The organism is Flavobacterium sp. DG2-3, from assembly GCF_030730925.1.
GTDB lineage: Bacteria > Bacteroidota > Bacteroidia > Flavobacteriales > Flavobacteriaceae > Flavobacterium.
In genome coordinates this window covers 57,672-288,357 of record NZ_JAVAMB010000006.1, presented here as the reverse complement: position 1 = coordinate 288,357, position 230,686 = coordinate 57,672, and the positions used below count along the sequence as shown (strand labels likewise).

Sequence of the window (230,686 nt, the reverse complement as noted above, 5' to 3'; positions counted from 1 at the left end):
ATAACAACATGGAAAACGGAATATACGCTAAATTCAATACTAGCAAAGGTTCAATTTTAGTAAAATTGACACACGATTTGACGCCAGGAACTGTAGGAAACTTTGTTGCTCTTGCAGAAGGAAATATGGAAAATAAAGTAAAACCTCAAGGACAAAAATTCTATGACGGATTAACTTTCCACAGAGTTATCGCAGATTTCATGATTCAAGGTGGTTGCCCAAAAGGAACGGGAACTGGAGATCCGGGATATAAATTTGATGATGAATTTCACCCAACTTTAAAACACGATCGTCCGGGAGTGCTATCTATGGCAAACTCAGGACCTGGAAGTAACGGTTCTCAATTTTTCATCACTCACGTTCCAACTCCATGGTTAGATAATAAACATACTGTTTTTGGACACGTTATAGAAGGTCAGGATATTGTTGATGCTGTTGCTCAAGGCGATAACTTAGAGTCTGTTGAAATTATCAGAGTAGGAGAAGAAGCTCAAAAATGGAATGCAATTGAAGCTTTCATTGGTTTAAAAGGTGCTCGTCTAAAAAGAGAAGCAGCTTTAAAAGCAGAATCTGAAGCAAAAATGGAACAATTAGCTGCTGGTTTTGATAGAACAGAAACAGGTTTACGTTACAAAATGATTCAAAAAGGAGACGGTAAAAAAGCTGAGGCTGGAAAAACAGTTTCTGTTCACTACGAAGGATCTTTAGAAAACGGAAAAGTTTTTGATTCTTCTTACCCACGTAAAAAACCAATCGAATTCAAATTAGGAATTGGACAAGTTATCGAGGGATGGGACGAAGGTATTGCTTTATTGCAAGTTGGAGACAAAGCTCGTTTTGTAATTCCATCTGATTTAGCTTACGGACCAGCTGGTGCAGGAGGAGTAATTCCGCCAAACGCAACTTTGATTTTTGACGTTGAATTAATGGACGTAAAATAAGAATTTAGAACAATTTTAAATTGTCTTTATAAGCAATCCCATGTGCCACGGCATATGGGATTTTTTTATATTTACTAAAAAACCAAAGACAATGAAAAAATACGTAATCCTAACAGGATTGGTTCTGGCATTAGCTTCATGCGGAACAAAAAAAACGACTGCAGTTGCAGAAACCAAAGCGACAGCTCCAGTTGAAACAGCACAAGTTACAGCAGCATTAACACCAGAATTAGCAGAAGGAAAAAATCTCTATGAGAATAGTTGCGCAAGATGCCATAAATTGTACGAACCAAAACAGTTCACCAAAGAAGATTGGGCGCCAATTTTAGTAAGCATGCAGAAAAAAGCAAAGTTAGATGATGTGAAAATGGCATCAATTACCAATTACATTCATTCCCAATTATAATTGGCTCAAAACAAAAAAACTGTTCACTCGAACAGTTTTTTTGTTTTTCAGATAGATATAAAAAAACACCTTCAAAGAATGAGGTGTTTTAAATTTAAGAATGATGTACAGCTGAATTATCGACAGCTATTACTTTCAAAGTTTTGATACCAGCAGGCATTTCCCAGTCTACCTGATCATTTTCTTTAAAACCAATAATAGCAACACTTAATGGCGCTAGAATTGAAATTTTAGATTGCTTTATATCTGCTTCAGAAGGTAAAACGATCTGAATTTTCATTTGTTTGCCAGCTTTTACATCTTCAATCGTTACAAAAGAATGGACGCGAATCACTGAATTTAAATCGCTTTCTTTGCTTATTACAGCACGATCTAATTCTTGTGAAAGCTGATTGGCTTCTTTTGTATTAGTTTCATTTTTATTTTTTAAAATCAATTCTCTTAAAAATTGATAATCTGCTTTGCAGAAAGTCGGTGTTGGTTTCATATCTATCTGAATTTTATTGTTGTACTAATTATGTGAGTGATTTTTTAGAAAAGTTTGTTGTGTAAACTTTTTAAATGTTTGTTTTTGAAATTTATAAAATGAGAAAAAACAAAAAATATCTGACCAATTTGATTTTGTCAAATAATTTTAAGTATTTAAAATCTGGTAAAAATCCTCCGTCAAAAAGAAGAAAAAAGTGAAGTAGACGGAGGCCTAAAAAATAAAGGCCTTATTATGCGAAATAATTACAGCAGCAAGCGGTTCTGCTATGCAAAACGGCTTTATAGAGGCTGTAGATGGTATTGTATTTCTCATAAAGATGACTAAACTGATTTACAAAAGTACGAAATCTTTTTAAATTAATGCGTAATTACTTCCATTTTATGCCGCAGCCTAAGCTTGGTTTCTGCGGTTCTTTTAAACTTCTGTTGTAAATTAACGCATCAATTGCGCCCCTAAGATCGCTTCCGCTAAGCGGAATCCCGTTACCAGGTCTTGAATCGTCTAGCTGGCCACGGTAAAACAATTTGTCTTGACTGTCAAATAAATAGAAATCTGGCGTACAAGCTGCCTGATAAGCTTTAGCCGTTTCTTGGCTTTCATCATATAAATAAGGAAAATCAATTTTGTTTTCCATAGCAAAATCGGTCATCAATTCTGGACCATCTTGCGGATATTTTCCAGCGTCATTACTCGAAATCGCAATTACACCAAGTCCCTGCACGCGGTAATCATTGGCAATCATTACAATTTCTGTAATTACATGGTGCACAAACGGACAATGATTGCAGATAAACATCGCCAAAGTGCCTTTAGAACCTTTTAAATCTTCAAAAGAAAAAGTATGGTTTGAATTGGTATCTTTTAGATAAAATTCAGGAGCAATTGTTCCTAATGGAAGCATTGTAGATTCTGTTCGTGCCATTTTATTTGAAATTTGATTTTCAAAAATAGCTTTAAAAATCTGTAAATAAAAGAGCACAAGAATAAAAATATCCAAAGAAAGCAGTTAGCTGTATCAGCTTGCTTCTTTGGATACTTTTTATATTTTTTATGAATTTAAGAATTGCAGTAAATCCTCATTCAGTTTTTCTCTGTCAGTATAAAATAAGCCATGTGGCGCTCCTTCATATTCAATATAAGTATTGTTTGCGATAGATTTTGCCGCTTTTCTAGAAGTAAGATCAATAGGGACAATTTTATCGTCGTCTCCGTGAATGATCAGAACAGGAACTTTTATAAAATCCAATTCGTCTCTAAAATCAGTATAAGAAAATGATTCTGCACATTTTAAAGTAGCACGCGGAGAAGCCACTGAACATAAAGCCCTATAGTACTCCAACAAAGGTGTGCTTAAAGGTTTATTTATAATATTAACGCCGAAAAATGTTTTTCCAAAATTATCTATAAATCCGATTCGGTCTTCTTTAAGAGCTGCCGCTGTATTGTCGCTTTTCTCTTTTGGATGCCCATCAGGATTGTCGTGAGTTTTTAAAAGGAATGGAATAATAGAAGAAATCAAAGCAATTTTAGAAACGTTTTTTCCGCCATGACGGCTAAAATAGCGAACAACTTCTCCGCCACCCATTGAGAATCCGACAAGTGTTACGTCTGTTAATTCCAATTGTTCTATAATTTCCTGAAGATCATCTGTTAAAGTGTCATAATCGTAACCGTCCCAAGGCTGAGATGATTTTCCAAATCCGCGGCGGTCGTAGGCAATTACGCGGAAATTGTTTTGTACTAAATGATCAATCTGATATTCCCACATTTCATTAGAAAGAGGCCAGCCGTGAATCAAAATTACCGGTTTTCCTTGACCGTAATCTTTAACATAAAGCCTTACATTTTGTGCGACTTCTATGTATTTATCGGTATGAACCTGTTTTAAATTAGATTCAAAATCTTTGATTGACATGCATGCATTTGGTTCAGTATGTTCCATGTTATATGTTTTTTACGTTTAAGCTACTAGTTTCTATAGTAAAATTAGCCCGTTAGTAAAAGAAATGGGTTATAGAATTAGGCGCATTAATTACAAAATTTATAGGTTTGTAATAAAAGCATAAATATGGATTTGACTTGGAATGAATTTGAACGAACCGACATGCGTGTCGGAACCATTATAGAAGTAAATGATTTTCCCGAAGCCAGAAAGCCAGCCTTTCAGCTGACAATTGATTTTGGTTCTGAAATAGGCATCAGAAAATCTTCGGCACAAATAACCAAAAGATATCAAAAGGAAGATTTAGTAAATCGTCAGATTGTGGCTGTTGTCAATTTCCCGAAAAAACAAATCGGAAAATTTATGAGCGAATGCTTGGTTCTTGGTGCTGTAGGCGAGGAGGGAGATGTGATTTTATTGGCTCCCGATTTTAAAATAGAAAATGGACTGAGGATTGGGTAGTTTTCAGTGTTCAGATTTTTAGTGTTCAGTTCTTGGATCATTAATATTTTAATTGAATTGTCACCCTGAGCGAAGTCGAAGGGCGTCCCTATTGGAATGGGCTTCGACTCCGCTCAGCCTGACAACTGAGTACTAAAAAACTGACCACTGAATACTCTTAATTTATTTTAGAAAGAAACTCACGTAAAATCTCCTGTCCTTCTTCCCAATATTTTAAATCAGAATCGGAGTTAATGTGACCTTGTTTTCCAACGTTTACAAAATCACTTCCCCATTTTTCTGCGAAGTATTTTTTTCTTTCGAATAAAGAATAAGGATCGTTTTCGCTTGCTACCACAACCGATGGAAAAGGTAATTTGTACAGCGGCATTGGCGAAAAATTTCTTGTACATTCAGGTGTATGTTCTGGTGAATCCACATCTGCTGGAGCAACTAAAAATGCGCCAATAATGTTTGGATTATTATATTTTTCTGCCCAATGCAAAACCAATGAAACGGCTAAGCTGTGCGCTACTAAGATAGTTGGTTTGTTTAGTTTTAAAATATATTCATTTAATCTTTCAAACCACTCTTCGAGAATCGGTTCGTCCCAATTATCTTGTACAACTCGAATTGAATTTTCGAATTTTCGATGCCAAAAAGTTTGCCAGTGTTTTTCTCCAGAATCTCCAAGTCCTGGTATAATTAATAGTTGTGTCTCCATTGCCGTGGATTTTATTTAGTGATTATTTTTTACGTTCTTTTAAAACTCGGTTGACTTCGTTAACCAAAAGCGGAAAACCAGGTTCTGTCATTCCGTGGCCGTAGCCGTCTAATTCATATAATTTAGTTTGCGTATGTCCAACCAGTTTCATCATTCTGGCCATGTATGCATTTTCTTCGTAGCGTCCAAGCATTTCCAGTTCGCGGTCTCCTGTAATTAACAATATTGGCGGAACATCGGCACGAACGTGATATAAAGGGGCAAATTCGTCAATTGTTGGCTGTTTCTCAGGAATTCCATTTTCTCTTCTAATTTCAAAATGCGTAATACATTGACTGCTAAACGGGATAAGTCCTGCAATCGAATTAGCATCGATATTTTCTTTTTGAAGCCATTTTTTATCTAAACCAATCATTAAACTTAAATAAGCTCCAGCAGAATGTCCCGAAACAAAAATCTGAGATTTATCTCCGCCATAATTCGTGATGTTATTAAAAGCCCATGCAACTGCAGCCGCAGCATCTTCAATACATTTTGCTGCTTTTACTTTAGGAGAAAGTCTATAGTTTACACCAATAATAGCAAAACCTTTATTTTTTAAAGCTTCAGGAATTTCTTTGTTTCCGCCAGTCAATCCGCCGCCGTGAAACCACACAATTGTCGCAAATCCAGTTTTAGTTTTTGGATAATAAAGATCTAAAACACATCTTTCGTTAATGTATTTGTCTGCTTTATTTGCTGATGCATTATAATATTGAATGTTATTTTTCGTTTCATATTCTATATGCTGTGCAGAAAGAGAAATTGCGAAGAAGAAGAAACTTAAAAGAAGAATTAATTTTTTCATTTTGAAATATTTGAATTGAAATTACTGAAGAAATCTAAAATTTACAGTCTAAAATCTAAAATTAGAAATTTAAATATATAAAAAAAGTCCAAAATGCAGAACAAATTGGACTCTTATATATGTAGATGATTTTGATTAAATATCGTCAAAATCAATATCTGTAAAACTAGATCTTTGGCTTTCAGCCTTTTCAGAGCTATATTCTTTTTTAAAATCTTTTTGGTGTCTTTCAGAAATTACTTCTTCTCCTTTGTGGTTTAAAACATAAGAAGTCATTTCTTCTAAGATTTCAGCAAAAGCACTAAAATCTTCTTTGTATAAATAGATTTTGTGTTTTTTGAAGTGAAAAGAACCATCTTCCTCAGTAAATTTTTTGCTTTCGGTAATAGTAATGTAATAATCATCAGCTTTGGTAGCTCTCACATCAAAGAAATAAGTTCTTCTTCCTGCTCGTAATACTTTAGAAAAAATCTCTTCTTTTTCTAACATGTCATTTTCTCTCATAATACGTTCTATCATTTTTGGAATTAATAGTACTCAAAAATCATAAAAATTTATCTATTACGCAACAATTAAAGTAATTCTTTTTCCGAAAGTTGTTTTAAATATAACGCTGCATAATAACCTTCTTGATTTATTAATTGATTATGAGAGCCTTGTTGAATTATACGACCATCTTCGAGGATAATAATTTTGTCTGCATTCTTGGCAGATGATACTCGGTGACTTACAATTATGGTCGTTTTATCTTTAGAAATTTCAAATAAATTATTCAGAATCATTTCTTCGGTTTCGGTGTCAACTGCTGACAAACAATCGTCAAAAAGCAAAATGGCAGGATTTTTAATAATGGCTCTTGCAATCGAAACACGTTGTTTTTGACCTCCCGAAAGTGTAATTCCTCTTTCTCCTAAAATGGTATCGTACTGTTTGTTAAACGCAATAATGTTGTCATGAACTACGGCATTTTTGGCTGCTTCAAAAACCTCTTCATCCGTTGCATTTTGATTTCCGAATTTGATATTATTCTTAATCGTATCCGAGAATAAGAAAGCATCTTGAGGAACGATTCCTATATTGTTGCGAAGATCATTTAAGTTTAAAGAGCTGATTTCGTTTTCATCAATTTTAACTTCACCATCGGTTACATCATATAATCTCGAAATCAAAGAAAGAATGGTTGATTTCCCAGAACCTGTTTTTCCCAAAATAGCTAATGTTTCTCCTTTTTTTACTGTAAAAGAAACATTTTTCAACGCTTCAATATTGGTATCTTGATAAGTAAAAGAAACATTATAAAAAGTAATATTTCCTTCAATTTCTGATGAGTTTTCGTTGTTATTCTTGATTTCTGGTTCGATTTTCAAAAATTCGTTCAAACGTTTTTGAGAAGCTTCTGCCTCCTGAACCATTGAAGAAACCCAGCCCAAAGAAGCAACTGGCCAAGTCAGCATGTTTACATATAATATGAACTCGGCAATGGTTCCGATATTCGGAATACTTCCGTTAATATACATCACACCTCCAAAATAAATGACAACCAGATTACTGATTCCGATAAGCGCGATCATTAGTGGACCAAACAAAGACTGCACTCTTGCCAGACTTAAGCTTTTACGTTTGCTTTCTTCTGCCAAATCCACCATATTGTTTTGATGCTGATTTTCTAAAGAATATGCCTTAATAACGCGAATTCCCGAAAAGATTTCTTGGGTAAAACTCGAAACTTTAGAAAGGTATTGTTGAAAAGTGGTGCTTCGCTTGTTGATTTCTGAACTCAATTTGAAAATACAGTACGATAATATAGGTAAAGGAAGAATGGTATATAAAGTAAGAAGTGGCGATACATTATACATATATAATATAACGATCGCAAAACGAATAAATGTATTTATAGTATACATTACCGCTGGCCCCACATACATACGAACTTTTGAAACGTCTTCGCTAATACGATTCATTAAGTCTCCCGTTCTGTTTTGTTTGTAAAAATTTTGAGAAAGATTCTCGTATTGTCTGAAAACTTCATTTTTCAAGTCAAACTCAATATGGCGTGACATTACAATTAAAGTCTGGCGCATTAAAAACGTTAGAAACCCAGCAACAATCGTTGTTCCGATGATAAGCAACACATTATGAATAAGATCCTGACGAAACGCGGCAATCACAACTTCAGACTTTTGATCGGTTGGAGATAGCTTATCAAAATTTTCAATAGCGTTTAAAGACTTACTGATAAGCTTTGGAGTGAAAAGAGAAAATATTTGTGCGATTATAGTGATTAAAATACCTAGCGAAAAACTATATTTATATTTGACGAAATATTTATTTAAATAGCTTAATTCTTTCATTTTTTTAAGAAATCTGATATTGAATTGATTTGTATTTAAGAATTATTATTAAATAAATTTATAATAATTTGCGATTTAATCAAAACAATTATATTGTAAAATTGTTATTTTAAAGATAAAAAATTAGCACATGTGTATTTTTTAATTATGTTTGAGAAGTCTTTTTGACGAATTCATAATTTTAACTAATTTATACTAGCGCTATGGATGCAACTTTCGCAACTGGAAAGGAACTTCAAAAAATGGATCCTGTTTTTGGTCAGTTATCTTTTGACGATCACGAACAAATTGTATTTTGCAATGACAAAGATACAGGTTTAAAAGCAATTATTGGTATTCATAATTCGGTTATGGGGCCAGCTTTGGGAGGAACCAGAATGTGGAATTACAACACAGAATGGGAGGCTTTAAATGATGTTTTACGTCTTTCGAGAGGTATGACTTTTAAATCGGCTATTACTGGACTGAATATTGGTGGAGGTAAAGCAGTTATTATTGGTGATGCTAAAACGCAGAAAACACCTGAGTTAATGCGTAAGTTTGGTGAGTTTGTTCACTCATTAAGCGGAAGATATATTACTGCAGAAGATGTCGGAATGGAAACTAAAGACATGGATACAGTAAGAGATGTAACTCCTTATGTTACGGGTATTTCTGAAGAAAGAGGTGGTTCTGGAAATCCTTCTCCAATTACAGCTTATGGTGTTTATTTAGGTATGAAAGCTGCCGCTAAAAGTCAGTTTGGAACTGATGTTTTAGATGGAAAAAAAGTTTTGGTACAAGGAATCGGACACGTTGGAGAAACTTTGGTTGAATATTTAACTAAAGAAGGAGCACAGGTTACTATTTCTGATATTAACGAAGAAAAATTATACCAAGTTGCTTCAAAATACAACGCAACAATTTATACTGGAGAAGATTTGTATACTGCAGATGTTGACATCTACGCGCCGTGTGCGATGGGAGCAACAATCAACGATAATACAATCGAAAAAATTAAAGCTAAAGTGATCGCTGGTGCAGCAAACAATCAGTTGGCAGACGAGAATGTTCACGGAGCGAGATTGACAGAAAGAGGAATTTTATATGCTCCAGATTTCTTAATCAATGCGGGTGGAATTATCAATGTTTATGCTGAATTGGCTAACTACGGTAAAGCTGAAATCATGAGTAAAACAGAGAATATCTACAATACTACTTTAGAAATTATTGATTTCGCTGCTAAAAACAATATCACAACGCATAAAGCGGCACTTACAATTGCTCAAAACCGTATCGATCAGAGAAGAATCGAGAACGCGGCTAAGTAATTAAGTGTTCAGTTTTTGAGTGTTCAGTTTGATGCTCAATTTTAATTGAAATAATATAAAATCTCAGTCTTCAGTTTTTCTGAAAGCTGAGATTTTTTATTTCTACAACTAAGTAAGACTAAGTTCAATACTCAAAACTGACCGCTCAAAAACGGATTACTGACCACTTTTTACATAACTTTTCTCAAAATAAACGTTTTTTTAATGTGTAAATTTTAAAATACGCATCAAAAGTTATACTTTTGCAGACTAATTTTTAAATGTTCTTACACGGTGGTAAATAGAAGACACATACGCGTTAAAGTAATGCAATCCATTTATGCAATGCATCAAAGCGGTTCTGAAAACATGGAAAAAGAAGAGAAATTTCTTTTCTACAGCATTGATAATATTCAGGACTTATACCTTATAATGCTTTCTTCATTGATAGAAATTTGTAAAAAAGAATCTGTTTTTTTACATCTGTCAAGTAAAAAACACCTTGCTACTGCAGCAGAACGTAACCCAAATGAAAAATTTGTAAAGAACAAAATTTTTCAACTTCTTGCCGAAAGCAATTCTCTTAGTATCGCTTTAGAAAATCGTAAAATCAATAACTGGTCTTTAAACGACGATTATATTATTTTGCTTTTAAATGATGTTAAAGCAAGCGATATCTACAAAAAATACATGAGCAATAATGTAAATACATTTGAAGAAGACAGACAATTTATAATTGATTTGTTTGAAAATGTTATTGTTCCAAATGAAAAATTATACGAGTATTTGGAAGATGATAAATTGACTTGGGTTGATGATATTCCGGTTGTAAATACTCATATTGTTAAACAATTAAAAGCAATCAAAACAGAAGATCCAGACGATTTTAGAGTGCCAAAATTGTACAAAGATGTTGAAGATAAAGATTTTGCAAAAGATCTTTTTAGAAGAACAGTTTTAAACGAAACTGCTTTTGCTAAAGAATATGAAGACAAAACGCCAAACTGGGACAGTGACCGTATTGCTGAAATTGATACGATTATCTTGAAAATGGCAATTTGCGAGTTTATTAAATTCCCGTCGATTCCAGTAAAGGTAACTCTTAACGAATATTTAGAAATTGCAAAAGAGTATTCTACACCAAAAAGTAGTATTTTTATCAACGGAATTTTAGATAATTTGGTGAAGGAACTTACTGCCAATAAAAAGATGGTAAAAGTAGGTAGAGGGTTAATGTAGAATTTTAAAATTCCAAAAAATAAATTCCAAATTCCAATACTTTGTCACTCTGAGCGGAGTCGAAGAGCAAAAAGAAAATATTAAATATAAATCAAAAACAAATTTAAATTATGGGACAATTATCTCAATTTGCGCCATTCCTTTTAATGTTCGTGGTAATCTATTTCTTCATGATCAGACCACAGCAAAAAAGAGCGAAAAACGAAAAAGAATTTGAAAGCAACCTAAAAGTAGGTGACAAAATAGTTACAAAAAGTGGTTTCCACGGTAGAATCGCTGAATTAGCAGAAACTACTGTTGTTATTGAAACCATGTCAGGAAAATTAAAATTAGAGCGTTCTGCTATTTCTTTAGAATTAAGTGCTGCTTTGAATAAAAAAGCTTAAGCTTTTTAAAATTCCAATAAAATTTAAAAATCCCAAATTCCAATTTTGATGTGGAATTTGGGATTTTTTTGTTTTGTTCAAATAATCGCATTGTAGGTCTTTACGAGGAACGAAGCAATCTCATTTCGGATGTTTTTGACGAACTTGATCAGTGTGGTTGCTTCGTTCCTTGCAATGACAATACTTTGTGTAGAAAAAAACCTTTGTCAAAGTTTTAAACTTTGACAAAGGTTTACTGTTTAAATTCATTATGGAATTTCTAGTGTGATCCTTCCTTCGTCAGGATGACAAACTGCATCGAAATATTTTGCGTTAGACGCACAGCAGTGCGTCTCTACGTCAATCTTTGCGGACATTGCCTTCTTAAAAAAACTTAGCGTTCTCTGCGAAAAAACCTTTGCGCTCTTTGCGTTAAAACTCTTCAACAGCTCGCATGATGACAACAGTATTGGAATTTGGAATTTTAAAAATTTGGAATTTGATTTATCGATATTTATCATTCAATCCCACATTCGACAAAATCATCGGAATCACTTTCTCAATTCTCGTAAGCTTTGTTTTTTCCTGTTTTGCCGATTCTATATATTCTAAAAACTCATATTGCTTGTAAGGAGCAAATTTTTCAAAAGCTTCTTTTAGAGCTGGGTTTTGTTCCATTTCTTTATTCAGCAATTCAGAAATAATAGCTTCTTTTTTAGCAGGTTTTATTATTTTACCCTGTTTTTCGTTTTCAATAGCTTCGTGAATGTATTCTAAAATATCCTTTTCGTTTATTTCTTCTTTTGATTTAAAACGCCATTGACGCAGTGACTTGGTTACTTCCTCCTGAGCGTTGATCAGTTTTTTCTTTTCATCTTTCAAGAAAACACCATTATAAAACCAAATGGTAAAATAATCTTTAAAACCGCCGAGACCAATAACATTTTTTTTATTGAAAACATACACAGGTGCTCCCCATTTTACAGTTTCAATAAGTTCAGTTTTATCAATAATTGATTTAAGAAGAAGAATTTCTTCCTCCCACTGATTCATTTTGTCCCAAACGTTTTTTTTCTCAGGCATTGCTTAATTTTTTCTTTTAGATTTTTCTGTCTTATCAAAAATTCCAGGAATAGCAGTTAATTCAGCAATTTTTACAATAACTTCTGTGGCTTTCTGAATACTTTCTGCTGGAACATATTCATATTTTCCATGGAAATTATGTCCGCCCGCAAAAATGTTCGGACAAGGTAATCCCATAAACGATAATTGCGAACCGTCAGTTCCACCACGAATTGGTTTGATGATCGGTTTAATGTTTAACTCTCTCATTGCTTTTTCAGCAATATCAACAATATGTTTTACAGGAAGAACCTTTTCTTTCATATTATAATATTGATCTTTTACTTCAGCAATTACAATATCTTCGCCAAACTTCTTCGCGAATTTTTTATTGAATTTCTTCGCAATTTTATGAATAAGCGCTTTTCTATTTTCGAATTTTTTCTTGTTGTGATCGCGAATAATTAATTCTAAAACCGTTTCTTCGATATTTCCTTTGATGTGATGAACATGGAAAAAACCTTCGTAACCTTTCGTTTCCTGAGGCGTTTCTCCTTTTGGCAATTCATTAATAAAATCATTAGCCAAAAGCATCGAATTGATCATTTTTCCTTTGGCATAACCTGGGTGAACACTTTTTCCTTTAAAAGTAATTTTAGCTCCAGCTGCGTTGAAATTTTCATATTCTAATTCACCAATCTGGCTTCCATCCATAGTGTAAGCCCATTGCGCTCCGAATTTCTCCACATCAAAATGATGCGCTCCGCGACCGATTTCTTCATCTGGAGTAAAACCGATTCTGATTTTTCCGTGTTTAATCTCTGGATGCTGGATGAGGTATTCCATTGCTGAAACTATTTCTGTAATTCCAGCTTTGTCATCGGCACCTAATAAAGTTGTGCCGTCAGTAGTAATGATGGTCTGACCTTTATATTGCAATAAATCTTTAAAGTAGTTTGGAGATAAAATGATGTTTTTCTCAGCATTCAAAACAATGTCTTTTCCGTCATAATTTTCAACGATTTGCGGTTTTACATTCGCTCCGCTAAAATCTGGAGAAGTGTCAAAATGAGAAACAAAACCAATTACAGGAACTTCATGATCAACATTGCTCGGAAGCGTTGCCATGATGTACGCTTTGTCGTCAATAGTTACATCTTCTAAGCCAATTGCTTTTAGTTCTTCAACTAATTTATTGGCAAGATTCCACTGTTTTTCTGTACTTGGTGTTGTTTGTGAATTTGGATCCGATTCCGTATCAATCGTTACATAACTGATAAATCGATCTATGATATGTTGCATTTTTTTGATTTTTTAGCAAATATAGAAAAAAAAATCTGCTGGGAAATTTGGCTTTCAATATCTGAATGAATGAAAAAAGGGATTCTAAATTGAATCCCTTTCTGTTATGATAAGTTTGTTATTTACTTTTTACGCATCTAAAACCTAAATGATTGGCTGCAGATCGATATTCTCCTTTTCCTCTTGTTCCAACCATGTAGCGTGTGCAATATTGATCGGTGCATAAAAAAGAACCTCCGCGATGCACTCTTTTGATTTGTGAAGGATCATTCGGATCGTTGTAAGCACTTGGCCCTTGAGGGTTTTTGATCGTTTTTCCGTTTTCTGCCAATGATTTATAATAATCTACACTATACCAGTCGTGTACCCATTCCCATACATTTCCGGCCATATCATATAAGCCGTATGCATTTGGAGCATATTGTTTTGTTGGAGCAATTCCTTTAAAACCGTCTTCTCCAGTGTCGCCATCTTTTATAGGGAAATGTCCCTGATAAATATTTGCTTGAAATTTGCCGTCAGGTTTTAAATTATTTCCCCAAGCGTAAAGATTTCCTGTTTTACCGCCTCTGGCTGCAAATTCCCATTCAGCTTCTGTCGGAAGCCTTTTTCCTGCCCATTTCGCGTAAGCTTCGGCATCTTCATAAACCACATGAACAACAGGATAATTTTCTTTTCCTTTAATACTGCTTTGCGGTCCATCTGGATGTCTCCAGTCTGCGCCCGGTTCATAACGCCACCATTGAAGAAAATTATTCAAATTAACTGCAGATGGTGTAGGGGTAAATATAACAGAACCTGTAATCAAATCTTCTTCGTTTGCAGTTGGAAATTCTTCTTTTGTCGGTTTTTGTTCCGCAACAGTTACATAGCCTGTCGCTTTTACAAATTTTTCAAATTCTTCGTTCGTAACCTCGGTTTCGTCCATATAATAACCGTCAACGTAAACTCTATGAATAGGAGCCGCATCTTTTGTAACGCCTTTTATACTGCACAAACTTTCGTCTTCTACGTTTGATCCCATTGAGAATTCGCCTCCAGGAATCCAAACCATTCCTTTTGGAGCTTTTACAGCGGGTTTGAATTTATTTTCAACAGTTGGCTTAAATTCAGATGCTGTATTAGTTGGAGTTTCATGACATTCTGCGACAACTTTTTTTTCTTCTTTAGCAGCAAATTTGTTGTAACTGTAAGCAATCGAAATAATGGATAATGTAAGCAAAGCAAAAATCCAGAAGGTCTTGTTTTTCATGGTTAATTATTTTTGAACGAATAATGGTTTGTCAATAGTGGGATAAAATTATAAAAATAACTTTTATAATTATACTAATTTTATAGAATTAATAAAACTAACTTTCTTTTTCAACAGACACGACTTCATATTTGTCTTTACCATCCACTTGAACAGGCTGATAGTAAGTTTCTCCAAATTTGATATATTTCACATCTCCAATGGTTACTTCTTCGCCACCTTCTGGCAAACTTTCTACAATTGTTCCTGCTGTAGGAGCTACCACTTTGTAAGTTGATCCGTCTTTTTCGTAATAGGTTCCTCCGTAATAATAATTATTGACGGTTCCTGTATTGACGGTTTGCGCTCCGCTCGGAATATTATTTACGGTTCCGCCAACAGGAGCTGGCACTGCAGTATAACCACCGCTGCTAGAAGTATACCAAACTCCCTGATCATAATGATATTGCTGGCTTTCAACACTAACTACAATAGCTGTTACGGCTAAAGTGGCTACGAAAAATCCCCAAGGATGCCAAACAGGTCCCCAATAATAAGGTCTGTAAGGGTGATAGTAATACGGATGAAAAGTATTGTATCTATAACCTCCGTATACGTAAGGCGGACGAACGTAAGGGCGAGGCGCAGGCCTTACATAAGTGTTACGGTTGTTGCGAACATGTACGCTATTATTAACGTTAATGTTTACATTATTTCGGTTTCTGTTAACGGTATTGCCGCTGATATTGGTATTTCTGTTTCCAATATTGTTTCTATTTACCGTATTGTTTCTGTTTACTGTATTATTTCTATTTGTTGTAGATGGTCTGACCGCTTTATTATTTGAAGTGGCTGGTCTGGTGATCTTCTTGTTAGAATTTGCAGGTCTTGTGATTTTGTTTCCAGAATTATTGGCCGGACGTTTTATGCCTCCGCCATTAGAACCAGGTCGCGTATGCGTTGCTCCGCCGCCACGGTTTCCACCACCATGACGTTGTGCCAAACTGTCAATTGAAACAAGGAAAAATGTGCCGATCAAACACCAAAGTGCTGATTTTTTTACTGTTTTGGATATATTTTTCATATTCAGTGGTTTATATGAATTAAAGTTATGAAAAAAAATGAACGATTTATCGAAATTGATTGAAAGTTTAGCTGTATGATTTTGAATTACAAGGATATATCCCATTGGATTCTAAAACGCCAGCCTTGCTCTAAAGGCAGCGTTTTGTCTTGAAAACTAAAATAGCTTACTTCTGAAGTAAGCTTGTTTTTGTGCCCTTTGAAAAACCAATTAAAAGCCAATGTAGATTCGTCTTGTCTATTTTGTCTAATCGAATTATCTGGTCGGTATGCTGCATGTCTTCCTGCCATTTCTAGTTTTTTTGGCCACCATTCGAAAACATTATGAAAAAAATATCCAGCCTGAACGTAATATCCTTTCATGACGGTCATTTCATCATTATTGTATTTGTCGATAATCTCTTTGGTATGCCATTCACTCTGCCAAGAAAAACCACGAAACATAAACGCGGTTTCCAGATTCCATTGATTGACTCTATACTGACCAGGCAATCCATCTTCAAAACCATCAAGAGAACCTCCGCCGGCTTGAGAAAATCGAGTATAAGGGCTTCGGTTAGTTATAGCAGAAAAAGCAATTATCGGCGTTGGCTTTTCGTGAAATTCTAAATCACAGCCTTCAAATTCAAGAGATCTTCCTAAGAAATTCCATTGTGCTCTTCCAAAATACATTAAATGATTGTCGTCATTGGTAGTGCTTCCTCGTCCGGTTCCTGTCAAAGCCGCAGCCCAATAATTAAAATCGGCAATTCCAGTTCCTTTCAAATGACCGTAAACTTCAACTCCGAGCTGTCTGTCTACCGTAAAAGGGCGGTTAATTAAAGATCGGTCAACCATCTGCTGTTCACCGCTGCTTATGAAGCGTTCGCGAGTAAATTCTGTTTTCCATTGTCCAACTTTAAAACTCAGCCAATCCCACTTTTCAATCATAAGTCTGAAATCAAGCAAATTGGACTGACTTAATTCGTATTCCCAATAATATTTAAGCCAAGGTTCAAAAGCATGACCGCCAATTTTAAGTCGCGCACGATTAATTTTAAAAGTCGTTTTAGCATCTTGACTGTAATCGTCATACGTTAGAGGATCGGTATCATTTGGTGTTGAAAAACGAAACTGAAGTCGGCTTGCTAATTGAAAAAGAAATTTCTTGTCTCGAGTTTCTAGTTCGATTCCTTTATTGCCATAACGCACATTCATCAATTTAGTAGTGTCTTTTTCTTGTTGCGCAAATCCGTCTAATGCGAGTGCAGAAAATAAGGCTAAGAAAACCAGTTTAAAAAAGCGATTTGATTTATTCTTTTTGAATAACATATAGCGATCATTAAATAGTATTTAAAAGTAGCTAATATCTGTATCAGAGCAATCTGTCCACAAACCAAAACAGGTTTCATATTATAATTTGCAACAAAAAAGTATGCAATTGGCGGTGTTAATTCTTTTATTTAGGAATTGAACAAAATAGAAATTATTTGTTTTTGGAAATAAGCACCTTTTTAAACTATAATATCTAAATTTGCAGCTGAAAAATAACACAACACAACTCTTATGTATAAATTGATAATTCGTCCGATACTTTTTTGTTTTGATCCTGAAAAAGTGCATTACTTTACTTTTTCTTTTGTAAAATTCATTTCAAAAATACCTGGAGTTTCGGCAATTATAAGATCGATTTATGAAGTAAAAGACGCTCGATTAGAAAGAGAAGTCTTCGGAATTAAATTCAAAAATCCAGTTGGACTTGCGGCAGGTTTTGATAAAGATGCCAAATTATATAAAGAACTAGGCGATTTTGGCTTTGGTTTTATTGAAATCGGAACGGTAACGCCAGTTGGACAGGAAGGAAATCCGAAAAAACGTTTATTCAGATTAAAGGAAGACCAAGCGATTATCAACCGAATGGGATTTAATAATGGAGGTGTTCTAGAAGCTGTAGAACGTTTGAAAAAGAATTCGGGTGTTTTGATTGGAGGAAATATCGGAAAAAATAAAGTAACCGATAACGAAGATGCAGTTAAGGATTACATCATTTGTTTTGATGCACTTTTTAACCATGTTGATTATTTTGTAGTGAATGTGAGTTCGCCAAATACACCAAATTTAAGAGCTTTACAAGATAAAGAGCCTTTGACAGCTTTATTGCAGACTTTGCAAAATAGAAATGTTGAAAAACAAAAAACAAGTTCTCAAAAAGTAAAACCTATTCTTCTTAAAATTGCTCCAGACTTAACAGATGAGCAATTATTAGATATTATTGATATTGTAAAAACAACTCAGATTGCGGGTGTAATTGCAACAAACACTACAATTTCTAGAGAAGGTTTACAATCTGCAAACCAATCAGAAATGGGTGGTTTGTCTGGAAAACCATTAACAAAACGTTCTACAGAAGTAATCCGTTTCCTTTCAGAAAAAAGCAATAAAGCATTTCCAATTATTGGAGTAGGAGGAATTCATTCTGCAGACGATGCGATTGAGAAACTAAATGCAGGTGCAAGTTTAGTGCAGTTGTACACTGGTTTTATTTATGAAGGTCCAGCTTTAATAAAAGCAATCAACAAAAAAGTTTTAGGGCAATTGTAAAAGTAGCGCCTGAATTACAAGGCCGACAATTATTGCAATTCCAAAACTGATTAAAGTTCCAATCATTACATATTCTGTAAGTTTTCGGTCTTTGGCTTCTTTTAGATCTCCGAATCTAAAAATAGATTTAGCGGCCAAAAGAAATCCGATTGCTTCAAAATGAGCGGTAAGAATAAAGCAAACCACAAGAAGACGTTCTAGAATACCAATATAATTTCCTGCATTGGCAAGAGAAAAATCTTGATGGCTATTTTGGCTTTCTGGACTCCAGATCGAAATAATGGTTTTGATAAAAATCGAAGTTGGTTTGGTAATCAGTAATAATCCTGTTATTAGAATCCAGAATTCATTATCAGACCAGAAATTTATGATGCTTTTGTTTTGATATAGCAATACAATTCCAATCAGAATTAAAATATGAGCAATTTGGTCGACAACAAACCAAGTGCGTTTGGTTTTCTTTTTCTGAAAATTTAATTTGATTAAATCGACAATTCCGTGTGTAACGGCAATTAAAACAGCGTACGGTATAAAACGGATTTCTCCCGCTAGAATTGCGGCTAAAACTCCATGAAGCAAAATATGAACATATAAGTAAATGCTTTTATGTTTTTTAGTTTCTTTATCGGCGACCCAAGAATTGGGCTGCCAGATAAAATCTCCTAATAAATGGGCGAGAAGCAGTTTTATAAATAAGATCATGAGGCTGTAGATTGTTTTATTTGTTTTCTAAAATAGCGGTCTAAATTCATAACCAGATCAAACTGCGCGCGCTTTTGTCTTCGGCTCACAGCAGCTTGGTTTATCCCGAGTTTTTGTCCTAATTCTTCCTGAGATAATGTGGGGTTTTCAATAGCCAGAGCAACAAATTCTGCCGATTGAACCAGCCAGCTGTCCATAAATGTTAATGCCAGCTGCAGCATTAAATTTAGATTTTCATCCAAACTAAAATCTCCCGTTCGCATGGCCAGCGTAACTTTCTGTTTTTTTAAAGTTTCAAAAAGTTCTCCCGAATTGATAAATGCTGAACCATTGCTTTCAGATATTCTCTCAGCATTGTGCGTTTTATCTCCAAAACCAATGCTCATGCGTGCATCCGATTTTAGGGCTCTTAAACGAGCTTTTACCAAAATAGCAGTTAGCAGCGCATCTTCGGGATTGGCGACTTCAATTTGAAATTCATCTCCTCGATACACTTCCCACTGGCTCGGTGTTTTGCCCAATGGAGCTAAGATTTTTTTCAAATCTTCTACCCAATGTTCCGATTTTTGCTGTCTTGAACCAATTATATCGCCTGTAATTACACTAGTCATAACCAAATATAATTAAAAAATAATAAACTTTCTATTACAAATATAAGTAATAAATTTTATTATTACGTTTTTTGGTAATAATTTAAAATATTACATTTTTTGGTAATTAATTGTAGAATTACAGTTTAATGTAATATTCTATTAAATGGACTGTAGAGGCGCACTGCAGTGCATCTAATTCTAGTATCTTGGCATTGTGGATTCTCTTTGTGTAGACGCACTGCGGTGCGTCTCTACAAATACACGATGTATATATTGCATACGCATCCAATCTAATTAAATGAACTTATATTACTTATATGGTTTAAAAAAAAACATAATTTTTATTTCAATAAAAAAGAAACTAACTTAGCCTTTACAAAAGAATAAGCTTTGAGTAAAGAAATCAAAATCATCGAATGTCCTCGAGATGCCATGCAGGGCATTAAGACTTTTATTCCAACAAAAAATAAAGTTACTTATATACAAGCTTTATTGCGAGTTGGCTTTGATACCATCGATTTCGGAAGTTTTGTTTCTCCAAAAGCTATTCCGCAAATGCAGGATACGGCTGCCGTTTTAGAACAGCTTGATCTTTCTCAAACTACAAGTAAACTGCTTGCAATTATTGCGAATACACAAGGCGCAGTAGCAGCATCCAATTATGAGCAGATTCAATATTTAGGTTTTCCCTTTTCTATTTCTGAGAACTTTCAGATGCGTAATACGCACAAAACCATAGCCGAATCTTTGGTAACGCTCGAAGAAATTCTGGAAGTTGCCGACAAGAAAAATAAAGAAGTAGTAACCTATCTTTCTATGGGTTTTGGAAATCCGTATGGAGATCCGTGGAATGTTGAAATTGTCGCAGAATGGACAGAAAAACTGGCAGGAATGGGCGTGAAGATTTTATCGCTTTCTGATACTGTCGGAACTTCTACTCCCGAGGTTATTACCTATTTGTTTTCAGATTTAATTCCGAAATATCCAGAAATTGAGTTTGGCGCTCATCTTCATACCACACCCGAAAGCTGGTTCGAAAAAATCGATGCTGCAGCAAAAGCCGGCTGTACCCGTTTTGATGGTGCTATTCAAGGTTTTGGCGGTTGCCCCATGGCGACCGATAAATTAACTGGAAACATGCCAACAGAAAAATTGGTTTCGTATTTTACTGCCAATAAAAAAATAACAGGACTTAATTCACTCAGTTTTGAAAGCGCTTACAACGAAGCTTCGAAATTGTTTGGAAAGTTTCATTAAAAAACTGTTATATTTTCTTACCTTCGATAATCATTGTAAACATAATGCGTTACATTTAGTATCGATATAAATATTGTCATGAGATCACGCTCCATCAGTAAAATTTTCAGCATATTTTTTTCCGTTTTCCTATTGTTTTCTTGTTCCAGTGAGTTAGATTTCGATCAGGTAAATGATTTTAAGCTAGAGCCCGTTTTTGTAGCCAACCTAGCTTATTTTGATATTCCTGCAAATAAACTCGTAGACGATGGAGGAACCAATATCTATCCTGATGTAAGAGATTTTGATATTTTTAAGGATAAATTTTTTAACGAACGCCTTAAAAAAGCCGAATTTAATTTTGAAGTAGAAAATAATATAAATCGTGCTTTTATCATCAATATGATTTTGCTTAATGCAGAAAATCAGCCTTTACAAACTATATCTTTTGCCGTTCCATCTTATAAAGGAACACCAAATGTTATAAAATACCCAACAGAAGTTTTTGAAAACACGCGATTAGATCTTTTAAAACAAACCCAAAGAATTGGTTTTGTGGTAATTATTACTGCAGGGCCTCCATTAAACAGTGAGAGTTTAGGAAATTTAAAATTAAGATCAAGTGCCACTGCTTATTTAGTAATCGAATGAGAAAAACGCTAATTCTTTGCTTGTTTTTTCATCTTTCTTGTTTTGCGCAAAACAGAGAGCTGTTATATAATTTTACTTCAATTCCGCAGTCTTCTCTTGTAAATCCGGGAGCCGATGTTTCATATAAATATTATTTCGGATTTCCTGTTTTATCTGGAATTTCAGCCAATGTGGGCTCCAGCAGTTTTTCTGCCTACGATCTGTTTGCAGACAATGGCGTCGACTTCAATCAAAAAGTTCGAAATGTTATTAATAAATCATCTAGCCGAGATAAAGTCGTAACCAACCAGCAACTGGAGTTATTTTCTGGCGGTTTTAGAGTAGGAGGAAGAGATAGTAAATCTTACGTTTCGTTTGGCGTCTATCAGGAATTTGATTTTTTTATGTTTATTCCAAAAGATCTGGCTTTGTTAGCTTTAGACGGGAATAGAGATTATATCGGAAAATCGTTTAATCTGGGAGATTTGAATATGAAGGCTGAGGTGCTTTCTGTTTTTCATGTTGGTTTTCATAAAAAAGTCAATGATAAATTGGTGCTTGGAGGGCGCGCCAAAATCTACTCAAGCGGTGCAAATGCTACTTCGACAAAAAATTCAGGATACATTTATACGGGCCAGCAGGCAGGAACTCCAAATCTTTATAACCAAGTTATTTCTTCCAATTTAGAATTAAAAACTTCTGGACTATCTAGTTTTACAAAAGATGAATACGAAGGGAATATTGCTCGAGATCTCGTTAATAATACTTTTTTTAATGGAAGTTTAGGTTTTGGTGTAGATGCCGGAATTACCTATTATATAAAAGACAATCTGCAGTTTACGGCAAGTATTGTCGATTTAGGATTTGTGAGACAAACCAAAGATATCGAAACGCTTACTTATAAAGGAACTTATCAATACAACGGAGCAAATCCAGACTTTTTTAGTTTAGATGATCCTGAAAATGTTTTTGATGAATTCGACAAAGCCATTCCTAGAGATACACTTTATAATAAATATACCACTTGGCGCCCGACAAAAATTTATTCTTCCATTCAATATTCTTTTGGCGAGGCACGTCCAGACGATGAATGCAACTGCCGTGGCAGCGTCGAAAAATATTATAAAAATGCTGCTGGACTTCAGCTTTTCGGAATGTCTGCTCCGCGTGAGCCTTTAGTTGCCTTGACTGCTTTTTATCGAAGAAATATTTTTAGAAAATTAGATTTGAAAGCCACTTATACTTTCGATACTTTTTCAAATAAAAACATCGGTTTAGGACTCGCCGGAACAATCGGGCCAGTAAATATTTATGCACTCGTTAATAACATCTTAGAATATAAAGATATTTCTAAAGCCAGCAGCGCATCATTTCAGCTCGGAATTAATTTTGTGTTCCAAGACAAAGACGATTGAATTTATGAATATTATTAGAAGCTATTTCCAGCTGTCCATTACAAGCACTCGAGCCAAAAAACTTTTTTTCAAGATTTAAAAAGAGCTTCCGCTGGTCGCTTTTTTAAATCAGAAAAAAATGTTTTTTGGCTTTTCGTGGCTTTCCATTTCCATCTGGGCTAGGGGTGTATTCTTTGTAAGATGATTCGTGTAAAATCAATTTTATGAATAAGTTAGTACTCAAGTTAGCAATTTATTCACTATATTTGCACGCAATTCAACTAGAAATTGCAACATGATAGCACACAACTCCAAGATTATCGGCGAAGGTTTAACTTACGACGATGTATTATTAGTACCTAACTACTCGAATGTGCTTCCCCGCGAAGTGAGCATTAAATCAAAATTCTCAAGAAACATTACATTAAACGTTCCTATTGTATCTGCTGCTATGGATACAGTTACAGAAAGTGCAATGGCAATCGCTATGGCACAAGAAGGCGGAATTGGTGTTTTACATAAAAATATGACGATCGAACAGCAAGCAGGAAAAGTTCGAAAAGTAAAACGTGCAGAAGCTGGAATGATTATCGATCCAGTAACGCTTCCTTTAACTTCTACAATTGCAGATGCAAAAAATGCAATGAAAGAATTCGGTATCGGTGGTATTCCAATCGTTGACGAAAACAAAATCTTAAAAGGTATTGTAACCAATCGTGACTTACGTTTCGAAAAAAATGGTGCAAGACCAATCATTGAGGTTATGACAAGCCAAAACTTAGTTACTGTTGCCGAAGGAACTTCATTAGAGCAGGCAGAAGTAGTTTTACAAGGTCATAAAATCGAAAAATTACCTGTTGTAAATGCAAATAACGAACTAGTAGGTTTAATTACCTTTAGAGATATTACCAAATTGACTCAAAAACCAATTGCTAATAAAGATAGCTTTGGACGTTTGAGAGTTGCTGCTGCTATTGGAGTTACTGGAGATGCTGTTCAAAGAGCAGAAGCTTTGGTTGCTGCAGGTGTAGATGCAATCATTATCGATACAGCTCACGGACATACAGAAGGTGTGGTGAATGTATTGAAAGAAGTAAAATCAAAATTCCCTCAAATTGACGTAATTGTTGGAAATATTGCCACTCCAGAAGCTGCTAAATATTTAGTAGAAAGCGGAGCTGACGGAGTAAAAGTTGGAATCGGACCTGGTTCTATCTGTACGACTCGTATCGTTGCTGGTGTTGGTTTTCCTCAATTCTCTGCAGTTTTAGAAGTTGCTGCTGCAATTAAAGGAACTGGAGTTCCAGTTATTGCTGACGGTGGAATTCGTTATACAGGAGATATTCCTAAAGCAATCGCTGCAGGAGCTGACTGTGTAATGTTAGGTTCATTATTGGCTGGAACAAAAGAATCTCCAGGAGAGACAATTATTTTTGAAGGAAGAAAATTCAAATCTTACCGCGGAATGGGATCTGTTGAGGCAATGCAAACGGGTTCTAAAGACCGTTATTTTCAAGATGTTGAAGACGATGTTAAGAAATTAGTTCCAGAAGGAATCGTAGGACGTGTTCCTTACAAAGGAGAATTAAACGAAAGCATGCTTCAGTTCATCGGAGGTCTTCGTGCAGGTATGGGATACTGTGGTTCAAAAGATATTCCAACTTTACAGGAATCTGGACGTTTTGTTAGAATCACTTCTAGCGGAATCACTGAAAGTCACCCGCATAACGTAACTATTACAAAAGAAGCTCCAAATTATTCTAGATAATTTTAAGCTTTCGAGATAAAAACAAAAGGCGTAAGAATTTAAATCTTACGCCTTTTTTATTTCTTGTTTTCTTTAAAACTTAATCCATTCTTTCTTAATTCTTCCGAAAGTTTTGGCAAACTGCTTGGTCCAATTCCATGTAGGGATAAAATTTCTTCTTGCGTATATTGAGATAAATCTTCCACAGTTTTAATATTCTTGCTTTCTAAACCTCTTCTTGCCGGCGCTGATAAAAGAGATAAAAGGCCAGATTTTGGTTTTCTTTCTGCTTCGCAAATAGGGCAAGTAGGGCAGTCGCTCGTTTTAATGTAGTGATGCCCTTTTTTACAGGTTCTATTATTTTTAGAATCCAAATTCATGTTGAATTTTTTATCTAAGTTAGTGTTTTTTATTAAAAACGACTATTCAAAATATCTTCAGCCACAATATCAGAATGTAGTAAGTCTTCCATTCTTTTAGTCATACGTTGCGCTTCTAGAGCATAACCAAACATTCTTTTCTCATAATTTTCAATGGCTTCGTCAATTGTATTGAATTTTCCATTGGTTAAATTTTCCGTCAAGTGAAAAGCATCAAACAATCCCATATTTACACCTTCGCCTGCAAATGGAGGCATTAAATGTGCTGCATCGCCCACGAGAGTAATATTTGAATGTTCTTTCCAAGGTTCTTCTAAAGAAAATAAACGTAATGGCAAACCAGAAAAATCGGTTGATTTAGCAAAGAATTTTTTATAATCGTCGTTCCAATTTTCAAATTTTTCATTCAAAAAAGAAATTACTGCTTGACTGTCTTCAAAATTGATTCCGTTATTTAAAATCCAATCTTCATCGGCTTTAAAAGAAACTCCAAAGTGAACAGAACCGTCACGCATGGTATGAGTATAAAACATTTTGTGTTCTCCCATTGCCATAACATTTCCGTTTCCGAATTTCGGTTTAAACTCAGGATAATCTTGATCTGGATTTGCAATTTCGCCCTGAATAATATAAGTCCCAGAAAGCTGAGGCTCTTGATCGCTTACAAATTTTCGTGCATTCGATCTTCCGCCGTTTGCTACAATTACAAAATCGGCAATAGTTTTTGTACCATTTTTGAATTCTAAAACATATTGATTTTCAGATTTTTCGATATTAATTAGCTGGCTATCCCAAACCACTGTATTTTCTTCAAGATTGTCCAGCATAATTTTTCTCAAATCATTGCGGTCAATTTCTGGACGAGAAAAAGCGTTCGTTTCATCAGGCATTTCGTCAGAAGTAATATTTCCGTCCATGTCCGCCATTTTTTCGCCCGTTGGTCTTGCATACTTATAAAATTCATCCATTAATCCTGCTTTTTGAATTGCATATTGCCCCGAATCAGAATGAATATCTAAAGTTCCGCCCGATGTTCTTGCTTCGGCATTTACATCTCTTTCGTAAACAGTGACATCGGCGCCATTAATTTGAAGAATTCGGGCTGTGGTTAATCCGACTGGCCCGCCGCCAATTATGGCTATTTTTTTGTTTTCTATAATTGAAGTTTTCATTTTAATGAAATTATATTGTATTTGAATTATGAATTATGAATTATGAATTTTGCAGTTGATCTTAATATTTGCAATTGAGTTAGGGTGTCAAAGCTTTCAAAACCAGATTAAATGCCTCATCTTTAATTTTATCAGTAAGAATGAAAGGTTTTCCAGACATTGATTTTCCTTCTCTATGAAATTCTAAAAGGGAATAAAGCGAACCGTAAGCAATGCTCCAGAACACTTCATACGGAATAGAAATCAGTTCTTTTCTTTCAATTGCAGCAAGCATAAATTGGGTCATTATTTGCTTGTAATCGCCTGTTATTTCTTTTACGATATCATCTCCATAAGTAGAATGTTTTAAAAGTTCAAAGCAAGTAGCTTGCTGTGTAAAGTTTAAATTAAAATAAATTCTATTCTCCCATTGATTTCTTAATCCATCTTTGAAAGACATATCAGCAGAAAATCCATCAAACATATTGTCAAAAAATTTTTTACCGATTTCGATTCCGATTTTTTTGATTAAGTCTTCTTTGTCCGAATAATAAATATAAAGTGTAGCAACAGAAATCCCGCATTCTTTCGCCAGTCGATTCATTCCGAATCCTTCTACACCTTGGTTAACAATCATTTCAATTGCTTTCTGTTTTACAATTTCTTCTTTATTGATATCTCGTGTTCTCATATTTCTAACTTATTATGATGCAAAGATATAAATAATAAATGAATGATCGCTTATTTGTTTTTTTAAGGTTTTAAGATGCTAAGGTGCTGAGGTTCTAAGTTTTTTTTTTCTTAGGTGCAAAGTTGCAAAGTGACAAAGGGGCAAAGTTTTTTTTGAGCTTCTAAGCTTCTAAGGTGCTGAGAAGCTAAGTTTTTTTCTTAGTTGCAAAGTTGCAAAGTGACAGAGGAGCAAAGTTTTTTTGAGCTTCTAAGCTTCTAAGGTGCTGAGCTTCTGAGTTTTTTTCTTAGCCTGAGGCAAAGCGACAAAGGTTTAAAGATGAATTGCCTCCAGCTTTAGCTGGAGGTTTTAAAAAAGATCGAGAGAAAAGGCTTTAGCCGAACTATTTATAAAAAAAAATCAGCTGAAACAATTTTATCTGTTTCAGCTGATTTTATACTTATGCTATATTTTTTAAAGAGTTTTTGTGGGTTCGGCTTCTCTTAGATTTTGGTTTTCTAAAATTTCCTTTAAATAGGGTTGTACCTGAGTATCAATATCGCTTTCAGAAATTTTTAAAGCTTCTGCGTCTGAGGCTAATTGAAGCCAAGGTTTTGGTCCGTCAAAATTGTAACTTCCAAAAACGACTACTGGCGTACCTTTAACTTTTACATTTTCTTTGTCTTTCAAAATCCATTCGTCGGCAAATTTATAAAGGTATTTGGCATCTTTTTCTAATAATCTTAAGCAAGAATGAGAAGCTGGATATCCTGGCAAATCATATTCGTGAAAACCAACACCTAGTTTATTTTCGATATTAAAATTCCATTTTAAATCCCATTCGTCATTAAAAGTACTGGTTGTTTTTTCTGCTTTCCAGTTAGTAAAAAATAATCCAGTTGGCGTTGGGTCTTTTTTTCTTCCCATATTTGTAGGGCCTGTACGCACTAATTCACCATTTTCATAAGCGGCAAAAGTTTGGGTAGGATAGGAGAAAAGTATAATTTTTGAAACTTCTTCTAATGCTGAAACATGCAGCGGAAATGGAAGATAATAAACCAAATCTCCGCTAAAATCTGCTGGAATTACAACAGAATCTAACTTTTTAAAATTGGCTTTATCAGTACGGTTTAAAGCATAAACAATATCCATTTTCGAGCTGTCAGCTTCATTAAGTTTCAGCCAGTCTTTGGTTTTTTCAATTTGATAAGAAACCGTTTTAGGTTTTTTATATTCTATAACTTCCTTTTTCTCTTTTTTATTTTCAGTCAGCGTTATGGTATCGCTCTTTTTACAAGAACCTAATAAAACTAATGTTAATATAAGTAGGGCATTTGCGGTGTAATATAACTTTTTCATGGGTCGTAATTTTATGAAGATAAAGTTATAAATATGATAGCTGAAAAGGGTTACATAATTTTTGGAATAGGTTTCGGTATTTACATTTTAAAGTTTTTCAGTTTTGGCTATAAAATCTGTAACATCGCTTACCCATTGTGATTTATTTTTAATTAAATAATTTTCGTGTCCTGTTTCTTTATAAATCACGAGTTTCTTAAAACTATTTAAATTATGATAGATTTTATCTGTTTCTTGTTTGCTGACACTTTTATCTTTTTCTCCATAAAGAAGTAAAGTTGGGCATTTGATACTTTTAGCATAATCGGAAGGGGTGTGGTTGAAACCCCAAAAACCGTTTTGAATTCCTCCCCAAAATAATAAGATTCCAGCCATAGGAAATGTGGGTGCATTCATTTTTTTAAATCTGGCGCAAACAGTTTGATACATTGAACCAAACGGACATTCTATAATTATTCCTTTTGGATTTATTTTACTGTCATTAATGCATTTCATTATGGCAGCTGCGCCCATAGAACTTCCAAATAGGAAAATGTTCTTTTCTCCCGTTGAATTAATATAATCAAAGCAAGTTTTTACTTCTTCTGCTTCTTTAAAGCCAATTGTTGTTTGGTTTCCTTCTGAATTTCCACTTCCCATAAAATCTACTAACATTGTGCTGTATCCCAAGTTTTGAAATATATTTGATCGTTCAATTAAAGATGATTTTTCTGAACCGTAACCATGAAATAAAATAACTGTTCCTTTTGGATTTGGGTTTTGAACAAACCAGCATTCTATTTCTTTATTACTTTTCAGTTTTAGTGTTTTATATTTCTGAGAAGGAAATTTTGAATTTTTGGGTTTGGGATTATTTACTCCTAGCAATAATGTTTTCGCTTTTTGCCAAGATGATAATTTTTCTGGACTTTGAGTTTTTTCAGATTTGTTTTCTTTAAAATGAGTAAACTTATAAGCGTGAAAGAACGCGATTACGTTTATCAAAATAAATAGGAATAACAAGGTTTTTAAAAATCTATTTTTTTGTAATTTCATTTACTATTTTTCAATAAGTTTCAAAGTATATTCAAATTGAGTATCTCTATTTTGCATAAAATCTTCCAAAGTCTGCGAGATTTCATGATCTGGAATTACTCCTCTTCCAAAAATCTGATTCGTTTTTTTAGGAACGTCTTGTTCTAAATTTACAATAGAAAATTGTGTTTTAATTTTGGTATTGGGCAATTCATATTCAATAGGAGTGTGGCCGTTGTGTCCAAAATAGCCTCCCATAGTTTCTTCTCCAATAACAATTGCCTTTGTATTTCCTGCCACAAGTGAAGCAAACAAAGATCCAGCCGAAGCAATTCTCGGACTAATTAACATATAAATCTGTCCTTTAAAACTGTTTTTATCAGGTTCTAATAACATATTGAATTTATTATCCTGAGGATATTTTTGATCTATCAGCTTTGGAAATTCTTCTATGATCTCGTCTTCAAAATCTTTTAGTTCTTCCTTTTGCTTGTTAGGATCGGTTTCTTCGTAAACTAAATATTTAGGAAATGGTATTTTTTGAAAATTCACATAAGCCGATTCATTTTCGCGAAAAGGCTTTTGTGCTAAATAAGAGAAAGTTATAATATCATTTGGATCGGTACCGCCGCCATTATTTCTAACATCGACAATTAGGTTTTTTATTTCCGAATGTTTGGAAAGGTATTCAAAACAGCTGTCCAAATATTTTTTGTACGCAATATGCTGTTTGTCTTTTGCATTTCGACCAATAACAAAAGTATGAACAGAAAGCAGTGCGGTATTTTCAGAAATTATTTTAAATGAATATTTATCTTTTGCTTTTTGATATTGTAAGCTATCAATTGGGAGTGAAAATCTATTTTTAAAGTTTTCTTTTCGAATTTCATTAGAAACAGAAGAAATGCTTTTGGTCTGTTTTTGAGTTTGGTTTGGAAGAGAATATTCGACTAAAAAGCTTTTTTTCGCGCCATATTCCATTTCAAAATATTTGGCAAAAGAACTTCCAATTCCGATTGATTTTCCTGTAATGTTATGTCCGTCGGTGGTATAATATTTGTAAAGAGAAGGAATTATTTTTTGAGTTTCGATTCCGTTTATACTATGAATTTGAGAACCAAGAGGAATTTCTTCATTTTTAAAATTAAGAATCAGATTATTATGAATCAATTTTACAGGATAAGGGAAAAAAGTATTTGCCGATGAATATTTCCTTTCAAAATCATCAGGAAGTGTGGTGTCATTGTGCAGACTTCCTTCAAAATCGGTTATCTGCAAAATGATTTTATAGAATTCAATAAGTTCTTTCGGCTCTTTAATCTGCGAAAATGCCCAATTGTAAATACTGTCAATCTGTTGTTTTGTTCTGTATTTGTAAAGTCCAGAATTGGCTATTTCTCTAATTTCTTTAAAGATTTTTAAATCTTGCTGGAGTTTTTCTGCTGGCCATTTTTCGCTTTGCGAAAAAATAAATAAAGGAAAAAGGAAAAATAGAACTATTTTAGATTTGAGCATTTTAGATCGTTTTGTCAATCTAAAATACTCAAAAAACTTCTAAATCAGACCTTTTATTTTAGCTTGCAATAACAGCATAATTTTTTTAGCATTCGAAATTTTCCAGATTACATTTCTAATCTTAAAGTTTGTCCCTCTACAAACATTCCTTGCGAAGCTGTAATTTTTATTTTCTGGTCTTCCGTATAGCCTAAAGTTTCTCCATTTCGTAATGTAATATCACCATTAATTACGTACGAAACAATGTTGGCAAAGAAATTGAAAACTTCTAAAAGCTCTTTAGGAGATTTAATGATTTCCATTTCTTGTTTATCAAATTCAGGTAATCCATAGGTATACAAGTAATTTCCTTCTTCAGAGGTTTTGATCCCGATATAAACCCACAAATGAGCTGGAGATTTTCCTTGCTGTAAATCATCAATATTTTCCAAGTATTGATTTCTAGGTATCAATAAAGTCTGTTTTCCTTGATATACACCTATTGAATTTGAAGTTGAAAGAATAGAACATAATAGTTTGCTCAAAATGGTATATCTCTCTATTTGACTTCCTTGTGCAGACATAACAGAAACAACTGCATGTCCGGTATAGTTTTTTAAATCTTCTTCTGCTTTATGCCAGTTGTATGCATATTTAATAGTTGTTGAAACTTCATCACCCGGAATTTGTCCTGGTACAAAAAATATAGTCACTAATTCATTATTTACTGTAAAAACAGCTGAATTATTATCTCCAGAAAAATTTATAATAGATAATCCCCAGAGATTTTTCAGATTTTGAATTACACTGTCTATATTGTAACTCTCGTTATTAATAAATAGTGGCATTGCAAGCAATGCGCCTTTTTCATTTTTTGGTTCAGAAGTTTCCTTTTTCTTAAGAAAGTCAAATAATCCCATAATTAATTGATTTGAGGTTTAATTAAAATAGGATTCTAAAATACTCAAAAAACTTCTAAATAAGACCTTTTATTTTAGCGTGTTGCAATAGCATAATGGTTTTAGCATCCGAAATCTCTCCAGATTCGATCATGGCGTAAGCTTCATCAAAAGTCAGTTCTAAAACTTCGATATTTTCCTGTTCAGCATCCAGTCCGCCGCCTTCGCTAACTTTCATTTTTTCGTCGTATTCACCAACAAAAAGATATAGAATTTCCGTTACAGATCCTGGCGACATATAGGTTTCAATCACTTTTTGCACTTTGCTTAAGCGGTAACCTGTTTCTTCTTCTGTTTCGCGAATAATGGCTTGTTCCGCGTTATCTTTATCCAAAAGTCCGGCGCAAACTTCAATCATCATTCCGGTTTTATTTCCGTTCAAATAAGTTGGCAAACGAAACTGTCTCGTTAAAATGACTGTTTTTTTAGCAGAATTGTACAATAATATTCCAGCGCCATTTCCGCGGTCGTATACTTCTCGTATATGTGACTCAACTGGCTGATTTTCTTTTTTATAATTAAAAGTTACTTTGTTTAATACATACCAATTATCAGATAATAACTTGGTTTCTGTAATCTCGATTTCTGGATTTTTTCTCATAAAAATATTCTTCAAAAAAAAACGCTCTGATTATCAGAGCGTTTAAAATGTATTATTTTGTTATTGTTTGTTTTCTGTCTGGTCCAACCGATACAATTTTGATTGGCACTTCGATTTCTTTTTCAATAAACTCAATATATTCTTTTAGCTCAATTGGCAATTCGTCAAAAGTTGTCAATCCTGTTAAATCTTGTTTCCATCCTTTAAACTCTTTGTAAACCGGAGTAACATTTTCTGGCTCAATGTTGTAAGGGAAATGAGAAATGTTTTGACCTTTGTAGTTGTACTCTGTACAAACTTTTAAAGTTTCAAAACCAGAAAGTACATCACCTTTCATCATCATTAATTGCGTAACTCCATTAACTTGAACAGCATATTTTAAAGCTACTAAGTCTAACCATCCGCAACGTCTTTGTCTTCCTGTTACAGAACCAAATTCGTTACCTACTTTTGCCATTGTTGCACCAACTTCGTCAAAAAGTTCAGTTGGGAAAGGTCCGCTACCTACACGTGTTACGTAAGCTTTGAAAATTCCGTATACTTCTTTGATTTTGTTAGGAGCAATACCTAAACCAGTACAAGCACCAGCAGCAGTAGTATTTGATGAAGTTACGAAAGGATATGTTCCGAAATCAACATCTAATAAAGATCCTTGAGCACCCTCGCACAGAATAGATTTACCCGCTTTTTGAGCTTGGTGCATGTATTCTTCACTGTCAATAAAATCTAATTTCTTTAATTCTTCAATAGCTTCAAAGAATTCTTTTTCTAATTCAGCTAAGTTATATTGAATAGCAACATCATAGAAAGCAATCATTGCCTCATGTTTGTCAGCCAAAGCTCTGTAACGCTCTTTGAAATCTTCTAATTCAATATCTCCAACACGCAAACCATTTCTACCTGTTTTGTCCATGTAAGTTGGTCCAATTCCTTTTAGAGTAGAGCCAATTTTTGCTTTTCCTTTAGAAGCTTCAGAAGCTGCGTCAAGCAAACGGTGAGTTGGTAAAATTAAGTGTGCTTTTCTAGAAATAATTAATTTGCTTTTGATATCAAGGTTGAATTTCTCTAAACCTTCAATTTCTTTTTGAAAAACTACAGGATCGATTACAACACCATTTCCGATGATATTTACTGAGTTTTTATGGAAAATTCCAGAAGGAATAGTTCTTAGTACGTGTTTAATTCCGTCAAATTCTAGCGTATGTCCTGCATTTGGTCCTCCTTGAAAACGTGCAATAATATCGTAATTTGAGGTAAGTACATCAACAATTTTTCCTTTACCTTCATCTCCCCATTGTAATCCTAGTAATAAATCTACGGTCATTCTGTTTTAATTTGCGTTGAGGCAATCTAAGTTGCCCTACTGATTATGTAGTTAATTTTCTTTTTTTAATTTTTTTGAAAAGTCTAATCTTTAAAAGACTATGAATTTGAGTTTTGCTTTTTGTTTCCGTAGAAATAAAGCGAGTGATTTGTGATTTCGATATCAAAAATTTCTTCGATAGTCTTTTTGATGGTTTGAATTCTTGGATCACAAAATTCGATTACCTCACCAGAATCTGTCATAATGATATGATCGTGCTGTTTATCAAAATATGATTTTTCGTAGTAAGCCTGATTTTGTCCAAATTGATGTTTTCTAACCAAAGCGCAGTCCAACAATAACTCGATCGTGTTGTATAACGTTGCTCTACTCACACGATAGTTTTTGTTTTTCATTTTGATATAAAGGTTTTCTATATCAAAATGCTCCTCGCTATCGTAAATTTCCTGAAGTATAGCATAACGCTCAGGAGTTTTGCGATGCCCTTTTTGTTCAAGATATAGTGTAAAAACATTTTTTACAATTTCTTGATTCTTAGTGTTGTCAGTTGAAATAAGTGTCATATCCGGCAAAGATAATTTTTTATTTTTAATGAATAAAAGTTTCGGGTTTAAAGTTTAACGTTTAAACTAGATTTTGATGAGTAATAAGGCAATAAATACAGGCTTTTACGTCAAAAATATTTTGAAAGTCTATTTTAGCTTAATTAACATAATTATTTTAATTTATGATAAAACTAACAATGCTTAATTTGTTTTGGACATATACATATACCAGTTCCACTCCCAAGTTTTTCCTTTGTCATCAGACATGGCTTGACTCCAGATGGGATTTTTTTCGTCTCTTGCATCCCATCGAAATACTTGAATAACGGGTTTTTTCTCAAAAAGATCTTTAGAAAAAAAATGTCCAACTTTATTTTCGAAAGACCCTACTACAGGCTTGTCTAAAACGCCAGTATTTGAGTCCGACCAATAGATGCTCCATAATTTTGTTTTCGGATTAAATAATCTTACCGTCATTCCTTCAAATGGTTCTCCATCAAAAGTAGCAAGAAAATTATCGATATTGCCAATTCCGTGCAAAATCGTGTACATTTCCTGAGTAGAAGGAAATTCAATCCATTCATCGCAATTGCAAAGTCTTTTTTTTAGTTTTTTATTTCTAATAGTAGATTTGCCAATAAAAAAATCGAAATCATTTTTTGATGAAGAATCAGAAGCAGAGATAATAAGTTCTCCATTTTCGTCAAAAATTAATTGAGGAATTTCTATGTTATTATCCATAAAATAAAATTACTTTTCTAATAATTTAAGTTCGATATTCTCTAGTAACCTTATCAACCCCGTCAATTTTTTTGATGGCGCTAATCATTTTTTTCAAAATCGTGTTGTTTTTAACAATTACTGCAATTTGTCCGTGAAAAATTCCAGCGTCGGTGCTAAGCGAAATACTTTGAATATTTACGCTCATATTATTCGAAATTACTTTCGTCAATTGGTTGGTAAGCCCTAAAACGTCCATTCCAGTAATATTGATAATGGCTTTGAATTCTTCCTGAGAAGAATCAATCCATTTGGCGCTCATAATTCGATAGGCATAATTAGACTGCATTCCGATTGCATTCGGACAGTCTTTTTTATGCACTTTGATTCCTTCGTTAATGGTCACAAAACCAAAAACATCATCTCCAGGAATCGGGTTACAGCATTGCGAAAGTTTGTAATCTAATTTATCATGCTCCGTTCCAAAAACCAGCATATCATAATTGCTGCTAATAACTGGCTTGTGAATATCTTCATCTGCGGTATCTTTGGTTCGTTTAATTTTATTTTTAAAGAAATTGATAAACGAATTGCTTTTCTGTGCCGCATAATCTTTTAACTGCTGATTTTCGATTGCACCAATTCCAACTCTATAAAATAAATCTAAACTTGTTTTTAGTTTAAAGAAATTAACTAACTCGTTTGTAACCTGTTCGTTAAAGGTGACTTTTAAATGCTTTAATTTTCGAATCAGTAATTCTTTTCCTTCTTCGGCAATTTTTTTAGTGTTCTCGTTAAGAACATTTTTGATTTTATTTTTTGCTCTAGAAGTCGTTACATATTCCAACCAGTTTACAGTTGGTTTTTGGTTTGGAGAAGTGATAACTTCGACCTGATCACCACTTTTTAATTCATAATTAAGAGGAACTAAACGCCCATTTACACGGGTTCCACGCGTTTTGATTCCGATTTCGGAGTGAATGCTGAAAGCAAAATCTAGTGAAGTTGCACCTTTTGGGAGCGATTTAATTTCTCCTTTTGGCGTAAAGACGAAAATTTCTTTAGAATATAAATTCATTTTAAAATCTTCGACAAAATCAACCGCATTGGTTTCTGGATTTTCCAATGCTTCACGAAGCAGATTCAGCCAAGTATCCAGACCGCTTTCCTCTGTGGCTCCGTTTTTGTATTTGTAATGCGCTGCGTACCCTTTTTCGGCAATTTCGTCCATACGTTCACTTCGAACTTGAACTTCGACCCAGCGTCCTTTTGGACCCATTACGGTAATGTGAAGCGCTTCATAACCAGTTGATTTTGGCGACGAAATCCAGTCACGCAAACGGCTCGGACTCGGTCTATAATGGTCTGTTACGATCGAATAGATTTTCCACGCAATGAACTTTTCTTCATGCGGATCGGCTTTGTACACAATTCTAAGCGCGAATTTATCGTACACTTCGTCAAAAGTTACGTTTTGAGCACGCATTTTTCGACGGATAGAATAAATCGATTTTGGTCGGCCTTTAATGATGTAATCTACGCCTTCGTTATCTAAAGATTTTTTTAAAACATCAGAAATGTCTTTGATGTAAGCGTCTTGTTCTTCTTTGGTTTCACGAATTTTGCTTACAATGTCGTTATAAACTGCTGGTTCGGTATATTTTAAGCCTAAATCTTCTAGTTTGGTTTTAATATTATAAAGTCCCAAACGATGGGCTAAAGGCGCATAAATGTATAAAGTTTCTGAGGCGATTTTAGTCTGTTTGTATTCAGCCATCGAATCCATGGTCTGCATATTATGCAAACGGTCGGCCAATTTGATCAGAATTACGCGGACATCATCGTTCAATGTCAGAATCATTTTTCTGAAATTCTCCGCCTGCATAGAAGCATTCAAATCTTTTTGAACTAAAGATATTTTAGTCAGACCCTCAACCAATTGCGCCACTTTCGGATTGAACAAACGCTCAATGTCTTCAACCGTCATGGGAGTATCTTCAACAACATCGTGCAATAAGGCCGCAGCAATAGAAGTCGCACCCAGACCAATTTCTGAAGCAACAATTTTTGCAACTGCAATAGGATGAAAGATATACGCTTCGCCCGATTTACGTCTCTGTTCTTTGTGAGCATCGACGGCAACATCAAAAGCTTTTCGAATTAATTTTTTGTCGGTTGTGTCTAACGTTTGGTAACTTATTCGTAGTAATTCCTTGTATTCCTGCGCAATAGCTTTGTTTTCTTTTTCTATATCTATTTCTGTCATAACGGCATAGTTCAAGTACTAAATATAGAAATTTGTTGCCATATACGCAAGGGGTTGGGATTGTAGATTTTTGATTACAGATTTTAGATTTTTTCCTATAGGAATGTGACTTCGACTTCGCTCAGTCTGACAAATTTAAAGGTGCAACTTTTTACTTTAGAAACCTTAAAACCAATCAGTATGTTAGACGCACTGCGGTGCGTCTCTACGGAAAATCTTTGCCGCTTTGTGACTTTGAAACTTTGTCACTCTACATTAGAACCCTCTCTGCCTTTTCGCTTCAAAAATCAAAATTGCCGCGGCAACAGAAACGTTCATGCTGTCGATTTCGCCCTGCATTGGAATAATGATATTTTGAGTTGCGGCATCACGCCATTCTTGCGTTAAGCCTGTTGCTTCTGTACCCACAACTAAAGCTGTTGGAGTAGTAAAGTTCTGTGTGTGATAAGAAGTTGAGTTTTGTAAAGTCGCGCTGTAGAAATTGATTTTTTTTTCTTTTAAAAATGAAATAATTTCTGAGGATGTTCCCGTCGCAATTTGGTTGGTAAACAAACAACCAACGCTAGAACGCACTATATTCGGATTGTATAAGTCGCTTTTTGGATTGGCGATTAAAACAGCGTCCAATTTGGCGGCATCTGCGGTACGCAAGACAGCGCCGATATTGCCTGGTTTTTCAAGAGATTCAACAACCAAAATTAACGGATTATCAGATAATTTTAAATCTGATAATTTTAAAGATTTGCTTTTTGCAACAGCTAGAATTCCTTCTGTAGTATCGCGATAAGCTAGTTTTTGGTAAACTTCTTTATTGATTTCGATAAGTTGAAACGGATTTTGAATCAGTTTATTGATTTCAGATTCAGAAACCAAATCGGGTAAAAATAAAACCGTTTCGATTTCGTAACCGCCTTTTATGGCTAATGAAATTTCGCGTAAACCTTCAATCAAAAATGTTCCGGTTTGTTTTCTGGCTTTGGATTTTTCTTGAAGTAAAACCAAAGATTTGATAAACGGATTTTGAATTGAAGTGATTTGTTTCATTTTTTTAAGGCTCAAAGTTGCAAAGAGGCAAAGGTACAGAGTTTTTTTCTTCCTGCAAGGTTTTTAAAACCTTGTAGGTTTAGGAGTGGATTATTTGTTTAGCCACGAATTACACGAATTGCACTAATTTTTCCAATAGAATTGAAAATTTAAAATTCGTGAAAATTCGTGTAATTCGTGGCTAAAAAACTATTTTTCAAAAACTGCTTTTACTACTTCCTCAACAGGATGATCTGTTTTGAAAGTGTAGCCTAGAAATTTTGCTATCGTTTGCGCGAATTGTTTTTGGTAGATCTGAGAATTGGTTTTGATTTCGCCTTTTGGAGCAATTTCTGGTCCCATTGCGGCAAACCAAATTTCAGAAGCGCCAGCAACATCAGAGCCGTGATCTGTCCATTGCGATTTTACTTTGTCGCCACGGCCGTGATCTACCGTTATAAATAAGGTTGTTTTGTTTTTGTACTGCGGATCATTTTGAACAAAATTCCAGATTTCCTGAATCCATTTGTCTACTTGATTTGCTGCGTCCAAATACGAGCGATATTGCGCGTGATGCGCCCATTCGTCGGTTTCGCCGTATGCGATGTAAAGGACTTTTGGCTTTTTCGTTTTTAATTCGTCTAATGCCTGATAATGTGTAAAAACATCTAAACATTCGTCTTGATGAAAAGGCTTATACGAGTTGTCACGCATTTCGTTAAGTAGTTTTTGCGTTGAATTTGGTTTATTTCCGCCCACTTTATCAAAGGCAGAAATTACAGGAAAACCACTTCTTTCTTCATTTAAAATTCTGTCAAAAGCATCCCATGCGCCAAAAGCGGCAACTTTTCCTTTTAGTTTAGACTGCTGATTTAAAAACTCTAAAACATTGACATTCGGATTGGCTTTGTAACCATTTGAATTGACTTTTAAATCGACATTTCCAGTCATGATTTCGCTATATCCAGGATAACTAAACCAATACGGATTGGCAACGTCTACTTTATTTCCTAAATCTCTATTTCCATAGATTTGACCTTTTGTAGCAATTTCAGACCAGAAAAAAGGCATTATTTTTTTTCGCGATTCTTTGCTATCTGGACCGCTGTATTTTTTATAAATATAAGTGCTATCTCCCTGATTGAATTTTTTATCATTGGCAATTGCAGGATCCATTCCTTTAAAAACTTCTTGCCATCTAAAACCATCTGTTGTGATGATAATGATGTTTTCTGTTTTTTGACCAATTGCAAAAGAACTGATTAAAATTAATGTTGCTAAAAATAGTTTCTTCATTTTGTGTCTTTTTAAATGGAATTTAAAAACAATGATAATTCGAGTTTAATCGAAAAACTAATTATAAACGTTATTTCTTTTTTAAATATTTCATTGCTTCCTCGAGCACTACATCTTTATTCTTTAAGTAATCGTTAAGCGTTGGAACAATCTCTATGTCGGGTTTTATTCCGTAACCCACAAATTCTCTTCCGTCAGGATAAGTATCTTTTTTTGTACAGATTCTGGCAGATCCACCGCCTGGTAAATCAAATAAAAGCGGCTGTCCCGTACTTCCAAACGTTTTTTCGCCTATTTTCACCATATGTTTTTGCTTATCTGCATAAATTAAAAAATCTTCAGCGGCCGAAGCTGTAATATGTCCTAACAAAAGCACCGTTGGTACAACAATACGTTTTGCTTTTAGATGAATGGTATCGGGTGTATAATCAAAATCATAGAAATATTCATCATGATAAGATAAATAAGCTTTTTTTGCCCATGAGTTGTTTATGGTATCTTTTTCGTTAACAAATTTCCCCCAAGCTTTATAAGTAGGGATGTGAGAACGGCTTTTCGACTTTGCACCGTAAAGAATAGTATCGTTTGTTAAATACTGCAATATTGCAGTTCCAATATTGGTGTTTCCTCCTCCATTGTAACGTAAGTCAATTATTAAAGATTTTGCTTTATATAATTCTGGAAGTTTTTCTACAAACAAACTATCGATTTTTTCATCGCTAAATGAGTTTAAAGCAACATAAGCCGTTTCCTTATTCATCCATTTAAAATCTAAAATTTTTCGATCAGCTTCAAAAGGGGGAAATACTTCTTTTTCTACTGTAGTTCTGTGTGTTAATGTCAGTTCTATTATTTTTTTATTAGGCTTTTTTATTTTGACTTTATATGTGTCTCCTTCCAAACCCCCTAGCAAATTAGAAATACTCCAATCTTGCAAAACATAATCAGTTGAAGAAGATTTATAAGGAGCCACATTTTCGTCAATAAATTGCTGGGTTGGCTTTCCATTAACTTCTATGATTTCACTTCCAACAGGGATTTCTTCTTTTTTGCTCAAATTTGTTCGAATTATAATTGCCTTACCTTGAACATTTTTTACAAAAAACCTGTAATCTCCAAACATTGTAGTCATTTGTTCAACAATGCCTTTTGGGATAAAGATGTTTGTATGACCATCCTTTAAAAGCGCACAAAACTTTTGAAGTTCACGATAATATTCGTAATCGTTTTTCGTATTTTGCACAACTGAGATTAATTCCTTATATCGGTTATCCCACATTTGTCTGTCTACTTTGTCCAAATAAACAAAGTTATAATTTACTTCCTGCCAGAACTTTGAAAGTCCGTAAACCTTATCGCTTGGAGTTAAAGTATTTGAAATTTGTCCAAAATTAGAAATGGAGAAAAAAAGAAAAACAAAAGCAATTACTGATTTCATAAACTTATTACTATTTAGTATCGGTTTGCAATATAAGGAATAATTCTTACAAAATACCCCTAGACTTAATCTCCAAATATTTATTAATTGCGTCCAAAGTCAGATTCTCAGGTTGGGTTAAAACAGAATGTATTCCGTATTTTTTCAATTCGTTTACGATTAATCGTTTTTCAAACATGAATTTCTCGGCAATCACTTTGTCGTAAACTTCTTGAATAGTAGTTGTTTTTTTATTGATAATGCTGTTTAATTCTGTATTGCTAAAGAAAACGACAACTAATAAATGGCTTTTGGCAATTCCTTTTAAATAAGGCAATTGGCGATTTAAACCATCCATGGTTTCAAAGTTGGTGTATAGAATAATTAGACTTCTTTGATTGATGTTTTTTTTAATATCAACATACAATCTACTGTAATCGCTTTCAAAGAAATCTGTTTTTACATTATAAAGCGATTCTAAGATTTTCTGCATTTGCGAACCTCTTCTTTCGGCAAAAACGCGGTTTTCTACCTTTTTAGAAAAAGAAAAAAGACCAGCTTTGTCTTGTTTTTTCAGAATGACATTCGACAAAACCAAAGCCGAATTAATAGCATAATCCAATAAACTTAATCCGTCAAAAGGCATTTGCATGACGCGGCCTTTGTCGATTGCCATATAAACCGATTGTGATTTTTCGTCCTGAAACTGATTGACCATTAAAGAATTTCTCTTTGCTGTTGCTTTCCAGTTCAGCGTTCGCAAATCGTCGCCTTGAACATATTCTTTAATCTGCTCAAACTCCATGGTATGTCCAATTCGGCGTATTTTTTTGATTCCGTATTGAAAGAGATTATTTGAAAAAGCAATCAAATCGTATTTTCTTAATTGAATGTAAGACGGATAAGTAGGCACCATTTGATCATTATCAAAAGAAAATCTTCTCGAAATTAATCTTAAAGGCGAAGAAACATAAATATTTAAAGCTCCAAAATGATATTCTCCACGTTCTGTTGGGCGAAGATCGTAACCAATTTCTTTTTGTGAAGCTGCCTTTATCGTTTTTACAATTTTGAAATTACGAACTTGAAATTGAAACGGAATTTCGTCAATAATTTTAACCGAAATTGTAAAAGTATAATGGTTTTTTAGATTGATTTTTATAGGATTCAAATCTCCGTTTGATAACTTTTCGGGAGTAATTCTTTCTGCTTCGAGTCCTGTTCGCGCTAGATACAAAAGTAAAATATCAAGTCCCAAAAAAGTAACTAAACCTAAAACCAACAGCCAAACTGCATTGTACATATTCGGAAAAATAAAGGCGCAGACAAACAATCCTATAATGCCGATGAGCACATAGAAAAAGAAATTGTTCAGATATAGACTTTTTATGAATTTCACTTTATTTTTTTGTTTACTTCGTCCGTTCGGCTTTCAGCCTCGGGTCAGGTTTCAAGTTTGCCCTTCGACTTCGCTCAGGGAGACAAATGTTTTTTACAGAGTTTTATCTTTCATTTTCAAGCTGTACTCTTTTTTGTCAGGCTGAGCGGAGTCGAAGCCCTTTGTGCCCTTCGACTTCGTTCAGGGGGACAAAACTTGTTTGCAAATTTCAGGTTTCACGTTTCCTGCAAGGTTTTTAAAACCTTGTAGGTATTAGTTGTTCTGTTGTTAAGAAATACACCTACAAGGTTTTGGAAACCTTGCAGGAGTTTTAACTATCTCGGAATCTCTACTGTTTCAATAATTTGTTTAATGATTTCAGAACTTGTCAAACCTTCCATTTCGCGTTCTGGCGCAACAATTACACGGTGCTGTAAAACCGGAATTGCAGCTTCTTTTATATCTTCTGGAGTTACGAAATCACGTCCGCGAATGGCTGCAAAACCTTTAGAAGCATTTAGAATAGCGATTGAAGCACGAGGCGAAGCTCCTAGATATAAAAAGGCATTTTCGCGTGTATTTACAACGATTCTCGCAATGTATTCCAAAAGATTTTGTTCTATTCTAATTTGTTTTACCAAACCTTGATATTCTTTGATTTCTTCAGCAGAAAGAATGGTTTTTATAGCATCTAATTTTCCGTGATCTTGCAAAGAATGTTCTCTTTGAATGATTAAAATCTCTTCATCCAACTTTGGATAATCGATTGTAATTTTAAAAAGAAAACGGTCCAATTGCGCTTCAGGCAAGCGATAAGTTCCTTCTTGTTCTACAGGATTCTGAGTGGCAATAACCAAAAATGGCGCTTCTAATTGGTACGCAGAACCATCAATTGTAATTTGGCGTTCTTCCATTACTTCAAAAAGCGCGGCTTGTGTTTTTGCAGGAGCACGGTTGATTTCGTCAATTAAAATCAGATTCGAGAAAATCGGACCTTTTTTGAATTCAAATTCTGAGTTTTTCAAATTGAAAATAGAAGTTCCTAAAATATCAGAAGGCATTAAATCTGGCGTAAACTGAATTCTGCTGAAACCGATATTTAGAGTTTTGGCCAATAATTTAGCCGTAATGGTTTTGGCAACTCCAGGAACACCTTCCAAAAGAACATGACCGTTTGATAAAATGGCAACCAAAAGCTGATCTACCATTTTGTGCTGTCCTACAATTACTGTTTCGATCTCTTTTTTAATCGTATTTACATGCTCTAAAAGAGGAGTAAGGTTAATTCTCGTTTCAAAATTCACATTTTCATTTGTGATTTCGTTTGATGTTGTATTGATGTCGTCCATAATTTGGTCTGTTTTTATTTTCTTTTTGCCACTGATTTTAAGGATTAAAAAAGATTTTTTTAGTTAATCTGTGCGAATCTTTTTAATCTGTGGCAACTATTTTTAGTTAATTTAAAATCTTTTCTATTGCTGTATTTATTCTAAGAAGATCTTCTTCCAGACTTCCGTGATAACTATTTCGGTGGTCATTAATTAATTGTACCAAATCTTGAATGTCTTTTTTGTCTTTTCCTGTTTTATAGTGCAATTTGGTTATAAAATCGTCATCTAGTTTCGCAGTGTCAATCAAATAATCGGTTCTAATTTTTTCTAAAAAGTAAATAATCTTTTTGTCAATAATATTGGTATGATCGCCTTCCTGATAATATAAATTTCCAACTGTTTTAGTAAAATCAACGGTTAAATTTTGCAAAGGTTTTATGATTGGCACAATGCGCTGTTTTCTTTTGGCGTTGAAAATCATGAAAATAAGAATTCCGATTATGCCCAAATACCAAGCCGATTTCAAAGCGGGCTGACTCCAAATGTATCGCATCGGAGAACTTGAAATTCGCTTGTCGTTAAAACTTTTATTGTACCAAAATATATTTCCTTTTGGAATATAGGATACTAGATTTTCAGTATACTGATAGTTGTTCTTTTTCAGTAGATTATAATTGGTAAAAGCGACTGGCTGTGTGTGCAAATACAGATATCCATTTTTATACGGAACTTCAATAAAATTGACTTGCCTTTTGTTTTTACGAGTAGATTGGTATCCTAAAATTTTTGTGTTTAAAGTATCAATTTTAGAAAAATAATCACTTAGACCTGTATTAAAAGTATATTTTTTTTGACTTATGTTTTTATTTGCCATCCAAGCCGAAGTGCTGTCATTGGGAATAAAATCGGTTTTCAATTCAATTTTTAAAGAATCCAATAACACTTTCGGAAACACTTTCATGCTTAAAAAAGCATTATTTCCGTGAGAGACAAAATATAAAATTTCTTTCATCGACTGATCGTCAATGTTTTCAGCCTCAGAAATATTAATGAAAGTTCCTTTAATCTTATAAGTTTCTACATTTTCTCTTGCATCATATTGCGAGTCCAGATATTCATAAGGCGTCTGGGTAGAAATTCTTTCTACTTTTTGTTTAAAAAGGCCATCAGCTTCCTGATCAAAAACGTACAATCCAAATGGAATTTTATCCTCAACAGAGTACGTCGGAGTCCAATCAATAGGTTTTGGCTGTCCTTTGTCTACTAATAATGTTATTCCGAGAATTAAAACCAGAATAGCAATGTATATTTTAACTTTATTATCCATTACTAAAGGTTTTTAATGCTTTTTTAAATCTGTTTTCAGTCTTTCTGAATGTTGCTTCGTCAATTTCAAATTCTCCGTACCAAATATAATTGTACAGATAAGAAAGATAGGTAAATTCTTCTTTATGAGCAGGATTCTGCAATTCGTACAAATAATCAGAATTGGTTTTTTCGATATCCCATTCAATAAAATGATGTTGTGCCATAACTTTCAAAAGCCATAAATAGTAATATCTTATTGCAATTCTTCTCTCGCCGGCTTCAATGCTTTCTTTAATCAATTTTTCAAAATCTAAAAGATGGATGTTTTTCTCTGCATCTGAATAGAATAAAGTTCTCTTGGTATTCTTTCCAAAAATCCATCTTCCTTCTTGTTTGGTCAAAGCTCTGGCAATAAAATAAATCAAAACTATAACCACCAGAACTGCGATTATTCTAAACAGAATTGCAACAAAATTCAGAGATGTTTTTACACTGCTGAAATTAAACAAATTGAAAATTTGTCTCGCCAGCCAATGCTTAAAATGATCCCACCAGTTTTTTTCGGGAGTTTTATATTCGTAGATAAAATTTTTATCGGTATATTTTTTCTTGAAATTCTTTTCAAAATGTCTGGCTTCTACAGTTCTAGAATCAACTTGAATGTCTTTTTCGGTATATTTAATTCCAGTAATTTTTGGAGGATCCAGAGTTAAAGGAATAGAATCCTGAGCCTGAGAAATACCGCAGCACAAAAGAAAAGATAAAATAAATAATAATCTGGTCATTACTTGTTCTTAAAGTTTTTCGGCGGTTAAAGAATGAATTTTTTTATGTACGATAAAAGGATAAACCAAGTAATAAAACGAAATTATCGCAAGCGTAACTAAAATAATAAAACTGCTTAGCCAATTGGGCATATCGATAGAATATCTGGTAATAAAGCCTTCTAAAAATCCGGCACTTATCGTGAAAGGGAAAGTGCTCAAAAATATTTTGAAACTGTTTTTGAAACCAATTTTGAAAGAATTCAATCTGGAGAAAGTTTTAGGAAATAGGATAGAAGCTCCTAAAATAAATCCTGCAGTGGTTTCGATTACAATGGCAAAGATTTCCATAGAACCGTGAATCCAAATTCCGCGAACACTTTTCCAGAAAACGCCTTGTTCGTAGAAAAAATATTGAAAAGAACCCAGCATAATGCAGTTTTGAAGAAATATATTAAAAGTGCCAATTCCTACAAATATACCATAGAAATAGCATTTTGCGCCTACAAAAAGGTTGTTTACGGTAATGCCAATAAAACTTCCCCAATTGCTGCCCGAACCGTAAACGGCCATCGGATTGCCTTTTTTGATGTTTGCTAAAGTCATATTTACGTATTCGTCGCCTAAAATTAAACGCACGAAATCACGATCGTAACGGGCAGAAAGAACGCCAATTGAAACAGTGACAAAAAACAATGCGAAAGCATAAACCAAATATCTTCTGTATTCGTAAACCAATAAAGGCACTTCGATTTTAAAGAAATCAATAATGCGGTTCTGGTCTGTACGTTTGGTTTTGTAAATCTTCTGATAAATTTGAGACGCAAGATGATTAAGGTATACAACCGTTTTACTTTTAGGATAATACGTTTGAGCATACGACAAATCATTCATCATTTGAATGTACAAATTAGCTAATTCATCAGGATTTTTTTTAGCTTTACCAAAAATTGCCAGCTCAAACTCGAGCCATTTTTCTCTGTTTTGTTTTATAAAGGCGATTTCTCTCATTGTAGGCTAAAATATGAAATATGTCAGAATTATCTATTAACACGACACAAAATGTCAAAATAAATTTTATTGCTGCTTCTGTAGGCGAAAGATTGGGTGCTTTTTTTATTGATATGTTTATTATAATCTGTTATATAACAGCACTTTCAATAGTTCTTTTTGACTGGTTGCAACTAGATCGGCTAATGGTTAATTTGGACGGTTGGTCACGAGGAGCGATTTTTTTAATGCTCTATTCGCCAGTTATAGTCTACTCGCTAGTTTTAGAAAGTGTTTTTGAAGGGCAGTCACTTGGCAAAAAGTTATTAAAAATTAAAGTCGTAAAAATGGATGGTTATCAGGCAGGTTTTGGTGACTATTTAATCCGCTGGTTTTTTAGAGTAATAGACTTTTTTACCTTCTTCGGACTTCCTGGACTTATTGCGGTTATCACAAGTCAGAAATCGCAGCGATTGGGCGATATGGCGGCAGGAACAGCAGTAATTACTTTAAAGAATAGAATTAATATCAGCCATACTATTTTAGAAGAAATTGGCGAAGCTTATGTGCCAACTTATCCTTTGGTAATTAAGCTTTCAGACAATGATATGCGTATTATTAAAGAAACCTTTCAAAAAGCGGTTGCTAAAAACGATCATGAAGTGATTTACAAATTGGTAGCCAAAATTGAAAGCGTAACAGGCATAAAAAATCAATCTGGAAATAATAGCGATTTTATTCGTGTCATTTTAAAAGACTATAATTTCTATACTCAGAATATGTGATTTTTCATTAAAGATTTAAAAGTGTTTTTTGAGTTTTATTGATAATTTTTTAAATTTTATCAATATATTTACGATACATTTTTAATTCAAAAATTTCCAACAAATGAAAATTATAAAGCCATTTCTAGTGTTACTAGTACTATTATCTGCTTGTATTACTTTTGCACAAAGCGGAAAAAAATTAGATAGAATTATAAAAAGAGATTATCAGATAATCGATTGTACGATTTTAAAAATGTCTGATAAAACCGTAGACTATTCGCTTCCTGGCGAAACAATTCAGATTTCGCTAGATGTTTCGCAGATCGCGAGAATCGATTTTGCAAGCGGAAGAACTCAAACTTTTGATGCGTCTTCAAGTTCAAACAGCTCAGCTCAAAATACTTCTCAAAGTATTGAAACTGCAGAGATGAAACCTAATACGATTGCAGTACTGCCAGTTCCTTACGTAAACGCCGATAATCAGCAAGGTTCTGAAGATATGGCAAAATTTGCTCAAAATGATCTGTATAACAAACTGTTGGATAAAGCGTCGAATATTTTACCGTTAACGGTTCAGGATTTAAGAACAACCAATAGCCTTTTGCACAAAGCAGGAATCGATCATAACAATATTGATGAAACTCCAATTGCAGATCTTGAAAAAATACTAGGAGTGGATAATATAGTGGCTGCAAAAATTTCATATACCATTGGAACAGCCTCTACAGCTACTACCTACAGCAGTGGAGATACAAAAGTGAGCAACAATAACAAAAAAGTATCTTCAAGCGATATTTCTACCACAACAGCAAACAATCAGGTGTATTATTACTATACGGTTTATTTTGACATGTATAAAAATAAAGACAAGATCTACTCGCAAACCCGTAAGCCATTATTGGCAGTAAAAGACAGTTGGATAGATTCGATCACATATTTGCTAAAAAGAAGTCCGATTTACGTGAAAAGATGATAAGTACTTTTACGAGTCAGATTTGCTAAGATTATTCCTTGCAACTTTGTAACTTTGGCTTTTTGTTAAGAAAAGCTTAGCAGCTTAGAATCTTAGAAACTCAGCAACTCAGAAAGAATGTTTCACCTACTCGATATTATTGGGACCATGGCGTTTGCAATGTCTGGCGCCTTAACCGCAATGCACAAAAAACTAGATCCGTTTGGGGTTTTTATCATTGCATTTGTAACTGCAGTTGGAGGCGGAACACTTCGTGATGTTTTAATCGGAAGAACTCCCGTTGGGTGGATGCGCGACATGCAATATGTTTACGTAATCATTTTAGGATTTTTTCTAGCCATTCTTTTCAGAAAAAGCTTCGATAAACTTCGAACTTCGTTGTTTTTATTTGACACAATTGGTCTTGGCGTTTTTACTTTAATTGGTCTCGAAAGAGGAATTCTAACAGGACTTCATCCGGCAATTTGTATTGCGTTAGGAACCATGACAGCCTGTTTTGGCGGTGTAATTCGTGATATTTTATGTAACGAAATTCCAAACGTTTTTAGAGAAGAAATCTATGCAACCATTTGTATATTAGGAGGAATTGTATTTTTTGGATTACGAAAACTAAACCTAAATGACGATATATTATATCTGGTTACATCTCTTGTAATTATTGTAGTTCGATTAATGGCTGTAAAATACAAATGGCATTTAAAAGCATTCGATCATAAGTAGAAAAATATTCAGCCACGAATTTCACGAATTTGCACTAATTTAGTTCGTGAAAATTGGTGAAATTCGTGGAAAAAAAATAAAGCTTTGAAAACATTCGTCATAAGAAAATACAATAAAAACGATTATACTATTTGGAACGATTTTGTCGCTCAAGCCAAAAACGCTACTTTTTTATTTCATCGCGATTTTATGGAATATCATAAAGACCGCTTTGAAGATTTTTCGCTTTTAGTTTTCGAAGACGAAAAACTGCGCGCTATTCTTCCCGCCAATAAAAAAGGAAATTCGATATATTCTCACCAAGGTTTAACCTATGGAGGATTAGTGTTTTTGTCGAAATTGAAAGCAGAAAAAGTAGAATCAATTTTAGATGAAATTTTCTTCTTTTTGAAAGAAAATAAATTCGAAACTCTTTATTATAAGCCAATTCCAGATTTTTATTTTTCAGAAGGAAATGCAGCAATCGACTTTTTTTTAATGAAAAGAGGAGCGGTTTTAGAACGAAAAGAAATGAATCTCGCTGTTAATCTAACAATTCCTTTAAAGATTTCAAAAAGCAAAATGAAACACTTTAGAAGAATTGAAAATCTAGATTTAGATATTTTTGAAGAAGAGAATCTCGATCCGTTTTGGGAGAAAGTTCTAGAGCCAAGATTATTAGAAAAATTCGATATAAAGCCAGTCCATTCAAAAGAAGAAATAACACTTTTAAAATCTAAATTCCCTCAAAATATTAAACAATACTCTGCTTATAGAAATGACGAAATTATTGCAGGAATAACCATTTTTGAAACTAAAAATGTTGTAAAATCTCAATACGGCGCAACTTCAAAAACAGGAGAAGAATTCAGAGCGCTTGATTTTTTGTTCGTCAATTTGATCCATAAATATAAAAGAAAAGGAAAGCATTTCTTTGATATGGGTATTGTGGGTGAGGAAAATGAATTTGGTTATAATAAAGGTCTTATAAAGCAAAAAGAAGAATTAGGCTGCAGTGTTTATAGTCAGGACTTTTACAAACTTACATTATGATTTCTTTTCTGGATTTAAAAAAAATAAACGAACCGTATGAAACTGCTTTTCAGGAAAAACTGAAATCGGTTCTGGAAAACGGCTGGTATATTTTAGGAAAGGAAGTAGAAACTTTTGAAAGAGCTTTTGCCGAATATTGCCATTCTAAATATTGCATCGGAGTAGGAAATGGTTTTGATGCTTTGGTTCTCATTTTTAAAGGATACATCGAACTCGGAAAACTCCAAAAAGGAGATGAGGTAATTGTTACTGCAAATACTTATATCGCAAGTATTTTGGCTATTTTACAAGCCGATTTAATTCCAGTTTTAGTTGAACCAAGATTAGAAACTTACAACATAAATCCAGATTTAATTCAGGAAAAAATCACTCCAAAAACCAAGGCCATTTTAGCTGTTCATTTATACGGACAATTGGCTGAAATGGAAAGAATCAATGCAATAGCAGAAAAAAACAATTTAATTGTTGTTGAAGATTGTGCACAAAGTCACGGTGTTAATGCAAATTCCAATATTTTTAAATCCCAAATTTCAAATTCTGGAGATTTAGCTCGAAATCTAAAATCTAAAATCAACAATCTAAAATCAGCTTCTGCTTACAGCTTTTACCCAGGCAAAAATTTAGGCTGTTTGGGCGATGGCGGGGCGATTACAACAAACGATTCTGAATTGGCAAAAGTGCTTTTTTCGCTTCGAAATTATGGCTCAGAAAAAAAATACCACAACGAATTTATTGGTGTAAATTCGAGGTTAGACGAATTGCAGGCTGGATTTTTAAATCTGAAATTGCCTAATTTGGATACTGATAATGAGAAAAGAAGAACCATTGCAAAACGATATTTAGCAGAAATTAAAAATGATAAAATAACGCTGCCGTTTTGGGATTTTTCCAATAATCATGTTTTTCATCTGTTTGTCATTCGAACAGAAAATAGAGAAAACTTGCAAGAATATTTAACTCAGAATAATATTCAAACCGTTATACATTATCCAATTCCGCCACACCAGCAAAAAGCTTTTAAAGAATGGAATAATTTGTCATTTCCTATCACAGAAAAAATTCATAGAGAAGTTTTAAGCTTACCGATAAGTCCCGTTTTGAATGACTTGGAAGTAGATTTTATTATTGAAGTTTTAAACCAATACTAATTGAATTTCTATAGAAAAATAATTCAAACAAGCTTGTTTAAGATCACATCTTTAAACAGTTTAAGTGTTGCTTTAAAAATTGGAATCGGATTAATAACTTCAAAAATATTAGCGGTTTTTGTTGGTCCCAGCGGAATGGCTTTGGTTGGAAATCTTCGGAATTTCTTGACTTCATTAGAGAATATTTCTTCTTTAGGTTTTCAAAACGGAATTGTAAAATATACAGCTGAAAATGAAAAAAATAAAATTGAAATTCAAAAAATAGTTTCTACTGTTTTTATCAGTTTATTGTTTGTTGCATTTCTGCTAAGCGGAATTTTATTCTTTACAGCTTCTTACTGGAACCAGAAAATCTTTGGAAATAACATCGAATATTTAATTGTTTTTAAAGTTCTAGCATTGGTTTTGCCAACTTACGGACTTTCTATTTTTTTAATTGCTGTAATTAATGGTTTAGGCAAATTTCAAAAAGTAATTTGGATCAACATTATCGGAAATATTATTGGTTTACTAACTTCCATTTTTCTAATTCTACAATTCAAAACCTCTGGAGCTTTATTTGCAATTGTAATTGCGCCAGCTTTGCTATTTTTTGCTACTTTTTATTTAGTTCAGCGAGAGATTCAGTTTCTTCAAATTATAAAATTAGATTCTTTCGATATTAAAATTTTGAAGAATCTTTCTTCATACTCTTTAATGGCGCTTGTTTCGTCTGTTTTTGGACCTTTTGTATTTCTTGCAATTCGAAATCATATTATTCAGAATTTAGGAATGGAACAGGCGGGAAATTGGGAATCAATGACGAGAATTTCGTCCTATTATCTAATGTTTGTAAGTACTATTGTAAGCGTTTATTTTCTACCAAAACTATCTAAAACCCAAAGTGATTTAGAAACAAAAAACATCTTATTGCAGTATTATAAGTTCATTTTGCCGATCTTTGGTATAGCACTCACTCTCATTTATTTTATGAGATTTTTTATTGTCAGACTGCTTTTTACGAAAGATTTTTTACCTGTAACCGATTTGTTTTTTTGGCAGCTTTTGGGAGATATTTTTAAAGTTTGTGCTCTTATTTTAGGATATCAGTTTTTTGCGAAAAAAAAGACTTCTGCATTTATTTTAACCGAATTATTTTCGTTTGCAGTTCTGTATTTTTTCAGTTTGTATTTTATTAAAATTTATGGAATTGAAGGTGTTGTAATTGGATATGCGCTAGAAAATTTTATTTATTTGTTTGTGTTGTGTGTTTATTTTAAGAAGAGTTTGTTTTAATTGACCAGTTAGTTATGCTTTTTTCTTTTTAGATTCTCGTTTTTATAATGATGATTTTTACGATGCAGATCATTTACATAATTTGGGCGCAGAGAAATGTTCAATGATTGTAAGCGATTTTTTAAAACAGAAATTAGCTAAAACGTAATTTTAATTCCAAAGGAATATATTTTATAAAAAGCAAGATATCTAAAGTTCTATACGCTTTTTCCATTTCAAAATGCAGTCTTTTTAAAAGTGCTTTATTTTCTTCTTTAGTTTGGTTTAATGCAATTGCCTTTTTTATAATTAAATAAGTCGATCGATTTATCTTTTTTGTTCTTGAATTAAATCTTTTATAAAACATATTTCCTAAAGAGTTGGGAAGTTCTCTTTTCTGAACTAAAATAGAATCTATGAATTCGAAGTTGTAATTTCTTGAAGTTCTAATCCATATGTCTAAATCTTCATAAGATAAATTTTCATCGTAGCCGTTTAGCTCTAATAATACTTCTTTTTTTATCATTGAACTGATAGAACATATCATACTGCTTTGGCTTAAAATCGCTTTGTAAATATCTCCAGAAGCAGGTTTTAGTATTGCTTTTTTATCAGCACCAACTTTGTAATAATAGTTGAGATGTGATTTGTCTTCAGAAATAATTTCGGCATTTCCATAAACTATAGCCAAACGCTCAGTTTTAGATTTGAAAAAAGTGGAAATCTGTTCTTCGACACAGTTTGGTAATAAAATATCATCTGCAGCTAAATCAATAATATAATCTCCATTTGATAATTTTAGAGCTTTGTTAAAGGTTTTGGTATTGCCTAAATTGCTTTCATTAATTACAAGTTTAGCGTGAGAATGCTTCTTTTGCCATTCTTTAATTTCTTTTACAGAAGAATCATTACTAAAGTCATCAGCAACTATAATTTCAATATTTTTGTAAGTTTGATTTACAATAGAATTTAAAGCCTCAATTACAAACTTATCATGATTGTAGCACAAACAAATGACAGTTACTAAAGGAAGATTGTGCATATTGAAATTGAGTTGTTAAAATGAATTTGTAAAATTCAAAAATAAGAATATTAAAGTGTTTATGATTGTTTAATAGAATTGAAAAATGAATATTTTGTTTGAAGAAAAAGATTTGGAGATATTAATTTCGACAATGAACAGAGATTCGTTGGAGTTTTTAGTTCCCATGTTTTCATCTTTAGACTATTCGAAAATTTCAATATTAATAATCAATCAGGTTCAAAATGAAATAAATCTTACTTCGAATTATCCAAATATAAGAGTTATAAACTCATTTGAAAAAGGGCTTTCTAAAAGTCGAAATTTAGCTTTACAGAATGCGACTGGAAAAATTCTTTTAATTTCGGATGATGATGTAGTGTTTGAGAAAGGATTTATTGCAAAAATAATCAATGCATATCATAAATATCCGAATGCGGCGGTTATAAAATTTAGCGCTCTAAAAGCAGATAAAAAGCTTTTGAATAAATATTCAACCAATTCTAAAAGCCGTTTAAATGCTTTTGATATCTTGAATACAAGTTCTATCGAATTAACATTAAATAAATTTCAAGTTGATTTTAGAAAATATAGATTTGATGAAAATTTCGGACTGGGAGGAATTTTTGAGATGGGAGAAGAAGCTGTTTTTTTATCAGATTTAAAGAAAGATAATAAACAGCTCGTTTTTGAACCGCAGATAATTGTTGAACATAAAAACTCAACTTCTTCAGAGAAAAGAGATATATTAGACAGGTATTTTATTAGCGGCGCATTGTTTACTAGAATCTTTAAAGAAAAATATCTTTTTTGGATTTTTGTAAAGATGTTTTTTGATTTAAAACACAAGAAAATAAAAATGAATAATCTGAATGCTATTTTCAGAAATGCAATAAAAGGGCATAAAACGTTTCAACAAAGCAAGTAAAATGATAATGAACGATAAAGCACAAATAATACCTATTCCGAAAATAGAAGAGCGAAGAGGCAATCTTTCAGTTATCGAAAATGGCACTGTTCCTTTTGATATAAAAAGAGTGTATTATTTGTATGATGTTCCGGCTGGAGCCGAACGAGGAGGACATGCTCATAAAAAGCTTCGACAATTTTTGGTTGCCTTAAGCGGTAGTTTTGATGTGGTTTTGAAAGATGGGGAAAAAGAGCAAATAATTACCTTAAATCGACCTTACGAAGGATTATTGATTAATCCTGGAATTTGGAGAGAATTGCAAAATTTCTCTTCAGGTTCTCTTTGTCTGGTAATAGCTTCAGAAGTTTATATAGAAGAAGATTATATTAGAAATTTTGATGATTTTATTAAGTATGCTACTTGTAAATAGAAAAATCAATTCCGCTTTGTTTTAATTTTCTTTTTAATTTTAGAAAAACCTGCAAAATAAAAGGCGGAACTTTTAATAAAAATTGAACTTTAAAAGGAATATTTTCCTTATCAACATCTTTTAAATAAAAATTGAATTTGGTTTTATTCCCAAAAATATAGTAGTGTAATCCATATTCAATTCGATATAAATCGAGAAATTTTTTAAGAGAAGGATTATGCTTTTCAAAGATTTTGAATTGTTCAAAATCCATTAAACTCATCGAATTTATTTCGCGTTTACTCAAACTTTTTCCAATATCATAGTTATAAACTGCAGTAGTTTTATTCGTAATTGCTACAGGAAAATTAACCCCGATTTTTGTCCATAACTCTAAATCTTGACCATTTGTTACGCCAGGCGTAAAACCTCCTGTGTTTTCTAAAATTTCTTTTGAAATAGCTAAACATGAAGTCCAAGTAATGCGGGATGGTCGATTAGAATAAAAATAATCATTGATAATTCCGCTAAAAGAATTTGTTATTCCTTGAAATACTGGGGTTTTAAAATGGTTTGTGCTGATTTTAGTTTTGTATCGAGAACAATAAATGCCACAATTTGGAAAATCAAGAATTAATTTGTTCAATTCTTCTAAATGATTTGGAAACCAATAATCATCAGCATCAAGAAAGGCAATAAATTTTCCAGAAGATTTCTCAATTCCAAAATTTCTTGCAACAGAAACGCCTTGATTTTTTTGATTAAAGATTTTAATTCTTTTTTCATTAAAACTTCTAACAATAGTTTCACTTGCATCGGTAGATCCATCATTTATTATAATGATTTCGTAATCAATAAAAGTTTGACCGAGAATACTTTTGACAGTGTTTTCGATATGATCAACTTTATTGTATAACGGAATAACTACCGAAAAAAAGACCATAGCTGATTATTTTTTTAAATCGCAATAAAAACCTAATTTATAAAAATCTAAAAGATATAAATTTGGTTTTTCTGAAGTTAAGTTGGCTAATATTCTCTTTTTTGTTATGCTATAAATAGCTTTTGCAATTCCAGTTAAATATAGCCTATTTAAAAGTGAATGAAACTTTGTTAATCTAGTGCTTTCAGGATCAATTTTATGAAATTGGACTAAGTTGTGTAAGTTTTGAACAGCTTTTTCAGCTTTTTCAATAAAATCGATACTGTTTTCATTGTTGTAATGAATCAGCAGATTTTCGGTATGTGAAACAGGAATCGAATTTAAGCGCAGATTATTTATAAAAATCAGGTCTTCATATCCATAATCTTTTATGAATTCTGGAAATGGAAATTGTAAGATAATTTCTTTTTTTAAAATTAAATTCCACGTAAATACAAAATCATAATTATTTTGAAGTCGTTGATTTAAAGATTTACTTTCTCTTTTTAAGCCATATTTCCATCGAAGTATTTTTTCTTTAGAAGGAACAATATCGGGGTATTTTACACCGCCAAAAATTACTGATGTTGAATTTGAAAGTAATTCAATATAATTTTTAAGATAAAATTCATTCTCTGGCAAAGCATCTGCCTCCATAATCAAGATAAAATTATACTTTGATTTGGAACATAATAAATTAATATTTCTTCCTCTGCCTAAGTTTCCAGTATTGATCGAAAAAGAACAATTTTCGAGTGTATTTATCTGCGTGTTTTCATTTGCGAAATTTTGGCTGAAATCATCTTGTGCCAAAATCTCATATTCAATTCCTAAATTATCGGCTTGTCGCTTAAGTTCTAAAACCAGCGGAAAAACATTATAATTATAAACCGGAATTAAAATGGAAAGCATTACACGCTTCTTTGCACCACTTCGAAGATTCTTTCATCTTCGCATTTTAAGGTTTTAGAAGGGAATTTCATTAATAAAGCATAATCGTGCGTTGCCATAATAACGGTTTTACCTGCGGCATTAATCGCTTTTAAAACTTCTAAAACTTCAGAACTTGTTTGTGGATCAAGATTTCCTGTAGGTTCGTCAGCAAGGATAAATTCTGGGTCGTTCAATAGCGCTCTAGCGATTGCAACACGCTGTTGTTCTCCTCCAGAAAGCTGATGCGGCATTTTGTTTACAAAGTCTTTCATTCCAACTTTGTCCAAAACTTCATCAATTTTATGTTGCATGGCTTCTTTTTCAACCCATCCTGTAGCTCTTAAAACAAAAAGCATATTGTCTTTTATAGAACGGTCTGGAAGCAGTTTAAAGTCTTGAAACACAATTCCGATTTTACGTCTTAAATACGGAATTTCACTTTCTTTTAAAGTTGCCAAATCAAATTCAACAATATGTCCTTCGCCTTCAACTAACGGTAAATCAGCATATAAAGTTTTTAGAAAACTACTTTTTCCAGAACCAGTTTTCCCGATAATGTAGATAAACTCACCATGGTTAACATCTAAGTTAATGTGAGAGATAATTTTTCTTCCTTCTTGATATATAGTGACTTCTTTAAGAGACAGTACGGTTTGTGACATAATAAAATTGGTTTGAATGGTAAAAGTAATAAGATAACGCTTGGATTCAAAATAAATTTAAATGAATTCTTATGAAAAAGTTTAAATGTAATTAAACCATATAAGCCATATAAGTTCATTCAGTAAAACTGGGCTAAAATTTTACGACTTATTTATATTTACTTATATAACTTATATGGTTTTAAATTATTTTATACGCTTTGAGAACCAATATTTTGAGATTGATTTGTTAAAAAAAATGAAGAAGTTTAATTTTTTAAAGATAATAAAAGCTTGAAACGTTTCGTTATAAACCGTATAAAAATGATACATTTGAATACTAAATATTATTAAAATGCGTAAACTTTCCAGGTTCTTTTTATTCCAAATTTTCCTTGCTTCGACTATAGCTTCCGCACAAAAATCAGCTATTTACACTTACGAATTAAAGGATTTTGACAAAGCACTGGCTTTATATAACGACAAACAATATGCCTCGGCTCAACTTATTTTTGAGCACGTAAAAAACAATGAAAATACCGCAATTACCGAGGAAGTGAAATCGGATTGTGCTTTTTATATTGCTAATTGCGCTATAAGAACGAATAAGGCAAATGCTGATGCTTTGGTAGAACAGTTTGTTAATGATTATCCAACAAGTACGAAGCAAAATCAGGCTTATATAGAAGCAGCGCAATTTTTCTTCGAACAGGGAAATTATCCAAAAGCGTTAATGTGGTTTGATAAAGTTGATGAAAGCTACATGAGCAAAGCTGAGTCTGATAAGTTTAACTTTATGAAAGGCTACAGCTATTTTAATGCTAAAAAGAAAAAAGAAGCGACGAACTATTTTAATAAAGTAGTAAATTCTAAAGAATACGGTTCTCAAGCCAAATATTACTTAGGTTTTATGGCTTATGAAGGAGATGATTATAAAGAAGCTACAAAATATTTTGATGAGGTTTCGGGAGAAGAAAAATACAAAGAAAAACTGTCGTACTATCAAGCTGATATGAATTTCAAACTTGGAAATTTCCAAAAAGCAATTGATTTAGGTCAGCAGGCGATGGGCAAATCAAATGAAATTGAAAAATCGGAACTAAATAAAATTATAGGAGAAAGTTATTTCAACCTAAAACAATACGGAAAAGCAATTCCATATTTAGAGCAATATGCAGGTAAAAAAGGGAAGTGGAATAATACCGATTTTTATCAGTTAGGTTATGCGTATTACGAGCAGAAAAACTACGAAAAAGCAATTTCTCAATTTAACAAAATTATTGAAGGAAAAGATTTTGTGGCTCAAAATGCGTACTATCATTTAGGTTTGAGTTATCTGAATATTGGTAAAAAGCAAGAAGCTTTAAATGCTTTTAAAAATGCTTCAGAAATGGATTTTAATGCACAGATTCAAGAAGATGCTGCGTTAAACTATGCAAAATTGAGTTATGATATTGGAAACGCGTACCAAGCTGTTCCTGGAATTTTATTAGATTTCCTTAAAAAATATCCGAATAATGCAAGCCGTGCTGAGGTAGAGAAATTATTGGTCGATTCTTATATTTCTTCTAAAAACTACAAAGAAGCACTGGCTTTATTAGAAAAAAATAGAACTGCAGAAAATAAAGCAGCGTATCAAAAAGTACTTTTTTATCGTGGATTAGAATTGTACAATGAGAATAATTATCAGGAAGCGGGTAAACTGTTTAAAAGCGCGATAAGCGAACAAAAAACTCCTGAATTTACAGCACGTGCCACTTTCTGGAAAGCAGAAACAGAATATTTGAACGATGATATGCAAAACGCATTATTAACGTACAAGCAATTTGCCGGAATGGCTGCTGCAAAATCGACTGACGAATATAAAAATATCAACTACAATATTGGTTACACGTACTTCAAACTGAAAGAATACGATCAGGCTGCAAATTCTTTTCAAGCTCAGATTGATCAATCGCCTTCAGATAAAGTTCGTTTAAACGATTCGTATTTGCGTTTAGGAGATTGCCGTTTTGTGACTTCTAAATACAGTGCTGCAAATGAAGCTTACGCGAAAGCAATCTCGGCGAAAGGTGTAGATGCAGATTATGCTCAGTTTCAAAAAGCGCTTTCTTATGGATTTATGTCAAATAATGCGAAGAAAGTAGACGAGTTGAATAATTTCCTTCAGATGTACAAAAAATCATCGTACAGAGATGATGCTTTGTTCGAATTAGGAAATACGTATGTGGCAGAAAAGAAAAACGATCAAGCAATTAAAACGTACGATCAGTTGATTTCTGAATTCGGTAACGGAACATTTACTTCAAAAGCAATCTTAAAACAAGGTTTAATCTACTATAATTCTGATCGTGATGCACAAGCTTTAACGAAGTTTAAAAAAGTGGCGGCAGAATTCCCAAAAACTCCAGAAGCTTTAGAAGCAGTTTCGACAGCAAGATTAATCTATGTTGATTCTGGAAAGGTAGACGAATATGCAACTTGGGTTCGTACATTGGATTTTGTTTCGGTTACAGATGCAGAATTGGATAATGATACTTACGATGCAGCTTTCAAACAATACAGCCAGAATAACAGCAAAGCAGCAAGTACTGGTTTTGCGGGTTACGTAAGCAAATTCCCGAACGGATTACATGCGTTAGAAGCTAATTTTTATTTAGGACAATTAACGTATGCCGAAGGTTCTGAAACAAAATCTATTGCCAATTATCAATATGTAATTGATCAGCCAAGAAACGAATTTACAGAGCAGGCTTTAAACAGACTGGCTCAGATTTATCTAAAAGCAAAAGATTGCGATAAAGCAATTCCGGTTTTGGTAAGTCTAGAAAAAGAGGCAGATTATCCTCAGAATAAAACTTTTGCGCAAGCCAATTTAATGAAATGTTATTACGATAAAAAAGATTATGACAATTCGGTTGTTGCAGCAGATAAAGTATTAGAAAATCCAAAATCGGATGCAGGCGTAAAAGCCGATGCGCAAATTATCGTGGCACGTGCCGCAATGCAAACTGGAAATGAAGACAAAGCAAAAGCGGCTTATGCAAAACTGGCTACAACTTCTAAAGGAGAATTGGCTGCTGAAGCTTTGTATTATGATGCTTATTTTAAAACAAAAGAAGGAAAATTTGAAGCTTCGAATACTGCGGTTCAGAAACTGGCAAAAAGTTATTCGGCTTACAAATATTATGGTGCAAAAGGTTTGGTCTTAATGGCGAAAAACTTCTACGGATTGAAAGACAGTTATCAGGCGACTTATATTCTAGATAACGTAATCAACAATTTTACCGATTATCCAGATGTGGTGGAAGAAGCGAAAAGAGAATTAAGCGCTATTAAATCAGAAGAGTCAAAAACGAATTCTTCAATTAACAAATAGTCTCTATAGTCCTTAGTTTTTTAGTCCCTAGTCCTTAATAATAGGAAAAACGCTAAAGAATAACAACTAAGGACTAGGGACTAAAAACAAAATACAAGAAAAACAATGAGTTTACCTTTTTACATAGTTGATGTTTTTACAGATAAAAAATATGCTGGAAATCAGCTGGCGGTTTTTTTAGATGCTGGAAATTTAAGTTCGAAAGAAATGCAGCAGATAGCGCTTGAGATGAATTTTTCAGAAAGCACATTTATTACGAAACTGGACAAAGAAAAGAATAAAGCGGAGATCAGAATTTTTACTCCGTCTCAAGAAATGCAGTTTGCAGGGCATCCAATTATTGGGACTTCGTGGGTTTTGATGAACAAAGTTTTTGAAAATTCGCCTGAAAATATAACAGTTGAAGTTCCGATTGGGCCAATTCAAATTAAGCAATCAGAAGACTTGATTTGGTTAAAAGCAGCACAACCAAAGTTTTGGGATGTTTTCGGAAAAGAAGATTTTCCGTCTTTCAGCAATTTGACAATTGATGATTTTGACAATCAATATCTAATTCAGGAAGTGACAACAGGAAGTGCTTTTGTAATCGTGCCCTTAAATAGTAAAAGAGCTTTAGAAAATCTGGCTTTAGATAAAGACAAAACAGATAAATGGCTGAAACAGCATTGCAAAACCGATCACCAAGGATTGTATTTCTATAGTTTTGAAGATGGTAAACTGGCAAGCAGACTTTTATATATTGAACACAATCAGCTGAAAGAGGACGCGGCGACAGGAAGCGCAAGTACTTGTCTGCAAGCTTATCTTTTAAAATACCATTCGCCAGAAATTGAAAAAATCAATTATCAGGGAGATTATATGGGGCGCCCTTCTCAGATTCATTTGAAAGGAAAATTAGCCAACGATCAATACGATATTACAATAGGAGGAAAAACTCAGTTTGTGGCCAAAGGGGAGTGGGAAGCTTAATTAATTTTAGATTTAAGACTGTAGATTTTAGATTTAAGAATATAGAGAATAGAACACAGATTTTAGAATATAGAAAATAGAACAAAAAATGTAGAGCAAATGAAATGAGAAAATGTAGAAAAATGAGAATTCTATTCTCTTTATTCTATTTTCTTTTCTCTAAATAATGCTCTCAAAAGAAAGAAATATGAAATTAAACTGCCGACATAAAATTATCATTTTGTTAGTGTTATTTGCTGCTCAGTTTTCGATCGCACAGAAGAAAAACGAAAGTATCGGAACCGAGACAGTAAATGTTGTAAAACCGTATTCGCCAACTATTTCAGATGCTTTTAAAGTGAAAGAAACACCTTCGCTTGACGACAGCGGAAATCAGCCGAAAGAAGTCATAAAGTACAGTATTTTGTCTGTTCCCGTGGCATCAACTTTTACTCCTTCTAAAGGAAAAGCAGAAGGCGTAGAAAAAGCAAAGAAAGAAAGATTGTTCAATAATTATGCTACTTTAGGTTTGGGTAATTATAGCACTTTAAATGCTGAATTGTTTGTAAATCAGGATTTAGGAAACAATGATTATGTGGCAGGAATGTTCCGCCATCATTCGTCTCAAGGCGGAATTAAAGATGTGGAATTGAATGATGAATTCTACGATACGGCAATTAATGTAGGTTACGGACAGAATAATAGAGATGTAACTTGGGGAGTAGATTTAGGGTATCAAAATCAGATTTATAATTGGTATGGACTTCCTTCAGATTTTGGATCGACAATTCCAGATCAGCGTTATGATTTGGTAAACAGCATTAATCCGGATCATTCTTATAATACGATTTGGCTGGGCGGAAATGCAGAATTTGCAGAAAGTATTTTCAGTAAACTGTCTACAAAATTCACTCATTTTTCAGACAGTTATTCTTCATCAGAAAATCGTTTTTATGTAAAACCGACTTTTACTGTTGACGTAATGGATCAGGCGATTAAAACAAACGTTATTGTAGATCACGTAAGCGGTTCTTTCAAGAATAATTATTTCCAAGACAATACAGAAGCTTTAAAATATAGTTTTACAAATGTTGGAATCGAACCAAGTTTTGTAATCAATGAAAATGAATGGACTCTTGAATTAGGTGCGGGAGTTTATTACAGCGCAGATTCTGAAAACAGCGGAAACAAATTTTATTTCTATCCAAAAGTAAACGCTTCTTACAGACTGGTTGGCGATTTGATGATTTTCTACACAGGGGTAAATGGAGCTTTGAACCAGAATTCTTATGCAGATTTTGTAACCGATAATCCGTTTTTGTCTCCAACTTTAAATATGCGTCCGTCTAGCACGCAGTATAATGTTTTTGCTGGACTAAAAGGAAAATTGGCTAATAATGTTAATTATAACTTGACCGCTTCTTATTTAAACGAAAAAGATAAAGCATTGTTTAAAGCCAATGATTATACTGAAGTTGTTACAAACGAAGATTACGCTTTCGGAAACTCGTTTGGCGTAGTGTATGAAGATATTAGAACTTTCCGTTTCTACGGAGAATTAAAAGCCGATTTTTCTCAGAATGTAACTTTCGGAATCAACGGAACTTTTAATAGTTATAGTACAGATAATAATGTCGAAGCATGGAATTTGCCATCAATGAAATTAAGTTCAACTTTAGACGTTAGTATTACTAAGCAATGGTACGCAGGATTGAATGTGTTTTATGTGGGCGAAAGAAAAGATATGCAATCGAATTTAAATTTGACAGTTGATCCAGTCATTACAACGCTGAAAAGCTATTTTGATGCCAATGCTCATGTAGGTTATAAATTCAGCGAACGTTTAACGTTTTTCTTGAAAGCAAATAATATTGGAAATCAAGCTTATCAAAAATGGTTAAATTATCCGGTGCAAGGATTCCAGATTCTTGGAGGAGCTAATTATAAATTTGATTTTTAATATCGTTTAGCCACAAAGACACTAAGACACAAAGAGTATATTAATATAGAAGTGCCTTTTTTTTAAGCCACGGATTCATGGATTTTTTGGAGTAAATTCGTGAATTTGTGGCTTTTTAAATTTTTGTAATTGTAGAAATAGAAATTCCTTAAGCAGTAAGATATTTAAATGCTTTTTAACGATCTTTGTGTCTTAGCACTTTCGTGGCAAAATTAACTATGGACTTCAAAGAAAAAATATACTCTCATTACACTCAAATGGTTCAAGATAGAATCGATGTTTTTAAAGACATGATTTCGAACTTAACCGAAGATTCTAAAAACGATGCCAAAGGTTCTGCCGGCGATAAGCACGAAACGGCTTTGTCGATGATGCATATCGAACAGGAAAAGCTTACGAATAAATTGAAGGAAGCGATTGCTCAAATAGCGATTTTAGAAAAAATTGATCCTTCAAAAACTACAGAAAACATCAGTTTAGGAAGTTTGGTAAAAGCCAACGGCATTTATTTATATGTAAGTGTTGCACTTCCAAAAATCGCTATTGACGGAATTAATGTTATTGCGCTGTCTCCACAATCTCCGCTTGGAGCACATTTGATGGGGAATAAAGCTGGTTTTCAATTTGAAATTAATAAGACGCATTATACTATAGAAAGTGTAGAGTAAGTTTCACTTCGTCATCACCTTTGTCAAAGTTTCAAACTTTGACAAAGGTTACGTAATTTAAATCCGACCATTCCTTCAATTAAGAAACTTTGCGTCTTAGCGACTTTGCGAGATTATTACTTTAGATCTTCACTCGGAATTAGGAAATGACAAACACTATGTTCTTGCATAAACCATAATTCCAAAACAACTTTTCTTCTTCTCTTTACGAATCTTTCATTCATAAAGAAATAACTCAAAAATTAATTTAAAAATTTGATTAAAACTTTCAGTTTTAAAGCAATTTTCTGTTCAAAATTGAAATTTTCAAGTTTCAAGCTTTTTTTGATATCAAAATTTTACATTTTATATGTAAATGCTTAATTGTGGTTTTAAATTGAAATTAAAATCGATTATTGTGTTTTTCAATTGTAACTAATACTCCATCTTTGCCCTATCAAATTAAAATTTAAAAAATAAAAATATAGAATTATGTGTGGAATTGTATGTGCCTTTGATCTTAAACAAAAAGCCGAAGCGTTAAGACCTCAAGTATTAGAAATGTCAAAAATCATTCGTCACCGCGGACCAGACTGGAGCGGAATTTACAGCAATGATAAAGCAATTCTTTCTCACGAGCGTTTGGCAATTGTAGATCCAGCGTCTGGAAAACAACCTTTATTTACAGAAGATAAAAAATTGGTTTTGGCTGCAAATGGGGAAATCTACAACCACAGAGAGCTGCGTAAACAATTTGCGGGTAAATATAACTTTCAAACTGAAAGTGACTGTGAAGTTATTTTGGCTTTATACAAAGAAAAAGGAGTAAGTTTCGTTGACGAATTAAACGGAATCTTCGGTTTCGCAATCTACGATGTTGATAAAGATGAATATTTTGTAGCTCGTGACCATATGGGAATTATTCCATTATATATTGGATGGGATCAGCACGGAACTTTTTATGTGGCTTCTGAGTTAAAAGCTTTAGAAGGATATTGTACAAAAATCGAATTGTTTCCTCCGGGACACTATTTATCAAGTAAAGATGGAGAATTTGTACAGTGGTACAAAAGAGACTGGACAGAATATGATGCAGTTAAAGATAATGAAACAAGTATTCCTGCAATTAAAGAAGCGCTAGAAGCAGCAGTTCACAGACAATTAATGAGTGATGTTCCTTACGGGGTTTTACTTTCTGGAGGTTTAGATTCTTCTATTACTTCAGCTGTAGCTAAAAAATTCGCTCAAAAAAGAATTGAGTCAGATGATACTACAGATGCTTGGTATCCGCAATTGCACTCTTTTTCAGTTGGTTTAGAAGGTTCGCCAGATTTAGCAGCAGCGAGAAAAGTAGCAGATCATATTGGAACTATTCACCACGAAATTAAATTTACAATCCAAGAAGGTTTAGATGCAGTTCGTGATGTAATTTACAACTTAGAAACGTATGATGTAACTACAGTTAGAGCTTCGACTCCAATGTGGTTAATGGCGAGAGTGATTAAATCTATGGGAATCAAAATGGTTCTTTCGGGAGAAGGGGCAGATGAGCTTTTCGGAGGATATTTATATTTTCACAAAGCGCCAAACGCAAGAGAATTCCACGAAGAAAACGTTCGTAAATTAGGAAAACTTCATATGTACGACTGTTTACGTGCTAACAAAAGTTTAGCAGCTTGGGGAATCGAAGGGCGTGTGCCTTTCTTAGACAAAGAATTTATGGATGTTGCCATGCGCATCAATCCACAAGATAAAATGATCAACAAAGAGCACCCGATGGAAAAATGGGTTGTTCGTAAAGCTTTTGAAGATATGCTTCCAGAAAGTGTAGCTTGGAGACAAAAAGAGCAGTTTTCTGATGGAGTAGGATACAGCTGGATTGATACTTTGAAAGAAGTAGTGGCAAGAGAAGTTTCGGACGAGCAATTGGCAAACGCGAGATTTAAATTCCCATTGCAGACACCAACTTCAAAAGAAGAGTATTATTACCGTTCTATTTTTACAGAACATTTTCCAAGCGATGCAGCAGCATTATGTGTACCTCAAGAAGCAAGTGTGGCTTGTAGTACAAAAATTGCTTTGGAGTGGGATGAAGCTTTCAAAAACCTAAACGATCCATCAGGAAGAGCAGTTGCCAATGTTCACGATGATGCTTATGTTAAGGCATAAAAAAGAGTTTAATTTTTAGAATTAGTATATATTTTTTAGGAAAAACGTTCTCTAGCCGAGAGCGTTTTTCTTGTCTAAAGATGTTAAATAATAGGATTTGAAAAAGTTTGCACACTTTCAAATACAGTTGTTTGACTTTCTTTTAATATATTTGAAATCTGCTGAATTGATACTGAATTCTAAATATTTTAATCAATTTAATAGCTGAAAGCAAAAATTAATACATAGTTTTGCTTTCGCTGAAAAATTTTAATGATTTTTTAATGTTCAATTTATATTTTGAACACTAGAGGAAATAGAATAATAAAATAAAAGATTATGTCTGGATTATTAGCTGTAATTGGTAAAGGAAAAGACCCCAAACTTGTAAAAGAACTTTCTGAAAGAATGTCGCACCGCGGCCCTGATGAAAGCGATATTCACATTATGGAAAATGGCAGTATATTATGCCATGAAAGTTTGTCGATTATTGATCTTACTTCTGGGAAACAGCCAATTCAAGGTACTGATAAAGCTTGGATGATTCATGATGGTGAAATTTATAACTATCAGGAACTTAAAAATACGGTTTTAAAAAATCATACTTTCAGAACCGAATCAGATTCAGAAGTAATTGTGCATCTTTATGAAGAATTCGGTTATGATTTCTGTAATAAGCTAGACGGAGATTTTGCTTTTGTGGTGGTTGACGGTGATAAATATATTGCAGGTCGCGATCCGATTGGAGTGAAACCTTTATATTATGGTTTAGACGAAAGAGGAAGAATTTATTTTTCTTCAGAAATGAAATCTATTGCCGACCAGTGCAAATCGTTTTCTACTTTTCCTCCAGGACATTATTATACCGCAAAAACCGGTTTTGTAAAATATTATCATCCAGAATACGAAGATCATAAAAAAGCAACTCAACCGCTAGATTTAGAATTGATTCGCGAAAGTCTGATTCAGGCTACTCGCAAACGTCTATTGGCAGAAGTGCCTCTAGGAGTAGTGCTGTCAGGAGGTTTGGATACATCTTTGATTTCGGCAATCACTTCGAGATTGCTAAAAGAAAAGGGAGAAAAACTGCATTCTTTTTCTATCGGATTAGATGCAGATGCTCCGGATAATATTTCGGCTAGAAAGGCGGCAGCATTTTTAGGAACAGAACATCACGAAATTCATTTCTCTGTTGAAGAAGGGGTTAAAGTTTTGGAGAATGTAATTTATCATATCGAGACTTATGATATTATTTCTGTGCGTTCAGGTGTTCCAATGTATTTGCTTTCTAAAGCAATTGCAGATCAAGGCATAAAAGTGATCTTGTCGGGCGAAGGGGCAGATGAAGTTTTTGGAGGGCATTTATATTTTAGAAATGCGCCTTCTGAAGAAGAATTTCAAGATGAAACTATAGAAAGAGTGCAGAAGCTTTTTACAGCCGATTTACTGCGTGCAGATAAAACGACAATGGCAAATGGATTAGAAGTTCGTATTCCGTTTTTGGATACCGAATTTTTAGATGTGGCCATTCGAATTAAAACAGAAGAAAAACAGCCAAAAAATTATGATGGCGTTGAAAAATATATTTTAAGAAAAGCTTTCGATACTCCAGAAGATCCTTATTTGCCTTCAGAAGTTTTATGGCGTCAGAAAGAACAGTTTTCTGATGGAGTAGGATACAATTGGGTTGATGAATTGATTGAATACTGTTCTTCGCAAGTTACAGATGAGCAATTAGCTGGAGCAAGTGCAGAATTTCCGTATAATTCACCAACGACTAAAGAAGCGTATCTGTACAGATCGATTTTTCATAAATTCTATCCGCAGGTCAGCGCAGCACAAACCGTTCGTAAATGGATTCCGAAATGGCAAGAAAACCTTGATCCAAGCGGAAGAGCAAATGCGGCACACTTGAAAGGGAATTTTGAAGGTGTGAAGGCTAATGTTATTGCTTAAAATGAAATTCCAATAAAATAAATTCCAAATTCCAATTTTTTATTGAAATTCCAAAAAATAAAATTCCAAATTCCAATTGTGTTGAAATCCCAATAATAAAATTCCAAATTCCAATTTGGGAAATAGTATAAAATCCGAAACAGTTTCTGTTTCGGATTTTTAGTTTTTTTACAGTATCTTTATTATTTAAGCGTTGGAATTTGGAATTTTTAGCGCAAAGGTTTGAGATTGGAATTTAAATTCAAGTTTCTGTTGATAACTTACACGCTTTAACGTTTAATTTACTGGGTATATAGCCTGCATTTTTATATATTTGCGTGTTAGACATAAATACATTTATTAGAATAAATTATATGAGCGAAGAAATCAAGAAGAACAATTATTCAGCAGATAGTATTCAGGCATTAGAAGGGATGGAGCACGTAAGAATGCGTCCATCGATGTATATTGGTGATGTAGGGGTTCGAGGACTACACCATTTAGTTTACGAGGTTGTTGATAACTCTATTGATGAGGCGATGGGAGGACATTGTGATACTATTAGTGTCTCAATAAACGAGGATGGTTCTGTTACTGTTGAAGATAATGGTCGTGGTATTCCAGTTGACTTGCATAAAAAAGAAGGAGTTTCTGCACTTGAGGTTGTAATGACTAAAATTGGTGCGGGAGGTAAATTCGACAAAGATTCATATAAAGTTTCTGGAGGTCTTCACGGGGTTGGGGTTTCTGTAGTAAACGCCCTTTCTGTTCACATGAAATCTACTGTATTTAGAGAAGGTAAGATTTATGAGCAGGAATACGAAAGAGGAAAATCTTTATATCCAGTAAAACAAATTGGAGAAACTGATAAAAGAGGTACGCGTCAGACTTTCTTTCCAGATGATACAATCTTTACTCAGACAACTGAGTTTTCTTATGATACACTTTCTGCACGTATGCGTGAGCTTTCTTTCCTTAATAAAGGAATTACAATTACGTTTACAGATAAAAGAGAAGTTGATGATAAAGGCGAATTCAGAAGCGAAGTATTTCATTCTGATGAAGGTCTAAAAGAATATATTCGTTATTTAGATGGTAACCGTGAGCCAATTGTTTCTCATGTTATCAGTATGGATAATGATAAAGGCGAAATTCCAGTTGAGGTTGCCTTAATTTACAATACAAGTTATACAGAGAATATTTTCTCTTACGTAAATAATATCAATACGCACGAAGGAGGTACGCACTTGCAAGGTTTTAGAAGTGGTTTGACAAGAACGCTTAAAAAATATGCAGATGCTTCTGGTTTATTAGATAAATTAAAATTCGAAATTGCTGGAGATGACTTTCGTGAAGGATTAACAGCGATTATTTCGGTAAAAGTTTCAGAACCTCAATTCGAAGGACAAACAAAAACCAAGCTTGGAAACAGAGAGGTTGTTTCTCCAGTTTCTCAGGCGGTTGGAGAAATGTTAGAGAATTATTTGGAAGAAAATCCAAATGATGCAAAATTGATTATCCAAAAAGTAATCTTAGCAGCTCAGGCACGTCACGCAGCGAAAAAAGCGCGTGAAATGGTACAGCGTAAAACTGTTATGGGCGGCGGCGGATTGCCAGGAAAATTATCTGATTGTTCTGAGCAGGATCCAGCAAGATGTGAGGTTTACCTTGTCGAGGGAGATTCGGCTGGTGGAACAGCAAAACAAGGGCGTGATCGTAACTTTCAAGCAATTTTGCCATTACGTGGTAAGATTTTGAATGTTGAAAAAGCAATGCACCATAAAGTATTCGAAAATGAAGAGATTAGAAATATCTTTACTGCTTTAGGAGTTACAGTAGGAACTGCAGAAGACAGTAAAGCGCTTAATCTTGAAAAACTAAGATATCACAAGGTAATCATCATGTGTGATGCCGATGTCGATGGTAGCCACATTTCTACCTTAATATTAACGTTCTTCTTCCGTTTCATGAAAGAACTAATTGAAGAAGGTCACGTATATATAGCAGCACCACCTTTATACTTAGTTAAAAAAGGAAATAAAAAAGAATATGCTTGGAATGATGTTCAGCGTGATCAGGCTAACGAAAGAATGGGTGGAAGTGCCAATATTCAACGTTATAAAGGTCTTGGAGAGATGAACGCAGAGCAATTGTGGGAAACTACAATGGATCCAAACTTTAGAACTTTACGTCAGGTAAATATCGACAGCCTTGCAGAAGCAGATCAAGTTTTTTCTATGCTAATGGGTGATGAAGTACCGCCACGTAGAGAGTTTATCGAGAAAAATGCAGTTTATGCAAATATTGACGCATAAAATGAAAAATTAATAATTTCAATTCGTTTAATTGTTTAAATTTACTAGACAATTAAACGAATTGTCTTTTTAAGGAAGAGACAAAAATAAATTAATAACCGATAAAGTAAAAAATATGAAAGTTACCATTGTAGGAGCGGGAAATGTTGGAGCTACATGTGCAGATGTTATTTCTTATAGAGGAATTGCAAGTGAAGTAGTATTGTTGGATATTAAAGAAGGTTTTGCCGAAGGTAAAGCGTTGGATATTACACAGTGTGCTACAAACACAGGTTTTAATACCAAAGTTTCTGGAGTTACCAACGATTATTCTAAAACTGCCGGAAGTGATGTAGTTGTTATTACATCAGGAATTCCGAGAAAACCGGGAATGACAAGAGAAGAATTAATCGGTATCAATGCAGGAATTGTAAAAACAGTTGCTGAGAATGTGTTGAAATATTCTCCAGATACCATTATTGTTGTAGTTTCCAATCCAATGGATACTATGACTTATTTAGCGTTAAAAGCTACTGGTCTTCCAAAAAATAGAATTATAGGTATGGGTGGTGCTTTGGATAGTTCTCGTTTTAGAACGTATCTTTCATTGGCATTAGATAAACCTGCAAATGATATTTCGGCAATGGTAATAGGAGGTCATGGTGATACGACTATGATTCCGTTAACTCGTCTGGCATCTTACAACGGGATTCCAGTAACAGAATTTCTTTCAGAAGAAGTCTTGCAAAAAGTTGCAGCAGACACCATGGTAGGAGGAGCAACTCTTACTGGTCTTTTAGGAACTTCTGCTTGGTATGCTCCAGGAGCTTCTGTAGCGTATTTAGTAGACAGTATTTTAAACGATCAAAAGAAAATGATTGCTTGTTCTGTTTTTGTTGAAGGTGAATATGGACAGAATGATATTTGCATAGGTGTACCTTGTATAATTGGTAAAAATGGAGTCGAAGAAATTTTAGATATAAATTTAAATGATCAGGAAAAAGCATTATTTGCCAAAAGTGCAGATGCAGTTCGAAGTATGAATGATGCCTTGAAATCCATATTAGTATAATAAAAACCGCAAAAAAGAAAAGAAGCTGCACTTTTGCAGCTTTTTTTTTGAGATTAATTAATAAATAAATTGGTTAATATTTTCGTAAATAATATATTTGCTCGGTTTAAAAAAAAATTGGTAATTCGTGATCTCGTATTTTTGTTTTAAAAAATCATGTCAGGGCTTATTTTATGGGACTTTAAAACAAAAACAAAAATAAAACATAATTAATTTTTAGTAATAATGCAGAATAAAGGACTTATTAAATTTTTCGCAATTCTATTTGCATTGGTAAGTATTTACCAACTATCATTCACTTTTGTGGCAAATAGTGTCAAAAGTGAAGCTAAAGCTTTTGCAGGAGATAATCCTGATAAAGAGCTGAAATACTTAGATTCTATTGGTAAAGAAAAAGTATTAAATCTTGGTTTTACTGATTTCACTTATAACGAAGTGAAAAACAAACAGCTAAACAAAGGTCTTGACTTAGAAGGGGGAATCAACGTGATTCTTCAAATTTCTATTAAGGATGTTTTAAAAGGTTTAGCTAACAATTCTAAAAACCCAGTATTTAATAAATCGTTAGCCGATGCTTCTGCAAATTTAGAAGGAAACAAAACGTATTTAAATAAGTTTTTTGAAGCTTTTGAAGCAAACTCAAAAGGTTCTGTAAAATTAGCATCTCCAGATATCTTCGCAAACAGAAGTCTTCAAGGAGAAGGTGGTGTAGATTTTCAAATGTCTGACGCGCAGGTTCAAAAAGTTATCAAAAGAAAAGTTGATGAGTCTGTAGAAAGTGCTTTTAAAGTATTAAGAGAGCGTATCGATAAATTTGGTGTTACACAGCCAAACATTCAAAAATTAGGGGAAACAGGAAGGATCTTAGTAGAGCTTCCAGGTGCTAAAGATGTTGATAGAATTAAAAAATTATTAGGAGGAAAAGCTCAATTAGAGTTTTGGGAAACTTATAAAGTTGAAGAAATTGGTAATTTCTTAGTATCAGCAAACGAAGCTTTAAAGAAAACTGAAGTTAAAAAGACTGAAACTAAAACAGTTGCTAAAGATTCATTAAATGCATTATTAACTGATGCTAAAGATTCTTCAGAAGTTAAAAAAGGAAACAATCCTTTATTTGATAAAATGATCGTTCAAGGTGGCGGACCAGTTTTAGGTTATTTTGCTCCTAAAGATACTGCTGCTATCAATGATTATTTCAAAAGACCAGAAATTAGAGTTTTATTAGCTGCTGACCAACACTATGCAAAATTTGTATGGAGCAAGCCAACAACTATTAAAGATCCTAAAGCAAAAGACATTAAAAGCGCAGCAGATATCGAAGCTGTTGAATTATACGCTTTAAAAGGTAACAGAGACAATAATCCAGCAATGAGCGGTGGTGTTGTAACTGATGCAAAAGATACTTTTGACCAAATGGGTAAACCTGCAGTTTCTATGCAGATGAACAGCCAAGGTGCTAAAGTTTGGGAAGAACTTACAGGAAGAGCATTCGCTCAAAAAAGCTACATTGCTATTGTATTAGATGATATCGTATATTCTGCTCCAGGTGTTACAAGCGGTCCTATTGCTGGAGGAAGATCTGAGATTACAGGTTCATTTGATGTAGCTGAAACTAAAGATTTAGCTAACGTATTAAATGCAGGTAAATTACCAGCTTCTGCAGATATTATCCAATCAACTGTTGTTGGTCCATCTTTAGGACAAGCAGCTATTGATGCAGGTACAATTTCTTCTGTATTAGGTTTCTTATTAGTTTGCGTTTGGATGGTATTCTATTATGGTAAAGCTGGTTGGTATGCTAACCTTGCATTATTATTAAACTTACTATTCTTATTCGGAATTATGGCAAGTTTTGGTTTTGTATTAACATTACCAGGTATTGCAGGTATCGTATTAACATTGGGTACTGCGGTAGATGCGAACATTATTATCTACGAAAGAGCAAAAGAAGAATTGCGTGAAGGTAAATCACTTTCAGAAGCAGTTCAAGCTTCTTACGGATGGCATGGTGCAATGCGTTCTATTATTGATGCTAACGTTACTCACGTTTTAACTGGAGCGATCTTATTTATTTTCGGTACAGGTCCTATTAAAGGTTTCGCATTAACATTATTAATTGGTATCGTAACTTCATTGTTTACATCAATCTTTATTGCTAGAATCTTTATCGACAGAAACATTGCAGGAAAAGCAGATTTAACGTTCTCTACAAATATTACTAAAAACTGGTTTACAAACTTCCACTTTGACTTTATTAAAGTTAAAAAATTCACTTATATCTTCTCTACTATTGTAACAGTAGTAAGTTTAGTTTCTATCTTCTTCGTTAACGGATTAGATGAAGGTGTTGATTTTGTTGGAGGAAGAACATTCCAAGTTAAATTTGAGAAACCAGTTGATGCAACTGCAGTTTCAGATGAATTATCTGCAGCTTTCGGTACACCAGTTGAAGCTAAAATTTTAGGTGATGATGATCAGTTGAAAATCACAACTAAATATAAAATTAAAGAAGATGGTGTAGCTATCGATGAGGAAGTGAACCAGAAATTATATGCAGCTTTACAGAAATATTTCCCAAATACTTCTTACGATAAATTTACCAACTCTTATAATGGTAAAACAGTAGGTGTGTTGCAAGCTTCTAAAGTTGGTGCTTCTATTTCTGAGGATATCAAAACTAACTCTTACTGGGCGGTTCTTGGTGCGATGGCAGTTATTTTCTTATACTTAATGGTATCTTTCCGTAAATGGCAATATTCATTAGGTGCGATTGCAGCTGTTGCTCACGACGTTATCTTTGTATTAGGAATCTACTCTTTATGCTACAAATTCATGCCATTCCACATGGAAATGGATCAGCACTTTATCGCTGCGATCTTGACTGTAATTGGTTATTCTATGAACGATACGGTAATTGTATTTGACAGGGTAAGAGAGTTTATCATCGGAAACCGTAAAGGTAGCTTCGAAGATATCGTAAACGCTTCTATTAATACTACATTATCAAGAACATTGAATACTTCATTAATGATGATCATCGTATTATTAACGATGTTTATCTTCGGTGGAGAGTCTATCAGAGGATTTATCTTCGCAATGTTAATTGGTATTATCGTTGGTACTTATTCTTCATTATTCATCGCAACTCCAGTATTGGTTGATACGATTTCTAATGATGAGAAACATACAATCGAAGACAAACACAATAAAGCATAATTACTATTTTGATTATATAAAAAGATCCAGCGCAAGCTGGATCTTTTTTTTGTGCTATATTTAAATAGAATTTCAAAACAATTTATGACAAGAAAATTACTTTTAGGCTTACTGTTTCTTTTAGGTGCAAAAATGGCTGGACAGGAACGTAATTCGCATTTTTCTCTAGGGTTTAATTATGGTTTTGGAAGTGAGTTTAATAATAGAAACTATACGTTTACCAATCACTTTTATAAACTTCAGATATATTATAAGTTAAAAGAAACAAAGCATTTTCAATATCAAATATTGGTTCAGCCTGAGATTAACTTTGGGAAGCATCAATTGTTGAATTTCTATTTTGTGAAACCTGAAACACCTAATTATCAGCAAAAAAGAGATGAATATACGCAATTAAAAGACGTTCGAGAATATGTGCTTAATTGTGGTTTTTTAATTCGAAAGCCTATCGATAAAGTTTGTTCGTTTTATATTTTAGGAAGTATTGGACCGATGATTACAGATACAGAAACAGAACGAATGTCTAAAGGTTTTGCTTTTGCAGATGTTTTAGCTCTTGGTTTTACTACAAGATATCATGAGTTTCGATTTGATATCCGCCCGAGTGTAAGGCATGTTTCGAATGCTGGCTTAGGAAGCAGTAATGCAGGCTATAATACAAAGAATATTGAATTTGGTATTTCTTATCAGCTATAAAAAGAAAATACCTAATAAGTGAGATATTGATCATTTTTTTATTTAAAGCATATTTACAACATCAGAATCCGGAGGATTCAAATGTTTATAGAAATTGTTTTCTGCGGTTAACATTCGACCCCGATGGGGTCGTAAAATAATTCAGGATTAATTTGCTATAGACATTTGAACCTTTCAGGTTCATTTGAGGTGTTTGTATATTTTTTAAAATCCTGAGTTCTATTTTTAACATCAGAATCCGAAGGATTCAAATGTTTATAGATATCGTTTGTTAAGGTAGCATGCGACCCCGAAGGGGTCGTATAATTCCGGACGATAAATTCGTTATAAACATTTGAACCTTTCAGGTTCGATGAAATACTTTATAATAAAAAAAATCCTAAACTCTATTTTAGAATTTAGGATTCGTTTTTTTTATTTTAAAATAACCTATGCTTCTGCCAATGGATTTCTCTGTGCTCTAATAATAAAGAAAAGTCCAATAATAATAAATGGAATACTTAACCATTGTCCTGTTGAGAATAAGCCCAATTCGTTTTCAAAACCGCCCTGGCTTTCTTTTACAAATTCTACAATAAAACGAACAACAAATAAAAGCACTAAAAATAATCCGAATAAAAGACCAGATTTAAGTCTTGCATTTGTTCTCCAATATAAAAAGAATAAGATAGCAAAAACAAAAACATAACAGATTGCTTCATACAATTGAGTAGGATGTCTTGATGGAACTTCTGCTAGCAATGTTGCAAATTTTGGATCTGTTGCTATTGCATTATAAGCTTGTTTTGGATCTGCAATTCCAGTTTTTTGTACCGCTTCGGCTTTACTGAAAGTGTCGTGTAAGAAACGAATTCCGAATGCAGATGAAGTCTCGTGACCAATAATTTCAGAATTAAAGAAATTCCCTAAACGTACAAAAATAGCACCGCTTGCAACCGGAATTACTACACGATCTAAAATCCATAATAATGAACGTTTTAAGATTCTTTTGCTGTAATAATACATGGCAATAATAATTGCAATGGCAGCTCCGTGACTTGCTAATCCTTGGAAACCTGTAAATTGGAATTCTGGTTCGAATTTAAAAGGAAGGAAAATCTCTAATAAATGATTTCTGAAATATTCCCAATCGTAAAAGAAAACATGACCTAAACGTGCTCCAATTAGAGTTGCTAGAACCGTCCATACGAATAGAGAATCTAGTTTTTCAATCGACTCGTTTTCTCTTTCGAAAATCTTTTTCATTAAGAACCATCCTAAACCAAAAGCAATTACAAACATTAAGCTGTAATAGCGAATCATAAAAAATCCTAAGTTGATTCCCTCAGAAGGATTCCAAACTAAATTTAAGGCGTGTGTCATGTATAAATGTTTTTATATCTGTAAAAATAAATATTTAATGTAAAGTTCCGTTTTCTAAAAAGTTAATGTTTGTGGTTGCATTTCTTTTCTGGCACAGGATCGTAACCGGTTCTTCCCCAAGGGTGACAGCTTAGGATGCGTTTAATTCCTAAATATCCGCCATAAAATAATCCGTGAATTTGCAGCGCCTGAATCATATAAGTCGAACATGTCGGCTCAAATCTGCAGGAAGCAGGTGTAAACGGAGAAATGGCAGTTTGATAAAAACGAACCAGCAGTACAAACGGGTATATTAGAAATTTCATAATTTAGTGTTCAGTGTTCAGTTTTTTAGTGTTCAGTAAAAAAATATAAAATGATAAATCATTTAGATAATCAATTCTTAGCATCGTCTACTTTTAGTCCGTTAATCTTTAGCTTAAAGCTGATCACTAAAAAACTGAACACTGAATACTTTTTTTACTGAATACTAAACGTAGTTCCTTCTTTTCCGTCTTTCAGCTGAATTCCTAAAGCAATTAATTGATCGCGAATTTGGTCAGAAAGAGCGAAATTTTTATCAGCTCTGGCTTGATTTCTCATTCCGATAAGCATATTAACTACACCTTCTAGTTTATCGCTATCTGCATCAGCGGCTTTATCGTCATTTAGTCCTAAAACATCAAATACAAAAGCCTTTACCGCTGTTTGAAAATCAGCTAAATCATTGGCAGAAATAGTTTCTTTGCCATCTTTCAATAAGTTGATATAACGAACAGCTTCAAACAACTGCGCAATTAAAATTGGCGTGTTGAAATCATCATTCATTGCATCATAGCAAAGCTGTTTCCATGCAGCAAAATCTATAGAACTAGAAGCTCCTGCAGTAAGATTTGGTAAAGCATCAAGTGCTTCCATTAATCTTTTGTATCCTTTTTCAGCGGCAACAATTGCATCATCAGAAAAATCTAAAATACTTCTGTAATGTGCTTGAAGCATGAAAAAACGAGTTACCGAAGCAGAAAAGGGTTTGCTTAGAATAGTGTTGTCACCACTAAGAATTTCGCCTGGAAGAATATTATTTCCAGTCGATTTTGCCATTTTCTTTCCGTTTAGCGTAAGCATATTAGCGTGCATCCAGTAATTTACTGGAGCCTGACCCGTGCAAGCTTCATTTTGAGCGATTTCGCATTCGTGGTGAGGGAATTTTAAATCCATTCCGCCTCCGTGAATATCAAAATGATTTCCAAGATATTTAGTACTCATTGCAGTACATTCTAAGTGCCATCCAGGGAAACCATCACTCCAAGGAGAAGGCCATCTCATGATATGTTCTGGTTCAGCTTTTTTCCAAAGTGCAAAATCCTGCGGATTTCTTTTGTCAGACTGTCCGTCAAGATCACGAGTATTTGCCAGCATATCGTCGATATTTCTACCGCTTAAGATACCGTAATTATTGGTTTCGTTATATTTTACAACGTCAAAATATACAGATCCGTTGGCAACATAAGCAATGCCTTTATCGATAATTTTTTTGATAATTTCAATCTGCTCAATAATATGTCCAGTTGCTGTAGGCTCGATACTTGGAGGCAAAAAGTTGAACGCTTTTAGAATATTATGAAAATCTACAGTATAGCGCTGTACCACTTCCATTGGTTCCAATTGCTCCAAACGTGCTTTTTTAGCAATTTTATCTTCACCTTCATCCACATCATCTACGATATGTCCAACATCGGTAATATTTCTAACATAACGAACTTTATAATCCAAATGCAGAAAATATCTGAAGATTACGTCAAAAGACATAAAAGTTCTCACGTTACCTAAGTGAACATTGCTATATACCGTAGGTCCACAAACATACATTCCAACGTTTCCATCATGGATAGGTTTGAAATCTTCTTTTTCACCCGAAAGCGAATTGTATATTTTTAAAGGCTGACTTGTATATAGAGGCATAGTTTTGCTTGTTGTAATTTGTTTAAATTTTGATTTTAAAAAACATTAATCTATTTAATGATTAATCAAATTTTAAAATTGAGTATCTAATTTTATGTAGTCAAGAAATTCTCTTTTCGTTTGTGCGTCTTTGAATTTTCCTCCGAATTCAGAAGTTACGGTACTGCTTTCGATATCTTTAATTCCGCGAGAGTTTACGCAAAGGTGTTTCGCATCGATAACGCAGGCAACATCTTCTGTTCCTAAAGCTTTTTGTAATTCTTGAACAATCTGCATAGTAAGGCGCTCTTGTACTTGAGGTCTTTTTGCATAATACTCCACGATACGATTCATTTTTGATAAACCGATAACGCGTCCGCTTGAGATATACGCTACGTGAGCACGACCGATAATTGGCAGTAAATGGTGCTCGCAAGTAGAATAAACTGTAATATTTTTCTCTACAAGCATTTCGCCATATTTATAATTATTGTCAAAAGTAGAAGCTTTTGGCTGTTTTGCTGGGTTAAGACCACCAAAAATTTCTTTTACAAACATTTTAGCAACTCGGTTTGGAGTTCCTTTAATGCTGTCGTCTGTCAAATCCATTCCTAAAGTTTGCAGAATGCTTTCGACATCTTTTTTAATTTTTTCTATTTTTTCTTCGTCAGTTATATCAAAAGCATCCTCTCTTAAAGGGTTTTTTGCGTTACTGCTAAAGTGATTGTCTCCTATTTCGTCTAAAAATTCTTCGTTGTTTATCATTAAAAACTACTATTAGTATGTGTATTCCTTTTTTAAGGCGGTAAAGATAATTAATAAATGGGAAACCTTTTCTATGGTTTTTAGGATTTAATTGATCGAATTTGATTATAATTCAATTTACAATTAAATAAGTGGATTTAAAAACACAAAAGACAATAACGAAAGGGCTATTGTCTTTTGAAAATTTTATTATAACGAACTGATTATCTGTTGTTGTAAACCTGTAAAGCTTCCTTTAAAATATTTACGGCCGTAATCAAATCTTTTTTGTTTAAAACATAAGCTATACGAACCTGATTAAGCCCCATTCCAGGTGTAGAATAGAAACCTTTGGCAGGAGCGATCATTACTGTTTCGCCATTTAAATTATAACTTTCTAAAAGCCATTGTGCAAACGCATCTGAATCTTCTATCGGGAGTTCTGCAATGCAATAAAAAGCACCTTTTGGTTTTGTTACAATAACACCGTCAATCTTGTTTAATTCGGCAATTAAAGTGTTGCGGCGTTCTTTATATTCGCCAATAACTTCGTCAAAATAACTCTGAGGCGTGTCAATTGCGGCTTCGCAAGCAATCTGTTCAATAGTTGGCGGACTTAAACGCGCTTGAGCAAACTTCATAACAGTTGCCAAAACTTCTTTGTTTTTAGTGACCAAACAGCCAATTCTTGCTCCGCACATGCTGTAACGTTTCGAAACAGAATCGACCATGATTACATTTTGCTGCACATCTTCTAGATTCATTACAGAAAAATGTACATCGTCGCCATCGTACAAAAATTCACGATATACTTCATCGGCGATTAAATATAAATCGTGTTTTTTAATTAAACCGGCAAGCTGTTTAATTTCGGCTTCAGAATATAAATATCCAGTCGGATTTCCAGGATTGCAAATCAGAATGGCTTTTGTTTTTGGAGTTATTAGCTTTTCGACTTCATCAATACTTGGCAAAGCAAATGCCGTTTCAATAGTAGAAACAAGAGGGACTACAGTTGCACTTGTAGAAGAAGCAAACGCGTGATAATTAGCATAAAAAGGTTCTGGAATGATAATTTCGTCTCCAGGATCTGTAATTGTGGCCAGTGCAAAAAGTAAGGCTTCAGAACCACCAGTTGTAACAATGATGTCTTCTGTGTTAACGTTTACATTTTGGCGCTGGTAAAATTGAGCTAATTTTTTTCTATAGCTTTCATATCCGGCAGACGGACTGTATTCTATAAGAGTCAAATCAATACTTTTTACCGCCTCGATGGCCACTTCCGGTGTCTTGATATCCGGTTGACCAATGTTTAAGTGATACACCTTGTGTCCTTTTTTCTTTGCTAAATCAGCAAAAGGAGCCAGCTTGCGTATCGGAGATTCGGGCATGTTTCTTCCCTTGTGTGAAATTGTCGGCATGAGTATAAATTATTGAAGTGCAAATTTGCATTTTTTTTTCGAATTTAACGTAAACAATACGGGTACTTCCAAAAATGTAACAATAATAAATATATTTACTAATTTTATAATAAAATATTGTCAATGAAAAAATATAAAGTATTGTTTTTTGGGTTATTCTTACCTTTTTTGCTTTTCGGACAAGGCGATTTTTTATTGGAAAACAATGCGACTAGGGCTACAATTCCTTTTAAATTGATTAACAACCTTGTTTTTATTCCTATAAAAGTAAATGGAGTGGAGCTGAACTTCCTTTTGGATTCTGGTGTAGAAGAAACGATTCTGTTTAGTATGGAAGAAAAACAGGAAGTCAGCTTTAATAATGTGGCCAAAATAAAACTCCGCGGATTGGGAAGCGAAGAAGAGATCGAGGGCTTAAAATCGACGAAAAACATTTTAGAAACACATGGTCTGAAATCTGATGACCATATGGTTTTTATTATTCTGGATCAAAGTTTCAACCTTTCGTCTCATATCGGAATTCCCGTCAACGGAATTATTGGGCATAAATTCTTTCGAAATAATTTTGTCGAAGTGAATTATCAGAAAAAGAAAATCATAGTTCATGCTAAGAGCGATAAGTTTCAAGAAAAACTAGATAAAAAGTTTAAAATGGTTCCGATAACTGTAGAAAGGGCAAAACCTTATATTATGACAACCGCTACAGTTAATAATGAAGAGATTCCAGCAAAACTTTTAATTGATATTGGAAATAGTGATGCCTTCTGGATTTTTGAAAACGATAAAATAAAACTCCCAAATAAAAATTTTCCTGATTTTTTAGGAAAGGGATTTAGCGGCGACATTGAAGGGCATCGTGCAAAAATTGATAAAATTTCGATCGATGAATTTGATTTTAAAAAACCAATTGTCTCTTTTCCTGATTCTATTTCGGTTCGAAACGTTAAGATGGTTCCAGGACGTATTGGTTCTGTTGGAGGTGAAGTGTTGAAACGATTTACCTTGGTTTTGGATTATAAAGGAAAAAAACTGTACTTAAAAAGAAACAGCAAGTTTGGAGAGCCATTTACCTATAATAAAAGCGGAATTACAGTACAGCATAACGGATTGCAATGGGTGCAGGAAACGGTGCATTTAGAAACCGTTCAGGTTGCTTCGACGATGGATGAGCTGCAGGAAAAAAATAAAAACGACAATAATTTTAAATATAAATTTGCTCTTAAACCGGTTTACGAGATAGTAAATGTGCGTAAGAATTCGGCAGCTGAGAAATGCGGTTTGCGCAAAGGAGATGTTATTGTCAGCATTAATAGTACCCAGCCTTATAGATATAGTTTACAGCAAATAAACAATCTCCTAAAATCAGAAGATGATATTTGGATTAATATGGAGGTAGAGCGAAATAGTCTAGTCATTAAATTTAGATTTAAGCTTGAAGATGAATTGTAAAAAGTAGTTAATCGCATTTTTTTTAATTTATCGTAAAAGCGTGTTTTATAATGCTGTAATGTAGATTTGTGTTCTTTTTGTGAAAATAAGTTTGTTAAAAATTAGTTTTTTAGTTAAATATTTTCTTATGTTTAGCAAAAATTTAATCTATGGCAAAAAACTACATTAGCTACCTACATTTTGTATTGTTTTTTATTTTTTTTACTGTATTTCCCTCAAAACTAACTGCACAATGTGCTGGTGATGACAACGTAAACGAATTAATTTGCGATGTTACCAATCCGATTTATCAGGCGGTAAATTTATTTTCTTTATTAGGAGGTTCGCCAGTTCCAGGTGGGACATGGACAGATAATAATAATTTGAAAGGGCTTAATCCAGCTACGGGTATTTTGAATGCGCAGTATATTTTGGGTGGTGGAACTTATCGTTATACATACACCGCTCCGGCAACTTCTGGCTGTACAGATAATAAAGCTGTAGTCACGATTACAATTGGCGCATACGTTGGAGTAGGTTCTGAAGCAACGATTTGTAACGAAGACAAAAAGTTTAATCTTTTTACAGCTTTTGACAGTAAAGTAATGCCTCCTCACGTAAATGGCTGGTGGACAACCGACACGGGCGCACCCGTAAATGCGATAATAGATGTTGAAAATATAGACGAAAAAACCACGCTTCACTTTATCTACACCGTACCAGCTGTATTGGCATGTTCTCCAGATGAAAAATCGACTAATGTACAAGTAACCATTTTGAGAGGTCCAAAAGCAGGAGAACCTTCACATTTAGAATTATGCGGAACTACCGATTTGGCTGGATATACCGATTTGGATTTGTTTGACCAGCTGGAAAAAGAGGACAAAGGAGGTACTTGGGAAGGTATAGGATTAACTTCTCCAACAGATCATAATATTAATCTTCAAGAAGTGTTTGATAATTATGGGCCAGGAGAATATAGTTATAAATATACCGTTTTGGCTCAGCCTAACAGCAATATATGCGAAAACAAAGATGCTACTGTAAAAATTTTGCTTGAAAAAAGACTTGATTTCACGGGATCAAAAATTGTGGTTAGTAAAGATATTTGCGAATCTGAAATTGCAACAGCAACTTATTCGGCACAAATTACGCAAGGACTCGATCCTATTCCTAATGGAGAATATAATGTTAGTTTTACTGTTAGTGGACCAGGAGCATCAGGATCTGAAATTGCCAAAGCTAATTTTGTAAATGGAACATTTAATTTTCCAATACGATCGTCTTATTTTAAACAAGTTGGGGAATATACTATTACTGTTACCCGCATAGTTTCTACAACTAGCAAAGGATTATGTGCAGATATCTTTAGTCCGTTTTCGGCAATTTTAACCATTTATCCGTTACCGCGTTTAGATAATGCTACATTGGCAGCGATTCCTGTGTGTCAAAATGATGATGCAACAATTCAAGTTACAGCGCCTCAGCTACTTGACGGTCGTTATCGTATTTCTTATAATATAAATGGAGACAATCTGGCTCTAGGTGAAACAGCAGAAATGCAGTCGGTTGGCGGAAAAGCTTCTTTCGTAGTTCCAGAAATCCTAAATGCAAGAAGCGGATTATCAGTAATTACCATTTATAGTATAACCAATATTACAAATCCTGCGCCTCAGTGTACAAACACGGCTAATGTTGCTGGGAATCTAAATATAAATCCGTTGCCAAATGCGGTAACGGTAACAGCTGCGGTTAAAGATTTCTGTTTGAACGCGCCTGTTACCGTAGCAGTTTCTGGTTTAGGAAATTTAACCGACGCTAGTATTTCGTATATGTTGTCAGAAAGTAATTCTTCAGTAGTTCAGGTTGTTAGTAAAGCCGTGACAAATGGAAAGTTAGATTTTGTAATTCCTGCAGAATTGCTTTTAAATACAGGTTCGACAAAAATTACATTATTGAGTTTAACCAATACAGTTACCAATTGTGATGTCAATTTAATTAATGTAACAGACGATTTTTTAATAAATCCAATTCCGCCTGCGCCAATCGTCATCGATCAGCAGTTTTGTAAAGTTGATGGAGCCGTAATTGCTAATTTAGAACCAAAAGGGATACAATACAAATGGTACAATTCGGCGACAGCAACAACTCCACTTGCTGCTGATTATGTTTTAAAAACAGAAGATTATTTCATTAGAGAAACTTCTGCAGCGGGCTGTACCTCAGAACCTGCAAAAATTTCGGTAATTATCAATGATACGCCAGCGCCAGAAATGACCGAAACATCAGATTTTTGCGGATTGGCAAATCCGAGAATAAGTGATCTGTCTGCTAAAACAAACGTTCCTTCAACGGTTGCCTGGTACGATGCGGTAGACGGGAATTTATTGCCATCAGCAACATTATTGGTTCATAATGCCATTTATTACGGATACGATTTAAACGAAACTACAAGATGTCTTTCAGAAAATTATAAAGAAGTAAAAGTTTCACTGCAGGATTGCGAGGTCGAGCAGTATGATTTCTTTGTTCCAGACGGATTTTCGCCAAACGGAGACGGTGTAAATGATTCGTTTGTGATAAAAGATATTGAATTTTTATATCCAAATTATACACTAGAAATATATAACAGATATGGAAATGGAATGTATAAAGGAGATAATAATAAACCAGCTTGGGATGGCAAAAATTACGAAAAGAGCGGTATCGCTGGAGGTATCGCGCCCAACGGAGTTTATTTTTATGTGCTGCATTTCAATAAAGACAATAAACCGCCCAAACAAGGCCGTCTTTATTTAAATCGATAAATCTCTTTTTTACATTTTTAATATAGTTTTCGAATGAAAAAAATAATACTCCTTATAAATTTCCTTTTCTGTTTATCCGTTTCTGCGCAGCAAGACCCAGAATATACACACTATATGTATAATATGAGTGTTATCAATCCTGCGTATGCCACTGGAGTTCCCGCCATGATGAATTTTGGAGGATTATACAGAACACAATGGGTAGGCGCTTATGGTGCTCCAAAAACATTTACCTTTTTTGGACATACGGCCATTACAGACAAAATAGAAGCTGGAATCTCATTTGTTTCGGATGATATCGGGGACGGCGCTAAAAAAGAAAATAATGTCTATGCAGATTTTGCGTATGTTTTAAAATTAAGCAAAAAAGATAAATTGTCTTTGGGTGTAAAAGCGGGATTTTCATCCATGCAAAGTAATTTTAATGGTTTTAGATTTACAGATCCTGATACGGATTTTGCTTTTGCACAAAATATAAATGCAACAAAACCTAATATTGGAGTCGGAGCTTACTACTTCAGAGATAATCTCTATGTGGGATTATCTGTTCCGAATTTGCTGAAATCAGATTATATAGAAGAAAAATCGGGAGTTAATGCTTTTGGTTCTGAAGAAATGCACACTTTTTTGACGGCTGGTTATGTTTTTCAGATGAATGATAAACTTAAACTGAAACCAGCATTTTTATCCAAATTTGTAAAAGGCGCACCCATAACTTTAGATGTTACTGCGAATGTTTTGTATAACGAAAAATTTGAATTTGGAGCAGCCTACAGAATTGATGATTCTGTAAGCGCGCTTTTCAATATTAATGTCACGCCGACACTGAGAGTAGGTTATGCCTATGATTACACGCTTACAAACTTCGGACAGTTTAATTCGGGAACGCACGAAATTATGCTGTTGTTTGATTTGGACTTGTTAGGAAAAGGATTTGATAAATCTCCAAGATTCTTCTAAAATGAAAAATATGAAAAAATTACTCGTTATTATATTCGTATTTTCAATACAGTTTATAAGTGCACAAGATCAGGAATTGGCGAGAGCAAAACGTTTTTTTGATAAAACCTATTACAGCGAAGCCATTATTTTATATCAAAAATTAGCAGACGAAAGACCTTCGCAAGAAGTCATTAAAAATCTGGCTGATTCTTATTTTTATACCAATGATTTGGTGAAAGCCCAACGTTATTATCGTCTTTTAGTCAATAATTACAGTAATAATCTGGACAGGGAATATTATTTCAGATACGCGCAGACATTAAAAGCAACAAATGCTGTTGACGATGCCAATGCCAATTTAAAAGAATATTATGCTAAATCGGATAATTCAGAAGACATTCTCAATTTTGAAAGAGAATTAAAAACTCTAGAAAATGTTACTGCAATTGGTAAACGTTTTGATATTAAAAACTTGGCTATAAACACACCAAATTCTGAATTTGGAGCCGTTACATACAAACAAGATCTAGTTTTTGCAGGAGTAAAATTAAAGCCAGGTTTATTCGATAAAAAATACAAGTGGGACAACGAAACCTATTTAAATCTGGTTACAATTCCGCTGAAAAATATAAATTCGGCAGATTCTATCGTTCATTATTTTGCTAAAGAATTAAAAACTGGAATGCACGAATCGAATGCTGTTTTTACAAAAGACGGCAAAACGATGTATTTCACTAGAAATAATTCTAAAGGAAGCAGAAAAAAGAAAGACGATAAGAAAATCTCCAATCTTCAGATTTTTAAAGCAGAATTGGTTGAAGGAAAATGGACAAATGTAACATCGCTTCCATTCAATAGCGCTAATTATTCTGTAGAACATCCAGCTTTGAGTGCAGATGAAAAAGTATTGTATTTTGCTTCAGACATGCCTGGAACTTTAGGCTCTTTTGATATTTATTCGGTTAATATAAATAAAGGAGCATTTGACACTCCGAAAAATTTAGGACCAGAAATTAATACCAATAAAAGAGAGCAATTTCCTTTTGCCTCGGCAGACAATAAATTATATTTTTCGTCAGACGGACATTTGGGATACGGATCTTTGGATGTTTTTGTGTCTGAAATTAATGGAAATGAATATTCAAAACCTGTAAATGTTGGACTTCCGCTCAATTCCAATTTAGATGATTTTGCTTTCAATATAGATTCAAATACCAAAGAAGGTTTTTTTGCTTCAAATAGAGAAGGAGGAAAAGGAAGCGACGATATTTATCAATTTAAAGAAATAAAAGATCTTATTGTTGAGGATTGCAAACAGTTTATTGCAGGAACCATTACGGATATTGATACGCAATTGGCTCTTGAAAACGCTACCGTATTATTGCAGGATTCAGAAAATAAAACTTTAAATACTATTACGACTTCTGCCGATGGAAAATTCAGTTTTACGGTTGCTTGTGAGACTTCGTATAAAATTAGTGCTTTCAAAGAAAATTATACCAACGCTTCAAAAACACTGACTTTAGACAAAACTAGAGACAAAGTAAATGACGGCTCTTTGGCATTGAAATCTTTAGAGGTTATCAAACAGGAAGAAAAACTAATTGCTGAAAATAAGAGAAAGCAGGAAATTATTATAGAAGAAGAAAACAAGAAAAAAGAAGCTTTGGCAGCAGTTGAATTAAAACAAAAAGAGAAAAAAGCCAAAGAAGAAGCAATTGTTGCGGCCGAAATTAGAAAGAATGAAAAAGTAAAAGAAATTTTAGCGAAGGAAAAAGATGTTGTAAAAGACAAAGACCGCTTAATCATTAAAACAGATCCGATTTACTTTGATTACGATTTGTGGTATATTCGAAAAGAATCAAAAGTAATTTTGGGAAGAGTTGTCGAACTGATGAAAAAATATCCGGGAATGGTAATCGAAATTGGATCGCATACCGATTCACGAGGAAGCGTAAAATACAACGCTGATCTATCTCAGAAAAGAGCATATTCAACTCGAGAGTTTATTATCCAATCTGGAATTGACGCCAAAAGAGTTTCTGCAAAAGGTTATGGCGAATCGGTGCCAATTATAAAATGCAAAACAGACGAATCGTGCTCAGAAGAAGAACACGAGTTGAACAGAAGGTCTGAATTTGTAATTAAAAATTTATAAAATTATGGTAAGAAGAAAATCTTTTTTCTTTAATTTTATAAGATCAACGAAATAAAAGAAATTATGAAAAATCTAACCTTGTCTTGTTTGCTTTTATCCGTTATCGGATTGCAAAGCTGTAAAAATGAAGAAAAACAAAAAGCCGCCGAAGCTGTAAAAGCAGAAGGCGAAGCAGTAGTAAGCTCTGCATGCTACAAAGCAATTTATGAAAAGGATACAATAGATTTAAAACTGAATACGCTGAAAAACGGAAAATTAGCTGGAGATATGGTGATGAAAGTCGCTCCTTCAACTGTTAGAACGGGAGAAGTTGCGGGTGAATTTCACGGCGATACTTTATTTGTAGATTATACTTTTAAAGACAATGTGAATGGAAATAAAACATTCAAAAATCCGATGGCTCTTTTAAAACGTGATAAAAAGCTTATTCTAGGAAATGGAGTTATGCAAACCACAATGGGAGTTACCTATTTAGTAAAAGATCAGCCAATTGATTTCGAAAGCGTAAAATATAAGTTTGACGAAACAGAGTGTAAATAATAAGTCCTTAGTTCCTAGTCCTTAGCTTTTTAGTCTTTTTTCTAAGCGCTATTTCTAAGGACTAGGGACTAAAAAACTAAGGACTAAAAGAACAAAAAAGCCGTTTCTAAATCTAGAAACGGCTTTTGTTATTTTAGAAAATTTGACTTTTTATTGAACTTCACCCTTAATTTTAAGAGCTACTCTTCCGTCAGGATAGTTTACTGCATTTGTTTCAACAGTAATTGTTTTACGAATAGGTCCTGCAACCATATTATATTTTACATCTATTTTTCCTTTTTTGCCCGGCATAATTGCTGCCGCAGGTTTGGTTACAATGATCGAACTTACTGTAGATTCTGCGCCTGTAATTAATAAAGGAGCATCTCCGGTGTTGGTAAATTCAAAGGAACGAAGCCCATTGTCACTTTTAGAAATTTTTCCATAATCAATTGTATTATCAGGGGCTGCAAATTCAATTTTTGGGCCGTTTTGTGCATAACTTATCGCGCTAAACAATAAGACTGCAATAAAAGAGGCTGCATTTTTCATATGAAATTAGTTTTTAATTGTAAGTAAATATACATTCTTTTAATTAACACACAAATTATTAATTCGCTTTTTATAGTCTACTTAATTATTTACTTTTGCTGTCAGTTATAAATACAAAAACTGAACCAAATTTTTGTTTAACTGTTTAATCGTTTATTTGTTTAATCGCATGGATTAATATGTAAATGATTTTTTTTAAAGCAGAAAAACAATTAGATAAGTCAATTTAAAGCCAACGATAAAACCGATAAACGGTTAAACAAATAAACGATTAAACATATATAAATGACAATTCCAGCACAATTTGACGCTAAGACGATTGAGAGTAAATGGTATGATTACTGGATGAAAAATAATTATTTTCATTCAGAACCAGATCATAGAACGCCGTACACCATTGTAATCCCGCCGCCAAACGTCACTGGAGTCCTTCACATGGGACATATGCTGAATAATACGATTCAAGATGTTTTAATTCGTCGTGCACGTTTGAAAGGATTCAACGCTTGTTGGGTTCCAGGAACAGATCACGCTTCTATTGCAACTGAAGCAAAAGTGGTAGCAAAATTAAAAGCAGAAGGAATCAATAAAAATGATTTGACCCGTGAAGAATTCCTAAAACATGCTTGGGAATGGACCGATAAATACGGTGGAACAATCTTAGAACAGCTTAAGAAATTAGGTGCTTCTTGCGATTGGGAACGCACTAAGTTTACTATGGATCCAGATATGTCTGCTTCTGTAATTCGCTCTTTTGTTGATTTATACAACAAAGGATTAATTTACCGTGGCTACCGAATGGTAAACTGGGATCCTGAAGCGAAAACTACTCTTTCTGACGAAGAAGTAATTTACGAAGAACAGCAAGGAAAATTATTTTTCTTAAAATATAAAATTGAAGGTTCAGAAGATTTCTTGACCATTGCAACAACACGTCCTGAGACTATCTTTGGAGATACTGCTATTTGTATCAATCCGAACGATGAGCGTTTTACACATTTAAAAGGTAAAAAAGCGATTGTTCCAATTTGTGGCAGAGTAATTCCAATTATCGAAGACGAATATGTTGATGTTGAATTCGGAACAGGATGTTTGAAAGTTACGCCTGCACACGATATGAACGATAAGACTTTGGGTGAAAAACACAATCTTGAAATCGTTGATATTTTTAATGAAGATGCAACTTTAAATAGCTTCGGATTACACTATCAAGGAAAAGACCGTTTTGTTGTTCGTAAGGAAATTGAAAAAGAACTGGAAGAAATCGGCGCTTTAGCAAAAACAGAAATCCACTTAAATAAAGTAGGAACTTCTGAAAGAACAAAAGCAGTAATCGAACCAAGATTATCTGACCAATGGTTCTTGAAAATGGAAGAATTGGTAAAACCAGCAATTAAATCGGTTTTAGAAACGGGAGATATTAAATTACATCCAAAACGTTTCGAAAACACTTATGCGCACTGGTTAAACAACATTCGTGATTGGAATATTTCTCGTCAGTTATGGTGGGGGCAGCAAATTCCAGCGTATTATTACGGAGACGGAAAAGAAGATTTCGTTGTTGCAGAAAATATCGAAGACGCATTAAAATTAGCACAAGAAAAGACATCTAACATTTCACTTACGACATCTGACTTAAAACAAGATGTTGATGCCCTAGATACTTGGTTCTCGTCTTGGTTATGGCCAATGTCTGTTTTTGGTGGAATTATGGATCCTGAGAGTCCAGATTTTAAATATTATTATCCAACAAACGACTTGGTTACAGGTCCAGATATTTTGTTTTTCTGGGTTGCCAGAATGATTATTGCTGGTTACGAATATGCGGGTGAAAAACCATTTACCAATGTTTATTTGACCGGATTAGTTCGTGATAAACAACGTCGTAAAATGTCTAAATCATTAGGAAATTCTCCTGATCCTTTAGATTTGATCGATAAATTTGGTGCAGACGGAGTTCGTGTGGGATTGCTTTTAAGTGCTTCTGCAGGAAACGATATCATGTTTGATGAAGAATTATGCAGCCAAGGAAAAGCATTTTCAAACAAGATTTGGAATGCCTTTAAACTGATTAAAGGTTGGGAAGTTTCAGATTCTATTCCGCAGTCAGAATCATCAAAAGTAGCAATCGAATGGTACGAAGCGAAGTTGCAACAAACATTAGTTGATATTGAAGATAATTTCGAGAAATATAGAATTTCAGATTCATTAATGGCGATCTACAAATTAGTTTGGGATGATTTCTGTTCTTGGTTCTTAGAAATGATCAAACCAGCATACCAACAGCCAATTGACAGCGTAACTTTCGCGAAAGCGATCGAAATGTTAGAAAACAACTTGAAATTGCTTCATCCGTTTATGCCTTTCTTGACAGAGGAAATCTGGCAGTTAATTGCAGAAAGAACTCCAGAAGAAGCTTTAATTGTTTCGACTTGGCCAGAAGTAAAATCTTTTGATGCTAAATTAATTGCTGATTTTGAAAACTCAATTGAAGTAATTTCTGGAATTAGAACAATTCGTAAAGACAAAAATATTCCGTTTAAAGATGCAATCGAATTAAAAGGAATCAACAGCGAAAATGTTTCAACGTATTTCGATTCTATCATTACGAAATTAGGAAATGTTTCTGCTTTCGAATATGTATCTGAAAAAGTGGACGGCGCATTGTCTTTCCGTGTAAAATCAAATGAATATTTCATTCCGATAACTGGAAACATTGACGTTGAAGCTGAAATTGCAAAACTGAAAGAAGAATTAAATTATACAAAAGGTTTCTTGAAATCGGTTGAAGCAAAACTTTCTAACGAGAAATTCGTAAACGGAGCTCCAGAGAAAGTATTAAATCTTGAAAAGCAAAAACAAGCCGATGCTTTAGCAAAAATTGCTACAATCGAGCAGAGTTTGGCTGGTTTGAGATAAAAATTTAAACTTAGTTTATTCAATAAAAGTAAACCCGACAGTTTTTTAAAGTGTCGGGTTTTTATATTTGGTAAAAGGAGTTTTGGATATAAAAAACGGTATCTATAAACTTCAATATACCATTTTCTGTAAGCACATTTTCATCATGAAGATCTTCAAGAATTATTCCTAAGTCTGGATTGAAATAATCGTTGTTTTTTGTGTTTTGGAAACCATTTGAAGACATAAAACTTTTAACAGTTTCTAAATCGGTTTTTTCAGTAGCTTTTACAAAAAGCTGTTCTACAACTGCATATAAAATGTCTTCATTTTGATAAAAGCCTAATAGGTTATAAGCAGTATCAGGAAAAAAGAAATTGTTTAGTAAAAGATTGTTGAAGTAATCAATCCACGAAGAGTAATAAATAGAGTCGTTTAGTTTAAGGACAGTTTTTCCATCTTTTAAGTAAACCTTTTGTTCGGCTCCTTCAGAAACATAGTTTTCAGGATTAATATCTAATACCCAAAGATTATTTTTATTTGCAAACCTAATTAAGGCTTCTGTTTCTTGTTTTTTGAAGTGCTTGAATTCTTTAACCACTTCACTTGAGCTTTGGCTTCTTCTAAGGTAACTGGTTGCTGCTTGGATAATTGCTCCATGCTTAACTTCGCTCTTTCCTGAAATGATAAGTTGTAATTCATATTTCATTATTCTAAAATGTAAAGGTAATACATTCTAGCAAATTTAAAAATAATTGTAAGTTTTGTATTATTTTTTATTTTTCCTCAAAACCAAAAACAAAGGATAAGAAACCACAGCAATTCCAACGATAATAATAAAACTAATAGGATCACTGTAAATGAATCCTCCAAGTAATGCGATTGAAAATATAATAGCAATTATTGTGGACCAAGGATACCAAAACGAGTGATAAGGTCTTGGTAAGTCTGGTTCTTGGGTTCTTAATTTTAAAAGAGAATAATAAGCCAATCCCCAAACGATTATGGAGATAAAAGCAGCGAAAGAAAAAAGTACTTCAAAAGAGCCGATGCAAATTAAAAATAAACTGAAAAGTGACGAAACTAAAAGTGCTACAATTGGTGTTCCGCCTTTATTGACTTGTGTTCCTTGTTTGATAAAAAATCCGTCACGGCTTAATCCGTAAAGGATTCTCGGCGGAATCATCATAAAAGCATTTAGAATACTGATTAAAGAAAAAATCGAAATTACTGTTACGATTTTGGCTCCGTTTTCGCCAAAAAGAATTTTTGCCACATCGGCTGCAGCCAGATTGGATTTTGCTAAAGTCTCGATTGGCAGAACATGAAAAAATGCTGCATTTACCAAAATATAAATGGCCACAACCAATAAAACGCCACTGTATAAGGATTTAGGAATATTTTTGCTCGGATCATCATTTTCTTCGGCAAAAAAACAAACGGCATTCCAACCGTTGTAAGTCCCTATAATGAGCTGTAAAGATTTAAAAAATCCAAAAATAAGTCCGATTTGAAAGATGGAATTATCTGTTTTTATTGGCGGAACTTCAACGCCAGAATACATAAAACAAGCTACGACCAAAGCCACAAAGCAAATAACTTTCAATAAGCTGGTAATTTGCTGAATCACGCTTCCGTTTTTGACACCGCTTAAATGGAGCAATACAAATGCAACCAATAAGGAAATGGATAAAACTGTAGAATAATTGGCTAATTGAGGAAATAAAATAATCGTGTATTCGCTAATTACGATACAATAAAAAGCAGGCGGAATAGCATTTACGATATAATCGTACCAGCCAGAAAGAAATCCTGCATATTCGCCCAAAGCTCGTTTGATGTAGTTGTAAGATCCTCCTGCTTTTGGCAACATTGTCGCCAATTCAGAATACGAATTGGCTCCCAGTAAAACATACAAACCGCCAAAAAGCCAAGAAGCCAAAATAAGCCAGTAATTATTGAGCATTTCTGCAATTGTTCCAGGCGTTCTTAGAATTCCGACACCGATTGTTCCTCCTATCAAAACGGCAATATTAAAACTTAGGCCTAAACTTTTTTGCAATTGGTTTTTCTTGGAATCTGACATTTCGAGTTAGTTTTTAGGGATATAATTTCAAACAAAAATAGTGTTAATTGAATTAGTATAACACTTAAAATAAAAATCCCAAGACTTTTCTGTTTTCAGGAAAATCTTGGGATAAAAAAATCTAATTCAATATTTTTAGAACTTGTAACGCAAGCTTGTCATAACCTGACGAGGAGCGATCGGATTCACACTATAGTTCTCGTGAACCGTATAATTTAAGGTGTTTGTAATGTTTGATAATTTGCACAGAATCGAGAATTTTTGCCAAGTATACCCAAGAGAGGCATCAATGGTAACATAGCCTTCTAGCGGAATATCACGATCTCTAATGGTTACAGTATACGTTTTCGGATTTGTTGCAGGTTTGTTTTCTGTCCAAACATAATCATCATTCCATCCGCCTAAACGGTCTCCGACATAATTTCCAATTGCGCCAAAAGAAACATTTTTAAAGAATCCTGACTGCAGAGTATAGAAGAAACTCAAGTTAGCTGTATTTAAAGGCGTTCTTGCTACGCGATCTCCTTGTACAAAACTTCCGTTTAATCCTGAAGTTTTAGTGTAGCGCATATCATTATAGCTGTATCCTGCAATAATGTTTAAACCATCTGCAGGTCTTGCTGTAACGTCAACTTCGACACCTTTACTTTTAGTTTCTCCGCTTAACATTTTAATATTAGCATCTAAATTATCTGTTCCATCAGCTTTGTAAGGTGCCATTTGTGCCAAGTTGCTGTTTGTAATTTGGTAAACCGTAACATTTGTGCTTAATAAACCTTTAAAGAAATCTGTTTTTACACCAGCTTCATATTGATCGATAATGGAAGCTTCAATAGGCTGCAAGTCAACAGTTGTTCCTGTATTTGGTGTAAAAGAAGTTGAATAGCTTCCGAATATCGAAATGTCTTTTGTTGGCTGATACACTAATCCTGCTTTTGGAGAAAATGCATTGTCTAAACGTTTCGGTGTAATTGTTGGGACTGCATCTTGCGGATTTCCTGCGCCTGTTTTAGTTTCTTTATAAGTGCTCACTTCTGCTTCTTGCCAAGACCATCTGATACCTGCTAAGACTTTAAATTTGTCTGTAATCGAGATAAAATCCTGAAAATAAACCCCAAAACGATTGGTGTCTGTTTTTGTGATTTGAGTGGCTCTATCGGTTGTCGGAATATCCATTCTTTGATTCCCGGGATCAAAAGTAAATAGATTTATAGTATCATAAAGAGTTGGTCCGTAAACTGATTTGCCATCTTTTGTTCCAGTAATAACATATTTCTCGTCAAATGTAAAAGTATAAGCGGTCGCAAATGAGTTTTCCCAATCTACACCTGTAAAAATCTGATGTTTTACAGATCCAGTATTAAAATTTCCTTGCAGACTTAATTGGTCTCCAAAGATTTGCTCTAAGTTTTTGTTCTTTGTTAAACCTCTATTCCAATCACCAGGAGTTGGATAAGTGTCTAAACCGGATAATTGTGCGGTAGAATAACTTCCTCTATCAAAATTTTGGAAAGAAGAGTTGAAGTTTAATCTCCAATTTTTGTTGAAATCATGATTTAATAATACCGATGCACTAGCAGATTTTGTATTACCATTTGACCAAAGCGATCCGTAGAAAGCACTGCGCGGAAGATCAAGAATTTCTTTTCCGATAATTCCAGTTCCAAAATCGGGTGTCCAGTCTGCGCTTAGATAATCTCCTTGAACCGTAATTTGAGTTTTTGGATTCACAATAAAAAGTAAAGATGGATTAATGTAGAAACGTTTATTTTTTACGACATCTCTAAAGCTTTCTGAGTTTTCGTAAGAACCGTTAATTCTAAATGCAATTGATTTATTAAGACCTCCATAAAAATCAAATGCAGGTTTGTAATACGCGTAGCTTCCTATTTGCATAGAGATTTCTCCACCGCTTTTAAACTGAGGAGTTTTGGTAACTAAGTTTAAAATTCCTCCTGGAGCGACATTTCCAAACAATAGGGCAGAACTACCTTTTAAAAACTCTACCTTATCTAGACCCGAAACATCAGGAATTGATCCTGAATTGTAACGGAATCCGTTTTTAAACATATTATTGGCAGACATATCATAGCCTCTTGAGAAAAAAGATTCCTGTGCGCCACCACGTGCAGAGCTCACATAAACTCCATTGGCATTTTTAAGTACTTCGCTTAATCTAATAGCTTGTTGTTGTTCGATAATTTCAGAACCAATAACTTGTATAGATTGCGGATTGTCCATTGGTTTTAATCCAGAGCGAACTGCTGTTACTGGTTTTGGTTCTTTGGTTTTAGTAACGACTACTTCATTTAAAGTTTCTCCTTTTTTATTCTTAACGGTATCGTTTACAGATGAAGCAGATTCAGAGTTTGAATAGTCTTGACCATAAGAGACAAAACTTAATAATCCTAATGCAAATAGTAAATTGTATTTCATGGTATTTATTTAGATTCAATAAAAATAGATCGGCGCAAATATACAATTGCATGAATGTGTTAAGGAAATTTAGAGGGCGTTTTCTTGCTTAAACCTTCCTTATTCTTTTCTTAAGATTTGCTTAAGAATTTTTCAATGTTATTTTAATTTTGTAGTTAAAAGCAAAAAAACCTTGCCGTGAAGCAAGGTTTTTTAAATTGAAAAAAAATCTAAGAATGAGTTTCTTCTAAATTATTTTACTGCAATTTGGTAAGTAGCCATTTTCCAGATTTCGTCGTATTTTTTTCCGTTATGTTCACCAGAAGCTTTGTCTGTGTGAGCGTATTCAACCATATAATTTCCAGACCAGATTGGAGTAAAAGAGAACTCTCCTTTATCATTTGTCCATAATTCTTTTTCCCATCCGTTTGGAGCAATAACTTTGATTTTAGCTTCTTTAGCGATAGCACCATCATAAGAAGCAACTCCAGTTACTTTTGTATCTTTTTTTGCAACATCTGCATTTTCAGAGAAAACAGCAATTTTGTTTGAATTTGCTGCGATATTATTTCCAGCATTTTTGTTTCCAACCACAACATTTGCACTAGAATTATAATCTAATTTCATAGTTCCGTAAACATCTCCTACAGTGTGCTGCATTACAATCGTGTAAACGCCATCTTCTGTTGGAGTAAAGAATGCTTGATATTTATTTTCTAAAGCTTTTGCAGTTAGTTTCGTTTCTTTTTTTGATGGGCTTACCACAATTAAGCTGAAATTTTTCAAATCAGAAAACCATTTGTCAGCTTTCGTAATGTCATTATCAGAGAATTCTCCAAAATAAATAGAAATTTCCTGAGCTTTACCTTTTGTTCCAGTAGCTTTAGTTTCGATCCAAAGAGCGTGTGCAAACATTGGAGCTGATGTCAGCATTACAAAGAAAAAAGCTATGATTTTAAAAGTATTTGATTTCATAAGATCAAGTTTAAATTATTAGAATGATATTTTTTACAAACATAAGGCTTATTTAGAACAATTAAAAATAAAACTTTAAAAAGCTTAGTATTAAATGAACTATCTAGAACTCATTTTCTTTTTATTTTTTCGCCCCCACCAAATTAATAAACCAGTTATGGGTAAACTTGCAGAAACCAGACTGGCAAAAAAAGCAAGGACTTTTCCTGGAAATCCGAGAATGCTGCCAACGTGAAGATCATAATTTAAGAATCTAAATTTTTCGCCACCGCTTTTATCCTTGTAAGTGGTAACTCTAAGAAGTTTGGCAGTAGATTGATCAAAATCCATTGAGATATCATCAAAACGGTTTTTGTATCTCACAAAAGTTTGAAAAGTGGCTAATGAATCTTCTTCTTTTGGAAGGAACAAATAAAAGCTTTTTGCTTTCGGATTTGCCTTTACTGTTGCAGCATATATTTTATCTGTAGCTGTATTTTTAGAATATTGTGTGGTATCAGAAACTAGTTTTTCTTTTTTGATTGTTTTTCCACCATTAAAAAGCCATTGAACTCCTTTATCGTAACATTCAAAAGCCCAAACTAATCCTGTCAGAGCAATTATTAAAGCAAAAATCAACATATAATATCCTAGAATATTATGCAGATCGTAATTTTTGCGTTTCCATTTTGTGGTGTTTTTCCATTGAAACCAAAAACGCTGTTTGACCGCGCTTTTATTTTTTGGCCACCAGAGAATCAAACCTGTAATTAAAGAAATGATAAAGATAATGGTTGCAGTTCCTGTAATAGGATCTCCAATTTTACTGTTAAAGCAAAGTGTCTGATGTAGCATTCGCACAAACACAAAAAACTCAGAATTGTAGTTTTCAAATTTTTTAATATTTCCCGTATAAGGATCAATATAAACATACGTATTTTGATACTGATTCCAGTACCAGATCGCATCTTTGTCTGATTCTTCAAAAAACCAGATAATAACCGTTCGCTTATCATCATTTAGTATTCTGCCTCCAGAAAGTGTCTGATTAGGATGTATTTTCTTGTTTGCCTCTTGAGCAATTGCTATTAATTGGCTTATTGGCAGTTTTTTATTTTTAACCTGATCTACATAATAGTAGTCATGAATGATAGGACGCAATTCTTCTTCAAAAGAATACAAACAGCCTGTAATTCCCAATATTATTACGATTATCCCAGAAGATAATCCGAGCCATAAATGTATTTTTTTTATATAATTTTTAAATGTCATTTTCGAAACTCCTTGTTATCAAAAAAGCACCTCATGATGTATTAGAGGTGCTTTTATTATTTAATTTTAAATTTAGTCTTAAAATTTAATTGTTAAACTAGCCAGAATATTGGTTGGAGCTTGAGAAGTTCCCCAGAAATCCCAGTATCTTTCATTAGTAATATTATTAAATTTCAAACCAACTCTCCAAGATGTACGATCATAATAAACAGATCCATTTAGAGTAGTGTAAGATGGCATATAAAAAGTATTATCGGCTGTAAAGAAATTATCATCAACATAGTTGGCACCAAAACCTAACCCTAAACCTTTTAGTTTGTTTTGGAAGGTATATGAGGTCCAGAAGTTCACCACGTTTTCAGGAGAACCAGTTGCTTTGTTCCCTTCAATTGTCGCATCAGAAGCTTTTACAATTCTGTTATCGTTATAACCATATCCGGCCACAATGCTCAATCCGTTGATTGGAGTTGCCATCAATTCAAAATCAAAACCTTTACTGACTTGTTTTCCATCCTGTTCTGTAAAACCAGATGCGTTAACTCTCGTTGCATTATCGATTGTAATATTGTAATAACTTACAGAACCAGTCAATTTTTTATTGAATGCTTCGGCTTTAATTCCTCCTTCATATTGTACTGCATAAATAGGATCTAAAACTAATTGGGTTGCATCTGGCTGTGTTACGGGCTGCATGTTTTGGAAACCATTCATATAATTTCCAAATACAGAAACTTGGTCTTTAACGATTTCATAAACCAATCCTAATTTTGGAGCCAGAGCAGTTTGGTTGTAGCCTTCAACGGTTCCCACTTTTTCACGGTCAAAATTATCCAAACGTAAGCTTAACATAGCCGAAAGACGATCTGTAAAATTGATTACGTCGCATGCGTATACACTAAATGTTTTTTGATCTGCAAGTGGAGAAGTCGTAAGAACGAGACCAGCATCTACCGCTTTTCTTCTAATAGGAGAGAAGGGAGTAGTAACATCAATATTATCAAGGGTAAAAGTAGTTCCTCCTGAAAAAGCACCACTGTAAAGTCTGTAGTTTATACCAGCAAGGAATTTATGTTTAATGCTTCCAGTAGAGAATTTACCGTTTAAGTTTTCCTGAATGTTAGTGTAGTTGTTGTAAATTGGCCCCCAAAGTCCAACTCTTCTTGCTACTTGAGTCGGAGAACTCCATACAGCATAACTCTGATAGCTGCGTTCTACATCTTCGCCAACAAATGAAAAAACAGTTGTAGATTTCCAGTTTTCTGAAATTTCATATTCTGCTTGTGCAAAAACTTTAGTTGCTTTTGTTTTAGCATCATTATCATCATGGAACATCGATTTTCTGTAATCGATTTTCAAATCATTTGGATTTGTAATTCCAGAAGTTGCCCCGTAAGTATTATAAGTACGTCTTGTATTGTTTACATTATAAAGTTCAGCATCGATGTTGAAAGTCAGTTTTTCTGATGCTTTATAAGTAAGACTTGGTGCAAAAAGCAAAGCATTATTAAAACCATAATCAAGAAAACTTTTCTCTCTGTTAACCGCCATGTTTATTCTAAATAATACACTTTTGTCTTTGTTTAAAGGCGTATTGACATCAGCAGTAAGTCTGTTTAATCCGTAACTTCCAGTAGTGTAAGACACTTCTGCAGCTGTTGTTTCATGAGGTTTTTTAGTTACTAAATTTACTACACCGCCAAATGAAGATACCGTAGACCCAAATAAAGTTCCAGACGGACCTTTTAATACCTCGATACGTTCAACGTTTCCAAGATCGACAGAAGAACGGCCAGAAACCGTTTCCATTCCGTTTCTAGCATTTATTCCCGTAGAGAAACCTCTAAAAATTACGCCGACACCTCCAGATGGATAGCTGATAGAAACTACACCAGGAGCATTTTGAACCGCGCTTCTAATATCTACAGCAACTTGTTCTTGCAATAATTCTTTATGAATTACGCTGTAAACCTGTGGATTTTCAAGGTTTTTAAGTGGCATTCTGGCTACATAGTCTGTTTTTTTAGAAACAAGGCTTTTCGGACTGCTGATAATAACTTCTTTTAATTCTTTGTTCGAAACTTTAAGCTGTAGCGTAACTGTCGAAGTTTCGTTTTCTGTAACCACAACTTCAGTTTCTGCAGTTTCGTAACCGGCTAAAGAAACTTGAAGTGTATACGTATTGGCTCTTACTTTGTTAAAATCAAAGCTACCATCATCATTAGAAATGGTGCCATATTTAGAGTTTTTAAGAATAATATTTACGCCAGCAGCAGGTTCGCTGTCAGAAGTAGTAATGGTTCCTTTAATTTTTCCGTGGTTTTGTGCAAAGGCAGATAAGAACGAAAATAAAAAACTGATAGAAAATAGAAAACGAGAAGTTTTCAAACTGAGGTAATTCATTGGTACTTTTTAATTGGTTTATAAATCTGTTCTTATTTAGAATAAATAAAAACAGTGCAAATGTAAAAATTAAATTAATCTTAACAATTTTTATTTTTAGCATTTATAGGCTAAATTGTTAAATGCTCGCTTTTGAATGATTTAATAAAAATTCTTAATAGAAATTCTAGTGAGATAAATTTTAAAAAGGTTTAATTTTGCAGTCTGAAAAATGACTTCATGATTTTACCATTCTTTAAAAAGATTCAAAATACGCCTAGAGGATATCGTATTGCCAACACTGTTTTTTTCTTCCTTTCGGGTTTTGGCTATTCTTCTTGGGTTTCGAGAATTCCACATATACAAGCACAATTGCATTTGTCTGAAGCTGAATTTGGAGCGGTTTTATTCGCTTTTCCGATAGGGTTGATGCTAACGATGCCGTTTACAGGAAAGCTGTTAAACAAATACAGCAGCCGTTATATTATGCTTTTAGGAGCCGTTATGTTTAATGTGGCGCTGTCTTTGCCTGGATTGGCGGCATTTGTGTGGCAGCTGGTTATTATACTTTTATTTTTTGGAGCTTCTCGTAATATTTTCAATTTATCTATAAATGCGCAGTCTCTTGAAGTGCAGAAATTGTATCCAAAATCGATTATAACGCGTTTTCATGCCGTTTGGAGTATTGCCGTTTTTTCGGGAGCGGGTTTAGGCTATGTTATGGTTACACAGAAAATTGCACCATCACATCATTTATTGGGAGTGAGTATTTTTATGCTGGCGCTAACGGCTTGTTTTTATCCGATGAGCATTCATAATGAACCTGTTCCGGTTAAGAAGAAGTTTTTCTCAATGCCAGAAAAGAATCTGATAAAATTTGCTATGATTTGTTTCGTCTCTATGGCGTGCGAAAACACGATGTACGACTGGAGCGGAATTTACTTCGAAAATATTCTAAAAGCTTCTCCAAAATTAACGAGTGCCGCGTTTGTCTTTTTTGCATCGGCAGTGACATTAGGACGTATTTTTGGTGATTATGGAGTAATGAAATTTGGAACTAAAAAAATCCTGCTTTATAGCGGTATATTAATAACAGTTGGTTTCGGCGTTTGCTTTATTTTGCCGTATGCGTATCCAACTATTTTTGGATATGTTTTAATCGGTTTTGGAGTTTCTTGTGTAGTTCCGCTAGTATTTAGTATTGCTGGAAGATCTTCAAAATTGAGCAGTGGTTCGGCCTTAACTTCTATATCTACAATTGGTTATTTAGGATTTTTACTCGTTCCGCCAATGGTGGGTTTTATCTCCGAATATTTAAGCATGAAATGGGCCTTTCTAATTATGGCACTTCTAGGAATTCTGATGATTTTTATGGTGAATAAGATAGGGGAGAATGAGTGATTTTTTTAAGCTTCTAAGGTGATGAGATGCTGAGGGTCTAAGGTTTTTTGCCACGAAGACGCTAAGGCACAAAGTTTTTTTGTTTAATTTAAGTTGCTAAGATTCTGAGTTTCCGTTTTGCCATGAAGGCGCTAGGACACGAAGTTTTTTTAATCTCGCAAAGTTGCAGTCCCGAGGCTTCGGGAGCAAATTTTTTCCTAAGATTGGCAGGTAACAAAGTTTAGAATTCCGTAGGAATGAACCATTTTGTAGCCACGGATTTTAATCCGTGGGGTTTATGAAACGAAACCAATTCGAAAATTCCGTAGGAATGAATTATTTTGTAGCCACGGATTTTAATCCGTGGGGATATGGAAATAATACCAATCAAAAGTTCCGTAGGAACGACACATTTATTGCCGTGCTAATTTATCTTTTTTTCATTAGAAATTTTTCCGAAGCGGTTTTCCCTTTTTTCATTCCGAAAATCTCTGCGACTAGAGAATCATTTCCAACTTTATTGTACACAATTTTAGATGGATAATCGTGTTTTGGGTTTTCAAAAACAATTTGATTGTCGGTAGACGAAGTCATTTCAAAAGTTACGGGAAGTTCGTCATTTTGTCCTGGAACAGTTACGATAAAAGACAATTTACCATTTTTATCTTCAAGATTTACATGTTCTCCAAAAACAGTATCTTTTCCTCCAACAACAAAATAAGATTCACCAAAATAAACAGAATCATTTACTTTTTTCCAACGTTCTGTAAGTTCGCCTTCTTCAGATTTATTACCCCATTCGCCAATAAACCACGAAGCTTTTTCGACAGTATAAGACTTCACAGGAGCTTCTGTTTTGATTTCTTTTTTACAAGAAGCAAAAAGTAGCAACGCTAACGATGAGGATAAAGCAATGGATAATTTCATGGTTTCGTTTTTTTATTATTTATTTAACTGCTTGAATAATAGTTTTTTTAATTTTAAAAAATATTACAAACAAAAAATATTTCTTAAAAGTGAATTCAGTTTTTTTCTTTCATTATTGTAAATAAATAGTTTTTCCAATTTTCTTTTTTAATGATATAAGAATATTGATAGCTGCTTTCGCAAATTCTTACTTTATTTTTAAATTCAAGCGTATCAACATAGAAAAGATCTAATTCTTCCTGTTTGTTGAAAAAATGAATCGTATAAGAACTTTTGGGACAGCAACAATAACTTGTTTTTTCAGCATCTATAAAGATTTTATCAAATTCGTCAATTTGCTTTTGATTTGAAGTTTTCATTATTTTTGATGGATCAAAAGATTCAACTTCTACAGTTTTATTTGTTATTTCTGTATCATAGCACTTAATGACAATTTGAGTACTTTTTGAAACCGTTGAGTTAAAAGAAAAATTATCCCATAAATCATCAATAATGTATTCTGGTTTTTTACTACAGCTAAATAGAAAAAACAATAGCAGAATTATTAAGCAATAATTTTTCATTTACTTTGACAAACAATATGATATTCAAAAATAGAAAACTTCGAGCCTTAGCGACTTCGTGGCAAAACAAAAAAAATTACTTCTTAGTCAAAACAAACTTCTCAGAAGAAGGCTTTCCATTCAGATTCCCAGAAATTTCAGCTGTCAAAGTATTATTGGCACCTTTTGTATAGGTAATCTTTTGCGGATAATCATGTTTTGCATTTTCAAAAACCAGTTGATTTTCAGATTCAGTAGTAGAAGGGAAGAAAACAGGTTTGTCTTCATTCTGGCCTTTTACAGTTGCTTTGTAAGTCAATGTTTCGCCCAATTGCGCTAGAATGATAGTTTCAAAATGCAACGTATCTTTTCCTTTAATAAAATAAGATGAAGCGCTGAAAGTACTGTCGTTTAGTTTTTGCCAATTCTCAGATAAAACACCTTCAGGAGAAGTATTTTCCCAGTTTCCGATTAACCAGTCGGCTTTTTTGATTTTATCTTTTTCAATCGTTTCTTTTTTCTGGCAAGAAACAAAAGCTATAATAAAGGCTATAAGAGTAATTTTCTGAAACATATTTTTTAAGTTTTGGTTTTGTTTGGAGTTACTAATGTAGGAAAAAAAAGTGTTCGCCACGAATTACGCGAATTTCCACGAATTATTTGCTGAAATTAGTTTTGCCACAGATTAAATGATTTTTTTGTTTCACGCAGATTTTTGCTGATCTAAGCAGATTTAAATTTTGATTTATTAAAAAAAAATCTGTGGACATCAGCTTAAATCTTTTCCAATCTGCGTGAAATTAATTCGTGCAAATTCGTGCAATTCGTGGCTAAAAAAACTTAAACGCTAGCACTCAAAATCTCGTAAACCAATTCTTTTGTTGGTTTTTGATCGCCTAGTTTTGCTCGAACATCGTCAAAAGTCACTTTAAAATCGCAACCCGATTTGTATTCAGCACAACCGTAAGCCGTCTTGCCTTTTAGGATAGTTCCTTTTTTACATTTCGGACAAACCAATGCATCTGAACTTTCTTTTGTTTCTGTTTTTTTATCCGTTTTCTTAGGTTCTAATTTCAGTTTGTAATTTTCTTCAAACCGAATCAAACCTTCAACAGTTCCAGAATCGGTTTTAAAACCTTTTATATTAACCGTTGAACCCTTCTGAACCAATCTTAAATACTGGCTTTCTGTAATTTTTTTATCATGGAAAACAAAAGGCAAAACAAAACCGCAACCCGATTTGTATTCGCTGCATCCAAAAGCCGATTTGCCTTTTAGAATATTCCCTTTTTGGCATTTCGGACATGTTTCTGCTGAAATTCCAGAGGCTTTCTTTTTTTCTTTTACAACAGGTTTCTGAATCGTTGCCGCATGCGAAATATTAGCATGTTTGGTTTCCATTCGCACCTCATAAACCAAAGCTTCGACCATGCGTTTCATGTTTCTGATGAATGCCGCAGCGGTGAAAGTGCCTTTTTCGATATCTTTCAGCTGTTTTTCCCAAGTTCCTGTAAGTTCGGCCGATTTCACTAATTCATTCTGAATCGTGTCAATCAGCTGAATTCCAGTTAAAGTTGGTAAAACCTGTTTTTTATTTCGAACAATATATTGGCGCTTGAAAAGCGTTTCAATGATATTCGCGCGCGTTGACGGACGCCCGATTCCATTTTCTTTCATTAATTCACGTAAATCTTCATCGTCGACTTGTTTTCCAGCCGTTTCCATAGCACGCAGTAAAGTTGCTTCGGTAAACTGATTGGGCGGTTTGGTTTCTTTTTGAAGAAACGAAGGTTCATGTGGGCCTTTTTCTCCCACGACAAAACTCGGCAGTAAATCGGGTTCTTTTTCCTTTGCGTTCGGATCTTCAAACACAACCCGAAAACCTTTTTTCAGGATTTCTTTTCCCGTCGCTTTAAAAGTAACATCGGCTGCTTTTCCTATTACTGTTGTGTTGGCAACCAAACAATCATCATAAAAAACCGCAATAAAACGTCTTGTAATAATATCATAAACCTGCTGCTGATTGAAAGGCAGGTTGTTTTGAACTCCAGTTGGAATAATCGCGTGGTGATCGGTTACTTTTTTATCGTTGAAAACCTTCGGTGATTTCTTGATTTTCTTTCCTAAAAGCGGTTCAGTCAATTCAGCATAATTGGTTAATTTTTGCAGAATTCCCGTTACTTTCGGATAAATATCACTAGGAAGAAAGGTCGTATCTACTCTGGGATACGTGATTACTTTTTGCTCGTATAATGTCTGTGCAATTTTCAGCGTTTCTTCTGCCGAAAATCCAAATTTCTGATTGCAATAAACTTGTAAACCAGTCAAATCGAAAAGCTTTGGAGCGTACTCATTTCCGTTCTTTTTGTCGACAGAAACAATTTCGAAATCACTTTCTTTGACTTTTTCGGCTAGAATTTCACCGTCTTCTTTTTTCAGAAAACGCCCTTCTTCATAACTAAAAAGCGTTTCTCTGTACAAAGTCTGCAATTCCCAATACGGTTGCGGTTTAAAGTTTTCGATTTCTCTAAAACGGTCTACAACCATCGCCAGCGTTGGCGTTTGCACACGGCCAATAGACAAAACTTGTTTGTAACCGCCATGTTTTACGGTATAGAGACGTGTTGCATTCATTCCTAAAAGCCAATCGCCAATGGCTCTCGAAAATCCGGCGTAGAATAAATTATCGTAGTTTTCAGAAGGTTTTAAGTTTTCAAAACCTTCTTTGATCGCTTCAGTTGTAAGTGACGAAATCCATAAACGTTGAATTTCACCTTTGTAATGCGCTTCGTTCATGACCCAGCGCTGAATAAGTTCTCCTTCTTGTCCAGCATCCCCGCAGTTTATTACCACTTCGGCTTTGTCAAAAAGACTTTTTATGATTTTAAATTGTTTCTGAATTCCAGAATTTTGAACGACTTTGGTTTCGAACTTTTCTGGAAGCATCGGCAGATTATTCAAGTCCCAGCTTTTCCAGTGCGGTTTGTAATCGTTGGGCTCTTTTAAGGTGCATAAATGCCCGAAAGTGTAGGTTACTGCATAACCGTTGCCTTCATAATAACCATCGTGTTTGGTATTGGCACCCAAAACGGCTGCTATTTCTCGTGCGACACTTGGTTTCTCGGCAATACAGACCTTCATTCTTTCCTTTCTTGATTAAGGAGCGAAAATAAGGATTTTTGGAGAAAGGGACAAAGGTTCTTTTGGTTTTGCCACTAAGACGCTAAGGCACTAAGTTTTTAATTATTGAATAATTTCAAGTAAAATTTGTTAGATTTTTTTGTTTAAAATTATCTTAAAATAACAGAAAAACTCTTCTGGATGTGTAATTAAATTTCCTATTTTTGACCGTAACCAAAAACAAAATAATTACCCAAATGACTAACTCTACTCAAAAAACAAGCTTGCCTAAAATTTACAGTACTACCGCATTGGTTGCTTATATTTATGCCGTTTTTACAATTGTTTTTTTAGTCTACAAAGAATTTTTCTATGTAGATCAAACTTGGTTTCATGGATTAATGGCAAATGGTTTGGCGGTTATAAGTACTTTTGTTTGGTTTGGAATATTGATCGTTTTTAAACTTTTTCTAAATCAAATACTTCATTATAAAAAAGCAGATTCTTTAATAATTGCGTATTTAGTTTTCTTGGGGATATCAATTTATTCAGTTGGTAAAGTCCTGCTAGATTCTATATTACTATTTATGTCTTTAGGAAGCGGAGATGAATTAAATGCTTCAATGGCTTTTGCCTCAACCTCTTTTTCTGGTGTAATCTGGCTGATGCTTTCAACTGTTGTAATGATTTTAATTACTATTTTATTAGGAAACAGAATTCGAAAAATTACTATTGTCCACAAAAATCTTTTCAAAATTTTAGGTTTTTCATTGATCGTATTAGGCGTCTGTTCAGCGCTTGAGTTATTTCGTGTTGTCGAAAGCGAAATTATCGTGTTTTTGCCAAAAGCATTTGTGGTTGCTGTATTAGGTTATATTTTAAATGAGACCAGCAAAATGGAGATAGCCGATTTGCCATCTTTACCAGAACCAGTAATAAACAATGTAAATCATTCTAAAGCTAATGTTGCGCCTCAAAACGAATCTGTAAAAGCAGAGAAAGCAGCTGTTTTAAAGAAAAGCAACGAAGCTGTTTCAGAACAGATCATAATTCCAAATGTTGATCTTAACGAACTTGAAAATAAAGAAGCGGTTTTTTCTTATTTTGAAAATCTTTCAAGAGACGAAATAAACAGATTGGAGATTGTGGTTTCTAAAAAATACGATCATATTCCAACAGGCCAACAATTGAAGAATCTGATTATTTATCATATTGCCGAAAAACGACTTTATGATCATAACCGATATGCACCGCAATAATATTTCCTAATTATTAATCATCGGATCCAAATTACTGTCTTTATTTCGTAAATCTAATCCTCCTTCGTAAACCGATTTCAGATTGGTCAGATAAAAATGCCAGCCGTTGGAACAGCCCAATCTGATGTATTGTTTAGAATAATCATCTGTTGGAATATTGTGGTGGCGAAGTTCAACTATGGTATAACCTTCTGCTTCGCTTAGTTTTATATCCACTAGACAGCTTCCCTCAAAAGTAAACTGCAATTGGTCTTGTCCGTTGGCAGAAACGATTTTTCCTTTCATGGCATCTTTGTACAAATGCCAAATCCATTCGTAAGTAGTGTCTGTTACAGCATTTTTGTCTTTGTCTAATGGTTGCTGAGTGGCATCAAAAAAAGAAACTTTTTCTAGAAACCATTTTTCCAATTCATTGGCTTTTGTCCAAGCATTATAAATATCTGAAAGAGTAGCTTTTACAGCTATTTTTTTTGTGAAAGAAGTCCAGTCGAAGTTTTCCATTACTGATTTTTTTAGTTGTTATTTTTTATTCTTATGACGCTTTGGTAATTAGTTTTTTTAAGGGTATTTTTTAATATTCTGTAATAATTTCCAATCAGGACATTCAAGATTTGCGGTTTTCAGCTTCAGATTTTCAATTCCGCCCAGATCTATAATCCAGTTTTCGATTTTCTCTTCAATATCAAAAACATTCCCTATCATATCTGATTTTCCACGAATTCCAATTGCAGGATAACTTTGTTCTAAAAAGTTGTTGAAAGAAATTAGAAAGACTTCTATATCATCGCTATCTACGTTTAAAATAACTGGTATTTCTCTTCGAATACATTCCAGGCAGATTACAATTAAATCATAATCCCAATTTAATTTTTCATAAATATTAAGTTCGATAGGAGTAAAACCAATATTGTTAGTCGATTCCATAATTGAAAGTGTTATGAAATATCACTTTTTCAAATGATTATTTGTTAACTATCAAATATATAAAATAGAATTTACTTTTATCTTTTATTGCTAATTACATGTTTGACTAAAACCGTCTGTGAATATTTTAGAAGCACTTCTCAATTATATAATCAAGTAGATTGTTTTTCTTTTTATAAGAAAAAAGTCATATCTTGCAAACTGATTATAATCGTATTATGATAACGGCAAATACATATTTAGTAAACAGTTCTTTAATGTGCTTAATGAGCGCATTGCTGTATTTGCATGACGATACTTTCTTAAAAAGCTCAAAAGACTTTATTCCATTTGCCCTGTCCTAACTCTAGACAGGGAATTTTCCATTAGTTATAGTTCGTTTTATAAATTTCCATTTTATTCAGGATATGATACGCTGAATGAGATAGAACTGCTAGCTATTCAGTGAAGAGTTGCATTTCATGCCTATGTAAAATGGAACAAATAAGAAAGTCATGTTACAAAATATAATACTAACAACAGGAACATACGATTTAATAAAAGACCACGTAAGAAGAAAAAAAGTTACCGTACAAGAAGAAGAATTATTGCTGAATCAATTAAAAAATGCCTCTCAGGTATTGCGAAAAAATCTGCCTGAAGACATTGTTTCGATAAACCGAAAAGTTACTTATAAAGACCATTTGAAAAATGAAGAAAAAACGATTCTTCTAGTTGGTCCTGCAGAAGCAAAAGCAAGCAAAAACAAGATCTCGGTTCTTTCAGACGAAGGAATTGCAATGTTGGGTTACAAAGTAGGTGACGTTGTAGAATGGCCAGCTAAAAAAGGAAATTTAAAATTAGAGATTTTAAAAGTAGAAGCTTAATATCTTTTTTAGTTTATTAAAAAACATCCCAAAAAGAAGATTTCTTTGCGGGATGTTTTTTTATGATAAAAATATGGAATGTAAAATCTTAATAACAAGATGTATACTTCAAAATCATCGTTCATTGAATGATTAAAATAAGTAAATTAGTTGCTCCAAAATTAAATATAACTAATTGTAAATGAGTATGAAACAAGCGGGAACTATAAACGAAGTCATTCTGTTATTGGACGAAATAATAGAAAGATCAAAACTGGAGCAAAGCAATCTCGGTTTATTTGCTATTCTGTATCGTGAAGTTACGGTAAAAGTAAAAGAAGGCATTCATGCAGGCGCTTTTCAAAATGGCGAGCGAATGGAAAAACTAGACGTTATCTTTGCCAATCGTTATTTGAAAGCGTATTACCTGTATCAAGCCAAAGAAAAACCTTCTGAATGCTGGGGATTTGCCTTTGAACAAGCCGAAAATTTCTGGCCAATTGTCCTGCAGCATTTACTGCTCGGCATTAATGCGCACATCAATCTTGATCTCGGAATTGCTTCGGCTGAAGTTAGCACGGTAGAAGATATTGAAGAACTAAAGCATGATTTTGACCAGATCAATTTCATTCTTAGCAATTTGGTCGCAGGTGTCGAAAAATGCCTGATCAAGATTTGGCCAACGCTCACGTGGATTCTAAAAGCAACAGGCAAAATAGACAATTTCTTTATCGATTTTAGTATGGAAACCGCAAGAAATGGAGCATGGAAATTTGCCAACGAATTTGTAGCCGTTCCAGAAAACGAAAGAGAAGCCTGTACACAATTAAGAGACAAAAGAATTACCGAAATCGCCCGATTGGTTTCGAACCCTGGCTATTTTGTTAGCGCCGTTTTCAAATTAATTCGCCTATTCGAAAGAGGTACTATCGCTCAAAAAATAATGGATATGCAGATTATGGAAGAGAAGAATATGGAGTGTGTGGCGGCGTGATTTGAGAAAAACAGCTGGAATTTTGAAGAAATGTCTAGTCAAACCATAAAATAAAGGGTTAATCCAAAAAAGGTAAAGAAACAAATATAATCAAGGAACGTCACCTTCCTTTCATCTAAAAGATCATACTTACCGTATTTTGCTGGTACAACTAACTCTTTTTTCTGAATTGTTAAGCTTATAAATCGTAAAAATTGGTAAAGTAATAATGAAATAATAGTGCTTCTTAAACCAAGAGATGCATGGCCGTTTACAAAAGCTAATTCAGGATCATTTCTAAGAGAAAGAAATAGACTAAAATGTATAATTCCTATTGTAAGCCAGATTAAAAAATAATAAAAATTTCGAAGCGCTCTATATTGACCACCATAAATAAAAAATTGAGTTCCAAAAGTATAGAAAAACAATACTTGTTTTCGATCAAACTTGTTTAAGAGGAAAAAAGTCAATAAGAAAAAAGAAAGCAACAAATAAACACTAAGGGTAATGTAATTCCATTTGTTTAATTTGTAGCAACGAAATAATTTTTTTTCCATTAATGACGATTTGTTTTTTACTTTTCAATGCAATTTGCTTATAAATCCTTTAATCAATTCGCTTGGATGAATTGTTGAAGCTTGAGCAATTTTAAACAAAGTTTTCGATTTTATTTAATACTTTCTCTCTAATTGCTATAATAAGTTCTTGATAATTCTCAAAATGATCTGGACTAATTAATAATTCTTCACCGTTTTCTAGATATAGTTTGCTTTCAAAGTAACCTGTACTTATTTGTCCTGCACGAGAATAAGATCCTTGAATACGTTCTGTTTGAACTTTTAAAACGGAAGAAAAAGGGATAAACTCGACTTTGGACGAAGCTAAAGTTGTTCTTTCTATTCCTTTTTCTGAAACAGTAATTTCGTTAACCGAACTAAGTTTGTTAATATGAAAAAATATACTTAAAGCTAAAAAGAAAACCGATGCTAAAATTACGGTATAGTCCTCAGTGCGAAAACTGCCAAAGAAATTAGACAGACAAAAGAAATCAAATATGACGAAAAGTATGTTTATCCGAATCAAAAATAAGGTTCGAAATTTTGAATGTATTTTCATTTAAGTAAAAAATATTTTTAGTATACGGATTGAATGGTAAAGTTTTTATTAGGGAAATCTTTTTAAGTTCTGTAAAGTATTCCAATTGACGTATGAAATATTTTGTGCTTTGTATTTTAAGTTTTCAATACCAACATTTAATATCCATTTTTCGATTTTTTCTTCAACTTCAAAAATATCCAGATTTATAGGTTCTTGTATATTTGATTTATTTCTAATTCCGATAGCGGGATAATTTTGCCCTAAAAAGTTAGAAAAGGAAATTAAAAAGGTGTCTATTTTATCAGTTTCTAAAATCGTATGAATTTCACTTCGAATATACTCTAAACACAAAACAATTAAGTCATAATTCCAATTTAATTTTTCATAAATATCGGGTTCAATCGGAGTAAAACCTTCATTGTTGTTGTGAATAGATTCCATGTTTTAATATTGATTTTATGCATTTTCTAATTTGCGCTTTACTGATTGTAAAAATCGGTTGTATGCCTCCTGCTGGCGCGAGCGTCTCGCTCGTGCACACAAAGTTTTGCAATTGATTTTGATTGCGTGCACGAGCGAGACGCTCGCGTCAGGAAGGGGACATTAAAGTTTTTGAGGGATGATTCTTCCTTCTGGATTTTCAGAGTACGTATACCCTGAAGAAGGAAAGGCCACGACTCTGCCATCTCTACCTTCTCTGTAAGTATATCCTGAAGAAGGAAACGCAACTACTTTTCCGTCTTTACCTTCTCTGTAAGTATATCCTGAAGAAGGAAATGGAACTATGTTTCCATCTTTGCCTTCTCTGTAAGTGTAGCCCGAAGAAGGAAATGGAACTACTTGTCCGTCTTTGCCTTCTCTGTAAGTATATCCTGAAGAAGGAAATGGAACTACTTTTCCGTCTTTACCTTCTCTGTAAGTGTAGCCCGAAGAAGGAAATGGAACTACGTTTCCATCTTTGCCTTCTCTATAGGTATAACCACTTGAAGGGAACGCAACAACTCTTCCATTTTTTCCTTCTCTATAGGTATAACCAGTCGATGGAAAAGCAACGACTCTACCATCTTTTCCTTCTCTATATGTATATCCACTTGATGGAAATGTAACTTTTACCCCATCTTTTCCTATTCTGTAAGTATCACTCATATTGAAATTATTTAGATATTTAAATTTGTTTAAAATTTTAAAAATGCAAATATAAATTAGATGTGAAATGTAAAAGTCAGAGACTTTTTAGAAGTTTAGAATTTCTAAGAACAAATAAATTGCGCGAAGTCGGAGACATTCGCGCAGCAGTTGCTAGAACACTTCGCGGAGCTGGGAGCGAGGGAAATTGTTACATTTCTAAACCTTGTGTTTTTAATAAAATGCTTTCTATTTCTGCTTTAAAAAGATTCTTCATTTCACCATTTTGAATTGCAATCATAGCATCTTTATTCCAAGAATTATATTTAGGAAAATCATTCCATACCCAATAGTCATTTTTCCCGTTAAATTTTCCTTTTAATATTTCGAATGTTACATCTTTTCTAATATCTCGATTTATATGTGTCAATCCAATAATAGAATTTCTCAATCCACGGGCTTCAAATTCAAAGGCAATTTTAAAAAATTTCCATTCTGGATGTGTAAATTGAAATCCCGCCCAAGATCTATTAACTCTATCATATTCTTCTGAAATATTATCCAAATTAAGTTCTTTGCATAGGTCACTTAATTGCGGTAACAAAATTTTATTAATCAAATGATTTTTGACATCATTTAATCTTTCTCCAATTGTAAACGTCGCTTCAATATTGTCATTTTGACTTAAAAGCTCAATGATTTCATTATTCATTTTAGAAAGGGAAGTGTTATTTGTTAAAAATTTTAGGTGATTGATATATTGTATTAAAGTTTCTCTTATAACTGGAGTTTTAGCCGAAATTTCTACACACCTTTCTAACCAGTTTATTATAGTATGACTGTACGAAACTGTTGTGTAGTTAGAGTCTTGCGAACTATTTTCAGAGGCTTCATCCCCAAATAATGTTAAGTAAAAGAGTTTATAATCGCCAAAATTGTTCTTGGCAAATGTTTCATATCTTTTTAATTGCTCTTCTTGATCATTAGCATAAATTTTATTCTCGACGATAAGACATTGATTATGGTTCTTAATGATAATGTCGATTCTTCCTAGCTCTCCAATTGAAAATTCAGTGATAACTTTCATATCTTCAAGAGAAAAATGATAATCATCAGATAATAGATTTTCTCTTTTTAGAATTTTAAGAAAGGCTACAAAAAATTTATTTCCAAAATTATGAGATGAGTTATTGCTTAAAAGCTCAGTTAAAATTGCTGAATGGGTTACTTCGTAATGATTAACTCCACAAATTCTAAAGATATTGAATCTTTCTTCTGATGATAAGTCGGAAATCTCTTTTTGATATTTATTTAGGATTTTTATTTTATCTAATAATTGTAGCATTTTCTTGTATAATTTCGATTTTTTATGAATATATGCACGAACGAGTAATTAACGAAATATATCTTTAAAATCTTTTAAGTTTCTGCTCTTTTTCATTTTTTTTTCTGTCATCTTCCATCATTTGCATATTTTCCATATTGAATTTAATTTTATTATTTTCTCTTATGTAAATATCAAAATCAAATATTTCTATTCTATCATTAATTACAGTTTCACAATATTTATTTATTTTAAAATCAAAAGTTAACATTGCTCGAATTTTATTTTCCTCAGAAGCAAAAAAATATTGAGATAATGAATTATGGTATTTTTTTAATTTTGGATTTTTACAAGTATTCGGAGTTTTCTTTTCTTCTGATTTATATCCTCTTCCTTTATACTTTTCAAGAATAATATCTGTATAGTTTTTATTTAAACTAGCTCTTATAAAATATAGTTTGTCATTATAAAATTTTAGTAAAACATTTTTAATAGTAATGTTGTCGGTTTTATAACTGGGAATAAATATAACTTCTGTAGAGTCATTTACCGATGCAACTTCAAGATTATACCAACTTTTCACATTTTTATAGTCTGGTTTTATCAGATAAGCAAATGAACTTCCTGCATATTCTTCATCGACATCCCGATAACTAACGATATAGTCTTTATATTCATCTAAATTTTCTATTATGGGCATATACGATGTATATGAAGGTAATATCCATTCTAGATCAGAAGTTTTTGTCGAATTTATCTCAAAGTCACCAATTCTTGTCGGACAATCTTGTGCATTCGAATTAATTACAATTAAAATTATGAATAGAAAATGTTTCATAAACCTTTTTTAAAATTATTTAATCTGTTTCAGCATCGTAAGCAATTCAGGAATCTTTCCTACCTGTGTTTCTGTCCAGAAATAATGCTTATAATCTGTAACACCATTATCTTTAAGATATATTGATATTCTTCTAGAGTTTTTTTGAATATAAAAACTAAATGTTATTTCTTTAGAATTAAATATATATGTGGTTGATTGGTTCTTTTCAGTTTTGTCTTTAAGATTTGGAATGACATATTGCTCTATAAAGACTATAAATTCTTCAACTTCATTTAAATCAATCCACGAAGATTTAAAATAGTTTTCAGCTAGTGCCATTTCCACTTGCAATGCTTTTATTTTTTTGTTTGATTTTAAATCAATTGCTTCAACAGGAAAGAAAACCAACACTTCTTTCAATCCAGTCGTAAATTCGGCTTTTATATTCCAATCCTTATTTACTTGCATGATTTCTGCATTCTCAATAAATTGACGCGCATCAGAGTTAGGTTTAGGTTGAGAATAATTTTGTGTTATTAGAAAAAGTAATAAAAATAGAGCAAATAGTTTTTTCATTTGTAAAGTTTTGGTTGTTAGTTTAGTATGGTTTTCAAAACTAAGTACTTAAAATTTAAATACATTACGGAAAACCGTAAACCATCTTATGAAAACCAAAACCCTAGCCCTGATAGAAGAGGAAATCCTTTTGTGGTGGGGTTCACCACAAAAGATTGTAACGGATAGCAGGAATCAGCTCCTAAAAACAACCGTAATTCCACTAAATTTCAACCTCCAAAAACACAAAAAATCAATTCTAGAATTTTCGATAAAAATTTTGTAATTTTGCAGTCCAAATAAAGGAAAAGAAAATGTTAGATAGACTTCAATATGTAAAGCAGCGTTTTGATGAGATTTCGGATTTGATTATTCAGCCGGATGTTATTTCTGATCAGAAGCGTTATAAGCAGCTCAACCAAGAATATAAAAGTATTAAGGCTTTGGTTGAAAAGAGAGAAGAATACATTATTGTTTTGGCAAATATCGATGAGGCTAACGAAATTATTGCTGACGGTAGTGATGCTGAAATGGTGGAAATGGCGAAAATGCAGTTGGATGAAGCTAAAGATCGTTTGCCAGAATTGGAGGATGAAATCAAATTTATGCTGATTCCTAAAGATCCTGAAGATGCTAAAAACGTGATGGTAGAGATTCGTGCCGGAACGGGTGGAGATGAAGCGAGTATCTTTGCAGGTGACTTATTCAGAATGTATACTAAATATTGCGAAAGCATGGGGTGGAGAACCTCTGTTGTAGATATGAACGAGGGTACTTCGGGTGGTTTCAAAGAGGTTATTTTTGAAGTTACTGGAGAGGATGTTTACGGAACTTTGAAGTTTGAAGCGGGTGTTCACCGTGTACAGCGTGTTCCTCAAACTGAAACTCAAGGTCGTGTGCATACATCGGCGGCTACGGTTATGGTATTGCCAGAAGCGGAGGAGTTTGATGTGCAAGTTGATATGAACGATGTTCGTGTCGATTTCTTCTGTTCGTCTGGTCCTGGAGGTCAGTCGGTAAATACAACGAAATCGGCTGTACGTTTAACGCACATTCCAACCGGATTGGTAGCGCAATGTCAGGATGAGAAATCGCAGCACAAGAATAAAGATAAAGCTTTGATGGTATTACGTTCTCGTTTGTACGAAATGGAATTGGCTAAAAAGCAGGAAGAAGATGCTAAAAAACGTAGTTCTCAGGTTAGTTCTGGAGACCGTTCGGCAAAAATCCGTACGTACAACTACGCTCAAGGTCGTGTAACCGATCATAGAGTTGGTTTAACGCTTTACGATTTAGGAAACATCATGAATGGTGATATTCAGAAAATCGTTGCCGAGCTTCAGTTGGTGAACAATATGGAGAAATTGAAGGAAGCTTCTGAGGTGTACTAATCGTACACAGGTTCAAAGTGACAAAGTAACAAAGGCTCAGAGGTTTTTCTCTGAACGTATAAATAAAGAAAAGCCGAACATTTTTGTTCGGCTTTTTTTATGGATAAAACTTAGAACCTAAGAATCTTTGGAAGTTGCTATATTATATGGAAAGTATTTTCTTAGGAATTCTAAAATGTTAAAGAAAACTTAAAAAAAATAACATAAATATTGCATTCCAAAAGCTTCGGGATAGTATCTTAGCCACTTAGAAACTAAAAATAAACCAACCAACCTATTTTTTATGAAGAGAACTTTACTTTTATTTTGCTTCTTTGGAAGCTTTTTTTATGCGCGATCGCAATCGTATTTCGGATTTAGGGATGATAATTATGCTGGAATTCAGTCGGCATTATTTAATCCGTCGAATATTGTAGATTCTAAATACAGAGCCGATGTAACGTTTGGATCGGTAAGTGCAACGGGACAGAATGATTTGTACGGTGTTAATTTTGCGAATGTGCTAGACGGCGGTTACGATCTGGATACAGAAGCGAGCAAAAATTTTAAATCGAACAACAGAGGAAATTTCAATATTGATATTATGGGGCCTTCTGTTATGTTCAATATCACGCCTGTACATAGTGTGGCAATTTTTACACGCGTACGAAGTGTTACCAATCTTGTCGGCATAAACGGTCAGCTTATTGATGAGGTGAACAAAGATGTTGACGTTTCTGAGAGTTTTTTAATTACAGGCGGAAATCCGAATGCGGTTACAAATTCTTGGGCTGAAGTAGGAGCGAGCTATGCTACAGTTTTGTTCAATCGTGATGATCATTTTGTGAAAGGTGGACTTACTCTAAAATATCTTATGGCAGGTGTTAACGGGTATATCAATGGAAATGATTTAAGCGTGGTTTTCAATAAAAACGATGCCAATCCTTCACAAAGCGAATATTATTCGACAGGAACTATAAAAACGGCTGCAAGTTATGATTATGAGAACGGTGATGATCCAAAATTTGATGCTTCTTCGGCTGGAGTAGGAGTCGATTTAGGTTTTACTTACGAATATCAAACCAATTGCCATACTTGCGAAGGAAACCGTTATCAGTTTAAAGTGGCGGCTTCTGTAACGGATATCGGAAAGATTAATTATAACAACATTGTAGAGAATACTTATAACTTGACAGGAAGAGTAACGCAGGAGGATATTAAAGATGCTGAAGATATTTTTGAATTTTTTGATGCCAATTATACTAAAGTATCCTCTAGAAAAGGTGTAAAAGCAAATCTTCCAACGGCTTTACACACCAATTTTGACTGGAACATCAACCAGAAATTTTACTTAAATCTAAGCGGTGATTTCAGTTTGGTAGACGCTAAAAAAGTAAACGGAACTGCAATTGCCAATTCGGTAACTTTCACGCCGAGATACGAAACCAGACAATTTAGTTTCTACGTTCCTGTAACACACATGCAATACAGCGGAACAACAGTAGGAGCAGGTTTTAGAGCTGGTCCGTTATTTATCGGTTCCGGAACTCTTTTCTCTAATTTGTTTTCGAATAATTCAAAAGGCTGTAACATTTATGCAGGTTTGAAGTTGCCGATTTATCAAGATTATAGATAATAGTGACAAAGATTCAGAGTGCCAAAGTGCCAAAGGTTAAAAAGAACAAGGCGCAAAGGACAAAGAATTAATCTTTGCATCTTTGCACCTTTGTATCTTTGTGACTTATAAAAAATAAAAACCAACTTCCCCAAAAGTTGGTTTTTATTTTTTGTAAAATATATAGTGAAGGTGTTTTTTCATCAACCGTTTCCCCAAAAACGTATGATGAAAATTATACACCTAGAAATACTCTCGTATATTCAAAACATTTATATAGATTAGAGTAAACGTATACACCATTTTTTATCATTATTTCGCTAAACTTTTCCATAATATATAAATTTACGTTAACAAATTACTCTCTAGATGGTTCATATTGTGGTGAATCTTCGTTTTCTTCAGAAGATTCTGGATGAGGTTTCGAAACCAGATTCGTTACGATAAGCTGAACGACTGAACCCAAAATTCCTTTAAACATCGAGTCGCCTTTTCCGACAATGAATCTTTTGGCGACATAACCAATTCCGATACTGATTACAGATTGTGCCAAGTGGCTTTTAAAACCAACAGTTTCGTTGATTTCTTCAACCGTATTTCGAATCAGGTTTATCGGTTTTAGGTTTTCCTTAAGCTCATCGATATGGTCTTTTATCGCGCACCATTCTGTATCCTGGCGAACTTCTAATTCCTCAATTTTTCGATTTAACTGATCAATATTGTAAATAGCCTCCATAGTCTTTTTATGTGTATTAATGTTAAATCTAGTTTTTAGTTTCTTTTAAAATACTTGAAATAATCGTATTTCCTATCGGCGTTTTAATCAATTTATGATGTGATTTTACCACAACAATTACTAGAATAAGATAAAATAGTGCCATGATAAAAAAGCCGTAGTAATACTCTCCAAGTTCTTTTCCAATCCACAAACTTATTCCGATGTTTAGGAACAAGGTAAAAAATGCAACAACAATGCCAATCGCTATCTTAGATGCTAATGATGCGGCACCATCAGCCACTGAACATACTGTTTTTAGTTTTAATAATTCTAAACTTGTTTTAGCATAGTTTTCAGCTTTTTCATAAAGATTTAAATCCTCGTTTGTTGTTGCATTTGGTTCCATGATATAGGGTTTTATGGTTTGAAAATTTCACTAATTAATACAATCTATTAATAGTTTGATTTTACTGTTTTAACGTCATCTTTGATTGTGTTAAAATCATCTTTAACTTGGTTAAGTTTAGATTTTCCTTCTTCGATAATATCTTTACCGTTTGAAGTGATTTTATTTACTACACCATCAAATTTTGTTTTCAAGTTATCGCTATAATCTCTTGATTTATCTTTGATTTTTTTTCTTGTGTTTGACCCTTTGTCTGGTGCAAATAAAACACCTATGAATGCTCCCGCAGCTGCGGCTCCTAAAATTCCTAAAATTGTGCTACTAGTTTTCATAATAAATAATTTTAAATGATTAATATTGATAATTTGTTGATTTAATAAAATGTGATTTTTTAAATTTCCCGACCTTTAATAAGTCGAAGCAGTACGGCAATTATGGCAATTACCAGCAAAATGTGAATAATGCTTCCGAAACTGTAAACAAAGAACCCAAGAGCCCAAAGTATCACCAGAATCACTGCTAGTGTGTATAATAAGTTTGACATGGTTTTTTATTTTAGCGGTTAATAATTAATTTTTTTGTTAGTTTAACTTATACGATAGGTATAAAGTCAAGTTGCTGTTTCTAACGTCAGGAAAAGTATACGTTTCTCCTAGTACAGTTCTTTCTTTACCAACGGTTGTTAAACCATAATTGTAACGAACTCCGATACTAATTGGATCAAAATCAACTCCTACACCTGCAGCAATACCTGCATCAAACTTGTTTAAATTGTCTCTGTCAACTTCTTCATTGATTTCAATTCCGTCTCCAGTTACTTTTGAACTTACTAAGTAAGAAGCATAACCACCGGCATGAACATTAAAGTTCTTTGTAATATTTACTCTAACAAGCAAAGGAACTTCAATGTAATTAAGTCTGAATTTAGCATCACCTTCAAAAGCACCTGCATTATATTCTAGTTTAGCTCCTTTTGTAGTAAACAAAATCTCTGGCTGAATGGCTACAAAATCTGAAACAGGAAGTGTGGCATAAAAACCGGCATTAAAACCAGACAAAATATTATTGTCGTTTACATCATCACCGCTGTCGATTAAGTTAGACATGTTATATCCCCCTTTTACACCGAATTCGGTTGTTACATTAGTGTCCTGAGCGTGAAGCATTCCAAATGATGCTGATAAAAAAAGTGTTAAGGCGCATAAAAAATTGGCTTGTAATTTCATGATAAATAATTTAGTTAATAGATAGATAATAGGCGTTTATTCATTTTGTTTTTTTAATCTTTCAGTCTCTCGTAAGAGTTTATATTGTTCGGGCAAAAATCTAAGAACAAATTCGAGAATTGCTTTGTCGTTTGTTTCTCTAGAAATGGTCTCAAGCAGCTCAATCTGGTCGCATATTCCTTCTGAAACGGCATCCAAATAAATAGTATTAAAATCGTTGCCGTTAGCATCAATGAGGTTGTACAGGTCTCGTTTGTGCGTGGCGTTTATTTCAGTAATGACAATGAGCTTAGATGTGGCCATTTTGTTAAGTTCTTCCAACAATTGGTTTTCTTGAACTTCGATTCTTTTGCTTAATTCCTGAACAATTATATCTGAACTTTTCTGCTGTGCAATTTGACTTTTTGAAATAATTGATTTAGTAATATTCGCCGTTGAAATAAAAAAGAATACTTCTGTTTCTTCTCTTTCATTTTTTGCAAAAGCCTGGTTTTTCAAAGTATTTTCAATCGGATTAATTTTTCTGCAAGACGTGATGCAAATAACTAACAAGAATGAAAAAAAGACTTTAAAATAAGCAGTCTTCATGGGGGGAATTACTTTCATTATTACTTCATAAAGTATTACATTACAAAGATGCTAACGAATGAAAGATTTTCCTTTACAGCATAAAAATGAAACGTTATATAATTCCCATAATAGAATTGTATTTTGGTTTTATCCTTTTAAAATCAATGCTTTAAAAGGTTTTTGTTTAGAGCAAAAAAAAAAGAAATTACAGATTTGACTATAATTTCTTTTTCTTAATCGTATAAAAATGGAAAGATTTTTTTCTTACAATAATAGAGATTCTATTTATGTGATTGGGTATTTAAAATTTAATCAGGAAGAAATACAGTAAACACAGATCCTTTGCCTAAAGTACTATCGGCTGTAATATGTCCTTTATGGTTTTCGACAATCTTCTTGCAGATCGCTAATCCGATTCCGGTTCCAGGATAATCTGTTTTGGAATGAAGACGCTGAAAAAGAATGAAAATTGTTTCTTTAAACTGCGGGTCAAATCCCATTCCGTTATCTGTAAAAGTAATTTTATGGAACTTCTTAACAGACTGTTCTAAAATTTCTGGATAATCAGAAGAGTTTACTTTTTCGCTAGAAATGGATATTTCTGGTCTAATATCGGGCTGGCTGTATTTTAGCGAGTTTCCAATTAAATTGATAAAAAGCTGTTCGATCTGATACGGAATTACAGAAAGTTTAGGAAGTTTTGGAGCCGTAATAACCGCTTTCTTTTCTTCTATCATTTCTGCCAGTTCAGATTCGGCATTATTTAAGAGTTCATTCAAGTTTACTTTAATAAATTCTTTTTTGGTCGTATTCGTTCTCGAAAATAAAAGAAGATCGTCTATCAACACGCGCATTCTTTTTGCCGAACTTTCAATTTTTGTGATGTAATTTTTGCCGCTTTCAGACATTACTTCTTTATCGGCGTCAGAAACTCTCGAAATAAAAGTCTGTATTTTTCTAAGCGGTTCTTGCAAATCATGACTGGCTACGTGGTTAAAAGAAGCCAATTCTTTATTGCTTTTTTCCAACTCTTTATTACGTTCCTGAAGTTCGATATTAAGAAGATGCTCGTCTGTAATATCAAAATTAATTCCAAGCAAAATTTTACTGCCTTGCTGGTCGATTACTAATTTTCCTGTTGTTTTAAAGTAACGGACTTCAAAATCTGGGCGTATAATTTTATAGTATACAAACGGAAGATGTTTCTTGTCTATAATGCCATCTATTGCCTTAGCCACAGATTCTTTATCATCTGGGTGAACATATTTAAGAAGTGTCGCTTTATTTGGAGCAAAAGATTTTGGTTCAAGACCCAATAATCGGAACTGATTGTCTGAAAAATCTATTTTATCAGAATCTAAATCCCATTGCCAAGTGCTGAATTTACCAATGCTTTCAGATTCAGAAATTAAACCGCTAGAGATTAAAAGTCTTTTATTAAATACTTTTAAACGCTCAAAATCACGGCTTATTTGTCTATAAGCTAGTAATATGAAACTTAAGGCAACTAAGAATAGCGAAATAGAAAAAAGCGGACTTAATGAAATTTCGTCATCGTAAATTTTAAGTCTTTTTTTGAGATATGTTTTTTCAATATCGTTCATTTCGTCGACCTTAAAACGGATGTTTTCCATTAAAATCCTGCCGCCAAACATGTGATTGTCCAACTTTCTTTTGTCGTAAGTTTTAGGATCGCTATACTTTAAACAATTTTCAAAAGAAACGAAACGCTGCGTAATGAGTTTAAAAAGTTTCTGCAGGTTTTCTTGCTGTTCCTTATTGTCGGCAGTAAGTTTTTTTAAGGTAATGAAAGAAGTATTTACCTTGTCGCGCGAATAAATATAAGGCGTTAAAAAACGGGCATTGCGAGTGATAATATATCCTCGCTGGCCCGTTTCTGCATCTTTTATCGCCGACATCAGTCGTTCGAGCTGTATGTTAATTTCGTAAGTATGCATAACCAGTTTGCTTGATTCATTCAAGTCCTGATTATGTTTGTAAGCAATGGAAGATAGAAATAACAGAATGAAAACTGCGATTACAAAAATAACTCTCAAAGAGTTTGAAGAATTAAAATTTGGTATCCATTTCATTGGTATGCTCTTATTTTAGTCGCAGCAAGAAATTATCACGGTTTAATCCAGAGGTATGATAATGCCAGTTAACAGTCACGACTTCATTAATTATTTTTTTTAATGTATTGAAATCGCTTGGCTTTTTGATGTAAATATTAGCGCCTTGAATAAATGTATCTTCAATATCTTCTTCAGAAGAAGAGGTAGAGTAAATGGCAATAATTATATCTTTTAAATGGTCCGTTTTTTTGATTTCAATCAAACATTCCTTACCTGTTTTCTTAGGCATGTTCAAATCTAGAAACAAAATATCTGGAAGTTTATTGTCTGGGTTCATTAAATGATCCATCAACTGCATTCCGTCATGAACAAAATTTACGTTTGTCTGTATTTTTATTTCTTCAAACGCATCTTTAAAAAAAAGACGGTCATCTTCATCATCATCGGCCAATAAAATGTGTAATGCGTTTTTTTGCATTTTGATCGTGGTATTTGGGTTTTATTTTAAATTTTCTCTTCGTTTCTTAATAATTCTCTGAAAAGCAGACGGCGTAATTCCGGTCGTGTTTTTAAACTGCGTACTCAAATGCGCAACACTAGAGTAATTTAGTAAAAAAGCAATTTCGGTCAAACTCATTTCGTTGATAATAATTAGCTGTTTTGCTCTTTCAATTTTCTGCAAAATAATAAAGTTTTCAATAGAAGAGTATGTTACTTCAGAGAAAACATTAGATAAATATCCGTAACTGTGATTTAGCTTCTCTGCCAAAAACACAGAACTTTTGTAATTATTGTTGTCATCCATAAATACAAGCTCAATAATAGCATCTTTTATTTTTTGAACCAAGACACTTTTTTGATTTTCAACTACTTCAAAACCGCACGGAGCCAAATTGGTTTTTAAATTCTCCAGTGCTTCGGCATCAAGATTGTCTTCAATCTCAATTTCGCCAAATCCCAGAGTAGTAAAATTTATATTATTTTGTTCCAGGTTTTGTTTTAAATAAAGAGAGCAAATAGTGTTAATGTCGAACTTTATAAATAGTTTCATTTTATAGAAATTTGGTTAAAGATACTTATTTTATTTGTTGTTTTTGCTTTTAAATGATATAGAATTACAAGTAAATGTGATTTTAAAATAATTTTTTCAAAAAAATACCGTCTAATATTTTTACTAGACGGTATTTCCCTGATTGAGTTGCAAGGATTTACAAATCTGACAGGATTTGATGAAATTCTTCTTTTGTTTTTCCCAGTTTCTGCTGAAGTCTTCCGTACATTTCGTCTTCTTTTCCTTCAGCAAACATCAAATCGTCATCTGTTAATTCAGCATATTTTTGCTTTAATTTTCCTTTTAACTCATTCCAGTTTCCTTTTATTTCTGTAGTATTCATGATGTCTCTTTTTATATTTATTTGTATTGTAAAATTGCAATTTATCTGCCAGCTTTCTGTTACATTTATTTTTCTGACTGTTGCATAATTTTCATTTTTTTGAAAACTACTCCTGATATCTTCTCAGAATCCAAGCCATTTTTTCGTGTTGCTGCAACAATCCAGTTACAAAATCTGCAGAACCGGCATCGTTGGTTTCGTCTTCAAAAACAGGGAGATAACCTCTAAATTCTGTTATAAGCTGTTCGTGATTTTCTAAAAGTTCAGATAGCATATTTTTTTGCGAAGCATATTCTTTTGGAGATTCTTTTATGGTAGAATTGTCTATAAACTCTTTCATTGTACCAATTGTTTTTTCTCCTAATTGATTAATGCGTTCTGCGACTTCATCAATATTTGCTTCCAGAATGCGATATTGTTCTTCAAACAATTTGTGAAGTTCCATAAAACTATTTCCAGAAATATTCCAGTGAAATTTTCTCGTTTTTACATATAATGTCATCTCGTTAGATAAAATCGTGGCAAGAATAGAAGCGCTCTTTTTTAAGTTTTTTGGCGTAATTCCGATATTTGGGCTCATAATTGTATTTTTAATGTTGTTTTTCAAAGATACTTTTCAAGAGTTTTTTCGCTTTACACAATTTTTAATAGATGTTGTAGGAATTCAATGTTAATTAGAAAATTAGATAATGTGTCAATTGGAAATTGATTTAAAGACATCTCTATATTTATTATCTAATTATTTAATTGGCACATTTTCTAATTATCATTTTGTAATTTTGCCGCACAAGCAAAACACAATATGACAACACAACAACTACACGAACAAATTCTTCATAAAAAATCATTTTTATGCGTTGGCTTAGATCCTGATTTAGCAAAGATTCCACAGCATTTATTAGAAACCGAAGATCCGATTTTTGAGTTTAATAAAGCCATAATCGATGCTACACACGATCTAACAGTTGGTTACAAGCCAAACACCGCTTTTTTTGAAGCATACGGAATAAAAGGATGGATGTCTCTGCAAAAAACAATCAATTATATCAACGAAAATTATCCTGATATTTTTACGATTGCAGATGCAAAGCGTGGCGACATCGGAAATACGTCTAGCATGTATGCGAAAGCTTTTTTTGAAGATTTGAATTTTGATAGTGTAACGGTTGCTCCTTATATGGGAAAAGATTCGGTAGAGCCTTTTCTGGCTTTCGAAAATAAACATACCATAATGTTAGCATTAACTTCTAACGAAGGTGCTTTCGATTTTCAGACTTTAACAACAAACGGAAAGGAATTGTACAAACAAGTTTTGGAGACTTCTAAAACATGGAAAAACAGCGAAAACCTGATGTATGTTGTTGGTGCAACAAAAGCAGAATATTTTACAGAAATTAGAAAAATTGTTCCCGACAGTTTCTTATTGGTTCCTGGAATTGGAGCGCAAGGCGGAAGTTTGTCTGAAGTATGCAAATACGGAATGAACGATAAAGTTGGTCTTTTGGTAAATTCTGCACGAGGAATTATCTACGCTTCTAAAGGAACTGATTTTGCTGAAAAAGCTAGAGAAGAAGCTTTGAAAGTACAGCAAGAAATGGAAGAGATTATTGGTTTAAAGTTTCAAGTTTAAAGTTTCAAGTTTGCTTTATTTTGAACATAATCTAACCGCAAAGTCCGCAAAGGTTTTACGCTAAGAACGCAAAAGTTATTTCTTTGCGAACCTTGCGAAACCATTGCGGACTTTGCGGTTAAGTTGACACTCCAATAACTTGAAACAAAAATAAACTTGAAACATGAAACAAATCATCGACCAGCTTGGAACTATTCATTCCTTTGAAAATACTCCAAAACGCATTATTTCACTTGTTCCTTCGCAAACAGAATTATTATATGATTTAGGTCTGGAAGAAAAAATTATCGGAATAACGAAGTTTTGTGTGCATCCGTTTTATTTTAAATCAACCAAAAAGATTGTAGGAGGGACTAAGAAGATTCATTTCGAGAAAATAAAACTTCTAGAACCAGACATTATTATCTGTAATAAAGAAGAAAACACAGAAGAAATTGTAGCTCAACTGAGCGCAATTTGTCCAGTTTGGGTAACAAATATTGTGACAATAGAAGATAACTTTCAAATGATTTCAGATTTCGGTCAATTATTCAATTGCAGAACCGAAGCGCAAAAGTGGAATAACAAACTGGCTTTCGCCTTGAGCGATTTCAAAAATTATGTTCAAGATATAAAGGAAAAGAAAGCGGCTTATTTTATTTGGAAAGATCCTTATATGGTTGCAGGAAAAGACACTTATATAAATGAATTGCTAAAACTGAATCATTTTAAAAATATATACGAAGACAAAGGCCGTTATCCTGAAATTGAGTTAAAGAAAATGCGTCTCGAAGGCGATCCTGATATTGTTTTTCTTTCTTCAGAGCCGTATCCTTTTAAAGAAGAAGATGCTTTTGAAATCGGAAGATTTACGCATCACGCCAAAACCATTTTCGTAGATGGAGAAATGTTCTCATGGCATGGAAGCAGATTATTAAAGGCTTTTGCTTATTTTAAACTGCTTCACGAAAGGCTAAAAAAATAGTTTCAGGTTTTTTAGTTTCAAGTTTCAAGCTGCTTCACGATGCGATGATTTAACCGCAAGGGCGCAAAGAGTTTACGCAAGGTTCGCAAAGTTTTTTACACAAAGCTTTGCGAACCTTTGCGTTTTCTAAAACAAAGTAAAATTAAAAACTTGTGTGCTTTGCGGTTAATTATGTTCAAAGAAAAGCAACTTGAAACCTTAAACCTGAAACAAAATAAACCAAACTTTTGTCAAAAAATAATGCCGGCATCTCGAAGACGCCGGCGTTTATTTAACTAACCAAAACCAAAATAATAAATAACCAGTTTATTACATTACAAATGTCCGATATAAATCAAGATTATGCTGTTAACGTCTTGTTATTACTTTGTTGGAGATAAGTTAATGTTCGTGAGATTGTGTTTTTTAACCGCAGAGAGCGCAAAGAATTACGCAAGGTTCGCAAAGTTTTTTTTCGCAAAGCTTTGCGAACTTTGCGATTTATAAACACAAAGTAAGATTAAAAACCTTTGCGCTCTTTGCGTTTAAATCACCGCAAAGATTAGGACACAAAGCTTTGCGAACTTTACGCTCACTAAAGACAAAGTAAAATAAAAAACCTTGCGAACTTTGCGTTTAAATTATGCTCAAAGTAAAGCAAAACTTGAAACCTTAAACCTGAAACAAAACAAATTTTTATAAAAAAAGAATGCCGGCATCTCGAAGACGCCGGCATCATTTAACTAACCAAAACCAAAATAATAAATAACCAGTTTATTACATTACAAATGTCCGACATATATCAATTTTATGCTGTTAAGGTTTTGTTATTACTTTGTTGGTCATAAGTTAAGATTTGCCGAATCGCTGTTTTGAGCTTTCTGTAACGTAAAATAATTTTTGATTATTAAAATATAATAACAATCAATTTTGTTTATGAATATGATAAGGATAAGTTTGTATATTTGATAAAACATTAAAAATCAGCAAAATGGAATCAAACAAAAAATTAACAACCGCAACAGGAACTCCCGTTCCAGACAATCAAAACATTCAAACAGCTGGCCCTCGCGGACCCGTCTTATTACAAGATTTTTGGTTTTTAGAAAAGATGGCGCATTTTGACCGAGAAGTCATTCCCGAAAGAAGAATGCACGCCAAAGGATCTGGTGCTTACGGAACTTTTACTGTAACACATGATATTACCAAATATTCAAAAGCTGACTTATTTTCTGAAATTGGTAAAAAGACCGAAATGTTTGTGCGTTTTTCAACTGTTGCAGGAGAAAGAGGTGCTGCTGATGCCGAAAGAGACATACGTGGTTTTGCCATGAAATTTTACACAAACGAAGGAAATTGGGACTTGGTAGGTAATAATACGCCAGTTTTCTTTTTCCGTGACCCAATGAAATTTCCTGACTTGAACCATGCTGTAAAACGTGATCCAAAAACCAATTTAAGAAGTGCTGATAACAATTGGGATTTTTGGACATTATTACCAGAAGCCTTACACCAAGTTACAATCGTAATGAGTGATAGAGGTATTCCGAGGTCGTATAGAGAAATGCATGGATTTGGAAGCCATACATTTAGCTTTATTAATGCGCAAAACGAAAGACACTGGGTAAAATTCCACTTAGTTTCGCAACAAGGAATTGAGAATCTATCTGATGAAGAAGCTGCTTTATTAGTAGGACGAGACCGAGAAAGCCATCAAAGAGATTTATTTGATGCTATTGAAGAAGGAAACTTCCCAAAATGGAAAATGTTTGTTCAGATCATGTCTGAGGAACAAGCTAGAACATATCGTTTCCATCCATTTGATTTAACTAAAGTTTGGTTAAAAGGAGATTTCCCACTAATTCCAGTTGGAGAATTCGAATTGAACAAAAATCCAGAAAACTATTTTGCAGAAGTAGAGCAGGCGGCTTTTAACCCAGCGCATGTGCCGCCTGGAATTGGTTTCTCTCCAGACAAAATGCTTCAAGGACGTTTATTCTCTTACGGAGATGCGCACCGCTACCGTTTAGGAGTAAACAATTACCAAATTCCAGTAAATGCGTCGAGATGTCCATATAATACTTTCCACAGAGATGGAGGAATGCGTGTTGACGGAAATAATGGAGGCCGTAAACACTACGAACCAAATAGTTTTGGAGAATGGCAGGACACACCAGAATTAAAAGAACCGCCATTGGCAATTTACGGAGATGCTTATGCGCATAATTTTAGAGAAGATGATAACGATTATTTCACTCAACCAGGTTTATTGTTCAACTTACTGACAGAAGAAAAGAAACAGCTTTTGTTTAAAAATACCGCTGGACAAGTAGGTGGAGCACAGAAATTTATTCAAGTTCGTCATATTAGAAATTGCTATAAAGCCGATCCAGCATACGGAGCAGGAGTAGCAAACGCTCTAGGAATGACAATGGATGAAGTAAATGCTTTTGATGATCCAAGATTGGCGATTAAAGCGAGATAAGTTTTTTTTAGCTTCTAAGGTGCTGAGAGGCTAAGCTACTGAGTTTTCTTGTGGCCACGAAGACGCTAAGAAGCAAAGTTTTTTTTTAAGGCTTTTAAATTCTTATAGCTGAAATTAATTAAAGAAATAAACCCGACAGGTTTTTGAAACCTGTCGGGTTTGCTATTTGGTATAAAATGACTTTTACCGAACGGGGTGTCTGATCTCACAAACATTTGATGACGAGTGTCACCCTGAGCGAAGTCGAAAGCTAATGAAACAGTAAACCCGACAGTTTCTAAAAAAAAGTGTCGGGTTTAATTTTTTATATCTTAAAATTTTTCAAAAAATAACTTTGCTTCTTAGCGTCTTCGTGGCTAAAAACTCAGCGGCTTAGCAATAAACTTTGTCTCTCTGTCACTTTGAACCTTTGTCCCTTAATTAAGAAAACACCACCGTCTTATTACTATACACCATAGTTTTTCTTTCGGCGTGGAGTTTAATGGCTCTTGCTAGAACAATTCGTTCCAAATCACGGCCTTTCATGATAAAATCTTCTACCGAGTGAATATGAGAAACTCTGGCAATATCTTGCTCAATGATCGGACCTTCGTCTAATTCTTCTGTAACGTAATGACTCGTTGCACCAATAATTTTTACACCGCGCTTAAAAGCCGAATGATACGGTTTTGCTCCAGGAAAAGCAGGCAAAAACGAATGGTGGATATTGATGATTTTATTTTCGTAAAGTGAAATCACTTTCGGAGTAACAATCTGCATATAACGCGCTAAAACGATAAAATTGATCTGATATCTTTTCAGAAGCTCAATTTGTCTTGCTTCGCCTTCCTCTTTGTTGTCTTTGGTAAAAGGAACATAATGAAACGGAATATCAAAACGTTCTGCAATAGATCGCAAATCATTATGATTGCTTATAATCATCGGAATTTCGACACCTAATTCATCTGCGCTATAACGCCCCAAAATGTCAAATAAACAGTGATCGTATTTAGAAACAAACAAAGCCATTTTAGGCTTCTGTTCCTGATTATACAAATCCCAAGACATATTGAATTTAGAAGCAAGATTTTTGTCAAAATCTTCTTTAAAGCTTTCAATTGTAATTTTAGAGTTTGCAAACTCACATTCCAATCTCATAAAGAAAACATTTTGCTCCACATCAACATGCTGGTCGATGTACGTAATGTTTCCTTCAACTTTGGCAATAAATGTTGTCACTGATGCAATAATTCCTTTTTGGTCCTTACAGTGAATTAAGATGGTTATTTTTTGCATTTTGGTTGGTTTTTTGGTTTTGCTACAAAGGCACTAAAACTCAAAGTTTTTTCTTAGAACCTTAGCCCCTTAGTACCTTAGCAACTTAAAAAATTACTTCTTATCCTGCATAGCAAACACCTTTTGCAATAAAGGCGTTGTTCTAGCAGAAATATCATTTCGAATATCTTTTTCTTCAACAGCAATCATTTTAAAAACGCCAGCTAAAGCCTGATTGGTTGTATAATCTGTCAAATCTGGATTTACTTTTTTTACTAATGGAATTGTGTTGTATTTTGTTATAATTTTTGTCCAAACTGCATCGGCGCCTACTTTTGCAAAAGAGTTTTTTATCACAGGGCTAAATTTTCCATACAAAGCAGTAGTTGTGCTATTTTGCAAGTAATTAGTAGCCGCATTGTCGCTTCCTAACAGAATGTTTTTAGCATCTGTAAAAGTCATATTTTTCACAGCCGAAACAAAAATTGGAGTAGCTTCTTTTACAGCATCTTCTGCAGCGCGATTCAACATTTTGATTCCTTCATCTGCAAGAGAGCTTAATCCTACTTTACGCAGGGTTGCATCTACTTTTTGTAATTCTTCTGGCATTAAAATTTTGACCGCTTCATTTTTATAAAAGCCATCTACTGCGGTTAATTTGCTCACTTGTTCTGTAATTCCTTTATTTAGCGCTTCTTTTAAACCAGAAGCGATGTCAACACCGCCAACCTGCGAAGAGATTTGTGGTAATTGATTTAAAATTTGTGGCACCTGCGCACAAGAATTAAGTGAAAAAGCAACGGCTAATAATAAAATTTTTTTCATTTGGGAGTTTTATTTAAGTTTCAAAAATACTACTTATTCAAAAATAAAGCCATTATTTTATTTGATGAGCAGAAACAATTTGTTTCATAATTAACACTTGTCCCGCTATTCGTTGCAATCTTTTGCTTTTTAAAGAAAAAAGCAAAAGGATTTCCACTACTATCGGGGCTAGAGAAGAACATTTGGTTTTATAAGAAACAAAAAAATCACCTTATAAAAATATAAGATGATTTTTAAAGGAAAGCTTTTAAAAACTAATTAATACGATAGTTTAGATTGCGGCTTGTAAATTGGCTTGTTGGTGTTTAAATCTTTTAATATAGTTTCAGTATAATCTTTCCCACCTTTTATGAGATAAAATAAAGATTTTAAGATATAAATCGGCGTGTACGGAAAAATACTCCAGCTTGCCGATAAGTTCAAAAAAAAGTGCTTCAATGCATATTTAAATGTGCCCTCATTTGGACGTATAAAGTAAATGTTAGACTCTTTAATCCTTTTTACCATTTCAGAAATAATAAAAGGATACATTATAAATTTTCCTCCCTGCTGAATTAAAACGTTTATCTCAAACATTGTAAGACCTTCTATATTATTTGTTTTCATAATAGTTTAGATTTTAAACATTTATAAAAAAAAATGGGGCTTGAATATTATAGTGCAAAAAAAAGAAAATTCTAAAAACACGAGTACCCTTAAAAGATTTTAGAATAACACTTTACGGTATTGTTTTTGCCCATTTCGTAAAAATAATAGAGAGAATTCATCAAATCTAATTCTGATAAATTCTCTCTAAAATTATTGGCGTAAATTATTGATTTACAATAGCATTTTCTTGAAGTGGTTCACCATTTAAAATGGCATCTTTTTCATAAACATCTTGAAAGAAACCAACTTCGCCTTTTTCATTTACCAATGAAGTAAAATAAGTAATGTAAATCGGTACTTTTTTAGACAGTTTAAAACTGTTTTCTACTTTACCCGCCATAGCTTTATCAATTTTTGCTTGAGTCCATTCTGGATAATCTTGTAGCATCGCAACAGCTAATTCTTTAGCCATTTTTACATTAATACATCCGTGGCTGAACGTTCTTTTTTCAAAATCGAATAAAGTTTTAGATGGCGTATCGTGCATATAAATGTCATCAGGATTTGGAAACATAAATTTTACTAATCCTAAAGAGTTTTCTGGTCCTGGTTTTTGTCTTACTTGACCATTAACCATTTCCATGTTTTTCTCTGCAAGATAATTTGGATCTGCAGCAATTTTAGATTTCAATTCGTTTTGTACAATACTTTGCGGTACGGTCCAATACGGACTAAAAACGATTCTGTCAATTTCTCCATCAAAAATGGTGGTTTTAGTTAAAGGTGCTCCAACAAATACTGGTGAAGTCAATTGGACTTTTCCGTTTTTCACATAAACCAATTCGAAAGAAGGTACATTTACCAAAACATACTCATCGCTAGCAGCAATTTTGGCAGCAATTTCGCGGCATCTTTCCATGTTTAATTTTAAAGTGGCAACCTTATCTTCTAGCGGAATATTCATTTCGTTAATATGTTCCTCTGCCAAAATATAATTTGGTTTAAAACCGTTACGAACTTTATATTTCATTACAGCATCCATCAATTCACGATCGTAAACATCGCTTTTAGAATCGGTTTTTAAATCTCCTAATAAATACAAACGGGTTCTAACTTGTGCAATTGTGCTTGAAACAGCATCTGGACGAAGTTCTTTGTATGGAGTTTCTGCTGGAACAATTGGTTTCCACTTGCGTGATTTTTCTAATTTTTTATATTTTTTTAGAACATCTTGCAATTTATAATATTGCTCATATTCCACTTTTGCATCAGATGTAACCGCTGTTGTTTCTTCTAAAGTGCTGTAGTTTAAAAAATCTTTCAACATAGCATCATAAGCTAGTCTTTTCTTATCAGCATTACTTTTTTTGGTGTAAACCACATATAATGAACTCAAAAGCATATCTGCATCTGTTTGAGAAAGCGTACTTTTATCTGATGAAGCACTAAATAATTGGTCAATTTCTTTTTGATATGGAATTACCAAATCATTTGTTTTTTTTGCTTTTTCATATAAAACAGATCCAAATTCGTTGATTTCGTCTTCGTCAAACCAGATGGTTCCTAGAGTTCTGGTTTTGTACAGAGACATTACCTCCGATTTATATTTTTTCAAATCCGAATATCTTTTAAAGAAGTCGTTTGAAACTTCGTTTACATCATCATTGTTATGGTAAACGGTTAAATGGTTTGAAGCTTTATATGTATGGTTCTTGTTTTCAATTTTGTTAAAAGAAAATACAAAAAAACTCAAACTTAAAATTACGGTGAATGAATAAAATGTTCTCATTTTTTTTAATTTTTACGTTATTACTTTTTACGTAAGTTTTTGGTAAAAATTTGGGGCTTTTCTACAATGCTAAATTAATTTAGGAGTGCTCTAAACACGTTTTCTTATTTTATTTAAATGTTGCGAAATTGCCATGTCTTTAAGCTTTCTTTAACTATATCAATTAGTTAGCAGATTTGTTACCCCTAAAGGCTACGAAATCGATTTATTTTTGTTAACATAAAGCTATAGTCTTAATCAAATATTAAAATATTTTGTACATTGGTCGCTTAAAATTATCATATTCATAAAATGGAACAACAAATACCATATATTCCTAAAAATAAAGTAAGAATTGTTACTGCTGCTTCGCTTTTTGACGGACATGATGCTGCCATCAATATTATGCGCCGTATTATCCAGTCTACAGGTGTAGAGGTGATTCATTTGGGTCATGATCGAAGCGTTGAAGAAGTGGTAAATACCGCCATTCAAGAAGATGCCAATGCTATTGCCATGACTTCTTACCAAGGAGGACACAATGAATACTTTAAATATATGTATGATCTGCTTCGCGAAAAAGGAGCGGGACACATTAAAATCTTCGGTGGTGGAGGTGGAGTTATTCTGCCTAGCGAAATTGAAGAATTGCATGAATATGGTATTACTAGAATTTATTCTCCAGACGATGGACGTTCTTTAGGTTTGCAGGGAATGATTAATGATTTGGTACAGCGTGCCGATTTCCCGATTGGAGATCAATTGAATGGAGAAATCGATCATATCGAAAATAAAATTCCAACCGCAATTGCGCGTTTGATATCTGCTGCTGAAAATTTCCCTGAAATTGCAAAACCAGTTTTTGATAAAATTCACGAAAATAATACAACGTCTAAAATTCCAGTTTTGGGAATTACAGGAACAGGAGGAGCAGGAAAATCTTCTTTAGTTGACGAATTGGTTCGCCGTTTCTTGATTGATTTTCCAGAAAAAACAATCGGATTGGTTTCTGTCGATCCTTCGAAAAGAAAAACGGGAGGAGCGCTTTTAGGAGACAGAATCCGTATGAATGCGATTAACAATCCTAGAGTTTATATGCGTTCGCTGGCTACGCGTCAGTCCAATTTGGCTTTGTCTAAATATGTAGCCGAAGCGATTCAGGTTTTGAAAGCCGCAAAATACGATTTGATTATTCTGGAAACTTCAGGAATCGGTCAGTCTGATACCGAAATTATGGATCATTCTGATGTTTCTTTATATGTAATGACACCAGAATTTGGTGCCGCAACACAATTGGAGAAAATCGATATGCTTGATTTTGCCGATTTAGTAGCCTTAAATAAATTTGACAAACGAGGCGCTCTTGATGCCCTACGCGATGTTAAAAAACAATATCAGAGAAACCATAATCTTTGGGACAAAAATCCAGACGAAATGCCTGTTTTCGGAACGATTGCTTCGCAGTTCAACGATCCGGGAATGAACACGCTGTACAAAGCAATCATGGATAAAGTGGCAGAAAAAACCAATTCTGACTTGAAATCGACTTTTGAAATCACGAAAGAAATGAGTGAAAAGATATTCGTGATTCCGCCAGGAAGAACAAGATATCTTTCTGAAATTGCTGAGAATAATAGAAATTATGACGAAACCGCAATTGCACAGCAAAAAGTAGCTCAGAAATTATACGGAATTTTCAAAACCATAGAATCTGTTTCTGGAAAAGTGCCTCAAATTACAAAAGCAGGAATTGACGACGATAGTGTCTTCCTGAGCGGAGTCGAAGGACTTAGAGCTGCAGAAACGCACGACGAAAACAGAATCTTTTTAAACCTTTTACTAAATCAGTTTGATAAAGTAAAAATGGATTTGGATCCGTACAATTGGGAAATTATTCTGAATTGGGCGGATAAAGTTGCGAAATACAAAAATCCAGTTTACTCATTTAAAGTTCGTGATAAAGAAATCAAAATCGCTACACATTCGGAGAGTTTATCGCATTTGCAAATCCCGAAAATCGCTTTGCCTAAATATGAAGGTTGGGGCGATATTCTGCGTTGGAATTTACAGGAAAATGTTCCTGGAGAATTTCCTTTTGCTTCTGGATTATATCCGTTTAAACGTGAAGGCGAAGATCCGTCGAGAATGTTTGCGGGAGAGGGCGGACCAGAAAGAACCAACAAACGTTTTCATTATGTAAGTGCGGGAATGCCTGCAAAACGTCTTTCAACCGCTTTTGATAGTGTAACTCTTTACGGAAATGATCCAGATTTGCGTCCAGACATTTACGGAAAAATCGGAAATGCCGGAGTTTCAATCTGCTGTTTGGATGATGCTAAAAAATTATATTCAGGTTTTGATTTGGTTCATGCTTTAACATCAGTAAGTATGACGATTAACGGGCCTGCGCCAATGCTTTTAGGTTTCTTTATGAATGCCGCAATCGATCAGCAATGTGAGATTTACATCAAAGAAAATGGTTTAGAAAAAGAAGTCGAAGCTAAAATTGCAAAATTATATAAAGACAAAGGGATCGAAAGACCGAAATACCAAGGTGAGCTTCCAGTTGGAAACAACGGCTTAGGATTAATGCTTTTGGGTGTTACGGGAGATCGGGTTTTGCCATTGGACGTGTATAACGAAATAAAAGTAAAAACACTTTCACAAGTTCGTGGAACCGTTCAGGCTGATATTTTAAAAGAAGATCAGGCGCAGAATACCTGTATTTTCTCAACCGAATTTGCGTTGCGATTAATGGGAGACGTTCAGGAATATTTTATTACGAAGAACGTTCGTAATTTCTATTCAGTTTCCATTTCAGGATATCATATTGCTGAGGCAGGAGCGAACCCGATTACGCAATTGGCATTTACGCTTTCAAATGGTTTCACTTACGTGGAATATTATTTGAGCCGTGGAATGAACATCAACGATTTTGGACCAAATTTATCGTTCTTCTTCTCTAATGGAGTAGATCCAGAATACTCAGTAATTGGACGTGTGGCGCGCAAAATCTGGGCAAAAGCCATGAAACTAAAATACGGAGCCAACGAAAGAGCGCAAATGCTGAAATACCATATTCAGACTTCAGGACGTTCGTTGCACGCGCAGGAAATTGATTTCAACGATATTCGTACAACTTTGCAGGCTTTGTATGCAATTTACGATAACTGTAATTCATTGCACACAAACGCTTATGACGAAGCGATTACAACACCGACAGAAGAATCAGTTCGTAGAGCCATGGCGATTCAGCTGATTATTAATAAAGAATTAGGTTTAGCGAAAAACGAAAACCCAATTCAGGGTTCGTTCATCATCGAAGAATTAACCGATTTGGTTGAAGAAGCCGTATTGCAAGAATTCGATAGAATTACAGAAAGAGGTGGAGTTCTTGGCGCAATGGAAACGATGTATCAGCGTTCTAAAATTCAAGAAGAAAGTTTGTATTACGAAACCTTAAAACACAACGGAGATTTCCCAATTGTGGGCGTAAATACTTTCCTGAGTTCAAAAGGTTCGCCAACAGTAATTCCGGCTGAGGTTATTCGCGCCACAGAAGAAGAAAAACAATACCAGATTACAATGCTGGATAACCTTCATAATTTCCACGAAGCAAAAGTAAACGAGCATCTAAGCCAGTTACAAGAAGCAGCCATTAAAAACGAAAACTTATTCGATTATTTAATGGAAGCTACAAAGGTTTGTTCGTTAGGGCAGATTACTTCAGCGTTGTTTGAAGTTGGTGGGCAGTATAGAAGGAATATGTAGAAATTAATTCTTAAATTTTTAAAACGCATTTGGTTGATTTAACATTGACTTTATGCGTTTTTTTTAAAGAATATCTCTGAAAATAAAAAAAGAAATGATATAAAATCTGTATATATTTACCTTCTATTTTAATAATTAAAATCCACAATTAAATTAATGAAAACAAAACTACTTTTATTTCTTTTACCTGTTTTGATACTTAAAATTAATGCTCAACAAAAAATATTTGATTTTTCGAGTAATCCAACAAGTTTTACAAAATTTAATAATAATATTTTCTTTGAAGCCAGTAAAGAAGAAACAGGATACGAAATCTGGAAAAGTAACGGAACGACAGAAAATACGGCTCTTCTTTTGAATATGAATGTTCCGTTAGGTTATAATGCAAATAAAATATTAAGTACAGGTTCAACAGTATTAGGAGGAAAATTGTTTTTTATTGCAAGAGATAATAAATCCAGAGGAGAAATATGGAAAACGGACGGAATAAGTGAAACTGTAAAGGTTACAGATTTTATTAATGGTAGAGTAGAAAAGCTTACTGTTGTGGGAAATTCAATCTATTTTTTAATGAAAACTAGTAATTATGTACTGCAAGTATGGAAGACGGATGGAACAAAAGAAGGGACTGTATTAGTAAAAGATAATTTGCCTATCTGGAATAAACCAACTTTTGAGGGTAAATGTAATGGTTTATTTATGTTTACATTTCAGGTAGTTGGAACTAGTAATTCCAGACTTTGGAGAAGTGATGGAACTTCTGAAGGGACATTTCCAATAAGTGAAGAGATGGACGGTAATGGATCAGGGCCTGGAGGGACAGCATCTTTTACGCAATATATTGAGAATGGAAACAAATTATATTTTGTTACTAGAAATTATATGTTTGAAACAGACGGTACTTCTGAAAACACAAGGAATATAGGAAGTTTATGGTTTGGATTAGCCAATTATAGTGATGTAATTGAAGCAAATGGTAATCTATATTTCATGTTTTATTCTGCGGATTCTTATTTATTGCAGATTTCTAAATTTGGATTAAATGATAAAAAGATCACTTTAGTTTATTCCAAGCAAGGTCAAAAATATTTTTATCCTTCAAATTTAATTAAAAAAGATAATTCATTAATTTTTTGTGGACCAAATAGCGAGTTTGGAACATCCTTACAGAAAATGAATTTAGATGATTATGCAATTTCAAATGAAGAAGAATTATCCCATGATGCAAAAGAATCTATTGCTTTTTTGGGTTATCAGAATGCGGCAATTATTTTTAATATTAATGAGAATGAGTATTTTGTTACGACTGGAATAAATGAAAAAGATGAAAAGGCAGGATACATTTATAACAATAATCTGCAAACAATTGAAAAAGTTGATGCACTCTATAATGTATGGGATGCCATTTCTTTCAATAATAGTTTGTATTATTCAAAAGACAATAAATTATGGAAATATGCTAATAACTTAAGTATTCCAGTAATAGAAAATAAATCGTCTTTGTCTTTCTATCCGAATCCATCAAGTGATTTTATAAATGTAAAAGCTGATAACGATGTTAGGTTTGAAAGTTTTCAAATTTTTGATTTAAATGGAAGAATGATAATTGGAGAAGAATTTGGTTTAAATGATAAAATTGATATCTCAAAATTAAGCCAAGGAGCGTATTTATTAAAAGCAAAAGTTAATGGGACTTTGATTTCAAAGAAAATAATAAAAAAATAGTCTTTGATGAATTTCTTGGTAACGCAAGCGTCTTGCTCGTGCTTTCAAAGAATCCTGAGGGTGATTTCTCTTTACTGTAAAATGACAATAATATGCTAAAAAAAAAATAATTTTTGAAAGTAGTATTAGAAAATAAAGGCATAAAAACAGATACCTATTATATACCGCCTTTTGTTTTATATGAAGGCGAAATAATTGTTTTGTATCTACACAACGGAGAACATTTATATGATACTGAGGTCTTTCTCAGGGATATTTTTTGCGGTAAAACTAAACATGAAAATGTGACCTTGTATAGAAAAATGACCTTTGTTGAATATTTTAAAAGATCATACTTTAGAGACACTTTTTTCCCTTTAACAGTGAAAAGATACCTTAAGAAAAATACAAATCTTAAAAGTCCATTATCTAGAAAAATATTCGAAGAAAAATGGATCAAACCAGAAACAAAATTAGAAAAGATACCTGGAACACCTAGAAAGCTTTTAACCTTATACGCAACACTTTCTAAAACCAAAGATATAGTATTTGATCTGGGAGCGTTGGATGATGAAGGTTATGAGTATTCCTTTAAAATTGTGGAAGGAATTGTAAAAGATGGAGGTTCGGCAATATTATTACATTGTTTTGATAATATGCAGGGGTATGCATCTAAAATTGTAGCCTTAGAATGGAACGTTGGTCATGCTCCAGAAGATAATTAATTCGATACAATTTAAACATAAAGTGATTTTTCGTCCTAGCAGGAAAATCAAATTCCTACAGGTTTTTGTGTCTTACAGATTTTATGCATTGTATGAACCCTTCGGGTTCAAATATTTATAGCATCCAAATTTTAGTTTAGAGATACGACCCCTTCGGGGTCGCACAACGTATTATATTTACGTTTCTATAAACATATAAATCCTTCGGATTTGCCTACCTTGTTCTATAAATTATTTTAGGTTTGTAAATTAAAATGTCCGAAAAAAATCGGACGGTTTATTTTTTGAAAATATTGAATATTTCAGTTGACAACAATTTGTAGTCAACTAGTAATGGTTAAACCGTGACTATTAGTCACAGTTTGAAATGCTCACAACAGTAATAGAATTTTCTAAAATAAAAAAATCTCTCATTTCTGAGAGGTTCATATATCTATTTTTCAAGTTCTATTAAACTTAACTTTTTCTTGATGTTTTCGGTTTTCGTTTTAATTTTTCGATAAGAGCATCGGCTTTTTCATTTTCAGAAATAAAACGTAAAGATTCTGCGTAACGATAATAATAAACGGGATCTAAATCTGTGGTTAAAGCGAAGAGTTTAGTATACCATTCGGCAGCTTTTTCTAGTTCACATTGAGAATAAGAAGAATTTCCTAGTTTTTGAAATAAGTCGACAGATTTATAGCCTTTGGCAGCCACTTTTTCGTAGGTTTTTATAACATCGACATACGCGTATTTTTCGCCGACTTTGTCAGTTTTATAAAAGGTCTCATTTTGCGCAGTTGCACGAAATGAAAATACGATTAGCGGTACTAAAATGGCTAGTTTTTTCTGCATTGGTTTTAGTTTGACTTGTGGTATTTAATCGTATTTTGAATTGTTTTTGAATTTTTTTTTCACTGCAAAAAAACAGCTATCAGCAATAATAAACTGCATTTTTTTATTTTTATTATATGCTTAATACATTTTTTGCTGTACAAATATATGTAAATCAGGAACATAAAATGTTTTTGAACGATGTTTTTATAATTTCGTCGATTTTATAATGTATTAAAAATCAATTGATTTTGTTTCGTTCAGATTTAATATAATAACTTTGGACTGCTAAAGAATATCAGGATGACTATAAAAGAATATCTGAATAAAATAGAATCTTTAAAAAGTGAAAAAAATACAATTGTGTATTCTGATAATGCTGATTTGGAGTTTTGCATGCAAAAAATAAAACAAAATAGTGAGGAGCTGTTTTTTACTCTCGATATTTTTTTAAAGAAACGAAATTCAGAAACCACGATATTAAATTATGAGATAATAAAACTGTTTGAAAATAAGTTAGGATTGCTTTTTTTGGAAGAAGAATCTGGAAATGTTTGTTTTGCCAACAGCGATGAAGTGCGAGAAGAATATCGGCAGAGTTTTAAATTGATGGATCTGTTGGATTATATTTATGCTTTTGAACATTCTTCCATTTTTACAGTATCTCAAAAAATAATCATAACATCAGAAACGGAACTTTTTTGGAAATTGGTAAAAATAGGCTCGGGTTTAAGAGAGGAATATAAATAAAAAAAGCAGCTCCTGGTACGAGCTGCTTTTAATTTGTAGGGGCAAAAAATTAACGACGGAAAGAAGGACTCTGGTTAACAGATTGATCTAACTTTACAGTCTTTACTTTTTTAGCAGCAACTTTGATTTCGTGTTTCGCAACTTTGTCGTTTGCTTTCACTTCAAGAACATAAGTTCCAGCAGGAAAACTTTCTAAACTAATTGTTTTTGAAACTTCTAACTTGTCTGCTGCAGATTCTCCCGCATAAAGTAAGTTGTGATTCTCGTCGTAGATAGAGAAAGATGCATTTTCTACAGTGTCTAAAGTAAAGCTAACTACTTTTCCGTTTCCTGTTTTGATATTTAAAATGTAATCACCTTTTCCGTCTAAGGCATAGGTAAACACAGTCGCTAAAAAAAAGGCAGCAACTAAACCAGCTTTGGTAAATTTTGTCATGTTTTTTTTAAATTGTTAATTACTAAATGTGGAACGCGTAAAACTACAAATACAAATTTAATTTTTAGCAATAAATTAGCAATTTTAAACGCTTAAGTTGTTGAATTGTAATTATTTCTGTACTTTGTTTGAACTATGTACGTAATTACTGGGATTGCGGTTTTTTGAATTTTGAATTTTTTTTAAGTGTTTTAAAAGCACTTATTTAATTAATAAGAATACTTTCCTAAAATCAACCCAGAGTATATTTGTCATTACGATTAGAAACAAAAAAAAACAGCTCGATAACCTCACAGAGCTGTTTTCTTTAAACGTAATTTCAATTTTTTCTAACCTTAATTATACTTTTGTGTATAATTCTTAGCGTGCAGCTACACTTGAATTTTTAGCAAAACCTGATTTGTAAACTGAAGAAATTGCATTTTTAGATAAAACGGCATTATCAGTAATTGTAATCTCATATTTTGCTTTTTTTACATTGTCTTCTACTTCTAAGAAATAAGTTCCTTCAGGAAATTCTTCTAAACTGAAAGTTCTTAAAATACCATCTTTACCAGATGCGCTTTCAGAGTAAATTAAAGTTCCGTCCTTGTCATAAATAGCTAAATTGGCTTTCGGTACTTTGTTAAGTGCGAAAGTGATCAGTTTTCCATTAGCTTTTAATACATGAAGATTAAATTCTCCATTTCCATCAATTGCGTAAGTGCTTATTCCTGTGAAAAGCAACGCTGCTACTAAACTCAATTTTGCAATCTTTTTCATGGTAGTTAGTTTTTAAATTAATAGTTCTAATTCTCTGATGCTAAATTACTTATATAGTACTGTGAAAAATGCAACTGTATTTTCTTATTTCTATGCTATATTCTCATTTACGAAACCGTTATAGGTTAAATTTTGAATTATATTTATCGTTATTGTTAATTCGGTTATTATTTTATAATGTTTTTATTGATTTTAACTTAACAACGGGTTAAGGATTTCTTTACAAAAAAGCGAGTAAATTTAACCGCAAAGTTCGCAAAGGTTTTAGGCAGAGTACGCTAAGTTTTTTTGAGGAAATTTTATAAATAAAAAGTTCGCAAAGCTGTATAGATAAAGCTTTGCATTCTTTGCACTATTTTTTTTGGATTGTGTGTTTAACCTCAAAGTTCGCAGAGGTTTTGCGCAGAGTACGCTAATTTTTTTTGAGGAATTTTATAAATAAAAAAGTTCGCAAAGCTATATGTATAAAGCTTTGCGAACTTTTGCGTTTATATGCATAATTTTAAAATAAAATCTTTGCGAATCTCTGCGAAACCTTTGTGTGTCTCTGTGAAACAAATCCTTCATAAAAAAGCAAAAAAAAACAGCTCAATAACCACAAAGAGCTGTTTTTAAAACTTTTGAAAGTTTTTAAACTTACTAACTATCTAACCTCACTTTTATACTTTATGAAAGCATAACTTTTTTAGCGTGTTGCAACGCTTGTATTTTTATCAAAACCTGCTTTGTAAACAGAAGAAACTGCTTTTTGAGTTAAAACAGAAACATCATCGCTTACTACTATTTCGTATTTTGCTTTTTTTGTATTGTCTTCTACTTCTAAGAAATAAGTTCCTTCTGGAAATTCTTCTAGACTGAAAGTTCTTAAAATTCCGTCTTTACCTGAAGCGCTTTCAGAGTAAATTAGAGTTCCTTCTTTGTCGTAAATTGCTAAGTTGGCTTTTTGAGTTTGGTTAAGACCAAATGTGATCAATTTTCCATTAGCTTTAATTACGTGCAGATTAAAATCTGCTTCTCCATCAATTGCATATGTGCTTATTCCTGTGAAAAGCAATGCTGCTACTAAACTCAATCTAACAATCTTTTTCATGGTATTTAGTTTTTAAATTAATAGTTCTAATTCTCTGATGCTAAATTACTTCTGTTGTAAGTAAAAAAGCACAACTGTATTTTCTTATTTATATGCTATATTCTCATTTACGAAACCGTTATAGGTTAAAATTTGAATTATATTTATCGTTTTAGCTAAATCGATTATTATTTTTCAACGTTTTTGATGATTTTTAATTTACATTGAGGTAAAGATTTGTTTAAAAATGTAGGAATTTTTGAAAAGCTTCTAAGATGCTAAGGAGCTGAGCTTCTAACTTTATTAAGTTTGGATGTTTAACGCAGAGAGCGCTAAGTTTTTGAGAGAACTTTATAAATAAAGAAGTTCGCAAAGCTTAATGGATGCAGCTTTGTGAACTTTGTGTTTTTATATGCGTAATCTTTAAAATTAAAATCCTTGCGTTCTTTGCGTAAATTATTTTATTTGGCTTGTGTGTTTTAGCGCAAAGTTCGCGGAGGTTTTTCGCAGAGGGCGCTAAGTTTTTTTGGAGAGAATTTTATAAATAAAAAAGTTCACAAAGCTGTATGGATAAAGCTTTGCGAACTTTGTGTTTATATGCGTAATCTTAAAATAAAAATCTTTGCGAACTTTGCGGTAGAAAAATCTTCGCGGTAAAAATTAAGAAAGTATAAAGCAAAAAAAAACAGCTCAGTAACCACAAAGAGCTGTTTTTAAAACTTTTGAAAGTTTTTAACTTACTAACTATCTAACCTCACTTTTTATACTGTATTAGAGTATAAAATTTTAAGTGCCGTGAAGAATTGCACTTAACCTTAATATTTTCTTAGTTTAATGAAGTAGTTCCTTTTGAAGACAAAGTAGAACTATCTGCATTTACTGTAATGTCGTATTTTACTTTTTTGAAGCTATCAGAAACTTCTAAAATATATTTTCCTTGTGGAAATTCTTCTAAACTGAAAGTTCTTAAGATTCCAGTTTTACCAGAAGCGTTTTCAGTGTAAAGTAAATTACCATTTGTATCATATATACTGATAACCGCTTTCTGTAATTGATTAATTCCAAAAGCAATTACCTTGCCATTTCCTTTTAATACATGAAGATTTAATGCTTCATTTCCATCAATTGCATAAGTACTCATTCCTGTTAGAAGTACTGCACATACTAAACTTAATTTCATAATCTTTTTCATATTCTATAGTATTAAATTTTTTTCTTTCATTTCTCTGATGCAAAGTTATAGCAGCATGTGTGGTATTTTAACATCTATATTTTCCAATTTATATGCTATATTCTCATTTACGAAACCGTTATATGTTAAAATTTGGCTTTAATGTTGTGTTTTTGTTAATTTGATTGTTTTTCTTCAAAGTTTTTCAAAAACTGCATACTTCATAAAATTTCTATTTTTCTTACAATTTTTAACATATTTATATAAAATCAGGTTTTAAATAGGATAAATAGAAAAAAAGTCAAGAAAAAAAATAAGACCCTAAAAAAAATTGAATTTTGATATAGATTTCTCAGTGTTAAGAACGTTATTTTAATGTAAAATTCGCATTTACGAAACCGTTATAGGTTAAAATTTAAATTATTTTAGGTGTTTTTGTTAAATTTGCTATTATTTTTTAAAGAAATTATCATGAAGACTATTGCCCCAGCTCTTGAAGTGATAACTAACTCATACGGAAGTTCTTTTACCTACGCTAAACACGCCGAAAAGACCAATAGTAAAGCTCATTTATGGCACTATCATCCAGAAATTGAGTTGGTTTATATAAATGGCGGCGCAGGAAAAAGACAAATAGGAAGCCATGTTTCTTATTATACCAATGGTAGTTTACTTTTAATAGGAGCTAATTTGCCGCATTGCGGTTTTACAAATGAGCAGACAGGAAATACAACTGAAACTGTAATTCATATAAAACCTGAATTTTTAGGTAGCGATTTTTTTGTTGCTCCCGAAATGAAAAGGGTGCAGAATATTTTGAAACAGGCTAAAGGCGGAATTGCTTTTGGGGGTGAAACAAAAAAACGTATCGGAAAGAAAATTGAAATGATGGAAAACGAACCGCCATTTCAAAGACTTATAACGCTTTTGAGTGTTTTAGACGAATTGGAATCGGCTCAGGAATATACCATTTTAAATGCCGACGGATTTTCGATGGAGCTTCAGACTCAGGATAACGATCGTATGAATGTGGTTTTCAATTTTGTGAAAGATCATTTCCAAGAATCGATTTCTATAGATGAGGTTTCGAGTCTGGTGAGTATGACAACACCTTCTTTCTGCCGTTATTTTAAGAAGATTTCTAACAAAACATTTACGGAATTTGTAAATGAATATCGTTTGGTCCACGCTTCTAAGCTTTTGGCAGAACAACCAATGAGTATTAATGAGGTTTGTTTCGAAAGCGGTTTTAATAATTTTAGCCACTTTAGTAAATCATTCAAACAATATACAGGTAAGAGTGCATCTCAATACCGACACGAGCATAAGATTATCATTAGCTAGTTTTTTTAGCTGGGATTTTTTTTAGCCGCGAATTCACGAATTTTTTTAAATTAATTCGTGAATTCGTGGCTAATTTTTTTACGCCATAATTAGATTTTTTATCTGCAGAATCTCCAAAATCTGCGAGAGTAATTTTATATGCTCTCGCAGATTTAGCAGATCGAGCAGATTTTTATTTTTTTGCTATTGGGAAATCAGATTTTTTAGATTCTTAAGGATTACTGACTACAAATGTCAATTAGTGAAATTATGAGTGATAAATTACACAAAGTATTTAAAATAAAATTCGTGAATTAGTGGCTATCTTTTTAAGCACAAACCACAAGTCGGATTTTTCATATATTTTATTCTGAAAAAAGTTATATTTACAAACCCTAATCAGAAAAAAATATCAAAAATGAAAAAAATCAAAATGCTCTTGTCTGCATTTTTGCTTTGTCTAACCACTATGACATACGCTGCAAAAGTAGACACTTTACAAGTTGCCAGCACCGCTATGGGAAAAACCTATAAAGCTGCGGTAGTTTTACCAAATTCTTATGCAAAAAGCAAATCTAAATTCCCTGTTATGTACCTGCTGCATGGCGCTTACGGGCATTTTGGCGATTGGCTTAAAAATACTCCAAACAAAAAACTGGTTCATAATCTGGCAGATCAATACAATATGATTATTGTAATGCCAGAAGGAGAAACGTTTAGTTTTTATTTGGACAGTCCTGTAAATAAAGAAAGTCAGTTTGAGACTTTTATTACGCAAGAAGTAATTCAGAAAGTAGATAAAACCTATAAAACAATTGAAGGCAAAAGTGGAAGAGTAATTACTGGGCTTTCAATGGGCGGGCATGGCGCTTTATATTTATCTACAAGACATCCTGATTTATTTTGCGCAGCGGGAAGTATGAGTGGGGCGGTAGATATGGGAACGATGTTAAACAGAGAGTCATCTGCTCAAGTTGTAAAATTAATGCAGCCTGTTTTTGGAGATAAAAGCGGCAATACCGAATTATATGAACAGAATGCAGTAATAGGAATGATTGATAAAATAAAAGCCAATAAATTGCCACTTATTATCGACTGCGGTGTAGATGATTTTTTAATTGAACCCAACAGAGAATTGCACAGAAGATTGGTTTATTCTAAAGTAGATCATGATTATACAGAAAGACCAGGAGCGCATACTTGGGAATATTGGGAAAATTCGCTTCCGTATCACGCCTTGTTTTTTAATAAAATACTAGCTAAGAATCAGCTTGGTACAAAAAAATAAAGATATTTTTATTTGAAAATAAGCCAAATCGCTTTTTTTGGTTTAATTTTTGGAATACCTTTATAGTATAATACTTAAAAAAATAAAATTATGAAAAAGATACTTACCTTATTTGCAGTTATCGGTTTAATTGCATTTTCTAGCTGTGAAGGACCAGAAGGGCCTCCGGGAGAACCGGGATATAATATAGTTGGAACCGTTTATGAAAATGTTCCGCCGAACTATTATAATTTCACAACAAGTAATAATTTTAGAGTTAGATATGTTTTCCCACAACGAATTTTGGATTCAGATGTTGTTTTAGTTTACAGATTTGGAGGCGTTGACAGTGGTAGAGACATTTGGGAGTTTTTACCTGAAACTCATTATTTTGATGATGGCACAAGAGATTTTTCTTTTGATTTTACATTTAGTGATTCATTCGTTGATATTTATTTGAATGGTGGAAATCTTACTGATCCAGCACTTGATCAATATAGACTTAATCAGATTTTTAGAATTGTAGTAGTTCCTGCTGATTTTGCTTCATCTGTAAATAAAAATAATATTAATGACGTAATGAAAGCTGCTAAATTAAGTGAGAGTCAAGTACAGAAAATTAAGCTTTAATAGCTTTATAGGATAGGTTAAAAAAAAGGAAATCATTTTAGTTGATTTCCTTTTTTTATACATATATGTTTCTGAAAACTATTCTTTATCAGAATCTGTCAATATTTTTTCCTTTCCAAATTTCAGAGAAACTAAGATTCCAACTAAAAGAGATAAAGCGATAAATCCTAAAGAAGCCCATTCTGGAACGTGGAAGAAATCATGAAGCAGCATTTTTAATCCGACGAAAGCTAAAATGGCTACTAAGCTATATTCTAAATAACTGAATTTTGCCAGCATATTTGCTAAGAAGAAATACATAGAACGTAATCCTAGAATAGCAAAAATATTAGAACTAAATACTAAAAACGGATCTGAAGTAATGGCTAAAATTGCGGGAACACTATCAACCGCAAAAAGAACATCCATAACTTCAATCACAATCAGCGCCACAAATAAAGGCGTTGCAGCTTTTTTTGCAGTTTTGGTAGAAATAAAAAATTTCTCTCCGTCCATTTCTGCGGTAATCGGCATCACTTTTCCTAAGGCTTTATAAATAAAAGAATCTTTTGGATGAAAATCTTCTTCTTCGCCAGAGAATAGCATTTTTAACGCGGTGAAAATCAGGAATATTCCAAATACATAAGTTGTCCAGCTAAATTTATTGATTAGCATTACACCAAAGAAAATCATCAATCCACGGAAAACGATGGCTCCAAGAATTCCCCAGAATAATACGCGGTGCTGGTATTTTTGCGGAATTTTAAATGAAGCAAAAATAATAGCTATAACAAAGATATTATCGACACTAAGCGAAAGCTCTATCAAATAACCGGTAATGAACTTCATTGAAGCTACGGCTGGTTTTAAGTTGTCTGGATTTGCAATATAATCTGTAGTATAAAGCCAGTAGATTACTCCTGAGAATAAAAAAGATAAGGTAACCCAAACGAGTGTCCATTTGCTGGCTTCTTTAGTACTAATAATATGTGGTGTTTTGTTAAAGACGCCTAAGTCTAAAGCAAGAATAAAAACTACAGCAAGTAAAAAGATAATCCAGACTATCATAATGGTTTTTGTTTAAATGATATACAAAGATAGCTTTTGATGTTAAACTTCAAAAATTAATTCAACTAGAAAAAGTTGTTTAAAGCTACTATTTTCTGCTTTATTGATTTAACTCAATAACTAAAACTATTGTCTCTATAATTTAGGAGCAAGAACTTTGTTAAAGTTTTAAACTTTGACAAAGTTGCAGGTGTAATTATCTTCAAATCATTGAGAATGATAAAACAAAAACAAAGACAAAAAAAAGTGCCAGCAAATAAATGATGGCACTTTAGAATATAATTTAAGCTTTGAATTATAGAGCTGATTTAACAGTTTTGATAATTCTAGCAGCAATTTTGTATGGATCTCCGTTTGAAGCTGGTCTTCTGTCTTCCAACCATCCTTTCCATCCTTTTTGAACAGTCATTAAAGGAATTCTGATAGAACATCCTCTGTCTGAAACTCCATAAGAGAAATCGTGGATAGAAGCAGTTTCGTGTTTACCAGTTAAACGTTGGTCATTGTAAGCTCCGTAAACTGCAATGTGCTCAGCAGTAACAGGACGGAAAGCCTCACAAATTCTTTCGTAAGTAGCTTGATCACCACATGTTCTTAATACTTCGTTAGAGAAGTTAGCATGCATTCCAGAACCATTCCAGTCAGTATCTCCTAGAGGTTTTGGGTGATATTCGATATAGTAACCATATTTCTCAGTTAAACGGTCTAATAAGTAACGAGCAACCCAGATTTCATCTCCAGCTTTTTTAGCTCCTTTAGCGAATAATTGGAATTCCCATTGTCCGCAAGCAACCTCTTGGTTGATTCCTTCAAAGTTGATTCCAGCAGCGATACATAAGTCAGCGTGCTCTTCAACTAATTTTCTACCGTGTGTGTTTTTTCCACCTACTGAACAGTAGTACATTCCTTGTGGAGCAGGGTATCCTCCAACTGGGAAACCAAGTGGAAGTTGAGTTTTAGTATCCATGATGAAATACTCTTGTTCGAAACCAAACCAAAAATCATCATTATCATCATCAATTGTAGCTCTACCGTTAGAAGGGTGTGGAGTTCCGTCTGCATACATAACTTCAGACATTACTAACCATCCGTTGATACGAGTTGGATCTGGATAGATTGCAACAGGAACTAAAAGACAGTCAGAAGAACCACCTTCGGCTTGTTTTGTTGACGAACCATCAAATGACCAATTTCCAAGTTCTTCTAATGTTCCTTTGAAATTCTCGTGCTCTTCAACTTTAGTTTTACTTCTAAGATTTTGAGTTGGTTCATATCCGTCTAACCAAATGTACTCTAACTTAATTTTAGCCATAATAATATAAATTAATTTTTTTGTTTTTTTTCGTTGGGTCAAATATAGATTTATTTTTTTAGTCCCAAAAATTAGGGGGCTATTTTGTTTTATGAACTATAATTTTTTGGATAAGCGCAATTTTGGCAGGGGTATATTTTAAAAAAAGCAATTTTAATAACCTTAAAAATACAAATTCGTAATAATTACGGCAGATTTTTGAATTTCTGAGTTAAGAAATTATGAAAAAATGTTTATTTAATCAATATTACCGTACAGTTTTGTTATATTTTTGTCATTTGAATTCATTATTCTTCATAAAAAGCATCTTCTGTTGAAAAATCGGTGACTAAAAATCTAAAATTAATGTTTAAAACAGGCTTATTTATTGTTTATATTTGTCACTTATTTTTTTAATGAAAATTAGTACGAATTTAAACTTTACATACCATGTCAACATTACGTTTTCAAGCTTTACAACAAGCTTCTAACAGAAAGCCGGTACATTTTGAAGAAATTGACCGAAAGTCTAATCTTTTCGGATCAAATGTGTTTAATGAAAAAGCAATGAAGCAATATTTGACTTCAGATGCTTTTAGAGGAGTGAGAGATGCTATTCAGCATGGTACAAAAATAGACAGAAAGCTTGCCGACTATATTGCCATGGGAATGAAAGAATGGGCTCTTGCAAAAGGAGTTACACATTATACACACTGGTTTCAGCCTTTAACGGGAACAACTGCAGAAAAACACGATGCCTTTTTTGAAACTTCTTATGACGGAAGCGATCCTGTAGAGAAATTTGGAGGAGCGCAATTGGTACAGCAAGAACCAGATGCATCAAGTTTTCCAAACGGCGGAATCAGAAATACTTTTGAAGCGAGAGGTTACACAGCTTGGGATCCGACTTCACCAGCCTTTATATATGGTACAACTTTATGTATTCCGACCGTATTTATTGCATACACAGGTGAGGCTTTAGATAATAAAATACCTTTATTAAGAGCATTGTCTGCAATTGACGAAGCGGCAACAGAAGTTTGTAAATATTTTGACAAAAACGTAAAGAAAGTAACCGCTACATTAGGATGGGAGCAAGAGTATTTCTTAATTGATAAAGCTTTGGCAAATTCTCGTCCAGACTTAATGATGACGGGAAGAACTTTATTAGGACATACTTCTGCAAAAGGACAGCAGTTAGACGATCACTATTTTGGATCGATCCCAACTCGCGCTCTTACTTATATGAGAGACTTAGAGCAGGAATGTATGTTATTAGGTATACCAGTAAAAACGCGTCATAATGAGGTGGCACCAAATCAGTTTGAGCTGGCTCCGATTTTTGAGGAAACCAATTTAGCGGTAGATCACAACTCTTTATTAATGGATGTAATGCAGAGAGTTGCAGAACGCCATGATTTTAAAGTATTATTTCACGAAAAACCATTTAAAGGAGTAAATGGTTCTGGAAAACACAATAACTGGTCTTTGGCTACAGACACGGGAGTTAATTTATTAAGTCCGAGCAAAACGCCAATGAGCAATTTACAGTTTTTGACTTTCTTTATTAATACTATAAAAGCGGTAAACGATAACGAAACTTTATTAAGAGCGTCTATCGCGACAGCAAGTAACGACCACAGGTTAGGGGCAAACGAAGCGCCGCCAGCGATTATGTCGGTTTTCATTGGAGCACAGTTAACTAAAGTTTTATCTGAATTGGAAAGCGTTACAACAGGAAAACTTTCGCCAGAAGAAAAAACAGATTTGAAATTAAACGTTGTGGGAAAAATTCCAGACGTATTGTTAGACAACACAGATCGTAACAGAACTTCGCCTTTTGCCTTTACAGGAAATAAATTTGAGTTTAGAGCGGTGGGGTCAAATTCGAACTGTTCAAACGCAATGACAACTTTGAACGCTATTGTAGCAAAACAGTTAATCGACTTTAAAAATGAAGTAGAGAATCTGATTGACTCAAAAGACATGAAAAAAGATGATGCTATTTTCAATGTTTTAAGAGAATACATTAAACAATCTAAAAAGATTCTTTTTGAAGGTGACGGATATAGCGAAGCTTGGGAAAAAGAAGCGGCAAAAAGAGGATTAAGCAATTTTAAAACAACTCCAGAAGCTATAAAAGCAAAAGTTTCTAAGCAAGCTTTAGACTTATTTGAGCAATTAGGAATTTTTAATCATGTGGAAGCTGAAGCGCGTTACGAAATCGAATTGGAAGAATACACTAAAAAAATCCAGATCGAAGGACGTGTTTTAGGAGACATTGCGAGAAACCATGTTATTCCAACTGCAATTCGCTACCAAAATACATTGATTGATAATGTTAAAGGTTTAAAAGAAATTTTCGGAAAAGAATTTGAAACGATTGCAAAAGAGCAGATCGTTCTAATTAAAGAGATTTCAGGTCATATTGAAGGAATCAATTCAAAAGTGTTGGCAATGACAAATGAAAGAAAGAAAGCCAACCAATTGACAGATGCTCAAAAAATGGCAGAGGCGTATTGCAATAACGTAAAACCATACTTTGAAGATATTCGAAACCACTGTGATAAATTAGAACTATTAGTAGATGATGAAACTTGGACATTGACCAAATACAGAGAATTATTGTTTACGAAGTAATATTTAGCTAACAATTTGTTAAAGCCTGTCTCAAAAAGACAGGCTTTTTTTGTTGTTATGTTAAAAATAAGATTGCTAATGAGTTTTTTTAGCAATTATATAGCTCTAAATGTAAATAAATTGTAATAAGTATCTTTTTTCCTATGAAAATTTTAGTGCATTTGGGCAGTTCATCGAGATAGTTTTACAGTTTATCGAAAAGAGGCTAATATCTTGTAAAATAGGTATTTATACTTGAACTTGTTTTGAATAAGTTTTTCTAATTTTGGTCATGAAGTTGAAAAAACAGATTTAAAATTTGTTTTTAAAACGGTTAAAAAGCCCTCTTTTTTTCCTCCCCCGGAATACAAACCTACAGAACCTACATAATAAGTTGTATTAATAACCAATTAAATATATTTATTATGAAAAAAGTAATTTTAAGCATCTCAGCGATGCTGTTTGTAGGAGTAGCGGCAATCGCTCAAGGCAACACCTCTTCAGTAAACCAGGTTGGAAATTCTGACACAGGTATTGTAAATCAAAATGGTCAAACCAACGATTCTAAAATCGACCAATTAGGAGATTCAAACAAATCTGAAGTTTATCAAGGAATTCAGCCAGGAGTTTACAATGCTAAAAACAACATAGCAGACGTAAAACAAAAAGGTAACAGCAACACTGCTTTTGTTTCTCAAAGTAACCATGACAACAAAGCTTACCAAACTCAAACTGGAGATTTAAACAAAGCTACAATCTGGCAAGATCAAATCGCTGGCCCAAGCAATGCATTAGGAGGATGGGACAAAGCAACTCAAGTACAAACAGGAAAAAGCAATACTGCTACTGTTGACCAAGGAACTACAGGTAACGAAAAACCAACTGGACTTCCATTCAACGCTACTCAGTTAGGACACGTTGCAGCAGTTAATGTTCCATTTGCACCTCACAGCCAAAATGATGCAACTCAAACTCAAAATGGAGACAATAACACAGCTTATGCAAGCCAAGGTGGGGTGAAAAACGTTTCTTCTCAAACTCAAACTTCTCCTTCTGGAACTTCTGCTGCTGATGGTAATAAATCTAACCACTATCAATACGGGGATGAAAATAAAGCTACTTCTGTACAAAACGGTACTAAACTGACTGAGAATACATTACAAATTGGAAACAAAAATACTGCTACTGTAACACAAACTGGTGCGGCTCACAACAGTATTGCTTTCTCAAAAGGAAACATGAATACAATTACTGTAACTCAAAGCAACTAACATGCTATTCTAAAAATGTGATAGCCGTAGAACGGTTATCACATTTTTTTAATTTAAATCAATCAAGATGAAAGCCTTCATTTTAAATATTGTATTTCTATTTGTTTTCTGTCCCTTGCTTTCAGCACAGGAAAAAGAAGATAGTTCGGAGTTTAAAAATTATAGCTCATCACTTTTTAATTCAAAAGAGAAAGCCTTCAGTGTGGTTTCAAATTTGAATAAAAATGAACGTGAGGAGTTAAATTCTAGAATTCAAGCTGGTGTAGTAATACAACAAATCGGCGATTTTAATAAGGTTCAGGCTTCTTTAAAATCTAACGATACAAAACTTGCTGTAGATCAAAACGGTGACAAAAACGCACTGATTTTAGATAAAAATGCCAAAACAATCACACAAAGCGTTATACAGCAGGGTGACAATAACAAAATTTCAGACTTTACATTGCATACCAATTACAATGTAAATATGGAAATGATTCAAAAAGGTGATAACCAAAGTATTCAAAATATTGGTACCAATTCACTGTCCAAAAATATGAAAATTACCCAGACAGGAAACGGTGCATCAATAATTCTTATAAATAAATGATATGCATTTTTTTAACAGATATATAACCTCTTTTTTTCTGCTTTTTTCTTTTCTCATTTATGGGCAAGTTCCTCAGGATAAGATAAAAGCAAAATTAGAAATTGTACAAGTAGAAGGTACCGTAAAAATTACCGGTACAGCCGAAAATCTTACAGATGTAATTCGGAGTGCTGCGTACAAATTATCTGTAATAAAAAATAATAATAAAAGTAATAATCAGTCTAACAACGATCAAGTTGGTGTTTTTACATTGCAGCCCAATGAAATCCAAAAATTATCTAGCTCGCAGATAAATCTCTCGGCAGATGATGAAGTAATTGTTTTGCTACTATTTTATGATGAAGATAAACAAATTATAGCAAAAGATAGAGTGGTGCTGGGTGAAGAAAAAAAAAAGATGATGTAATAGTGCTTCCCGTTGACGGATTTGTTTTGAAAGGTATTATAACCGATGATACCAAAACAAAAATGGGAAAAGATTTTTACGATAGATATTATTACAAATACAATGAACTTGGAATAAATGCAGAAAAAATAGTCACAATAGGTGAAGAATATAGTTTCGCGAGAAATACAGCCATTTCGATAATCATCGATAATGAAGTTATTTATGAATTTTTAGCACAGCCAAACGACGAATTTTTAGAAGCGGTTGCAGAAGAATCTGTAAACGCAACCTTTACTTATTTGAAAGAAAAAGAAAAAGAACGCAAATATTTCACTCAGTATTAATTTTATTATTAGCGCCATGAAATTTATTTTAACCTTCACAGTAGTACTCTTTATCTCTCCGTTTATAAATGCACAAGCTCTAGTTTATAAACCGGTCAATCCAGCTTTTGGAGGAGATACCTTCAATTATCAATGGCTTTTAAGCAGTGCCGAAGCACAAAATAAGCAAAAAGATAAAGCTGAAGCCACTACAACGCAAACAGACTTAGAAAGATTTAAAGCCAATTTAAATTCGCAATTATTAAGTCAGATTTCCAGTTCTCTCTATAAACAGCAATTTGGTACAGATGGTATCAAAGAAGGCTCTTATACTTTCGGAAGTTATTCTGTCGATGTTTACCCTTCATCAGACGGATTAACGCTCAATATCTTAGATACCAATACAGGAGAACAAACCCAAGTAATCATCCCAAATCAATAACATGCGATTCCATTACTATCTAATCATTGTATTTGGATTTCTTTTTACTGGTTGCGGCGCTTATTATAACCAACCCACTGGAGTACAGAAAGCTGTTTTGGGAGAAGGTACGCCTGCGACTTCATTGCTAAAAGATTTGCCAAAACCTAAGGAACAAGTCGTGGTTGGTGTCTACAAATTTAGAGATCAGACAGGACAATACAAACCTCAGGAAAACGGAAGCAGTTTTAGTACTGCCGTAACTCAGGGTGCAACTTCAATTTTGATAAAAGCACTAGAAGACTCAAAATGGTTTGTGCCGATCGAACGTGAAAATATCGGAAACCTTTTGCAGGAAAGAAATCTTATTCGAGCCACTAGACAAGAATATATCAAAAATGCAAATCCGAACGAACCGCAATTAACGCCCCTTTTATATGCTGGAGTATTATTGGAAGGAGGAATTGTTTCTTATGATTCTAATATTATTACCGGCGGATTCGGAGCAAGGTATTTTGGTGCAGGAGCATCTGTAAAATACCGCCAAGATCGCGTTACGATATATCTGAGAATGATTTCTACCTCAAACGGAAAAATTTTAAAATCAGTTTATATCTCCAAAACCATTTTGTCTCAAGCAATTGACGAAAGTCTTTTTAGATATGTCAATTTTAAAAGACTTCTTGAAGTAGAAACAGGATATACAACCAACGAACCTGTGCACATGGCTGTAACAGAAGCCATAGAAAAAGCAGTAGAATCTTTAGTTATAGAAGGAATAAAAGATAATATCTGGGAAGCCGATGCACCAAAATGGCAAGTAGATAATTTAATTAAAGCCTATAATGAAGAAACCAGAACAGCAGAAGTAACCGAATTGTACGGAAGAACTCTTGAAAAAAGAAGAAGCAAATTTGGAATAGAACTTTCTGGCGGCGGAACTTTAATGGATGGCGATTACCGAGATCCGCTTTTCAGACCGTTTGGACGTGGAGCTCTAAAATTTATGCTTACACCAAGTTTTACAGTAAGCGCTTCTACCAATGTAGTGAATCTTGCAAACAAAAATCTGCTCGACGTAGGATATATATCATACGACTTAAATCTGGAATGGATTTTACTTCCTAAAGACCGATTTACTCCCTATCTCTATGGAGGAGGTGGATTTGCAATGAACAGAAAATTTGAAAATACCTATAGTAAAGTTCAGTTTGGGGCTGGTTTAGAATATATGGCAGCAGATTACTTAGGCATAAAATTGTTTGCAGAACAGAATATCAATTTTAGTGATAATGTTGATTACAAAATAGCAGGGACCAGAGATGATTACTATTATAAATTCGGATTAGGACTGACGTTTTATTTCGGCGTGAAGAAGAAATAAGACCGTATTTCTGAATTTAAAAAGTAATTAAGTTTAAAATTTAAAACAAGCAGCAATGAAGTATATATATAAAATAACGAGCATACTTTTTTTATTGTTTTTGGTTTCCTGCAGCGAAGAAAAAATTGGAGAATCTGAGTTTGGAACAGTGACAGGAAAAGTAGTCAACAGTGAGACTTTTGAACCAATGGAAAATGTCAAAATATTATCAAGTCCGACAACCAGCACTGTTTTTACAGATGCCGAAGGAAAATTTACAGTTTCAAACATAAAAACGGGAGAATATTCTTTTCAAGCTCAAAAAGATGGTTTTGTAGCAAAATTTGAAGCAGTTACCGTAACAGCAAATAACACCTCTGAAATTGTATTTGAATTGAGCAAATCTACTGCAAATAATAAGCCTCCAACAGTTCCGGTTCTGGCAGCTCCAGTAGATAATAGTGTAAATCAACCGATAAGTTTAGAATTAACTTGGACCGTAACAGACCCAGATAATGATGCAATGACGTATACTGTAAATTTGAGAAATGATAAAAATAGCGATGTAGCAGTTTTTGCAGACATAAAAGACAAAAAAATAATACTCACAGATTTAATATATGGTGCTAAATATTACTGGCAGGTTTCTGTAAGCGACGGAATTAATACCCCTGTTTTAAGTACGGTAAGTGCATTTTCTACCGTTGCATTCCCTTCAACAAGACATTTATTTGTGAAAACTATAAGCGGAAATAATGTCATTTTTACCGCAGATGACGCAGGTAAACAATATCAATTGACAAGTTCGGAAAAAAATTACTGGCGTCCGAGACGAAATAATCAGGCTCAGAAAATAGCATTTATAGGAACAAGCGGTTCGCAAAATGATATTTATACAATGAATTTTGATGGATCAGATATTAAAAAAGTAACCAGTTCTGTTCCAATTGCAGGATTCAATTCAGATTATTTAGGCTATTCTTGGAATGCTTCAGGAAGTGAATTTATTTATCCGAGCTTTGATAAATTGTATCGAATTAAAAGCGATGGAAGCGGATTAGCCAAAATATTCCAAACACCAAACGGGAAATTTATTTCTGAATGCGATTGGAGTGCTGATGGAAGTAAAATAGCGCTTAAAGTAAACGATATAAACGGTTACGGTGTTGAAATTTACGTTATAAATCCTTCAGGAGTTATAGAAACGCAAGTATTAGCAGGATTGCCTGGAGCAGTCAGCGGATTGAATTTTTCGGTTTCTGGTTTAAAACTTGTTTACACGAGAGATGTTTCTGGATTTGAAAACAGCAATTATCGTCAATTAGATTCTAAAATTTTTGAATATAACTTTCTTTTAGGAAATTCATACGGAATTGCAACAGAAAAAGCTGCGGGAACAAACGATCTGGATGTGCGATATTCTCCAAACGAAGCAGAATTGATTTTTACGAATACCTCAAACGATGGAATTTCGGTAAAAAATACCGTGAAATGCGGAATAGGCGTAGCAAATTCTAGAACAACCTTATTTTCAGGAACAGCAATGCCTGATTGGGAATAAAAAATATATAGAAAATCCGCTTAAATTGTAGTCTAGTTTCATGCAGGTTTACAGATTTAAGCGGATTTTTTAATATTCAAGATTATCAGATTCTAAGAGGAAACTTAGCATCTTAGTGCCTCAGTACCTTAGCGCCTTTAATCAGCAAGCCAAACCTTCATAACCAATTTTATTTGAGAAGATCGGCAGAAGATATACTTCTGCCGATTTTTTTATCAATCAAATAATCGAATACCGCAAAGAATAAAAAAAAGGGATTATCTTTGCACCACATCAACACAAACTAATTTTCATGAGTTCAGATTCTAGCAAAAGATATGCACAAAGAGGTGTTTCGGCATCAAAAGAAGACGTACATAACGCTATAAAAAATATTGACAAAGGTTTATTTCCGCAGGCATTCTGCAAAATTGTACCAGATTATTTAACGCAAGATGAGGAGCACTGCCTTATTATGCATGCTGATGGAGCAGGTACAAAGTCGTCTTTGGCGTATATGTATTGGAAAGAAACTGGGGATCTTTCTGTTTGGAAAGGAATCGCTCAAGATGCTTTAATCATGAATATTGATGATTTATTGTGTGTCGGTGCAACAGACAATATCTTACTTTCTTCAACTATTGGAAGAAATAAAAACTTAATTCCTGCCGAAGTAATTTCTGCAATTATCAACGGAACAGAAGAATTAATAAATGAATTAAAATCATTTGGAGTTACGATTCATTCAACAGGAGGAGAAACAGCCGATGTTGGAGATGTAGTTCGAACAATCATTGTAGATTCGACAGTTACGGCACGTATGAAACGCAGCCATGTTGTAGATAATGCAAACATTAAAGCTGGAGATGTAATCGTTGGTTTGGCTTCTTTCGGACAAGCTTCTTATGAAAAAGGGTATAACGGTGGAATGGGAAGTAACGGACTTACTTCTGCTCGTCATGACGTTTTCGGAAAATATTTGGCTAAAAAATATCCAGAAAGTTACGATGCAGCAGTTCCAGAAGAATTGATTTATTCTGGGCAGGTAAATTTAACTGATGAGGTAGAAAACAGTCCAATCAATGCGGGACAATTAGTGCTTTCTCCAACAAGAACGTACGCACCAATTATCAAAAAGATTTTAGATAAATATACTCCAGAAGATATTCACGGAATGGTGCACTGCAGCGGTGGAGCGCAAACTAAAATTTTACATTTCGTAAAAGATTTACACATTATAAAAGACAATTTATTTCCAGTTCCGCCATTGTTCAAATTAATTCAAGAACAGTCAAAAACAGATTGGAAAGAAATGTATCAGGTTTTCAACTGCGGTCACAGAATGGAGCTTTATGTTTCAGAAAGTATTGCACAAGATATTATCGAAATCTCAAAATCTTTCAATGTAGAAGCACAAATCGTAGGTAGAGTAGAAGCAGCAGACGCAAAAAAACTTACTATTACAAGCGAATACGGAACATTCAATTATTAAAAAAAATACTTAAACCATATAAGTTATATAAGTTCATTTTAATTTAAAGAATCAATTGTCAGGCTGAGCGGAGTCGAAGCCACGTTCCAATTAGAGCCTTCTTTTTATATTTTCTTATATCACTTATATGGTTTCAAAACACACATAATATGTACGAATTACTTTTTTGGAGATATCTGGACGAAATTTACCTGAACAATCAGGAGGTTTATGAAGCTCTTCTTGAAAAAGAAGAAGTAGAAGGTCTTGCTATTCTTCAAACTGACGTAATCGTAAACAGAATTAATTCTGTTTTTTCTGACTGGGAAAGAGTCGATGAAAACAGCTGGAAAAATCCAAAAGGAAAAGGAGCATTTCAAGTTATTACCACACCACAAAGCATCAAAATAGATTGCTACGGAACAGAAGGAAAAACTATGAATAAATTGGTTGAGATCATGGAAGAATTCAAATTACCTCTTTACGATCCGCAGGTTCCGGAACGTTACGATGAAATGAGTGAATAAGAATTATGAATTATGAGTTATGAGTTATGAAATTAATAAGCAACAATTCATAACTCATAATTTATAATTAAATCTACCCATCCTTCAAAAGCAAATTTTGTTCTTTTCTCAATTTAACAACCAATTGATCCAGATACGTTTTTATTTTCTGAGGAAGCGTATTCCAATTCTGATCTTTTTTAAAACTTCTGCAATCGTCTAATTCGCATTCGACAGCACGAATCACGTATTTTTTATTTTTATAAATGGTAATAACTTTTACGCGTCTTATTTCATCATATTCAGTTCTTGTGCCATAAACGATTACAGGATCAATATAGCCATCGTTATCAATATCTTTTGTACTGCAGTATTTAGTCCAAAACCAAATGTTCGTTTCTTTCGGAACATAATCTTCAAGTAGATCATTAATTCTCCATTTTTCTAGAAATCCGCCGTGATCATTCATCACGCAAATTGCTTGAATTTTTGTATTTAAAGTATCTTTTTTAGAAATTGTTTTCTGATTTTCTCCTAAAACCAAATTGTATACACCGCCTTTATCACTAAATTCAAAAGCTCTGTAAATAGGAAAATCGGTTACGCCTTCAAGTTCGCGCTCTGAAATTTCCTGTTTGGATAATCTACGGCTTTCTGCTTTTTGAGAAAAAATAAATGACGAATAAAAGGAAAGTAAAATTAAAATATATTTTTTCATGCTTTTGCTAGGCTTTTAGTATATCAAAGATATTTAAACCTTTTGAGTTCTGCTAAAATTATGTTTTTTAGAATAGAAATTGTTGTATTTTTCTGAATTAAAATAATGACAAAGATTTCAAAGAAAAACTATAAAAATGATTACAATAAAACGCAGTGCTTTTCTTCTCGGAGTACTAATTTCAGTGCTTTCCATAAATAATGTAGTAGGACAGAACAAGTCGGCAGAAAAGCAAAATCTTATTCAATACGTCGACCCAATGATCGGCACAGCAAAAATGGGACATACCTATCCTGGTGCGACAGTTCCGTTTGGAAGCGTGCAATTAAGTCCAGAAACGGATACAATTGCCTACAGTTTAAACGGAAAATATAATGGCGAAGTTTACAAATACTGTGCTGGTTATCAGTATGAAGATAAAACCATTGTAGGATTTAGCCATACACATTTCAGCGGGACAGGACATTCCGATTTAGGCGATTTCTTAATTATGCCGACAACAGGAAAACTGCAATTGAATCCAGGTGTAGCCTCAAAACCATTGTCGGGTTATAGATCGGCATTTTCACATTCGACAGAAAAAGCAGAACCCGCTTATTACAGTGTTTTATTGGAAGATCATAAAATTAAAGTAGAATTGACGGCAACAACCCGAGTGGGAATGCATCAGTATACTTTTCCAAAATCTGATGAAGCACATATTATTCTAGATTTAACTTCGGGAATTTACAATTATGATAAAAAGAATGTTTGGACATTTGTTCGTGTAGAAAACGATACTTTAATAACAGGTTACCGTCAGACCAATGGTTGGGCGAGAACCCGAACGGTTTATTTTGCGATGTCATTCAATAAACCCATCAAAAGTTACGGACAAGCGGCGCAAGAAAAAAGTGTTTACAGAGGTTTTTGGGGAAGATTTGACCAAACGAAAAACTTTCCAGAAATGGCAGGACAAAACTTAAAATTGTTCTTTGATTTTGACACCAATGAAGGCGAAAAAATCAAAATAAAAATGGCTTTATCGCCTGTAAGTTCTGCTGGAGCTTTAGAAAACATGAAAAAAGAAACGCCTGACTGGGATTTCGAAAAAGTAAAAAAACAAAGTCAGGAAGTTTGGAATAAAGAATTGAATAAAATTCAGATAGAAACCATTCAAAAAGAAGATTTGGTGAACTTTTATACCGCAATGTATCACGCTTTTCTAGGCCCGACGGAATACATGGATTTGGATCGAAATTATAAAGGTTTGGATATGAATGTGCACAAGGCAGAAAATTTCACCAATTATACCAGTTATTCGCTTTGGGATACGTATCGTGCCTTGCATCCGCTATTTAATATTGTACAGCCTAAAAGAAATGCAGATATGGTCAGTTCGATGTTAGCGCATTCAGATCAGAGCGTTCATAAAATGCTTCCAATATGGTCGCATTATGCTAATGAAAATTGGTGTATGATAGGTTATCATTCTGTTTCTGTCGTAGCTGATGCCATTGTAAAAGGCAATATTTCTTTTGATGCCGAAAAAGCGCTTCAGGCATGTGTGAATACGGCAAAAGTTCCGTATTACGACGGCTTAGAATATTATATGAATAAAGGTTACGTTCCAGAAGATAAAAGTGGCGCTTCGGTTTCTAAAACTTTGGAATATGCTTACGATGACTGGGCAATTGCGCAAGCGGCAAAGAAATTAGGAAAAACAGACATTTATAATGAATTCATCAATAGATCGAAAAATTATAAAAATGTCTACGATGAGAAAACTGGTTTTATGCGTCCGAAATTAAATGATGGCAGTTTCAAGAAAGAATTTGATCCGTTAGATACACACGGACAAGGTTTCATCGAAGGAAATTCTTGGAACTATAGTCTATATATTCCGCAAGATCCTGCTAGTATGATTAATTTAATGGGCGGAAATGAGAAATTTAAAGTTCGTTTAGATTCGTTATTTAACATGCATCTTCCAGATAAATATTTTGAAAACACAGAAGATATTACCCGAGACGGAATTATCGGAAACTATGTTCACGGAAATGAGCCTTCGCATCATGTTGTGTATTTATACAATTGGACAGATTCGCCTTGGAAATCGCAAGGTAAAATTAGAATGATTTTGAAAAAAATGTACAGAAACGGTGCTGATGGTTTAGGCGGAAATGACGATTTCGGACAAATGAGCGCTTGGTACATTTTCAGCAGTTTAGGATTTTATCCAGTCGCTCCAGGTTCTGACGAATACGCATTGGGAAGTCCGTTATTGAAAAACGCTGTTTTAAATTTAGAAAACGGAAAAACTTTTGAAGTAGCAACTGTCAATCAATCGGATAAAAATGTGTTTGTTTCTAAAGTGCTTTTAAACGGGAAAGAGCTTTTTAAACCATTTTTAAAACATGAGGATGTTATGAATGGTGGGAAGATTACGTTTTATATGACTTCAAAACCAAATAAAAGTTATGGATTATAAATTATGAATGTTGCCGTGATGTCACCCTGAGCGGAGTCGAAGGGCGTTCCAATTGGCACAGGGCTTCGACTTCGTTCAGCCTGACAAAAGAGATGTAAAAATCGAGAAATTTGTGCAATTCGTGAAATTCGTGGCGAAAAAAAAGCGAAATTTGCATTCTAAATAAAGAAACGAAATATGAAAATAAATTTAAAATCAGGAATCGATAAATTACTTTTCGGAATGAAGCAGAACGATGTAACCGCTGCTTTAGGAAAACCTGATAAAAACTATAAAGACGAAGACGACAATGTTATTTTTGTTTACAATGCATTAAAAGCAAGATTAACATTCTATCAGGAAGAAGATTTGAAATTGGGTTACATTGTAGCCTCAAGCAATGATCTAGAAGTTTTCGGATTCAAATTAATCGGAAGAAAAATTGCTGATGTAAAGAAAGATTTCGCTGCAAAAGGAATTACAAAATACAATCAAGAAACATTCGATACTTTCGAAAATTACTTCAACGAAGACAATTGGTTTATCCTTCAAACGGAATTTGATGAGGTTGTGAAATTTGAAATTGGAGCAATCATCAATAGTAAAGATGAATTTGACTGGAAATTTCCGGTGAAGAAATAGTTTAGTTTGTCATCCTGAGGAACGAAGGATCACACTCGGAGATCGACAAAGACAATAGCGTAAAGTTTGTCAGGCTGAGCGGAGTCGAAGCCCCGCAACGTGATTAAGCATGACGGGCTTCGACTTCGCTCAGCCTGACAAAACAAAAAACCGATAATCGTATGATATCGGTTTTTTTTATGAATTATAATTAAGAAGAAATTATCCTTTTAACCATGCATTTTTAAGTTTCTCTTTTGAAGCATCAGTTGCTTTAAAAGTTTCAGATTCTTCGAAAGGCAGTTTTACGGTTCCTTTAATCGTTTCTTCTTTAGTACCACGTTTAACTTTAAGCGTAATTGGATCGTTTTCTTTCCAATTTTCACTTTCTGTAATCAAATCGTAAATGTTGTCTAAATTGTATGATTTGTTGTTTACTGCTAAGATTTTATCGCCACCTTTTAAATTCAAGTTTTTAAAGAATTCAATTGATTCTGAATCTGGACGAACAGCAATTTCTTTTGTTGCTTTATCAATTGTGATGTATGGAGTTTGTCCTTTAATAAACGGATTTCCAGCTTTTTTCTCTGTTGCTTTTGTAACGCCAACTTTAGCTAGATAAAAATCGTATGGAATTGGAGTTGTTCCTGCAACATATTTATTTAAAAATTCACCAACTTCAGGATAGGTTAATGAAGTAATTTTTGCGAATAATTCATCATCATTAAATGGTTTTTCAACACCATATTCATCAGATAATTTATGCATTAAATCCAAAATGCCTCTTTCTCCATTGCTTTTTTCTCTAATGATAATATCGATGCACATTCCAATTAAAGCACCTTTTTGGTATACATTTAAGTACTGGTCTTTGTATGGCTGCTCCAATACATTTTTACTCATTACAGTAAATGACATTGTATCATTTAGTCCTTTTGCCTGTTCAATTTTATCAGCAATACGAGTATAGAATTCAGCTTCATCAATCAAACCTTGGTTGATTTGGAAAAGATTCGCAAAATATTCTGTTACACCTTCATACATCCATAAATGCTCAGACATTTTTGGTGCATTGTAATCAAAAAACTGAATTTCTTTTGAATGAATAGTTAATGGAGTTACGATATGAAAGAATTCGTGAGAAACCACATCTTTCATAGATTCTACCAATTTTTCTTTAGGCATAGATTCTGGCAAAACCACTGTTGTAGCAGTTGGGTGTTCTAAAGCCCCAAAACCGTGCGCATCGTCTTTTGCCATGCTTGATAAGTACAATAACACCGTATATTTTTTAGTAGAGTTTACCTTTCCTAAAAAGTTTTTCTGTGCCGTCATCATCGTTTTCATCTCTGGCGTAATGCTTTCAGCAGTATATTTTCCAGTAGGAGAGTACACCGCAATTAAGATATCCATTCCGTTTACATTAAAAGTAGTGTAATCTGGTTTAGAATACATAATTGGGTTTTCTACCAAAATCGCATAACGAGAAGTTGTAAAAGTATCAGATGTATTGCTTGCATCTTGATCTGTCATAGAAGTAGCTCCCCAAAGTGTCTCAGGATGCGTAATCGTAACTTTGTACGGCACGTCTAATTTATCTTGAAAATATCCAACAAATCCATGTGTGTTTACCATGAAATTTTTTCCTGCATCGATGTTTGTTCCCGCTGGAGAGAAAACATCATCATTTCCAAATCCAGTTCCTTTTTCAGTATCGAAAGTGTCATTTACCAAGTAAGTGATTTTCTTTAAGGATTTTGCATTTGAGATAGACCAAGAATTATCGTCTAATCTCTTTACTGTAAGCGGATTTCCTTTAGCATCAAATGCTTTAAAATCTTCTGAAAATTTACCGTAATTATCTGTAGAATACGTACCTGGAACGGTTTTAGGAATGCTGTAAACAATTTCGTCAGTTTTAATAGCAGGAGGAGTAACAGTTACCAAAACTTTATCGTCTTTAACATCGGTTAAATTGATATTCACTTCAACTATATTGCTTTTTGCGGCTCCAGTGCTCCCTGTTTTACAGCTCCAAAAAGTTACCGCTAGAGCTAAGGTGTAAAGTATTTTTTTCATTTGTATATGTTTAGTTAATTGTATTTGACACAAAAAGCATTAAAAAGTTACTAAAAAATCACATTAATTTTAAAGATAAAAAAAACTCCTGAAAAACAGGAGCTTTATCTTAGTCTAATTTATTTTTTATATAATACTTTCCGTCCAAATCTTCATCAAAATCATCTATTTTTACTGGTTTTGGTTTCGGTTTGTTTGCAACTGCCTTCTTTTTCCACATCTCAAATTTTTCTGCAGGCATTTTCTTCTTCATGATTTCCAGAACTTCTTTTTCTGCTAATCCAAATTCTTTTTTTATAATTTCAAATGGATTTCTTTCTTCTAAAGCTAACGAAACAAGTTTTTCCGTTTCTTCCCAAGTTAATTCTTTGCGGCTACTCTTTTTCATCTCGTGAAAATTAATTCAAAATAGGGTGTTAATGATTAATAGATTGATTTTCAATTCTAGTATCAATATTATAAAAAAAAATAATACGTTGTTTCAGCAGAGTGCATTTTTTTTAATGATTTTAGCTGTTTTTGAAGGATCTTGATTTTTGAAATGGAATTTTTAATAAATTTTTCAATCGATTATTTTCCTCGGGCAGCATGTGAGTATCTACACCATATACCAGCTGATCTTTGGGTAAATAGGTAAAGGTTCCAAAAATTCTGTCCCAAACAGAAAAAATATTTCCGTAATTGCTATCAGTATAAGGCAGAACATAATGATGATGCACTTTATGCATATTTGGAGAAACGATAAAGTAGCTTAAAAAAAGATCTAGTTTTTCTGGAAGCGAAATATTAGCGTGATTAAATTGTGAAGCGATAACAGATAAAGACTGATAAAGAAAAACCATCCACATTGGAGTTCCTACAATTAATACGCCTAAAGTGGTAAAAACAAAACGGACAACACTTTCTCCCGGATGGTGCCTATTTGCGGTTGTAGTATCAATCCAAGTGTCGGTATGATGCACTAAATGAAACTGCCACAAGATTTTTACTTTGTGCTCTACCAAATGAGCTAAATAAGCGCCAATTAAGTCTAAAAGCAATAAACCAAGAATGGTATAAAGCCAGAGTGGCATTTGCGGAAGCCATTGCAAAATTCCAAAATTATGATCGACTGTCCAAGCGGCTGTTTTTATTAAAATAAAAGCTAGAATAAAGTTGACCACAATTGTAGTAAACGTAAAAAAGAAATTTATTCCAGCATGAGGCCATTTTCTATACTGCATTTTAAACAATGGAAAACTGTTTTCGATGAGCCAGAAAATAGTAATACCGCCAACCAAAATCAAACTTCTGTGCGAAGAAGGAATCGTAGAAAAATAAGTGATAATGTCATTCATACTACATAATATTTGAATTGAAGTAAAAATTTCTTTTGGTTTTATTCCATAAAAAAAGAGAAAACCAAATATAAATATATCTGATTTTCTCTTTAGAAATACTTTTTTAGAGTATTATTTTTTGATGAGGCTTATTATAAATAATAAAACCCAAGCGCCTCCAACTGCAATTAAAATCTGCCAGAGAAGTCCGCCACCGCCAATACCAAGCTTCCCTGCAATCCATCCGCCAATAAATCCGCCGATAATTCCAACGATGATATTACCAAGTAATCCAAAACCTCCGCCTTTCCAGATTTGACCAGCTAACCAGCCAGAAATTGCGCCAATAAGTAAGAAATATAAAAACTCCATGTTTATGTTTAGTTTATTTTGTTAATGATTTTTGTTAATTTTTTTTAAGGACATTACACTTCTGCATGATTTTGCAGTAATGTTTTATAAAGGAAACCTCCTGCTAATGCCCCAAGAATAGGAGCGGCCCAAAACAGCCAGACTTGAGAAAGTGGTTCTCCGCCCACAAAAATAGCCTGAGATAAAGATCTCGCTGGGTTTACAGAAGTATTCGTAATTGGAATACTAATTAAATGGATTAAGGTTAAAGCCAAACCGATTGCGATGCCACAGAAAGGAGTATTTGATAATTTGTCTGTTGCGCCTAAAATTATTAGGATAAAGAATAAAGTAAGTACAAACTCAGCGATAAAACAAGCTTGTAACGAATAACCATCAGGAGAAAAAGCGCCAAAACCATTAGATGCAAAGGCTCCAGCTTTTGTGCTGTCAATTGCAAAACCAGCTTTTCCAGAAGCTATTGTGTATAAAGTTCCTGCAGCGGCTGCCGCACCTACGCATTGTGCAATGATGTATGGAATAAGATCTTTGACAGAAAATCTTCCGCCTGCCCATAAACCAAAAGACACAGCCGGATTAAAATGTCCGCCAGAAATATGGCCAACAGCGTATGCCATAGTGAGCACTGTTAAACCAAAAGCCAGAGCAACACCCGCAAACCCGATTCCTAAATCTGGAATACCTGCAGCAAAAATAGCGCTCCCGCATCCACCAAAAACAAGCCAATAAGTTCCGAAAAACTCAGCAAATAATTTTTTCATAATAAAATAATTTAAATGGTTAATGTTAGAATGTATATTGGTATGCCCAATAAATTAAAACAAATTGTAAGGGCAAACGTACAAATAAAATCCATATTGGTAAACCAAAACCTGCTTTTTTATTTTCCAACATATACAAATTGGCTGGGAAAACAGCAATTAATAGCATTATAATTCCCCAAGCGGCATAATGTGTTGTAAAAGGCAGGATTAGAAAGATGCCCAAAATAATCTCAGAGGCACCACTTAAAATATTTATTAATTTGGGGTTTTTGAATGCGGGCGGAATGATTCTTATGTACATTCCAGGTTTTCTAAAATGATTTATTCCAGCAAGAATATATAAGGAAGCCATTAGATATAAATGCCAAGGTAGAATCATGATAAATATTTGTTTATCACTAATTTATAAAAAAAATTAACAATTATTGCATTACAGATCTTATTTTTTTAATAATGCCTGTTTGAAGTTATTTTTTAGGCTTGAAATTTACATTCATAATAATTATGGCAAGTATAATTAATACAATACCAATCCATTGAGAAAGGATTACTTTTTCGTTTAGTAAAACAAATGCCATCATTACAGAAACGGGCAGTTCAAGCGCAGAAACAATACTTCCTAATCCGATTCCAGTTAAAGGAAAACCTGCAGTCATCAAAAGTGGTGGAATTATAGTTCCAAACAAAGACAATACAATTCCCCATTTCAAGAAAATTTCCATATTGAAAGCCGTTACTTGAGTTGCAAAAGCAAACGAAAAAACAATAACAGCACCGCCTAGAAGCATATAAAGACTTCTCTGCGCTGATGAAATTTCGGTCGCAACGCTATTGGCAGTAAACATAGTGGTAGTAAAAGAAGCTGCAGCAAGCATTCCCCAAACTAAACCTCTCCAGTCGAGTTCGATATCATTATTGATAATATTGGTCGCTAAAACAGTTCCAAAAAGCACTATACAGACCGCAATGACTTTTTGTTTAGAAGGAAGTTTTTTTTCTAAAATCATTTCAAGCAAAACTCCCATCCAAACGGTCTGCATCAATAAAACGATTCCGATAGAAACAGGAATGTATTTTACAGCCAGATAATAAAATAAGCTGGTCATTCCTAATGAAGTTCCCGCAAGCATTAAACTGAAAATATTTTTAGGAGATGCTTTTACAGCAGTATTTTTATTTTTAATACGCTGAAAAAGGTTGATTAAAAGAATACCTAAAATTCCATAAATAAATTGTGAGGTCGTTACTTCTGCAGTTGTGTATCCTTCCGTATAAGCCATTTTTACAAAGGTAGCTAGCATTCCGTATGTGGTTGCTCCCAAAGCAACAAGAAAAACACCTTTTAATACATTATTTTGCGACGTCATAAATTATCTGTTTTAAAAAAATTAGCCGGCAAAGGTAAGTTATTTTGTTTAGGATTTCATCGTACTATGTTGAAAATAGTAATTTAATGATAATAAAATTCAATTTTAAAGTCTTGAATTAAGAATTCTTTAAAAAATGAAAACGCCGAAAAAGAGAAAAGCCATCAAAAATAATTCTGATGGCTTTTATTGGTAAAGAACAAATGTTCTCTATTATAATTATTTAGGCTGATTTTGGTAGGTTTCAATTTCGAAAACTAAAGTCGCATTTGGTGGAATTACACCGCCAGCACCTTTTTCGCCATAAGCTAAGTTTGAAGGTAGGAAGAAAGTTGCTTTTTCTCCGTCTGTCATCATATCTAACGCTTCAATGAAACCAGGAATCATTCCTTCTTTTTTACCAACTGTAAAAGGAAAAGCTTTGTATCCGCCTTGAGCATCTCTGTTAGCATCATATTTTCCGTATGCTTTTGCTACTGGAGCCATGCTGCTGTCAAATAAGGTACCGTCTTCAAAATATCCCGCGTAGTGAAAATAGATGTTAGATCCTTCAGCACCTTTAACGCCAGTTCCTTTTTGTGTAACAACATATTTTAGACCTGTCGCAGTTGCAGTAGCTTTTGCTTTTAAGTCTTTAAAATAAGCCGCTTTAGCCGTTACTACTTTTTTAGCTTCTTCTTTTTTAGCAGCTTCTTTTTTTACATCGTCGCTTAAAACTTTTAAAGCATCAAACTTCTTTGCCGCAGCACCTTTGCGTGTAATAACAATTTTTGTCATTACATCGTCCTGAACAATTTTGTTTACATTGTCCATTCCAGAAACTACATGGCCAAAAATAGTATGTTTTCCGTTTAGCCAAGGAGTGTCTTTATGCGTAATAAAAAATTGGCTTCCGTTTGTTGCTGGACCAGAATTAGCCATTGCCAAAACACCGCCTTTTTCGAATTTTAAATCGTCTACAAATTCATCTTTAAATGAATATCCTGGACCTCCAGAACCATTTCCGTCTGGATCACCACCTTGAATCATAAAGTCATTAATAACTCTGTGGAATTTTAATCCGTTATAAAATGGTTTTCCTTTAAGAGATGCTTTTACATTAGGATTTGTACCTTCTGCCAAAGTGATAAAATTAGCCACTGTAACAGGAGCTTTTACATATTCTAAGGATAAAACAATATCTCCTTTTGTAGTAGAGATTGTAGCAAAAATTCCGTCGCCGGGATTTGCAGCAACCGCTGTTTTAGTTGTAGGTTTTGCTGCTGGTTTTGCAGCAGGCTTTTTAGTTTGAGCCTGAATATTTACTACTGCTAGGCAGAATAAAAAAAGAAATTTAAACTTCATTATTATTTAAATTTAAGTCTGTGATTAAATAATTACGGTTTCTCTAATAACTGAATCTCAAAAATGATGTTCGCATTTGGCGGAATTACCCCTCCAGCTCCAGTTGCTCCATAAGCTAAATGAGAAGGGATAAATAAAACTGCTTTATCTCCAAAAGAAAGCTGCTCGATTCCTTCAATAAAACCAGGAATTAGGCCATCTTTTTTTCCTGCCTGAAACGGAATTGGCTGATAGCCGTTTTGTTCAGCTCTTGCAGCATCATATTTTCCAAAAGCTTTATTTACATCAGCAACGCTTGAATCAAATAAGGTTCCATCTTCAAGAAATCCTGAATAAGAAATATAAATTTGAGTTCCAATAGCTGGTTTTTTACCAGAACCTTTTTCTGTAATAACAAATTCTAAACCAGAGTTTGTTTTAGTTGCTTTTGGTTTAATAGAAGCATAATAAGCTACTTTTTCTTTTTGAACTTCAGCATATTTACTTTGTTCTTTTGCAATGTCAGCAAAATAATCGTGGAATACTTTTACAGCATCAAATTTCTTTGCAGCTTCACCATTTCTGATGATTTTTACAGAAACAATATTATCGCCTTGCACTACTTTGTTTACGACTTCCTGATCTTTAGCCTCTACAACATGACCAAAAATAGTATGTTTTCCGTCTAACCAAGGAGTTTCGACATGCGTAATGAAAAATTGGCTGCTGTTTGTTCCAGGTCCGTTATTGGCCATAGCTAAAACTCCAGCTTTGTCAAATTTTAAATCGGAGAATTCATCTTTAAATTTATAACCAGTATCTCCAGAACCTGTTCCTAATGGGTCTCCAGTCTGGATCATGAAACTTTCGATAACTCTATGAAATTTTAAACCATCAAAAAAAGGTTTCTTTTTAAGGTCTTCATGCGTTATAAACTCGTTCTTACCTTCAGCAAGAGTCACAAAGTTTGCAACTGTAATTGGCGCTTTTTTGTAATCAAGTTCTACAATGATGTGACCTTTGTTTGTTTCGATATCGGCATATAAACCATCTGGCAGATTACTGTGATCGTCTTTACAAGAATAAAATGAGCTTACGGCTATTAGTAATAATAAAATACTCTTTTTCATTTTAAGATATTGTTTTATTGAGTTAATGTGTCTTTTTTAGCTGGAGCCGCAGGTTTTGCAGCGGCAGGTTTTGGTGTTACGGTTTGTGAAGGCTGTGCTGCTGGTTTTGCAGTTGGTGCAGCCGGATCTGGAACAAAATTTCTAAGTGTTACAGTAACCATTAAAGATTCGTTTGTTCCAATTTTTTTGTTGTCACCGTGATATCCGTACGCCATATGTGATGGGAATAAAAATGTCACAGTTTCATTTTTGTGCATTCTTTTAATTCCGTCACGAAGCCCCATCATAATGTCTTGTTTGTCTACATAATAGGTTTGTGGACCAAGATCAGATTCGGAGTAAATGACATTTCCTTTTATATCTTTCACTTCCATATTAAAATAAGCGATATCGCCTTTTCTTGGAGCCAAAGTTTCGGTTGCATTTTTTTCTTCATAGCAAAACCAATAGCCTTTTGGAGTGGCATAATATTTTACTTTCGGATTGCTTTTGATTATTTTTTTAATGACATCTTCTTCATTTGCCACTAATTTTTTGTTTCGGTCAGCCGATTTTTTCATGAATGTTCCCGAAGCACTTGAAATAGGTCTTCTGGCTTCTTCAGGATGCTTACAGCTGATTGACAAAACAGCAATAAGCAAAGTGTAAATGCTAAGTTTTAGGTTATTCATGATTTGGACTATAATTTTAGTTTCTTTACTAAATCTTCAAATTTATTTACTGTTTCTTCCATCGAAACCTCCGATCTTCCGCCAGCTGCATTACTGTGTCCGCCGCCATTGAAATGATCTCGTGCAAACTGATTCACATCAAAACCTCCTTGTGAACGGAAAGAAATCTTGATAATGCCTTCTTCTTTATTTTCGATAAAAATAGCAGTAAAAACAATATCTTTTATACTTAAGCCATAATTAACAATTCCTTCTGTATCGCCTTTAACATAATTAAAAGAATCTAGCTCTTCTTGTGTTAACGTCATATACGAAGTTTTATGATCTTCAAGTATCTTCATGTTTTGCAAAGCGCGCCCTAATAGCTGCAATCTGCTGAAAGAACTATTATCGAAAAGCAAAACAGGAATCTGTGTATTTTCGACTCCTAAATCAATTAATTCGGCTATGATTCTGTGCGTGTTTCCAGTTGTTCCCGGAAAACGAAACGAACCAGAATCAGTAAGAATTCCTGTGTAGATGCAAGTTGCAATGTCTTTATCGATATCTTCTCTTTTGTTTAAGAAATCGATGAAATTATAAACCATCTCACAAGTCGATCCGAATGAAGTGTCTGAATAAGTATAAGCAGCATAATCATCAGGTTTCTGATGATGATCGATCATGATAAAAGTAGCATTCAGTTTTGCTAAAACATTCTCCATCATTTCGCCTGTACGGTGAAAAGCATTAAAATCAAGCGTAAAAATTATTTCGGCTTCTTCTAAAATCTGTGTACAGATTTCGGTTTCTTTCTCGAAAATTTTTACCGTTTCAGATCCTGGAAGCCAAGCTAAAAAATTAGGAAAATCATTCGGAGCAATTACCGTTGCCTGATGATTGTTTTGTATTAAAAAATGGTATAAACCCAACGTAGATCCCATTGCATCACCGTCTGGTCCTCTGTGCGGAATTATGACGATTTTCTTTGGGGTGGCGAGTAATAATTGAATCGCTTGAATATCTTGTATTTTCATAGTGTGCGAATTTACAGTTTTTAATGTAATGCTGAAAATATTTTTAGATCTCAGTGGTTAGTGGTCAGTTTTTTTAAGTGATCAGTGTTCAGATTGTTTAGTGTTCATTTCTATTATGGAATTTGGGTTTTAAATTGTTGTATGTAATTAGCACGCAGATGACGCAGATTCGCTATCGCGAAAACGCTGATTGACGCGGATTTTTTTGAACGTTTGAGTTCCTTAGGAACGCTGTATTTTGTAGCAACGGATTTTAATCCGTTGAAGCTCATGTAAATTAATTGGGATTTGGAATTTAAAAATATTTGGAATTTGCTACGGAAGCTTCGGAATAAAATATTGGAATTTGGAATTTAAAAATTGGAATTTTATTTTTTTTATAAATTCTGTAGTTCTTTCTTCTGAAACTTCTGATATAACTTGTACTTCGCACCTTTCACAATCTGTGATTTGTAAATTCCAACAGAACCCGAAGAAAAATAAGCAATCGTACAGGCAATTGCGATAAAGATTCCAGGAGCAACTCCGAATAATTCCATTCCCATAATGGTGCAGGCAATAGGAGTGTGTGTTGCGCCAGAAAAAACGGCTACAAATCCGATTCCGGCTAAAAGAGCAATCGGCATCGGAATAACGGTTGACAAAGCACTGCCTAAAGTTGCGCCAACAAAAAAGAGCGGTGTAACTTCTCCGCCTTTAAAACCAGCGCCTAAAGTAAATCCAGTAAATAAGATTTTAAGCAGAAAATCGTACCACGGGTTAGGATTTGAAAAGGAATCGACAATTACAGGAACACCCAATCCAGAAAATTTAGTAAAACCTAAACCAGCAATAGCAATCGCTAAAATAACTCCGCCAATTACGGGACGAAGCGGAGGATATTTAATGTTTTTTGAAAAAAGAGATCCCCAGAAATGAGTGCTTCTTGAGAATAATAAAGCAGCAAAGCCAGAAAGAAGGCCTACAATTATAGTATAAAAAACGTTGTTTAAACTAAGTTCTGGAATTGTTGGAATGCTGTAATGTGTATGTTTTATTTGCCAAAATTCTACCGTAAAATAAGCAGCATAAGCAACTAGAAAAGAAAGTAAAATGCTTTTGAAATTGATTTTACTAAAATATAAAACTTCTAAAGCGAAAATTGCACCGGCCAAAGGAGTTCCGAAAACAGAAGCAAAACCAGCGCTGATTCCGAGAATGATTAAAATTCTGCGTTCTGGATTATCAAGTTTGAATAATTTGGTGAACTGATCGGCAATCGCGCCTCCCATTTGTACCGCAGTTCCTTCTCGACCCGCCGATCCCCCAAACAAGTGCGTAAGCAGTGTTCCTAAAAGAACTAAAGGCGCCATTTTGAACGGAATAACTTTTTTAGGATTTTCGTATTCTTCCAATAAAAGATTGTTTCCTTTCGCAACAGATTCTCCCCAATAATAATAACTCAAACCAACCAGAAATCCACCGAAAGGCAAAAGCCACACAATCCATTCGTGCTGAATTCTAAACTGCGTAACCCATTCTAAAGAAACTAAGAAAAAAGCAGAAGCCGAGCCAGAAAGAATTCCTATTAATGCACAAATAACAATCCATTTAGGAATATCGAGCAGTAATTGTTTTGGATTTAGGGAAGTCATTAATGAGTGAAAATATTTAGCCACGAATTCACAAATTTATAAAATTAGTGTAGAATAAAATAATTCGTGAATTCGTGGCGAAAAAAAATCTAAACAACAGCTGTAAATTCTATTTCAACCAAATATTCTGGAGCAACCAGTTTGCTGATTTCATAAAATCCTGTTGTTGGTTTTATATCTTTAAAAAAAGCAGAATGCGCTCTTGCCACTTCTTCAAAAGTAGAAACATCGGTAGTGAAAATTCTAGTTCTAATAACATCTTTCATTCCCACATTTAAATCTTCCAAAACTTTTTCAACTCGCTCCAAAATATTATAGGTTTGCGCGTAAGCGTCATCAGCTTTTACTTTATCGCCGTCAACAATGGCTACAGTTCCAGAAACTTCAACGATGTTGCCAATTCTTACCGCTCGGCAATATCCCATTTTGTCTTCCCACGGAGATCCAGTTAAGATGTTTTCTCTTTTCATTTTTACAATTTTTGCGAATTTGTCAGTATGATTTTAAAAGCAAATTCAGGTTAATTTTAAGATGCTGCAATTTAAGAATTATGCTCCTGAAAGGAATTAAAAAAAGCTTGAAATCAATTCAGAAATTCAAGCTTTTTTGTGATATTAATTTGTTAATCGGTTTGTTTTTCTTCGTAAAGGCGAAGCTTATTTTGAACCGTATTTAAATTCTGCTGTAAGACTTCAATTTTATTCAGAAGATTTGCAATGGCATCAATTCCTTCCAGATTTATTTTGAGATCATAGTGCATGCGAATCATTTTTTCTATGGTTGGCAATTGTTCTGGTTCTAAAAATTCGTCATTTTCTTCCACAACAATATGAATCAAACCATAATTGTGGAGTTCGGTTATAAAAGTATTTTCAATTTCGTGGTACAAACAAAACTGTTTTATCTGGATTAAATTTCTGTTTTTCATGACTTTCTTAGTTTTGCTAATTCTTCAAATAACTCTTTTTCTTTATCCGACAGATTCGTTGGAATTTTGATTGTGTACGTGATGTACAAATCGCCAAATTGATTCTCTTTTTTGTAAACAGGAAATCCTTTTCCTTTCAGTTTTACCTTAGTTCCGGGCTGAGTTTCTGCTGGAACCTTGATTTTTACTTTTCCATCAAAAGTATTGATGTAAGTTTCTCCGCCCAAAATTGCCGTGTACAAATCAATCGGGGCTTCGGCATACAAATTATTTCCTTCACGTTTAAAATCTGAATTATTCGAGATGTTAAAAGTGATATACAAATCGCCGTTTGGACCTCCGTTTACACCAGGTCCACCATGATTTGGAATTTTTATAATCTGTCCGTTTTCAACACCAGCAGGAATCGTGATTCGGATATTTTTTCCGTTTACAGTTAGATTTTGTTTGTGTGTAGTGTAAGCAGATTTAAGATCCAATTCCAGCTCGGCATTAAAATCCTGACCTCTATATTTGGACTGCGATCTGCTTCTTCCGCCGCCGCCATACATCGAATTGAAAAAATCTGAAAAATCGCTTCCAGAAAAGTCTCCGCCAAAACCAGAAAAATCGCCTTCAGAATATTGAGAACTGCTTTGTCTGCTTTGCTGCTGATTCGGATCGTAACCTGCTTTTTCGAACTCGTCGGCATGTTTCCAGTCTTTTCCGTATTTGTCGTATTTTTTTCGATTTTCGGGATTGCTTAAAACTTCATTAGCTTCATTTATTTCCTTGAATTTTTTTTCGGCTTCCTTATCATTCGGATTCAAATCGGGATGATATTTTCTGGCCAGTTTTCTATATGCTTTTTTGATGTCTGCTTCCGTAGCAGCTTTCGTTACATCTAATACTTTGTAATAATCTATATAATCCATTTCCTTATGATTTTATAAATGGTAAATAAAGCCTTGAAGTTAAGAAAAATCTGCTGATTTTCAAAATATTGGAATAGAACGCAGATGAGACGGATTTGCTAATGCAAAACGCAGATAAAAACTAATTTTTTTAAATTTTAAATAAAGGCGAACGCAAATTTGATTTTCAACGCCAAATAGAATATTCAGTTTTGGAATTTGGAATTTAAAAATTTGGAATTTAATTTTTCGCAGAAAAATCATCTTTTGGCAGGTTTTTTGATTCCAAAAATTAGCTTAATTTAATGTTATAAAACTCCTAAAGTTGTAGTAGCTAACTTAATTATACTATTTTTGTGAAGCAGGACTTTTGGTTATATTAATCATAAAAAGCCGATTCGATAATACTTTTTTCAATGAAGCACATTTTATTTTTCATATTATTTTTTACTGCTTTGTCAGTATCAGCCCAAGCCGAATTTAATACTAAATTCAAAACTATTCCTGGGGGAAAGTTTACTGCAAAGCCCAAAAAGACTCCAATTCCTGACGTAAAAGATCCGCAGGCAAATACGCTTGATGTTCCGAGTATTAAAACACCAAACGTTTTTGAAAATACGACTATAACTCCAAAATCAAAATTTCAGATAGGAGAAGAAAAAAGCAAGTTTACCATGTCTACCGAGACCGATTTTGCTAATCCTGGCGATCGTTACGTAGCCAAAATGGAAAAAGATTTGGATAAAGCTTTAAAAGATGCAGGATTGCGAGAAGGCCGTGGTGTTTTGGTAAAGAGAAATATTTCTTTGGGTGATTTTAAAACCAAATCAGAATATTTTATAGTGAAGTTCCGAGACTTTGGAGCTATCGACGGCGATTTGGTTAAAGTATCTTCAAATGATCAGGTAATCCGCGACCGACTTTTATTAGACTCCAATTTCCAGCAAGTAAAAATTAACCTCGGACAAGGTTTTAATAAATTAGATTTCGAAGCCTTAAATATAGGTACACTAGGAGGAAACACCGCAGAAATACAAGTCTACGATGATAAAGGCAATCTGGTAACAAACGATTACTGGGACAATCTTGCCGCAGGATTTAAGGCGTCTATTGTTGTAACGAAAGAATAGCGCTTGCAGCGCTAGTTACAAAGTTGCAAAGTAACAAAGGTTCAAAGTTTTACGCTTAGTATACCTTTGAACCTTTGTTACTTTGTCTCTTTGTCTCTTTGTTACTTTGATCAAAATGGATCCGCAGTAACCTTAAATTTCATTTCTGCTTTTACCGTTACATCTTTTGTCAAAGTTTCTTTTAGGGTAACTTTAGTTCTTATTTTGTAGCTATCTGCTTTAATATATTCATCCAATCTTTTATCAGTGCAAATCAAATCGATCGTGTTGCTTGAGACGTTAATATTGTCTTGGTACGCTAATTCGATTTCTTCTGAATTGGCTGTGGAAATATACAGATGAATCGATTTTAAAAACGTAAAAGTCTTATCTGAAGGTTCTGTAATCGCTAATTTCAGCGATCTGATTTTTACGTCTTTTACTAAACTGGCCTTTGTTTTATTATTTTCAAATTCAGCCGAAGAATTGGTTGTGACTTCTGGCGTAATAATCTCCGAAGGAAGATTAATTGGTGAAGTACTCTGGATTTTAATCGAAGCATTATTCGAAATAGTAAAAGTCAATAAATCATCGACAGCATCACAAGAAGAAAAAAAGATAGACAGAAAAGCCGTCAGAGCGATAAGTTTTGATTTCATAGTTAATTTTTAGTTACAAAGTTGCAAAGTTTCAAAGTGACAGAGAAACTAAGAAAAAATGAAACTTTGTTTTTTGGGTTTGTTTAAAATTGTTTTTTCCTAATTACGAAGTTTTTGGGAAAATGGATTTCTTTAGAGTGACAAAGTTACAAAGGCTCAAAGTGACAAAGGTTAATGCCTTTTGAATTTTACCTCTGAACCTTTGTTACTTTGTCACTTTGAACCTAAAATCGGAAGTATGAAAAAAAATATTTTTTTTTCATACTTCCGATTTTTACTTTTCGAATATAAAAAGTACTTTTGCGCATGCAACACAACGTACTTATTTTAGATTTCGGATCGCAATATACTCAGCTTATTGCGCGTAGAGTTCGCGAATTAAATATATTCTGCGAAATTTTTCCTTACAATCACATTCCAAGTGATTTATCAAGTTATAAAGCCGTAATTTTAGGAGGAAGCCCTTTCTCTGTTCGTGGAGAAGACGCACCGCATCCTGATTTATCGCAAATTAGAGGTAAAATGCCTTTGCTTGCTGTTTGTTACGGAGCACAATATTTAGCACACTTTAGTGGTGGAGAAGTTGCTGCTTCAAACACAAGAGAATATGGTAGAGCTAACTTGTCTTATATTAAAGAAGGTGAAACTTTCTTTGATGGAGTTTCAGAAAATAGCCAAGTTTGGATGTCTCATAGTGACAGTATCAAAGCTTTACCAACAAATGCGGTAAAATTGGCAAGCACACATGATGTAGAATATGCTGCTTATAAAATTGAAGGCGAGACTACTTATGCAATTCAGTACCATCCAGAAGTTTACCATTCAACTGATGGAAAAAAGATGTTGGAAAACTTCTTAGTAAAAATTGCTGAAGTTCCTCAAAACTTTACTCCAAATGCTTTCGTTGACGAAATGGTAGCAGAATTAAAAGAAAAACTAGGAAACGATAAAGTAGTTCTAGGTCTTTCTGGTGGAGTAGATTCTACTGTAGCCGCAGTTTTATTAAACAAAGCAATCGGTCAAAATTTATATTGCATTTTCGTTAACAACGGACTTTTGCGTAAAAACGAATTCCAAAATGTATTAGATCAATACAAAGGAATGGGATTAAACGTAAAAGGTGTAGATGCTGGAGATCGTTTCCTTGGAGAATTAGCCGGAATTAGTGATCCTGAAACCAAACGTAAAACTATCGGACGTGTATTTATCGAAGTTTTTGATGATGAATCACACCTTTTAGAAGACGTAAAATGGTTGGCGCAAGGAACAATTTACCCAGACGTTATTGAGTCTGTTTCTGTAAAAGGCCCTTCTGCAACAATCAAATCGCACCACAATGTTGGTGGATTGCCAGATTATATGAAATTGAAAATTGTAGAACCGCTTAGAATGCTTTTCAAAGACGAAGTGAGAAGAGTTGGAGCTACATTAGGAATAGATCCAGAATTATTAGGAAGACATCCTTTCCCAGGACCTGGATTATCTATCAGAATCTTAGGAGATATTACTCCAGAGAAAGTTAGAATTTTACAAGACGTTGATTCTGTTTTCATCGAAGGATTAAAATCTTGGGGATTATACGATAAAGTTTGGCAGGCTGGAGCAATTTTGCTTCCTGTAAACAGTGTAGGAGTTATGGGTGATGAGCGTACTTACGAAAAAGTAGTAGCGCTTAGAGCCGTAGAATCTACAGATGGTATGACGGCTGACTGGGTTCATTTACCTTACGATTTCTTGATGAAAGTGTCTAACGACATTATCAACAAAGTAAAAGGTGTGAATCGTGTCGTTTACGATATAAGTTCAAAGCCACCTGCAACAATTGAGTGGGAATAAGAAATATTGCTTTTAAATGATAAAAAATGCTCACTTTTGTGGGCATTTTTTTTGTTTATATAGGAGTGAAATCATAACTTTTTGATGCGAAACTCTTTAGTGTTCTAAGTTGTAACAAACCTAGAGATAATAGTAGTATTTTTTTAAAATTAAGTTACATTTGTAAAGCCCTAATTTTTATAACCTACTATTTATGAGAGAGTTTTTAACGATTTCTCTTGTGTTTATTCTGTCTTTTAACAAAATAACTGCACAAGATTCAATTATTGAATATCAAATTCAGAAAGGAGAAACCGCTTATTTTATTGCCCAAAAGTATAAGGTTTCTATTGATGAGATTTATAAACTTAATCCAGAATCTCAAAACGGCATTAAAGAAAATCAAATTTTAAAGATTCCTGTTCATGCTGAAACGACCGCAAGTCATAATGCGCAATTAAAACATGTCGTTCAGCCAAAAGAAACACTTTTTGGCCTTTCAAAACAGTATCATGTTTCAGTAGAGGCCATCCAAAATGCAAATCAGGAAATTTTGGCTAGCGGACTTCAAATAGGTCAAGAATTAATTATTCCTCAAAATTCAGATCATAATCTAAAATCAGAAATTCCAAGTTCTTCAAAAGCAACGCATCAAGTTGTTGCCAAAGAATCATTATTCAGCATAGCGAGACAATATAATGTTTCGGTTCAGGATTTAGAAAATTTAAATAAAGACATTTTGATTAACGGATTGCAGATTGGTCAGACGATTTCTATTCCGAACAAAAGAAAAACTTTAGATGGAAGAGTTCGTGTCATTAATCAAGAAACGGTTTTTCATGTTGTAGAACCGAAAGAAACCAAGTTTTCGATCGCCAAGAAATACGGAATTTCAATTGACCAATTAGAATCTCAAAATCCTGAAATCGTAAACGGATTAATTGTTGGAAATAAATTGGCTATTAACACTGCAGCGATAAAACCAACAAATGAAAGCGAAGAACTGATGCTGGCTCTAGCCGAAAAACAAGTTGTAGTTGAAAAAACAAAAGCCAAAACGGTTGAAATCGAAGATTTGAAAGATCGTTTGGTGGTTCAGAAAGAAATGAATCAGAAAATTATAAAGATTAATGATCTGAAAGTGAATCTGAACGATATGAATGGTTCTAAAGAAAATTCGGTTGAAAAACTGCGTTTGGTTTTAGAAGCGAATAAAAATGTTCAGGATATTTTGATGGCAAAATTAGATTCGCTGGTTACTTCAATGAATAATGATTTGAAAGAACTGAAGCGAATGGATATTTTGAATGTTGAGGAATCTAAAAGATTAGAAAAGCAATCTTCTGAAGGAATCAATCAAACCAATGAATTATCGTCTCAGCTGAAAAAAGAATTGGCAGAAAACAGAAAAGTGTATGCCGGTTTGATGAATAAGGTCGAAAAAATCGCAGTTGAGGAAAATCAGGAGTATAAGAGGAAAATCCGCGAAAGCGAAAAAAATAATAATACTACTTCTTTACAGCAGCGCTTGTCTTTAGAAGAAATAAAAAAATATAAAATCGAGCAGGAGCAAGGCGATAAACAGAATCAGCTTTTAATTGCTAAAATTGATTCGTTGGATATTCAGAAAAAAATCGAAGTAAAAAGACATATCAGGAAAGCTTCTTATTATAGTATGGAAGCGCGAAAATTTGATGATAAATTGGCTTTAGTTAAACTGAAAAAATATCAGGATGAAGCGATCAAAAAACAGAAAAAGAATAATTCGGGAGAAAATTCAAAAACTATTTCTTTAGAAGAAATGAAACAGGAATTGAAAGACAATCCGTTAAGAACTGATAAAACCGTAAAAGTGGAAGTTTATGATAATCTTAAAGAAGTTTCAAACGGGTATTACTTAGTTTTAGGTATATTTACAGACGCGGTTGACCGAGATAAGTTTATCATGAAACTGATTGATTCTGGCGAATTTAACGCTAGTTTCTTTTTCAACATTAACAGCCTTTCGTATTATGTTTACGCTGATAAGTTCGAAAACATGGAAGAAGTGCTTTACAAATGCAAGAAAAAAGAAGAAGATGAGTTATATAAAGAAATCATTATTGCTAAAGTAGAAATCGATCTAAGGTAATTTTTACAGCAATAAAACAAACGGCGCGAATTTTGCTTTTAGTAAAATTGTAACTTATTTTAGAATTAGAAATTAAATTGTTTTAAGCCTTATTATGAAATATTATTTAACAGTATTGTCTCTCGTATTTTTTATGACTTCAACCGCATTTTCGCAAGAAAAAGTAGTGAAATATAAAGTATCGAGCGGTGAGACGATTAATCAGATTGCACAGAAATTTAAGGTAACGCCTTATGATATTTACCAATACAATCCAGACGCAAGAACGGGTTTGGTGCCGAATTCTGTGTTGCTGATTCCGACAAAATCAGGAGAAGCAATAAAAGAAGTTTCTGAAACTAAAACAGCTGCAGCTTCAGGAAAAGAAATTATTCATGAGGTACAGCCAAAAGAAACGTTTTACAGCATTACGCACAAATACGGAATTTCAGAGGAAACTTTAAAAGCGGCAAATCCTACTTTGGAGAAAACAGGTGTTCAGATTGGCCAAAAATTGGTAATTCCTGGTAAAGGTTCTGCTCCAAAAGCAGCCGCAAAACCTGCTAAAGAAAAAGGTGCTGAAAAATATGTTTACCATGATGTGCAACCTAAAGAAACTAAATTTGGAATTGCAAAACAGTATAATATGACTGTCGATGAATTGGAGAAACGCAATCCAGATATCGTGAACAGTCTGCCAGTTGGTTATAGATTGACGATAAAAGGAAAAGCGCCAAAAACAGAAGCTGCTCCAGTTGAAACAGCAAAAACGGTAGAAAATAAAAAGCCTGTAGAAACTTCTAAAAAAGCAGTTTCTTATATGGAATATCAAGTAAAACCAAAAGAAACGTTTTACAGTTTAGGAAGGGTTTTCCATTTATCTCAAGAAGAATTAGTAGCCTTAAATCCGTCACTTTCTGAAGGTGTAAAAGAAGGAATGGTTTTAAAAGTTCCTGCTGGATATGTAGCTCCCGCTCCAATTATTGCAGCTCAAGTGCCTGTTACTAGTGGTGGGGCAACAGTTGCCAAACCAGTTGAAAACACTGGCGGTGGGGGTATTAAAATTGTAGACAGAGTAGAATCTGAAGAAAATAATGCTGAAGTTGTGGCTTTGACTAAGAAGAAAACAAACGAACGCAAAAAAGTTGTTTTATTGCTTCCTTTTAATTTAGCAAAAGTGCAAAGCGATACTTCTGGAACGGCTAACAGAATTAAAAATGATAAGTTCTTAAATATGACTTTAGATTTTTATTCTGGAGCTATGATGGCGATTGATTCTGCAAAAACCTTAAAACTGCCAATTGATGTTTCTATTTATGATTCGCAAGAAACTAAAACTACTTCTAATGTGGTAGGTTTAGTTTCGAAACTTCAAGATGCAGATGCTGTAATTGGGCCATTTTACCAGAATAATGCAGAAACAACAGCAAACATGCTTCTTTCTAATGGCGTTCCGGTAATTTCACCTTTATCAAAAGACAGCGCGAATCCGATTAACAATTTATATCAAACAGTACCTTCAAGCGACGTAATCAGAAATGCGGTTTTTGATTTTATGCGTTCTAAAAACGGAAATATTGTAGCGGTAGTAGATAAGAAAAAAGAGTCGGTTATTAACTACATCAAACAAAATCAAAGAGGAGTTGCTTTTGCTACTTTGACTGAAACGGGAGGTTTGGATGTGGCTAATCTAAAAAGTCTATTGATGCCAAATCGTATGAATTATGTTGTGATGGAAACGGGTAATACAGCGATGGTTAAAGCAACAATAAAAGCTTTACTTGATTCTCAGAAAACATGTCAGGTTCAATTGGTAATTTTAGAACCAAACAGTACTTTGGATACCGATGAAATCAATTTTGAGAATTTGGTAAAACTGAAATTAATGTATCCTTCTGTAACTCGCGAAAGTGACGAACAGCCAGTTTTGATTTATGAAAAACAATACCGTCTTAAAAACAAAGCCAATCCAACGTCTTATGCAACGAGAGGTTTTGACGTTACGTTTGACACAATGATGCGTTTAGTTCAAGGAAAAACATTTCAAGAAACTGCTGATTTGATGACGACTCAGCAAGTAGATAATAAATTTCAATATTATAGAAAAGAAGATGGCGGACACGCTAATAAAGGAGTGTACATCTTGTATTACGATAGCGATTTAACTTTAAAAGTAGCAAATTAATGACATCAAAAGTAACCTATTTAGGAGATTTAAGAACAAGTTCAATTCACGTGCAATCAGGAAGCGAAATCATTTCTGATGCACCACTAGATAATAACGGAAAAGGAGAAGCGTTTTCTCCAACAGATACAGTTGCAAATGCTTTAGCAAGCTGTATGATGACCATTATGGGAATTAAAGCCCGTGATTTGGAAGTAGATTTTGTTGGATCAACAGCTGAAGTAACTAAAATCATGAATGCAGAACCAAGAAGAATTGGTGCAATCGAAATTGTTTTTGAAATGAAAAGCAATGCCGATGAAAAAAGCAGAACAATTTTAGAACGCGCTGCCATGACTTGTCCGGTATTCTTGAGTTTAAGCAGTGAAATTGAAAAGAAAATTTCTTTTAACTGGAATTAAATCTTAGCAAAAAACAAATAAGAAAGGGCGTCTAAATTAATTTTTAGATGCCCTTTTCGCTACTAACTAATCAACCAATAAATTATTTATTCTGAAAACTCTAATTTTTTAAGTTTGTTCCAGCCTCCGCGTGTAAAGTCTGGAATTTCTACAGGAGCAGAATTATGGTCTAATGAAATTTCAGTTAGCGGTCCTAGACAAGACCATTCTGCTAAATCGTAAACGTCCATATCAAGCGGAAGTCCTTTTTGAAGGCAATGAATTAAACGGTAGTCCATAATAAAATCCATTCCTCCATGACCACCTACTTTTTTAGCTTGTTCTTCTATGCCTTTTGCGATTGGGTGTTTGTATTTTTCCATTAAAACTTTTTTCACTTCTTCAGGAACAAAAGAATGCGCACTTAGTTTTTCATGATTTGGTTTTACATCGTCGCCTAATTCTTTTCCGTCAAGCGCATAACCTTCAAGCGGATATTTATTTGCAAAACCTTTTGTACCGCTCAGCTGATACATTCTGCTGTAGGGACGAGGAGAAGTAACATCGTGTTGAATATGAATCGTTTTTCCGTTTTCGGTGCGAATCATCGTCATCGTATGATCTCCGTTTCTAAAATCTTTAATTTCCTGACCCGATTTTTCTTTGATATAAGCAGGGTTTCCAACCGCTTTTGTATCCATAGAAACCAAGAAATTCATTTTGTCACCACGATGGATATTTAACGCCTGACAAGCGGGCCCCATACCGTGTGTCGCATAAATATCACCGCGGTGTTTAATGTTGTAGTCCATTCTCCAGTTGTTCCAGTATTCTCCCCAAAATGGCTGTAAACCATGAATGTACGAACCTTCAGCATGTAAAATTTCACCAAAAAGACCTTGCTGTGCCATATTCAATGTTGTCAATTCGAAGAAATCGTAAACACAGTTTTCTAGTTGCATACAGTGTTTTCTCGTCTTTTCAGAAGTATCAATCAGTTCCCAGATTTCTTTCATGGTTAATGCTCCGGGAACTTCTATAGCAACGTGTTTTCCGTCTTTCATGGCTTGTACGCCAATAGTAGCATGATGTTTCCAATCGGTTGCTATGTAAACCAAATCTACATTTGGCAAAGCCGTTACTTTTCTCCAAGCATTTTCATCACCATAGAATTCTTGTGCTTTTGGAAAACCGGCTTTAGTCAAAATTTCATTTGATTTTGAAGTGTTTTCTTGAGTCATGTCGCAAAGCGCCACAATTTCAACACCCGGAATATGTGTCATACGCTCGACAGCGCCTGGGCCACGCATTCCAAGTCCGATAAAGGCAACACGAACAGTCGGAATCGGATCTGCGGCCATTCTAAGCACATCTTGCTGTCCTTTTGGACGAGAAGGTGTTTTAGTCTTAATCATTTGTGCCGAAGCAATTGTCCATCCGAACAAAAGAAAAAGAACAATAAAAGGTTTTAAAAAAGTAATTTTCATAAATGCGTAATTTTTTTATTCAATGGTGATATTCATTTTTATACGTTGGGTATATTTTTTTAACACATAGAAACATAGTTATTGTAAACTTAAAAAAAGGCGTTTCACTAATCTTAATGCACATAGAACTATGTGTTAAGCTTGCTTTTTTGTAATCTCACACAGAAAAAAAAATCTATGTTTCTATGTGTTTAAATATTTCACTGTAAAATTAACCTCTCTAATGAACCAAATTAGAGAGGTTTTCAAAAACAAAACAATCCAAGGATTTTAATATTTATTTTGACTACTAAATCTTTTCATTAATGGCGTTACATGTTTTTTAGTATCGTCGTCTAATGAATTTAATGCTTTATCGGCTTCGGCTGGAGCGTATTTTGTCAATCCTATTATTCCTGCTGCAATTACGTTATAAGATTGTTCTTTGGTGCTTTCTTCCATTAAATTTTTATAAGATGCATCTTCTGTAGAAGCTAATTTTATAATAGCATTTGCTCTGGCAATTGTTTTTGGATCTTTTTTAGCAATATCTAGCAATGTTTTTAAAACTTGATCTTTGGTTTGTTTTTCATTCAAATCAATTGCTTTAATGCTCAAGACTCTTAAATCTTCTTGCGAATCTTTTAAAGCTTCAAGCAAGATCAATTGCGATTCCTGACTTTTGTCTTTTGAAGCAAATTTTATAGCTTCAATTCGGTTGTAGTACGATGGTACATTTTTATATTGAAAAAGATAATCGGCTGCTGTTTTTTTATCGATGTTAACTTCGCCCACCAGAATTTTATCAGGATCTAAATCTATAAATTCAGGTTTAGAAGGAAGATCAAAACTGAAACTTTGCTGTCTTTTGCTAATTAAAATATCCTTTCTGATTTTGTTTCCATTTACATAAAAATCAACTTTTAACGGAAGAGTAAAAGTCTGCACAGCACTATCCTGAGATTGATTTATAGTAATGATGATTTTTCCGTTTGCATATCTATAACTAACATCCAAAATCGGACTTCCAGCATTAAAATACCATTGATCAAAATAAGGCAACCAGTCTTTTCCTGTAACATCTTCCATCGCCAAACGTAGCTGATGCGGTTCGCCAGATTTGTAGGCATTGATTGTTAAATACTGTTTTAATGATTTGAAAAATGCTTCGTCACCCATTTGATTTTTCAAAGCATACAAGATAATCGAACCTTTAGAATAGCTGATATTGTCAAACATGTCGTCGGCTTTTCTATAATGAAAACGAGCTAAAATTTCGCTGTTTCCATTTTTTTGCGAACGAAGATAATTCTGCAGTTTTTCATAACGAGATCGGTCTTCGGCGTCTTGTCCCGCGTCGTGACCGTGCCAAAGAACTTCTCCAAAAGTGGCGAAAGATTCGTTCATTGTTAAATTTGACCAGGATTCAGCAGTGACCAAATCTCCAAACCACTGATGAAAAAGTTCGTGTGCTACAGTGCTTTCTTCGTTATTGTCCAATAATTCTCTTGCCGTTTTTTGTACATAACCGCCGTGAACCGTTGCAGACGTATTTTCCATTGCTCCGCCAAAAAAATCCGTCACAACAATCTGTGAATATTTTGCCCACGGATATTCTACACCCAACATTTTGCTATAGAAATTAATCATATCGGGCGTTTTTCCGAAAAGTTGTTTGGCGTACGGCGCATATTTCGGTTCCAAATAATAGCTAACTTCTTTTCCGTTATAAGAATCTTTATAGATTTTAAAATCGCCAACAGCCATCATAAATAAATAAGGTGCGTTTGGCTGTTCCATTTTCCAGATGTCAGTTCTTGTGCCGTCTTTATTAACTTTTTGAGACGTTAATTTTCCGTTTGAAAGCGTAGTATATTTTGACTCCACCGTCATTGCAATTTCAGAAGTTGTTTTCTGATTAGGCTTGTCAATTGTTGGAAACCAGCAAGATGAAGCTTCTGTTTCTCCTTGCGTCCAGATTTGAGTTGGCTTATCTGCTTTTCCGTCTGGATTTATAAAATATAAACCTTTAGAATCCACAATAGATTCTCCTTCTTTGCTTTTTAATTCTTCTGGTTTTGCCGTGTAATTAATGTAGATCGTATATTTTTCTGTGCTTTTATATTTTCTGTTTAAAGCAATAGAAAGTTCTTCGTTGTTGTATTTGTATTGTAACGGAATACTTTTTTTCCCGTCAATAATGGCAATTTCTTTAAAATCCATTCCTTTTGCATCAAGCTTAAGAGAGTCACTTTCGTAAAAATGAGGTTTCAAAGTAATCCATTCTTTTCCATATAAATAACGCTTTCCGTAATCGAAAGAAACTTCCAATTTGGTGTGAATTAAATCATGCGTTTTTAAAGGAACGGCGCGATAAATTGATAATTCATCTGTCTTTTCCGTTTTGTTTTGTGCTTCTATTTTTGGACTTAAAATACAAGCTAATCCCAGAATAGTATATTTTAAAAAATGTTTTTTCATTTTATATTTTTTGAAAGTTCTTTACAGTTTTTCGATAATTCTGACCTCGCCGTCTTTTTCATCTTCGTTTAAAATATTCGATTGTTTTTTGGTGTAAGCCAATAAACTCCATTGAATTATTTTGTTTGAAGGATATAAATCAGCTTGCTTTTTCAGCCATTTTTCAGCTTCCTGCGAAGAAGAAGTTTTTTCAATCGCCCAAGCCGAAATCAATTGATTTGCAGGAAGAAAGTTCATAACCGTATTATCTACTACAGGATGAAAAGCCACAATTTTATCTAAAGATTTTGAGGCCATTTCTTTGTTTCCAAGACTGCTGTAACATTGATAATCGAGCCAGTTTTCTAGTCTTTCATCAATATTTTCGGCGTATGGTTTTCCAACGCCTAAATTTTCTGGGAATAGTTTGGCATCGGCAATAAATTGCAAAGCTTTTTTATAATTTTTGTTTTTCATTTCTGCCAAAGCTTGCATCAATTTGGCTTCGTGATACAATTGTCTTCCTGCGATTGCGCCTTCAAAAGGAAGAATTTGCAATTTGGTTAAGAACTTGTCGGCTTCAGCATATTTTTTGTTTAGAAGAAGCGTCTTTGCGTATAACATTCCGAGCAAATAATTGTCTTGATGTTTTTTGTAGAATGGTTCAGCTGTTGCTAATGCTTTATCAAATTGTTTTTGAACGATATAATGCTCAGCTAACATTTTATGATATCTCCAGCCTTGCGGATCTAATTTTATGGCTTGCTGCAAACTTGCCAATACAATTGTAGCATCATCTTTAAATAAAGAAGCTTTGGAACCATAAAAAGCAGGATCATTTGGTTTTGTTCCGCATTGTAAAAATAATTCTTTTGCGGAAGCGATATTATTTCGATTCCATTCAATTAAACCTAAATGATATTTTAATTGATATTGATCGTTAATTTTGATTAATGATTTTAAAATTTCAGCCGTTTCGTTTCGGAAAGGAAAACTCGTTCCAGGTCTGATTTTGCTGATATCAACTGATTTATTTTCTAAGAAAGCTTTCCAATAGATAATTTCTGCGCTTGGTTCTGCAATAGAAAAAACTTTTAAAGCGTCTTCTTTTCGGCTTATATTATTGTACCAAATACCTAATTCTAAAAATGTCTGTTCCGGCATTTCATTTTGAATAGCTGATGTAAAAGCCAATTTGGATTCGTTTGAATTGTTCCAAAGGTATTTTTCGAAATCAGCAAAATGATTCAATGGATCAAGTGTTGCAATGGTTTTTAAAACCGAATTTGCTTTTTCAGCACTATTCTGAAGACGATATAAAACCGCTAAAACTTGTAAACCTTGTGCATTGTATTGATTGTTTACGAGACTTTTTTCAGCATATTCAACTGCTTTTGGCAGATTGTTTTCTGCTAAATAAATTTTGCTTAAAGCCGTATAAGCTGGACTTCTAAACTCTACACTTGCAGCTGCGATGTCAAAACCATCTTTTGCATCGGTTGTATTTCCTAAATGCAAATTCGCTAAAGCGTAAAAATAATTCGCAGCAGCATCATAAGTATCAATGGCTAAAGCTTTGCTCGCCGAATTTATAGCACCTTTATAATCTAATTTTCTGATTTGTAAAGAAGCTAAAGCAGAAAGAACAGGAGCGTAGTTAGCATCTAATTTTAGGCAGGCATTAAGTTTTTCTTCGGCAAGGATATAATCTTTAAAACTGATGTAATTCTTCCCCTGCAAATACAATCCGTAAATCGAATTATGGTCAAAATCTTTCGGAATTTCTAAAGGACGATTAATGTTTCCATCTTCTGGAGCTGAATTCCAAACCAATTTATTTTCGCCCAAAACAAATTTCAATTTATTCGAATCGACTTTTATCTGAACGGAATCTTTGAAAGTTTGCATCGTATTTAATGCGATATCTTTAGAATACACTTTTTTATCGTTTTCAAAAACTTCGATTTTTTCGTTTAATTTTTGAAGCGGAGAAAAGTAGATTTTCAGCCAGCCATTTTCATTTTTAATATTGACAGAACCATAATTATTCGCTTTTACAAAACCTTTGGTCTGTTTTACAGGAAACCAATATTCGGTCCAAGTATCGGTTTGATATGGCGCGAACGAGCGCTGTTTGAAAGGCGTAAGATTACTGCCTTCGCTCGCCTGATTAAATAATCTTCCACTTTGAACTTCAACGTATTGCCCGTCAGTATCGGTTAATAATTTTTCCCAAATCATTCCTTGTTGAGATAATCCCCAAATCCAGATTTTTTTGCCCGGTTTATCGTCGTGATTGCCATATCTTCCCATTCCGAAGTCTTCATCGTGATAATATCCGCCAAAGAAATCATTGTATTTTCCGAATACGTGATATGATTTGTAACCGCCGAAATTGTTGTTTTTGTAGAAAGATAAATCTTTGCCATTTTCCTTATCAATTGGCCACGAATTGTATTCTCCGTTATGACCAATATAGGTTTGTCCCGGATAAATAAACTGCAGGTTTTCAGCTGCTTTTATTCCGGTATTCATCCATGTGTAGTAAGGCTGTTCAAATTCGGTTGTGTTCGACCAAAACGAACTTGTGGTAAAATAAGCTTTGTCTTTTGGCAGATTGATGTCTAATTTCCAAGAAGTTCTCGTTAATAAATCCAAAACGCCAATCACACAGCTAATGCTTCCATCTTCTCGGTTTATGATTTTGTAATCGACAGGAGTTGCGCAATTTGGCGTGTGGCCGATGATTCCGTAATTGCCTTCAACACCGCCGCTTGTCCACGGTCCGCGCATGGCAATGTCTCTAAATTTCACAACGTGATTATTGTAAACAATATCTTTTCCAGTTGATTTTTCGATTGCTGACCAAACTTTTCCGCCAATTTCTGGCAAGATTGTCAGTTTGATATAATCGTTTTCAATTTCGATTACTTTCCATTCTTTTTGAACAGGTTTATCGGTAAAACCATCAAAACGGAAATAGGGATAAAACTTAGTATCCGGTTTCGGAATCGGGTCAGGATCAGAAAAAGGATAAGTCGTAAATGCTTTTTTGTATTCTTTTACAGTGGTTTTGTTTTGTGCAGTGACAAAAAGGCTTCCAAAAAGTAGAATGGATAATATTGGTCTAAATTTCATGTGGATAGCTAGTTTTTGGGTTTGTTTTTTTAACACATAGAATCATAGTTTGCTTTGTCTATAAAGGCATTTCATTTACCTAAATTCACATAGCTATGTCTATGTGTTCAAATCTAGATTTGTTTTTTAAACTCTTTTATTGAAATAGAAAATTCTATGTTTTTATGTGTTTAATTTTTCTGCTTTTTTGTCATTTCGACGAAGGAGAAATCACACTAGTAGCTCCACAAAGTGAATTGTCTAATCTGTGCCGAATCCCGCGTGCGATTTCTCCTTCGTCGAAATGACAAACTGGATGTGTTTACTTCACAATCAACAGCAAGCCTTTTCCTTTAGAAACTGGAATTTCGTCTGTTGGTTTAAAAGTCTGAGCAGATTGAAATTTAAGAACTTCAGGAGCTGTAATAGTTGCTTTTGAAGGGTTGATTCCTAGTTTTTTCCAGTCGATATTCAGTTTCACTTTGGTATCAGCATCTGCCCAGCTTGCAATTGAAATTAAAGCCGTTCCATTTTTTTTGTAAACTGTTGCCAATACTTTGTCATTGCTTGTTTTTACTGGACAATTTTCACTCCAATATCCAATCATTTCAGAACCTTTAATTCCGAAAAAATCCCATAATTTCCAGATTTGTCTTGGGTCTGCACCGTCGCTCCAAGGCAGTCTGTTCGTCATTCCGTAAACCATTCCTCTCCACGGATTTCCTCCATCCTGAAGCATTTCTCCCATTAATCCGAATGGAATTCCGCTTACTTCTGTCAAGAAAAAGTCTGGTTGATTTTTTTCGTAGTCAAAATATTCTCCAAACCATAATTTATTGATGTACGGAAAGTGTTCCATGTATAAATTGGCACTGTTATTAAATCCGTCGCTTTTGTTGTATTGGTTCGCGCTGTGCAAATCAATAATTCCAGGGTGACCGTCTTTTGTCAATACACGTTTAATGCGTTTCATGGTAATTCTGTCAAAAGCAACGTCATCTAAGTAGATTCCGTCGATACCAACGTTTTGTGTTAGCCAGTTCATACCTTCTACATAATAATTGTGCCAACGGTTCATACCGCTGTTTACAATTGCCGCATCTTTAATTTCTGGAACAAACCAAGCCGCGATATAATCGTCGCCAACGTGTTCCTGCAGCCAAGAGAATCCGCCTCCTTTTCCTGGAGAATAAATTTCGTGGCCTAAACTTCTTAAAGCGAAAGTTTCATACGCTTTGTTCGAAACCTCTCTAACTGTGTTGTAGATTTTTACTTTTAAGCCTTTTTCATGCGCTTCATCAATGTACGTTTTCATCTTTTTAAATTCGATAAAAGGATAATTGATGTACGGATTGATCGCATTAGCATGGTGAATATTAATTACTGTTGCACCCGTTTTTGCAATTGAATCGATCGGACTGTATTTGTGATAGAATTTTGTATCCCACTGAAAATCGGTATTTATGGTATGGAAAGGTGTGATTAATAAGTTGAAGTTATAATGCAAAACATCGCCTTTTTTCATCGTTCTTGCACCGCTGTAAGCATTCACCACAACCGATTTCTGGTTTGGAGTAATGGTAATGCCGCCCTTATTTTCGTTCCCCCATGAAGTTGGCAACAATAATGGTTTTTGTAAATAGAAATTAGTATTTAAAGGGCGGCTATATTTTTCGTCTCTTAAAGAAAATTGCAATCCAGAATTTACGGCACCAATCCAAGCACCGTCTTGGTTTTTGTGTGCCACATCCCATTTCCAGTCAAAAGTTGCAGGGCGATCGCCGCCTTTTTGACCTAATCCCATCATGTATTTTGCAGATGTTGGCTGCATTGGCATTTGGAAATTAATATCATTAAATGAAACATCTTCAAGAGCCGTAACTTTTACTGTATAATGTACAAAACCGTCAAATTCAACAGAAGCGTTTACTTCCATTTGAGCTGATTTTGAAGTCGAAGTATTTTCAAAAGAAACTGTTCCTGCTTCTTTTTTAGTGAATTTTACACCGCTGTTTTTCCATTGCAATTCTTTTCCAGACGCATCAACAAAATGAAAATCGATTGGAGCGCTTAAAATATCATTGGCTTTTGTTCCCACAGAAGTCATTTCTGGAGTAAAGAAAGTCTGAATTTGAGCAGGAAATCCGTTTGGCGCTAAAATCAGTTTTCTTCCTAATAAAGTAATTTCAGAATTGTTTACTGTTAGTGGAGTATAAGGAGCAATAACTGTATTTTCTTGCGCTAAAGTAGAATTTAACCATTTTAAACGCGTCATTTTTTCTGGAGAATCAATTCCACCATTTTTCGTTACTTCGTTTGAAACGGTTATTTGAAGATTGATTTCTTTTGATTTTCCGTCAGCAATTACAGTTGCTTTTCCTGTGTAAGTTCCAGCAGTTGCAGTTTGCGGAATATCGATGCCGCACCACATTGCCTGAATTTTTCCTTTTGAAACAGAAACAGTATTGGTAAAAGGATTTCCGTCGTATTTTGTTCCGTCTGTATTAATACAGCTAATGTTTTTAGCATCAATTGTATTTCCGTTATTTTTCAAATCAGAAAAAGTGACTTTTATATTTTGCAAATCTTCAAGAGCATAAACTCCCAATTGAAAAGCCAGATATTCGCCTTTCATTGCCGTATCAGAAAAACTGTTTTGAACACCTTTCTGAATCCATCTTTGCGGTAAATCTGATTTTAATTTGATGGAATGCAATCTGTCTTCTGGGAAAACTAAGAAAGAATTTCCAGTATTTTTTGTAATCAAATCTTTGGTTTCAGCCGCCGTTGCAATAACTTCCATCGGGTAAAAACTATTAAAAGCATTTACGCTCTGGATTTCTGTAACCGAACAATTGTCTTTTACATTTGATTTAATGTTAGAAAGCCATTTTGTATCGGCTTTGTCTTCAGGTTTTGCATAAATTCCTTTCGGATAATTGGCAGTTCCTTCATCAATATAAGGCATATAATAAACGTAATACGTTCCTTTTCCTGAAATAGGTTCAAAGAAAATAGTTCCGTTTTCTCTATTGATGTTTTCGGTTTTTATGTTTTGAATTTCTTTTCCTGATGCATCTTGAACGATGATTTTTTTAAGTTCCGGATTAGTATCTCTTCTTCGCCATTCAATAGTAGTTTTGGCAACATTTCCTGAACCTGAAAATGCAATTACAGCGCGGTGGTTTCCTAATTTATCGGGATTCCAGCTGTCATTTCCGTCTGAATATTTGATTTGTGCTGTTAATGGAATACTGATGGTGAAAAGACACATCATCATTATTCTGGTCAAAAGCGTTGTGTGTTTTAGGTTTAGTTTCATTGTATTGTATAATCAGGTTAAATAGTATATTTTGAGTTTAGTAAACCGCTTTCCAGCCTTGTTTTTTCCAGTAGGCAATAATAGGTTTGTAAGGCCCGTATTTGTGCTGTTCTTCAGAAAAATTATCATTGAATGGGCTGTGCGCATAATCTATAGGTTTGCCCATTTTATCTGGATAATCAAACGTTTTTGGATTTGGTCTTTCGTGTACAGAATCATCATTTACATAAGCCGCAATATCAAGTGCTTCTTTGTCTGTAAGGTATGGTTTTCCAGGTTGCACTTTATCATACGGCATATTGTTTTTTAACCATTGCGCTTGTTTGATTACACGGTGCATGCTTGAACCTGGCTGATAACCGTATTCGCCCCAAAGAGGCGGGTAGGTGTAACCCGATTTGTCAGCATTATAAACTCCTTCACCATTATTTCCGTGACAACGGGCACAATTTTCAACAAACAATGCTTTTCCTCTTTCTGGACTTGCGGCAACATCAGGAAATTCGATTTCTAGATTTTTTGCTCCTTTGAAATTACCGTCTTTTGGAACAAATTTGCTAATCCATTTAAAATAAGATAAAAAAGCTACCATTTCTTTGCTGTCTAGCGGTAGCGGTTTTCCAGAATGTGGGCGCATAATGCAGTTATTAACTCGTTCTGCCAATGTAAGCACTTTATTTTCGCGTCCGCGGTATTGTGGATAATTATCGTGTGAAGACATTAAATTGAACGCATGCGGTTTTGTTCCAGCATCTTGATGGCAGTTGGTGCAATTCATTTTATTGCCTAAATATTTTCCGTTGATTCCGTTTGGACCAATATAATAAGCCGTTTTCATCATTAATTCTCTTCCATAACGAACTGATTCTCCAAATTGATCGTCTGGAATTTTTGAAGTATCAATTTTGATGTAACCTTCATCTTCGGCTTCTTGATTTACAGCAGCTAAAGTCTGTGAATTTGATTTGGTGCAGGAATTGAAAACTACAATTGGCATTGCTGAAAAAAGTCCGATAAGAATTATTTTTTTCATGTTTAGAATTTTTAGTCTTGTTCTTCTCCTGCGAGGTTTTCGAAACCTCGTAGGTATTCGTTTTATGTTTAAACCTCCAAGGTTTTGAAAACCTTGGAGGAAGATCATCATTAGTTAAGAAGAAATGGTTTCATTTTTTCTTCTTCAATAAATTGCGTGCGATAAGGCGGAATTTCAGATTCCAAAGCCCAAAGCAAAACCCCTTTTTTATTCGTTAAAACCGTAATATGTCTTTTGGAACAGCAACACAAAATCAAATCTTTGTTGATCATATAAGCGCTTCCCATTCTGTCGTTGTAAATGTCTTTTGGCAATTTGATTTGAAAATCAAGTTTTACGGCATTGTTCTTTTCGTCCACTTTTAAAGCAAAAACAGAAGATTGTTTTTTATCTACACCATTATCAAAAAATAACAAACTTCCTTCCTGATCGATGTGTGCAGCATGTGCTTGAGAAAAATTGCTTTCTGGAGCCATTTTCATAGTTCCGTTTTTGCCTAATTTCCACATTACTTTTCCAGTTTTAGCATTTACTTTCCAAATCTGTCCATTGTTGTAGAAAGAAATTAGAAAATTGCCATCTGTATCGTAATTCAAACTGTTGGCGTGTGTCCAGTCTTTTTTTGTTTTTAAAATATCTTTGTCTTTCATCGGATCTAAATCATCAAAAACAGTCCATTTCCAAAGTTGTTTTCCTTTTTTATCTAAGATTACAATTCCGTCACCGCTAACCGTGTCTTTTTCTTTTCCGCCGACAGATTTCAGGTTTATTATTTTTTCTTCCACCGTTAAAGTCACAATTTCGTTAGCCGATTTTTTGATGATTTCGTGATGAATAGTCTGTTTTAAATCGCCTTGTCCTTTTTTAATATGCGTTAAAGTATCGCCTTGAAGATTGATTTCCAGAATTTCACTTCCGTAACTTGTAGGTTCGTCGTTTGTTCCTAAAATGGAAAGAATGCTTTGCTCTTTTGTAAAATGAGCGACTTTAAATCCTGTTCCTTCAAGTGTATGATACCATCTTAAATTTCCTTTGTAATCTACAATGTATGCCGTTCCTGGAGTTTCTCTTTTCGCTAAAAGCATAAAACCTTTTTTGAAATTCGCTGGCAGTAATTCCGGTTTTGGACAATTGGCTTTAAATTGTTTTTGAAGCCATTCAGGCAATTTTCTAGATTTAAAAGTATAAACCTTGCTTGTTTTTTTATCGCTGCCTTGAACCGTAACAATTTGAAAACTATAATTGGTTTCTGGAATAATATTGCAAAGCACTAAAGAATGCTTAAGACCAGAATTTGAAATAGGAGAGGTTATTTTATTTTGAATTCCTTTTTTATCCGACCAATATTCTGCATATACCTGAGCTTGGTCATTCGTAGTAACATCGATCTGAATTTTCAATTCGTTGTTACCATGAGTGCCAATATTGATATTGGAGATAATTTGGTTTTTAGAACAGCTTGCCAATGAAAGCAGGACTAAAATAAAACTTCCTTTTAAAATTAATTTTTTGATCATCTGAAAAGCTTCTTTTGTGAAACAGAAAAGCACTTTTTATATAAAAATCAAGAACAGACAGACTATTTGCTGTCTGTTCTTGAAATACATTTTATTATCTGTCGGCGTTGCTTAAGTTTGGATTAAGATCTACCTGACTCTGTGGATACGTGTAATATTTGTTTTGTGGCATTTTAATCAAAGCTGCCTCGCCAACTCTTAAATGATAAGCGTTTACCAAAACATCATATTTGTTCATTCTAATTAAATCAGCGCGACGTTTTCCTTCATAAAACAATTCCCAGCCTCTTTCTTGCAAAATAGCATCTCGCAAACTAGTTTGTGTATGTTCTGATAAAACCAGAAGTTTGGCATGCGATCTTCCTTTTACCTGATTGATAAGATCGATTGCTTCTTGAGTTGGGCCACTGATTTCGTTTAGCGCTTCGGCTCTGCTCAATAAAACATCAGCATAGCGAAGAATGTTTACACTATGACCATCGTAATACGTTGTCGTTTCGTCATCAGCATATTTTTTTGTAGAAACGTCTTGCATGTACAATTCACCTTCTGGCGGTTCAGCGCCTAAGTATGGAGGCTGTTTGTGCAATAGACCATCTGTGCCCATAAATTCTGGGAAGAAACACTGTTTTCTTTCGTCTTCGTCACCAAAAGTGTTGTAAAAATCCCAGTTTACGGTATAATACTGCCATCTGTTTTGAACAACAGGGTGATCAACAGGGCCAAAATGGTTTAATAATTCGGTTCCGTTTGTATTGGCGTCACTCAAAGAAGAGAAGATATTTTCGCTGCACCATTTGTTACTTTCTTTAAACAAACCTAAGTAAGAAGGATAAAGGCTGTATTGGTTTAAATCCATAACTTGTTTGGTTAGAGTCGCAACTTTTTGCCAATCATGGCTTCTTAAGTACAATTTGGCTAATAATGTAAGAGCGGCACCTTTTGTAGCACGTCCTACGTCATTTGTACCGTAAATTTCATTGTTTTGATAATTTAGAGGAAGAACATCAGCAGCTTCAGTTAATTCTTTAATCATAAAAGCATCAATTTCTTCAACAGACGATGGCGGAGTTTGATCTAAGTATCCAGGATTTCCTAAGTTCGCTTCGGTAATTAAAATTACAGGTCCCCAAGAATCTGTCAAATCCATATAAGCAGAACATCTTAAGAATTTGGCTTCTGCAATAAATTGTGCTTTTTCTGCTGCTGTAATGCCACCCATAGGTAAAATGTTGAAAATGGCATTGTTGGCATTAGCAATTAGTTTGTACATCGCGTTCCAGTCTTCTTTAAGAAGTCCGTTGGCAGAATTCCAAGTTCCTAGTGACAATTGTCCAGGATCTCCACCAAACTGGCAGTGCCCTAAATCTGTAGCAATATCAGTCAAGGCAAAGTGTCTCGTAGCCCAATACGAAAAGTTATCGCCTACAGACGGGCCTTTTAATCTTCCATAAATAGAATTGATGGCCGCAATAGCATCTGACTTTGTTTGGTATCCATTAGTATTAGTCAAACTGCTATATACCGTGGGATCAAGGTCTTGGTTGCACGAAATTTGTGCCCCAGCGGTAAGTAAAAGTAATAAGATTGTATATTTTTTCATTTGAATCAATTTAATGTTACTAAAAAGCATTTTAGACTAGTGAATGGCTACTTTAATTCCAAGTATAAAAGTTCTCGAAGCAGGGAACGAGTTAAAATCAATTCCTCCACCTAAATTATTAGAAGAATGTCCGTTAACCTCAGGGTCATTTCCAGAATAATTGGTAATCGTCAATAAATTTTGTCCGATAGCATATAATCTGATGCTGTCAATAAATTTTACTGTTTTCAAAGCGCTTTCAGGAATAGTGTATCCTATAGAAACATTTTTTAGACGTAGGTAAGAAGCTTCTTCAACAAATTTTGAATTCACATAACTTCCGTATTTGCTTTTGTAATAACCGTCTCTCGGAATATCTGTATTTTCATTCGTTCCAGCAACCCAGCGGTTTAAGGCATCTGTACTGGTAGAAGATTCTCCAACCATTTTAGTCATATTATAAACAGAATAATCAAAAGCACCTTGGAAAAAGATATTCATATCAAAATTTCTGTATCTGAAATCGTTATTAAAACCAGCCACATAATGCGGAATAGAATTTCCTAAATACGTTCTGTCAGCTGCTGTAATAGTACCGTCTCCATCAACATCTACATATTTCGGATCTCCAGGTACAGATAACGGCTGAGGAGCATAAGTTTCTCCAGTTTTAATTACTCCAGCATATTTATAACCAAACAAAACTCCCATTTCTTTTCCTGGTTCCAATCTCGTAAATTCTTGTCCAGAAACTGTTCCGCTTGGGTTAGAAGTATTTGTACTGATGATTTTTACATTATCTGCAAGAGACACAATTTCTTGTTTGTTGTAAGCCAGATTTAATGAAGTTGTCCAAGAAAATTTATCAGATCTAAAGTTTGTTGTCGTGATTCCTAATTCAATACCTTGGTTGTCAATAACTCCAGAGTTAATTCTTTGAGTGCCAAAGCCCCACCAACCTCCAACAGGAACATTTAAAAGGGCATCTGTAGTTCTTTTTTTGTAATAATCGAATGTGATAGAAAGTTTATCATTAAATAAACCTAAATCCAAACCAATATCAGTTTGAGCTGTTTCTTCCCATTTAAGGTTCGGATTGGCTAAGTTGGCAGGTTCTGTACCAGCAACAAAATCGTCTGGCGCAATGGTAACTCCCCAAGAAGTTAGTCGGCTCATGTATGAATAATCTCCAATACCGTCACTACCTGTAATACCGTAACTTGCTCTTAGTTTAAGTTCAGAAATTGCTTTTACGTTTTGCATAAAAGATTCGTTAGACACTTTCCACGCAACCGCTCCAGAAGGGAAAATACCAAATCTGTTGTTTGGTCCAAAACGAGAAGAACCGTCTTTTCTGATTGTAAAAGTGGCTAAATATTTATCATTAAATGCATAATTTAACCTTCCAAAATAAGAAGTCAGTTTCGTTTCTGTTTTTTCTGTTTCAGGTTTCAAATAAACCGAAGCGCCTTGCAGATTGTAATACGTCAATAAATCGTTAGAAAAACCAGTTCCAGCAGCTCTTACTCTTTCGTAAGTATCTTTTTGGTTTGAAGTACCAATCATTGCTGTAATCGAATGTACTTCTTTAATATCAAATTTATACGTCAAATATTGCTCGGTACTCCATCTGAAATACGTTTTATTTTCCTCAGAAGCAGAACCTTTTAAAGCCGCTCCAGCCACTAAAGTACTAGGCGTATATTTTCCTTGAATATTTTCTTGCCACTCTGCACCAGCGCCAAAATGATATGTTAAGCCTTTAATAATCTGATAATCTAAAAACATGCTTCCGTTTACCAATCTGTTGATCGTGTGGTCTGTAGGTTCCAATAAAAGTGCTAATGCATTATCTTTTCCTTGAAATTTGTAATACGAACCATCTGGATTGTAAATAGGAATAGCTGGAGGAGCAGTCTGGATAGAGAACATTGGAGATAAAATGTTATCGCCAAAATCACTGTTATTTCCTTCAGCAACAGCGCCGTAAACATTTGTACCCATGTTCAGCCTTTCATTGAATCTTTTTTCACCGCCCATTCTCACACTATATCTTTCAAAATCAGTGTTTACGATTGCTCCCGTCTGTTTTAAATAGTTTCCAGAAAGAAAAAATTTAGAAGATTGATCGCTTCCGCTAAAAGTAAGCGTTCTGTTTAACACTTCACCCGGACGAGTTGCAGCGTCAAACCAGTTGGTGTTGGCAACAGGAAAACTAGAAGGGAAAAGTGGAGGTCTTCCATTTTCAGCATTAAGTGCGTTTTGATAATCAGCATATTGCTGCCCAGTCAATAAAGAAGGCTCTTTTATGATGTTTTGAAAACCATCAGAAATCTCAGCTTCTACATTCATTTTTCCAGCTTTACCTTTTTTAGTGGTAATTAAAATCACTCCATTTCCACCGCGAGCACCATAAATTGCTGTAGAAGCAGCGTCTTTTAAAATCTGAATATTTTCAATGTCATTTGGACTAATAGAAGCCCCAGTGCTGGTAATGAATCCGTCAACTACATACAGCGGAGCATTAGAAGTATTAATTGAGTTTCCACCTCTAATTACAACTGAAGGATTTGTTCCTGGCGCGTAACTGTTTTGTTGCACTTGTACTCCGGAAGCACGTCCTTGCAACGCCTGACCAACATTGGCCACTGTTCCGCCCAAGTTTAAATTGTCTTTGCTAAGCGAACTTACAGAACCGGTAAGATCTTTTTTCTTAGATTTTCCGTATCCAATTACCACTTCTTCTAGTTTTTGTCCCGCTTCTTTCATGACAATTTTTAGAGGCGCGCTTCCAATGGTTACTTCCTGATCTTCCATTCCGATGAAAGTAATGACCAGTTTTGTAGCATTATCTGGAACCGTAATAGCAAAAGTTCCGTCTACATCAGTCTGAACACCTTTGGTAGTACCTTTAACTACCACATTGGCACCAGGAAGAGGTAAACCTTTTTCATCTGTAACCTTTCCTTTCACTGTTTTTTCAAAAAACAGCGCCGTTTTGTTCTTGTCTGAAATATGTATAGAAGAAGCTGCAGAAGCTTGAAATGTAAAAACTAATAACGAGAGAACCGTTATTCCGATTTCTTTGCGGGATAAATTGTTAATCCGAAAATCTCTTGGCTTTTTTTGGGTTAATAATTTCATACTTTAAATTGGTTTTGGTTAATGTTTAATTGTTTTTCTTCTTTGTTTGTAGGTTTTAGACTTCTTTTTTAATCGTGGAGTTCATTTTGTCTTTTTAGTTAAGTTTTGATTGAGTTGTTTTTTATACAAATCAGAGTCTTCAATTTTTACTTTAAACTCGGCTTGTTTAGTTTGGTTTTCTACTTTCTACAAGCTTAAAAATCACCTGAAAATCTGCATAATTAACTTAGTTTTAAGATTAATCTCTGACGAAACTAGAGATTATATTTTTATAAAACAAGAAAAAACACAAAAAATGTGCTCGAACACACAAAATTTATGTTCTCGAGCACATAAAATTGTGCGAAACGTTTTTTTTGACTTAAAAAGATGAGATGTTTTTAAAATATTTTCGAAATGATGAGCTTGCTAAAAAGTGACTATTTTTGAATTATAAAAGCTGTTTTTGTAAAAACTTGAGAATTTCGCAATTACTGATTCGAAAACGTAGAAATTAAGCAGTCTTTTCTTATGTGTTTCTGCTGTGGAATTTTGATGTTATTTTCTAAAGATTGCTCGTTTTTATTCAATTTTAAACTATCTTGGCTAATTCAAAAACTGATAAAGAAGTAAACTGAAATCTTATCGGTTTTCAGATTTTATAAAATTCAAAAATTAACAAAATTTAAGAAGTAGCATTGTGAAGGAGTATCAAGTAATTTTAATTGATAAAAATCAAGAAAACGAAAATGAAATTTTAAATCCAGTTTTCTGGAAAAAAGCAAATTGCTTGACCGATTTTTCTTCTCCGTGGAATAATGATCCAGTTTTAAAAATCGAATTTCGCGCGCTTTGGGATCAAGAAAACTTCTATTTTAATTTTAGAGTTTTTGATAATGATGTTTATATCGACCAAAAAGATGATAGCGTAGACAGCATTTGCAATTCAGATCGAGTGGAGCTTTTTTTTAGGAGTAATGATAGTCTTAATCCTTATTATTGTTTAGAAATCGATCCGTCAACAAGGCTATTGGATTTTCACGCGCTTCCTGATAAGGTTTTTGATTACGAATGGAAATGGCCTCAAAATCATATAAAACTAGAATCTTCTGCAGATGAGGTTTCTTTTACAGTTGCAGGCGCAATTAGTATTGGATCGTTAAAAGAATTAGATTTAGTTCATAACAATACAATTGAAACAGGAGTTTATAGAGCCAAGTTTTCTAAAGGCGAAAAAGGAAATTATGAACCGACTTGGATTTCATGGGTAAATCCAATTACTCCAGAACCGAATTTTCATATTGCTTCGTCTTTCGGGAAATTTATTTTACAGAAATGATTTGCCGCAAAGACGCGAAGACACAAAGTTTTTTTAATCTGCGTGAAATACTTTGCGCATAAATTTCTTCGCGCAGATTTGGCAGATCTTGCAGATAAAAAAAATCCCCATAATCTGCTAAATCTGCGGGAGGAAAAAAAATGTGACTTAGTGTCTTTGCGTATAAATTTCTTCCCGCATATTTAGGAGATCTTGCAGATAAAAAAAATCCTCATAATCTGCTAAATCTGCGAGAGGAAAAAAATTTGAGACTTAGTGTCTTTGCGTATAAATTTCTTCCCGCAGATTTAACAGATCTTGCAGATAAAAAATCCCCATAATCTACTAAATCTGCGAGCGAAAAAAAAACTTTGTGTCTTCGCGCCTTTGTGGCAAAAAAAACTTAGTTGGTGTAAAAAGAAGCATTTTCGACATTGATGATGTCAATAGGAAGCAAAATAGTTTCTGGAATGTCTTTTCTAAAAATAAAATGATCTGCCAAAGTGCTTACGCCCAAATAAGCCTGTCTTTTTTGATTTTGGTGAATTAAAAAATGAACCAGTCCCTGATTTAAAAAACTAACATTTTTGTCAATTAAATCGTAGCCAATCAGAGCAATTTTTTTATCTGTAACCGAGGATAAGATAGAAGCAATTTGATAAGCTTTAGAAGTAGTAATAAAAATACCGCTTAAATCAGGATTTTCGTTTAAGAAAGCCGTAAGCTTATTTTCTATATTGGAATATTTTAGTTTTAATGTAGTTACAGAAAAATCAGGAAGATTTTTTTCATCAAAATAACTTCTAAACCCTCGTTCTTTTTCCTGCATGTGAACCGCATTTTTCAGACTTTCATCAATATGAATAATGGCAATCTGACCTTTTGGGAGAATCAGATTCATTAAACTTGCAGCTACACGGCCACTTTTATATAAATCCTGTCCCACAAAACTTTTTATAGAAGAAGATTCGACCTGGTTGTTGAAAGTGTTGACAATAATTCCCAGTTCGTCATATTGTTTTATGATTTCAATGGTTTCCTTATGGAAAAGAGGAGTCAGTAAAACTGCATCTGGCGATTGTGTAATAATCGTTTCGTTGGTTTTTAAAAAAGCTTTAGTGCTTTCTGGATTGAAATAATGGATGTCTATAGCGACATTGTAGGCTTTGAATTCCTTAATCGCATCTTGTATTCCGTTAACACAAGGAAGCCAGTATGGGTCAAATACAGGATCGGGAAGCAAAACACAAATGCGGTAAACTTTTGTGCTTTTTAAATTTCGTGCAATTAAGTTGGGCTCATAATCAATAACATTTAAAACTTCGTTGATTTTTTCGAGTGCAGCTGGAGAGACCTTTCCTCTATTATGCAGAACACGGTCAACAGTTCCTTTAGAAACTCCAGCCATTTGTGCAATATCCTTAATCGTGTACTTTTTATCCATATAGACAAATATAAAAACTTTGATTTAATAAACGTGAATTTTTTGTAAGAATTAATAAATGTGCTCGAGAACATAAAAATAGTGTGTTCGAGCACATTTTTGTATTTTTTCTTGTTTTATAAAAATATAATCTATAGTTTCGTGAAATCAAAACCGAAAATCTAAAATAAATTTACAACCAAATAACGTTTTAATTTATTGAATTAAAGTGTTTTAACACAAAGTGTTTAAGTGAAAAAAATTACGTCATTAGCTCCCGGCCGAATCTGTCTTTTTGGAGATCATCAAGATTATTTGGGATTGCCTGTTATAGCCTGTGCGATAGATCGAAATATTAAATTAATTGCAGAAGAAAATCAGACCGATACATTTGTTCTGAATATGATTGATATTAATGAAATTAGAATTATCAATATACACGAGGCTTTTGAAAAATTAGAACCAAGAGATTACTTTGCTTCCTCGCTGCGGGTACTGCGTAGGTATGGCTGCGTGCCAACATCTGGCTATACGATTTCCATTACCGGAGATATTCCGATTAATTCAGGAACATCAAGTTCGTCAGCTTTATTAATGGCTTGGATTCGTTTTCTGATCGAAGCTTTCGGAATCGATCATGAAGTTACGCCTGAATTTCTTTCTAAATTAGGATACGAATCTGAGGTTTTAGAGCATGGAGAACCTGGTGGAATGATGGATCATTTTAGTATTGGCGTTGGAAATATTGTCTACATCAACACCAAAAAGCCATTTTCTTTTGATGTAATCGGAACGGAATTGAAAGGTCTTATTACAGGTGTTTCTGGAGTTCCAAAAGAAACGATCGGACTGCTTGGCGAGTTAAAAGGAAATGCTTTAACTGCAATTGATTTGGTAAAACAGAATTATCCAGAGTTTGATTTAAATGCTTCTGAAGCTGAAGATGTAGATAAATATCGAAACTGTCTCCCGGACCGTTTGATTCCATTTTTTGAAGCGGCGGTTAAAAATTATCATTATACGAAAGAAGCTTTAAAAGAATTTAAAAAACCAGTTTTGGATCTTAAAAAAATTGGTGCTTTAATGAATGGTCATCATGAAATTTTACGCGATTTGCTAAAAATTACAGTTCCGAGAATTGATGCAATGGTCAATGCTGCGCTAAAAGCGGGTGCATACGGAGCAAAAATTGTGGGTTCTGGCGGAGGCGGAAGCATTGTTGTAATTGCTGATCCTAAGAATGAAGATGCGGTGATAAAAGCGATTTTAGATGCTGGAGCGCAAGAAGCGTATGCGGTAAATGTTGATCCCGGAGTACGAATTATTGATAATATTGAAAATTAAATAAAATGCACGACAATTTAGTGATTTTAGCCGGCGGAGCTTCTTCTCGCATGAAAAAAGAAGCGGTTACAGATAATCTTTCTCCAGAAGAAATTGCTCAGGCCAACGAAAGAAGTAAAGGTTTGATTGGTGTTGGCGCAAGCGGAAGACCTTTACTGGATTATCTTTTGTGGAATGCGAAAAAATCGGGTTACAAAAACATATATATTATAATAGGAGAGCAAGGAGAATTGTTTAAAGAGTTTTACGGAAGTAAAATGAAGGACAATGATTTTCATGGACTTACTATTTCATTTGCAGTTCAGTACATTCCGGAAGGAAGAATAAAGCCTTTTGGAACTGCAGATGCTTTGTTTCAGGCTGTTGAACAATATCCAGAATTAAATTCACGGTTTTATTCGGTTTGCAATAGTGATAATTTGTATTCTGCAGAAGCGTTGCGCGCATTGAGAGAAACCGAAAGTCCGAACGCTTTTATTAGTTATGACCGAGATGCAATGGATTTTCCGTTGGAGCGTATTTCTCGTTTTGCGATTGCAAAATTAGATTCTAATAATCAGCTTTTGGATATTTTAGAAAAACCTTCAGAGGAAGTTTTGGAACAATATAAGGATAGTGAAGGCAAAATACGCGTGAGTATGAATGCTTTTAAGTTTAATGGTAAGACTTTATATATACATCTTAAAAATTGTCCCGTTCATCCAGAGCGTGATGAAAAGGAGTTGCCAACAGTACTTTTAAACTCTGTGAAGGAAAATCCGAATACTACGGTCGGAATTCCGTTTTCTGAGCACGTTCCGGATCTAACTGCTAAGGAAGATATTGCCGATGTAAAAACATATTTGGCAAAATATTATCCTGATTTAAATTGGAATAACAAAAATTAACAAAACTTTGATATCTAAATTAGAGAATAAGGAAATTTAATGTACTACTTTTGTTTTGCAAAAAAAATGCAGATATTTGCATAAATTACGCAATCAATAATGTGAGAGTTGATTCTAATTTAGATTTTAAAGTAGATAAATCTATAACTAATCAACCAAAAATTATGACAAACATTCAAAGTACATTACAAGTAGAGAAAAAAAGTGCCATTGTTCCGATGGTAATTTTAACCTTATTGTTTTTTATTCTAGGATTCGTAACCTGGCTTAACGGGCCACTTATTCCGTTTTTTGAATTAGCTTGCGAGCTTACTTCTTCGCAAGCCTATTTTGTGACTTTCGCTTTTTACATTGCCTATTTTGTAATGGCAGTTCCTTCTTCTTATATTATTGAAAAAGTGGGATATAAAAACGGAATTTCTCTAGGGCTATTGATCATAGCCGCTGGAGCATTTATGTTTTATCCTGCAGCAGCAAGCCGTACATTTCTCTTATTTTTATTAGCGCTCTTCGTAATGGGAACTGGTTTAGCGGTTTTGCAGACAGCATCAAATCCGTATGTTGTGGTAATTGGCCCGAGAGAAAGCGCTGCGGCAAGAATCAGTGTTTTAGGAATTGCCAATAAACTGGCTGGATTTGTAGCGCCAATAGTGCTTACGGTTTTGGTTTTGTCTAATATGCAGGACTTTACCGCAGACAAAATTGCTCTGATGGATGAAGCTGCAAAAACGAACGCATTAAATTCTCTTGCTTTGCAATTACAAACTCCTTATCTTTATATGGGGTTGATTATTACTGTTTTAGCTTTAATGGTTAAGTTTTCTCCTCTGCCAGAAATTGATCTGGATGAAGAAGGAAATGTATCGAATCTGAGTGTTTTTAAACAGATTAAAAATGCTTTCAAACATCCACAGCTGGTTTTAGGAGTAATTACTTTAATGCTGTATTTATCTGCAGAGGTTTTAGCGGGAGATTCTATTGGAGCTTTCGGGAAACAACTTGGAGTTTACGGTGAAGAAGGAAATTTCTACCTCAAATTAACATCATTTACGATGTCAGCAATGGTTGTCGGATACGTTCTTGGAATAGTGCTGATTCCTAAATATGTTTCACAAGTTACTGCTTTAAAAGTATCTGGAATGCTTGGTTTAGTATTGGTTTTGGCTATTGTTTTGATTTCGCCGAAAATAATGATTGCATTTCCTGGTACTCCAAATATACCGTTGGTAATACTTTTGGTAGCACTTTTAGGATTGGCAAATGCTTTATGCTGGCCGGCAATCTGGCCAATGGCTTTGCAGGATTTGGGAGGTTACACAAAGATTGGAAGCGCTATTTTGATTATGGGAATTATCGGTGGAGCTGTTTTTCCATTGTTTTACGGAATGATTACCGAAAGCATTAATTCGGCAAATGTTGCAAAAAATCTGCAAGATGTTTCAAAAAGCGGAAATCAATTGGCGTATTTAATGTTATTGCCTTCTTATGCAATGATTTTGTTTTATGCTGTAAAAGGGCATAAGTACAGGAAATGGAATAGTTGAACAAAAAATAAAAATTAATATATCATGTTAAAAAGTAAAATCGACAAAGCAACAGGTTTCGAAAAACGATTCGAAAACATCAATACAGTTGTTTTTGAAAACTCTACGGAAGCTTCAAAAGAAGTAGCACAGGAAATTGCGGCTTTAATCAGAGAAAAACAAAAAGAAGGAAAACCATGTATTTTGGGTTTGGCAACCGGTTCTTCTCCAAAAGGATTATATGCTGAATTAGTGCGTTTGCATAAAGAAGAAGGTTTGAGTTTCAAAAATGTAATCAGTTTTAACTTGGATGAATACTATCCAATGGAACCAAACTCAATCAACAGTTATGTTCGTTTCATGAAAGAACTTTTGTTTGATCATGTCGATATTTTACCTGAAAACGCTCACGTGCCAGACGGACTTTTGACAAAAGAACAAATTGCTGATTACTGCCACGAATATGAAGCTAAAATCGAAGCTTTAGGCGGAATCGATCTTCAGATTCTTGGAATTGGAGGTAACGGACATATTGGTTTTAACGAATCTGGTTCGCTTCAAAACTCTAAAACTCGTTTGGTGGCTTTAGATCACATTACAAGAGTTGCTGCAAGTAAAGATTTTTATGGTTTGAATAATACGCCAAGAACAGCAATTACGCTTGGAGTGAAAAAAATCATGGAAGCAAAAAGAGTAATCTTATTAGCTTGGGGTGAAGGAAAAGCAAATATTGTAAAAAGATCTGTTGAGGATGAAGTTACAAATAGAGTTCCTGCTTCATTTTTGCAAGAGCACAACAATGCCGTTTTTATTTTAGATAAAGAAGCTTCTTCAAAACTAACAAGAATTAACAAGCCTTGGTTGGTTGAGAAAATTGTTTGGACAGATAAATTAACTCGTAAAGCGGTTTTAGGATTAGCATTGGATCTTAAAAAACCAATTTTAATGCTTACAGACGCCGATTATATCGAAAATGGTATGAGCGATTTGTTGGCAGATTCTGGTCCAGCTTACGACACGAATATTAAAATTTTCAATAAATTACAAAATACAATTACAGGTTGGCCAGGTGGAAAACCAAATGCAGACGATTCAAACCGTCCAGAAAGAGCGGAGCCAGCTAAAAAACGTGTGTTGATTTTTTCTCCGCACCCAGATGACGATATTATCAGTATGGGAGGAACTTTTATGCGTCTGCAAGAGCAAGGGCATGAAGTGCACGTTGCGTACCAAACTTCTGGAAATATTGCCGTTGCTGATGATGAAGCATTACGTTTTGCAAGATTCGTAATTGATTACAACGAAAAATTCGGAATCAAAAGCGAAGAAGCAGATAACATTTATAAAAAAGCAGAAGCTTTCTTGCAGAACAAAAAGAACAGCGAAATTGATATTCCTGAAGTTCGTTACATTAAAGGTTTAATTAGAAAAGGAGAGGCGAGAGCTACAAGTTATTTTGTTGGTCTTCCAGACGAACAGATTCACTTTATGGAATTGCCTTTCTATGAAACAGGAACAATCGAGAAAAAACCAATCGGACCAGAAGATATTCAGTTGACGGTTGATTTAATCGAGAAAATTAAGCCACACCAGATTTATGCAGCAGGAGATTTAGCAGATCCACACGGAACGCACAAAGTTTGTTTGGATGCTATTTTTGAAGCGGTAAAAGTTCTGAAACCAAAAGAATTCATGAACGACTGCTGGTTGTGGTTATACCGTGGAGCTTGGCAAGAATGGGGAATTGACGAAGTTGAAATGGCAGTTCCAATGAGTCCAGATCAGGTTTTAGCAAAACGTCACGGAATTTTCAAACACCAATCTCAAAAAGATGGAGTTGTTTTCCAAGGAACAGATGCAAGAGAGTTCTGGCAGAGAGCTGAAGATAGAAACCGCGAAACAGCCGAATTGTACCACCAATTAGGTTTGGCAACGTATGCGGCAATGGAGGCTTTTGTGAGATGGCACTACTAAGCTACTAAGGTTCTAAGATGCTGAGATGCTAAGTTTTTTTCTTAGTTTTTTAGAAAATTAGTGACAAGTTAAATAATAATTTTGAAGCAGGAAGAGGGGACAAAAATAAGTTCTTTTTTCTTGCTTCTTTTTTTTGTTTATGTTCTAAGGTGCTAAGGTTCTGAGATTCTAATTTTTTTTTAACCATATAAGCTGTATAAGTAGATTTAAGTTGGGTGGGTTTGAATCGCAAAGCTCATTTAAGGGTACTGTATATGTTTACTTGTATGTATGAAATTATTTGGTTTAAAATAATTTTTTATATGACCTTAAATCGCAAAGTTTATTTAAGCACACGGTTTATATGTTCTTAAATAGCTTATATGGTTTAAAAATAATTCGCCCTTTAACGGTCTAATTGTTTGAAATATTAATAGCTTTGCAAGAGAAGCAAGAAAGGGAATTGTATATTCTTTTTTCTTGCTTCTTTTTTTTTGTTTAGGTTCTAAGATGCTAAGATTCTGAGGTTCTAGTTTTTTTAATCTGTGTGAATCCTTTTAATCTGTGGCAAAAGAAAAATAAGTCATAATTTTGTAAGCAATCAAAGGAAGTAAGGGAAGGTATTAAGTCTTTCATCTTGCTTCTTTCCTCTTCTAAACTATGGAACAAGACAAAAAACAGCTCATAAAATTAGCACACACCAAAATGCCTTTCGGAAAATACGAAGGACGATATTTAATTGATCTTCCAGAATATTATGTGGTTTGGTATCATACTAAAGGATTTCCAAAGGGAGAACTTGGACAACAACTTCAGCTTATTTACGAATTGAAATTGAATGGATTGGAAGAGTTGATACGAAATATTAAGAAGCAGTATCCCAAGCCTTAAAATAAATTAGATAACGAGATAATGAGAAAATTAGATAATCTTTAGAGAGATAAATGTAAAATGTCTATTTAAGATGAATTTAATTCATGTTTTGCAATTAACACTTGTCTATTTCTTAAATTTTTTAATTGACACATTTTCTGATTTTCTAATTAGCAAATTGTCTAATTAAATTTGTACTTTTGCCAAGTTTTTTACACAACTACTTACAAACAAACAACAGAATGAATCAAACAAAATATATTTTTGTTACAGGAGGTGTGACCTCTTCATTAGGAAAAGGGATTATCGCGGCATCTTTGGCAAAATTGTTACAAGGAAGAGGATACCGTACTACTATTCAGAAATTTGATCCGTATATTAACGTTGATCCGGGGACACTAAACCCGTATGAGCACGGAGAATGTTACGTGACAGATGATGGTGCTGAAACTGACTTAGACTTAGGACACTACGAGCGTTTCTTGAACGTTCCTACTTCTCAGGCTAATAACGTTACTACAGGAAGAGTTTATCTTTCGGTTATTGAAAAAGAAAGAAGAGGAGAATTTTTAGGAAAAACAGTTCAGGTTGTTCCTCATATCACAAACGAAATCAAAGACAGAATGCAATTGCTAGGAAAATCTGGCGATTATGACATTGTTATTACTGAAATTGGTGGTACAGTTGGTGATATCGAATCTTTACCTTATATAGAATCTGTTCGTCAGTTAGTTTGGGAATTAGGTGAAAATAACGGAATCGTGATTCATTTGACTTTAGTTCCATTTTTGGCTGCAGCGGGTGAATTAAAAACAAAACCAACACAGCACTCTGTTAAAACTTTAATGGAGAGCGGTATTAAAGCCGATATTTTGGTTTGTAGAACGGAGCACGAATTGTCTCAGGAATTACGCCAGAAATTAGCTTTATTTTGTAATGTGAAAAAAGAAGCAGTTATTCAATCAATTGATGCTTCTACTATATATGAAGTTCCAAATTTAATGCTTGAAGAAGGATTAGATGTTGTGGCTTTAAAGAAATTAGATTTGCCTAAAAAAGCATCTCCAGATCTTAAAAACTGGAATACTTTCTTAAAAAGATTAAAAAGTCCAAAACAAACGGTTAACATTGGCTTAGTTGGAAAATATGTTGAAATGCAGGATTGTTACAAATCTATTTTAGAGGCGTTCATTCATGCAGGTGCAGCAAACGAAACCAAAGTAAACGTAATTTCTATTCACTCAGAGCATATTAATGCTGACAATGTGGAAGAGAAATTAGGAACTCTTGATGGAGTTTTAGTTGCTCCAGGTTTTGGTGAAAGAGGTATTGAAGGAAAAATCGAAGCAGTTCGTTATGTTCGTGAAAACAATATTCCATTCTTTGGAATTTGTTTAGGAATGCAAATGTCTGTTATCGAATATTCTAGAAATATTTTAGGTTACGCTGATGCGAATTCTACTGAGATGAACGATAAAACGCCTCATCCAGTTGTGAATTTAATGGAAGAACAGAAAACGATTACCGATAAAGGAGGAACAATGCGTCTAGGTGCTTGGAAATGTGATATTAAACCAAACACTTTAGCATACAAAATTTACGGAGAAAAAACTATTTCGGAGCGTCACCGCCACCGTTACGAGTACAACAATAAATATGCTGATGAATTGCAAAAAGCTGGTTTAAAAGCTTCTGGAGTTAATCCTGATACAGGTTTAGTAGAAATCGTAGAGCTTGAGAATCACCCATTTTTCATTGGTGTACAATACCACCCAGAATACAAAAGTACAGTTGCTAACCCGCACCCGATTTTTGTAAACTTTGTGGCTGCTGCAGTTAATGCGCATAAAAAATAATAATTAATTCGAAGAAAATGTAACTTTTGAGTTCAACTCATTACTAATTCAACGGATAACTTTTTTAAATAATAATGGAAGAAAAAAAATTAGACTTTAATTCGATCATCGGTTTTGTATTGATATTCGGAATTTTGATTTGGATTATGTATCAAAATCAGCCTTCTGAAAAGGAAATTGCTGCTGAAAAAGCCAAGAAAGAATTAGTTGCTAAACAAGAAGCACAAGCAAAAGCAGATAAAGCTAAAACTGCGACATTACCAGCTGCGGCTGTAACTCCTGGAGATACAGTTCAATTGGCTCAATTGCAAAAAACTTTAGGAGGATTTGCTTATTCTGCAACACTTCCTTCTGCAAAAGAAGCTTTTACTACAATCGAAAATGAAAAGTTAAGATTGAAAATCGCTAATAAAGGTGGTTATATTGTTGAAGCAACTCTAAAAGAATTCGAAAGATTTAAAAAAGGTTCTGGACAATTAGTTGAGTTAATTAAAAACAACAACTCAAATTTAAATTTACAGCTTCTTACTACAGACAATAGAACATTAAATTCTAAAGATTTATATTTTGAACCAACATTAGAAAAAATTGGTGCAGACCAAGTTTTATCTATGCGTTTGAAAGCTGGAGCAAATGAATTTTTAGAGTATAAATATATTTTAAAACCAAACGATTATTTAGTTGGTTTTGATATTCGTTCTCAAGGTTTGAACAGAGTTTTAAACTCTGCTAAACCAGTTGACTTGCAATGGGATTTAAAAACATACAGAAACGAAAAAAGTGTTTCTTATGAAAACCGTTTTGCTCAGGTTGATTTCAAATACGAAGAATCAAAATACAATAATGTAAGTTCACACGGACAAGGAAAAGAAGAAACGCCAACTAAAGTTAGTTATGTTGCGTTTAAACAACATTTCTTTGCTACAATTTTATCTACTGAAAAACCATTTGAAACTTCAAAATTACAATCTGACGATTTAGTTAAAGATGAAAAAATTGATACTGTTTTCACAAAACAGTTTAGAGCGAATTTGCCTTTAGCGTTTACAAATGGCGAGATCGATTACAAAATGAATTTGTACATGGGTCCTGTAGATTACAAAACTTTAAAAGCTTACGATAAAAATTTTGATAAAATCATTCCATTAGGTTGGGGAATTTTCGGATGGATTAATAAATTCATTTTCGTTCCGTTATTTGGATTCTTAAGTACCACAATGGGACTTTCTTTGGGAATCGCAATTATCATTTTTACGATTATTATCAAATTGGCCATGTCGCCAATTACGTATAAGTCATTCTTGTCTCAGGCAAAAATGAAAGTTTTAAGACCTGATATTGCAGAGTTGGGAGAGAAATTCAAAAAAGACCCAATGAAGAAACAGCAGGAAACAATGAAATTGTACAACAAAGCGGGCGTAAACCCAATGGCAGGATGTATTCCAGCATTGATTCAGCTTCCTTTTATGTATGCATCTTTCCAGTTTTTCCCTGCAGCATTTGAGTTAAGACAAAAAAGCTTCCTTTGGGCAGACGATTTATCATCTTTTGACTCAGTTGTAAAATTACCGTTCAACATTCCATTGTACGGAGATCACATCAGTTTGTTTCCAATTTTGGCAGCAATTGCAATTTTCTTCTACATGAAAATGACTTCTGGAGACCAGCAAATGGCTGCGCCTCAGCAAGAAGGAATGCCAGATATGGCAAAAATGATGAAAATCATGATTTATGTTTCGCCATTAATGATGTTAATTTTCTTCAATAGCTACGGTGCTGGATTGAGTTTGTACAACTTTATTTCGAACTTAATTACAATCGGAATTATGTTTGTAATCAAGAATTATATTGTTGATAGCGAGAAAATTCACGCTCAGATTCAAGAAAACAAATTGAAAGAGCCTAAAAAGCCAAGTAAGTTTCAGCAGCGTCTTCAAGAAGTGATGGAACAGCAAGAAGCAGCAAAAGCTCAGAATAAGAAAAAGAAATAATTTCTAAATAAAAAAAATCTCGATTTATCGGGATTTTTTTATACCATTATACTTTATAAGTAAGATTTTCGTTAAGCTTAAAAAATAGAATTTACACATGATCTCAAAAAAAATCATATTTGGATTATTATCCCTAACGGCATTGGTTTCGAATGCGCAAACAGACATTAATAAAGTCGACGCAGCAGGAAAAAAAGACGGACTTTGGAAAGGCACTTATACTGAATCTAAACGCCCGCGCTACGAAGGAACTTTTGACCACGGAAAAGAAACAGGTGTTTTTAAATTTTTTGATGATACGAAAAAAGGAGATGTTCTGGCTACAAGAGATTTTAGTGCCAATGACGGAAGTTCGTACACTATTTTTTATGATCAGAATAAAAATAAAGTGAGCGAAGGAAAAGAGATCGGAAAAGCTCGTGAAGGCGAATGGAAATATTATCACAAAGCGTCTAAAGTTCTTATGACGGTTGAGAATTATAAAAACGGGAAATTAGAAGGCAAGAGAACTATTTATTATCCAAATGCTCAGATTGCTGAAGAGATGATGTATAAAAATGGTTTAAAAGAAGGACCATATAAAAAAATAGGGCAGGACGGAACGCTTTTGGAAGAATCAAATTTCAAAAACGATCAATATAATGGAGATGCAGTTTTTTATGATTCAGACAAATCTATTGCTTCTAAAGGCAAATTTGTAAATGGTAAAAAAGCTGGAATGTGGCAGTTTTATGCTAAAGGAAAATTGGTAAAGGAACTTAATATGAGCGATCCTAAAAACGCAAACAAAGCGTCTGAAAAAGGAGAAAAGAAAAAATAATCGAAGGCTGTCTGTAAAGACGGCCTTTTTTATGCCCAAATAAAAATTAGTGCAGCTGAGTGAAATTCTTGGCAAACTATTTTTTAAATTTGATTTCACTAACACATTAACTAAATGGATTTAAGCGAGCTTTTAGGACGATTTTTACTGTTGTTTTTCTCGATTTTAGTTTTGTATTTTTTCTCCAATAGAAAAGACAACGCTACCATAAATCCGTTAATGGTTATTGTCGGACTTTGTACTTTTTCGCTTTGTTATCTTTTTACCAAAATAGAAATCGGAGTAGGCATTGGTTTTGGTCTTTTTGCCATCTTTTCAATCCTCCGATTTAGAACACAATCTTTCACGGTAAATGCCATAATCTTTCTTTTCGCAACTATTACATTGTCAATTCTGGATATTATGTATCCTTTTGAAAAGATGGAATTATTATTGTTCTTTCAAATTAGCATTATCGGATTCTATATTGCCGCTTCAATTATAGTGAATAAAAAAGCTTCAAAATACCTGAATTCAGTCGATGTCAAAATTCCGCTTGACGAAAACTTTTCTTTAAACTCAGAAGTCATTCGGAAATCTATTCAAGAGAAAATTAAAATTGAAGATTTTGATTTTAGAATTGTTTTAATCAACGCGGCAAGCAACGAAATTGATGTTTTAGTTTTCTATTAATTTCCTTATTATTAAGTTTTGGTTTTGTCTGGCTGAGCGAAGTCGAAGCCTTTTTTACGTAAACCGAGCCTTCGACTTCGCTCAGGATGACAATTGCTTTTAAACAAGGACAAATTAATCAAACAGCTTATTCGTTAAATGGCCGAACCTGTTTGATGTATAAATCTCTTTTTTCGCCCACAATCTTAAACTCAATATCTACAGGATGAAATTGGTTTTTACGCCAATAGCGATACATTTTGCTTTCAATTTTCTTGCTGACATCATACAGATTACTCATTTCTTTTCGACTCAATAAAGGTTCATTATCGTTCAGATTTGAGTTAGAAGTATAATCGATATCAAAATCGGTTTCGTCTTTTCCATCATTAAAATGATAGGCGACAAACTGCTCGCAGATTTCACCTTTTTCGGGTTTTACAACAGAGTTTTCTCCTTTTTGAACATTGACCGTAATTCCTGGAAAATTCGCTCTAAATATATTTTTAGTGATGATTACGCCATTAGCCAATTCATCAGGAAAAGAGCGATGAACCAAAACTCCCATTGCAATATTTTGCTGGTCAATTCCGAAAAGTTCCCTTTCGTTGTACGAAGCTTCATTCCAAACGCTTGCCCAAACTTGTTTAATTGCCTTTTCAAAAGTTTTAATGCTGTCGCCTAAAATTCCAGTTTTTGAATCGTACAATCCAGCGCCATTAAAATCATCCAAATCTTCGGCGTTTGTAGAAGAGCGAAATCTGAAATTTTTGAATTTGGCATTTTTGAAAGTTTCGTTGAGTTTGGCTATTAAAGCGGGATCGACATTTTCTTTTTTTATTGCGTCTCTAATTTTCTTTAATTGCTTATTAATCCAAACCGTTGAATCTTTATGCTGATTTGCCAACAGTTCTGCTATCAAAGGTGAAATTGAAGCTTTTTGAATATGTTTCGTATAATAATAAAATGGAATCGCATGTGCATTTTCTGGAGTCCGAAATGGAATCTCTTTTGAAATCGCAATCAGATACGCCATGTTTTGCGCCTTCGAACCAATATAATTGACTCCTTTTTTAGGAATTGCATCTAAACTCACCAATTCTGTTACTGAACTGTCAATGCTTAGTTTTTTCTTTTTTCCGGTTGATTTTACTGGAATTTTTTTAGTGGTTTCTTTGATGAAAAAAGTATCGACTTCGATTTTTAGTTCTACTTTTTTTGAAAGCAGTTTTTTGATGTTATTGTCTTTTTCAACATCCGTATAAGCCATAATCGGAATCTTTCTGTTTTTTCCTAAAAGTACCAAATGACTTAAAGGAGTCTGAAGCTCATTCACAATAATTCCTCTTACGTTTGGAAGAATATCTGGTGTTCCGTCCAAAATAATAATTTCATCAGCATTTGGTTTTATGCTTTCTAATTCTTTGATTTTGTATTTTTTTAGAATTCCGATATTGCTGCCGCGTACGACTTCCTGATACTTTAATTCACCAAAAATATAATCAGATTTCACACAAGGAATTTTAAATTCTTCTCGCTGAAACCAATTCATCATTTCTGGATTGTTCAGATAAAACTTGAGTTTTTCGCCAATAAATGTGGATTTTTTGACCATATTGAAAAAACGTTCAATTAATGGAATCGGCATGTGATCGGATGCAGCGAGTTCAAAAATCCATTTGTCGGTTCCTTTAATGTGATTTAAATTTCCGAGAAGAAAATCTCTGTTTTTTTCGGTATCACTGTAATTTTCATTGTTGAATACTTCAAGATCTTGGCTGTAGCCTAAATAATTGACCACAAAATCATAATGAAGCGGAATAAGACTGCTGTTGAAATAATACATTTTTTGTTTTCGAAGATCGTAAATCACTTTTACCGATTCGATATTCGAAAATTTATCAGACAAAGGTTTTCCTTTAAAAGCTTTATATGCCTCATAATCTTTTAAAGACGATGAAAATCGCTGCGCACTTAGAGAAGTAAAAGCGAGCAAAATAAATAAGCAGTAAAGGACTTTTTTCATTTTTATGGGTTTTTTAAGCAAGTCTTTTTATACGCTGATGAAACGGATTCGCTTCGCGAAAACGCTGATTTACGCAGATTTTTTTAAATTGCAAAAAAAATGAAATCCGTTTTTTTCCGCGTTTTCGCGATAGCGAATTTGTGTCATCCGCGTTATGTATCTTCATGAATTATATGACAATAAATGTACTTAAAAAAGCAATAAGTTTTATCTACTGCGGGATTACTTAAACTAATGCAAACCATTGCAAGATTTTCTACTATTTGGCGTACCTTTGCAACCTTAAAAATTAAACATTTCAAAATGAAACGAGTAGTTGTTGGACTTTCAGGTGGAGTAGATTCTAGTGTTGCAGCTTATTTATTGCAGCAGCAGGGATACGAAGTAATTGGCCTTTTTATGAAGAATTGGCACGATGATTCGGTTACTATCTCTAACGAATGCCCGTGGCTTGAGGACAGTAATGATGCTTTGCTTGTTGCTGAAAAACTAGGAATACCGTTTCAAACCGTTGATTTGAGCGAAGAATACAAAGAAAAAATCGTGGACTATATGTTTAATGAATACGAAAAAGGACGAACTCCAAATCCTGACGTGCTTTGTAATCGCGAAATCAAATTTGATGTGTTTATGAAAATTGCTTTGAGTCTTGGTGCAGATTATGTGGCAACGGGACATTACTGCCAAAAAAGCGAAATTGAAGTTGACGGAAAACCAGTTTATCAATTAGTTGCTGGAGTTGACAATAATAAAGACCAATCTTATTTTTTATGCCAATTATCTCAAGAGCAATTGTCTAAAGCTTTGTTTCCAATTGGTGCTTTAACAAAACCTGAAGTACGTGAAATCGCTGCTGAAATGGAATTGGTTACAGCTGAAAAGAAAGATTCTCAAGGTTTGTGCTTTATTGGAAAAGTTCGTCTTCCAGAATTTTTACAACAAAAACTACAGCCTAAAGAAGGTAAAATTGTTCAAGTGGATAAAAATGATCCGATTTATAATGCTGAAAAATCAGAAGGACTTTCTTTAGAAGAGCAATTAAAATTAGAATCTAAAAAGTTAGAATATCTGCCAACAATGGGAAAAGTGGTTGGAAAACACCAAGGCGCTCATTATTTTACCGTTGGACAAAGAAAAGGTCTAAATGTAGGCGGAACAACAGATCCGTTATTTGTAATCGCTACAGACGTAGAAACGAATACTATTTATACAGGTTTATCGAGCCAGCATCCTGGTTTGTTTAAAAAAGCCCTTTTTGTAGGGAAATCTGAAGTACACTGGATTAGAGAAGACATGACGCAGAAAGCAGGTGAGAAAATGGAAGTGATGGCGAGAATTCGTTACCGTCAGCCTTTGCAAAAAGCCGTTTTGTATCAGTTTGAAGATGGAATGTACGTTGAGTTTGAAGAACCGCAATCTGCTATTACAGAAGGACAATTTGTTGCTTGGTATTTAGAAAATGAATTAGTTGGTTCGGGAGTAATTTCTTAGCTTTATACTTTAATTGGGAGTAATCCTATAAAGTGTAAACTGATGAAATATAACTTTACTTTTCTTTTATTACTTCTTTCGTTTGCGGTATTTGCACAAGAAGATGCATGGGTTTATTTTAATGGAAAACCCAATGCACAAGCTTTTTATGATAATCCGTTAATAGAACTTTCCCAAAAAGCTTTAGATCGAAGAACCAATCAGAATATTGCACTGGATGTTACCGATGCGCCTTTAGAAACTTCGTATGTAAATCAGATTAAAGCGAGTACTGGAATCACGGTTATGGCGCAATCTAAATGGCTGAATGCGCTTCATATTCGTGGAACCCAAGCTAATATCAATGCTTTAAAAGGATTGACTTTTGTGACAAAAGTAGAGTTTGCAGACAGAACTTTAAATTCTAGCTCAAAAACTGCTTCTACGGCAAAACCAAGTCAAATTGCAAAGAAATTAGAGACTGCAGTTGATTATTCTTATGGCAATTCGGCGAATCAGATTCAAATGCTAAACGGTCAGGTTTTGCATCAGCAGAATTATACAGGAGCAGGAAAAACGATCGCTGTTTTAGACGCCGGCTTTCCAGGAGTTGATACAGCTCAGCCATTTGAGAATCTTAGAAATAATAACAGAATTCTTGGTGGTTACGATTATACCACCCGAAGCAATAATTTTTACGCAGGAGGCGATCATGGCACCAAAGTGCTTTCTACAATGGGAGGCTACAAAGAAAATGCTCTTGTAGGAACAGCTCCAAATGCTTCTTATTACCTATTTATTACCGAAATTGTCGCGACAGAAAATCCTGTAGAAGAATCCTTTTGGGTTGAAGCTGCTGAAAAAGCAGATGCTCTGGGAGTGGATATTATCACAACTTCTTTAGGGTATTTTGAAGATCGAACCGAACCAAGATACAATCATGTTTACAGCGAGATGAACGGGACGACTACTTTTATTTCCCGCGGAGCAGAGATAGCCTTCAATAAAGGAATATTAGTTTTGGCTTCTGCCGGAAATGAAGGAACTCAGCCAGAAAATCATATTGGTTCTCCCGCCGATGCTGTTTCGGTATTGGCAATTGGTTCTGTAAATGCTACAAAAACAAGATCGAGTTCTAGTTCTATCGGTCCAAGTTATGACGGAAGAATAAAACCAGATGTAATGGCGCAAGGCGTTTCTGCTGTAGTGGCGAATGCAAACGGAACTATCGGAACAGCGAGCGGAACTTCATTTTCATGTCCGATTATGGCAGGAATGGCAGCTTCGTTATGGCAGGCTTTTCCGTCCAAAACCAACAAAGAAATCAGACAGATGATTTTGGCTTCTGCCGACAGATATGCTAATCCAGATAATAATTACGGATACGGAATTCCAAATTTTGGCGCTACATTAAGTGTGGACAGTTTTATAGCTGAAGCTTCTTTTGCGGTATATCCGAATCCAGCTAAAAATGAAGTTTCGTTTTCTTTTTTGAATGAAAACAACACGGCATCGGTTACTATTTATTCGATATTAGGACAAAAATTAATCGAAGAAAAAATCAATAATTCAAATCCAGTTCTTTCTTTGCAATCCCTTCAAAGCGGACTTTATGTTTATAGTTTTGATGCTGGTACTCTGCATAAAACAGGAAAGATAATCAAGCAATAAATTTTAATGAATAAAATCACTCAGCTTTTCAATATAAAATACCCAATCATTCAAGGCGGAATGATCTGGAACAGCGGTTACAAATTGGCTTCGGCAGTAAGTAATGCTGGAGGTTTAGGACTTATTGGTGCAGGCTCTATGTATCCAGAAGTTTTAAGAGAACATATTCAAAAATGCAAAAAAGCAACCGATAAGTCTTTCGGTGTCAATATTCCGATGTTATATCCAAACATTGAAGAAATCATGAATATTGTGGTTGAGGAAGGAGTGAAAATTGTTTTTACTTCGGCAGGAAATCCTAAAACATGGACTTCTTTTTTGAAAGAAAAAGGAATAACGGTCGTGCATGTGGTAAGCAGCAGTGTTTTTGCTTTAAAAGCACAAGACGCAGGTGTAGATGCCGTCGTAGCTGAAGGTTTTGAAGCGGGCGGACACAACGGGCGTGAAGAAACCACTACTTTGACGCTAATTCCGATGGTTAAAGAAAAAATACAAATTCCTTTAATCGCTGCGGGTGGAATTGCCACAGGAAGAGGAATGCTGGCTGCAATGATTTTAGGAGCAGATGGTGTTCAGGTTGGAAGCCGTTTTGCTGCATCTGTAGAATCTTCTGCACACAATAATTTTAAAGATACAATAGTTAATACTAAAGAAGGTGGTACTCAATTGACATTGAAAGAATTGGCTCCAGTAAGATTGGTGAAAAACAAATTTTATCAGGATATTCAAGACTTGTATCAAAAATGCCCTTCTAAAGAAGAATTAGTACAGCTTTTAGGGCGTGCGAGAGCCAAAAAAGGAATGTTTGAAGGTGATTTGGAGGAAGGCGAATTAGAGATCGGCCAAGTGGCAGGACTGATTCATGACATTTTACCAGTTGAAGAAATTGTTCAACAAATGATAGCCGAATTTGAAGTCGCATCCAAAGAAAAGACTACATTTGAGTTTTAATTGACGGCAAGAAATAATTTATGAATTCTATACGCACTTATATACTACTACTTTTTTTAGGATTTGGTCTTCAACAAGCTCAAAGTCAGTCCTATCATTTTAAGACTTCAGGCTTTAGCGTTCTAGAAAAAAACGAAAGAGGAAAATGGGGCGAGTGGTCGAATCTCGATTTGGTAAATCTTTCAGTCGTTTTAGATACAAATAAACATAGAATTGTAGTTTATTCTCAAGAAATCCAACTTTTCAGTATTTTAGATTACATCGAAAGGGAAGAAAATGATACTGATATAACCTATTCTTTTTTGTGTAAAGACAACGACGGAAAAGAGTGCAAACTGTCAATCATCACCCGAAAAAAACAAGACTACCGCAAACAGCTTTATATCAATTATGACGATCATATAATTGTATATAATATTTTTAATGTTTAGTTGCTAAGGTTCTAAGGTGCTGAGAGGCTAAGCTTCTAGGTTTATATAGCAAACCCGACAGGTTTTTAAAACCTGTCGGGTTTATTATTTATTATGTATGAGACTTCGATCCTTAGAAGCTTAGCACCTTAGTAGCTTTTTTAACCCTCCACATCCTTAATAAACTCATCATATTCTAAGTAGAACATTTCCAGCGCATGCATCTTTTCGTTGAAAAAATCGAAAATAGTGTCCCACGTATTTTTATTGCTAAAACCAACGCCTAGTTTTTCGACCCAAATTCGGCTGATGGTTTTGCCACTTTCAAGAGTATAATTTTTTTCAAAAACCAGATCTTTAATAAACTCTTCTTCTAGAATATTTTTTAAAGCTTCCAATTTTTCGAAGTAGGCAACACGTTTCTCATCGCTTCGGTGTTCAATGTCAATTAAAACCTGTGCCTTTTTATTGTCAACATAAAATTTAAAAGAGAAATCTTTGATTTTGGTATCATAAAGCACCCATTTGCGAGGGTATTTTTCGGCAAATGCTACCCAAAATTCTCTTTTTATTCGTTGCGATTCTTCTCTGCTGTACATTTTTTTAGGCTTTAAGATTAGAAAACTTGCGGTACTGCGTTTTCTGGAGTATATTTATGTTTTATTTGAAAATACAAAAATAAGCTTTGATTATGAATTTTCAAGACTTTTTAAAATATGTTCCCAATATAATTCCAATTGAATTACCAGCAGTGACATCACACTTAAAAATGGCTCCCAAAGAGCGTATAGAGGGATTAAAAAATCTTGATATTGAAGGACTAAACGCTAGAATGGCGGGAGTAATGATGCTGTTTTATCCAAAACAGGAAAAAACTCATCTGGTTTTGATCGTTAGAAATGCTTATGATGGAGTCCATTCGGCTCAGATTGCATTTCCAGGAGGAAAATATGAAAAGGAAGATATAAATTTTGAAACCACAGCACTTAGAGAAACACATGAAGAAGTCGGAATTACAAGAGATAAAATAGAGGTAATTAAACATTTTTCGCCCATGTATATTCCGCCAAGCAATTTTTTGGTGCACCCTTTTTTGGGAATTGCCAAAGAAGAACTTTCTTTTTATCCCGATGTGCGAGAAGTAGCTGGAATTATAGAACTGCCTATTTCTGTTTTTTTAAATGATGATATCATTATCGATGCCAGATTATCAACTTCTTATGGAGCAAATATTTTGGTTCCAGCCTTTAATATTCAAAATCATGTGGTTTGGGGAGCCACAGCAATGATTTTAAGTGAATTGCGAGATGTGCTGAAAGCTGCAATCGCGAAATAAATTTAGTAAAGTTTAGTTAACGATTTGATATTCATTTGGATAACTGCAAATCGTAGAAATTGTGTAAAAGTGTTGCTAAAAGAATAATTTTTGTATGTTTGCGAACTCACAAAAAATAAGACAAATTAGTTATGGGATTGTTTAAGCGAAATCCTTTTGGGCATATATTATTCATCAAGAAATGGTTAATCCGAGTTCTTGGTGCGATGACTCATAAGAGATATAGAGGTTTTAATGAATTGCAGATTGAAGGATCTGAAATTATTAAAACGCTTCCAGACACTAATGTTTTGTTTATTTCCAATCATCAAACTTATTTTGCAGACGTTGTAGCTATGTTTCACGTCTTTAATGCCAGTTTATCAGGACGTCAGGATACCATTAAGAATATTGGTTATTTATGGCAGCCAAAAATGAACATTTATTATGTTGCGGCCAAAGAAACGATGCAAGCGGGATTATTGCCAAGAATTTTAGCTTATGTTGGTGCTATTACAGTAGAGCGAACTTGGCGCGCTAAAGGTGTCGATGTTACTGAAAAACGTGATGTAAACCCAAATGATACCGAAAATATCAGAATTGCGCTCGAAGATGGTTGGGTTATTACTTTTCCGCAAGGAACTACAAAATCGTTTAAACCAGTTCGTAAAGGAACTGCGCATATCATTAAACAGCACAAACCAATCGTTATTCCGATTGTAATTGATGGTTTCCGCCGCTCGTTTGACAAAAAAGGACTTCGACTAAAGAAAAAAGGAATTCTGCAATCTTTCATCATCAAAGAACCTCTTGATATTGATTATGAAAACGATACCATCGAGCAAATCGTAGAAAAAGTAGAATACGCAATCGAACAGCACCCTTCATTCTTAAAAGTTATTCCAGCTGAAGAAATAAAAGCACAGGAAGAACTCAACAGATTGAGACAATGGGAGTATTAGAATTTTAGATTTCTGATTTTAAATTTTAGATTGTTTTTTGTTTTGTTGAGTTAAAATGAAGCTCAACTTTACGCCCTTCGACTTCGCTCAGGGTGACAAATAAGTTTGTTTCAAGTTTAGGGTTTTTATTTCAAAAAACTTTGTCCCTTTGTAACTCTGGACCTTTGTAACTTTGATTAAAAATCTATCTTCTTCAACTCTTTATAATTCGCGTATAATCTGCGTAAAAGCGTTCCGTAAATAACTCTGTAAAAGCACCAGAACAATCCAAAGAAACCTAAAATTACTAGGAACAAGATTCCGATTGTAACAAACATGGCTTTTCCGTTCATGGCCAGTTTGTTTCTAAGAAACTCCATATCTGGATTGTAAACAAAAGCGATAAAAAAGCTCAGAATTGCTGTAATTACTATCATTCCTAAATTGTACCAGACATAATACTGAACTGTTTTACGAGTCTTTAAAATAGCGCTCATCAGAGATTTTGTGGCTATTGTGGTCGAAATTGTTTTGTAATTTTTATAAAAGATGTAAACAAAAATCAATACTACTATATAATTGAAATACGTTAAAAATTCTAAAGCAGTTACAATTTCAGGGTGATTCATTTTATGCAGTACATCGTCTGTATTGATGAATAAATTCGAAAATGTCCAGAAAGAAATTTCCAAAATGCTGATAATCAAAATCCATTTTACAATAGATGATGATTTTTTGTGAATCATTTTGTAGATCTCCGTTTCAGAAATTTGTTGAAAAGAAGCAGCGTTCTTTTGCCAGTCTTTTTTTAGTAAATCCAGTTCTTTCATAATAATTTTTAAGGATTTAGTATTTTTTTAAGTTTCCCCTTAATTCTGTTCATTTTCACGCGCGCATTCACTTCGCTGATCCCGAGGGTTTCAGCTATTTCTTGATAATCTTTGTCTTCTAAATACATAAAAACTAATGCCTTTTCGATGTCATTCAATTGATAAACTGCTTTATACATCAGTTTTATCTGTTCTTCTTCTTCATAATTGTAGTCAACATCTTTTACAAAATGCTGATGGTTTTCATAATCTACGGTCGAAATAGTTCTTTTGGTTTTTCGGTATAAGGTAATTGCTGTGTTTAAGGCAACACGATACGTCCAAGTCGAAAATTTACTGTCGCCTCTAAATTTTGGATAAGCTTTCCAAAGCTGAATGGTAATCTCTTGAAACAGATCTTTGTGAGCATCTTCGCCAGCAGTATATAATCTACAAATCTTGTGGATTATATTCTGATTTGCCTGCAGCTGCGCAACAAATGACTGTTCTAGATTTTCGCTCATATTTATATTAGTAGTTGTGAAATCATTTTTGTTACAGTTGAAATTATAATTTTCTCGTTTTATAATAATTAATCGTTAAATCGATGAACTTACTATAACTTTCCATTCCATCTTTTTGATTGTTCGTTTTTAAAAAATTATCCCAAAGAAAGTGGAAACCTTCGTCGATAAACGTGTCGTATTTTTTCCAGAAATCTTGGCTTTCTTGATAGTTTTTTAAAATTCCAACGTGAACAGTTTTCTTCAACTGGTTAAATATCTTTTCATTTTTATATTTCCAAATTCCTAAACA

Annotated in this window: 200 protein-coding genes (1 of these 200 running past the window's edge); 84 read left to right on the top strand and 116 right to left on the bottom strand. The window is 33.9% G+C overall.

Annotation, left to right across the window (positions count from 1 at the left end):
• Window positions 1-8: 8 nt before the first annotated feature.
• Together Q9Q97_RS11270 and Q9Q97_RS11265 are read left to right on the top strand one after the other, a co-directional pair.
• Window positions 9-941 carry a peptidylprolyl isomerase gene (locus Q9Q97_RS11270; protein WP_306157024.1) on the top strand — a complete coding sequence of 311 codons (933 nt, stop codon included), beginning with the start codon at window positions 9-11 and terminating at the stop codon, window positions 939-941.
• A 91-nt stretch (window positions 942-1,032) separates the two neighbouring features.
• Window positions 1,033-1,347 carry a cytochrome c gene (locus tag Q9Q97_RS11265; RefSeq protein WP_306157022.1) on the top strand — a complete coding sequence of 105 codons (315 nt, stop codon included), beginning with the start codon at window positions 1,033-1,035 and terminating at the stop codon, window positions 1,345-1,347.
• Between the two features lie 94 nt (window positions 1,348-1,441).
• On the opposite strand, the gene Q9Q97_RS11260 is transcribed toward Q9Q97_RS11265, so the two are convergent.
• The 3 genes from Q9Q97_RS11260 to Q9Q97_RS11250 all read right to left on the bottom strand — a co-directional run bounded on the left by Q9Q97_RS11260 (window position 1,442) and on the right by Q9Q97_RS11250 (window position 3,779).
• Window positions 1,442-1,834: a GreA/GreB family elongation factor gene (locus Q9Q97_RS11260; RefSeq protein ID WP_306157020.1), complete on the bottom strand. Its 393-nt coding sequence runs from the start codon at window positions 1,832-1,834 to the stop codon at window positions 1,442-1,444.
• 370 nt (window positions 1,835-2,204) lie between these two features.
• The gene (locus Q9Q97_RS11255; protein WP_306157018.1) at window positions 2,205-2,759 is read right to left on the bottom strand and encodes a thioredoxin family protein; all 555 of its coding nucleotides are present in this window, start codon (window positions 2,757-2,759) and stop codon (window positions 2,205-2,207) included.
• 126 nt (window positions 2,760-2,885) lie between these two features.
• On the bottom strand, window positions 2,886-3,779 hold the full coding sequence (locus tag Q9Q97_RS11250) for an alpha/beta fold hydrolase (protein WP_306157016.1): 894 nt from the start codon (window positions 3,777-3,779) through the stop codon (window positions 2,886-2,888).
• Between the two features lie 126 nt (window positions 3,780-3,905).
• Between Q9Q97_RS11250 and Q9Q97_RS11245 the strand changes: the two genes are divergently transcribed.
• Window positions 3,906-4,241, top strand: coding sequence for a tRNA-binding protein (locus Q9Q97_RS11245; protein WP_306157015.1), 336 nt, complete (start codon window positions 3,906-3,908; stop codon window positions 4,239-4,241).
• Window positions 4,242-4,398: 157 nt separating this feature from the next.
• Here the strand turns inward: Q9Q97_RS11245 and Q9Q97_RS11240 are convergent, their stop codons facing one another.
• From Q9Q97_RS11240 to Q9Q97_RS11225, 4 genes are all read right to left on the bottom strand, one after another.
• Entirely contained in the window at window positions 4,399-4,944 is a 546-nt protein-coding gene (locus tag Q9Q97_RS11240; protein WP_306157013.1) for an alpha/beta hydrolase, read from the bottom strand.
• A 22-nt stretch (window positions 4,945-4,966) separates the two neighbouring features.
• Entirely contained in the window at window positions 4,967-5,791 is an 825-nt protein-coding gene (locus Q9Q97_RS11235; protein WP_306157011.1) for an alpha/beta hydrolase, read from the bottom strand.
• Window positions 5,792-5,926: 135 nt separating this feature from the next.
• Complete coding sequence (locus Q9Q97_RS11230; protein ID WP_306157030.1) at window positions 5,927-6,295, bottom strand: PUR family DNA/RNA-binding protein; 369 nt, start codon at window positions 6,293-6,295, stop codon at window positions 5,927-5,929.
• Window positions 6,296-6,363: 68 nt separating this feature from the next.
• A complete protein-coding gene (locus Q9Q97_RS11225) occupies window positions 6,364-8,142 on the bottom strand; it encodes an ABC transporter ATP-binding protein (protein ID WP_306157010.1) in 1,779 nt (592 codons plus the stop codon).
• Between the two features lie 203 nt (window positions 8,143-8,345).
• Here Q9Q97_RS11225 and Q9Q97_RS11220 point away from each other — a divergent pair, with 203 nt between their 5' ends.
• The 3 genes from Q9Q97_RS11220 to yajC all read left to right on the top strand — a co-directional run bounded on the left by Q9Q97_RS11220 (window position 8,346) and on the right by yajC (window position 11,056).
• Window positions 8,346-9,452: a Glu/Leu/Phe/Val dehydrogenase gene (locus tag Q9Q97_RS11220; RefSeq protein ID WP_306157007.1), complete on the top strand. Its 1,107-nt coding sequence runs from the start codon at window positions 8,346-8,348 to the stop codon at window positions 9,450-9,452.
• 306 nt (window positions 9,453-9,758) lie between these two features.
• Window positions 9,759-10,670, top strand: coding sequence for a transcription antitermination factor NusB (gene nusB / locus Q9Q97_RS11215; protein ID WP_306157005.1), 912 nt, complete (start codon window positions 9,759-9,761; stop codon window positions 10,668-10,670).
• 110 nt (window positions 10,671-10,780) lie between these two features.
• The gene (yajC, locus tag Q9Q97_RS11210) at window positions 10,781-11,056 is read left to right on the top strand and encodes a preprotein translocase subunit YajC (protein ID WP_306157003.1); all 276 of its coding nucleotides are present in this window, start codon (window positions 10,781-10,783) and stop codon (window positions 11,054-11,056) included.
• A 483-nt stretch (window positions 11,057-11,539) separates the two neighbouring features.
• Here yajC and Q9Q97_RS11205 read toward each other — a convergent pair whose 3' ends face one another.
• The 5 genes from Q9Q97_RS11205 to Q9Q97_RS11185 all read right to left on the bottom strand — a co-directional run bounded on the left by Q9Q97_RS11205 (window position 11,540) and on the right by Q9Q97_RS11185 (window position 17,024).
• Window positions 11,540-12,118, bottom strand: coding sequence for a YdeI family protein (locus tag Q9Q97_RS11205; protein WP_306157001.1), 579 nt, complete (start codon window positions 12,116-12,118; stop codon window positions 11,540-11,542).
• Between the two features lie 3 nt (window positions 12,119-12,121).
• A complete protein-coding gene (gene pepT, locus Q9Q97_RS11200; RefSeq protein ID WP_306156999.1) occupies window positions 12,122-13,399 on the bottom strand; it encodes a peptidase T in 1,278 nt (425 codons plus the stop codon).
• Between the two features lie 118 nt (window positions 13,400-13,517).
• Complete coding sequence (locus Q9Q97_RS11195) at window positions 13,518-14,651, bottom strand: formylglycine-generating enzyme family protein (RefSeq protein ID WP_306156998.1); 1,134 nt, start codon at window positions 14,649-14,651, stop codon at window positions 13,518-13,520.
• 97 nt (window positions 14,652-14,748) lie between these two features.
• Window positions 14,749-15,714 (bottom strand): DUF6515 family protein, encoded by a 966-nt coding sequence (locus Q9Q97_RS11190; RefSeq protein WP_306156996.1) that lies wholly within the window; start codon window positions 15,712-15,714, stop codon window positions 14,749-14,751.
• Window positions 15,715-15,800: 86 nt separating this feature from the next.
• Window positions 15,801-17,024, bottom strand: coding sequence for an OprO/OprP family phosphate-selective porin (locus Q9Q97_RS11185; RefSeq protein WP_306156994.1), 1,224 nt, complete (start codon window positions 17,022-17,024; stop codon window positions 15,801-15,803).
• Window positions 17,025-17,258: 234 nt separating this feature from the next.
• Here Q9Q97_RS11185 and Q9Q97_RS11180 point away from each other — a divergent pair, with 234 nt between their 5' ends.
• Complete coding sequence (locus Q9Q97_RS11180) at window positions 17,259-18,293, top strand: quinone-dependent dihydroorotate dehydrogenase (RefSeq protein WP_306156992.1); 1,035 nt, start codon at window positions 17,259-17,261, stop codon at window positions 18,291-18,293.
• On the opposite strand, the gene Q9Q97_RS11175 is transcribed toward Q9Q97_RS11180, so the two are convergent.
• On the bottom strand, window positions 18,279-18,995 hold the full coding sequence (locus tag Q9Q97_RS11175) for a DUF3307 domain-containing protein (RefSeq protein WP_306156990.1): 717 nt from the start codon (window positions 18,993-18,995) through the stop codon (window positions 18,279-18,281). The genes Q9Q97_RS11180 and Q9Q97_RS11175 overlap by 15 nt on opposite strands.
• Entirely contained in the window at window positions 18,992-19,606 is a 615-nt protein-coding gene (locus Q9Q97_RS11170; protein WP_306156988.1) for a hypothetical protein, read from the bottom strand. The genes Q9Q97_RS11175 and Q9Q97_RS11170 overlap by 4 nt, the downstream gene beginning before the upstream one ends.
• 372 nt (window positions 19,607-19,978) lie before the next feature.
• On the opposite strand from Q9Q97_RS11170, the gene Q9Q97_RS11165 reads away from it, so the two are divergent.
• The 4 genes from Q9Q97_RS11165 (at window position 19,979) to guaB (ending at window position 24,616) form a co-directional block, all read left to right on the top strand.
• Window positions 19,979-20,845 (top strand): hydroxymethylglutaryl-CoA lyase, encoded by an 867-nt coding sequence (locus Q9Q97_RS11165; protein ID WP_306156986.1) that lies wholly within the window; start codon window positions 19,979-19,981, stop codon window positions 20,843-20,845.
• A gap of 78 nt (window positions 20,846-20,923) precedes the next feature.
• Window positions 20,924-21,475: a hypothetical protein gene (locus tag Q9Q97_RS11160; protein ID WP_306156984.1), complete on the top strand. Its 552-nt coding sequence runs from the start codon at window positions 20,924-20,926 to the stop codon at window positions 21,473-21,475.
• Window positions 21,472-22,869, top strand: a complete 1,398-nt coding sequence (locus tag Q9Q97_RS11155; protein ID WP_306156982.1) for a DUF5723 family protein — start codon at window positions 21,472-21,474, stop codon at window positions 22,867-22,869. Before Q9Q97_RS11160 ends, Q9Q97_RS11155 begins: the two co-directional genes overlap by 4 nt.
• Window positions 22,870-23,143: 274 nt before the next feature.
• Entirely contained in the window at window positions 23,144-24,616 is a 1,473-nt protein-coding gene (gene guaB / locus Q9Q97_RS11150) for an IMP dehydrogenase (RefSeq protein ID WP_306156980.1), read from the top strand.
• Window positions 24,617-24,672: 56 nt separating this feature from the next.
• On the opposite strand, the gene Q9Q97_RS11145 is transcribed toward guaB, so the two are convergent.
• From Q9Q97_RS11145 to Q9Q97_RS11050, 20 genes are all read right to left on the bottom strand, one after another.
• Window positions 24,673-24,975: an RNA polymerase alpha subunit C-terminal domain-containing protein gene (locus Q9Q97_RS11145; protein WP_306156978.1), complete on the bottom strand. Its 303-nt coding sequence runs from the start codon at window positions 24,973-24,975 to the stop codon at window positions 24,673-24,675.
• Window positions 24,976-25,007: 32 nt separating this feature from the next.
• On the bottom strand, window positions 25,008-26,147 hold the full coding sequence (locus Q9Q97_RS11140; protein ID WP_306156976.1) for an NAD(P)/FAD-dependent oxidoreductase: 1,140 nt from the start codon (window positions 26,145-26,147) through the stop codon (window positions 25,008-25,010).
• Between the two features lie 79 nt (window positions 26,148-26,226).
• On the bottom strand, window positions 26,227-26,817 hold the full coding sequence (locus Q9Q97_RS11135) for a TetR/AcrR family transcriptional regulator (protein ID WP_306156973.1): 591 nt from the start codon (window positions 26,815-26,817) through the stop codon (window positions 26,227-26,229).
• Window positions 26,818-27,267: 450 nt separating this feature from the next.
• On the bottom strand, window positions 27,268-28,152 hold the full coding sequence (locus tag Q9Q97_RS11130; protein ID WP_306156971.1) for a L,D-transpeptidase: 885 nt from the start codon (window positions 28,150-28,152) through the stop codon (window positions 27,268-27,270).
• Between the two features lie 87 nt (window positions 28,153-28,239).
• Window positions 28,240-29,187, bottom strand: a complete 948-nt coding sequence (locus Q9Q97_RS11125) for an alpha/beta hydrolase (RefSeq protein WP_306156969.1) — start codon at window positions 29,185-29,187, stop codon at window positions 28,240-28,242.
• A gap of 3 nt (window positions 29,188-29,190) precedes the next feature.
• Window positions 29,191-30,681 (bottom strand): S41 family peptidase, encoded by a 1,491-nt coding sequence (locus tag Q9Q97_RS11120; RefSeq protein WP_306156967.1) that lies wholly within the window; start codon window positions 30,679-30,681, stop codon window positions 29,191-29,193.
• A gap of 107 nt (window positions 30,682-30,788) precedes the next feature.
• A complete protein-coding gene (locus Q9Q97_RS11115; protein WP_306156965.1) occupies window positions 30,789-31,580 on the bottom strand; it encodes a DUF4261 domain-containing protein in 792 nt (263 codons plus the stop codon).
• 55 nt (window positions 31,581-31,635) lie between these two features.
• Entirely contained in the window at window positions 31,636-32,220 is a 585-nt protein-coding gene (locus Q9Q97_RS11110; protein ID WP_306156963.1) for an NUDIX domain-containing protein, read from the bottom strand.
• Window positions 32,221-32,272: 52 nt separating this feature from the next.
• Complete coding sequence (locus Q9Q97_RS11105; protein ID WP_125721472.1) at window positions 32,273-33,544, bottom strand: adenylosuccinate synthase; 1,272 nt, start codon at window positions 33,542-33,544, stop codon at window positions 32,273-32,275.
• A gap of 98 nt (window positions 33,545-33,642) precedes the next feature.
• Window positions 33,643-34,107 carry a Fur family transcriptional regulator gene (locus tag Q9Q97_RS11100; RefSeq protein ID WP_008462215.1) on the bottom strand — a complete coding sequence of 155 codons (465 nt, stop codon included), beginning with the start codon at window positions 34,105-34,107 and terminating at the stop codon, window positions 33,643-33,645.
• Between the two features lie 183 nt (window positions 34,108-34,290).
• Window positions 34,291-34,830, bottom strand: a complete 540-nt coding sequence (locus Q9Q97_RS11095) for a hypothetical protein (RefSeq protein ID WP_306156957.1) — start codon at window positions 34,828-34,830, stop codon at window positions 34,291-34,293.
• A gap of 25 nt (window positions 34,831-34,855) precedes the next feature.
• Window positions 34,856-37,075, bottom strand: coding sequence for a bifunctional (p)ppGpp synthetase/guanosine-3',5'-bis(diphosphate) 3'-pyrophosphohydrolase (locus tag Q9Q97_RS11090; RefSeq protein WP_306156955.1), 2,220 nt, complete (start codon window positions 37,073-37,075; stop codon window positions 34,856-34,858).
• Window positions 37,076-37,330: 255 nt separating this feature from the next.
• Window positions 37,331-38,119, bottom strand: a complete 789-nt coding sequence (locus Q9Q97_RS11085) for an RNA methyltransferase (RefSeq protein ID WP_306156953.1) — start codon at window positions 38,117-38,119, stop codon at window positions 37,331-37,333.
• A gap of 189 nt (window positions 38,120-38,308) precedes the next feature.
• Window positions 38,309-39,394, bottom strand: a complete 1,086-nt coding sequence (locus Q9Q97_RS11080; protein ID WP_306156951.1) for a phosphoglyceromutase — start codon at window positions 39,392-39,394, stop codon at window positions 38,309-38,311.
• A 70-nt stretch (window positions 39,395-39,464) separates the two neighbouring features.
• Window positions 39,465-40,832 (bottom strand): S41 family peptidase, encoded by a 1,368-nt coding sequence (locus Q9Q97_RS11075; protein WP_306156950.1) that lies wholly within the window; start codon window positions 40,830-40,832, stop codon window positions 39,465-39,467.
• Window positions 40,833-40,878: 46 nt separating this feature from the next.
• Window positions 40,879-42,210, bottom strand: a complete 1,332-nt coding sequence (locus Q9Q97_RS11070) for a DUF58 domain-containing protein (RefSeq protein ID WP_306156948.1) — start codon at window positions 42,208-42,210, stop codon at window positions 40,879-40,881.
• Window positions 42,211-42,524: 314 nt separating this feature from the next.
• Window positions 42,525-43,538, bottom strand: coding sequence for a MoxR family ATPase (locus Q9Q97_RS11065; protein ID WP_306156946.1), 1,014 nt, complete (start codon window positions 43,536-43,538; stop codon window positions 42,525-42,527).
• A gap of 106 nt (window positions 43,539-43,644) precedes the next feature.
• Window positions 43,645-44,847: a DUF4350 domain-containing protein gene (locus Q9Q97_RS11060; RefSeq protein ID WP_306156944.1), complete on the bottom strand. Its 1,203-nt coding sequence runs from the start codon at window positions 44,845-44,847 to the stop codon at window positions 43,645-43,647.
• The gene (locus Q9Q97_RS11055; protein WP_306156942.1) at window positions 44,840-45,613 is read right to left on the bottom strand and encodes a DUF4129 domain-containing protein; all 774 of its coding nucleotides are present in this window, start codon (window positions 45,611-45,613) and stop codon (window positions 44,840-44,842) included. Before Q9Q97_RS11055 ends, Q9Q97_RS11060 begins: the two co-directional genes overlap by 8 nt.
• Window positions 45,614-45,622: 9 nt before the next feature.
• Complete coding sequence (locus tag Q9Q97_RS11050) at window positions 45,623-46,603, bottom strand: stage II sporulation protein M (RefSeq protein ID WP_306156940.1); 981 nt, start codon at window positions 46,601-46,603, stop codon at window positions 45,623-45,625.
• A 20-nt stretch (window positions 46,604-46,623) separates the two neighbouring features.
• Between Q9Q97_RS11050 and Q9Q97_RS11045 the strand changes: the two genes are divergently transcribed.
• The 6 genes from Q9Q97_RS11045 to Q9Q97_RS11020 all read left to right on the top strand — a co-directional run bounded on the left by Q9Q97_RS11045 (window position 46,624) and on the right by Q9Q97_RS11020 (window position 52,497).
• The gene (locus Q9Q97_RS11045; RefSeq protein WP_306156938.1) at window positions 46,624-47,367 is read left to right on the top strand and encodes an RDD family protein; all 744 of its coding nucleotides are present in this window, start codon (window positions 46,624-46,626) and stop codon (window positions 47,365-47,367) included.
• 103 nt (window positions 47,368-47,470) lie between these two features.
• The gene (locus tag Q9Q97_RS11040; RefSeq protein WP_306156936.1) at window positions 47,471-48,322 is read left to right on the top strand and encodes a hypothetical protein; all 852 of its coding nucleotides are present in this window, start codon (window positions 47,471-47,473) and stop codon (window positions 48,320-48,322) included.
• Window positions 48,323-48,439: 117 nt separating this feature from the next.
• Complete coding sequence (locus Q9Q97_RS11035; protein WP_306156934.1) at window positions 48,440-49,042, top strand: trimeric intracellular cation channel family protein; 603 nt, start codon at window positions 48,440-48,442, stop codon at window positions 49,040-49,042.
• Between the two features lie 84 nt (window positions 49,043-49,126).
• Window positions 49,127-50,074, top strand: a complete 948-nt coding sequence (locus tag Q9Q97_RS11030; protein ID WP_306156932.1) for a GNAT family N-acetyltransferase — start codon at window positions 49,127-49,129, stop codon at window positions 50,072-50,074.
• Window positions 50,071-51,222, top strand: coding sequence for a DegT/DnrJ/EryC1/StrS aminotransferase family protein (locus tag Q9Q97_RS11025; protein WP_306156930.1), 1,152 nt, complete (start codon window positions 50,071-50,073; stop codon window positions 51,220-51,222). The genes Q9Q97_RS11030 and Q9Q97_RS11025 overlap by 4 nt, the downstream gene beginning before the upstream one ends.
• A 33-nt stretch (window positions 51,223-51,255) precedes the next feature.
• Entirely contained in the window at window positions 51,256-52,497 is a 1,242-nt protein-coding gene (locus tag Q9Q97_RS11020) for an O-antigen translocase (RefSeq protein ID WP_306156928.1), read from the top strand.
• A 133-nt stretch (window positions 52,498-52,630) separates the two neighbouring features.
• On the opposite strand, the gene Q9Q97_RS11015 is transcribed toward Q9Q97_RS11020, so the two are convergent.
• The gene (locus Q9Q97_RS11015; protein WP_306156926.1) at window positions 52,631-53,518 is read right to left on the bottom strand and encodes a glycosyltransferase family 2 protein; all 888 of its coding nucleotides are present in this window, start codon (window positions 53,516-53,518) and stop codon (window positions 52,631-52,633) included.
• Window positions 53,519-53,603: 85 nt separating this feature from the next.
• On the opposite strand from Q9Q97_RS11015, the gene Q9Q97_RS11010 reads away from it, so the two are divergent.
• A complete protein-coding gene (locus Q9Q97_RS11010; protein ID WP_306156924.1) occupies window positions 53,604-54,425 on the top strand; it encodes a glycosyltransferase family 2 protein in 822 nt (273 codons plus the stop codon).
• Between the two features lie 7 nt (window positions 54,426-54,432).
• A complete protein-coding gene (locus Q9Q97_RS11005) occupies window positions 54,433-54,837 on the top strand; it encodes an FdtA/QdtA family cupin domain-containing protein (RefSeq protein ID WP_306156922.1) in 405 nt (134 codons plus the stop codon).
• Here Q9Q97_RS11005 and Q9Q97_RS11000 read toward each other — a convergent pair.
• The 3 genes from Q9Q97_RS11000 to Q9Q97_RS10990 are packed head-to-tail and all read right to left on the bottom strand — an operon-like array spanning window position 54,824 to window position 57,333.
• Window positions 54,824-55,759, bottom strand: coding sequence for a glycosyltransferase family 2 protein (locus Q9Q97_RS11000; protein ID WP_306156921.1), 936 nt, complete (start codon window positions 55,757-55,759; stop codon window positions 54,824-54,826). The genes Q9Q97_RS11005 and Q9Q97_RS11000 overlap by 14 nt on opposite strands.
• A gap of 6 nt (window positions 55,760-55,765) precedes the next feature.
• A complete protein-coding gene (locus tag Q9Q97_RS10995) occupies window positions 55,766-56,650 on the bottom strand; it encodes a glycosyltransferase (protein WP_306156920.1) in 885 nt (294 codons plus the stop codon).
• Window positions 56,650-57,333 carry a cell division ATP-binding protein FtsE gene (locus Q9Q97_RS10990; protein WP_306156918.1) on the bottom strand — a complete coding sequence of 228 codons (684 nt, stop codon included), beginning with the start codon at window positions 57,331-57,333 and terminating at the stop codon, window positions 56,650-56,652. The genes Q9Q97_RS10995 and Q9Q97_RS10990 overlap by 1 nt, the downstream gene beginning before the upstream one ends.
• 334 nt (window positions 57,334-57,667) lie before the next feature.
• Between Q9Q97_RS10990 and Q9Q97_RS10985 the strand changes: the two genes are divergently transcribed.
• From Q9Q97_RS10985 to Q9Q97_RS10940, 10 genes are all read left to right on the top strand, one after another.
• Complete coding sequence (locus tag Q9Q97_RS10985) at window positions 57,668-60,691, top strand: tetratricopeptide repeat protein (protein WP_306156916.1); 3,024 nt, start codon at window positions 57,668-57,670, stop codon at window positions 60,689-60,691.
• 105 nt (window positions 60,692-60,796) lie between these two features.
• A complete protein-coding gene (locus Q9Q97_RS10980; protein WP_306156913.1) occupies window positions 60,797-61,660 on the top strand; it encodes a PhzF family phenazine biosynthesis protein in 864 nt (287 codons plus the stop codon).
• Between the two features lie 187 nt (window positions 61,661-61,847).
• Window positions 61,848-63,599, top strand: a complete 1,752-nt coding sequence (locus tag Q9Q97_RS10975) for a TonB-dependent receptor (protein WP_306156912.1) — start codon at window positions 61,848-61,850, stop codon at window positions 63,597-63,599.
• Window positions 63,600-63,817: 218 nt separating this feature from the next.
• The gene (locus Q9Q97_RS10970; protein ID WP_306156910.1) at window positions 63,818-64,267 is read left to right on the top strand and encodes a hypothetical protein; all 450 of its coding nucleotides are present in this window, start codon (window positions 63,818-63,820) and stop codon (window positions 64,265-64,267) included.
• A 471-nt stretch (window positions 64,268-64,738) separates the two neighbouring features.
• Window positions 64,739-66,415, top strand: a complete 1,677-nt coding sequence (gene asnB, locus Q9Q97_RS10965; RefSeq protein WP_306156908.1) for an asparagine synthase B — start codon at window positions 64,739-64,741, stop codon at window positions 66,413-66,415.
• Window positions 66,416-66,733: 318 nt separating this feature from the next.
• Window positions 66,734-68,350, top strand: a complete 1,617-nt coding sequence (asnB, locus tag Q9Q97_RS10960; RefSeq protein ID WP_306156907.1) for an asparagine synthase B — start codon at window positions 66,734-66,736, stop codon at window positions 68,348-68,350.
• A 353-nt stretch (window positions 68,351-68,703) separates the two neighbouring features.
• Window positions 68,704-70,644 (top strand): DNA topoisomerase (ATP-hydrolyzing) subunit B, encoded by a 1,941-nt coding sequence (gyrB, locus tag Q9Q97_RS10955; protein WP_306156905.1) that lies wholly within the window; start codon window positions 68,704-68,706, stop codon window positions 70,642-70,644.
• 115 nt (window positions 70,645-70,759) lie between these two features.
• Window positions 70,760-71,695 carry a malate dehydrogenase gene (mdh, locus tag Q9Q97_RS10950; RefSeq protein ID WP_306156903.1) on the top strand — a complete coding sequence of 312 codons (936 nt, stop codon included), beginning with the start codon at window positions 70,760-70,762 and terminating at the stop codon, window positions 71,693-71,695.
• Between the two features lie 225 nt (window positions 71,696-71,920).
• Entirely contained in the window at window positions 71,921-74,911 is a 2,991-nt protein-coding gene (secDF, locus tag Q9Q97_RS10945; protein ID WP_306156901.1) for a protein translocase subunit SecDF, read from the top strand.
• An 84-nt stretch (window positions 74,912-74,995) separates the two neighbouring features.
• Window positions 74,996-75,607, top strand: a complete 612-nt coding sequence (locus Q9Q97_RS10940; protein WP_306156899.1) for an acyloxyacyl hydrolase — start codon at window positions 74,996-74,998, stop codon at window positions 75,605-75,607.
• 429 nt (window positions 75,608-76,036) lie between these two features.
• On the opposite strand, the gene lgt is transcribed toward Q9Q97_RS10940, so the two are convergent.
• The 5 genes from lgt to Q9Q97_RS10915 all read right to left on the bottom strand — a co-directional run bounded on the left by lgt (window position 76,037) and on the right by Q9Q97_RS10915 (window position 81,054).
• Window positions 76,037-76,969, bottom strand: coding sequence for a prolipoprotein diacylglyceryl transferase (gene lgt / locus Q9Q97_RS10935; protein ID WP_306156897.1), 933 nt, complete (start codon window positions 76,967-76,969; stop codon window positions 76,037-76,039).
• A gap of 62 nt (window positions 76,970-77,031) precedes the next feature.
• Window positions 77,032-77,274 carry a membrane protein insertion efficiency factor YidD gene (gene yidD / locus Q9Q97_RS10930; RefSeq protein WP_306156895.1) on the bottom strand — a complete coding sequence of 81 codons (243 nt, stop codon included), beginning with the start codon at window positions 77,272-77,274 and terminating at the stop codon, window positions 77,032-77,034.
• A 154-nt stretch (window positions 77,275-77,428) separates the two neighbouring features.
• Complete coding sequence (gene cysS / locus Q9Q97_RS10925) at window positions 77,429-78,910, bottom strand: cysteine--tRNA ligase (RefSeq protein ID WP_306156893.1); 1,482 nt, start codon at window positions 78,908-78,910, stop codon at window positions 77,429-77,431.
• A 72-nt stretch (window positions 78,911-78,982) separates the two neighbouring features.
• On the bottom strand, window positions 78,983-79,654 hold the full coding sequence (folE, locus tag Q9Q97_RS10920) for a GTP cyclohydrolase I FolE (protein WP_125721400.1): 672 nt from the start codon (window positions 79,652-79,654) through the stop codon (window positions 78,983-78,985).
• Between the two features lie 203 nt (window positions 79,655-79,857).
• Window positions 79,858-81,054, bottom strand: coding sequence for a pyridoxal phosphate-dependent aminotransferase (locus Q9Q97_RS10915; protein ID WP_306156891.1), 1,197 nt, complete (start codon window positions 81,052-81,054; stop codon window positions 79,858-79,860).
• Window positions 81,055-81,177: 123 nt separating this feature from the next.
• On the opposite strand from Q9Q97_RS10915, the gene Q9Q97_RS10910 reads away from it, so the two are divergent.
• The 5 genes from Q9Q97_RS10910 (at window position 81,178) to Q9Q97_RS10890 (ending at window position 88,929) form a co-directional block, all read left to right on the top strand.
• A complete protein-coding gene (locus Q9Q97_RS10910; protein WP_306156889.1) occupies window positions 81,178-82,503 on the top strand; it encodes a PDZ domain-containing protein in 1,326 nt (441 codons plus the stop codon).
• A gap of 149 nt (window positions 82,504-82,652) precedes the next feature.
• A complete protein-coding gene (locus Q9Q97_RS10905; RefSeq protein ID WP_306156887.1) occupies window positions 82,653-85,289 on the top strand; it encodes a gliding motility-associated C-terminal domain-containing protein in 2,637 nt (878 codons plus the stop codon).
• A 33-nt stretch (window positions 85,290-85,322) separates the two neighbouring features.
• Window positions 85,323-86,249 carry a type IX secretion system membrane protein PorP/SprF gene (locus Q9Q97_RS10900; RefSeq protein ID WP_306156886.1) on the top strand — a complete coding sequence of 309 codons (927 nt, stop codon included), beginning with the start codon at window positions 85,323-85,325 and terminating at the stop codon, window positions 86,247-86,249.
• Between the two features lie 10 nt (window positions 86,250-86,259).
• Complete coding sequence (locus Q9Q97_RS10895) at window positions 86,260-88,389, top strand: OmpA family protein (RefSeq protein WP_306156884.1); 2,130 nt, start codon at window positions 86,260-86,262, stop codon at window positions 88,387-88,389.
• Window positions 88,390-88,452: 63 nt separating this feature from the next.
• A complete protein-coding gene (locus tag Q9Q97_RS10890) occupies window positions 88,453-88,929 on the top strand; it encodes a hypothetical protein (protein WP_306156881.1) in 477 nt (158 codons plus the stop codon).
• A 150-nt stretch (window positions 88,930-89,079) separates the two neighbouring features.
• Here Q9Q97_RS10890 and Q9Q97_RS10885 read toward each other — a convergent pair whose 3' ends face one another.
• Window positions 89,080-89,460: a DUF1573 domain-containing protein gene (locus Q9Q97_RS10885; RefSeq protein WP_008462293.1), complete on the bottom strand. Its 381-nt coding sequence runs from the start codon at window positions 89,458-89,460 to the stop codon at window positions 89,080-89,082.
• A gap of 285 nt (window positions 89,461-89,745) precedes the next feature.
• Here Q9Q97_RS10885 and Q9Q97_RS10880 point away from each other — a divergent pair, with 285 nt between their 5' ends.
• Window positions 89,746-92,379, top strand: coding sequence for a valine--tRNA ligase (locus Q9Q97_RS10880; protein ID WP_306156879.1), 2,634 nt, complete (start codon window positions 89,746-89,748; stop codon window positions 92,377-92,379).
• Window positions 92,380-92,440: 61 nt separating this feature from the next.
• Here the strand turns inward: Q9Q97_RS10880 and Q9Q97_RS10875 are convergent, their stop codons facing one another.
• The 6 genes from Q9Q97_RS10875 to Q9Q97_RS10850 all read right to left on the bottom strand — a co-directional run bounded on the left by Q9Q97_RS10875 (window position 92,441) and on the right by Q9Q97_RS10850 (window position 101,485).
• Window positions 92,441-93,067 carry a hypothetical protein gene (locus Q9Q97_RS10875; RefSeq protein WP_306156877.1) on the bottom strand — a complete coding sequence of 209 codons (627 nt, stop codon included), beginning with the start codon at window positions 93,065-93,067 and terminating at the stop codon, window positions 92,441-92,443.
• 60 nt (window positions 93,068-93,127) lie between these two features.
• A complete protein-coding gene (locus tag Q9Q97_RS10870; RefSeq protein ID WP_306156875.1) occupies window positions 93,128-94,444 on the bottom strand; it encodes an APC family permease in 1,317 nt (438 codons plus the stop codon).
• A 135-nt stretch (window positions 94,445-94,579) separates the two neighbouring features.
• Window positions 94,580-96,880, bottom strand: coding sequence for a TonB-dependent siderophore receptor (locus Q9Q97_RS10865; protein WP_306156873.1), 2,301 nt, complete (start codon window positions 96,878-96,880; stop codon window positions 94,580-94,582).
• Between the two features lie 231 nt (window positions 96,881-97,111).
• Entirely contained in the window at window positions 97,112-97,834 is a 723-nt protein-coding gene (locus Q9Q97_RS10860) for a DUF4198 domain-containing protein (protein WP_306156871.1), read from the bottom strand.
• 99 nt (window positions 97,835-97,933) lie between these two features.
• Window positions 97,934-99,085 carry a PepSY domain-containing protein gene (locus Q9Q97_RS10855; RefSeq protein WP_306156869.1) on the bottom strand — a complete coding sequence of 384 codons (1,152 nt, stop codon included), beginning with the start codon at window positions 99,083-99,085 and terminating at the stop codon, window positions 97,934-97,936.
• A gap of 78 nt (window positions 99,086-99,163) precedes the next feature.
• Window positions 99,164-101,485, bottom strand: coding sequence for a TonB-dependent receptor (locus tag Q9Q97_RS10850; RefSeq protein ID WP_306156867.1), 2,322 nt, complete (start codon window positions 101,483-101,485; stop codon window positions 99,164-99,166).
• A gap of 219 nt (window positions 101,486-101,704) precedes the next feature.
• Here Q9Q97_RS10850 and Q9Q97_RS10845 point away from each other — a divergent pair, with 219 nt between their 5' ends.
• The gene (locus Q9Q97_RS10845) at window positions 101,705-102,865 is read left to right on the top strand and encodes an MFS transporter (RefSeq protein WP_306156865.1); all 1,161 of its coding nucleotides are present in this window, start codon (window positions 101,705-101,707) and stop codon (window positions 102,863-102,865) included.
• Window positions 102,866-103,273: 408 nt separating this feature from the next.
• On the opposite strand, the gene Q9Q97_RS10840 is transcribed toward Q9Q97_RS10845, so the two are convergent.
• The 4 genes from Q9Q97_RS10840 to Q9Q97_RS10825 all read right to left on the bottom strand — a co-directional run bounded on the left by Q9Q97_RS10840 (window position 103,274) and on the right by Q9Q97_RS10825 (window position 107,454).
• On the bottom strand, window positions 103,274-103,771 hold the full coding sequence (locus Q9Q97_RS10840) for a DUF6265 family protein (protein ID WP_306156863.1): 498 nt from the start codon (window positions 103,769-103,771) through the stop codon (window positions 103,274-103,276).
• 95 nt (window positions 103,772-103,866) lie between these two features.
• Window positions 103,867-104,304 (bottom strand): hypothetical protein, encoded by a 438-nt coding sequence (locus Q9Q97_RS10835; protein WP_306156860.1) that lies wholly within the window; start codon window positions 104,302-104,304, stop codon window positions 103,867-103,869.
• 106 nt (window positions 104,305-104,410) lie between these two features.
• Window positions 104,411-104,887: a DUF6265 family protein gene (locus Q9Q97_RS10830; protein ID WP_306156858.1), complete on the bottom strand. Its 477-nt coding sequence runs from the start codon at window positions 104,885-104,887 to the stop codon at window positions 104,411-104,413.
• 266 nt (window positions 104,888-105,153) lie between these two features.
• On the bottom strand, window positions 105,154-107,454 hold the full coding sequence (locus Q9Q97_RS10825) for a type IA DNA topoisomerase (RefSeq protein WP_306156856.1): 2,301 nt from the start codon (window positions 107,452-107,454) through the stop codon (window positions 105,154-105,156).
• Between the two features lie 236 nt (window positions 107,455-107,690).
• Between Q9Q97_RS10825 and Q9Q97_RS10820 the strand changes: the two genes are divergently transcribed.
• Window positions 107,691-108,692 (top strand): hypothetical protein, encoded by a 1,002-nt coding sequence (locus Q9Q97_RS10820; protein ID WP_306156854.1) that lies wholly within the window; start codon window positions 107,691-107,693, stop codon window positions 108,690-108,692.
• A 6-nt stretch (window positions 108,693-108,698) separates the two neighbouring features.
• Here Q9Q97_RS10820 and Q9Q97_RS10815 read toward each other — a convergent pair whose 3' ends face one another.
• Both Q9Q97_RS10815 and Q9Q97_RS10810 read right to left on the bottom strand, forming a co-directional pair.
• On the bottom strand, window positions 108,699-109,193 hold the full coding sequence (locus tag Q9Q97_RS10815) for an SRPBCC domain-containing protein (protein WP_306156852.1): 495 nt from the start codon (window positions 109,191-109,193) through the stop codon (window positions 108,699-108,701).
• Between the two features lie 57 nt (window positions 109,194-109,250).
• Window positions 109,251-109,616, bottom strand: coding sequence for a hypothetical protein (locus tag Q9Q97_RS10810; RefSeq protein ID WP_306156850.1), 366 nt, complete (start codon window positions 109,614-109,616; stop codon window positions 109,251-109,253).
• 494 nt (window positions 109,617-110,110) lie between these two features.
• Between Q9Q97_RS10810 and Q9Q97_RS10805 the strand changes: the two genes are divergently transcribed.
• Together Q9Q97_RS10805 and Q9Q97_RS10800 are read left to right on the top strand one after the other, a co-directional pair.
• A complete protein-coding gene (locus Q9Q97_RS10805) occupies window positions 110,111-110,482 on the top strand; it encodes a GreA/GreB family elongation factor (protein ID WP_306156848.1) in 372 nt (123 codons plus the stop codon).
• 181 nt (window positions 110,483-110,663) lie between these two features.
• Window positions 110,664-111,455: a DUF5995 family protein gene (locus tag Q9Q97_RS10800; RefSeq protein ID WP_306156846.1), complete on the top strand. Its 792-nt coding sequence runs from the start codon at window positions 110,664-110,666 to the stop codon at window positions 111,453-111,455.
• A 38-nt stretch (window positions 111,456-111,493) separates the two neighbouring features.
• On the opposite strand, the gene Q9Q97_RS10795 is transcribed toward Q9Q97_RS10800, so the two are convergent.
• The 7 genes from Q9Q97_RS10795 to Q9Q97_RS10765 all read right to left on the bottom strand — a co-directional run bounded on the left by Q9Q97_RS10795 (window position 111,494) and on the right by Q9Q97_RS10765 (window position 116,377).
• Entirely contained in the window at window positions 111,494-111,991 is a 498-nt protein-coding gene (locus Q9Q97_RS10795) for a hypothetical protein (protein WP_306156844.1), read from the bottom strand.
• 91 nt (window positions 111,992-112,082) lie between these two features.
• Entirely contained in the window at window positions 112,083-112,550 is a 468-nt protein-coding gene (locus Q9Q97_RS10790; protein WP_306156842.1) for a hypothetical protein, read from the bottom strand.
• A 48-nt stretch (window positions 112,551-112,598) separates the two neighbouring features.
• Entirely contained in the window at window positions 112,599-112,973 is a 375-nt protein-coding gene (locus Q9Q97_RS10785; RefSeq protein WP_306156840.1) for a hypothetical protein, read from the bottom strand.
• 162 nt (window positions 112,974-113,135) lie between these two features.
• Complete coding sequence (locus tag Q9Q97_RS10780; RefSeq protein ID WP_306156838.1) at window positions 113,136-113,678, bottom strand: hypothetical protein; 543 nt, start codon at window positions 113,676-113,678, stop codon at window positions 113,136-113,138.
• Between the two features lie 190 nt (window positions 113,679-113,868).
• A complete protein-coding gene (locus Q9Q97_RS10775; protein ID WP_306156836.1) occupies window positions 113,869-115,002 on the bottom strand; it encodes a PD-(D/E)XK nuclease family protein in 1,134 nt (377 codons plus the stop codon).
• 64 nt (window positions 115,003-115,066) lie between these two features.
• Window positions 115,067-115,819 (bottom strand): hypothetical protein, encoded by a 753-nt coding sequence (locus tag Q9Q97_RS10770; protein ID WP_306156834.1) that lies wholly within the window; start codon window positions 115,817-115,819, stop codon window positions 115,067-115,069.
• A 15-nt stretch (window positions 115,820-115,834) separates the two neighbouring features.
• On the bottom strand, window positions 115,835-116,377 hold the full coding sequence (locus tag Q9Q97_RS10765; RefSeq protein WP_306156832.1) for a hypothetical protein: 543 nt from the start codon (window positions 116,375-116,377) through the stop codon (window positions 115,835-115,837).
• 293 nt (window positions 116,378-116,670) lie between these two features.
• Between Q9Q97_RS10765 and prfA the strand changes: the two genes are divergently transcribed.
• Window positions 116,671-117,747, top strand: a complete 1,077-nt coding sequence (gene prfA, locus Q9Q97_RS10760) for a peptide chain release factor 1 (protein WP_125719152.1) — start codon at window positions 116,671-116,673, stop codon at window positions 117,745-117,747.
• 283 nt (window positions 117,748-118,030) lie between these two features.
• Complete coding sequence (locus Q9Q97_RS10755) at window positions 118,031-119,362, top strand: DUF5723 family protein (RefSeq protein WP_306156829.1); 1,332 nt, start codon at window positions 118,031-118,033, stop codon at window positions 119,360-119,362.
• A gap of 337 nt (window positions 119,363-119,699) precedes the next feature.
• Here the strand turns inward: Q9Q97_RS10755 and Q9Q97_RS10750 are convergent, their stop codons facing one another.
• From Q9Q97_RS10750 to Q9Q97_RS10700, 11 genes are all read right to left on the bottom strand, one after another.
• Window positions 119,700-120,077: a hypothetical protein gene (locus Q9Q97_RS10750; RefSeq protein ID WP_306156827.1), complete on the bottom strand. Its 378-nt coding sequence runs from the start codon at window positions 120,075-120,077 to the stop codon at window positions 119,700-119,702.
• A 28-nt stretch (window positions 120,078-120,105) separates the two neighbouring features.
• Window positions 120,106-120,465: a hypothetical protein gene (locus tag Q9Q97_RS10745; RefSeq protein WP_306156825.1), complete on the bottom strand. Its 360-nt coding sequence runs from the start codon at window positions 120,463-120,465 to the stop codon at window positions 120,106-120,108.
• Window positions 120,466-120,512: 47 nt separating this feature from the next.
• Window positions 120,513-120,797, bottom strand: a complete 285-nt coding sequence (locus Q9Q97_RS10740) for a YtxH domain-containing protein (protein WP_306156823.1) — start codon at window positions 120,795-120,797, stop codon at window positions 120,513-120,515.
• Window positions 120,798-120,856: 59 nt separating this feature from the next.
• Window positions 120,857-121,009, bottom strand: coding sequence for a lmo0937 family membrane protein (locus Q9Q97_RS10735; RefSeq protein ID WP_141248143.1), 153 nt, complete (start codon window positions 121,007-121,009; stop codon window positions 120,857-120,859).
• Between the two features lie 37 nt (window positions 121,010-121,046).
• Window positions 121,047-121,691 (bottom strand): porin family protein, encoded by a 645-nt coding sequence (locus Q9Q97_RS10730; RefSeq protein ID WP_306156820.1) that lies wholly within the window; start codon window positions 121,689-121,691, stop codon window positions 121,047-121,049.
• A 36-nt stretch (window positions 121,692-121,727) separates the two neighbouring features.
• On the bottom strand, window positions 121,728-122,297 hold the full coding sequence (locus tag Q9Q97_RS10725) for a DUF4142 domain-containing protein (protein WP_306156818.1): 570 nt from the start codon (window positions 122,295-122,297) through the stop codon (window positions 121,728-121,730).
• Between the two features lie 272 nt (window positions 122,298-122,569).
• Complete coding sequence (locus tag Q9Q97_RS10720) at window positions 122,570-124,354, bottom strand: CHASE3 domain-containing protein (RefSeq protein ID WP_306156815.1); 1,785 nt, start codon at window positions 124,352-124,354, stop codon at window positions 122,570-122,572.
• A 10-nt stretch (window positions 124,355-124,364) separates the two neighbouring features.
• Complete coding sequence (locus Q9Q97_RS10715; protein WP_125719171.1) at window positions 124,365-124,814, bottom strand: response regulator; 450 nt, start codon at window positions 124,812-124,814, stop codon at window positions 124,365-124,367.
• A 21-nt stretch (window positions 124,815-124,835) separates the two neighbouring features.
• Window positions 124,836-125,387 carry an AraC family transcriptional regulator gene (locus tag Q9Q97_RS10710; RefSeq protein ID WP_306156812.1) on the bottom strand — a complete coding sequence of 184 codons (552 nt, stop codon included), beginning with the start codon at window positions 125,385-125,387 and terminating at the stop codon, window positions 124,836-124,838.
• A 157-nt stretch (window positions 125,388-125,544) separates the two neighbouring features.
• Window positions 125,545-125,730 (bottom strand): CsbD family protein, encoded by a 186-nt coding sequence (locus Q9Q97_RS10705; RefSeq protein WP_012024385.1) that lies wholly within the window; start codon window positions 125,728-125,730, stop codon window positions 125,545-125,547.
• Between the two features lie 106 nt (window positions 125,731-125,836).
• Window positions 125,837-126,310 (bottom strand): Dps family protein, encoded by a 474-nt coding sequence (locus tag Q9Q97_RS10700; protein ID WP_306156805.1) that lies wholly within the window; start codon window positions 126,308-126,310, stop codon window positions 125,837-125,839.
• A 222-nt stretch (window positions 126,311-126,532) separates the two neighbouring features.
• Between Q9Q97_RS10700 and pyrF the strand changes: the two genes are divergently transcribed.
• The 3 genes from pyrF (at window position 126,533) to Q9Q97_RS10685 (ending at window position 130,788) form a co-directional block, all read left to right on the top strand.
• A complete protein-coding gene (gene pyrF, locus Q9Q97_RS10695) occupies window positions 126,533-127,360 on the top strand; it encodes an orotidine-5'-phosphate decarboxylase (protein ID WP_306156803.1) in 828 nt (275 codons plus the stop codon).
• Between the two features lie 163 nt (window positions 127,361-127,523).
• The gene (locus tag Q9Q97_RS10690; protein ID WP_306156801.1) at window positions 127,524-128,324 is read left to right on the top strand and encodes an ABC transporter substrate-binding protein; all 801 of its coding nucleotides are present in this window, start codon (window positions 127,524-127,526) and stop codon (window positions 128,322-128,324) included.
• Between the two features lie 970 nt (window positions 128,325-129,294).
• Window positions 129,295-130,788, top strand: coding sequence for a catalase (locus tag Q9Q97_RS10685; protein ID WP_306156799.1), 1,494 nt, complete (start codon window positions 129,295-129,297; stop codon window positions 130,786-130,788).
• A 420-nt stretch (window positions 130,789-131,208) separates the two neighbouring features.
• On the opposite strand, the gene purU is transcribed toward Q9Q97_RS10685, so the two are convergent.
• From purU to Q9Q97_RS10665, 4 genes are all read right to left on the bottom strand, one after another.
• On the bottom strand, window positions 131,209-132,063 hold the full coding sequence (purU, locus tag Q9Q97_RS10680; protein WP_306156797.1) for a formyltetrahydrofolate deformylase: 855 nt from the start codon (window positions 132,061-132,063) through the stop codon (window positions 131,209-131,211).
• Window positions 132,064-132,156: 93 nt separating this feature from the next.
• The gene (locus Q9Q97_RS10675; RefSeq protein WP_306156795.1) at window positions 132,157-132,867 is read right to left on the bottom strand and encodes a DUF4197 domain-containing protein; all 711 of its coding nucleotides are present in this window, start codon (window positions 132,865-132,867) and stop codon (window positions 132,157-132,159) included.
• A 258-nt stretch (window positions 132,868-133,125) separates the two neighbouring features.
• Window positions 133,126-133,473 carry a hypothetical protein gene (locus tag Q9Q97_RS10670; protein WP_306156793.1) on the bottom strand — a complete coding sequence of 116 codons (348 nt, stop codon included), beginning with the start codon at window positions 133,471-133,473 and terminating at the stop codon, window positions 133,126-133,128.
• A gap of 205 nt (window positions 133,474-133,678) precedes the next feature.
• Window positions 133,679-135,244, bottom strand: a complete 1,566-nt coding sequence (locus tag Q9Q97_RS10665) for a murein L,D-transpeptidase (RefSeq protein WP_306156791.1) — start codon at window positions 135,242-135,244, stop codon at window positions 133,679-133,681.
• Between the two features lie 291 nt (window positions 135,245-135,535).
• Here Q9Q97_RS10665 and Q9Q97_RS10660 point away from each other — a divergent pair, with 291 nt between their 5' ends.
• The 3 genes from Q9Q97_RS10660 (at window position 135,536) to Q9Q97_RS10650 (ending at window position 141,423) form a co-directional block, all read left to right on the top strand.
• Window positions 135,536-138,994: a methylmalonyl-CoA mutase family protein gene (locus tag Q9Q97_RS10660; protein WP_306156789.1), complete on the top strand. Its 3,459-nt coding sequence runs from the start codon at window positions 135,536-135,538 to the stop codon at window positions 138,992-138,994.
• Window positions 138,995-139,150: 156 nt separating this feature from the next.
• A complete protein-coding gene (locus Q9Q97_RS10655; protein ID WP_306156787.1) occupies window positions 139,151-140,719 on the top strand; it encodes a T9SS type A sorting domain-containing protein in 1,569 nt (522 codons plus the stop codon).
• Window positions 140,720-140,832: 113 nt separating this feature from the next.
• Window positions 140,833-141,423 (top strand): hypothetical protein, encoded by a 591-nt coding sequence (locus Q9Q97_RS10650; protein ID WP_306156785.1) that lies wholly within the window; start codon window positions 140,833-140,835, stop codon window positions 141,421-141,423.
• A gap of 456 nt (window positions 141,424-141,879) precedes the next feature.
• Here the strand turns inward: Q9Q97_RS10650 and Q9Q97_RS10645 are convergent, their stop codons facing one another.
• Window positions 141,880-142,260, bottom strand: coding sequence for a flagellar motor protein MotB (locus Q9Q97_RS10645; protein WP_306156783.1), 381 nt, complete (start codon window positions 142,258-142,260; stop codon window positions 141,880-141,882).
• Window positions 142,261-142,542: 282 nt separating this feature from the next.
• Between Q9Q97_RS10645 and Q9Q97_RS10640 the strand changes: the two genes are divergently transcribed.
• Window positions 142,543-142,989 (top strand): hypothetical protein, encoded by a 447-nt coding sequence (locus Q9Q97_RS10640; RefSeq protein WP_306156781.1) that lies wholly within the window; start codon window positions 142,543-142,545, stop codon window positions 142,987-142,989.
• 49 nt (window positions 142,990-143,038) lie between these two features.
• Here Q9Q97_RS10640 and Q9Q97_RS10635 read toward each other — a convergent pair whose 3' ends face one another.
• The 4 genes from Q9Q97_RS10635 to Q9Q97_RS10620 all read right to left on the bottom strand — a co-directional run bounded on the left by Q9Q97_RS10635 (window position 143,039) and on the right by Q9Q97_RS10620 (window position 146,448).
• Entirely contained in the window at window positions 143,039-143,425 is a 387-nt protein-coding gene (locus tag Q9Q97_RS10635; RefSeq protein WP_306156779.1) for a secretion protein, read from the bottom strand.
• Between the two features lie 360 nt (window positions 143,426-143,785).
• Window positions 143,786-144,187 (bottom strand): secretion protein, encoded by a 402-nt coding sequence (locus tag Q9Q97_RS10630; RefSeq protein ID WP_306156777.1) that lies wholly within the window; start codon window positions 144,185-144,187, stop codon window positions 143,786-143,788.
• 685 nt (window positions 144,188-144,872) lie between these two features.
• Complete coding sequence (locus tag Q9Q97_RS10625; protein ID WP_306156775.1) at window positions 144,873-145,277, bottom strand: T9SS type A sorting domain-containing protein; 405 nt, start codon at window positions 145,275-145,277, stop codon at window positions 144,873-144,875.
• 805 nt (window positions 145,278-146,082) lie between these two features.
• Entirely contained in the window at window positions 146,083-146,448 is a 366-nt protein-coding gene (locus Q9Q97_RS10620; RefSeq protein WP_306156773.1) for a T9SS type A sorting domain-containing protein, read from the bottom strand.
• Between the two features lie 450 nt (window positions 146,449-146,898).
• On the opposite strand from Q9Q97_RS10620, the gene Q9Q97_RS10615 reads away from it, so the two are divergent.
• From Q9Q97_RS10615 to Q9Q97_RS10605, 3 genes are all read left to right on the top strand, one after another.
• Window positions 146,899-147,771 (top strand): AraC family transcriptional regulator, encoded by an 873-nt coding sequence (locus Q9Q97_RS10615; RefSeq protein ID WP_306156771.1) that lies wholly within the window; start codon window positions 146,899-146,901, stop codon window positions 147,769-147,771.
• 397 nt (window positions 147,772-148,168) lie between these two features.
• Window positions 148,169-149,038, top strand: a complete 870-nt coding sequence (locus Q9Q97_RS10610; RefSeq protein WP_306156770.1) for an alpha/beta hydrolase family protein — start codon at window positions 148,169-148,171, stop codon at window positions 149,036-149,038.
• Between the two features lie 90 nt (window positions 149,039-149,128).
• Window positions 149,129-149,647 (top strand): hypothetical protein, encoded by a 519-nt coding sequence (locus Q9Q97_RS10605; RefSeq protein ID WP_306156768.1) that lies wholly within the window; start codon window positions 149,129-149,131, stop codon window positions 149,645-149,647.
• A gap of 78 nt (window positions 149,648-149,725) precedes the next feature.
• On the opposite strand, the gene Q9Q97_RS10600 is transcribed toward Q9Q97_RS10605, so the two are convergent.
• Window positions 149,726-150,694, bottom strand: a complete 969-nt coding sequence (locus Q9Q97_RS10600) for a TerC family protein (protein ID WP_306156766.1) — start codon at window positions 150,692-150,694, stop codon at window positions 149,726-149,728.
• 295 nt (window positions 150,695-150,989) lie between these two features.
• Complete coding sequence (locus Q9Q97_RS10595; RefSeq protein ID WP_012024410.1) at window positions 150,990-152,006, bottom strand: glutamine synthetase beta-grasp domain-containing protein; 1,017 nt, start codon at window positions 152,004-152,006, stop codon at window positions 150,990-150,992.
• Between the two features lie 429 nt (window positions 152,007-152,435).
• Between Q9Q97_RS10595 and Q9Q97_RS10590 the strand changes: the two genes are divergently transcribed.
• The 10 genes from Q9Q97_RS10590 to Q9Q97_RS10545 all read left to right on the top strand — a co-directional run bounded on the left by Q9Q97_RS10590 (window position 152,436) and on the right by Q9Q97_RS10545 (window position 162,497).
• Complete coding sequence (locus Q9Q97_RS10590) at window positions 152,436-154,625, top strand: glutamine synthetase III (protein ID WP_306156759.1); 2,190 nt, start codon at window positions 152,436-152,438, stop codon at window positions 154,623-154,625.
• 404 nt (window positions 154,626-155,029) lie between these two features.
• The gene (locus Q9Q97_RS10585) at window positions 155,030-155,875 is read left to right on the top strand and encodes a hypothetical protein (protein WP_306156757.1); all 846 of its coding nucleotides are present in this window, start codon (window positions 155,030-155,032) and stop codon (window positions 155,873-155,875) included.
• Between the two features lie 67 nt (window positions 155,876-155,942).
• Complete coding sequence (locus Q9Q97_RS10580; protein WP_306156755.1) at window positions 155,943-156,464, top strand: hypothetical protein; 522 nt, start codon at window positions 155,943-155,945, stop codon at window positions 156,462-156,464.
• Between the two features lies 1 nt (window position 156,465).
• Complete coding sequence (locus Q9Q97_RS10575) at window positions 156,466-156,870, top strand: hypothetical protein (RefSeq protein WP_306156753.1); 405 nt, start codon at window positions 156,466-156,468, stop codon at window positions 156,868-156,870.
• Between the two features lie 2 nt (window positions 156,871-156,872).
• Complete coding sequence (locus Q9Q97_RS10570; protein WP_306156751.1) at window positions 156,873-157,196, top strand: CsgE family curli-type amyloid fiber assembly protein; 324 nt, start codon at window positions 156,873-156,875, stop codon at window positions 157,194-157,196.
• A gap of 16 nt (window positions 157,197-157,212) precedes the next feature.
• Complete coding sequence (locus tag Q9Q97_RS10565; protein ID WP_306156749.1) at window positions 157,213-157,617, top strand: curli assembly protein CsgF; 405 nt, start codon at window positions 157,213-157,215, stop codon at window positions 157,615-157,617.
• 1 nt (window position 157,618) lies between these two features.
• The gene (locus Q9Q97_RS10560) at window positions 157,619-158,980 is read left to right on the top strand and encodes a CsgG/HfaB family protein (RefSeq protein ID WP_306156747.1); all 1,362 of its coding nucleotides are present in this window, start codon (window positions 157,619-157,621) and stop codon (window positions 158,978-158,980) included.
• 55 nt (window positions 158,981-159,035) lie between these two features.
• Complete coding sequence (locus Q9Q97_RS10555; RefSeq protein ID WP_306156745.1) at window positions 159,036-160,520, top strand: carboxypeptidase regulatory-like domain-containing protein; 1,485 nt, start codon at window positions 159,036-159,038, stop codon at window positions 160,518-160,520.
• Between the two features lie 292 nt (window positions 160,521-160,812).
• Window positions 160,813-161,991 (top strand): AIR synthase related protein, encoded by a 1,179-nt coding sequence (locus Q9Q97_RS10550; RefSeq protein ID WP_306156743.1) that lies wholly within the window; start codon window positions 160,813-160,815, stop codon window positions 161,989-161,991.
• A gap of 149 nt (window positions 161,992-162,140) precedes the next feature.
• Window positions 162,141-162,497 (top strand): hypothetical protein, encoded by a 357-nt coding sequence (locus Q9Q97_RS10545; RefSeq protein ID WP_306156741.1) that lies wholly within the window; start codon window positions 162,141-162,143, stop codon window positions 162,495-162,497.
• Between the two features lie 73 nt (window positions 162,498-162,570).
• On the opposite strand, the gene Q9Q97_RS10540 is transcribed toward Q9Q97_RS10545, so the two are convergent.
• Window positions 162,571-163,194: a M949_RS01915 family surface polysaccharide biosynthesis protein gene (locus Q9Q97_RS10540; RefSeq protein WP_306156739.1), complete on the bottom strand. Its 624-nt coding sequence runs from the start codon at window positions 163,192-163,194 to the stop codon at window positions 162,571-162,573.
• Window positions 163,195-163,330: 136 nt separating this feature from the next.
• Between Q9Q97_RS10540 and Q9Q97_RS10535 the strand changes: the two genes are divergently transcribed.
• Together Q9Q97_RS10535 and Q9Q97_RS10530 are read left to right on the top strand one after the other, a co-directional pair.
• Complete coding sequence (locus Q9Q97_RS10535) at window positions 163,331-165,664, top strand: GH92 family glycosyl hydrolase (protein ID WP_306156737.1); 2,334 nt, start codon at window positions 163,331-163,333, stop codon at window positions 165,662-165,664.
• A 177-nt stretch (window positions 165,665-165,841) separates the two neighbouring features.
• Window positions 165,842-166,285, top strand: a complete 444-nt coding sequence (locus tag Q9Q97_RS10530; RefSeq protein ID WP_125719238.1) for a hypothetical protein — start codon at window positions 165,842-165,844, stop codon at window positions 166,283-166,285.
• Window positions 166,286-166,486: 201 nt separating this feature from the next.
• On the opposite strand, the gene Q9Q97_RS10525 is transcribed toward Q9Q97_RS10530, so the two are convergent.
• From Q9Q97_RS10525 to Q9Q97_RS10455, 15 genes are all read right to left on the bottom strand, one after another.
• Entirely contained in the window at window positions 166,487-168,343 is a 1,857-nt protein-coding gene (locus Q9Q97_RS10525; RefSeq protein ID WP_306156734.1) for a peptidase M61, read from the bottom strand.
• A 109-nt stretch (window positions 168,344-168,452) separates the two neighbouring features.
• On the bottom strand, window positions 168,453-168,731 hold the full coding sequence (locus Q9Q97_RS10520; RefSeq protein WP_306156732.1) for a DUF2805 domain-containing protein: 279 nt from the start codon (window positions 168,729-168,731) through the stop codon (window positions 168,453-168,455).
• 121 nt (window positions 168,732-168,852) lie between these two features.
• Window positions 168,853-169,680 carry a sterol desaturase family protein gene (locus Q9Q97_RS10515; RefSeq protein WP_306156731.1) on the bottom strand — a complete coding sequence of 276 codons (828 nt, stop codon included), beginning with the start codon at window positions 169,678-169,680 and terminating at the stop codon, window positions 168,853-168,855.
• 114 nt (window positions 169,681-169,794) lie between these two features.
• Complete coding sequence (locus tag Q9Q97_RS10510; protein ID WP_306156729.1) at window positions 169,795-170,034, bottom strand: GlsB/YeaQ/YmgE family stress response membrane protein; 240 nt, start codon at window positions 170,032-170,034, stop codon at window positions 169,795-169,797.
• Window positions 170,035-170,087: 53 nt separating this feature from the next.
• The gene (gene aqpZ / locus Q9Q97_RS10505; protein ID WP_306156727.1) at window positions 170,088-170,795 is read right to left on the bottom strand and encodes an aquaporin Z; all 708 of its coding nucleotides are present in this window, start codon (window positions 170,793-170,795) and stop codon (window positions 170,088-170,090) included.
• 25 nt (window positions 170,796-170,820) lie between these two features.
• Entirely contained in the window at window positions 170,821-171,177 is a 357-nt protein-coding gene (locus tag Q9Q97_RS10500) for a DoxX family membrane protein (protein ID WP_306156725.1), read from the bottom strand.
• Between the two features lie 88 nt (window positions 171,178-171,265).
• The gene (locus Q9Q97_RS10495) at window positions 171,266-172,165 is read right to left on the bottom strand and encodes a DMT family transporter (RefSeq protein ID WP_306156723.1); all 900 of its coding nucleotides are present in this window, start codon (window positions 172,163-172,165) and stop codon (window positions 171,266-171,268) included.
• 219 nt (window positions 172,166-172,384) lie between these two features.
• On the bottom strand, window positions 172,385-173,509 hold the full coding sequence (locus Q9Q97_RS10490) for a peptidylprolyl isomerase (protein WP_306156722.1): 1,125 nt from the start codon (window positions 173,507-173,509) through the stop codon (window positions 172,385-172,387).
• A 32-nt stretch (window positions 173,510-173,541) separates the two neighbouring features.
• Window positions 173,542-174,618, bottom strand: coding sequence for a peptidylprolyl isomerase (locus Q9Q97_RS10485; protein ID WP_306156720.1), 1,077 nt, complete (start codon window positions 174,616-174,618; stop codon window positions 173,542-173,544).
• A gap of 14 nt (window positions 174,619-174,632) precedes the next feature.
• Window positions 174,633-175,289, bottom strand: a complete 657-nt coding sequence (gldI, locus tag Q9Q97_RS10480) for a gliding motility-associated peptidyl-prolyl isomerase GldI (protein WP_306156718.1) — start codon at window positions 175,287-175,289, stop codon at window positions 174,633-174,635.
• A gap of 8 nt (window positions 175,290-175,297) precedes the next feature.
• Window positions 175,298-176,305 (bottom strand): bifunctional oligoribonuclease/PAP phosphatase NrnA, encoded by a 1,008-nt coding sequence (locus Q9Q97_RS10475; protein WP_306156716.1) that lies wholly within the window; start codon window positions 176,303-176,305, stop codon window positions 175,298-175,300.
• 377 nt (window positions 176,306-176,682) lie between these two features.
• Window positions 176,683-177,939: a voltage-gated chloride channel family protein gene (locus Q9Q97_RS10470; RefSeq protein WP_306156714.1), complete on the bottom strand. Its 1,257-nt coding sequence runs from the start codon at window positions 177,937-177,939 to the stop codon at window positions 176,683-176,685.
• A gap of 89 nt (window positions 177,940-178,028) precedes the next feature.
• Window positions 178,029-178,409, bottom strand: a complete 381-nt coding sequence (locus Q9Q97_RS10465) for a RidA family protein (RefSeq protein WP_306156712.1) — start codon at window positions 178,407-178,409, stop codon at window positions 178,029-178,031.
• Window positions 178,410-178,561: 152 nt separating this feature from the next.
• Window positions 178,562-178,867 carry a chaperone modulator CbpM gene (locus tag Q9Q97_RS10460; RefSeq protein WP_306156710.1) on the bottom strand — a complete coding sequence of 102 codons (306 nt, stop codon included), beginning with the start codon at window positions 178,865-178,867 and terminating at the stop codon, window positions 178,562-178,564.
• Window positions 178,864-179,781 (bottom strand): J domain-containing protein, encoded by a 918-nt coding sequence (locus Q9Q97_RS10455; protein WP_306156708.1) that lies wholly within the window; start codon window positions 179,779-179,781, stop codon window positions 178,864-178,866. The genes Q9Q97_RS10460 and Q9Q97_RS10455 overlap by 4 nt, the downstream gene beginning before the upstream one ends.
• Window positions 179,782-180,176: 395 nt before the next feature.
• Here Q9Q97_RS10455 and Q9Q97_RS10450 point away from each other — a divergent pair, with 395 nt between their 5' ends.
• Window positions 180,177-180,890, top strand: a complete 714-nt coding sequence (locus Q9Q97_RS10450) for a hypothetical protein (RefSeq protein ID WP_306156706.1) — start codon at window positions 180,177-180,179, stop codon at window positions 180,888-180,890.
• A gap of 110 nt (window positions 180,891-181,000) precedes the next feature.
• Here the strand turns inward: Q9Q97_RS10450 and Q9Q97_RS10445 are convergent, their stop codons facing one another.
• Window positions 181,001-181,528, bottom strand: a complete 528-nt coding sequence (locus Q9Q97_RS10445) for a hypothetical protein (protein WP_306156704.1) — start codon at window positions 181,526-181,528, stop codon at window positions 181,001-181,003.
• Between the two features lie 306 nt (window positions 181,529-181,834).
• Between Q9Q97_RS10445 and guaA the strand changes: the two genes are divergently transcribed.
• The 4 genes from guaA to Q9Q97_RS10425 all read left to right on the top strand — a co-directional run bounded on the left by guaA (window position 181,835) and on the right by Q9Q97_RS10425 (window position 188,039).
• The gene (gene guaA, locus Q9Q97_RS10440; RefSeq protein WP_184164142.1) at window positions 181,835-183,364 is read left to right on the top strand and encodes a glutamine-hydrolyzing GMP synthase; all 1,530 of its coding nucleotides are present in this window, start codon (window positions 181,835-181,837) and stop codon (window positions 183,362-183,364) included.
• A 193-nt stretch (window positions 183,365-183,557) separates the two neighbouring features.
• Window positions 183,558-185,474: a LysM peptidoglycan-binding domain-containing protein gene (locus Q9Q97_RS10435; protein WP_306156701.1), complete on the top strand. Its 1,917-nt coding sequence runs from the start codon at window positions 183,558-183,560 to the stop codon at window positions 185,472-185,474.
• Window positions 185,475-185,568: 94 nt separating this feature from the next.
• Window positions 185,569-187,638, top strand: coding sequence for a LysM peptidoglycan-binding domain-containing protein (locus Q9Q97_RS10430; RefSeq protein ID WP_306156699.1), 2,070 nt, complete (start codon window positions 185,569-185,571; stop codon window positions 187,636-187,638).
• Window positions 187,638-188,039 (top strand): OsmC family protein, encoded by a 402-nt coding sequence (locus tag Q9Q97_RS10425; RefSeq protein WP_306156697.1) that lies wholly within the window; start codon window positions 187,638-187,640, stop codon window positions 188,037-188,039. Before Q9Q97_RS10430 ends, Q9Q97_RS10425 begins: the two co-directional genes overlap by 1 nt.
• Before the next feature lie 86 nt (window positions 188,040-188,125).
• Here Q9Q97_RS10425 and Q9Q97_RS10420 read toward each other — a convergent pair whose 3' ends face one another.
• The 8 genes from Q9Q97_RS10420 to Q9Q97_RS10385 form a co-directional block, all read right to left on the bottom strand.
• Window positions 188,126-189,505, bottom strand: a complete 1,380-nt coding sequence (locus Q9Q97_RS10420) for a Gfo/Idh/MocA family protein (protein WP_306156695.1) — start codon at window positions 189,503-189,505, stop codon at window positions 188,126-188,128.
• Between the two features lie 270 nt (window positions 189,506-189,775).
• Window positions 189,776-191,965, bottom strand: a complete 2,190-nt coding sequence (locus Q9Q97_RS10415; protein WP_306156693.1) for a M1 family metallopeptidase — start codon at window positions 191,963-191,965, stop codon at window positions 189,776-189,778.
• A 21-nt stretch (window positions 191,966-191,986) separates the two neighbouring features.
• Window positions 191,987-195,082: a DUF5107 domain-containing protein gene (locus tag Q9Q97_RS10410; RefSeq protein WP_306156690.1), complete on the bottom strand. Its 3,096-nt coding sequence runs from the start codon at window positions 195,080-195,082 to the stop codon at window positions 191,987-191,989.
• A 301-nt stretch (window positions 195,083-195,383) separates the two neighbouring features.
• A complete protein-coding gene (locus tag Q9Q97_RS10405; protein WP_306156688.1) occupies window positions 195,384-198,383 on the bottom strand; it encodes a glycoside hydrolase domain-containing protein in 3,000 nt (999 codons plus the stop codon).
• 37 nt (window positions 198,384-198,420) lie between these two features.
• A complete protein-coding gene (locus Q9Q97_RS10400; protein WP_306156686.1) occupies window positions 198,421-199,416 on the bottom strand; it encodes a c-type cytochrome in 996 nt (331 codons plus the stop codon).
• Window positions 199,417-199,526: 110 nt separating this feature from the next.
• Complete coding sequence (locus Q9Q97_RS10395) at window positions 199,527-200,933, bottom strand: aryl-sulfate sulfotransferase (protein ID WP_306156685.1); 1,407 nt, start codon at window positions 200,931-200,933, stop codon at window positions 199,527-199,529.
• A gap of 94 nt (window positions 200,934-201,027) precedes the next feature.
• Entirely contained in the window at window positions 201,028-202,536 is a 1,509-nt protein-coding gene (locus Q9Q97_RS10390; RefSeq protein ID WP_306156683.1) for a RagB/SusD family nutrient uptake outer membrane protein, read from the bottom strand.
• 36 nt (window positions 202,537-202,572) lie between these two features.
• The gene (locus tag Q9Q97_RS10385; protein WP_306156680.1) at window positions 202,573-205,659 is read right to left on the bottom strand and encodes a TonB-dependent receptor; all 3,087 of its coding nucleotides are present in this window, start codon (window positions 205,657-205,659) and stop codon (window positions 202,573-202,575) included.
• 679 nt (window positions 205,660-206,338) lie between these two features.
• On the opposite strand from Q9Q97_RS10385, the gene Q9Q97_RS10380 reads away from it, so the two are divergent.
• Complete coding sequence (locus Q9Q97_RS10380) at window positions 206,339-206,977, top strand: carbohydrate-binding family 9-like protein (protein WP_306156677.1); 639 nt, start codon at window positions 206,339-206,341, stop codon at window positions 206,975-206,977.
• Between the two features lie 382 nt (window positions 206,978-207,359).
• Here Q9Q97_RS10380 and Q9Q97_RS10375 read toward each other — a convergent pair whose 3' ends face one another.
• Window positions 207,360-208,400, bottom strand: a complete 1,041-nt coding sequence (locus Q9Q97_RS10375; RefSeq protein WP_306156675.1) for a LacI family DNA-binding transcriptional regulator — start codon at window positions 208,398-208,400, stop codon at window positions 207,360-207,362.
• Between the two features lie 231 nt (window positions 208,401-208,631).
• On the opposite strand from Q9Q97_RS10375, the gene Q9Q97_RS10370 reads away from it, so the two are divergent.
• From Q9Q97_RS10370 to Q9Q97_RS10330, 9 genes are all read left to right on the top strand, one after another.
• On the top strand, window positions 208,632-209,723 hold the full coding sequence (locus Q9Q97_RS10370; RefSeq protein ID WP_306156673.1) for a mevalonate kinase: 1,092 nt from the start codon (window positions 208,632-208,634) through the stop codon (window positions 209,721-209,723).
• A 5-nt stretch (window positions 209,724-209,728) separates the two neighbouring features.
• Entirely contained in the window at window positions 209,729-210,610 is an 882-nt protein-coding gene (locus Q9Q97_RS10365) for a sugar phosphate nucleotidyltransferase (RefSeq protein WP_306156672.1), read from the top strand.
• 164 nt (window positions 210,611-210,774) lie between these two features.
• Window positions 210,775-212,154, top strand: coding sequence for a sugar MFS transporter (locus Q9Q97_RS10360; RefSeq protein ID WP_306156669.1), 1,380 nt, complete (start codon window positions 210,775-210,777; stop codon window positions 212,152-212,154).
• A 24-nt stretch (window positions 212,155-212,178) separates the two neighbouring features.
• On the top strand, window positions 212,179-214,107 hold the full coding sequence (gene nagB / locus Q9Q97_RS10355; RefSeq protein ID WP_306156667.1) for a glucosamine-6-phosphate deaminase: 1,929 nt from the start codon (window positions 212,179-212,181) through the stop codon (window positions 214,105-214,107).
• Window positions 214,108-214,746: 639 nt separating this feature from the next.
• Window positions 214,747-214,977: a DUF3820 family protein gene (locus tag Q9Q97_RS10350; protein WP_306156665.1), complete on the top strand. Its 231-nt coding sequence runs from the start codon at window positions 214,747-214,749 to the stop codon at window positions 214,975-214,977.
• 224 nt (window positions 214,978-215,201) lie between these two features.
• Window positions 215,202-216,815, top strand: a complete 1,614-nt coding sequence (locus tag Q9Q97_RS10345) for a CTP synthase (RefSeq protein ID WP_306156663.1) — start codon at window positions 215,202-215,204, stop codon at window positions 216,813-216,815.
• A gap of 74 nt (window positions 216,816-216,889) precedes the next feature.
• Complete coding sequence (gene yidC, locus Q9Q97_RS10340) at window positions 216,890-218,806, top strand: membrane protein insertase YidC (RefSeq protein ID WP_306156661.1); 1,917 nt, start codon at window positions 216,890-216,892, stop codon at window positions 218,804-218,806.
• Between the two features lie 97 nt (window positions 218,807-218,903).
• Window positions 218,904-219,626 carry a toxin-antitoxin system YwqK family antitoxin gene (locus Q9Q97_RS10335; protein WP_306156659.1) on the top strand — a complete coding sequence of 241 codons (723 nt, stop codon included), beginning with the start codon at window positions 218,904-218,906 and terminating at the stop codon, window positions 219,624-219,626.
• Window positions 219,627-219,740: 114 nt separating this feature from the next.
• Entirely contained in the window at window positions 219,741-220,298 is a 558-nt protein-coding gene (locus Q9Q97_RS10330; RefSeq protein WP_306156657.1) for a DUF4956 domain-containing protein, read from the top strand.
• Between the two features lie 127 nt (window positions 220,299-220,425).
• On the opposite strand, the gene Q9Q97_RS10325 is transcribed toward Q9Q97_RS10330, so the two are convergent.
• A complete protein-coding gene (locus Q9Q97_RS10325) occupies window positions 220,426-222,303 on the bottom strand; it encodes a PEP/pyruvate-binding domain-containing protein (RefSeq protein ID WP_306156655.1) in 1,878 nt (625 codons plus the stop codon).
• Between the two features lie 303 nt (window positions 222,304-222,606).
• Here Q9Q97_RS10325 and mnmA point away from each other — a divergent pair, with 303 nt between their 5' ends.
• The 4 genes from mnmA to Q9Q97_RS10305 are packed head-to-tail and all read left to right on the top strand — an operon-like array spanning window position 222,607 to window position 226,826.
• Window positions 222,607-223,794, top strand: coding sequence for a tRNA 2-thiouridine(34) synthase MnmA (mnmA, locus tag Q9Q97_RS10320; protein WP_371878212.1), 1,188 nt, complete (start codon window positions 222,607-222,609; stop codon window positions 223,792-223,794).
• Between the two features lie 42 nt (window positions 223,795-223,836).
• Window positions 223,837-225,444, top strand: coding sequence for a S8 family serine peptidase (locus Q9Q97_RS10315; protein WP_306156652.1), 1,608 nt, complete (start codon window positions 223,837-223,839; stop codon window positions 225,442-225,444).
• Between the two features lie 6 nt (window positions 225,445-225,450).
• On the top strand, window positions 225,451-226,395 hold the full coding sequence (locus Q9Q97_RS10310; protein WP_306156650.1) for a nitronate monooxygenase family protein: 945 nt from the start codon (window positions 225,451-225,453) through the stop codon (window positions 226,393-226,395).
• A gap of 20 nt (window positions 226,396-226,415) precedes the next feature.
• On the top strand, window positions 226,416-226,826 hold the full coding sequence (locus Q9Q97_RS10305) for a hypothetical protein (RefSeq protein WP_306156648.1): 411 nt from the start codon (window positions 226,416-226,418) through the stop codon (window positions 226,824-226,826).
• A gap of 140 nt (window positions 226,827-226,966) precedes the next feature.
• On the opposite strand, the gene Q9Q97_RS10300 is transcribed toward Q9Q97_RS10305, so the two are convergent.
• Window positions 226,967-227,404 (bottom strand): DUF4268 domain-containing protein, encoded by a 438-nt coding sequence (locus Q9Q97_RS10300; protein WP_306156646.1) that lies wholly within the window; start codon window positions 227,402-227,404, stop codon window positions 226,967-226,969.
• 92 nt (window positions 227,405-227,496) lie between these two features.
• Between Q9Q97_RS10300 and Q9Q97_RS10295 the strand changes: the two genes are divergently transcribed.
• Together Q9Q97_RS10295 and Q9Q97_RS10290 are read left to right on the top strand one after the other, a co-directional pair.
• Window positions 227,497-228,141, top strand: coding sequence for a CoA pyrophosphatase (locus tag Q9Q97_RS10295; RefSeq protein WP_306156645.1), 645 nt, complete (start codon window positions 227,497-227,499; stop codon window positions 228,139-228,141).
• 131 nt (window positions 228,142-228,272) lie between these two features.
• Window positions 228,273-229,082 carry a 1-acyl-sn-glycerol-3-phosphate acyltransferase gene (locus tag Q9Q97_RS10290; RefSeq protein ID WP_306156643.1) on the top strand — a complete coding sequence of 270 codons (810 nt, stop codon included), beginning with the start codon at window positions 228,273-228,275 and terminating at the stop codon, window positions 229,080-229,082.
• Between the two features lie 176 nt (window positions 229,083-229,258).
• Here Q9Q97_RS10290 and Q9Q97_RS10285 read toward each other — a convergent pair whose 3' ends face one another.
• The 3 genes in view from Q9Q97_RS10285 to Q9Q97_RS10275 are tightly spaced (at most 43 nt apart) and all read right to left on the bottom strand, a layout consistent with a single transcriptional unit that may run on beyond the window.
• The gene (locus Q9Q97_RS10285) at window positions 229,259-229,891 is read right to left on the bottom strand and encodes a hypothetical protein (protein ID WP_306156641.1); all 633 of its coding nucleotides are present in this window, start codon (window positions 229,889-229,891) and stop codon (window positions 229,259-229,261) included.
• Window positions 229,892-229,899: 8 nt separating this feature from the next.
• Window positions 229,900-230,394, bottom strand: coding sequence for an RNA polymerase sigma factor (locus tag Q9Q97_RS10280; protein WP_008462500.1), 495 nt, complete (start codon window positions 230,392-230,394; stop codon window positions 229,900-229,902).
• 43 nt (window positions 230,395-230,437) lie between these two features.
• Window positions 230,438-230,686, bottom strand: partial view of a DUF3810 domain-containing protein gene (locus Q9Q97_RS10275; protein WP_306156636.1) — the final stretch only. 813 nt of this gene lie beyond the right edge of the window; the window shows 249 of its 1,062 coding nt (coding positions 814-1,062); the start codon falls outside the window, past its right edge — the gene reads right to left on this strand; its stop codon occupies window positions 230,438-230,440.

Bases quoted from the DNA above. Each gene is read 5' to 3' on its own strand.
- Q9Q97_RS10475 (WP_306156716.1), bottom strand. From the start codon at position 176,305: ATGAAAATACAAGATATTCAAGCGATTCAATTATTACTCGCCACCCCA.
- Q9Q97_RS11045 (WP_306156938.1), top strand. From the start codon at position 46,624: ATGTCAGAATTATCTATTAACACGACACAAAATGTCAAAATAAATTTT.
- Q9Q97_RS10560 (WP_306156747.1), top strand. From the start codon at position 157,619: ATGCGATTCCATTACTATCTAATCATTGTATTTGGATTTCTTTTTACT.
- Q9Q97_RS10890 (WP_306156881.1), top strand. From the start codon at position 88,453: ATGAAAAATCTAACCTTGTCTTGTTTGCTTTTATCCGTTATCGGATTG.
- pyrF (WP_306156803.1), top strand. From the start codon at position 126,533: ATGACAACACAACAACTACACGAACAAATTCTTCATAAAAAATCATTT.
- Q9Q97_RS10625 (WP_306156775.1), bottom strand. From the start codon at position 145,277: ATGAAAAAGATTGTTAGATTGAGTTTAGTAGCAGCATTGCTTTTCACA.
- asnB (WP_306156907.1), top strand. From the start codon at position 66,734: ATGTCTGGATTATTAGCTGTAATTGGTAAAGGAAAAGACCCCAAACTT.
- Q9Q97_RS10520 (WP_306156732.1), bottom strand. From the start codon at position 168,731: ATGAAAAAGAGTAGCCGCAAAGAATTAACTTGGGAAGAAACGGAAAAA.
- Q9Q97_RS10755 (WP_306156829.1), top strand. From the start codon at position 118,031: ATGAAGAGAACTTTACTTTTATTTTGCTTCTTTGGAAGCTTTTTTTAT.
- Q9Q97_RS10640 (WP_306156781.1), top strand. From the start codon at position 142,543: ATGACTATAAAAGAATATCTGAATAAAATAGAATCTTTAAAAAGTGAA.
- Q9Q97_RS10420 (WP_306156695.1), bottom strand. From the start codon at position 189,505: ATGAAAATTACTTTTTTAAAACCTTTTATTGTTCTTTTTCTTTTGTTC.
- Q9Q97_RS10845 (WP_306156865.1), top strand. From the start codon at position 101,705: ATGATTTTACCATTCTTTAAAAAGATTCAAAATACGCCTAGAGGATAT.
- guaA (WP_184164142.1), top strand. From the start codon at position 181,835: ATGCAACACAACGTACTTATTTTAGATTTCGGATCGCAATATACTCAG.
- Q9Q97_RS10805 (WP_306156848.1), top strand. From the start codon at position 110,111: ATGTTACAAAATATAATACTAACAACAGGAACATACGATTTAATAAAA.
- Q9Q97_RS10980 (WP_306156913.1), top strand. From the start codon at position 60,797: ATGAGTTTACCTTTTTACATAGTTGATGTTTTTACAGATAAAAAATAT.
- yidC (WP_306156661.1), top strand. From the start codon at position 216,890: ATGGAAGAAAAAAAATTAGACTTTAATTCGATCATCGGTTTTGTATTG.
- Q9Q97_RS11040 (WP_306156936.1), top strand. From the start codon at position 47,471: ATGAAAATTATAAAGCCATTTCTAGTGTTACTAGTACTATTATCTGCT.
- Q9Q97_RS11075 (WP_306156950.1), bottom strand. From the start codon at position 40,832: ATGAAATCAGTAATTGCTTTTGTTTTTCTTTTTTTCTCCATTTCTAAT.
- gyrB (WP_306156905.1), top strand. From the start codon at position 68,704: ATGAGCGAAGAAATCAAGAAGAACAATTATTCAGCAGATAGTATTCAG.
- Q9Q97_RS10325 (WP_306156655.1), bottom strand. From the start codon at position 222,303: ATGAAAAAAGTCCTTTACTGCTTATTTATTTTGCTCGCTTTTACTTCT.
- Q9Q97_RS10745 (WP_306156825.1), bottom strand. From the start codon at position 120,465: ATGGAACCAAATGCAACAACAAACGAGGATTTAAATCTTTATGAAAAA.
- Q9Q97_RS11220 (WP_306157007.1), top strand. From the start codon at position 8,346: ATGGATGCAACTTTCGCAACTGGAAAGGAACTTCAAAAAATGGATCCT.
- Q9Q97_RS10495 (WP_306156723.1), bottom strand. From the start codon at position 172,165: ATGACGTCGCAAAATAATGTATTAAAAGGTGTTTTTCTTGTTGCTTTG.
- Q9Q97_RS11170 (WP_306156988.1), bottom strand. From the start codon at position 19,606: ATGACTAGTGTAATTACAGGCGATATAATTGGTTCAAGACAGCAAAAA.
- Q9Q97_RS10775 (WP_306156836.1), bottom strand. From the start codon at position 115,002: ATGCTACAATTATTAGATAAAATAAAAATCCTAAATAAATATCAAAAA.
- Q9Q97_RS11190 (WP_306156996.1), bottom strand. From the start codon at position 15,714: ATGAAAAATATATCCAAAACAGTAAAAAAATCAGCACTTTGGTGTTTG.
- pepT (WP_306156999.1), bottom strand. From the start codon at position 13,399: ATGCAACATATCATAGATCGATTTATCAGTTATGTAACGATTGATACG.
- Q9Q97_RS10620 (WP_306156773.1), bottom strand. From the start codon at position 146,448: ATGAAAAAGATTATGAAATTAAGTTTAGTATGTGCAGTACTTCTAACA.
- Q9Q97_RS10715 (WP_125719171.1), bottom strand. From the start codon at position 124,814: ATGCAAAAAAACGCATTACACATTTTATTGGCCGATGATGATGAAGAT.
- Q9Q97_RS10545 (WP_306156741.1), top strand. From the start codon at position 162,141: ATGTACGAATTACTTTTTTGGAGATATCTGGACGAAATTTACCTGAAC.
- Q9Q97_RS10540 (WP_306156739.1), bottom strand. From the start codon at position 163,194: ATGAAAAAATATATTTTAATTTTACTTTCCTTTTATTCGTCATTTATT.
- Q9Q97_RS10675 (WP_306156795.1), bottom strand. From the start codon at position 132,867: ATGAAAAAAATTTTATTATTAGCCGTTGCTTTTTCACTTAATTCTTGT.
- Q9Q97_RS11225 (WP_306157010.1), bottom strand. From the start codon at position 8,142: ATGAAAGAATTAAGCTATTTAAATAAATATTTCGTCAAATATAAATAT.
- Q9Q97_RS10315 (WP_306156652.1), top strand. From the start codon at position 223,837: ATGAAATATAACTTTACTTTTCTTTTATTACTTCTTTCGTTTGCGGTA.
- Q9Q97_RS10610 (WP_306156770.1), top strand. From the start codon at position 148,169: ATGAAAAAAATCAAAATGCTCTTGTCTGCATTTTTGCTTTGTCTAACC.
- Q9Q97_RS10485 (WP_306156720.1), bottom strand. From the start codon at position 174,618: ATGAAAAAGAGTATTTTATTATTACTAATAGCCGTAAGCTCATTTTAT.
- Q9Q97_RS10605 (WP_306156768.1), top strand. From the start codon at position 149,129: ATGAAAAAGATACTTACCTTATTTGCAGTTATCGGTTTAATTGCATTT.
- asnB (WP_306156908.1), top strand. From the start codon at position 64,739: ATGTGTGGAATTGTATGTGCCTTTGATCTTAAACAAAAAGCCGAAGCG.
- Q9Q97_RS10400 (WP_306156686.1), bottom strand. From the start codon at position 199,416: ATGAAAAAAATAATTCTTATCGGACTTTTTTCAGCAATGCCAATTGTA.
- Q9Q97_RS10455 (WP_306156708.1), bottom strand. From the start codon at position 179,781: ATGGATTATATAGATTATTACAAAGTATTAGATGTAACGAAAGCTGCT.
- Q9Q97_RS10810 (WP_306156850.1), bottom strand. From the start codon at position 109,616: ATGGAATCGACTAACAATATTGGTTTTACTCCTATCGAACTTAATATT.
- Q9Q97_RS11245 (WP_306157015.1), top strand. From the start codon at position 3,906: ATGGATTTGACTTGGAATGAATTTGAACGAACCGACATGCGTGTCGGA.
- Q9Q97_RS10555 (WP_306156745.1), top strand. From the start codon at position 159,036: ATGAAGTATATATATAAAATAACGAGCATACTTTTTTTATTGTTTTTG.
- gldI (WP_306156718.1), bottom strand. From the start codon at position 175,289: ATGAATAACCTAAAACTTAGCATTTACACTTTGCTTATTGCTGTTTTG.
- Q9Q97_RS10705 (WP_012024385.1), bottom strand. From the start codon at position 125,730: ATGAATACTACAGAAATAAAAGGAAACTGGAATGAGTTAAAAGGAAAA.
- Q9Q97_RS10510 (WP_306156729.1), bottom strand. From the start codon at position 170,034: ATGGAGTTTTTATATTTCTTACTTATTGGCGCAATTTCTGGCTGGTTA.
- Q9Q97_RS10360 (WP_306156669.1), top strand. From the start codon at position 210,775: ATGACAAACATTCAAAGTACATTACAAGTAGAGAAAAAAAGTGCCATT.
- lgt (WP_306156897.1), bottom strand. From the start codon at position 76,969: ATGACACACGCCTTAAATTTAGTTTGGAATCCTTCTGAGGGAATCAAC.
- Q9Q97_RS10940 (WP_306156899.1), top strand. From the start codon at position 74,996: ATGACAAGAAAATTACTTTTAGGCTTACTGTTTCTTTTAGGTGCAAAA.
- yidD (WP_306156895.1), bottom strand. From the start codon at position 77,274: ATGAAATTTCTAATATACCCGTTTGTACTGCTGGTTCGTTTTTATCAA.
- nagB (WP_306156667.1), top strand. From the start codon at position 212,179: ATGTTAAAAAGTAAAATCGACAAAGCAACAGGTTTCGAAAAACGATTC.
- Q9Q97_RS10525 (WP_306156734.1), bottom strand. From the start codon at position 168,343: ATGAAAAAAATACTTTACACCTTAGCTCTAGCGGTAACTTTTTGGAGC.
- Q9Q97_RS10690 (WP_306156801.1), top strand. From the start codon at position 127,524: ATGAAACAAATCATCGACCAGCTTGGAACTATTCATTCCTTTGAAAAT.
- Q9Q97_RS11035 (WP_306156934.1), top strand. From the start codon at position 48,440: ATGTTTCACCTACTCGATATTATTGGGACCATGGCGTTTGCAATGTCT.
- Q9Q97_RS10595 (WP_012024410.1), bottom strand. From the start codon at position 152,006: ATGGCTAAAATTAAGTTAGAGTACATTTGGTTAGACGGATATGAACCA.
- Q9Q97_RS11065 (WP_306156946.1), bottom strand. From the start codon at position 43,538: ATGGACGACATCAATACAACATCAAACGAAATCACAAATGAAAATGTG.
- Q9Q97_RS10465 (WP_306156712.1), bottom strand. From the start codon at position 178,409: ATGAAAAGAGAAAACATCTTAACTGGATCTCCGTGGGAAGACAAAATG.
- Q9Q97_RS10295 (WP_306156645.1), top strand. From the start codon at position 227,497: ATGAATTTTCAAGACTTTTTAAAATATGTTCCCAATATAATTCCAATT.
- Q9Q97_RS11115 (WP_306156965.1), bottom strand. From the start codon at position 31,580: ATGGGATTATTTGACTTTCTTAAGAAAAAGGAAACTTCTGAACCAAAA.
- Q9Q97_RS10470 (WP_306156714.1), bottom strand. From the start codon at position 177,939: ATGACTTCCCTAAATCCAAAACAATTACTGCTCGATATTCCTAAATGG.
- Q9Q97_RS11175 (WP_306156990.1), bottom strand. From the start codon at position 18,995: ATGATCTTATTTATAAAACTGCTTCTCGCCCATTTATTAGGAGATTTT.
- Q9Q97_RS10435 (WP_306156701.1), top strand. From the start codon at position 183,558: ATGAGAGAGTTTTTAACGATTTCTCTTGTGTTTATTCTGTCTTTTAAC.
- cysS (WP_306156893.1), bottom strand. From the start codon at position 78,910: ATGCCTCTATATACAAGTCAGCCTTTAAAAATATACAATTCGCTTTCG.
- Q9Q97_RS10895 (WP_306156884.1), top strand. From the start codon at position 86,260: ATGAAAAAATTACTCGTTATTATATTCGTATTTTCAATACAGTTTATA.
- Q9Q97_RS11230 (WP_306157030.1), bottom strand. From the start codon at position 6,295: ATGAGAGAAAATGACATGTTAGAAAAAGAAGAGATTTTTTCTAAAGTA.
- Q9Q97_RS10860 (WP_306156871.1), bottom strand. From the start codon at position 97,834: ATGAAATCAAATACTTTTAAAATCATAGCTTTTTTCTTTGTAATGCTG.
- Q9Q97_RS11105 (WP_125721472.1), bottom strand. From the start codon at position 33,544: ATGACCGTAGATTTATTACTAGGATTACAATGGGGAGATGAAGGTAAA.
- Q9Q97_RS10300 (WP_306156646.1), bottom strand. From the start codon at position 227,404: ATGTACAGCAGAGAAGAATCGCAACGAATAAAAAGAGAATTTTGGGTA.
- Q9Q97_RS10900 (WP_306156886.1), top strand. From the start codon at position 85,323: ATGAAAAAAATAATACTCCTTATAAATTTCCTTTTCTGTTTATCCGTT.
- Q9Q97_RS10830 (WP_306156858.1), bottom strand. From the start codon at position 104,887: ATGTTTCAGAAAATTACTCTTATAGCCTTTATTATAGCTTTTGTTTCT.
- purU (WP_306156797.1), bottom strand. From the start codon at position 132,063: ATGCAAAAAATAACCATCTTAATTCACTGTAAGGACCAAAAAGGAATT.
- Q9Q97_RS10800 (WP_306156846.1), top strand. From the start codon at position 110,664: ATGAGTATGAAACAAGCGGGAACTATAAACGAAGTCATTCTGTTATTG.
- Q9Q97_RS10515 (WP_306156731.1), bottom strand. From the start codon at position 169,680: ATGAATGACATTATCACTTATTTTTCTACGATTCCTTCTTCGCACAGA.
- Q9Q97_RS10430 (WP_306156699.1), top strand. From the start codon at position 185,569: ATGAAATATTATTTAACAGTATTGTCTCTCGTATTTTTTATGACTTCA.
- Q9Q97_RS10875 (WP_306156877.1), bottom strand. From the start codon at position 93,067: ATGAAATATGAATTACAACTTATCATTTCAGGAAAGAGCGAAGTTAAG.
- Q9Q97_RS10710 (WP_306156812.1), bottom strand. From the start codon at position 125,387: ATGAAACTATTTATAAAGTTCGACATTAACACTATTTGCTCTCTTTAT.
- Q9Q97_RS11180 (WP_306156992.1), top strand. From the start codon at position 17,259: ATGTATAAATTGATAATTCGTCCGATACTTTTTTGTTTTGATCCTGAA.
- Q9Q97_RS10865 (WP_306156873.1), bottom strand. From the start codon at position 96,880: ATGAAATACAATTTACTATTTGCATTAGGATTATTAAGTTTTGTCTCT.
- Q9Q97_RS11005 (WP_306156922.1), top strand. From the start codon at position 54,433: ATGAACGATAAAGCACAAATAATACCTATTCCGAAAATAGAAGAGCGA.
- Q9Q97_RS10490 (WP_306156722.1), bottom strand. From the start codon at position 173,509: ATGAAGTTTAAATTTCTTTTTTTATTCTGCCTAGCAGTAGTAAATATT.
- Q9Q97_RS10970 (WP_306156910.1), top strand. From the start codon at position 63,818: ATGGACTTCAAAGAAAAAATATACTCTCATTACACTCAAATGGTTCAA.
- Q9Q97_RS10870 (WP_306156875.1), bottom strand. From the start codon at position 94,444: ATGTCAGATTCCAAGAAAAACCAATTGCAAAAAAGTTTAGGCCTAAGT.
- Q9Q97_RS10700 (WP_306156805.1), bottom strand. From the start codon at position 126,310: ATGAGCCCAAATATCGGAATTACGCCAAAAAACTTAAAAAAGAGCGCT.
- Q9Q97_RS10820 (WP_306156854.1), top strand. From the start codon at position 107,691: ATGACTAACTCTACTCAAAAAACAAGCTTGCCTAAAATTTACAGTACT.
- Q9Q97_RS11185 (WP_306156994.1), bottom strand. From the start codon at position 17,024: ATGTTATTCAAAAAGAATAAATCAAATCGCTTTTTTAAACTGGTTTTC.
- Q9Q97_RS10655 (WP_306156787.1), top strand. From the start codon at position 139,151: ATGAAAACAAAACTACTTTTATTTCTTTTACCTGTTTTGATACTTAAA.
- Q9Q97_RS10670 (WP_306156793.1), bottom strand. From the start codon at position 133,473: ATGAAAACAAATAATATAGAAGGTCTTACAATGTTTGAGATAAACGTT.
- Q9Q97_RS11240 (WP_306157013.1), bottom strand. From the start codon at position 4,944: ATGGAGACACAACTATTAATTATACCAGGACTTGGAGATTCTGGAGAA.
- mnmA (WP_371878212.1), top strand. From the start codon at position 222,607: ATGAAACGAGTAGTTGTTGGACTTTCAGGTGGAGTAGATTCTAGTGTT.
- Q9Q97_RS11125 (WP_306156969.1), bottom strand. From the start codon at position 29,187: ATGAAATTACAAAAAAATAGATTTTTAAAAACCTTGTTATTCCTATTT.
- Q9Q97_RS10905 (WP_306156887.1), top strand. From the start codon at position 82,653: ATGGCAAAAAACTACATTAGCTACCTACATTTTGTATTGTTTTTTATT.
- folE (WP_125721400.1), bottom strand. From the start codon at position 79,654: ATGATAAACAACGAAGAATTTTTAGACGAAATAGGAGACAATCACTTT.
- Q9Q97_RS10445 (WP_306156704.1), bottom strand. From the start codon at position 181,528: ATGAAATCAAAACTTATCGCTCTGACGGCTTTTCTGTCTATCTTTTTT.
- Q9Q97_RS11010 (WP_306156924.1), top strand. From the start codon at position 53,604: ATGAATATTTTGTTTGAAGAAAAAGATTTGGAGATATTAATTTCGACA.
- Q9Q97_RS11100 (WP_008462215.1), bottom strand. From the start codon at position 34,107: ATGACACTTATTTCAACTGACAACACTAAGAATCAAGAAATTGTAAAA.
- Q9Q97_RS11160 (WP_306156984.1), top strand. From the start codon at position 20,924: ATGAGATCACGCTCCATCAGTAAAATTTTCAGCATATTTTTTTCCGTT.
- Q9Q97_RS10785 (WP_306156840.1), bottom strand. From the start codon at position 112,973: ATGGAATCTATTCACAACAACAATGAAGGTTTTACTCCGATTGAACCC.
- Q9Q97_RS11205 (WP_306157001.1), bottom strand. From the start codon at position 12,118: ATGCCTGAGAAAAAAAACGTTTGGGACAAAATGAATCAGTGGGAGGAA.
- yajC (WP_306157003.1), top strand. From the start codon at position 10,781: ATGGGACAATTATCTCAATTTGCGCCATTCCTTTTAATGTTCGTGGTA.
- Q9Q97_RS10450 (WP_306156706.1), top strand. From the start codon at position 180,177: ATGAAGCACATTTTATTTTTCATATTATTTTTTACTGCTTTGTCAGTA.
- Q9Q97_RS11155 (WP_306156982.1), top strand. From the start codon at position 21,472: ATGAGAAAAACGCTAATTCTTTGCTTGTTTTTTCATCTTTCTTGTTTT.
- Q9Q97_RS10725 (WP_306156818.1), bottom strand. From the start codon at position 122,297: ATGAAAGTAATTCCCCCCATGAAGACTGCTTATTTTAAAGTCTTTTTT.
- Q9Q97_RS10585 (WP_306156757.1), top strand. From the start codon at position 155,030: ATGAAAAAAGTAATTTTAAGCATCTCAGCGATGCTGTTTGTAGGAGTA.
- Q9Q97_RS11050 (WP_306156940.1), bottom strand. From the start codon at position 46,603: ATGAGAGAAATCGCCTTTATAAAACAAAACAGAGAAAAATGGCTCGAG.
- Q9Q97_RS10635 (WP_306156779.1), bottom strand. From the start codon at position 143,425: ATGACAAAATTTACCAAAGCTGGTTTAGTTGCTGCCTTTTTTTTAGCG.
- Q9Q97_RS10665 (WP_306156791.1), bottom strand. From the start codon at position 135,244: ATGAGAACATTTTATTCATTCACCGTAATTTTAAGTTTGAGTTTTTTT.
- mdh (WP_306156903.1), top strand. From the start codon at position 70,760: ATGAAAGTTACCATTGTAGGAGCGGGAAATGTTGGAGCTACATGTGCA.
- Q9Q97_RS11270 (WP_306157024.1), top strand. From the start codon at position 9: ATGGAAAACGGAATATACGCTAAATTCAATACTAGCAAAGGTTCAATT.
- Q9Q97_RS10850 (WP_306156867.1), bottom strand. From the start codon at position 101,485: ATGAATTACCTCAGTTTGAAAACTTCTCGTTTTCTATTTTCTATCAGT.
- Q9Q97_RS10645 (WP_306156783.1), bottom strand. From the start codon at position 142,260: ATGCAGAAAAAACTAGCCATTTTAGTACCGCTAATCGTATTTTCATTT.
- Q9Q97_RS10600 (WP_306156766.1), bottom strand. From the start codon at position 150,694: ATGATAGTCTGGATTATCTTTTTACTTGCTGTAGTTTTTATTCTTGCT.
- Q9Q97_RS10580 (WP_306156755.1), top strand. From the start codon at position 155,943: ATGAAAGCCTTCATTTTAAATATTGTATTTCTATTTGTTTTCTGTCCC.
- Q9Q97_RS10750 (WP_306156827.1), bottom strand. From the start codon at position 120,077: ATGGAGGCTATTTACAATATTGATCAGTTAAATCGAAAAATTGAGGAA.
- Q9Q97_RS10425 (WP_306156697.1), top strand. From the start codon at position 187,638: ATGACATCAAAAGTAACCTATTTAGGAGATTTAAGAACAAGTTCAATT.
- Q9Q97_RS10790 (WP_306156842.1), bottom strand. From the start codon at position 112,550: ATGAAAATACATTCAAAATTTCGAACCTTATTTTTGATTCGGATAAAC.
- Q9Q97_RS10530 (WP_125719238.1), top strand. From the start codon at position 165,842: ATGAAAATAAATTTAAAATCAGGAATCGATAAATTACTTTTCGGAATG.
- Q9Q97_RS10730 (WP_306156820.1), bottom strand. From the start codon at position 121,691: ATGAAATTACAAGCCAATTTTTTATGCGCCTTAACACTTTTTTTATCA.
- Q9Q97_RS10550 (WP_306156743.1), top strand. From the start codon at position 160,813: ATGAGTTCAGATTCTAGCAAAAGATATGCACAAAGAGGTGTTTCGGCA.
- Q9Q97_RS10535 (WP_306156737.1), top strand. From the start codon at position 163,331: ATGATTACAATAAAACGCAGTGCTTTTCTTCTCGGAGTACTAATTTCA.
- Q9Q97_RS11265 (WP_306157022.1), top strand. From the start codon at position 1,033: ATGAAAAAATACGTAATCCTAACAGGATTGGTTCTGGCATTAGCTTCA.
- Q9Q97_RS10410 (WP_306156690.1), bottom strand. From the start codon at position 195,082: ATGAAATTTAGACCAATATTATCCATTCTACTTTTTGGAAGCCTTTTT.
- Q9Q97_RS10770 (WP_306156834.1), bottom strand. From the start codon at position 115,819: ATGAAACATTTTCTATTCATAATTTTAATTGTAATTAATTCGAATGCA.
- Q9Q97_RS11060 (WP_306156944.1), bottom strand. From the start codon at position 44,847: ATGGATAATAAAGTTAAAATATACATTGCTATTCTGGTTTTAATTCTC.
- Q9Q97_RS10880 (WP_306156879.1), top strand. From the start codon at position 89,746: ATGACAATTCCAGCACAATTTGACGCTAAGACGATTGAGAGTAAATGG.
- Q9Q97_RS10280 (WP_008462500.1), bottom strand. From the start codon at position 230,394: ATGAGCGAAAATCTAGAACAGTCATTTGTTGCGCAGCTGCAGGCAAAT.
- Q9Q97_RS10335 (WP_306156659.1), top strand. From the start codon at position 218,904: ATGATCTCAAAAAAAATCATATTTGGATTATTATCCCTAACGGCATTG.
- Q9Q97_RS10305 (WP_306156648.1), top strand. From the start codon at position 226,416: ATGAATTCTATACGCACTTATATACTACTACTTTTTTTAGGATTTGGT.
- Q9Q97_RS10765 (WP_306156832.1), bottom strand. From the start codon at position 116,377: ATGAAAAAACTATTTGCTCTATTTTTATTACTTTTTCTAATAACACAA.
- Q9Q97_RS10740 (WP_306156823.1), bottom strand. From the start codon at position 120,797: ATGAAAACTAGTAGCACAATTTTAGGAATTTTAGGAGCCGCAGCTGCG.
- Q9Q97_RS10825 (WP_306156856.1), bottom strand. From the start codon at position 107,454: ATGAAGGTCTGTATTGCCGAGAAACCAAGTGTCGCACGAGAAATAGCA.
- Q9Q97_RS11260 (WP_306157020.1), bottom strand. From the start codon at position 1,834: ATGAAACCAACACCGACTTTCTGCAAAGCAGATTATCAATTTTTAAGA.
- Q9Q97_RS10575 (WP_306156753.1), top strand. From the start codon at position 156,466: ATGCATTTTTTTAACAGATATATAACCTCTTTTTTTCTGCTTTTTTCT.
- Q9Q97_RS10985 (WP_306156916.1), top strand. From the start codon at position 57,668: ATGCGTAAACTTTCCAGGTTCTTTTTATTCCAAATTTTCCTTGCTTCG.
- Q9Q97_RS10350 (WP_306156665.1), top strand. From the start codon at position 214,747: ATGGAACAAGACAAAAAACAGCTCATAAAATTAGCACACACCAAAATG.
- prfA (WP_125719152.1), top strand. From the start codon at position 116,671: ATGTTAGATAGACTTCAATATGTAAAGCAGCGTTTTGATGAGATTTCG.
- Q9Q97_RS10375 (WP_306156675.1), bottom strand. From the start codon at position 208,400: ATGGATAAAAAGTACACGATTAAGGATATTGCACAAATGGCTGGAGTT.
- Q9Q97_RS10385 (WP_306156680.1), bottom strand. From the start codon at position 205,659: ATGAAATTATTAACCCAAAAAAAGCCAAGAGATTTTCGGATTAACAAT.
- Q9Q97_RS10285 (WP_306156641.1), bottom strand. From the start codon at position 229,891: ATGAAAGAACTGGATTTACTAAAAAAAGACTGGCAAAAGAACGCTGCT.
- Q9Q97_RS10590 (WP_306156759.1), top strand. From the start codon at position 152,436: ATGTCAACATTACGTTTTCAAGCTTTACAACAAGCTTCTAACAGAAAG.
- Q9Q97_RS10735 (WP_141248143.1), bottom strand. From the start codon at position 121,009: ATGTCAAACTTATTATACACACTAGCAGTGATTCTGGTGATACTTTGG.
- Q9Q97_RS11095 (WP_306156957.1), bottom strand. From the start codon at position 34,830: ATGGATAATAACATAGAAATTCCTCAATTAATTTTTGACGAAAATGGA.
- Q9Q97_RS10310 (WP_306156650.1), top strand. From the start codon at position 225,451: ATGAATAAAATCACTCAGCTTTTCAATATAAAATACCCAATCATTCAA.
- Q9Q97_RS10910 (WP_306156889.1), top strand. From the start codon at position 81,178: ATGAAAAAATATAAAGTATTGTTTTTTGGGTTATTCTTACCTTTTTTG.
- Q9Q97_RS11255 (WP_306157018.1), bottom strand. From the start codon at position 2,759: ATGGCACGAACAGAATCTACAATGCTTCCATTAGGAACAATTGCTCCT.
- Q9Q97_RS10995 (WP_306156920.1), bottom strand. From the start codon at position 56,650: ATGCTTTCCATTTTAATTCCGGTTTATAATTATAATGTTTTTCCGCTG.
- Q9Q97_RS10915 (WP_306156891.1), bottom strand. From the start codon at position 81,054: ATGCCGACAATTTCACACAAGGGAAGAAACATGCCCGAATCTCCGATA.
- nusB (WP_306157005.1), top strand. From the start codon at position 9,759: ATGCAATCCATTTATGCAATGCATCAAAGCGGTTCTGAAAACATGGAA.
- Q9Q97_RS10460 (WP_306156710.1), bottom strand. From the start codon at position 178,867: ATGAAAAACAGAAATTTAATCCAGATAAAACAGTTTTGTTTGTACCAC.
- Q9Q97_RS11120 (WP_306156967.1), bottom strand. From the start codon at position 30,681: ATGCTCAAATCTAAAATAGTTCTATTTTTCCTTTTTCCTTTATTTATT.
- aqpZ (WP_306156727.1), bottom strand. From the start codon at position 170,795: ATGAAAAAATTATTTGCTGAGTTTTTCGGAACTTATTGGCTTGTTTTT.
- Q9Q97_RS10390 (WP_306156683.1), bottom strand. From the start codon at position 202,536: ATGAAAAAATATACAATCTTATTACTTTTACTTACCGCTGGGGCACAA.
- Q9Q97_RS10630 (WP_306156777.1), bottom strand. From the start codon at position 144,187: ATGAAAAAGATTGCAAAATTGAGTTTAGTAGCAGCGTTGCTTTTCACA.
- Q9Q97_RS10685 (WP_306156799.1), top strand. From the start codon at position 129,295: ATGGAATCAAACAAAAAATTAACAACCGCAACAGGAACTCCCGTTCCA.
- Q9Q97_RS11145 (WP_306156978.1), bottom strand. From the start codon at position 24,975: ATGAATTTGGATTCTAAAAATAATAGAACCTGTAAAAAAGGGCATCAC.
- Q9Q97_RS10330 (WP_306156657.1), top strand. From the start codon at position 219,741: ATGGATTTAAGCGAGCTTTTAGGACGATTTTTACTGTTGTTTTTCTCG.
- Q9Q97_RS11110 (WP_306156963.1), bottom strand. From the start codon at position 32,220: ATGAGAAAAAATCCAGAAATCGAGATTACAGAAACCAAGTTATTATCT.
- Q9Q97_RS10365 (WP_306156672.1), top strand. From the start codon at position 209,729: ATGCACGACAATTTAGTGATTTTAGCCGGCGGAGCTTCTTCTCGCATG.
- Q9Q97_RS10615 (WP_306156771.1), top strand. From the start codon at position 146,899: ATGAAGACTATTGCCCCAGCTCTTGAAGTGATAACTAACTCATACGGA.
- Q9Q97_RS11000 (WP_306156921.1), bottom strand. From the start codon at position 55,759: ATGGTCTTTTTTTCGGTAGTTATTCCGTTATACAATAAAGTTGATCAT.
- Q9Q97_RS11235 (WP_306157011.1), bottom strand. From the start codon at position 5,791: ATGAAAAAATTAATTCTTCTTTTAAGTTTCTTCTTCTTCGCAATTTCT.
- Q9Q97_RS10855 (WP_306156869.1), bottom strand. From the start codon at position 99,085: ATGACATTTAAAAATTATATAAAAAAAATACATTTATGGCTCGGATTA.
- Q9Q97_RS11140 (WP_306156976.1), bottom strand. From the start codon at position 26,147: ATGAAAACTTCAATTATAGAAAACAAAAAAATAGCCATAATTGGCGGC.
- Q9Q97_RS10990 (WP_306156918.1), bottom strand. From the start codon at position 57,333: ATGTCACAAACCGTACTGTCTCTTAAAGAAGTCACTATATATCAAGAA.
- Q9Q97_RS10565 (WP_306156749.1), top strand. From the start codon at position 157,213: ATGAAATTTATTTTAACCTTCACAGTAGTACTCTTTATCTCTCCGTTT.
- secDF (WP_306156901.1), top strand. From the start codon at position 71,921: ATGCAGAATAAAGGACTTATTAAATTTTTCGCAATTCTATTTGCATTG.
- Q9Q97_RS10840 (WP_306156863.1), bottom strand. From the start codon at position 103,771: ATGAAATTATCCATTGCTTTATCCTCATCGTTAGCGTTGCTACTTTTT.
- Q9Q97_RS11130 (WP_306156971.1), bottom strand. From the start codon at position 28,152: ATGAAAAAGTTATATTACACCGCAAATGCCCTACTTATATTAACATTA.
- Q9Q97_RS10660 (WP_306156789.1), top strand. From the start codon at position 135,536: ATGGAACAACAAATACCATATATTCCTAAAAATAAAGTAAGAATTGTT.
- Q9Q97_RS11090 (WP_306156955.1), bottom strand. From the start codon at position 37,075: ATGACAGAAATAGATATAGAAAAAGAAAACAAAGCTATTGCGCAGGAA.
- Q9Q97_RS11055 (WP_306156942.1), bottom strand. From the start codon at position 45,613: ATGACCAGATTATTATTTATTTTATCTTTTCTTTTGTGCTGCGGTATT.
- Q9Q97_RS11080 (WP_306156951.1), bottom strand. From the start codon at position 39,394: ATGAAGAAACTATTTTTAGCAACATTAATTTTAATCAGTTCTTTTGCA.
- Q9Q97_RS10975 (WP_306156912.1), top strand. From the start codon at position 61,848: ATGAAATTAAACTGCCGACATAAAATTATCATTTTGTTAGTGTTATTT.
- Q9Q97_RS10345 (WP_306156663.1), top strand. From the start codon at position 215,202: ATGAATCAAACAAAATATATTTTTGTTACAGGAGGTGTGACCTCTTCA.
- Q9Q97_RS10290 (WP_306156643.1), top strand. From the start codon at position 228,273: ATGGGATTGTTTAAGCGAAATCCTTTTGGGCATATATTATTCATCAAG.
- guaB (WP_306156980.1), top strand. From the start codon at position 23,144: ATGATAGCACACAACTCCAAGATTATCGGCGAAGGTTTAACTTACGAC.
- Q9Q97_RS10795 (WP_306156844.1), bottom strand. From the start codon at position 111,991: ATGGAAAAAAAATTATTTCGTTGCTACAAATTAAACAAATGGAATTAC.
- Q9Q97_RS10885 (WP_008462293.1), bottom strand. From the start codon at position 89,460: ATGAAAAATGCAGCCTCTTTTATTGCAGTCTTATTGTTTAGCGCGATA.
- Q9Q97_RS10395 (WP_306156685.1), bottom strand. From the start codon at position 200,933: ATGATCAAAAAATTAATTTTAAAAGGAAGTTTTATTTTAGTCCTGCTT.
- Q9Q97_RS10415 (WP_306156693.1), bottom strand. From the start codon at position 191,965: ATGAAAAAACATTTTTTAAAATATACTATTCTGGGATTAGCTTGTATT.
- Q9Q97_RS11195 (WP_306156998.1), bottom strand. From the start codon at position 14,651: ATGAAAAACAAGACCTTCTGGATTTTTGCTTTGCTTACATTATCCATT.
- Q9Q97_RS11025 (WP_306156930.1), top strand. From the start codon at position 50,071: ATGATTTCTTTTCTGGATTTAAAAAAAATAAACGAACCGTATGAAACT.
- Q9Q97_RS10780 (WP_306156838.1), bottom strand. From the start codon at position 113,678: ATGAGTGATACTTACAGAATAGGAAAAGATGGGGTAAAAGTTACATTT.
- Q9Q97_RS11015 (WP_306156926.1), bottom strand. From the start codon at position 53,518: ATGCACAATCTTCCTTTAGTAACTGTCATTTGTTTGTGCTACAATCAT.
- Q9Q97_RS10500 (WP_306156725.1), bottom strand. From the start codon at position 171,177: ATGATTCTACCTTGGCATTTATATCTAATGGCTTCCTTATATATTCTT.
- Q9Q97_RS11135 (WP_306156973.1), bottom strand. From the start codon at position 26,817: ATGAGAACACGAGATATCAATAAAGAAGAAATTGTAAAACAGAAAGCA.
- Q9Q97_RS11250 (WP_306157016.1), bottom strand. From the start codon at position 3,779: ATGGAACATACTGAACCAAATGCATGCATGTCAATCAAAGATTTTGAA.
- Q9Q97_RS10720 (WP_306156815.1), bottom strand. From the start codon at position 124,354: ATGAAATGGATACCAAATTTTAATTCTTCAAACTCTTTGAGAGTTATT.
- Q9Q97_RS11085 (WP_306156953.1), bottom strand. From the start codon at position 38,119: ATGAAACAAATCACTTCAATTCAAAATCCGTTTATCAAATCTTTGGTT.
- Q9Q97_RS10405 (WP_306156688.1), bottom strand. From the start codon at position 198,383: ATGAAACTAAACCTAAAACACACAACGCTTTTGACCAGAATAATGATG.
- Q9Q97_RS10815 (WP_306156852.1), bottom strand. From the start codon at position 109,193: ATGGAAAACTTCGACTGGACTTCTTTCACAAAAAAAATAGCTGTAAAA.